Below are 230,686 nucleotides of genomic sequence, written 5' to 3' on the forward strand. Positions count from 1 at the left end.
TTAACTTGAGACACGAATACCCTGCCACGCCTGCGGCGTTCTCGGGACATTCGTGTCACAGAGTGATTCAGGTAAAACCCGAAACGCTCTATTGTGCGGCCTGACCCGTGGCAACGACATCGTGCAGATACTGGCTCAGGTCGTCGCGCAGATCGTCGCGGGCCAATGCAAAGGCCACCGTGGCTTGCAGGAAACCCGCCTTGGAGCCACAGTCAAAGCGCTGGCCATCAAACTTGTAGCCAAAGACCGGAACACCGTTGCCAATGTCTTCTGCGATCGCGTCGGTCAGCTGGATTTCGCCGCCGCTGCCTTTTTTCATCTGATTGAGGTTGTAGAGAACCGATGGTCCAAGAATATAACGCCCAATCACAGCCAGATTTGACGGAGCTTCTTCCGGTTTGGGCTTTTCGACCATGCCGCGCGTGCGCACCACGGGGCCGATATTGTCGCCCACGTCCAACACGCCATATGCGCTGGTCTTGTCGGCCGGAACCTCCATCGCGGCGACCATATTGCCGCCGGTTTCCTCATAGGCTTCGACCATTTGCTGCAGGCAGGGTTTTTCAGCTGCGATCACGTCATCGGGCAACATTACGGCAAAGGGTTCATCTCCGATCAGGCGACGGGCGCACCAGACAGCATGCCCAAGACCCAACGCCTTGTGCTGGCGGATATAGGCAATCGCGCCGCTTTCCATGTTGGTCGCGCTCAGCGTTTCCAGTAGCTGGTCTTTGCCCTTGTTCTTTAATTCCTGCTCAAGGACCAGATTGTGGTCAAAATAGTCTTCCAAAGCGGATTTGCCGCGTGAGGTGACAAAGATGAACTCGGTGATGCCGGCGGCGCGCGCCTCGTCGATGGCGTATTGCACCAGCGGACGATCAACCAGTGTCATGATCTCTTTCGGCACCGACTTTGTTGCAGGCAGGAAACGTGTTCCCAGCCCCGCGACGGGGAAGATCGCCTTTGTGACCTTGCGTGCCATATAACCTCTCAAGCTACTAAAGTAATGTTTGACAGCGTTTTTCTAACGCGCCCTCTTAGGACCTGCGGCGTGAAGTTTCAATGCCGCCGGGGTTGTGCGCTGCCGGTTCCAAAGATCGTGCCACCCCAACGGGCGAGAGTCAAAACGATCAACGGGCCGACGGCGGGACTCTGCAAGTTTTTTAGGCATTGCCATAAATTCGGGCGGATTGGGCGGCCGAAATTATGTCAGTCCAAATCTGGTCCCCCCAAAGCCCGCGAACAAGCCCAGGGGGGATAGGGCGATCAGGCCCCGTTCATGATGGTCTCTAACGGGTCATGTTCGGCCACGAAATGATCCGGTCTGATTTCGGCCAGTTGCGGCACGTAATCGGTGTCGCCATGCGCCAAACGGCTGGGCAGAAACCGCAGCGCCGCTTTGGGATCCATGGGCGAGGGCAGCTCGCCAGGCAGTTTCAGACGCTGCCGGGTCCGTTCGACATCCGGGTCGGGGATCGGCACGGCCGAGATCAACGATTTGGTGTAGGGGTGGATCGGATCAGAGCAGATCACCTCACCATCGCCCAACTCGACGATCCGGCCCAGATACAGAACCATGATCCGGTTGGACACCGCGCGCACTACGGACAGGTCGTGGCTGATGAAGATCATCGACAGCCCGAATTCCTGCTGCAACTCACGCAGCAATTCCACGATTTGCGCCTGAATCGACACGTCCAGCGCCGAGACCGCCTCATCACAGATGATCAGCTTGGGTTTGTTGATCATCGCCCGGGCGATGCCGACACGCTGGTTCTGACCGCCAGACAGCTCATGCGGGTAGCGGTTGATCATGTTGGATTTCAGCCCGACCCGCTCCATCATCTGCGCGACCATGTCCTTGCGTTCCCGATCAGTCAGATCGGGACGGTAGGTTTTCAGGGGTTCCGCGATCGAGGCCGAGATGGTCATCCGCGGATCAAGGCTGGCCAGCGGGTCCTGGAACACGATCTGCAGGTCCTTGCGGTACTTGTTGAGCTCATGGCGTTTTAGCCCGACAATGGGATGTCCCAGCCAGCTGACATTGCCCGCGCTGGGTTCGATCAGCTGCAACACGGCGCGGGCCAGCGTGGACTTGCCGCAGCCGGATTCGCCCACTACGCCCAGCGTTTCGCCCTTGCGGATGTCAAAACTGACACCATCCACGGCTTTCAGAGGCACTTTGCGCCCGAACAGCCCGCCTTTGACGTGGATCGGAAAGTGAACCTTGACGTCATCGACCTTGAGCAGCGGGTCGTCGACCTTGTCCAACGCCTTGGGCGCGTCGCCCGCATCGATGCGCGGCATCGCCTCAAGCAATGTGCGGGTATAGGCATGCTGCGGTGCGCGGAATATTTCGCGCGTGTCTCCGGCCTCGACAAACTGACCAAGGCGCATGACCTGAATACGGTCACACATGCGGGCCACCACGCCCATGTCATGGGTGATCAGGGCAATCGCGGTGCCTTCGTCCTTTTGCAGGCGCACCATCAGGTCCAGAATGTCGGCCTGAACGGTCACGTCCAGCGCCGTGGTCGGCTCATCCGCGATCAGCAGCTTGGGGTTGCACAGCATCGACATGGCGATCATGACGCGCTGGCGCATGCCGCCCGACAGCTCGTGCGGATACTGATCCAGACGCCGCTTGGCTTCGGGAATGCGGACGCGGTTCAGCCATTCCAGACAGCGTTCGCGCGCGGCGGAACCTTGCAGCCCTTCGTGTACCTGAAGCACTTCGCGCATTTGCTGCCCGATCCGCAGATGCGGGGTCAGGGCGGTCAGCGGGTCCTGAAAGATCATCCCGACGTCCGAGCCGCGGATCTTGTTCAGCCTGCCCACCGGCAGGTTCAGGATTTCCTTGCCATTCAGCATGGCCGATCCCAACGCCCGCCCCGCGGGCGGCAACAATCCCATCGCGGCCATGAAGGTCTGGCTTTTGCCGGACCCGCTTTCACCGACGATCCCAAGGCATTCGCTGGGGTTGATGTCGAAACTGATGCCTTTGACGGCCTCGACCACGCCATCGGGTGTGTCGAACTGGACGCTCAGGTCTTTTATGGAAAACAGGCTCATATCAGCGATCCTTCGGGTCCAGAGCGTCACGCAAACCATCACCGATGAAGAACATCGAGATGATGATGGCGACATAGAATGCCAGCGGGTACATCAATTGCCACAGGGTGCCATAGGCCATCGTGCCCGCCCCTTCGGCGATCAGACGCCCCAAGGATGTATAGGGTTCAGAAATGCCCAGCCCCAGGAACGAGATAAAGCTTTCGGTCAGGATCATCTCGGGCACCAAGAGCGAGGCATAGACGATCACCACGCCCAGCAGGTTCGGCAGAATGTGGCGATACATGATGGTGAATTCGCTGACACCTGCTGCCCGTGCAGCTTCGATGAATTCGCGGTTCTTCAGGGTCAGTGTCTGTCCCCGCACGATCCGCGCCATGGTCAGCCAGCCCACCGCACCAAGGGCGATGAACAGCATAAAGAACGACCGCCCGGCCACGACCAGCAACAGGATGATGATCAGGGTTGCCGGAATGGCCAGCATGATGTCGACAAAGCGCATCATGGTGCTGTCGACCCGACCGCCGATGTAACCCGCAGCGATGCCATAACAGGTGCCCACGATCAGCGCGGTGGCCGCCCCGATCAGACCCACCAGAAGTGAGGTCGTTGTGGCCTGAATGACGCGGCTGTAGAGGTCGCGCCCCAGATCATCGACCCCGAAAAAGTGTCCGGTTTCGATTGAGGGCATACCCATGCCCCGCACGTCGCCCATGACGTTCCAGTCGATTTCCTCGTTGCTCCAGACCGCGAAATACGGCCCGATGATCGTGAACAGCACGATCAGACCCAGTATGAAAACGCTGGCCATCGCGGCCTTGTTGCGCACAAAACGCATCCGTGCGTCTTGCCAGAGCGAGCGCCCCTGAATGACCGTGTAGTCCGTGACATCTTCGGCCAATTGGGCGGCTTTTTGTGATTTTCCTAGCATTTGCCTGCCCTCTTAGTACCGGATTTTCGGGTCGAACCAGGCATAGGCCAGGTCGGTCAGAAGGTTCACGATCACGGTCAGCGCGCCGTACAGGATGGTGACACCCAACAACACCGCATAGTCGCGCGACAGGGCAGAGCTTACGTAGGATTGCCCAAGCCCTCCGGTCGAGAAATAGATGTCCACAAACACCGATCCGGTCAGCACATAGACAAAGACCGGACCCAGATACGAGACGACGGGCAACAGCGTCGGTTTCAACGCATGACGCCAGATCACGGTTCTGGTCGGCAGACCCTTGGCACGGGCGGTGCGGATGAAGTTCGAATTCAGAACCTCCAGCATCGATGACCGGGTGATCCGCGCGATGGACCCCATATAGGACGTTGCCAACGCGATGACGGGCATGATCAGGTATTGCCATTGACCCCCGTTCCAGCCGCCACCCGGCAGCCATCCCAGCCACAAGGTAAAGGTCAGGATCAGGATCGGACCCATGATGAAGTTCGGCAGCGCCTGCGCCGCGATCCCCAGACCCACGGCGAAATAGTCGATCCATGTATTGTGTTTGATCGCAGCCGCGATCCCAAGACCTACACCAATCGCGGTCGCCACCAGAAACGACAGCGAGCCATAGGTCAGCGAGATCGGAAATCCCTGCGCGATGATGTCATTGACGTCCCTATCCTTGAACTTGAAGGACGGGCCAAAGTCGAAATGCACAACGATGTTGTAGAGGTAATCCCACAACTGCTTCCACAGCGGCTGGTCCAGCCCGTAGCGCGCCTCGATATTGGCCAGCACCGCCGGCGGCAAGGGCCGTTCCGAGGTGAAAGGCCCGCCGGGCGCAGTGTGCATCAAAAAGAAACAGGCGACGATCAGCAACAGGATCGTCGGAATGGCGACCAACAGCCGCCGCAAACTATAGGCAAGCATTTCATGCCCCCGTGTTTATTGGCCCTGCCCCGGATGTGACCGGGACAGGGCGTGGTTCAAAGACGATTACTCGGCGCGTTTGTAGAGGTCTTTCGAGTACCAGTTCTGCTCGACGTTATTGATCGGCCAGTTTCCGACATCGGTGTCCATCATGTAGACGCCCGCATAGTGGTAGATCGGAATAACAGGTGTTTCCTGTGCAATGATCCGTTCAACCTCGGTGTACAGAGGGGCCGGATCGTCCGAGGTTTTGGCCTCGGCCAGCAGCTCATCGACGCGTGCATTGGCGAATTTGCCATCGTTGTAGCCGGAGTCTGACTGAAGCAGATCCAGGAACGTGGACGCTTCGTTATAGTCGCCGCACCATGCGCCACGGGCCAGATCGAAGTTCTGGTTGCCGCGCTCTTCCAGGAAAACCTTCCATTCCATGTTGGCGAGGTTGGCGTTGACGCCCAGTTTCTGCTTCCACATCTGGCTCAGCGCCACGGCGACCTTCTTGTGCGCCTCCGAGGTGTTGTAGACCATCTCAAAGCTCAGCGGATTGTCGGGGCCATAGCCTGCCTCGGCCAGCAGTTCCTTGGCCAGCTCATCGCGCTCGGGCTGGCTCATCGATGCCATTTCCACTTCGGGCACGGTGAAGTTTGCGGTGGCTTCGGGGGCAAAGGTGTAAGCTTGCGGCTGACCGCCTGCCATAACCTTTTCGGTGATGATCGCGCGGTCTACGGCCAGCGACAGCGCCTGACGGACATTGGGGTCCTTGAAGGCTTCGGGGCCGCCCTCGGACACGTTGAACGTGTAATAGTAGTTGCACAGACGGGGGAAGCTGATGGCCTCGTCCGGGTGTTCTTGCTGCAGGCGCGGGAACTGACCGGCGGGCACATCGGTGCGGTCCAGCTCACCTGCCAGATAGCGGGTCAGGGCCACGTTTTCATCGTTGATCACCAGCGCCACGACCTTGTCGAGGATGGTGTTGTCGTTGTCCCAGTACATCTCGTTGCGCTCGCGGGTCGAGCGTTCCTGCGGCAGATGCTCGGTCAGAACATAGGCGCCGTTCGAGACGATGTTTTCCGGCTTGGTCCAGGCGTTGCCGAACTCTTCGATGACCTTCTGCGGGGCAGGGAAGGTCGTGGTGTGCGTGGTCATCTGCGGGAAATAGGGCAGGGGGGTGCTCAGCTTGACCTCGAGCGTGTGATCGTCGATGGCGGTCACGCCCAGCTCATCCACCGGTTTTTCGCCTGCGATGATGGCCGAGGCGTTCTCGATCGACATCAGCTCCATGAACCATGCGTAGGGCGAGGACAGTTCGGGATCGACGGCGCGCTTCCACGCGAAGACAAAATCGCCTGCTGTCACCGGGTCGCCATTCGACCATTTGGCATCGTCACGCAGGGTGAAAGTGTAGACGTCTTTGCCGTCATTCACGGTATAGCCAGTTGCCACACCCGGCACCAGATTGCCGTCTGCATCCTGGTTCATCAGACCTTCGAACAGGTCTCGCACGATGTCGGACCCGTCCACATCCTCAACGATCTGCGGATCAAAAGACGTAGTTTCATCCAGCAGGCGATAAATAAATGTCTGGTCATCCGCCAGTGCCTCGCCGGTTTCGGGATGCGTGCCGGCGGCAAATGCGGCACCGGTAATCATGGTTGAGGCCAATAGCCCCGCCAGCGATGTTCGAATGTATTTGTTCATATTATGGAACTCCCATTTCTAAAGGTTACCCACGCGCATCCGTTCAGGATGACGGCTGGTCACCATGTTTGTCCGACCCAGAGCGAGACCGGGATAGTTTCGAATGTTGCTTTGCCAGATCGCAATGAACACCGCGTCGCAGTCTTTCCGTTTGCAGTCGGGAATGATTTGCGAAAGTTGCCTTTCACTGACGCCGAAGGTGGCATTATTTCAAAAAAGGTTAAAGCCTTTGCCTGGATATTGGCGGGCAACTGGCGAATTGTGAATGAAACATCGGGTCTGCCGAAATATAATAATGAAACTGGCGGACTTCTTGACACTTTCGTGAAGGTTGCATCTAGCGCTTGACCCCTTGGGGCGGTCTTGGCCGTCAAGATGACGCAAGGGCAGGGGCGAATCGCCGTTATTTCAGAACGCTTCTCATTCCGCTTTTGGGGAAACAGGTTGGTGTCTGGCCCGTGCCCTGTTGCCAGCGTCCGATCGATCGACGGGTTTTGTAACCCGGCAAGCCGTCGGCTCCGCCAACATCATGTCCCTGCTTTTCCAATGCCCGTTGCATCCGGGCTATATCGGACCGGTACAAAGTGCCGACACTCTCCCAAGAGGCAGAGAAATCACCGACGCCATATTGAATACGGTCGCCGACATGGCCGACGAACAACGCATAGAGATCGCTTTTGTTGTAATCTTTCAGGACGTAGAAATTTGGCGTGACGATGAAAGCTGGTCCGTGCCGCCCGGCGGGCATCATCAGGAAGCCCGTCCCGGACAATTCGTGTTTCGGAAATGGCCTGCCCGATACCCGTTGCACACCCATCGCAACCCAGTCCTGTATTGGCCTGCCTTGATCCGGCCCCTCCAGCGCGCAGGACACCGATGCCGGGACCTGCACCTCAAACCCCCAATCGCGACCGGTTACCCAGCCGTGTTGCGACAGGAAATGCCCGATTGAGGCGATGGTATCCTCAGGCGATCCCCAAATGTCAGCTGCGCCGTCGCCATTGCCGTCAGTTGCATAGGTCAAGTAGTTCGAGGGCATGAATTGCGGCTGCCCCAAAGCCCCGGCCCAGCTGCTTTTCATCTTACCGGGCGGGGCATGTCCGGCCTCGGCGATTTGCAAGGCGGCGATCAGTTCATCGGTGAAATATGGCGCGCGGGTGCTCATGAACCCTTTGGTGCCCAAAACCTGAAAGGCGTTGTGGCGAATGGGCACCTGTCCGTATCCGCTCTCACGCCCCCATATCGCCAGAATGATACGGCCGGGGACACCCGTTTGCGCTTCGACCTGCGCCAGGGTGGCCGCATGGCGTCGCGCCATCTGTCGTCCGACCGAGGTCGCCCCCTGAACGGAGCCCGCGTTGAAATATCGGCCCGGCGCGCCGAATTCCGCCTGTTTCTGCCGCTTTGGCACTTGGGATGACGTGCCCGGCGGTACGAGATCGGGCAGTTTCCAGTTCAGCGTCACACCATCAAAGGCCCGGTTCATCGTTGCGCGCGAAACGCCCTTGGCTCTGGCCTGAGGCCAGACCGTGTTTTGCAGCCATACCTGAAACTGACGCTCGACCGCATCACGGTCCTGCGCATGGGCACCGGGGGACAAGCAGCAAAGGCTCAGGGCAAAGAGGATCCAACGCATCATGAAAATATGTCGCCGGTCCAGCTTGCGAAGTCAACAATCGCGCTCCGATGCTTTTGATTGCACCATTGCACCGACATGCGTAAAGGCTGTGAGATGCATTGGAAGGTGCCCCGAAAAACCCTTGTGAAAAGTCGAGACTCTGCCGATAGTTGACCGTGAAGAAGGCGGAAGAGGACAATCAGGCGTGGTCTTATTCAGACCTTCAGTGGCGTTGCTTGCAGGTGCGACAATCGCTGCTTGGACACAGATGGCAGGGGCAAGCGACAGCTTCATGGACCCGCAAGGGCCCATTGCGGCGATCCAAAGGACCCATTTGCTGCGCGCGACCCTGTTGATCATGGTTGCTGTTCTGCCCGTTCTGCTTTTGGTGCCGCTGATTGCCTGGCGCTATCGGCGGCGCAAAAGCAGCAGGGCTGCATATCGGCCTAAATGGGACTTCTCCCCAAGGTTAGAGTTTGCGATGTGGGGCGTGCCCGTCCTGATCGTGGCGATCCTGTCGTTCTACCTGTGGAAAGCCACGCACAGGCTGGACCCCTATACCGCCGATTTCGGTCAGACCCCGGCCCTGAACGTTCAGGTTGTGGGTCTGGATTGGAAATGGCTGTTCATCTACCCCGACCACGGCATCGCCACCGTTGGAGAGTTTGGGATTCCGGTCAATCAACAGGTTGCGATGACGCTGACCACGGATACTGTCATGCAGTCTTTCATGATCCCGGCGTTGGCCGGGCAAATCTATGCGATGCCCGGAATGACAACCAAGCTGCATTTGGTGGCGGATACGCCCAAAACGATGCAGGGCGAGAACACGCAATATAACGGGCGCGGCTTTACCAAGCAGAAATTCCTGACCCAGGCCATGCAGCCGCAGGATTTCGACGCCTGGGTCGAAAGCGTCCGCGCCCATGGCATCCCCTTGACGGACCAGACCTACCGGACGCTTGCCATGCGCACGGACCGCGATGAGGTGCAGGCCGCGCTTGGGACGGAACTCATGCCGCTGAACGCGCTGTACTTTACGTTGGAGGGCAGTGACCTGTTCCACTCGATCCTGCACCGGTATCATGGTGGGCAACCCCTGCCGGTCGAACAGCAACCGGGCACGGCCACATTTGGTCAGGAGGCGCAGCAATGACCGATACCGGTTTCTTTGGCCGCCTGAGCTGGGACGCGCTGCCGATTGTCGGGCTGATCCAGTCCCCCAACGCCAATGAGATCGTAGCCAATGCCGCCGGGGGTATCCTGATCCTTGGGGCAGTAGTGGTTGTGGGCTTGCTGACATGGTTTCGTCTGTGGGGGCCGCTTTGGCGTGACTGGCTGACCAGCGCGGATCACAAGAAAATCGGTATCATGTATATTGTCTTTGCCATCGTCATGCTGGCGCGCGGCGTGCTGGAAGGCGTGGTGATGCGCGCGCAACAGGCGGCGGGGCCGGGGGACGGCTTTCTTGAGGCCGAGCATTTTGCCGAGCTTTTCAGCACCCATGGCACGATCATGATCTTTTTCGTGGCGGTGCCGTTTGTATTTGGCATCGCAAACTATCTGATCCCGCTGATGATCGGCGCGCGGGATGTGGCCTTTCCGGTGATGAACCAGATCAGCCTCGGCCTGACCGTTTCAGCCGGTATGATGCTGATGGTCTCGCTTGTGGTGGGTGAGTTTTCGACCGGAGGCTGGACCGCGTACCCGCCCTATACCGGGGCGGCCTTTAATCCTGGTGTGGGGCCGGATTACTGGATCTGGGCTATTGTTGTCTCGGGCATCGGCACCACGCTGACGGGGATCAACTTTGCCGTTACGATCTACAAGCTGAGGGCACCAGGCATGGGTTTCATGCGGTTGCCGATGTATTGCTGGACGATCATCAGCAGCTCGATCCTGATTGTTTTTGCGATGCCGCCTCTGGGCGTTGCCGCGCTGATGCTGGCAGCGGACCGCTATCTGGATTTTCATTTCTTCACCAACGACCTTGGTGGCAACATGATGAACTATGCCAACCTGTTCTGGCTGTTCGGCCACCCCGAGGTCTATTTGCTGGTGCTGCCCGCCTATGGCATCTATTCCGAGGTTTTCGCCACGTTTTCGGCCAAGCGGCTGTATGGCTATACCTCGTTGGTGATTGCGACCATGTGCATTGCGGTGTTGTCCTTCACCGTCTGGCTGCACCATTTCTTTACCATGGGGCAAAGCGCACTGATCAATGCGGTGTTTGGGGTCGCCACCATGCTGATCGCGATTCCGACCGGGGTGAAGGTCTATGACTGGATGGCCACGCTGTATCGGGGGCGCATCCGGTTTTCTGTTCCGATGTTGTACGGGCTGGCGTTTCTGATGCTGTTCGTCATCGGCGGCTTGTCCGGTGTGATCCTGGCCAACCCCACAGTGGACTATCAGGTGCACAACACCCTGTTTCTTGTGGCCCATTTCCACAACGTTCTGCTGCCCGGTGTGCTGTTTGGCCTGCTCGCCGGGTATAATTACTGGTTCCCCAAAGCCTTCGGTTTTCGCCTGAACGAAACTTGGGGCCGGATCAGCGTCGTGCTCTGGACCGTGGGCTTCATGCTGACCTTCCTGCCGCTTTACTTTGTTGGGCTGATGGGGATGCCGCGCCGGTCTTTCAGTTGGGAGGACCCCAGTTTCCACCCCTATATGATCGTGGCCGTGGTGGGCGCACTTGTGATCCTTTGCGCGCTGTTGTCGGTGGTCTTTCAGCTTTGGGTCAGTATCCGAGACAGAGACAAAACCCGTGTGCCGGTGGGCGACCCTTGGGATGCACGTACGCTGGAATGGTCTACGCCTGCCCCGCCGCCGCCTTATAACTTTGCCATTATCCCTCAGATCACCGAACGCGACGATTTCGCCGCCGCGAAAGAGAGGGGGGAGGCCTATCCGAGACCCGAGGAATACGAGGATATTTCGATGCCCCGCAACACCGGGATCGGGTTCATCCTGTGCGTTCTCAGCGGGGTATGGATGTTCGCACTGGTCTGGTGGATCTGGTGGCTGGCGGCACTGACAACCGCGCTGATGCTGCTGGCCTTTATCCTGTGGACCTTCCGGCTGGATACCGAAGAGGTGATCCCGGCCGCCGAGGTGCGCAAACGGCATGAGGCGTGGCTCGATCTGGTGCACAGCGCAACGCCCGTCGACCGCGACTCTGAGACCGCGCCCGAAAACCGCGGACTGGCCCGCCCCGATCTGGAGGCGGCGACATGAAACGCGCGCCGACACATAGCTATCCGGGGATCAATCTTGGCCGCCGTCACGCCAGCGCGCATAAAGCGACCGAGGTTGTGACCTTTGGCTTCTGGGTCTTCCTGATGAGCGATCTGGTCTATTTCGGCCTGATGTTTGCCATCTACATCACCATGATCGACGCGCAGGCGGGCGGGCCGGGCCCGCATGAGCTGTTCGATCTGCACAGTATCTTTGCCCAAACCCTGATCCTGCTGACCAGCAGCCTGACGGTGGGTCTGGCCATGCTGGCGCTGAAATACAACCTGCCGCGCAGGCGGATCGTGTTGTGGTTCGGGGTCACTCTGGTTCTGGGTCTCAGCTTTCTGGTGTTGGAAATCCGCGACTTCATGGCGATGGCGGAAAAAGGCGGCATTCCTCAGCGCAGCGGGTTTCTGTCTGCCTTTTACGGCCTTGTTCCCCTGCACGGGTTGCATGTGGCGGCGGGCTGTTTGTGGTTGATTGTTCTTGGCATCCAGCTGCGTCTTTTCGGTTTGACCGATCTGCTGATGTCGCGCGTGATCCGGTTGGCGCTGTTCTGGCACTTTCTTGACCTGATCTGGATCGGCATCATAACCATCGTGTATTTCGGAGGTCTGACCTATGGATAACCGCAGCGAGATGCACCGGCGCGAGCGTCGGCGGTATATCGTCGGCTATGGCGGCTCTCTGTTACTGACGGCGGCCGTGTTTACCATTGCCTATGTCTTTGGGCTCCAGACCAAGGGCGTCTACCTGTCAATCGCCTTACTGGGTTTGGCGCAGCTGATCGTGCAGCTGGTCTATTTCCTGCATATCGACCGCCGTCGCAGCAGCCGTGAGGACCTGGATCTGGTGCTGTTTTCCACTCTGGTGATCCTCATCATCATTCTGGGAACGGTTTGGATCATGGGCAATCTGGCGGTGCGGATGCACACTTATCCGATGTAACGCCTGCGACTGTTCGCGAACGCTAAGCCGATCAAGGCCCCAGCGCCGGTCTATAGGCGGGTCAGAACCAACCCCGCCCAATACGCCAGCCAGCACAAACCCAAACTAAGCAGGATGTTCCCCGCCGCAAACAGGATCGTTCGTTCGCGCTGCAACTCTAACGACTGGTAGGCAAAGCTGGAAAACGTGGTGAACCCGCCGCAAAATCCAAAGACCAGACGCTGCTCCTGCGCAGTCAGGTCCACGGCGCCACCAAGATACCCGATCCATAGCCCTAATAGCAGGCTGCCCAGAACATTCACGATCAGGGTGGCAAAGGGCAGGCTGTGATGAACCCGCAGGGCGATCCAATGCCTCAGCACCGCGCCCAGACCGCCGCCCAGACCGAACATGGCGTGCAGGTAAAGATCGCTCATTCTGCGGACCTTTCCCGGTGCAGGCGGCGCCCGATAGCCTCACCCAAGACAGCCGCAGCCAGACCCGCGATGATCTCTGCGGTGGCGGCAGAGATTGCTGTCCAGAGATGCGTCTGGGCCATTCGGTCCAGTTCGGCAACAAAGGATGAAAAGGTGGACAACCCTCCGCAGAATCCGACGGCCCCAAGATGCAGTACATGGGCATGCACCCGGTGACGTATCGCATACAACCATCCCAGGACGAAACAGGCGATGACATTGATACCGAACGTGGCCGTCAGCACCGCGGCGCCAGGTATTTGCGCCGAGAACGCCTCGCGCAGCAGCGACCCCGCAGCGCCACCCGCAAAAACGGCAACGAACATTAACACTGTGGTGCGGACAGAGGGTCGGGTCTGTGTCACGGCCAATCATCCTGTCCTGCTTCGCCTTTGTTTTGGCATACATTTTGCCGCCCGCCGGATCAACAGCCGCCAGATTCAGACCTATTCTCACGACCCCGCCCAATTGCGTGAGGCACAGCACAAACGCTTGCAATCAAACGCTGAACTGATCCACCCTTGCACCAAGCTGGTTTGGCGCAACATTGGGAGAGCACGAAATGGTTGTACGCAGACTCTACTACTTTCTCAGTTGCATTTGCTTGCCTGTGGTCTTGCTTTTGGGGTTCTTCTGGTCACCCGCGCATTGGCTGTTGTTCATCCTGATCCCCTATGCGGTGATCGGCCTTTATGACATGCTGACCACCAAGCATAACGTGCTGAACAATTATCCGGTTCTGGGCCATTTCCGCTATATGCTGGAATTCGTCAGCCCCGAAATCCGACAGTATTTCGTGGAAACCAATGAAAATGGGCGGCCCTATAACCGGATCGTGCGCAGCCTTGTTTATTCACGTGCCAAAGGGCAGGTGGATACGCAGGCCTTTGGTACCCAATACGATATTCATACGGTGGGCTATCACCGGGCCAATCACTCGCTGGCGCCCAAGGATGTCGACGAAAGCGAAGAGCGTATCATGCTCGGCGGTCCGCAATGCACACAGCCTTACAATGCGTCCCGCCTGAACGTATCCGCCATGAGTTTCGGTGCGCTGAGTGCAAATGCCATCCGGGCGCTGAATGGCGGGGCCAAGGATGGCGGCTTTGCCCACAACACAGGCGAAGGCGGGCTTTCGCCGCACCATCTGGCCGAGGGGGGCGACATCATCTGGCAGATCGGCACCGGGTATTTTGGCTGCCGTACGTCTGAGGGCGGGTTCGACAAGGACAAGTTCGCTGAAAAGGCCAAAAAGGACGTGGTCAAAGCGATTGAGATCAAACTGTCCCAGGGGGCAAAGCCGTCCCATGGCGGCGTGCTGCCTGCTGCAAAGGTCGACAAGGAAATCGCCGAAATCCGCGGTGTTCCCGAACATCAGGACGTGATCTCTCCGCCCGTTCATTCTGCCTTTGAAGGACCAACGGGGCTGTTGCATTTCGTTCAGCACCTGCGTGAGATGTCGGAGGGCAAACCCGTTGGTTTCAAGCTCTGCATCGGCAGACCGTCCGAGTTTATGGCGATCTGCAAGGCAATGCTGGAGACGGGTATTCTGCCGGATTTCATCACCATCGATGGGGCCGAGGGCGGCACTGGCGCGGCCCCCGTTGAATTCACCAACCGTCTGGGCATGCCATTGAACGAGGCGCTGATCTTTGTGAACAACTGCCTGCGCGGTGTTGGGCTGCGCGGCAAAATCCGGGTGATTTGTTCGGGTAAAGTGGCCACAGGGTATGATCTGGTCGAGAAATTCGCGCTGGGGGCCGATATGTGCAACGCCGCGCGTGCGATGATGTTTGCCGTGGGCTGCATCCAGGCCCTGCATTGCAACACAAACCGGTGCCCCTCAGGCGTGGCAACCCAGGACCCGATAAGGGGCCGCGCGGTGAATGTGCCGCAAAAACGCAAACGCGTGCATCGCTATCATGACGCGACATTGGAAAGCTTTCGCGAGCTTTTGGGCGCAATGGGTAAAGAAAAAGTGGCAGAACTGCATCCGGGCGATATCCGCCGCCGTACGGCGGATGAGCGGGAATGGTCGTATGCCGAGCTTTACACCTTAATCGACACCGGCGCTTTGCTGTCCGACACGGTGCCCGAGGCGTTTGCGGCCGATTGGAAAATGGCCTCGGCCACGCATTTCTGATGAGGTGACGGGCAGGCCAAGGTCAGAATTGGCGTGGGTTGTTCGCCGCATGGGTGTTGATCTTGCGGATACTCCACTCGACCGAGTCGCGCATTGTTCTGCCCAGGGCCTCATCAAAAGCATTGACCAAATCGGGCGTTTGGTCGCTGGGAGAGATGACATATTCGCGGAAGGAATCCGAGGCGATGATCTTGTCTTCGAACTCATCGATAATCTTGATGTTGATCCGCACCTCGACACGGATGGTCTGGTTGCCGTTCTCATCGCTGATCAATTGGCCCTGAAATTCTCGCAAATCCGGGGCGATCACATAGTCTGCACGCAGCCCGACCGTTGAGCGCCCGACGGCCGCTACTTTGCCGCTGTTTTCATAGCTTTCCACCATCAGGGCCTGAACGATCAACGGCGCCCGGTCCACCCAGCGGGCGCGGGGCAGGTACTGAACCTGCAATGGTGTGGGCTGAATGGCGATCTGGTCGGTGTTCACCGCGGCTGTCGCCGTCGGCTCTTGCACGACGATCTGCTTTTTGACCTGCGGCAGTGACGAGGAAAACGTACTTTTCGGTGTCAAAAGATACAGGTCGTTCGGCTTGGAGGCCTGCCGCAGCGTTCCCAGACCCGCACAGCCCCCCAAGGTTGCCAGGGCGAGACCCAAAAGAAAAAACCTGATCATTGGCGAAACTCCGATGCTTGCGTTCCAAGTAGGAAGCGCGCGGGATCACGTTCGACCTTGTCGACCAGCCGGTCCAGACTGATGACAAGACGTTGGGATTCTTCGATGAACCGGACGAATTGCGGCAGACCCACACGCAGGAAATCCGACATTTGCCGGCGGTTATCCTGCACGATCCCGTCGATGGTTCCCAGCAGTTCCGAGGCTGACTTGGATGCGTTGAGAATATCAGCCGAGATGTCGTCAATCCGGGCCGTGACGTTCTTGACGGTCGAAGATACCTCATTTGCGGCGGTGCGAATGTCATTCATCACCGCGCCGATATCTTCGTTGATCACCTTGTTGGCCGAGTCAAACGCGCGTTCAGCCGAGGTTAGCGTGCCCTTGGCGGTCTCCATCGCGCCGGTGATCGAGCCGAGCGTCTTGTTGGCGTTCAGGAACGTCTCGGAAATTGTGGCAATTGCCACATCCGCCTCACCGGACAGGCTATTCAGATTGTCTGCCAAAGTCCCCACCTTGTCGATCACGGGGCGGATGTCCTGCTGAATGACGCGTTCTGCTGTTTCAATGGTGGTATTGGCGCTGTTCAGTGCCGTTGTTGCGGCCTCTGAGGCTGTCTTTACGCTTTTCAGCGTATCGGTGCCGGTGGTCAGTGTCGTTTCCGCTGTATCCGCCAACTGATCCAGACGATCGGTGAAATCGCCCAGTTTTTTGGCGGCCCCCCCCAAATCCGTCGAGAGGTTCTCAAAATCCGTAAGTGTTTTGTTCAGCTTGCCCGAGGCCGAGGCGACGTTGTCCAGAATGTCACTGACAGCCTGTCGGTTCTTATCGTCCACAACCGCGTTGAGGTTTTGCAGCAGCGTGACCGCCTCATCCAGCACTTTCGGTGCACCTTCGAACAGGGACTGGATTGTGCTGCGTTTGCTTTTGATCACGCTGTTCTGTTCCAGACGCTTTCCGCTGGAGGACCCGCCCGACAATTCGACATAGCTGACGCCTGTGACGCCCAGCGATTGCAACTGGGCGATGGTGTCTTCGGTCACGGGAATGTCGGCGTCGACCTCAATCTTTACCCGCACCTTGGACGGGTCATCGTCATCCAGAGTCAGCGAGATGACCTGCCCAACGGGCAGGCCGTTATAGCTGACACCGGCCGCCGCCGACAGGCCAGACACATTGTCGAACAAAACATCGTAATAGGCGTATTGGCGCGACACTTCGAATTTCGCGAGCCAGAGGAAAAAGCCGAACACACCCAGAATACCCGCAAGGGTGAATGCGCCGATCAGGATATAGTTTGCTCGGGTTTCCATGGCCTCTACCTGTCTTACCCCTTCTCTTGCGCCGCACGCGCCCGGGGGCCGGTGAAGTATTCCTGCACCCAAGGATGATCGACTTTGGTCATTTCTTCAATCGGTCCTTCAACCAGAACGCGTTTTTCTGCAAGCACTGCGACCCGGTCGCAAATGGCGTAAAGGCTATCCAGGTCATGCGTGACCATGAACACGGTCAGACCCAGGGCCTGCTGCAGCTCACCGATCAGGTCGTCATAGGCCGCTGCGCCGATCGGATCCAAACCGGCGGTAGGTTCGTCCAGAAACACGATCTCGGGGTCCAGTGCCAGCGCGCGGGCCAGCGCGGCACGCTTGCGCATGCCTCCCGACAGTTCCGAGGGGAACTTGCCACAACTCAGCTGTGGCAGGCCCACAAGGCTGATCTTGAGACTGCCCAAGGCGCACATCAGTTTTTCGCTGATGCCGGTATGTTCGCGCAGCGGGGCCATGACGTTCTGCAACACCGTCAGCGACGAAAACAGCGCTCCGTCCTGAAACGCAACGCCCCAGCGTTTTTCGATGCGCCGTCGTTCTTCCTCGGGGCCGTTGAGCACATCGACGCCCAGCACTTCGATACTGCCGGCAGCGGGTTTGTTCAGCCCCACAATCGTCCGCAGCAGGACCGATTTTCCGGTGCCCGAGCCGCCCACGATGCCCAGCACCTCACCCCTCCAAACATCAAGGTTGAGGTTCTGGTGCACCACCTGCGGTCCAAACTGGTTGGTCAGGTTGCGCACGCGGATCACCGCCTCGCGTTGCGCGGCGGTGTCTGCGGTCTGTTCCAGCACGGTTCCGTCCATGTCAGACCTCCAGCACCGAGAAGAAGATCGAGAACAGCGCATCCAGCGCGATCACCATGAAAATCGCCTGCACAACCGAGGCCGTGGTTCTTTGGCCCACGCTCTGGGCCGAGCCTTTGACTTGCATCGCCTGCCAACAGGCGATCACGCCAATCACCAGCGCAAAGAAGGGGGCTTTGATCATGCCAATGGCAAAATGCCAGATCCCCGTGCTTTCCTTCAGGCGGGTGACGAACATGCCGGGGCTGATGTCCAGATCGATCCAGCTCATCAGACCGCCACCGATCAGGGCGGACATGTCGGCGATAAACCCAAGGATAGGCAGCATGATCAACAAGGCCACGACGCGCGGGATTACCAGCACCTCAACCGGGTCCAGACCCAGCGTGCGCATGGCGTCGATCTCTTCCTGCACCTTCATCGACCCGATCGAGGCCGTAAAGGCCGACCCGGACCGGCCCGCAACGATGATCGCTGTCAGCAAAATCCCTAGCTCGCGCAGTACTGAGATCGAAATCAGCTCGACCACAAAAATCTCGGCCCCGAACTGTTTCAGCTGAGTGGCCCCCTGAAAGGCCAGAACGACACCGATCAGGAACCCCATCAGGGCGACAATCGGAATGGCTTTGAACCCCACCTCTTCCATCTGAGAGACCAGTGCCGCCTTACGCAGCCGCCATGGCATCACGATGGTCCGGCCCAGCCGGTGCAATGTCAGCCCCAAAAACCCAAGGATGGACAGCGTGTCCTTCCAGCCGCCAACCGTACGGGCGCCGACACTGGCGACCCAATCCACAAAGCTGCGGGGTTCGGCCGGGGTTCCGGGGTCCTCGGGAATGTTGCGCGACACGGTGTCCAACAGGGCAGATTGCGCCGGGTTCAACCCTTTGAACTGCACCTCGGCCCCTGCAGCCCGCGCCCGCTGTGCCAGATCGGCCACCAGCCATGCACCACCAGTGTCCATTGCTTCGACCTCTGACAGGTCGAGCGTGACAGTCCCGCCTTTGGGCTGCACGCTGGCAAAGGCGTGCTCGACACGTTCCAGAGACTGCGTCAGCATCTCGCCCGAAATGCGCAGGCAAAGGCCGTTTGCGTCATCATCCGGGTGTATCATGGGCTGCGTCATGGCCGTATGTGAGGGGAAACCGCGTTGCGCTGCAACGGGTTTTTGCAGATTGCCGGGAAATTGCCCGCGTACAATAGCGGTGGTGTGACAAATTGGGTTCGCCAGCCGGATATTCGATGGTCTACCATAATCATTCCAGCGTTTTCCGGGTGTTACACTGTGATCGGCGCTTACAATGCGACACTATGAAAAGGTTGCCCGAACGCACAAAGCAGGCCAAAGATCGCAGCAGAAACGGTTTTCTGAAATCAGGGTCGATCATATGCAAAAGCCCGGAAATGTTCTGTTTATCATCATTGATCAATTACGGGCCGATTGCCTGAAAGGGGCTTTGGCGGACCATGTCGATCTGCCGAACCTGCGGGCCTTTATGTCCGAGGCGGTGACGTTCGATCGGCATTTCTCGGTCACCAATCCCTGCGGGCCGTCGCGCGCGTCGATTCTGACCGGCCAATATGCGATGAATCACAGGTCTGTTCGGAACGGCACGCCTTTGCGCCACGATGCGCCGACCATCGCCAGCGAGATGCGCAAGGCCGGTTATCTGCCGATGCTGTTCGGGTACACGGACACCTCTGCCGACCCGCGCGCCTATGATGCGGGTGATCCGATCCTGAAATCCTATGAATCTCCGATGGCCGGGTTTCACGAGGTTGTCGAGATGCGGCTTGAGGAATCCTATCCCTGGCGGTCCCACCTGATGCGGCAGGGTTATGAGTTTGGCGAATACTGGGATGTCTTCAAACCGGTCTCGCCAACGGGGGCAACGCCCCGGCTGAACGATCCCGCCCTCTACCGCGCCGAAGACAGCGATACCGCGTTTCTGACCGATGCGTTCCTGAACAGCATGGCTGCCTTCACGGATCAGAACTGGTTTGCCCATCTGACCTATATCCGGCCGCACCCCCCGCTGGTGGCCCCGGCCCCCTATAACGATATGTACGATCCTGCGGGTCTGCCTCTGCCAACCGCCTTTGAACAGGCCGCAGAAGAACGCGCGCAGCATCCGTTTCATGGGCCCGCAATGGATAAGCAAACCGCGTCGGGTTTTGTGGAAGGGTTTGATCAGGTCGAACCCACGCCGGAAAATCTGCGTACCTTGCGCGCGATCTATTTGGGGCTGGCGACCGAAGTGGATCATCACGTGGGTCGGGTTGTGCAATTCCTGAAAGACAGCGGCCAGTATGATGACACCCTGCTTGTCATCACCGCAGATCACGGAGAGATGCTGGGCGACCATCACATATGGGGCAAAATGTCGGTCTATGACGCCGCCTATCACACGCCGCTGATGATCCGCATGCCCGGCAATCAGGACAGGGCGGGCGCGGTGATCTCGGCCCCGACCGAGTCGATCGACATCACCCCCACAATTCTGGACTGGGCCGGGATTGCGATCCCGAATGCCATGGATGGCCGCTCATTGATCCCCTTGTTGCAAGGGAACCCCCCCGACGATTGGCGCAGCTATTCGTTCAGCGAGCTGGATTTTGGCTCACCGGAAAGGCCAAGCCTCTGGCAACAGGAACTTGGAACCGGCCACAGCGACTCGTGTCTGGGCATTCTGCGTGACGACCGCTTTACACTGGTCGAGTTTGCCGCTGACCTGCCGCCCCTTCTGTTTGATCATCAGGGAAAGGGTGAGCTGGAAAACGTCGCCGCCAACCCCGATTATGCCACCGATCTTGCCCGGCTGGGGCGCAAAATGTTGCGCCACCGAATGCGGAACATGGATCACACCCTGTCGCTGCATTCGATCACCGCGCAGGGGCCGGTGTCGAAACCCCGGTATTGATCGGTACGGGTTGCCATGTGTCGCGCCTTTGCCCTCTACACCTGTGACAGATCAGGTGCTAGGCATATGGGGCAGAGAGGGCGCCTTTGGACATAACCGAACAGCATGTAAAAGAGATGACAACCGCCGGTCTGAACCTGATCGGACAGGCGCTGTCGATCTATGACAGCAAGTTGCGGCTTGTGGTCAGCAACCGGCCGTTCCAAACGATGTTTGACCTGCCCGATGATCTGGTCCGCCCGGGCGCGCTGTTCAAGGACACAATCCGATACCTGGCGGAACGGGGCGAATATGGCACGGATGCCGATGCCGATGAGATCGTCGCCCTGCGGGTGCAACAGGCCCTGACGTTCGAGCCGCACTACATGGAACGTCTGCGCGCAGATGGCCGGGTTATCTCGGTCGAGGGTGCGCCGCTGCCCAAAGGGGGCTGGGTCTCGGTCTATACCGACATCACCAACACCAAACAGGCCGAGGCCCTGCTGCGCGCCCGGTCCGAGGAATTGTCCGGTCAGCTTCTGGACCGCGCCGAAGAGCTTTCGGCCACCAACCGGCAACTGGCAGCCGCCAATGCCGCGCTGGAAGAGGCCAAGCGCCAATTGACCGAGATCGAAGCCCGCACCCGCATGACGACCGAGATGATGCCGGCCCATATCGCCCATCTGGACCGGAACGGGCGGTATGATTATTCGAACCGCAGGCTCAGTTCCGTCATGCCGGGCCGGCCCTCGGACATTCTGGGCATGCATATCTCTCAGGCGCTGGGGGCTTCGGCCTTTACGCGGGTCGAGCCGCATTTGCAGAAGGCTTATGATGGCGAAGCCTCGGTATTCGAATTTACCGAGGATCAGGATTCCCGCCGTCTTCGTGTGTCGTTCTCATCCGATGGAGAGGGCGGGGTGTATGTCCTGTCTGTTGACATCACCGAGGAAACGCAGGCCCGCGTTGCTTTGCAACAGACCCGGCGAAGGGCGATGGCGGCGCAGATGACCAGTGGGATCGCGCATGATTTCTCGAACCTGCTGACAATCATACTGGGCATGCAGTCGCGTCTGGACAAGATGACCCTGCCTGAGGAGGCCCGCGAACTGGTGGCCGCAACCCAACAAACAGCCCGGCGCGGGGGTCAGTTGTTGAACCGGATCGCGGACATGACCGGAAACCGCACCTTTCAGCCCAAGGCGACCGATATGAAAGGCTTGCTGGAGGATTTGCGCATTCTCGCCTCGCCTTCTTTGCCGCGCGGCGTAGGCCTGTCCGTGGTCAATACGTTGCCCGACAAACCCCTGATGCTGGATCCAGGGATGGTACAGGACGCGCTATTGAATTTGGTGCTGAATGCGCGTGACGCCTGTGGTGCAACGGGCCAGATCACGATCAGCGCCCATAAGATTGGTGATATCTGGGTTGAGATCGCGGTTTCAGACACTGGATCGGGGTTTGCCAAAGAAGCCCTGGAAAAGGCGCTGAACCCGTTTTTCACCACCAAGGGCAGCCAGGGATCGGGGCTGGGTCTGCCCATGGTTTACGACACCGTGAAACTGGCGGGCGGCGATCTGAGCCTGCGTAACAACCCCCTCGGTGCAACCGTGGCTATGCGCTTGCCTTACCGTCCGGCCCGCGCGGTCCGGCAGGGTCTTGTTTTGCTGGTCGAGGACAATGAAGACCTGCGGGGACAGTTCCGCGATATGCTGGTAGACATCGGATTTTCGGTGATTGAAGCGACCTCGGCCGACGAGGCGCTGGCCCTGACCGCCGATATTGAGGACATCGCCCTTGTGCTGTCGGACATTCGGTTGGAGGGGCAGGGGACCGGGCTGGACCTGCTGGCACAGCTCAAGCCGGCGCTGCCGCGCGTTCTGATGACCTCATTGCCCTTGTCTGACCCGCTGCACCAGCAGGCGCTGACGCTGGCTCCGGTGCTGCGCAAACCGTTTACCCAAGCGCAGCTTTCTGCCGTCATCCAAGCCGAGGCCGCCTGATGTCCGATCCCCTGGTCACCATTGTCGATGATGAGCCCGAAATCAGACGTGTTCTGACCGATGCGCTGGAGGATGCCGGGTTTCGCACCCAAAGCTTTGCCCGCGCGCGGGAATTCGAAGCGGCGTTAAAACGTGTGACACCCGATGTCTGCCTTGTAGACCTGTCTCTGCCAGACACCGATGGCCTGGCCCTTGTCCACCGTCTGGCGCTTGAACAGGGCGCGGCGGTGATCATTATCTCGGGGCGCGCGCAGGTTCAGGATCGCGTCACGGGGCTGGAACTTGGTGCCGACGATTACATCACCAAGCCGTTCGACCCGGCCGAAGTGGTTGCCCGCATCCGTGCCAGGCTACGTGCGCCACGCATTCAAATGTCACAGTCTGACGTGGCCGGATTCAACGGGTGGACAGCCTATTTCGACAGGTATTTTCTGATTGATGGCACCGGTCAGGAAACACCATTCAGCCACGCGGAAGGCGAAGTATTGCGCCTGTTTCTGGAAAGCCCAAAACGCCTGATCAGTCGCGCCCAGATGCAAGAGGCATTGGGTGGCGCGGCAGGCGAAAGCTTTGACCGGGCGATGGATGTGCGCATTTCGCGTTTGCGCACGAAACTGGGCGAAGACCCCAAGAATCCGCGCCTGATCAAGACAATATACGGGGCCGGGTATATCTTTCTGGGGGATGTCGAGTGGCAATAATGCGCCTATCTTTGGCGAGATAATGAAAGGGTTTCGGTGCCCTCATCCTTAAATTATATCTTGGATACATAATGTTAAGTAGAAAAATTGCCGAAAGCTTAAAGACCTGATGTCAGGGGCGACACAATGCCCTGATTATCTGCGTTCAACCTATGGATTCTTGGGGTGGTCAGGAATAACTAACATCATCACTTCTGATCTATACTTAGCGGTACAGATTGGGATTTCGGTAAAACCATAAAGCTGGCATGCATCGAAACTGCTAAAGGTTTTGGAACGTAATATGATCAAGAAAACCTGGGCCAAATGGAAAAACGGCCATATCGGACGCTTGCTGTTCGAAAGCCTCCGCAGCCAGGGTTGGCTCTACGGCATCTCGATGATCGCCATGGTTGTTGTTGCGGGCACGACGGCGGGCACCGCATGGATGATGGAGAACATCGTCAACGCTATGACCGAGCCGGAAATGCGGTCAAAAGTGGGTTTGATTGCCGCCGCTGTCATGGGGCTGTTCCTTAGCAAAGCGGTCGCATCCTATGTGCAGGGCGTCTTTCTTGCACGGGCCGGGAACCGGATTATCGCCGTTCAGCAAGAGCGCCTTTTTGCCAAGCTGATCAAGCGGGGTGTCGGGTTTTTCTCGCGCAACGAATCCTCGGGGTTGCTGATGCGGGTCACGCAGGGTGCGCAGGCGGCCAGGCGGCTGGTCGATGTCATCGTGACCGGCTTTGTGCGCGACCTGCTGACGTTGGTTGGCCTGATCATCGTCATGGTCTATCAGCAGCCGCTTTTGTCGATACTTTTCTTCGTTGTCGGTCCGGTTGCTCTGGTTAGCGTCCGAATGCTTCTGAAACGTGTCAAGGCGATCATGAAATCCGAGATGATGGCCTTGTCCGAGATCATCAAGGTTCTTCAGGAAACGTCTGGCGGCATCACGATCATCAAGGTTTTCGGCCTTGAAGAACATATGGAAGGCCGCATGAACGGTGCCATCCGCTCGGTCGAAGCCCGCGCGAATTCAATCGCCAAACTGCAGTCGATTGCCAGTCCGTTGATGGAGTGTCTGGCCGGTTTCGCAATCGCGGGGATTCTGATTATCAGCACAATCGGCTTCGGCGGCAGCGAACCGACATCTGCAGGTCAGCTGATGTCTTTTATCACCGCTCTGATGATGGCTTACGAACCTGCAAAACGGCTGTCAAAAATGCGCGTTTCTATTGAGACGACGCTGATTCCGATTGAGATGATGTTCCAGCTTCTGGACGAAGAAGACCCGATGAGGGAAAGCCCCGATGCCAAGTCGCTGGTCACGGATGCAGGCGAGATTCGTCTGCGGGATCTGACCTTTGGTTATACTGAAGGTAAGCCGGTCATCTCGAACATGAACCTGACTTTTGAAGCCGGCAAGACAACCGCGCTTGTCGGACAGTCGGGTGGTGGTAAATCAACGATCTTTGGCCTGATCATGCGGTTCTACGACCCTGTTTCCGGTGCGGTTGAAATCGACGGTCAGGATTTGCTGGGCATTAGCTTTGCCTCGCTGCGTCGAAAGATTTCCTATGTCGGCCAAGAGACCTTTTTGTTCTCTTCAACGGTCATGGACAATTTGCGGTATGCGCGACCGGAGGCCACAGACGAAGAAGTGATGGAGGCAGCGCGCGCAGCACATGCGCATAAGTTCATTGAGAACCTGCCCTACGGGTACAATACACAAGTCGGCGAGAACGGCGCCTTCCTCTCTGGTGGGCAAAAACAAAGGCTCGCCATTGCCCGTGCGATTTTGCGGAAATCTGAAATTCTGCTTTTGGATGAGGCCACAAGCGCGCTTGATGCCGAATCTGAGACTTTGGTCAAAGCGGCCCTGGACCGGTTGACCGAAAACGTGACGACCATCGTGATCGCTCACCGTCTGTCCACTGTGCTTGAGGCGGACAAGATCGTTGTTATTCAGGAAGGCCAGGTTCTGGAAGAGGGCAATCTTGAAACGCTGATCGAAAAGGATGGTGTGTTCCGGCAGTTGTTCGACCATCAGTTCAAACAGCCAGCGAAAGAGGCTGCCGCCCAATCAGGCTAGCAAAGACGGTGGGGCACCCTCATTCACGCAATGCCCTGTCCTTGATTTTGACTACAGGCTGCAGCAGGTAGTCCAGAACCGATTTTCGGCCAGACAGAATATCAACCTCGGCAATCATGCCGGGGATGATTTCAACCGCGACACCATCCGCATCCAGCATCGAGTTGCTGGTCTCGATTTCCACCACAAAGACCTCTTCGTCGTTACGTTCGGATCTTGTGATCGTATCGGCTCCGATCCGCATAATCTGTCCGTTCAGTGCACCGTAGCGTGCGAAATCATAGGCGGTAATCTTGACCTTGACCGCTTGCCCGGCGTGCAAAAAGGCAATGTCTTCAGGGCGCACATAGGCCTCAACCAGTAGCGTATCGTTTAGGGGAACGATCTCGACCAGCTCCTCTCCGCTGCGGGCAAGCCCGCCGATTGTTGTCCGATGCAGGCGGTTGACGATTCCACGAACCGGAGACCGCACCTGTGCCCGGTCGGCCCTGTCGCGAAGCGCTGGCAGAACCGGTTCCAGAGCGGCCAGTTCGGTTGTTGCCAGTGCAAGATCGGTAAGGGCAGCACTGCGAAACCGGCTGCGGGTTGCCCGAATCCGGTCGTCAATTTCGTCCAGACCGGTTTTCAGACGGTTGGTGGCCGCAACGGCGCGGGTTTTGCGCCCTTCCCATTCCGCCTCCCCCCGGCGGAGTGACAGCAAGGTGGTCATGGGCTCCATACGCTTTTCGACCAAAGGCTCCATCATCGCGCGTTCTTCTGCCAAAAGGCTGAGTGTTTCCTCAGCGGTGACGCGTTCGACCAGCCCCTCTTCATATTCCTGCTGCCTTTGCTGCCGTTGACGTTCGAAGATCGCAACTTCGGCATATAGCTCGGCCTGCCGCCCCTGATACAAAGCCGTCTCAGACCGCACGACCTCGGGCGCTCCGGCAATTAATTCCGGTGAAAAGGTCAACTCAGTGCCGGCAATTTCCGCATCCAGCCGTTGTATCCTGGCCATCAGTCCAAAGGCGCGCTGTTGTTCCTGGCTGAACTGACTGTCGATCTGGGTTGTCTCAAACTCCATCAACAGCACGCCCTGATCGACAATCTGCCCCTCACGCACCTCCAGTGACTTCAATACACCGGGTTCTGTCGCTTCGATCACCTGTATGTCCGCCGAAGGCACAATCCGTCCATCCACACGCGTGACATCATCCAATTCCGTCAAATGCGCCCACAGGCCCAAGGCAATCAGACAGGCCGCGATGGCCAGCAACAGCACTGATCCGCGTACTGGCGAGCGCCCCCGCATTTCACGGGCCAGCGTGTTCAGGTCAGGATGCTGCGACATTCAGATGCCCTCTCGCTTTGCGGACGTGCCGTGTCAGTATGCTTTTGGGTCCGTCTGTCGCCACTTGCCCGCCTTCGATCACAATGACCCTGTCGACAAGTTCCAACAGGCTGGTGCGGTGCGTGACAACCACCATAGTCGTGTCCTGGGTCGCTTGTTTGAGCCGTCGGATCACCTCGGCCTCGGTTTTGACATCCATTGCGCTGGTCGGTTCATCCAGCAACAGCACAGGTGGGTGTCCGATCAACGCCCGGGCCATCGCAATAGCCTGCCGTTGCCCGCCCGACAGGCCTTCGCCGCGTTCGGCCAGTTTCAGATCATAGCCCAGGGGATGCTGTGCCACGAAACCTTCAACACCCGAGACCTGTCCCGCGTAGATCAAGTCCTGTTCCCGCGGACGGACGGCCCCGCTGTTGATATTCTCGCGCACAGAGCCCGAGAACAGCCAGATATCCTGTAGGACCGATCCCACATTGCGCCGCAAATCGCCGGGGTCAATCTGGCGGATATCCAGACCATCCAACAGGACGGACCCGGATCGTGGTTCATAAAGCCCAAGCAGCAGCCGGGTTATTGTGCTTTTGCCCGAGCCAATCGGGCCCAGGATCGCCACTTTCTCACCGGGTTCAATCGAGAAAGACACCCCGGACAATGTGTCCTCGGGCTGATCCGGATAGGCGAAGTGTACGTTTTTGAACTCGATACGCCCTTCGATATCTGACCGGCTGATCCAGCTGCGCCCAAAAGGCCTCTCGCTTTCGGCCTGCATCAGCGCGTTCAGGTTGCGATAAGCGCTGCGGGCCTGATTGATCCGGGTCAGCGTCTGCGCCAACTGTCCAAGAGGGGCCAGAGCCCGACCGGTCAACATCACCGACGCAACAAGGGCCCCCATGCTTGCCTCACCGTCAGCGATCAGAAAAACGCCGTAGAATACGATCAGAACCTGAGCGGCCTGCTGCGTGAACCCGGTCAGGTTCAGGGCAAACTGCGTCACCATTCGACTGCGTGCGCCATGCGAGGATTGGCGTTCAATCGCGTCTTCCCAACGGGATTTCATTTGTCTGGCAGCGGCGGTGGTTTTGATCGTTTCAAGACCCGACACAGTCTCGACCAAAACAGATTGTTTGGACTGGCCATCGGCAAAGCTGCGCTCTGCCAAACGCGCCAGAATGGGTTGAACGACGATGCCGGCCAGCAACACTACCGGCACAGCCAGCGCGGGGATCAAGGCCAATGACCCCCCGACGAGGTGGATGACAAACACAAACAACGCGATAAACGGCAGGTCTACCAAAGCGACCAACGTGGCCGAGGTGAAAAACTCTCGCAGTGTTTCAAACTCGCGGACGGTGCTGGCCATGGCTCCGGTCGAACCAGTGCGGGATTTCATCCGGATGTTCAGCACCTGATCGAAAACGCGGCGCCCCATCTGCATGTCAGCTTTTTGCCCGGCGCGGTCGATGAACCCGGCGCGCAGCAATTTCAGGATAAAGTCAAACCCCAGTGCGATGCCGACGCCTGCGGTCAGGGCAATCAGGGACTCGGTGGCCTCGTTTGGGAGCACGCGATCATAGACGACCATTATGAAAATCGATGTGGACAAACCCAACAGGTTTGCCAGTGCGGCGGCCAGAACCACCTGCGTATACGACCACCGGTTTGCAGCCATCGCGGACCAGAACCAATGGCCTGAGGATGGTGTGCCGGCCTCTGCAACATCGCTTTGGTGATTGCGGCGAAACAGAATGGCATAGCCGGAATACGTCTTACCTAGGGTGTCTTCGGGAACGGCGCTAACGCCTTCGCCGAAATTCGGATCGAAAATCAACAACTGGTTGTCTGGAGTTCGGCCGTGGTAAACAACTGCCCCGCCATCCTCCAAAATCAACAGGGAAGGAGCGAGGCTTGCATCAAACTCTCTGAGTTTCTGCTGGCCGTACCCAGCCTGCAAACCAGCCTTTCGCGCCACATCGATTGCATCGCGCAGGGTTAGACTGTCCGTTGCGCCGGTTTGCGCCGAATAAAGCGCCGACAAAGTCAGGGGACAGTCCATCTGCGCCGCAACATGCAACAGGCAGGATTCAAGTGGCGAAAGGGCGGGGCTTTGAACACGTTGCGGGGTCATGGGGTGTCACTCCAGCGTCCGATCGATACACCCAGTAAATCCAGAATGTCACCTGTGAGGCTGAGCGCTGCATAATTGGTCAGAAAGAAGTTTTGTTCCGCCAGGATCAGCCGCTCCTGAGCGTTCACATAGTCACGCTGCGCGTCCAGAATCTCGATCAGGCTGCGTCGGCCTATGGTAAATTGCGCCTGCGCCGCAGCAACGCTGTCTGCATTGGCCTGAACGGCAATCCGGGCTGCGTTCAGACGCACAGCGCCTGCGGTCTGATCGGACCGCACGAATTCCAACTCGCGGCGGATGGCTCGGATGATAGAATCCCTGGCAAATTCCGCTTCTTTCACCCGGGCTTCGGCGGCGGCAATATTGGCGCGGCGTTGGCCGGTGCTGTCAATTTCATAGTTGAGCGACAGATCGACCCCGAAATTTGCGTCATTGTCGTCATCACGGTCGGCGAAAGCTGCAATCTGAACACCTGGCTGACGGCGTGACAGCGCGGCTGCCTGCTCGGCTTTTGCAGTCAGAAGCGCCGCATCGGCGCGTCGAACCTGCGGGCTGTCCAAAACAATCTGACTGTCCGTGCGTGCAAGGTTCGGGGCGGGAACGGGGGCAGGAAGCACGCCGGGTGGGCGGCCGAAAACCTCATGAAACTGGGCTTTTGCGCGATCCAGACGTGCCTTGGCGTCTGCCATCCGGGTCTGTGCGTCGGCCATGCGCGACCGTGCCGTCAACATGTCGGCGGTTGAGCCTGCACCCTGTTCGGATCGCTCTGTGATCTGCTGAACCAGTTCTTCGTGAACGGCGACGTTTTGCGTCAGGATTTGAAGTATCTTCTGCCGGTCAAGCACCAGCACATAGGCTTCGATTGCTGACAAAGCGACAGCCGAAGCCGTTTGCAGCTGCTCTCCACGGCCTTCCAGAACACGGGCTTTGGCTGCGGCCAAGTCATTGGTTGCGGCACCCCCGTCGTAGACGAGTTGCGAGACGCGCAGAAACGGGGTCACATCAGCGGTGTCAGAGTCGATCCTCTCAGACCGCGCATTCACACCGATAGAGACCTGCGGCAGGAACGCCCCTCTGGCCGCGTCCTGATTGGCTTGTGCGATGGTAAGCCGGGTCGCATTTTGTGCGAGATCCGGACTTGTCTCGATCGCCTTGCGAATTTGCTGACCAAACTGGCTTTGTGCAAGTTGGGGGGCAGGTTGACTGGCTCCGGCCCCTATCGACCCACTGGCCAAGGATGTTTCTACGGCGGTCAGGCTCGGTGCCGGTGTACACCCCTGCACAATGGCAATGACGAGAAAAAGCGGTAGAACTCCACATTTGCGATCAAGTTTTAACATAGGTGTTTCACACCCCATAGGTTCCGAAGGAATCGTCGTTCTGAGCATTTGCTACTGCAGAGAGAAAACCGGAAATGTCTGAATTTTCGGTGTATCCCTTCTGTGAAATCTGCTGTTGGGCACGCGCCAGCCACGCAATGTGGGATAGCGAAACCTGATGAGCCTGGAGCAGCGCCAATGCGCCGGTTTCGAACAAATCCAGTTTTGCGCTGTCGGGCAGGGCGGCCAATCTCGCATCGTCAAGGCGCTGCGTTTTCGGCGGAAGAGCAATTTTGTCATGAGACGCGCAGGGTTTAAGCAGCCCCAATTCCTCGATCTGCGCGCAAAGAGCACGGGTTTGCTGAGCGGCCCAGGCTTGGGCTTGAAAAAACCGTTGTACGCCGCGCAAGGTCGGTGTGAGTTTTCCAGCTGTGTCAAAAAATGCTTCGTCTTGCGGATCGCGGCTCAGCAGCCCTGATGCCTCGTCGATACAAAGCTGGAACTGTGTCGATTTACCTGCAGGATAAGGTAGCGCCCGAAACGGGTAGCATCGAAGATCAGAGGGCACATACTGCGAAAGCCACGATCCATCCGCCGCAACAAAAGGCATGGGCATGTCCGCAGTCAGAGACAACAACGCAACAGGCTCGATGCACGTTCCACGATGCTGAAACACAATAGGAAAAGCTGCAGCGGCTTGCATGACCTCCGAGAGGACGACAGGACACTCCGTTCGGTGCGCTGCAAACCCATAAGAGGTATAACGTTTCCAGTAGAGCGACCCGTGACGCGACTGGCTGACCGGAACCGATTTCATTCTTGCCCCCTGCGGTGGGTGGGGCCGCCGGGGCAGCCCCACTGATCCTTACGCTGTCGCACCGGTTGGATCGGTGTGCAGGATGTTGTCGGTCGTCAACCCGCTCAGGTCATCCAGCCCGGACAGCTGAGCGACCGTTTCAACCGAGGCTGAGTTTGGCGCGCTATAATCGACCTTGACCAGCACACTGTCGGTCCCGTCTGTGGCGAGGACGTAGATTTCGTCGCCAGCCTGTGTACCGGTCAGGCTTTCAACCGCTGTCTCAATGCTGCTGTCCGACAAATCGCCAAGAACTGTCGTCAAACCAACAACGCCGGTGTTTGCACCAATGGCATCCCCCGTGGCCAGTGTTTCCACGCCGGTTCCGTCGCCGCGCAGGTCGGAAACATTGAGGTTGCTGAACAGGATTGCATCTGCCGCTTGGGCTTCGGCCCCCAATGAGAACCCGGTGACCGTGTCAACGCCGTTGGCGGTCGGATCGGCTTCGAACACAACGGTGTCGCGCCCGGCACCAGTCACATCGATGGTGTCGTCACCACCCTGGCCCCGGATAAAGTTGTCAACGTCTGTGGCAACCAAAGTATCGGCGCCGTTGGTTCCGAACTGCACCATACTGTCCCCGCCATCGGCCGTCGTAACGGTCAGTTCGATAGGTTTTGTGGGATCAAGAACCGTCATGTCGAACGTCAGCATGGGTTGGGTCGGGTCATTGAAGCTTAATCCAAATCCGGCAAAGCGGACGACGGACGCGCTGACTGGGTTCGTCAACAGAGACAGGAAATCTCCGTTGGCAACGTCGGACCCGGTGTCAAACGAAACGACGGATGGGTCAAACCCCAGATCAATATTCAGCGCCAGACCGCCCGAGAAGTCCTGATCAGGATCGGCATAGACCTGAAACGTGACAGTGTTTCCGCTGATCCCTGCCTGGGTGATGACATAAGCGGCGGGTTCATGCGCGGCGTTCTCGTCTGTGGCTGTCAACGGATCGGGCCCGCCCGAAACCGTTGCATCCGCCGCAAAATCCAGGTCATCGCCTGCATCGAAAGAGGAAAAGTTCGATGCGGCAACCGCCAGCGACCAGCTGCCATCTGCGCCAACAGTTGCGGTGCCGACAGGACTTCCGTTCAAGGAAACATCCACAGACTGCCCCGAGCTGAGCCCGATGGATGTGCCGGTTACGGTGACGCCGGACGTTTGCGCATCCGCAATCGAAATTGCGTTGTTTGCCGCGACAGGGTTGATCGACAAAACCGGGCGCAGATCCGTTGTGACAGATGCTGTCGCCGGCGTTGCCGCGTTGCCTGCCTGATCGGTCACACTGGCCTCAACCGTATAGCCCGTGCTGTCGGACAAGGCGCTCAAGTCGGATGAGGGCACCGTTGCGGACCATGTGCCACCAGACGCTGTGCCAGTATAACTCTGACCATTCAATGTGACGGTCACCACTTGCCCATCTTCGGCTGTGGTTGTGCCGGTGACGTTTAGGTCACTGCCCTGTTCGGAAATATCCAGCTCGGCCCCTACCGGCAGCGGATCCAGCGTCACCGTTGGCGCCGTGAAGTCGGTGTTCAGGTTGACGCTGGCCTGAGAGCTATTGCCCGCCGCATCCGTAACCGATGCTTCAACCTCGTAGCTGGTGCCATCTTGCAACGTGGTCAAGTCCATCGCAGGGGCGGTATAGGTCCAACTGCCACCGCTGACTGTCGCCGTTCCGGTGACATCAACAGTGCCATCCGGGCGCGCGATTTCAACTGTGACCACTGTGCCGTCGGCTGCATCAGATGTGCCTGTAACCGTCAGGTCGGTGCCTTGCTCGGCAGCGTTCATCACTGCGCCGTCGGAAACGCCCGTGATGGCCACTGAGGGCGCGGTGAAATCCGTATCAAAACTGGTGGTGGCCTGCGCCGCCGGGTTGCCAGCAGTATCCGAAACATCTGCTGTAACCGCGATTGTGGCGCCATCCGCCAAGACTGCCAAGTCCGCAGCGGGAACGGTCACGGACCAGGCACCACCGGACGCCGTACCTGTATAGGTCTGACCGTCCACCGTGACGGTCACGGTTCGACCGTCCTCTGCCGTTGTGGCACCCGAGATGGACAGGTCCGACCCTTGTTCGAAGGCATTCAGAACCGAGCCGCTAGACAATGTGTCGACGGATACGGTTGGGGCGGTTGCGTCTTTGGCCAGCGCGACACTGGCTTGAGGGGCGGCCAACCCGTCTGTATCCGAGACATCTGCGGTTACGGTGAAGCTGCTGCCGTCGGCCAATGCTGCCAGATCAACCGCAGGCACGGTGACGCTCCACGCGCCGCCCGAGACAGAGCCCGTATAGGTTTGGCCATCCAGGGTCACTGTGACCTGCTGGCCATCCTGCACATTGCTCGTCGTGCCAGCGACAGTCAGGTTCGACCCTGTTTCCGCTGCGTTCAAAACACCACCAACAGACAGAGGCGTTACGGCAATGGAAGGGCCGGTCAGATCAACCGGAACCGAGGCCGCGGCAGGGACCGAGACGTTGCCTGCGGCGTCAGACACAGTGACGCTGACCGCTGCGGGCACACCGGTCGAAAGTCCGCTGAGATCGGCGCTTGGGATGGTGACGCTCCAGGCCCCGCCAGCAGCCGTGGTCGGATAAGTTTGACCGTTGAACGTGACCGTCACCGCCTCGCCATCAGCTGCTGAGGTCGACCCGGTCACAGTAAGATCGCTGCTGACATCGACCAACTCGATAGACCCGCCCGCGACCGGGTCCAGTGACACTGTCGGAGCCGAGAAATCGGTATCAAAGCTGGCACTGGCCTGAGCTGCAGGGTTGCCTGCCTGATCCGTAACATCAGCCGTGACAACGATGGTTGCACCATCGGTCAGAGCTGCCAGATCTGCTGCCGGAACTGTCACGCTCCACTGGCCGCCCGATGCAGTGCCCGTGTAGGTCTGCCCGTTGACTGTTGCGGTAACGGTCTGACCGTTTTCTGCATCTGTCGTCCCTGTAATCGTCAGATCGGTACCCTGTTCAGCGGCATTCATCACCGCACCGTCTGAGAAACCCGAGACTGTCAGGGCCGGAGGAATCGTGTCCACATCAAAGATGATCGCTTCAGAAGACAGCTCCTCACCATCCGCGTCCAGATTGCGAACAGTGACGGTCTGGTCACCCTGGGGGAGGCTGGCGGCTTCGGCTGCGGTCAGCGACACGCTCCAAGATCCGTCGGCAGCCGGGGTGACGATTTTGGTCACGGTTCCAATGGTCACTTCAACCGTTTCGGTCCCATCCGGCGGTGACAGGCTCAACTGCTCACTGCTGAGCGCATTGGTTTGCACATCCGACAGATTGAGCGGCGGATTGCTGGGAACGGGGGGTGGAGGCGGGGGCGGTGGGGTCACGGCCCCGCCCGTGTCCGCGTCATCGCTGTCGCTACCTCCACCGCCGCCACCTCCGGCGGCGGCAGCGGCACCGGCCAAGCCCAGACCGCCCAGAACGGCGCCGGCACTGCCGATACCCCCACCGGCAGCTGCAGCGCCACCTGCCTCAGCCAGACTGAACTGGGCAATCTCAGCCACGGCACCTTCTGCGATCATGATCGCGCCGCTGTCCAGGACCTGTACATTCTCGGCGTCAACGACCAGTTTGCGCCCATCGGCCAGCTTCAACAAAACGTCGCCATTGTCCAACAGCTTGACCGACCTTACCCCGGGGATCGTTTCGGCGAACTGAAAGGCATAAAGCTCTTCAATAGTGGCCTGCGCCAGGGCGGGCAGGGCCAGAAGTGTCGACCCAAGACCGCCTGCGATGCCGCGCCCTGCCCATCGGCGCATCTTTCCGTCGACCCATTTGCGGATTGTCTGCTTACGCTCAAAATCAGACTGATCGGCAGCCAGATGATGTGTGGAGTCATGTTCTTTGGTCATCTTACCCTCACAGGTGGTTTGCGCGTCCGTCTGAGGGGTCCGGGAAGTTTTCATTTGCTTATCCCTTCGGTGTCTCAGGCAGCCGGACCTGAAAAAATTGAGTTAAACTGGGGCTGAACTCCTCGTTTTCTCCACATTCCCGCTTTGGTTTCGAACTGGGCCTCAGATCATCCTGTAGTCGGTGCCGATTTTGGCGTGGGGTGGTTTGATATGAGGCTTCAATTCGAAGGCGTGGTTGCAACAGGGAGCGCAGCGCTCGATTCAGGTATCGGTGATACGGCTTTAAAAACGTTTAATGGCGACACGTATCTCTACAGCCTGTCTGGACCGGGTGGCGGGATCGTGGTTTGGAAACTGGTCGAAGGCGCTGTGCCGCAGCTGCAGGACACCGAGTATTATGCCGGGACGATCACCTTTCAGGTTGGTGATAGTGGCATTCCCGTTTCGCTGGCTGGAGAGGATCAGCTGGTGCTGGATGTGCGCACGGCAGCCGGTCTGGTCGGGTATGAGCTGAACCCAGACGGCACTGTTGGCGCGCTGTCCGAGACCGATTCGCTGGTGGGCGGTGGGGACATCTCGGCGCTAGCCCAGTCCGGCGGCGTTCTGACCCTTGCCCATGAAGCCACTGGGCAGATTGCCTCTTACACGGTGAATGGCGATGGGTCGCTTTCGGTTGTCACTTCGGTGGCGGGCAGGGCAGATTCCATGCAAGTGGTCCAGTCAGGTGGCGCGCAGATCGTGATTGCTGCCGATGCGGCCACAAATGCGATCAACACTTATGCGCTGGATCAGGACACCGGGGCCTTGTCGGCTGTCGACAACAGTGATGCACTGGCCACTTTGGGGATCGCGGCCCCAACGGCGGTCGAAGTGGTTCAGGCTTATGGTCAATCTTGGGTCGTCGTGGCAGGGGCGGGTAGCAACTCTCTGAGCGTGATGGAATTGGGGAGTGACGGGAGTCTGACCGCGACCGACCATGTTCTGGACACGCGCGACACCCGCTTTGAGTCGGTGCAGGATCTGGCCGTGATCGAGGTGAACGGGCAGGTGTTTGTTGTGGCGGGCGGTGGCGATGACGGGATCAGCCTGTTTACACTCACCCCCAACGGGCAATTGGTGCATCAGGACAGCTTTTCCGACACCAATCAAAGCGGTTTGCAGAATGTCGAAACCATCAGCGTGGCCCATGTCGGGGATGAGTTGCAGATCCTCGCCAGCTCGCAACAGGATGCTGGCCTTACGCAACTCAGTGTGACGGTGGGCGATTTAGGGATCGTTCAGGATGGTTTCGGAGATGTGAACGGAACCGCCGAGAACGATATTCTCAGCGGCAGTGTTTTTGACACCACGTTAAAAGGCGGGGCAGGAGACGATATTCTGATCGCGGGTTCAGGCACGACCACGATGAACGGTGGCTCTGGAGCCGACATATTCGTGATGCAATATGGCAGCAATCCAACAACTATCAACGGGTTCGAGGCAGGCGTCGATCGGTTGGATTTGTTCGACTACTTACTGTTGCGCAGCCCTGCGCAGTTGAATTTTATCAGCACGGATCAGGGCGCGCGGATCGAATTCCGGGATGAGGTTGTCATCCTCAATTCCTCGACCGGCGGGTCGCTGACCAGTGCTCAGGTCTTTGGGTCTGAATTTGGGGGGCCAGATCACATTCCGGTGGATTTCAGCGATTTCGGAGGGCAGGCACCTGGAAGTTCGGATGGGGTTCAGGGCGATATCATGATCGACTCGAACACTGCGAACGCGGCCCTGTCAGATGCAGAAATTCAGTTCACCCCAAATGGTGGCGGAACCATCAGCGTCCAGGCGAATGACGAAGGGCGCTTTGACCTGGATTTGCCGTCCGGGTCCTTTGACGGAGAACTGGACGTCATCAAATCCTATTCCACAGCCAGTAATGAGATCACCTCGCTGGACGCGCTTCAGGCCCTGCGCATCGCCGTCGGGCTAGAGCCGACATGGGGTCCAGCAACGCCGGAAAACCTGATCGCGGCGGATATTACCCAGGACGGGGTGGTCAACGCGCTGGACGCGCTGGCGATTCTGCAGGTGGCTGTTGGTTTGCCCTCGGCGCATGATGCCAAATGGGTTTTTCTGGATGCGGATGCCGACTTGTCCGGCATATCGGCGGGTAACGTCAGCTATGACACCGGCGTCGATGTGACGGTGACCGACAATGTACTGACAGCAGATATGACCTCGATCCTGCTGGGCAATCTGGATCAGGTCTGATGCCGCCGCTACTCGCGGAAGGCCCTGTTGAAATAGTCGGCCATGGGCTTGATCAGGTAGGATAGCGGGCTTCGCTCATCTGTCTTGATCATGGTCTCGACCGGCATGCCCGGCAACAGAACCTGACCATTCAGACGTTCGACCTGATTATCCTCGGGCGCAACTTCGGCGCGGTAATAGGTTTGCCCGGTCGCTTCATCCGTGAACGTATCCGCGGACACAGTGACGACGCGCCCTTCAATTTCGGGTGTTTCCCGCTGATTAAAGGCGGGGAACCGCAGGGACACGGGTTGCCCGATATGCAGCTGATCCACATGGATGGCATCGACGCGAGCCGCCACAAGCAAAGGGGTATCCTGCGGCACCACATACATCATCGGCTCGGCCGGTTGGATCACAGACTGCAGCGCAAAAACCTGACTGCCATAGACCGAGCCGCCAACCGGCGCGCGAATGTCCAGCCGCGACAGGCGTACATCAAGAGACAGCCGCCGTTCCGCCAGTTCCGCAATCTGCGTTTGTGCGTCGCGCAGTTCCGTGATCGCTTCTTCGCGCCGCGTGGCGATCAACTCGACAATCTCAATCTCGGTGGCCGCGATCTGACCGGCAAGCCGCGCCACTGCTGCTTCCAGCCGACCGATCTCGCCGGTCAGGCTGGCCTCTTCCCGTTGCAGGGCCGAAACGCGACTGGCAGGCGTCAGGCCCCGATCCAGCAGGCTTTGCTGGTCCTTGAGCTCATTCTGGATCAGATCGACCTGACGGCGCAAAGATACAAGCTGGGCCTTGGTACCATCGATCTCGCTTTCGATCTGCACCCGCTGTTTGCCCAGCTGTTCGATCCGCTGGCTCTGGGTGTCCAGACGGGCCTCGAACAGGCTTTGCTGGCCTTCGATCAGGTCATTGCCGATATTGTCCCGCTCCTGCAGCGCGGCCAGCCGCGTGGCCAGTGTCTCAGCGTCCGCCCCCTCACGCTCGGCCTCCAGGCGAACCCGGCGCGCCAGCAATTCAAACAGCTGAGATTCCACGATGGTTTTTTCCGAGGACAGAAACGTATCGTCCAGACGCACCAGCAAGTCACCTTCGCTGACGGCATCCCCATCGCGGACGTAAATCTCGCCGACCACACCGCCATCGGGATGCTCGACCACCTGCCGGTTGCTCTGAACCTCGATCACGCCGGACGAAACGATGGCCCCGGCCAGACGCGTCTGCACGGCCCAGATGCCAAGCCCGCCGACCAGAATGACCAAGGCCGCAAAGCCGACCAGCGCGGGCAGGGTGATCTGCCATACCGGGCGCGTATCCTGAGCCACTTTATCCTGCATCTTTATTCACCTGACTGAGGCTTCGTTTGATGGCGCTGGCATTTTGCACCATCGTTGCCAGAACTTCATCCCGGCTGCCAGATTTCACCACCTGCCCGTTTTCCACAACCGCCAGATCATCACATTCCGAGATTGCCTGAGGGCGGTGCGTCATGATGATCGCTGACTTTCCTGCGGCCTTCAGCTCTCGGATTGCGGCGTTCAGCGCTTCGGTGCCGTCGGCATCCAGGGCCGAGTTGGGCTCATCCAGAATAAGCATGACCGGATCGCCATACAGCGCACGCGCCAGCGCAATCCGCTGTTTTTGCCCACCTGACAACTGGCTGTCATTGCCTTCCAAAAAGGTATCATAACCCTTGCTCAGTGACAGGATCAGTTCATGCGCGTTGGCTTTGCGGGCGGCGGCCACTACGGCCTGCGCGTCCGGTTCTTCGGACATTCGGGCGATGTTTTCGGCCACAGTGCCATTGAACAGGGTGACCTCCTGCGGGAGGTAGCCGATATGCTGGCCAAGATCGGTTGAATCATATTGGTCCAGTGTCGCACCGCCCAGCCGGATTTCCCCCACGGCTGGTTGCCACAAACCCAACAGGGCCTTGGCCAGCGTCGATTTGCCCGACCCGCTTTTGCCAATCACACCCAGCGCCTTGCCAGGCTCAAGCTGCAGGGACACGTTCCGCAATGTCGGTTTGTCCGCGCCGGGTGGCACAACAGTCAGTCCCTTGGCGGTCAGCCGTGCTTCGGGCACCGGCAACTTGGTGCGCGGTTTTTCTGGCGGCGTTGCGTCCAGAAACCGGTTCAGCGAGGTCCAGGCCGTGCGCGCCTTTTGCACCATACCCCACTGGCCGATGGCCTGTTCAACCGGCGCCAGCGCCCGGCCCAACAGGATCGAGCCTGCAATCATTGCACCCGGGGTCAATTCATTGCGCAACACCAGCCACGCCCCCAGCGCCAGCATGGCCGATTGCAGGAACAGCCGCAGGGACTTGGTCAGCGATGTAAAGCTGCCGGTCCAGTCGCTTGCGGCAATTGTCTGCCGCAACGCATCGGTGCGCTGCCGCTGCCAGCGCTGTGTGATATCCTCTTGCATGCCTTGCGACCGGACAACTTCGGCGGCCTGACGGGCATGTTCCGAAAACGCGTTTGCCTGGGCCGAGGCGCGTTGCGCCGACGATACCTTTTGCTGCGTCATGGCTTGGTTGAGCAGCGCAATCACGATCAGTAACGCTCCACCGCCCACGGCAAGCCAACCCAATAGCGGGTGAAACAGAAAGATTGCGGCCAGAAACAGCGGGGTCCACGGAATGTCCATCACGGCCAGCAGAACCGGCGAGGAACACAGGTTTTGAATCGATTCCAGATCGCGCAACGCCGTGGCTGGGGCAGAGCGCACTTGTGGAAACAAAGAACGGCGCAGGGTCGCGTCAAAAACGCGTTCGTCCAGCTGTGATTGAAACCGGGCACCGAACCGCGCAACGATGCGGCCGCGCGCGTAATCCAGCATCGCCATCAAGCCATACAGCAGCGCCACCAGCAGGAACAGCGCCGTCAGCGTTTCAACCGCGCGCGACCCCAATACTCGGTCGTAGACCTGCAACATGAACAGGGGTCCCGTCAGCATCAACAGGTTGACGAAAATGCTGAACAAAAAGGCCAGACCCAGAAAGGTCAGGCCTTGGTTCCGCACCTTTCGCAGCTCGTGTCGGGGCGGAGGTGTCGTGCTGGTCTGGCTGTTCACGAATGGGGCCTTTGATATCTTTCGGGTTCGAACGCACATGCGTATGTGCTGGAGCGTATCTTAGGGGTGTTGGGCAATACTGAAAATGTAAGATTTGCTGGATCGGCGAAAAGCGACTTGCCGTCAAGGTGCCACCCCGCAGGGCGCTTTGGAATTGGCTATTTGGCGCTTAGGCTGGTCCCAAGTGCGGTGTCGCAGAATGACCTGACCAGACGGGATTCGGACCGGTCATTCAGATGCGCCATGTAGTACCGGGTTTCGATACGGGCGTCCGTGATGGGAATCGCGCGCAGGTTGGGATGCGGGACGAATTCGAAATCGGCGACAAAGCCAATTCCAATGCCTTGTTCTACCGCTTTCCAGATGGCTTCTCGGCTGCCCAGCTCCAGAATGGGGTCGACCTCGATCCCGCGGTTTCGAATTTCGGCCTCAATCGCGGCGCGCGTGGTCGACCCGGCCTCGCGGCGAACGATCTTTTGGCGGTGCAGATCGCTGATTTTTATCCCATCCCTTGAAAAGAAGGGATGGTCGGAATTCACAAAGGCAACCACCTGATGCGTACTATACAGGCGCGTCGTCACACGCGGGTCTGACTGCACCTCGGCCAGGATCGCGACATCGGCCTCGTAGGACAATATGCGCTCGAAACAGCGTTGGGAATTTCCGAACCAGACATCGAGATCAATTGAGGGGTATTTGGATTTGAACGCGACGATCATGTCCGTGGCGTGAAACGGACCCACTGCCGCGATGCTAAGTTGCCCGGCGTGAAACCCGCGAAAGGAATCCAAAAGGGTTTCGGCATCGACCTCAGCCTGATGCAGGCGTGCGGTGATCGTCAGCAGCTCCCGCCCGGCATGGGTCAAGCGCACTTCGCGGCCGACCCGATTGAACAATTGCACATCATACCGGGTTTCAAGGTCTTTGACCTGTGTGGACAGGGTCGGTTGGCTTATATTCAGCTCATGCGCCGCAGCTGAAAAGCCGCGATAGGTTGCAACGGCATGAAAGGATCTGAGTTCGGATTTTAACATAGTGTCAGCATATGGATTGGCCAACTGAAATCAACTGAGACAATACGGGGGTTGCCGAGCCGCTAAGAGCTAATGGTATTCGGCACTATGAAGATCATGGGTCACGCGCGCATAGGCTTGTGCCATTGCTGTCAAGGTATGTGGCGGACACCCGATCTGTTCCAGGCACGAGGCATCGACAACCCTTAGTCGGCCCTCGAACGCCGTCTCGACGGCGTTGTCGACAGGCGTTTTGTCCGCGCCGAGTGTCAATCCATGATAGTGAAATCCCTGACCCGGCGCGGTCTGGCCCAGCTTGGTCCGAACCCCGTGTGCGGCAAGCCAATCCAGGAATAGCGTTAAGCTTTGATCCAACCCCCGATCAAGTACTGGTTCCGCTTCCGTTTGCCCGTTTTTGCCATGGCGATGGAACTGCACCTGCGTTTGCGGGGTCCACAGGCGGATCGGTTGAACGAAGTCAAAAATCCTCCCGACGCGTCGGCCACGCAGGTGGGGTCCCAAACCAAAATTCGCAGTGAGCAGACTGATAGGTGCTTGGGACACTGCATAAACAGAGGCGTATAAATCGCATCTCCCGTCTTCTTTGTGTTTCACGGTCAGAGCATTGAAGTTGCCGTTGTTGGCATAGGTATGCGCGGGCCCCAGAATGCGGTCCAAACGGAAACAGTTGATCGTGTAGGGGGCATGATCCCGAAATCCGATCTCTTCGATTGATGGCAGGCTGCGGCTGAGCGTCGTGGCCGTGCCCAGAACCCCGGCGGCCAAATAAACCCGCCGGGCACAAATCTGGGTTCCTCCACTCAGATCCAGACGCAAACCGCCCGTTTTCAGCTGTACGCGCTGCACGCGATCCGAGAAAACCTCGACGTTTTGTATTTCTTTCAGCCGCTTTTCCACGGCACAGGCCATCGCATTTAGCTGACTGCCCGGGGCATCCCGGGTGCCAACCAAAAGACGCGGGGTGCTGGTCTCAAAAGCGCGTCCAAGATCGCGCTTCTGTGTGCCTCCGATCACCTCGAATTCGGTCTGTAACTCATCGCAGGCATCCTTGTATGCGGCCCATGTTTGCAGAAACGGGCTTTGGCCCCACGGATCATCGCGCTCGTATACCTGAAGCTGTTTGCCCCAGTAATTGGCAAGCCCACCGACCTCTGCAGCCGCATACATTGCGGGGGCATCGCCTGACACTGGCATGCGGTCGGCCAAACAGGCCGGCCTGCGCCTTTCAAAGGCCACGGATTTCACTTTTGCAGGCCCGCCTTGCCAAGGGTCAGGCGTTGCCCCGGTGATCACGGCCAAAGAGCCTGTGAACCCGCGCATCGCGGTCAGGGCGGCATAACCAGTAGGACCGGCACCGATCAGTGCGATATCAAATTCGCGCATGACACGGCAAACCAAAGACGTCGGCAGGGCGGATAGCGTCACCTGGGTTTTGCATCGCAGAAAGAAACCTCCGCCAATACTGCCTCAAAAACTGAGGCCTACACCAAAACGTTAGCACGGATCAGCGACCATTCGAAAAGCAGGTCACTGGCCAGCGTGGAACACAAATAAGATCCTGAAAATAAACCGGATCTCGAAGATGGGCGAGCGTCGCCCGTACCAATAAAGCCTTGCCAGAGGTTACGACGGTCGCCTTGCGCAAATCAAGAACGCGTAATCTCGCCCGCGTAATCTTGCCACTTTTCCAGGCGAGGATCAGCGGACATGTGCGCTGGATCCCGTTGTTGGTGAAACCGCAGCCGCAAGGAATTCCAGTTTCTAGAACTGTGCATTTTGGGCACCAACGCGGTGGTTATTTTGTCCCAACGATGTCATCGCGGAAAAAGTCCAACATCGCGTTGGTAGCGTCCAAAACAATTGCTGCGTCCGGGCTATGGGATGCGAACTTAAAAAGCTAAAGTCGGTGCTGTAGTCCGGATGTTGCCGCGCTTTTACAAGGTTTGCTGCTGACAGCGTTGGCTCTTCCGCTGCTGGGCAACGAAAAAACGCTCTTTGGAACACTTATGTGCCGCATTTTCTGGTTGGTGCCATGTGACGACCGACCGTAACCAATTGCTTGCGATCAGTGCAAGCCGCCACAATTGTTTGGTGAGAACGCCTTGTACGCTTGCGGATCAAACTGTTGCGTTCCTTGCAACGCTGATCGCTGTTTTTGATCAATTCTGCTCAGCGGTCTCAAACCCGACCTTATGTGTCACACCACAACCCAAGAGGTGACGCCATGTCAGATCTTCCTCGCATCGTGATCGACATCTGGTCGGACTACGTTTGCCCCTACTGCTATCTTGAATTTCCGGTGCTTGAAGCATTGAAGGCCCACAGCAATCAGCCGCTTACCGTGAACTGGCACGCGTTTGAACTGCGCCCCTATCCAAACCCAACGCTCGATCCCGATGGCGATTACTTGCACGATGTTTGGCGCCGCTCCGTGTATCCGCTGGCGGAAGAGCGCGGGCTGCCGCTGAAACTGCCGCCGGTCCAACCCTATAGCAGGGATGCGTTGGCCGCCGCCGAATACGCAAGAGAAAAACAGCACTTCGACGCGTTTCACAAAGAGATGTTCAAGGCGTTCTTTGAGGACGGGCGGGATATAGGTTCGCGTGAAGTGATTGAGGACGTGGCCAAGCAGGTGGGTCTTGATCCTGCGGCAGTATCCGGCGCCATCGATAGTGGTGAGTATCGCGCGCGGGTGGATCGTTCGTTGAGTGAAGGTCTTGCCCTTGGTGCCCAAGGCGTTCCGTCGATCTTTCTGACGGACACCGTTACGGGTCGGAAACTGCGACTACCCGGTGCAGCGAACCTGGCGACATTCCAAGCGGGTTTGACCAAACTGAACGTACTTGATCAGCCTGCATGACACATTGCTCGGCGGCACCGTTTTCGTGGTGCCGCCGTGCAGTTCGTGTTTGTCCGGGTATTCGGCCCTGGCGCGGTACTATCCTTCCCCGGTTTCCCAGTAAGGCGGCGCGCCGAAATGGGTACGCAGGTGATCAACGAATGCTGTAACCTTTTTTGATCCTCGCCTGTTGGGCAAATAGACTGCGTGGATCGCCGTATCGGTTTCGCCATGCCCTGCTGTCCAGTCTGGCAAAACCTGGGTCAATCGCCCGGCCTTAAGATCCTCGCCCACCAGCCAGCTGGGCATCATCAAAAGACCGCCCCCGTTGATCGCTGTTTGTCTCAGCATCTCGGAGTTATTGGCAACCATGTTGCCTTTGACCTTCAGGTTCAGGCTTTTTCCATCTTTTTCCATGCGCCAAGTGCGATCTCCATCTGTGAATGCAAAGCAGAGGCAATTGTGGTCTTTCAGGTCTTCTGGGTGCTGTGGGATATCGTGCTCACTCAGATAGTCCGGGCTCGCGCAGATCAGTCGCCGGTGCGGCGCGAGTTTGCGCGCAATCAGGCTGCTGCTGTCGAGCCTGCCGATGCGGATGGCGACATCAATCCGGTCCTCGACCAGGTTGACGAAACCGTCGCTCAGTTGAAAGTCCAGCTCAATCTCGGGGCAGCGCCGTATGAACTGGCCTATCGCGGGGGCAACATGCATTGAGCCGAAGACAACTGGCATCGACACCCTGAGTAATCCACGTGGCGCACCGTCCGTTTCACTGACGCTGCGGTTCGCATCATCAAGAGCGTCCAGAACCAGAATTGTCTGATCCAGATAACGCGCGCCCGTGTCGGTCAGCGTTATACTTCGGGTTGACCGGTTCAAGAGTTGCGTGCCGAGGCTGTCTTCAAGGGAGTTTACTTGCCGTGTGAGAGACGATGTGGCCATCCCCATACGGCGCGCGGCGGGCGCGAAGCCGTCTTCCTCGACCACGGCACGAAAAGCGCGAAGGGCGGCAAAGTAATCCATCTACTTCCCAAGTCATCGTTGCGCGTTACGCAATACTATTGCCGATAATCGCCAGATTATCAACAAACCGCTGCTGGATCATATTCCCTTCAGACGAAGGAATAGGAGCAAGCCCATGTCCACGGAAAAGATTGTCATAGACGTCGCCATCACCTCGGATTTCATTTGTCCGTGGTGCCGCATTGGTGAGAAGCGGCTTGAGAATGCGCTGGCTATGCTGCCGGACGACATCGAGGTAAACCTTCGCTGGCAGCCCTTCGAACTCAATCCCCGCATGGGCAAAGAGGGAATGAACCGAAAAGTCTATCGGTCGATGAAGTTCGGTTCGTGGGAGCGGAGCCAGTCGCTGGATGCCGGAACCATCGAGGCGGGTCAACCCGACGGAGTCACGTTCAACTACGGTATCATTGAGCGGACGCCTAACACTTTTGCCGCGCATAAGCTGACACATTGGGCAGGCACTCAAGGCAAGCAGTCTGACGTCGCACATCGTATCCTGAAAGCGTACTTTGCCGAAGGCCGTGATATCGGGGATCACGAGGTTCTTGCGGCAATTGCCGCAGAGGCGGGTTTGAGCACGAACGAAGCTCTGGCCTATTTGACAGACGAAACGACCGATGCCGAAACGCGGGACTTGCTGAATGCCTCAGTGCGCTCGGGCGTGCGGGGCGTTCCACAATTCGATATCGAAGGCACAATTGTCAGCGGTGCACAGCCGGCGGATGTTTTGGCGCAGGTCATTGAGTTGGCTGCAAGCCAGAAATCAATTGGCAGGCGTGCTGCGAGTTAGTCGCTAGTCTTGCGATATGCGATCTGGGTTGGGCTAGGCTGCACAATCCTCCGTCTATGAGTTTCAAACTCCGTTCTCTGAGTCACGCAACACCAATCGCCCGGCAGTCCCGCCGACACAGAGTGGTGACCCAGGGAACGGTATGGCCGCCGTCAAACCGCAAGGAGGAAGTCGAATGATGTCTCCAGACCCTAAAGCAAACCTAACAAAAGCACCCAAGCCAGAGCGCCAGATCTTTTCCGACAATCTTGTGCCAGCCGGATCCACATCTGACCTGTCCGCTGCCGCGATGATCGCGTGGTCCCCGTTGGAATTGTTTGGTGACCCCGTCTCTTGGCAAAACACGGAGGCGACCCAATGACACGCGCTAATCCAAATTCGTCACATATGGGGTTTTCCCAAACCTTTGTTCCGGGGCAACTGTCGCTTGGGCTGATGATGCCAACCGCGCCCCTGGTGAACGGTGTGCCCAACATGATTGGGCAGTTGGATCAGGCCGCGCGCATCGATGAACTTGGCTTCGCCACGCTCTGGTCCCGCGATGTCCCGTTGTTTGATCCTGACTTTGGTGATGCCGGTCAGATTTATGATCCATGGGTGTGGCTGTCTCAATTGGCCGCGCGGACAAAAACCATCGCGTTGTCGACGGCTGGTATCATTCTTCCGCTAAGACATCCCATTCACGTAGCGAAAGCCTCGACATCATTGGATGTGCTATCCGGCGGCCGCTTCATGCTCGGTGCCGCATCCGGTGACCGGGCAACGGAGTATCCCGCTTTCGGCTTTGATCATACCGGCCGCGGCCCAGCATATAGGGACGGCATCAAGACGATCCGGCACCTGACGGAGCATGGTTTCCCAAGGTTTACTTCTGGGCGCACGTCCTTTGATGGCGGCCTTGATCTGCTTCCTAAGCCGACCGCGCCGCGACTCCCAATCTTTGCGGTCGGCAGCGGGCAACAAAGCGTGCAATGGATCGCAGAACATATGGATGGATGGATCTCCTACCCCCGTGACATTGAAGACCAACGACGCCGCATCGGGTTGTGGCACACCGCCTTGAACCAGCGCGCGCCCGGTATCTTCAAGCCCTTCGCGCAATCTCTCTTCGTCGATCTGACCGACAATCCCCATGCGCCAGCAAGTCCTATCTTTCTTGGCTTCCGCTTCGGGCGGAACCGGTTGATTGAGCATCTGGACAGCCTGAGGAACCTCGGGGTCCATCACGTGATGATCAATTTGCGGCACAGTACGCGACCTGCCTCTGAGGTGATCGAAGAATTGGGTGCAGAGGTTCTGCCGTATTTCCCAACCCACGGCAGCGTTGCAAAAAATGCAAAGATGATATCGGAAACCGCGTAATTATCATGGCTGCCTACATCCAATAGCTTGAATTCAACCCACAGAAACAACGCAAAAGGGTGATTGTTATGTCCAATCGCAAAAGCAGAGCCATTGTCATCGGAGGCTCACTGGGTGGGCTCTTTGCGGGCAACATGCTCAAGAAGGCCGGATGGGAGGTCGATATCTATGAGCGCTCGGCACACGATCTTGACAGTCGGGGCGGCGGAGTGGTGCTGCAACCGGACGTGGTTGAAGTGTTCCGCGAAGCGGGCGTTGATTTCAGCACCATGAGCCTCGGTGTTCCGTCGCAAAACAGGATCGTCTACCGCAAAGATGGCAGTATACGGGATAAGCGTCCTGCGCAACAAATGCAGACGTCGTGGTCTTTGATCTACACAACGATGAAGGGGGTGTTCGGCGATGGGCACTATCACCGGGGCCGGATTCTGGCATCCATTGAGCAGAACGAAGACGCCAAAACCGTGACAGCGATCTTCGAAGATGGGTCCCGCGAGACCGCGGACCTCCTTGTTGGGGCCGACGGGAACGGCTCGACCGTGCGCCAACTGATCTGGCCCAAGGCGCAACCGACTTACGCCGGATATCTTGCGTGGCGCGGTTTGATCCCCGAGGAGGAACTGACTCCAGCCGCCCGAGATGGTCTGGCCGGAGACTTTGGTTTTTCCAACACAGAAGGGTCGCATATTCTGGGCTATCTTGTTCCGGGAGAGAGTAACGCGACAGAACCCGGCAAGCGGTTCTACAACTGGGTCTGGTATCGCGTCGCGGACCACAACACTCTCCTTAAGATCATGATCGATAAGGACGGAAAACAGCGCGGGTATTCGATGCCCGAGGGAAAGCTGTCAGAAACCTGGAAGGCGCATGTCTATCAAGAGGCCAATGCGCTCTTGCCGAAGCCATTCCGCGAGGTGGTTCTTTCTACTCAGGAACCCTTCGCACAAGCGATCCGGGACCTGACTGTGCCAAACATGGTGCGAGGGCGAGTCATCCTGCTTGGCGACGCAGCTTTTGTCCCCCGGCCGCATACTGCGGCAAGCACGTCCAAAGCAGCGGCGAACGCCCTTGCGCTATATGACGCATTGGTCCGCCACCCTGACGATGTCGACACAGCGCTGCAACGCTGGGAACCCGGCCAGATGATGCTTGGAAAGATGCTGTATCGTCAGGGTACCCAGGCGGGCGACAGCCTTTTGTTTCGCAAAGACATGAGTGAGCGTGTTGGTTAAGACAACCTCCTGAAAGGACTGAGAATTGACTAACATCATCATGTACACAAAGGATGGGAAATAAGCGCCGAGATCAACGAACGCTCCGGACGCAAGACTGCTCTGAAGGTATTCATCGGTAATCATCATGTCGGCAGCTTTGACGATATGGCGGCATTGGAGGTCGCTGGCGATCTTGATTCTTTGTTGGGGTGCGATGCGCACCAAAGCCTACTTGTCGAAACGCATCACAAGGTTGTTGTGATCAGCAGTGGGCTTGCGGGGTGCTCCGCCGCGATCTAAGCGTCGCGCCGGGCTCGAACCTGCGCTGATCAGGGGTCTTTAGGCTGGCGGGTAGCGGAGGTCTCAAAAACTCATTCCGCAGGTGCGCCGCATGAAAATCGTTTTATCTGTTCGTCTGATGACGCAGCGCGGTGGCAGAGATAGCTGCGTCGGCGGAGATTTCCCCAGGTTTGCAATAGGTGAGTTTTGCCTGTTGAGCGTTTCTTGTGCTATCAGGCAAAGAAAAAGTAATGCAGGTTCGCCATGCGACGCGCTTTGAAAACACGATTGAATCAGCTTGGGCCAGGCGCATTGTCGAGGTTGGAGCCTGTCGGCTTTGACAGCAACCGCATGCGCCGCGGGTTGCCGCCCTTGCAGACGCTGATCGCATTTGAAGCCGCTGCACGGTTGCACAGTTTTACTCTGGCAGCCTCAGAATTGAACCTGACACAGCCCGCGGTCAGCCAGCAGGTGAAGCTTCTTGAGCAGAGGCTTGGTGTTCGGCTGTTCCGCCGTTCGAACAACCAGATCAGCCTGACAGAGCAGGGTGAGCAATTTGCCGAAGCTGTCGGTGCGATGTTGGATAACCTCAGTGAAAGCGTTCAGGACCTAGCGCCGGATGCGGGGCGGACCATGCTGACGGTCAGCCTTTTGCCGTCATTCGCCTCTACCTGGTTTGCGGTCCGCGCGGCGCGATTTTTGAAGCTGCATCCGCAGATTGACTTGATTGCCTTATCCACGGTCGCTCGTACGGGTTTTGGTCAAGAAGATGCGGATGTCGCCATTCGCTGGGGGCCTGGAGGCACACCGAATGTCTACGAAGAGAGGCTATTTGGTGAACGTCATATCATGGTGGCTTCGGCTGGTTTGACTGACGAGATTGCAGATGTGAATCGCGTTGGTGACCTGGCTTACCTGCCGTTCTTTCACGACACCAACCACAGTGAATGGCGCACGGTGATCGAACGTAACGGAGGAGATCCCGAAGCGTTTGAGCATGGCGCCTATTTCGGCGACGCCAGCGCGACGTTGGGGGCGATTGCCTTTGGTGGTGGGATTGGCGTTGTCCGGGATATCGTCGCGCAGCATTTTCTGGACAATGGCATGCTGATCGAACTGCCGTTTGAATCGGTGGACGGATCGTTCGCATATCATTTCCTTTGTCCGGAAAGCCGCCTTGAGCAACCGCGCGTACAGGCTTTTCTCAAATGGTTAAGACAAGAGTCACAGGCTGCATAAGAATTCCTTTGGCAATGACCTAGGATTCAACATTTGTAGGTTAGGCTAGGTTGCGAAAGGCTGAGAGAAACACGTTTACCCGGATATTCTCGGAGCCTAATGTCATGGAATTCTCTCTTTTCAATCTGATGACAAAACCGGTTGACGGATCGACGCATGCCGATGTGTTCAACCAGATGCGTACGATGACGCGAATGGTCGATGATGCCGGGTTCGATGTCGCCTGGTTCGCCGAGCATCATTTGTCGAATTACTGCATCTCACCTTCACCGCTGATGACGACCTCGCATATGGCGGGCGTGACCAAACGTATCAAACTGGGGCCTGCGGTGGTGGTGATGCCGTTTTACGAGCCGCTGCGCCTGGTCGAGGATATCTGCCTGACCGATCAGTTGACCGATGGCCGTTTAGTCCTGGGTCTGGGAACAGGATACCAGCCGCGCGAGTTCAAGAAATTCGGCTTTGAAATCAACGATCGATTGATGCGCGGGCTGGAGATCTGGGACTGTATCGAGCAGGGCGTCTATAGTGGTACAATCAACTATCAGGGTCAGCATGTGCGCATCGACGATGCGGCGCTGTCAATTGCTCCGGTGCAGGATCGCATTCGCACCTTTGCTGTGGGCAATGCGCCCGAGATGCGGCAGAAGATGATCGTTTACGGGGCCGAGCCGCTGACCACCCCCGCAATCGGACCAAACTCGATCGTTGCGACGGCGCGGCGGCTGTATTCGGAAACCCGAATGGAGAACGGCCTGAGCGGTGATGACTTCGCCTTTGCTGTGCAACGCTATGTCTACGTTGCCAAGGACAAAGACGATGCGCGGGCGGCGGCTGAGCAGGTTCTGATCCACGCGCGTATGGCCAGCAACATGCGCCGCCCCGAACCGCTGATGAATGGCGCGGATTTGCAAATCGTGCCCTTTGACAATGAACCCAGCCTGGATGAAGTGATGGAACGCGCGATCATTGGCGATGCTGAACATGTTACATCGCGGATTTTAGCCGAGGCGCGGGAGTTTGGCATAACGCATCTTAGTGTGTTCATGCAGATCGCTTCGATCCCATTTGCCAATACCCTGCGGTCGCTCGAACTGTTCTGTGATCAGGTTATGCCGGCAGTCAACGCTGCGCTGGAGGGGGACAAGAAGGCGCTTGCCTCCTGATGTCGGACCTGTTTGCTCTGACCGGCAAGCCAATCCTGATCACCGGTGCGGCGCGTGGATTGGGTGCTGCTATGGCCAAGGCTTGTGCCGATATGGAAGCGCAACTTTGGCTGCAGGATCTGAACGCTGAAGCGGTGGAGGCCACAGCCGCTGATCTCAGGGGGCAGGGGGCAGATGCGCAGGCGGCTGCGTTTGACCTGACGGATTTCAAAGCGTGTCGGGAATGGGTTCAGGATGTTGCGGATAAGGCGGGCAGCATCTGGGGGCTGGTCAACAATGCGGGGATCACCAATCACGGGTACGTCCTTGACCAAACTGTCGAGGACTATCGCAGCATCTACGATCTGCACGTCATGGCCCCCTTTGTGCTGTCGCAGGCAGCGGGCAAGGTAATGCTGGCCAATCCCGGTCCTCAGCGCGGGCGTATCGTCTCGGTCTCTTCAATCGCGGCGACCCATCCCAGACCGGGCATTGGGAACTATGCGTCATCCAAAGCGGCCATTGCCGGGCTGACGCGGTCTTTGGCAGCGGATTTCGGGGCCGACGGTATTTGCGCGAATGCGATTGCGCCGGGATATGTTCTGACCGAAATGAACAAGAAAATCCTGAGCGACAAGGCGTTTGTGCGCCGGATCGAAAACCGGACGCCTGCGGCGCGTTGGGCAGACCCGGCGGAAATCGCGGCGCCGGTGGCCTTCCTGATGTCCGAGGCTGCATCTTACATCAACGGCCAGCTCTTGGCAGTTGATGGCGGAATGAACGCTTTTTTGCAATCGAATGAGGAATAGCGCATGGCGCGTTTGGCTGGAAAAGTCGCTCTGATAACGGGCGCGGGTTCGATGAATGGCGGTATGGGCAATGGCAAGGCGGCGGCCATTCGTCTGGCGCAGGAGGGGGCCGCCATTTGCGCTCTGGACCTGCATATGGACGCTGCCGAAGAGACCTGCGAGATCATACGATCGGAAGGCGGCAAAGCCATTGCGGTGTCCGCGGATGTCACGCATGAGGATCAGGTGCAGGCGGCGGTGTCGCAATGTCTAGGCGCGCTTGGTCAGATAGATATCCTGCAAAACAACGTTGGCATCCTGAAAACCGGCGGCGCGATGGACAGCACGGTTGAAGATTGGGACCTGCTTGTTCATGTCAACATGAAAGCCGCCTTTCTTCCGACCAAACACGTCTTGCCGCATTTCGTGGATAGGGGCGCCGGTGTTGTGACAAATATCTCGTCTATCGCCGGGCTGCGCTACCTTGGTACACCCTACATCGGGTACAACGCAACCAAGGGTTCAATCATTTCCTTTACGCGGAACCTGGCGGCTGAGATGGCCCCGCATGGCATACGGGCCAACGCAATCCTGCCGGGCTTTATCGATACGCCGATGGCGCGGGATATCACTGTACAGAATGCGGACGATCCGGACGCGATTGACTGGGGGGCGCTGGATCGCCAGCGCGCGGCCCGTATCCCGTTGGGCCGTGTCGGCACGCCGTGGGATGTTGCCAATGCGGCCGTGTTTTTGGCCAGTGATGAGGCATCTTACATCACGGGCACCGAGATCACTGTTGATGGTGGGGTTTCGTGTCGCGTGTAAGGCGTCGCATCTTGGCCAAGGGCCCGCTGCGAACATCTGAATACTGCGTTGTCCTGTAGCCTGGTCACCTCGGTCCAAGTATCGAAGTGAAGGGGGTATCCCAAGCTGTGCATTGCGTCATGCCGTTTGGTCCGGCGCTGGGTCTGCCACATTCTTGCGTCTGGTACTTCCGCGCAACCGCTCGGACAATTGCTGGAACACTGCGTACAGCACAGGGATCATCAACAGACCAAGGGTGCTGTCAATGATCATGCCCGCAAAGACCGGGTACCCGATCGAAACCCGACCTGCCGCGCCCGCGCCACTGGCCAGCATCAGCGGCAGAACCCCAAGGATAAAGCATAGCCCGGTCATGGTGACAGGACGAAAGCGCATAAATGCGGCCTTGATTGCGGACTCGTCGATAGACAGTCCATCCCGGGCCCGCATGTTATGGGCAAACTCGACAACCATGATGGCCTTTTTCGCGGCCAGCCCGATCAGCAGAACGATACCGATCTGCGCGTAGATGTTGTTGTTGATGTTGGGGATAAACTGCAGCGGTATGAGCGCGCCAAGAACCGCAAAAATCGTCGAGGCCATGATGGCGAGGGGTAATATCCAGTTCTCGTACTGCGCGACCATGAACAGATAGGCAAAGAGCACGGCAAGGGCCAGAATGAACAAGACCAGATCGCCGGCCTCTACCTCTTGCAGGGTGACATCTGTCCATTCAAGGGTGTACCCGTCGGGCAAAGTTTTGGCCGCGACTTCTTCGACCAGAGCAATCCCATCGCCCGAGCTGACACCGGTCTGCAATTGCGCACTGATCGAGGCTGAGTTGAACAGGTTGTAGCGGTATAGGATTTCGGCCCCTAGTTGCGGTTTGACGGTCACGAATGTCCGCAAGGGCAGGGCCGTGCCTGAGGCGTTCTTGACGTAGACACCGTCAATGTCATCCAGAGACTGCCGATGCTGCGCCTCGGCAGACATGACGACCCAATAGACCCTGCCCTCGCGGACAAAATTATTGACGTATAGGGCGCCAAAACTTGCCTGAAGCGCAGTGAAAATATCGCTGACATGCACTTGCAGCGCTTCGGCACGATTCCGATCAATGTCCAGAAAATACTGGGGCGCGTTTGCCGACATCGAACTGTAGGCCTGTTGCACCTGAGGCTCTTTCATAAGCGCCGCGAGTAAGCCATTTTTAACGGCATCAAACTCCTGAACGTTTCGGGACTGCAAATCCAGTAGCTGCGCGGACAGCCCGCCCGCCTGTCCGACACCGGAAATTGCGGGCAATGGGAACACGAACGAGGTCGCCTCGGGCTTTGCCGCGAGAGTGTCGTTCAGCGCGAACATGATGTTGTACCACTGCGTCTCTTTAGATTTCCGTTCGTCCCAGGGATCAAGCAGCATCACCACCATGCCCACGTTGGATTTGTCGCCGGCAATCAGGCTGAACCCCGCAACCGATGTGACCGAGGCCACCCCGGGATGTTGTCTCACCTCTGCGCCAATATCCAGCAGCACCTGTTCGGTCCGTTGCAGCGACGCGCCGTCGGGCAGTGTAACGCTCGCAAACAAGACGCCGTTGTCTTCGGGTGGGATAAAGCCGGTGGGTGTGTTCATGAAAAGATACACGGTTCCCGCAACCACAGCTGCATAGAAGATCAGGCACAGGGTCTTGAACCGCAGTGTCAGTTTGACCAGGACCACATACCAATCCCGGCAGCGGTTGATCGCATCGGGAACGATCCGGGCAAGCCCCGTGGGGTGGCCTGTCTTGCGGCTAAGGAACTGGGCGCACAGAACCGGCCCAAGGGTCAGCGCATTGATCGCTGACAGGGTGAAGGCAAAGGTTATCGTCAGGGCAAACTGAAGATAGATTTTCCCCGTGATGCCGGGGAAAAAGCACACTGGTACGAATACAGCGGCCAGAACAAAAGTGGTCGCGATGATGGGTCGGGTGACCTGTGACATGGCCTTCAGCGTTGCCTCACGCGGGGCAAGCCCGTCCTCCTCCATGATGCGTTCGGTGTTTTCGATGATGATGATTGCGTCGTCGATCACCAATGTGATGGCCAGAACGATGGCAAAAAGGGTGATCATGTTGGCGCTGAACCCAATCAGGTAGATCAGGGCGACGGTTCCCAACAGGGAAACGGGGATTGCAACCGCCGGGATGATCGTAGCGCGGATACTCAGCAGGAACAGGAACGTCACCGCCACGACAATTGTGGCGGTTATCGCCAACGTGGTGATGATCTCTTCGATTGACTGGCGCACCGCGTCGGTTACGTCATACGCAAGGATGTATTCGATATCCTCTGGGAATTGCTTGGCCAATTCTTCCATCTCGGCCTGCACCGCGGTCGAGACATCAATCGCATTGGCCCCGCTTTCCTGAAAAATCGCCAGAATCGCCGAAGGTTGCCCGTTGTAATAGGCAATGGCCGAGTAGTTTTCGGCACCCAGCTCAATCCGTGCAATATCCCTGAGGCGCACAAAAGATCCATCATCCTGTGCCTGAATGATTATGTTCTCAAACTGCTTAGGATCATCCAGCAAACCCTGCGCATCCAACGTGAACTGAAACGCCGTTGTCTCTTCTCCAAATGGGGCAGCACCGATCTGTCCTGCTGCGGCCTCGACATTCTGTCCCTGAATCGCCGAGGCCACGTCAGATGCATCAATGTTCAGTGCAGCCATCTGGTCGGTGTTCAGCCAGACCCGCATGGAATAGTTGAGCGGTCCGAACTGAGTGGCCGCGCCAACTCCGTCAATCCGGCTGAGGGGATCTTGCAGAACATCCGAGGTGTAGTTGCTGAGATAAAGCTGGCTATAGGTTTTCTTGGGAGAAACCAGGTTGATCACCTGCAGCATGTTGCTGTTTTGTTTTGAAGTAGAGATTCCCTGCTGCGTTACGGATTCGGGTAAAAGCGGGGTTGCCAGCGCTACGCGGTTTTGCACGTTGACGGCGGCAATATCGGGGTCGGTATTGATATCAAAGGTGACCGTCAGGGTATATGTTCCCTCGCTGGACGAGGACGACGACATGTAAATCATGCCCTCGACCCCGTTTACCTTTTCCTCGATCGGCGTCGCCACCGCATCCCGGATCAGCGCGGCATTTGCGCCGGGATAGGTGGCAGTGACCTGAATCTGAGGGGGCGCGATAGACGGGAATTCAGCAATCGGCACCAGCCGCGTGGCAATGGCCCCCACCAGGACCATGATCACAGCCAGAACAATGGCAAAGTTGGGACGGTCAATGAAGAATTTGGACAGCATATAAGGGACTACATCCTAGGAGTGGCTTTCGGTCGGGGTGACTTTTTCGTCCTCCCTGACCCTTTGCAGCCCCTGCACGATGACCGTGTCACCTGCCTTGAGCCCCGATGACACCACCCAATCGCGCCCGGTTTGCGCACCCAGGGTTATGTCCTGCCGTTTCGCGAAATTGTTGCTGTTCACCACATAGACGAAATGGCCCTTTTGATCCAACTGGATCGCGGTTTGGGGGATCACAACCACGTCCGCGGCATCCGGATTTTCAAACGTGACGGCCACCACCTGCCCGGGGATCAGCAACCCGTCGGGGTTGTCAAAACTGGCCCGTACCTCGATCGTGTCGGTCGCTGCGTCGATCTCGTTGCTGATATAGGTGACCGTGCCGCGCTTGGCGTAGGTCGAACCGTTTGTCAGCTCCAGCCGTACCCCCAGTTTCGATGAGTTCTGTCCGACCAGCCCCTCTTGCCGTTTTTGGATCAAGTCCCGCTCGCTGACATAGAGGCTGACATAGATTGGATCGATGCTGGTAATGGTCGCAAGCACGCCGGAATTCGAACTGACGAGGTTGCCGACATCTACGTTGGATTTCGAGATACGCCCATCAATTGGACTGGTGATCGTAGTATAGCCCAAATTGATTTCTGCCTGTTCCAGCTGTGCCTGGGCTTGTTTCACAGCGGCCAGATTTGCGCCCAGCGTCGCCTCGGACGCGTCGACGGTGGATTGTGGGACATCGTCGCGCTGCAACAGGGCCACCTGGCGTTCGTATTCCACTTGCGCACCTCTTGCGGTGGATTCCGCGCCTTCGACATTGGCGACGGATTGATCAACCTGCGCCTGATAATAATCGCGTTCGATCTCAAAAAGCACATCACCCGCCTGCACCTGCCCGCCTTCGGTAAACTGGCGCGTCTCAAGGGTGCCCTGGACCCGGGCGGTGATATCCACGGTGCTGACCGCCTCGACCCGACCCACATAGGAATCCGTCAGGTCGGACTTTTGAGTCTGCGCCTTTTGCACAACCACACTGGGGGGCGTCGTATTGGATTGCCCCTGTGCCGTTGCGGCCAATACAGAAAGCAAAGCGGTCGTCAAAATGAGCCAAGCCTGTCGCATGAACACCGATCCACCTTTGTATGAGAGCAATTACGTCAAGGGTTGCATTGGATTGACCCTCAGTCAATTGCCTGCCGGCCAAAGCAGAGCTACGCTGGGACCATCTTTTGCGCGTAGCGGTTGCAAATGGGGCAGGGGATTGCCCGAGAGTGCGGGGACTGACCAATTTGGATTTTCCGGCTGGTGATGTGATGGAGGCAGCCATGACGTCCGATGTTTCAAACGAAGAAAGGGCCTTACCGACAGTATGAAGCGCCTCATTCAAATAGCCGGTACTGTTTTGGTCTGTCTGGTTCCAATTGCGCTGGTTTACGCAGCAAGTGTATATGCGTACAGCCGCTACTTTTTCGAAAGCCAGTCAGAGTTGCCAGGCTGGCCAGACAAGGAAGACTTTGGCGATGCGCTTGAATGGCAGAGCGAGTATCCGCAAAAGGTACGCATTCTGGCGATGGATGGTGGTGCTCTTTACGGGTTGGCGGAACTGGAAGTGCTGAAGGCGCTCGAAGAAAAATCCGGAAAGCCTGTTCATGAACTTTTTGACTTTGTGGCGGGATCATCCACGGGGGCAATCATCGCGTCTTTGTTGTTCAGCCCGTCTCAGGATGATGGCCAACCGCTGACCGCAGAGCAGGCGTTGAAGGGCTATGAGGTTTTCGCAAAGGACATTCTGGGCGCACCGTTGTATCATAAGATACTGACCGGCTGGGGGCTGTTCGGCCCCGCCATACCCAACGAAGGCCGTATCCAAGTGTTTGAAGAGGTATTCGGCGTCACGAAGTTCAACGATTTTCTGCGACCGGCCATGTTTCCTTCGTTCTCGCAGAAAGAGAATGGCTTGCGGGTGTTTCGCAATTGGGATGACGTCGAAGGAAACCTCTATTTGCGGTCCCTGGTGACGGCTGTAACCAGTGCACCGGTATACTTCCCGGCAGTCCAATTGTCCGGGGAGCATGCATCGGGTGAGCTTTTGGGCGATGCCGCCATGATTCTGAACGCGCCCGGCGAAATCGCATATCTGCACGCGCGCACCAACCTGCCCAAGCATCAGGAATTCGTTGTCGTGTCGCTTGGCAGTAAACTGCAACAACCGGTCCCGACGGAAACCGCTGAGGGCGGCGGTCTTATCAAATGGTTCCGTCCGCTGATGCACATGGTGTTCAACGGAGAGGCCACAGTCAGCACGCACGCGTTGGAACGGCATGCTGATTTCGAGTCGTCCATCCAGATAGACAGTTATTTTCTGTCACCGGGCACGGTCGCAGGTGTCAACGGATTTAACCCCAAGCAGGAAAACATCATGAAAATCCGGGCGTCAGGACAGCAATATGTCGCGCGGAATTCCGCGCTGATCGATGAAGTTGTTCAAAGGCTGACAAGCCCGCCTGAATAGAAGCCCTTTCCTCAACACTGCGTCTGAAACCGTATTGCGGCAGGCACTGACAACCGGTCGGAAACCGCCTGTTCCGGCAGCTCAACACCGAACCCCGTCATGCGCAATTCTTGCGCGCACCGGCCACTGATCAAATGCTTGCAGATCACTATACGATCAGGGTTGCAGCGGATTGTTGCTATCCCCGACCCCTCGGTCTCAGGTGGGAATCCGGCGTGATGATCTGTTTGAAAGTTGCGCAGAGTGTGACGAACCGGACAGTCAGCTTCCTTTCACGTCGCCGGAAAAGCGCGCGGCGTTTTCTTTGGCAAAGGCGCTGGCATCTGCATCGGCATCCCAGAATTGCGGGTTCGCTTTGGGTATGGTCAACGCCCGTTGAACGGCGGGGCGTGCATCTATCCGGTCAAACCAGGCGTTCAGATGGGGCAAGTCATCGACATTCACCCGGGCCCAGACATAGGCGCGGGCCCACGGGAACAACATCATATCGGCAATGGTGTATTCATTTGCCGCGATCCACTCACGCCCGGCCAGATGGGCGTTCATCACTTCCATCAAGCGGCGGCTTTCATCAACATAGCGGCGGATCGAAAACGGTTCTTCGTGACCATTGGGGGCTGCGATATGATGGAAGTACATCGCCTGCCCCATCATGGGCCCGACATGTCCGGCTTGAAAGAACATCCACTGCATCACCTCGGATCGCTTGACCGGATCAGTTGGCAGGAAGCGGCCATATTTTTCCGCCAGATGCCACAGGATCGCACCGGATTCAAAAATCGCCCGTCCTTCTGCCCGATCTTCAATTGTCGGGATTTTACCGTTGGGGTTCAGCGCCAGATAAGCGGGTGTCTTTTGTTCCTGCTTCGAAAAGTTGATGTGGGTCAGATCATAGGGGATGCCAACCTCTTCCAAGAAAATGACCGGTTTGTAACCGTTCATTGTTCCGGCTGTGTAAAGATGAATATCAGGCTGGGACATGGTCGACCTCTGTAAATGCGGGTTCTAGACACTTCGGGCGCAGCAAGAATTTGTGAGTAGCAGTGAAGAAAATCAACCAGTATACTTTTAGTAACCTATTGTTCAGCGGAAAGGACCATGATGCGCGCGCGGGTTGAAGAGAGTGCAAGAGGGCGCCGGGTGGCCATTGATGTCTGCCACGAACCTTGTGCCATCGAACGGGGTATGCGGATTATTGGCGGCAAGTGGACGGGTTCTATCCTGTGGCACCTGAAAGATGGGCCGGTCCGTTTTAACGATCTTGCGCGGATGATCGGCGGTGCCAGCAAAAAGATGATTTCCGAAAGGTTGAAACAGCTTGAAGATCAGGGGCTGGTTCACCGGCAGGTGATGGATACCGCTCCGGTTTCGGTCGAGTATTCCATCACCGAACTTGGCGGAACGGCGCTTGGCTTTCTTAACGAGCTGCGGAAATGGAGCGAAGAATTGCCGCGCGACCTGAAACGATGACGCAGGTTCAACAGCCGCAATGACAGGAGATAGCTCCCTATTCTGAAGTCAGACGTATCTGGCGATTTCACCGTCAGTTCGGATCATACAAATACCCAATTCCACGCACGGTTCTGATGATTTCCGGCTTTTCAGGATTGGTTTCAAGCTTTCGACGCAGTCTTGAAATCCTGATGTCGATACTGCGGTCGAACGGGTCCCAGGATCGGTCATGCGCCTGTTCCAAAAGCTGGTCCCGGTTCATAACACGCCCTTTGTTTTCGGCAAAAACCTTCAACAAGCTGTATTCCATGGCAGTCAGCTGAACTTCGCTCCCATCTGCTGCAAGCAGCTTTGCAGCGTCTGTGTCGAGCGTGAAATCCCCAAAGCGCGAAGGGGCCCCGTCAGGAGCTTTGACAGGTGCAGCGTCGTTGATTGCCCCACGTCGCAGGATGGCTTTGATACGAGCTTCAAGCTCTCTGAGGTCAACAGGCTTGCCAAGGTAGTCATCGGCGCCCATCTCCAAGCCGATGATCCGGTCCACAACATCGCCTGCCGCCGTCAGCATGATCACCGGTGTCGTGTTTTCGGGGCGCAGGGACCTTAGAATTGAAAGGCCGTCCTCCTTCGGCATGTTGATGTCCATGATCATGACATCCACGGCCTGTGCGGCCAGAATGGACCGCAGTTCTTCGCCACCAGATGCGGCAGACACTTTGTAGCTGCGCTTGCTGAGGTATTCCTGCAGCATTTCGCGCACATCGACCTCATCGTCGCAAACCAGAATATGGGTTTTTTGATTATCCATCTGTCCGGTCCTTCTGGTCTGTAAGCAGCTTTGCGACAAGTGCCCTGAGCTCCGACGGAGAGACCGGTTTTTCCAGAAATGGCAAACCGGACTCCCGCAGCAAACCCAATGAACTCTGACCCATTGTATCGCCGGTGATATAGGCGGTCCGGGTAAGCATATCGGGGAACCGCGTCAGCAACGCTTCGTAAATCTTGCGCCCGTCGACGCCGGGCATGTTCAGGTCGCTCAAAAGGATATCGTATTTCGTTGTCTGCAGGCGATTTAACGCGTCTTCGCCAGAGGTGACGAAATCCACGTGGATCCCCTCTCTTCTAAGGATTTCGGCATTCAGTTCACCGACTTCCGCCTCATCATCCACGACCAGCGCCCTGTGTCTGACAAAGGTCTGCGGGGCTTTGGGGGGGGCGTCATCTGCGCGTTCCTCAGCTTCGGAAACGGGTAGTGTGATCCGAAAGCACGTGCCCTCAGCTTCGGCCTGATCCAGACTGATCTGACCACCATGGGACAGCACGATCCTGTGGCAGAAAGCCAGTCCAATACCGGTGCCATCGCCGACTTCCTTGGTGGTAAAAAAGGGCTCGAAAATGCGCGGGCGAATGGCCTTGGCTATTCCGGGTCCATTATCCCGAACTGAAATCTCAACCATTCCCGTCTCGGGCTTTGATGTCGCCGACAGGGTGATCTGATCTCCTATGCCTTTTGAGGTCATAGCCTGTTCAGCATTGATGATCAGGTTGAGGATGACCTGAGTCAACTGGTCGGCATCACCGGCGATTTGGGGCAGGTGTTCCGGCACGTCTTGCGTGATACGAATTTCGCCGGATGAGTTGCCATAACCTGCCACATCGGCGGCGGTTTCGATCATGCCGGGCACGTCGACCGACTCAATCTTGCTGGGTTGTTGACGTGCCATCGCCAGAAAGGTCTTAACAATTTTTGCGCAGCGCTCCGCCGCATTGCCGATCTTTTCGATCCTGACTGTCAAATCGGGATCTGTGATTTCTTCGCGGAGCATAAGCGCGTGGCCGACAACGACGGAAAGCGGGTTGTTGAGTTCATGAGCGACCCCTGCAAGCAACTCTCCCAAGGCGGACATTTTTTCGTTCTGAAAGACAAGCTCCCGCTGTTTTTCAAGCTCGGCTTCTATCGCCAATTCGTCCGTCAGGTCACGGGTGTTGGAGACGATGACCTCTTCGCCTTTGAACGTTATGAGGCGCGATGAATCCGCGCCCCAGAACGTTCTTCCGTCCACGTCAACAAATTCCATGCGCCGATCTTTTAGAAAACCGGCCTGTCGCAGATCCTTTAGATAACGGTCTCTCTCACTTGGGTCGGCGTAGTAGGACTTTGAATTGTCAGCCTCGCCAAACAGTGCCCGGATTTCAGGGGTCGCGAACAGCACCTTACCAGTTTCTGCGTGGGTCATGTTGATTGCGGCAGGGTAGGCTTCCATTACCTGGCGGATCAGGGCCTCGGCCTCTTTCTGGACAGTCAGGTCAATTATACTGGTGACAATGACCTCTTCCCCTTTGTAGTCGATCAGCTGCGAGGAAATTGAGGCCGGAAAAACCTCACCACCTTTGTTCACCAGGTCGAGCTTATAGTCATGAACATACCCGTCGGCCAAAAGCTGAGTGACAAAGTCTGCACGTTCCTCGGGGTTCAAATAGTGCTCTTTTGCAGACCGGGAGGGCCCGAACAGTTGCAGAGCAGCGGGTGTGCGATACAAAATCTGACCGTCACCAATCCGGGCCATCGTTACAATCGCCGAGCTGGCGTCCAGAACCTTTCGGATCAACAGATCGCCGTCGCGTTCTTCCCGCTCGGCCTTTTTGCGTTCGGTGATGTCTTCGCGCGTGACAACAAACCCCCCCAAAGTGGTGGGGTGCACTGAAACAAGATAGGTCCGGCCATCCGTTTCGGTCAGCTCGAAATCCTGGATAAACTCAATCCCATTGGCCAGCCGGTCGGAAACCCATTGCTGCTCATTGCCGATGGCATCGGCGTAGATGCCCCTGCGGGCGGTTTCACGCATCAGGATTTCCCAATCCAGGCCGGGTTCCAGCAGATCGGCGACACCTTTGTTCATCCGGGCATATTGTTTGTTGAACAAAACCAGACGACGGTCGTCGTCATAAAGCGCAAAGCCTTCTTTTAGGGATTCAATGGCATCGCGCAGAAGGTCGCGCGCCTTCTCGATTTCTTCAAGATCGTTCACCATGCCCATCGTCATCCTGATTTTCTAAGACATCATTGTTTCATTGCGATTTCAAAATTGCCCTCTTGTGTTTCAATTGTTTCAAAAGCTGGCGCATCTTGCCAGCCTCACCCGAAATCATGCCGGTTTTTGAGCTGGATACAGAGTTGTGTGACCTGCTTCACAGAGCAACAACTGAAACATTTTGCGGGGCTTTCAGAAATCACATTGAAACAATGAATGCCCAGTTTCTACCCATCACAAAAGTAATTGGGTAACGAAGATGACTGTTTCATTTAAACCTGCTGAATCGACGAATGCACCGATTGTCGCGTTGCATTCCTCTGCATCAAACGGGGGCCAATGGGCCCGGCTGACCGAAGATCTGGAGGGCCGTTTTGACGTTATTGCCTTTGATCTGCCGGGCTACGGAAACGCCCCGCTGACCGGCGATTACACTCAGAACGGGATGGCCGTTTCGGCGGCTCCGATCATCCGCGAAATCGAGGCGCTTGGACAAGCCGTGCATCTTGTCGGTCATTCCAATGGCGGCGGTGTGGTCATCAAGATCGCGCTGTTGCGCCCCGATCTGGTCAAGAGCCTGACCGTCTATGAACCTGCCTCTTTTCATGTTCTCAGGCAGGACCAACAGATCGGTCAGAATCTGTTCCGCGAAATCCAGCTTTTGTCCGGCGTGGTGACGGCTGCCGCAGCAGACGGCGATCCAGCCGCGGGAATGCAGCGCTTTCTCGACTTCTGGAATGAAGACGGGTTCTGGGCCTCACTTTCTGCGTCGGCCAAGGGCCGTTTTGCGGGGATGATTTCGTCTGTTATGGCCGATTTTGCGAACGGGTTCGCGGAAACCTGGCAACTCTCGGATCTGTCTGCGCTGCGGATGCCTGCGCTGATCATGACAGGGCTGGAGTCGCCAGAGATCGCGCAATACGTATCCGTCGCCATTGCCAAGGCCCTGCCGAACGCCCGGATCGCGCTGTTGCCTGAACTGAGGCATATGGCGCCGGTCTTCCAACCCGATTGGGTCAATTCGAGAATTATCGAACACGTCGCCAGCGTCGAACGGGCCCCCGTCAAAATCAGCTGGCCGGAAAAGACTGCGGCCTGACCCCATTGGGGCACCGCCTCCATCAAAGCATCAACCCCTTTATCAAGAGGACCAAAGACTATGGATATTCAAACAACTGCCAGTTCCCAGCCGGACTTTACGGCGATCAAAGCGAAACAAAACGCGGCCTGGGGGGCCGGGGATTACAGCAAGGTCGGTGTGACCCTGCAGATCACCGGCGAAGAGCTTGCCGAAGCCATGGATATGTCCCCGAACGACAAGGTTCTGGATGTCGCAGCAGGCAATGGGAACGCCACGCTGGCGTTCGCCAGACGGTTTTGCGACGTAACGTCTACGGATTATGTCGAGGCCCTGCTGGATGCCAGCGGCAAGCGCGCAAAAGCCGAAGGTCTGTTTGTAACCTACAAGGTCGCAGACGCGGAAAACCTGCCGTTCGAGGATCAGTCATTCGACGCTGTTGTTTCGACGTTTGGGGTCATGTTTACCCCAAACCAACAACAGTCGGCTGCGGAATTGCAACGGGTTGTAAAGCAGGGTGGCAAGATCGGAATGGCCAATTGGACCCCCGACAGTTTCATCGGACTGCTGTTCAAAACCATCGGCAAGCATGTACCGCCGCCCGCCGGTGTCAACTCTCCGGCTTTGTGGGGCAGTCGTGAATGGATCGGGGATACGTTTGAGGGAACATGCGAGATCGCTTCGTTCAAGCGCAAAAACTTCATGTTCCGCTATCGGTCGGCCGATCATTTTCTGGACTATTTCCGGACATTCTACGGCCCAATGCAGAAAGCCTTTGATGCGCTGGACGCGGCGGGTCAAACATCTCTGCACGATGAAATAATGGCTTTGATCGACAAGTTCGACATCTCGACCAATGGGTCTTTGTGTATTTCGTCCGAGTATGCTGAGATCGTCGCAAAGCGCTGCTGACAAAATGTGCAAGTGCCCAATGCCAACAGGCATTGGGTCACACTGGTATGCACGAGCGGCTCAAAACTGTGGTAAGAGTGAGTGTGTAGGGGGTTTCAACATGGCTGAGCGTACACTTTATGAGAAATACGGTGGGTTTTCGCAGATCAGTAAGATCGTGATCTCGTTCTACGATGCCCTGCTGGACAATGACGAAGTCGGACCGTTCTTTGACGAAGTCGATATGTCAAAGATGGTCGACCACCAGACCAAATTTATTGCGTCGTTGCTTGGCGGTCCTGCCTCATACACCGACAATCAATTGCGGCAACTGCATTCGCATCTGGACATTTCACACGCGCATTTTGACGAACTTGAAGCGGTGTTGCGGGATGCGCTGGAGAAACACAGCGTTGCCGACGAAGACGTCGCGGTCGTTGTTGCGGAATTCGGAAAACGTCGTCCCCTGATTGTTAGGTAAATCATGACCATCGAAGCAATTAACGAACAGCTGCTGCGCGCAATCGGTGTGGGGGTGGCGCTGCTGGACCGCAAGTCGTTGCAGTTTGGTTTCCGCAACGACACATTCGACGAATGGTTCAGCGCCGAGGACCAATCCGATCATCTGCTGCAGGTCTTTCCCGATTTGGATGTGACTGCGGTTCAGCACAGCCTGTCCGAAAAACAGCGCTATACGTCTGAAATCAGTTTCAAGAAAAAACGCCGAACGCTTGTGATCGCCCTGGACTTTACCGTTGCGCATGATGACGTGCTGGTTCTTGTCTGCCAGAACATCACACGCATCAAAGAGCTGGAGTCCATGATCGATTCATATTCGATGATGGTTGAACGCAACACGCGTGAGTTGAAGCGGGAAAAAGAGCAGGTAGAGAAGCTGCTTTTGAACCTCATGCCAAGATCGGTCTACGAGGAATACAAAACCTTTGGCGTGGTAACGCCGCAGCTTTACGATCCGGTTTCGGTGCTGATGTTGGATTTCGTCGGCTTCACCGAGATGGTCGCCTCGCAGGACCCAAGTGTCACCGTAACCGAACTGAATGATATTTACAGCGCCTTCGACCGCATCGGCGAGCAATTTGGCTGCGAGCGGATCAAAACGATCGGCGATGCCTATATCACCGTTGCGGGCCTGCCTGATCCAACCCCCGATCACGCCAAGGCAATTGCCAATACAGCCATACGGTTCGTGCGCTATCTGAACCGCCGTAACCTCAGCCATCCGCATCAGTGGCGCTGTAGAATTGGGTTGGCGTCCGGTTCTGTGGTCGGCTCGGTCGTTGGGATTCAGAAATATGTCTACGATATCTTCGGGCCCGCCGTTAACCTGGCCTCGCGGCTGCAAGAGTTCTCTGAGCCGATGCAAATAACGGTTCAGGATGAAGTCGCGCAGGTTCTCAAGGAACAGTTAGACCTGGAGGAGCTTGGACCAAGAGACATCCGGGGGTTCAGGACGCAGGATGTTTGGCGCCTTTCAGACAAGTATTGAACACCTGATCTGCAGAACTTTCCGGGCGCAGATTTACTCTGGTGGGCGGCTCACGCTGTTGCGCGAAACGATCCCATGTTCCAGAAAAACGGCCGTGGCGGGGGCTTCGCCGCTCTCCATAAGCTCCAGCAACATCTCCATCGCACGTTGTCCGATCAGATTGCGCGCCTGATGCACCGTTGTCAGTTCGGGTTGAAAAATGCGGGAAAAGGGCACGTCGTCGAAACCCATTACAGATATCTGTTCGGGGACTGCGTAGCCCATTTGTTGCAGACTGCGGATGACGCCCATCGCGGATTCATCATTTGCGCAGAAAGCGGCCGTGGTGCCGGGCCAATTGCCGATCAGTTCTTTTGCTGCCCTCTCTCCGTCCGCATAGGTAAAGCCGCCGGGAATACTCTGGATACAGTCGGTCAGACCGGCCTGTGTCATAGCTTGAACGTACCCGGCAAGCCTGTCGCTGGTCAGAGTGTTATCTTCGGGCCCGGTGATGTGGGCGATTGCCCGGTGGCCCTGAGAGATCAGAAACTGGGTGGCATCGAAGGCTGCTTTGCGGTTGTCCGTGCCCACATGCGGATAGCCTGAACCCTCCAGTCGCTCTGATATCGAAACAGCGGGGGTCCCTTCGGGCAAAATCCCCTTAGGGGGGGCAGTTCCGTTCAGGATCAATGCCCCATCCGCGCGTCCGTTGCGCAAGTTCTCAAGGATCTTGGCATAGCGCGTTTCATCGCCATTCGTGTTGCCGATCAGGATCGTCAGATTGGCGCGGGTCGCAACCTCTTCGATGCCCGAAAGGATTTTGGAAAAGAAGGGGTTGGAAATATCCGGCAGGACGACAAGAACGGTGCCCGAGCGGTTACGCCGCAGCATCTGGGCCGCTGTGTTGACGCTGTAGCCTGTTTCCACAACCGCCGCGAACACCGAGTCGCGTGTTTTTTTCGAAACGATGTCAGGTGATTGCAAGGCCCGGCTGACCGTAGCGGTCGAGACCCCGGCAACCCGGGCAACGTCCCGAACCGTGGGCCGTTTATTCGTACTTCTTGTCATACCTGCGGTTATAGCAGCGCGAATTGTGAAATGTAATCCTTTACATTGAAAATGAAAACGATTACATAAAAGTGAACAGGAAAGGCTTGATCACCTTGGGAGGGGAAATGAAGCTGGGTGTGAACCTGCTTTGTGTCGGTGGCCTGATCGGCGAAGCGCAGCTGGAGTTCTGCAAGCTCGCAGCCGAGGCGGGGTATGATGGCGTGGAGATTCCCGTGCTCGAAGGGTCGGTCGACCACTATGCGTGGCTGGCTGCACAGTTGGACGCTCTTGGCCTGGAACGAACCTGTACCGCGATCACCCCCGACCCAAAGGCGGACCCCACAAGTGCCGACCCAGAGGTCCGGGCGGGAGGCATCGCGCATCTGGACTGGATACTGGAATGCGCGACAGCATTGGGTGCCCAGACCATTGGCGGACCCTTTCATGCGCCGATCGGGCATTTTACCGGCAGCGGACCAACTGTTGATGAATGGAAACGCGGGGCAGAGGCGCATTTCCGGATGGCGGAAAAAGCGCAAGCGCGCGGCATGCTTCTGGCGTTAGAGCCGCTCAATCGTTTTGAAACTCATTTCCTGAATACGGCGGCACAGGCCGCGCAGTATTGTGAGATGGTCGATCACCCGGCGTTTGGGATTATGTACGACACGTTCCACGCGCATATCGAGGAAAAAGACGAGGCGCAGGCGATTGCTGCGCTCGCGGGCAAGATCAACGTTCTGCACGTCTCGGAAAATGACCGTGGGACGCCCGGAACCGGCCAGATTGATTTTGATACGGTTTTCGCGGCGGTCAAAAAGACTGGTTTCGATGGCTGGGTGGTGATGGAGGCATTTGGCGCTGGTGTTCCTGAACTTGCTGCTGCCACACGTATCTGGCGTCCGATGTTCGAAGATCATCCGCAACTGTTCCACGATAGCGCCACGTTCATTCGCAAGGGATGGGCACAGGCATGAGTGGCGATGTCATCTTTGAGATGAAGGGGATCACCAAGGTTTTTCCGGGGATCAAGGCGTTGGACGCGGTCAGTTTTTCTGCGCGATCAGGCGAGGTTCACGCGCTGGTCGGCGAAAATGGGGCGGGCAAATCCACGCTGATGAAAGTGCTCTCCGGGGTCTATCAGGCGGAAGAAGGCGACATCATTCTGCGCGGTCAAAAGGTCCGGTTTGCACACCCGCTTGAATCGCTCGCGCAGGGCGTCAGCGTGATTTATCAGGAATTCTCGCTGCTGCCTGACCGGACGGTGGCCGAGAATATCTTCCTGGGCCGCGAACCCACGCGCCGTTTCGGATTGCTGGATACCGAAAAGATGCGGCGCGATACCCAAAGCGTGCTGGCGTTGTTTGGAAACCGCCATCGGTTTGGGCCCGACACTCTGGTCAGCGATCTGGATGTTGCGCAACAGCAAATGGTCGAGATTGCCAAGGCGTTGTCGCTGAACGCGCAGGTCATCGTTATGGACGAACCGACAGCCGCGCTTAACGACACGGAATGCGAGCTGCTGTTCCAATTGGTCGACGATCTGCGTGGGCAGGGGCGTTCGATCGTCTACATCACCCATCGCATGCGCGAAATCCGTCGTCTGGCGGATCGTGTCACAGTGATCAAGGACGGCAAGGTCGCGGCGGCGTTCGATGATGTCCCTGAAACCGGCCAGATTGTCGAAGCCATGGTCGGGCGTGACATCGGGCATTTCTATCCTGAACCTGCCAGCGCAGAAGAGGTTGGCGAGGCCGTATTGACCGTGCGCGGCGGTTGCAACGACAGGCTGATCGACATCGACCTTGATCTGCGCGCAGGTCAAATCACCGGGTTCGCTGGTGTTCAGGGTGCGGGCCGTACCGCGTTGGCGCTTGCCCTGTTCGGAGCGGAACCGTTTGTGAAAGGTGCAGTCTCGGTTGAGGGCGAAGGCGTCACGTTGGCGAACCCGCGTAGCGCAGCCAAGGCAGGGATTGCCATGCTTCCGGGTGATCGCAAGGCCGAAGGGCTGATGCTGATGCAATCTGTGCGCGACAATGGCATGATCTCGGCCCGCGCCTTTTCGGCCGCGACGGGTGCGCCAGACAAAACGCCGATTTCCACTCTGGATCAGATGGATGCGCTTTTTGACACCTTTGACCTTCGGGCGGCAAATTACGGTGTTGAAATTCAATCCCTGTCCGGCGGTAACCAGCAAAAGGCTATTGTCGCGCGCTGGCTGTCGTTGTCGCCGAAAGTCCTGATCTTTGTCGAACCAACCCGGGGGATCGACGTCAATACCAAGGCCGGTATCTACGCCCAAATGCGCAAACTGGCGCAAGAGGGCGCCGCAGTTATGGCTATCTCGTCCGATCTGCCCGAGGTGCTGGGCATCTCGGATCGGGTCTTGGTGATGAGCGACGGAAAAATCGTGGCCGAGTTTGGATATGGTGCCAGCGAAGCCGAAGTGATGCATGCGGCGACTGAAGCCCATCTTGAACTGGAGGGCGCATGAGACGGCCCCGCAATCTTGCCGCGCTGGCCCCGTTCTTGCTGTTGCTGGTCGCCATGGCGACTTATGTCGCCGTTGCGGTCGCCACTGGGCAAACTCAATACCTGACCGCTGAGAACCTGCTGGGTCTGCTGGGGCGATCGATTGCGCTGGGGATCACGGCCATTGGCCAGACTTTCGCCATTCTGATTGCCTCGATCGATCTGAGCGTGGCGAACCTGATTTCGGTCTCGGCGGTGCTGGCCTCGTCCATCATGTCGGGCGATCCGGCAATGATGCTGCCTGCGGTTGCGGCTGTGCTGGCCGTGGGGGTTGTGGTCGGCCTGATCAATGGGCTGGTCATCACCCAGTTCGAGGTCAATCCGCTGATCGCAACGCTGGGCATGGCCCTGATCCTGCAAGGGTTGCTGAGCGCCACGTTCAACAATTTCGCCGGCGAAGTGCCGGAAGAGTTTCAGGTCTTCGCCTATGGTCAGATTGGGGGCGTTTCGATCAGCCTTATCTTCCTGATTGCGCTGACCGTGGCGGCCTGGGTGTTTCTGCGTTTCACTCGTGCCGGGTCCAACATCTATTCGGTCGGCGGCAATCCGGATGCGGCCAAACTGGCCGGAATGCGTACCACGCGCGTGGTCATCATGGCACATGTGATTTGCTCGGTCTGCGCCAGCATCGCGGGGCTCTATCTGGCCAGCCGGTTGCGTTCAGGCGCGCCGTGGATCGGGCGGGATGGTGTTTATGATCTGGAATCCATCGCTGTGGTTGTCATTGGCGGCACCGCCCTGTCCGGCGGGCGCGGAGGGGTCTGGGGCACCCTGATGGGGGTGATGATCTTTTCGCTGATCGACTCGATCTTCAACATCGCGGGAGTGGACGCCTTCGCCAAACAGATCCTGCGCGGGGTCATCATCGTGGCCGCTGTCGCCGTCTATGCGGTGCGCAGCCGGAGGATCGAGGCATGATGGCTCGTATAAAACAGATCAACCCGGTCTTTCTGGTGCTGGCGCTGCTGTTCGTGGCGATTGCAATCCTGTCACCCTATTTCCTGCAACCGACCGGGTACATGAACTTCCTCAAACGCGCGGCCCCGATTGCGATCCTGGCGGTGGGGCAGCTTTACGTCATCAACTCGGGCGGGTTCGACCTGTCGGCGGGGGCGCTGGTGACATTGACGGTGATCGGCAGCTCGATCCTGCTGGATGGGGATGCAAGTGCGACATGGTGGGTGATCCTCGTTATGCTGGGCGCAGGCGTGATCGTGGGAACGGTGAACGCGCTGGTGGTGTCCTGGCTGAAGGTGCCGTCGATTATCGCCACGCTGGGGATGATGATTACCCTCAGCGGGATTGCCCTGACGTGGTCGGGCGGGGCTCCGCGTGGATACCTGCCCGAGAACTTCCGGTTCTTCGGGCGTTACCTCATCAAGGACATGCCGCTGGTCAAAATCCTGCCGGTTGCGGTGATTGTCATGATCGTGGTCTGCGCCGCGATGTGGTGGCTGATGCACCGCACCAATTATGGCAAACGCCTGATCGCCATGGGCGATAATCCCAAAGCGGCCTTGCTGGCCGGAGTCCCACTCACGGAAACTCGGATTGTCGCTTTTGTCATGTCGTCGGTCTCGGCGGTCATCGCCGGGATATTGCTAGGCGGATTTGCAGGAGTGTCCACCGATGTGGGCGTGGGGCTGGAATTGCAGGCCATCACCGCCGCCGTCATCGGTGGCGCGCAATTGCTGGGCGGGCGCGGCACCGTGGGGGCCACGATTGCAGGCGCGCTGGTTTTGCAGGCGATGTTCACGCTGCTCAACATTTTGGGCTTTCCCAAACCCACCCGTGACGTGGTGCAGGGACTGATTTTGATCTCGGCGGTGGTGATCGCCGGATACCGACGACGCCGATCCGGGGGATAGGCGCCCAATAACTTTTCAGAGGAGGAAACGAAATGATTAAAATAATGACAGCAACCGCGCTGACGGCGCTTGTGGTCGCTCTGCCCGCGCAGGCGCAGAATTTCGATGACCCGGTCGAATTTGCCAAGCAAAAGGACATGCTGGGCGCAGCCGCCAATGGCGATGCGTCAACCCCTTGGCTGCAGCACTATGGCGACGTGATGGCCGATACCTCGGGCTTCAAGAAAGACGGCCCGCACACGATCTGCTTCTCGAACGCGGGTGTGAACAACCCGTGGCGCGTGGTCGGCTGGAACACCATGCAGGCCGAGGTCGAACAGCATGACAGTATCGCCGAGTTCGTGGTGACCGATGCCGAAGGTTCGGACGACAAGCAGATTGCCGATATCGAGGATCTGCTGGCCGGTGGCACCTGTGACGCCCTGATCGTGTCCCCCAACACGACCGCAGCCCTGACCCCCGCTGTGGAAAAAGCCTGTGAACAGCTGCCGGTTATTGTATTTGACCGCGGCGTGAATACCGATTGCCCGGTCACGTTCATCAAGCCCGTCGGTGGCTATGGCTTTGGCATCCAGTCCGGTGAGTTCATTGCGGCCAACGCCCCCGAGGGATCGGACGTGCTGATGCTGCGCATCCTGCCCGGAGTGGACGTTCTGGAAACCCGCTACTCTGCCGCGAAACGCATTCTGGAAGAGGCCGGTCTGAACATCGTCGGTGCGGAATTCACCGATGGCGACCGCGCCAAGACCAAGGCGATTGTCGAGGACTATATCCAGCGCGGCAACCAGTTGGGCGCGGTCTGGATGGACGCGGGCGCAACCTCGGTCGCGGCGATCGAGGCGTTCGAGGATATGGGGCTGGACGTGCCGATTGTCACCGGCGAAGACCAGCAGGATTTCCTGCAGAAATGGCAGGAGATCGGCCTGAACACCATCGCGCCGACCTATCCGACCTATCAGTGGCGCACGCCCATTCTGGCGGCTTTGAAGGTTCTGGATGGCGAGGTGATCCCCGGCCCGGAATGGAACCTGCCGCAACCGGCGATCACCAATGACAATCTGGCGGATTTCGTGAACCCGTCGATGCCGCCGCTGCACTATGCGGGTTGCGGCTGTGAAGACATGCCGGGTTACCCCGAGCGTTGGGGCGGCAAGTAATCAACTGACCCCGTCAGGCCCCGGTCGGGGCCTGACATCCATGTTTTTCAAGGGAGGCTGATATGCCGGGTGCGATCAAAGGGCCGGGGTTATTTCTGGCGCAGTTTGCGGATGACGCCGCTCCGTTCAATTCACTGGGCTCGATTGCAGAATGGGCTGCGGGTCTTGGGTACAAGGCCGTTCAGATCCCGACCTTTGACGGGCGGTTGTTCGATCTGGATAAGGTCGCCGACAGCCAGACCTATTGCGATGAGATCACCGGCATATGCCGCGAAGCAGGCGTTGAGGTCAGCGAACTGTCGACCCACTTGCAGGGCCAGCTGGTCGCCGTTCACCCCGCCTATGATCAGGCTTTTGATGCCTTCGCACCCGAGACCGTGCACGGCAACCCGAAGGCGCGGCAGGAGTGGGCCGTGGATCAGGTCAAAAAAGCCGCCATCGCCGCCCGGCGCATGGGGCTGGACACCACGGTCAGCTTCACCGGTTCGTTGGCCTTTCCCTATCTCTACCCCTGGCCGCAGCGCCCGCAGGGCTTGATCGAAGAGGCGTTCACCGAACTCGCCCGCCGCTGGAAGCCGATCTTTGACGCCTATGCCGAACAAGGCGTCGCAATCGGGTTCGAAATCCATCCCGGAGAGGATGTGTTCGACGGGGCCACCTTCGAGATGTTCCTTGATGCCGTAGACGGACATGAGGCCTGCCGGATCAATTACGATCCTTCGCATTTCCTGCTGCAACAGATGGACTATCTGGAATTCATCGACCTCTATCACGACCGCATCTGCGCCTTTCACGTCAAGGACGCCGAATTTAACCCGACTGGGCGGCAAGGGGTCTATTCCGGCTATCAGGGCTGGACCAACCGGGCCGGGCGCTTCCGCAGCCTCGGCGACGGACAGGTGGATTTAAGCGCAATCTTTTCGAAGCTGACGCAGTACGGATATGACAGCTGGGCGGTGCTGGAATGGGAATGCTGCCTAAAGTCCCCCGAACAAGGGGCGGCTGAGGGCGCGCCGTTTATTGCGCGCCATATCATTGAAACCACGGACAAGGCCTTTGACGATTTCGCAGGCGGCGAAGTGGATCAGGCCATGATCCGATCCATGCTGGGGCTGAGCCAATGACACCTTTGAAACTGGGCATGGTCGGGGGCGGGCAAGGGGCCTTTATCGGAGCGGTCCACCGCATCGCCGCCCGGCTGGATGGGCAATGGCACCTGGTGGCGGGGGCGCTGTCGTCCGACCCACAGCGGGCCGAAGCCTCGGCACAAGAGTTGGGGATCGAACGATCCTATTCCGATTTCCGCCAGATGGCGCAGGCCGAGGCTGCCCGCGACGACGGGATCGACGCGGTGGCCATAGTGACGCCCAACCACATGCACGCGGACCCGGCCATCGCGTTTCTTGAGGCCGGGATCCACGTCATCTGTGACAAGCCACTGGCCGCCACACCCGAGGATGCCGCGCGGATCAAGGCCGCAGCCGAGGCGTCGTCCGCGCATTTCATCCTGACGCACAATTACACCGGCTATCCGATGATCCGGCAGGCGCGCGCGATGGTGCAGGCGGGCGAATTGGGCAAGCTGCGTCTGGTGCAGGTGGAATACGCGCAGGATTGGCTGACGGAACCCGCCACTTCCGACAACAAACAGGCCGACTGGCGCACCGATCCGGCGCGGTCGGGGGCCGGGGCCATCGGCGATATCGGCACCCACGCCTTCAATCTGGCGCATTTCGTGACGGGCCAGGTGCCTTCGCATCTGGCGGCAGATCTGTCCAGCATGGTGCCGGGCCGTCTGGTCGATGACAACGCCCATATCCTGCTGCGCTATGCCAGCGGCGCGCGGGGGATGCTGTGGGCCAGTCAGGTGGCGGTGGGCAACGAAAACAGCCTGCGCTTGCGGGTTTACGGCGACAAGGGCGGGCTGGAATGGGCGCAGGAACATCCCAACCACATGCAGTTCACCCGGTTCGGAGAGCCCAGCCAAATCCTAACCCGGGGGTCGGCGGTTACAACTGAAACATCCCGCGCCGCCACACGTGTGCCTCCGGGCCACCCCGAGGGCTATCTGGAAGGCTTCGCCACGCTCTACGCGGATGCGGCAGCGCTGATCCGGGGGGAGTACCCTCCCCAAATGCTGCTGCCGGGATTAGGCGACGGCCTGCTGGGGATGGCTTTTATCGCAACCACACTCACATCCGACAAAAGCAACGGGCAGTGGCAGGCCATAGGGTAAAGGCCGTGGATGCCCCAACGGCATCGCGTCATGCCAATATGCCTGCGCGTGTAATGCGATCTTTTTTGCACTTGATCATCACATTGCTAGCCGGGTTCGTCTCGTTACCTCGGGCCACCAATTGAAGACCAAATGGTGCGTTTTCGGGTTGCAAAGGCCGTACCGAAATCTTCACCGATCAGCAAAAGCACCGGCACGATGAACAGCGTGATCAAAGTTGCAAATAACATGCCGTAAGCGATTGAAACTGCAGCTGGGATTAGGAATTGCGCCTGTTCTGATGTCTCCCACAATAATGGTGCCAGACCCAGAAAAGTTGTGAGGCTGGTCAGTATCACTGCGCGAAACCGTCGCGTTCCCGTATCAATCAAGGCGCCGGAAATAGTGGTACTGACTTGCCGTCTTTTATTGTAGGTTGAAACCAGCAGCAGGCCATTGTTCACGATCACCCCGCTTAGGGCGATGATGCCGTTGATGGACAGAATACTCAACGGGATGTTGTGCAGCCAATGACCCCATACCGCCCCGACCAGACCAAAGGGCACCACCAGAAGGACAAGCCCCGCCTGCACATAAGACCGCAAGGCGACAGCCAGCAGGCCATAGATGATCAGTAATGCCAGCGCGAAGGCGTGGACCAGACCTGTGCTGGCCTCTTCCTGTGCTTGCGTTTCGCCGAAGAACCCGAATTTCAGATCGGGATGCGATTTCAGCAAAGGTGGCAGGATTTCCTGCAGGAACCTCTCGCGCAGCGCAAACCCGTCGGTGACGTCATGGTTAATGCTGGCCGTCAGGGACACCACACGGCCCTGATCGCCGCGGGTGACTTCATCTGAGATAAAGCCCCGCGTCCAGTTTGCCACGGCGCGAAGCTGAACCCGCTGCCCATCCGGCGCGCTGATGTCCAGCGCCGTGATGTCAGACAGGCTTTGGCGGCTGGCCGCGGGGGTTGTCAGCCGCACCGAAATTTCGCGGCCTGCATCCATATACGTGGCAATCTCAACCCCATCCAGCAGACCATCGATCTGCCGGGCCACATCGTCCACGGTCAGACCCAGAGTTTCACCCAGACGGGTCAGTTCCAACTGGACCTGAGGCTGCATTGCGGCATTTGAACGGTTGACCTGCGTCACGCCATCGGTGGCACGCAAATGTTGCGCGACGATCTCTGACACGTCCTGCAGAGCCGCGCGATCCGGCAGGGACAACTCGACGCTGAAATCGGGAAATCCTGACATCCGGTTCGAGAAATTCAGCTCCTGCGCGCCTTCAACCGGCCCGACACGGTTCCGCCATCGCTGCAGAATTTCGACACTGTCAGCGCGTGGTGAGATTTCCGCCACAATGGTTGCAGACCGGCCCTGCGCCAGCAGTTCAATGGTTGAAATTGCCTCAGCACTTGTTGCGGAATTCATCTCATCGCGAAGGGTAATGCCTGCATCGGCGATCCGCAGGGCTTCTCGTTCAAACACAGAAACCGCCAAATCCGGTTGGGCGACATATGTGATCGTCAGAGTGCTTTGCGGGATGTCGGGAAAGAAAGCCTGTCGGATGACACCACTGGACACCGCATAAAGTGTTGCCGCAAAACAGCCCACCATCAGCAGCAGGCTGGCATAGCGCATGCGCAGGGCAAATCGCAAAGCGGGTGCGTAAACATCCGTCGCAACGCGCCGCAACATGCCCGAGCAGTAGTCTGAGACAGCCGTAAACCTGTCGCCCCTCTGACCCGCCAGATGAGAAGGCAGGATCAGCTTGGTCTCGACCATGGAAAACAGCAGGGTAAAGATCACAATCGTCGAGAATTGCGCCAGAATGCGGGCGAGGTCGCTGTCGATCAGCGTGATGGGAAAGAAGGCGGCAATTGTGGTGAGCATGCCAAAGACGGTTGGCATTGCAACTGCTTGCACGCCCGCATAGACCGTTTTCGCCGACGCGCCGTGGTGAGAAACGGTCTCGGTCACGCTTTCGCCCACCACGATCGCATCGTCGACCACCAATCCCAGCGCTACGATAAAGCCGAACGTGGTCAATTCGTTCAGGGTAAAACCAAAACCGGCGGGCCCCATGAGGATCAGCGCACCGGCAAAACAGACAGGCAGGCCCAGTACAACCCAAAAGGCGACGTGCGGTCTCAGAAACAGGCCCAGCACGATTGCGACCAACAGCATTCCCTGCAAACCGTTCTTGGTCAGTAGCGCCAGCCGGTCTGCAATGAATCCGCTTTGATCATTCCAGACATGCAGCGAAACTCCGGGCGGAAGCGAGGGGCGGCTGGCAAAGGTGTCAACAGTCTCCTGCAACGCGCGCGCGGCGGAAACCAGATCCGAGCTGGCGTTCATTTCAACCGTGAGGCGTATCGCAGGCAGGCCATCAAAACGCAGCAGGCTGCGCGGGGTTTCAAAATCGTGCCGGATATCGGCGATCTGTGACAAGGTGACAATCTGGCCGTCAGGGCCGGTGGTGACGGTCATTCCGGCCAGATCACTCGGGTCCAGCGCGGTTTCCACAGTGCTGACAACAAGCGGCCCGGTATCGGTCTCAATACGCCCTTCCGGAGCGCTGGCCGTCAGGTTGATCAGGTCTGCCGCCAGCTCTTGCCGCGCCAGATTGTACCGGGCCAATGCCTGTGGCGGCACTTCGATCACCAGTTCCGGGGTCCACTCTCCGGCCATGGACAGCGCGGAAATCTCGGGCCGGGCCAACAATGCATCTCGTAAATGGCGCGCGGTACGCGCCAGGGTCTGATGATCGACATGCCCGACAACCGACACATTGGCGACCTCTTCGACCCAGACATCGCGGGTGACGCGGGCGCGTTCGGCCTCGGCCGGCAGGCTGAGCGTTTCGATCTCTTCGCGTATCTGCAGGATCAGGTCGTCAATGTCCGCTCGGGTTTCCTTTTCTACGGTGAAATAGCTACCCGTCGGGTCCGAGCGGCTGCTGATGCGCCTGATCCCCTCGATCCGGCCAAGCGCGGCCTCAATCCTGAGGGTGACGGCCTCTTCGGTTTTCAGGGCTGAGCCGCTGTCATAGGGCACCACGATGCTGACTTCGACCGGAGGCAGTTTCGGAAAGCTTTCGCGCCGGATACCAGTGAGTGAGATCCAGCCCATCGCCAGAATGGTCAGCATGAGCAGATTTGCCGCAATCGGATTGCGGATGAACCATGCGATCAAACCATGGGTCCGCTGCTCAGCCATCAGTGTCGCGCTCGGTGGTGACAGCTGTGCCTGCCTGATAGCTGGCCAGTGGGCTGATCAGCACTTGGGCATTTTCAGGCAGCGATCCTTGGGGTAGATAGGAAAACCCGTCCCGTTCGAAATGTGCGGTGATGGTCATATCCCGCAAACGGTTGTCCTCCGGCAACACATACAAGACCCGGTTGTCAAAGGTCAGCGCGCTGCTGGGTGTTTTCAAAAGTGTCTGCCGCGCCGTACCCTGCAAAGTGATCGCGACAAAGGCACCGGGCAGCAGGGATTGCATCTGCGGCTGCGGCAGTTCAACCCGCAGCCGCAGAACGGGCTGTTTGGTGAAGTCGTCGGCCGTGGCCAGAATACGCTCGGGTGTTGCGACAAACTTGGCCCCCTGATCGGTTGTAATCTTCCCGACCAGTGGCAGGTTGGTCATGTCGTCAAAGCCGCGCGGCAGCAGTTGCGCCCATTCCTCGCGTGTCAGCGCCAGATCGACGATCAGATCACCGGCCGAAATGACTTGGGCCAACGCCTCGCCGGCACTCACATAGGCACCGGGGTACAGTTTATGCGACAGGATCATACTGGGAAACGGGGCCTGAAGCTGCAGTTTGGTCAGATCGGCCTGCGCCTGATCCAAAGCGACCTTGTCCGCATCGCGCCGCAATCGTGCCGCGTTCAGATAGGGTTCGCGCAGAACCAGTGGTGCGGTTTGCGACACCTCGGTCCCGGCCCGCCGGTTGCGGGCAAGCTTGGCCGAGCGTTCTTCCAGCAACAGGTTCAGGTCGCTGGCGGCAAGTTGGGCTTGCGCCTCGGCCACGGCGGTTTCAAAAGGGATCGGGTCAAGCCGCGCCAGCACGGCCCCTGTGGGATGAAGATGACCGGGTTCCAGCATGTCTGAAACCCACAGAATCTGACCTGATACCGGAGCGAACAGGCTGCGCTTAGTCCGGGATTTCACCGTTGTGTGGCGGCTGATTTCCGGGGCGACATGGACCATCTCGACCGGTGTAACGGTGACCAGCGGCCTGTCGGCCGAACCGGCCCCGGTTTCCGCAAACGCTGGGCTGTTCGCGGCAAACAGGCTGAATAGCAGACCCAGCACCCGTCCGGACGGCGATGATTGCGGCAAGGTCAGGGACACTGTGGGCCTCTGTTTCTGCTTGGAACAAGAGCATCCGGGCCGCGCGTCACACGCGGCCCGGTTTTGGTTCAGAACCGTTTGGTGACGGTCATGAAGTACCGGCGACCCTCGGTGTTGAAGTCATCTCCGAAATCGTCGGTCCGGTTCAGCGTGTTATCCGTCACGTTCAGGATGCCGCCATTGATCACCACACTGTCGTTCAGATCGTACTGGGCCAACAGGTCAGCGGTGGCGATGCCATCGACCTGGGATGAGAACTCGGCCTCACCCGAGGTGGGAACATAGGTGTATTGTTCAGACACATAATTCCCGGCCAGCGACAGGCGCAGCTGTTCGGTGACTTGCCAATCCAGCTGAAGGTTGACGGTGTGATCCGGCTGATAGGCCAGCGGACGTTCGATTTCCTCGGTGACCTTGGCATCCAGATAGGTGTAGTTGCCCGAGAACGTCACCACATCCGTGATATCCGCCGAGAAGGTCAGTTCCAGACCACGGGTCACGACCTCTTCGAGGTTCTGGTAGGTGAAGATCGGATTGCCGTCCGGACCAAAGCCCACAAAGTTGTCGAAGGTTGGCGCCAGTGTCCGGTCAAAGGTCCGGGCGGGGGGGAACTGGATCATATTGTCGATCTTGTTGTTGAAGACCGTGGCATCAAACGACACTCTCGGCCCGGCATAAGACAACGCGATCTCGGCGTTGACGCTGGTTTCTGCATCCAGATCTTCCGACCCCAGAAGATAACAGTCGCCCCCGCAGGACACCTGCTGCCAGTTTGGGCTGGTTTCCAGCAGGGTCGGTGATTTGAACCCGGTTGAGACACCGCCTTTGACGATCCACTGGTCATTCAGCTCATACACGCCGTAAATACGGGGGCTGAAATTGGTGCCGTAGTTTTCGTGGTAATCCAGACGCCCGCCAAAGGTCACTTCGAGCCGGTTGCTGAATTCGACCCGGTCCTCGATGTAGATTGCGGATTCCCAGACCGAGGTGGTGCCATCGCCAACCAGGTTGAAATCATCTTCCAGGTTCTGCGATTCCAGCGAGGTTCCCAGAGTAATGTTATGTAAGAACGCGCTGCCGCGGGTGGCGTTTACTCTGGCGTCCAGACCGTAGCTGTAGGATTTGTTCGGCTGTTCCGTGCTGAGCGCGCTGCTGACGCCGACGTCATTTTTGATATGATCGCCCCAGAGTTTGATTTCGCTGGTGCCAAACCCGTGAATACCTGAATAGGTAAGGGCGGCGGCGTTGCGGGTCAGCGGAACTTCGTCATGCTGGCGATTCGAGTAGCCATAGTTGAAATCAAGACGGTTGGCTCCGTCGATCTCATAGGCCAAGGCTCCGTCGAAATAGCGGTTCTTGCTTTCGGGGATACCTCGGCTGGGCTCGGTAAAGAACCCGGTCCGCGGTGGATTGATATCGTCATCATCCGCCTCGCGCCGTGTGTAACCGCCGCTAAGCCGGAAAGACAGTTGATCATTGATCGGGCCGCTCAGGGTCAGACCCGCGCGATAGGCATCCCCGGCCTTGCTGTTGTCCTGCAACGTGTACGAACCGGTGACCGAACCGCTGAGGACATCTTCGGGCCTTTTGGTAATGATGTTGATCACACCGCCGATGGCGTCGGCACCATAAAGCGAGGACATCGGACCGCGCACGATCTCAACCCGTTCGATGGTTTCGATATCCACCCAGTCCAGATCAAAGTCATTGCCCCGGAACAGGTTGGGGTTTGAATTCACGCGCTGGCCGTCGATCAGGATCAGCGTGTAGCGATCGCCCAGGCCGCGCAACTGCACGCGGTTCAGGTTCCCGCTGCGCAGAACGGTGACACCGACAGTACGGCCCAGAACTTCGGTCAGGTTGTTGGCGCCATATTCTGCGATTTCTTCGGCGGTCACGACGGTCGTGCTGGCCGGGGCTTTGCGCAATTCGGTCGCCGTACCCGCCGGCGTGACAACAATCTCACCCAGATAAGTGGCGTCAGGGTCATACTCCTGTTCGGCGTCTTGCGCCGATGCGCTTGCCGCAGTCGCAATTGCGGCAGCTACGGACCAGACAAATCTGTTTGTCCGGTGTCTTGCGGCGTTTGAATGGCGCGGCATGTCCCACGCGTCTTGTTTTGATTCGGTCATTTCGACGTAACCCTCGTCTTGATTTGATTGGATCAAGAGCCGTTTGGCTGCGTCTGCTGCCCGCTATGCGAGAGAGCGCCGAGCGTTGCTCACGAAATCTTGACTTTTTTTGTGGGTTATGGATGATCGCCGCCGCTAGCTCCATGAGAACCGCCATTGCGAAAGCGACAAAGGTATTTGCGCAAGTACCACCAATGCTCGGGGACACGGCAAGCATCCACAACTTGGTAGCTGTGAATGCAGGGAAGACAATGACAATAGACCATTATCCGGGCGGCTTGCGCATCGGGCATATGAACGAAACCGTTGAATGCCCCCGCAACGCGGACGCCTTTCAGATCGAAGCAAAGTTCATCGTCCTGATTGTTTTGAACGGGCGACAGATTTTTACAATTGACGGGCAGCGGTTCGCCCTTAAAGCCAATGAAAAAGACGGCGTGGCCAGTGCCGTGACGATTGCCGTGCGTTCCAGCGCGATGGTGCAGTATCAGGAATCCTCGGGCCGTCCGCTGCGCAAGCTTGCGATTGCGGGTCAGTTGGACTGGTTTAACCAGTTCCACACCGATGCCGACGCGCCCGCGCATTTCGGCAGCGTTGCGCCTCACCGCATTCCGGCCATGGATGGGGCTGACGCCTATTCAACTGCGCTATGGACTCCGGGGCCCCGGGTCATTCGGTTGGCGACGCAAATCATCCTGCCGCCACCGGATGACAATCAGCAGCAACTGGGCTTGTATCGCATGTCCAAAGGGATCGAAATCCTGCGCTGCATGTCCGAGGAAAAGGACGCCCGTCGCGTTGACATGGCCGCGCAAGTTGAAGGCCGCCGTCGGGTCGAGGATATCCGGCTTTATATTCTGGACAACCTCAACCGCGATCTGACGGCCTGCCAACTCGAAGAGAAATTCTGCCGCAACCGCAGATCGTTGCAGCGTGTCTTCAAGTCGGAATACGGGGTCAGCATTGCCGAGTTTGTGCGGAGTGAGCGGCTGAAGCGGGCAAATTCGGCCCTGCGCAACGAGGGGATTTCAATTGCCGAGGCGGCGTTTCTTGCCGGTTATTCTAATACGGCCAACTTCTCAACGGCGTTCCGCCGGGCCTTTGGGATGCCGCCCGCCAAAGCCCGCAGCTGCGAGGCCTGATTTCAGGCCCGCAGCGTCGCCCCGCCATCTACATAGAGGTCAGCCATGGTGACATGGCCGGCCTGGTCGGACAACAGGAACATCGCAGCCGATGCAATGTCATCCGGCTGCGCCAGTTTCCCCAGCGGGATGCCGGTTTTATAGCTGTCCAGATCGCCTGCAATCACGTTTTCCGCCCCTGTCGCATCGCGCCACATGCCTGTTTGCATGGGGGTCATGGTTGATCCGGGCGCTACAAGATTGCAGCGAATGCCGTATGCGCCCAGCTCCAGACCCAGGCACCGCACATACATATGTGCCGCAGCCTTTGACGCCGCATAAGCGGCCATGCGGTGACGCGGTATCCCGGCCGCGTTTGAACCTATGACCACCATCGCCCCGCGTCCGCGCGCCTGCATGCGCGGGGCTGCGATCCCGCACACATTGAACGTGCCCGTCGCGTTGACCCCCATGACGCGGGCCCATTCCTGAGGTGTGGTTTCCTCGGCCCTCATGTATGAGACGACGCCGGCACCGTGGGCTAGCAAGTGCAGCGGGCCCACTTCGCGCTCGACCCAGTCGATCACGTCCCCGACCTGAGCGGCATCGCTGACATCCATGGGTCGGTCATGATCGCCCAACGGCGCTGCGATCCGTGCAAGCGCGTCGGCGGTATCCGTGGCCACGACGATGGCCCCGGCCTGACGCAGATGCGCACAGAGGCTTTGCCCGATCCCACCAGCGGCCCCTGTCACCAGCGCGACGCGATCTTCAAATCCGGTCAGCCTCATTGCGGCGGCGCGCTCAGCTGTGCAAGCGCTGCATCCGTATTCAGGACTTGCCCGCAACACCCCGCAACCCATGCCATCGCCATATCATGGCGCGCCCGGTCGAAATCGGCCTGCGCATCGGCGACGGCAAAGGGTTCGATGTCCAGCTGGAACGCCTCGGCAGCCGTTGCAAGGCAACCGATATGGGCAAAGACCCCCGCGATCAGCAATTGATCCCGCCCGCGTGCGCGCATCAGTGGTTCTAGATTGGACCGTTGAAAGGCGCTGTAGCGGTGTTTGACCAGCACGATATCGCCCTCTTGCGGGGCGATGGCTGGCAATACCTCTTCATGTTCGGCTTTGGCGGACATGCCGGGCCCCCAAAGCTCGGACTGCAAGCCGCGATCAGCACGCAATTGATTTCCATGCTGCGCTGTATAGAACACGGGAATGCCCAAGGCGCGGGCGCGCGCCAGCAGGCGCCCGATATTCTGCATGACCCCTGGCAACGGGTCTTCATCGCCGGGATAGGGGGCGCAGAAATAGCGCTGCATGTCATGTACCAAAACGGCCACGCGACCAGAGGTCAGAGAGAACCCGGCGCGCGACGCAGGCAGGTCTGAGTCGTCAGGCAGAGGATATGGGGCGATTTGGGGTAATCCCATGAATTTTGTCCTTCTTTCAGGCGGGTTCCGACAACCGGTTGGCACGCAGTTGCTGGCGCAGATCCTTGCGCGACAGCTTGCCCACAGCGGTCTTTTGCAACACGGCGACGATTTCGATCTCATCGGGTATCTTGTAAGGCGCGATCTGGCGTGCGCGCAGAAAACGCCGGATTTCAACCGGCCGCACAACAGCGTCCGGGTGCGGTTGCACAAAGGCGCAGCTGCGTTCACCCAGCGTCTCGTCAGGAATGGCGACAATGGCCACATCCATGACTCCGGCAAGCGCGAGGATGTGATCCTCGACCTCTTCGGCCGAAAACTTTTCACCGGCGCGGTTGATTTGATCGCCGGACCGGCCTTGCACGGTCAGGTTGCCCTGCGCATCCTGCACCACAATATCGCCGGTGCAATAGAACCCGTCATCGGTGAAGGCGCGCTGATTGGCGGCGGGATCATTGTGGTAGGCACAGATTGTATAGGGCCCGCGCACCTGCAAATGGCCGGGGCGTCCCTGTGCCACCGGGGCCCCCGCATCGTCCACGACCCGAATTTCATCTGCCGGGCTGATCGGACGGCCTTGGGTGGTCAGACGCAGCACCTCGGCGTCATCCAGACGCGTGTAGTTCACCAACCCTTCGGCCATGCCAAAGACCTGCTGCAGGCGGCATCCCAATGCGGGTTCGATCTGGCGCGCGATTTCCGGCTGCAGCTTGGCCCCACCGACCTGCATCACCTCAAGCGATGACAGATCATGCGGCGTCGCCGGGGCTGCGTTCAACCAGACCTGAGCCAGTGGAGGAACAAGCGCGGTCATCGTCACCCGGTAACGCGCGATCAGTGCCATGCAGGGTTCGGCCGCCGAATTGGGCGGCAACACCACCATCCCGCCGGCCATGAACACGCCCAGACTGCCCGGAGAGCTGAGCGTAAAGTTATGCGCGACCGGCAGCACTGCCAGGTATCGGCTGCTGCGGGACAGGCCGCAAATCCGCGCGCTTTCGCGCAGGGAATAGATATAGTCGTCATGTGTGCGCGGGATCAGCTTGGGCAATCCGGTGCTGCCACCCGAGATCAGCAAAAACGCAACCGAAGATGCATCCGGGTCATCGGGCAAGGCTGAGGGGTCTGCGTCGACCTGCGTAAATGGCAGAAACCCAACCGCCTCTCCTACAACGATCACATGGGTCAGGCCCGGGCAGGTGGCAGTGATATCCTCCGCCATGGTGCAATAATCAAAGCCATCATGGCTGTCTGCGATAATCAGCCCCTCAGCCTCAGCCTGGGATACAAAATGCGCAATCTCGGTCTTCCGGTGCGCAGGCAGGGCAAAGACGGGGTGCATCCCGGCTGCGAACAGGCCGAACACCGCAACGAAGAACTCGGCGCAATTGGGGAGTTGCACGACGACCCGCGCGCCGGGTTGCAGGCACTGGGCAATCAGACCCGCGCCGAACCGTTCCGCGCGATGATGCAGCTCGCCATAGGTTAGGACCCGTGCATGGGTTTGAGAGGCATCCACGAGTGCAGGCGCGGCGGGGCGGTCCTGTGCCCATTGCCGCAACAGTTGGGGAAAGGTTTCGCCAGTCCAGTAGCCTGCGGCCCGATACGCCTGAGCGCGCGTTTCGGGAAAGGGTTGCACGAGCGGTTGCATGTTATCTCCAATCGTTTCCTGAGCCGCTGTCCGGGCAGCGCAGTGAGTTTCGGGATCTCTTGGCTTTCCGCTCAGATCGCGTGGTCGTAAATCAGCATTGGTCGCCCGAGCGAGCAGCGCTCGACGCGGCCTTGCACCTTGTAAATCTCGGCCAGCAGCTTTGACGTGATCACCTGATCGGGCGGCCCGCAGGCCGAGATCACACCGCCGGACAGCGCCACCACCTGATCGGCCCAGGACAGTGCCAGGTTGAGGTCATGGCAGACAAAGACGCCGATCACCCCGTCTGCACGGGTAAATTCCGAGACACAGCGCATGACAGCCAGCTGATGATGCGGGTCCAGCGCGCTGGTGGGTTCATCCAGCAACAGCACGCCGGGCTCGCAGATCATGGCCTGTGCCAACGCCACCATCTGACGCTGCCCGCCCGAGAGGGATCGAAGTGGTCGCAGCGCCAGCGCCTCGATACCCAGCCGCTGCAGGATGCGTATCGCGCGGTCCTGCAGGGCCTGATCGGTCCGTGCAAACGGGTTGGCTGCGGACTGCGCCGGGATGATAACCGTTTCGATCACGGTCAGCGACAGACCCTCGGGCAGGTGCTGTGGCATATAGGCGATGTGCCGCGCGCGGTCAGACCACGAGGCAGTCATCAGGTTCCGATTGCCATACTGAACGGTGCCGCTGGCCGGTTGCAGCCCTGCGATGGCGCGGATCAACGTGGTTTTGCCCGCCGCGTTCGGCCCGATGACGGCCGTCAGGCTGCCGGGTTGCAGCTCTGGCAGGTCCACGCCGCGCAGCACGCTGGTTGGCCCATAGCTGGCATGCAGGTCTTTGACCGTCAAAACCGGCATCACATCCTCCCCCGTCTCAGGATCAGGACCGCAAAGACAGGGATACCGACAAGTGAGGTCACAACCCCGATGGGCAGCAATACGCCGGGCACCAGCACCTTGCTGACCACCGACGCCAGGGACAGGATGACCGCCCCGCTCAGCAGGCTGGCGGGCAGAAACACCTTGTGATCCTCGCCTACCAACAGCCGGGCAATATGCGGCCCAACAAGCCCGACGAACCCGATCGTGCCGACAAAGGCCACGGCAATCGACGCCAGCAGGCTGATGCGCAACAGGGTAAAGAACCGCAAACGTTTGACGTCGATGCCGAAACTGGCCGCCCGGTCGGTGCCAAAGGCCAGCGCGGTCAACGCGTTACCCGAAGCCAGCGAAAGCGGCACGCATATCATCAACGCGGTCGCCAGGATCGCCAGTTGCGACCAGCTGACCTGCGATACATTTCCCATCGTCCAAAAGACAAACTGCTGAAGGGCGGCTTCGGACGCCACGAATTGAAGAAGGGCGACGAACGCGTTCAGGGCAAACACCAGCGCAATACCCAGCAGGATCAGGGTGTCACTGCCCGCCCCATGCCGGTGCGACAGGGCGCTCAGCAACATGACCGCGCCGAAGGCAAAGACAAAGGCGTTCCCGGGAACCAGCCAGACGCTGGCCAAACCGGGCAGGCCAATGCCGAACACAAAAGCCAGTGCCGCCCCAAGCGAGGCCGCCGCCGACACCCCCAGCGTAAAAGGGCTGGCCAGCGGGTTGCGCAGAATGCTTTGCATCTCGGCCCCGGCCAGCGCCAGTGCCGCGCCGACCAATATCGCCGCGACGGCCTGAGGCAGGCGCACATGGCGCAGGATGACCAGATCGCCATGGCTTGCCCCGTCGGCTCCGAACAGCGCCGACAGGCTGCGGGACACACCGATGCCCGATGGCCCCACCGAGAGATCAAGGCAAAACGACAGGCACAACAGCGCCGCCAGCGACCACAGGATCATCACACGCCTGCGCCGTATGCGCGCGAATGAGATCAGGATGGGGTTGGCTGTCAGATCAGTCATGGCCATCCGCCGCGCTTGTCCAGATCGCACCGGTGAAGTCGAACGGCAGGAATTGCTGATTGATGTCGTCCAGCGTCTGCTGGGGGTCCAGATCGCCGAAAACCTCGGGATGTATCCATTGCGCCAGCAATTCCAGCGCAATGATGTTCAGCGGTGAGTTATGAATCGAATGCCACATGCCGTGGCTGCGCCCGGCCTGTATTGCCTCAAGATCGCGCAGGATTGGAGTGCGGGTCAGATCGACCAGCGATGCGTGTGCCATTTCGGGCGTGATACCGGGACCAACAATCAAACCGTAATCCTGTTCAAGTTGGCGCCCGCCGGTGGCGATGTAGATATCGGGTTGAAAAGCCAGAACATATTCCGGGGCGATCTGTGCGAATGTGCCGGGGATGACCTGAGCCCCGATATTGGTGCCGCCCGCCGCGGTGATAAACCGCCCAAGACTTACATCGCTCAGCGACATGCAGCACGCGCGAACCTGCGTTGCCTGCAAATGCATCAGCACCGAGGGGCGATCAGTCAGAGAGGCCGCGCGTTTCGTCACGCGGTCCCGGTGGGTTTGGTAGAACCGGATAAACGCTTCTGCCTGCGGACCTGAGTCTAGCGCCCGGGCGGCGATGCGCAGGCTGGGCAGCGTATTGTCGAACGGGTTGATGCGGAAATCGATAAACACGGTCGGTATCCCAGCCAGCGCCAGTTGCGCGACCAATTGATTTGTCGCAGGCCCCGCCGGGTCGCTGAGGATCACAAGATCGGGTGCAACCGCGATGACCTGTTCCGCAGACAAAGACGGAGAGCCCCTGGCCAATTCAGGCACGCCGGTAATGCCGGGAAAACGCGCCTCAAGCTCGGCCCTCAGGTCCGGGCCGACGCGTGATTTTGATCCCGCTCCTACGATGCGCCCGCCAAGTTCGGGATCGATCAGGGACAATCCGATGATCTGGCGAAAATCCGACAGGACCACGCGGTCAACGGGGCCTTCAATTGTCACGTTACGCCCGGTGATATCCGTCACGGTGACGGTTTGCGCTGTGCCGGTTAAGGTGCTGAAGCCCAGCAGCGCAAAGGCAATCAGCGATGTTTTGATCTGATCGAGCATATTCTTCATGGTCTGAACCTACTTGTCATCAAGCGCTTGCAAATCGGCCAGCCCGGCATCGCGCGGCAGGCCGAGGGCGGCAAGCATGGCTCCGAATTTTGCGCCTGTTTCTTCGGTTTCAGAGCGGGGGTCCGATCCGGGGACAATTCCGGCGCCTGCGTAAAGCCGGGCCTGGCTGCCGCAAATCTCGGCGCAGCGGATGGCGACATACCATGCGCCGTCGCCGGATCCGTCCGTCCAGCCAATGGCGCCGGCATAAAAATCGCGGTCCACCGGCTCAAGCTCGGCAATCAGATCCATTGCAGGGTTATGGGGCACGCCGCAAACGGCGGGCGTAGGATGCAGCGCGGCGGCCAGAACGGCGCTGGAAGTGTCAGGGTCGCTCAGCGTGCCTTCGATCCAGGTGCCCAGATGCCACATGGTCTGGGTGCTGGTCAGGCTGGTGCCTTCGGGCAGCGAAAGCTGATCGCAATAGGGGGCCAATGTGTCGAGAATATACTCGACAAGAAACTGATGCTCGCGCCAGTCTTTCGAGGATTGCGACAGCAGCGCGGCCGCCTTGGCATCAAAGGCCAGATCAGCCTGACGTCGTGCCGAACCCGCCAGCGGATGAGACCGTATTTTCCGCCCGGTTTTCGAGATCAGCAGCTCAGGCGTTGCCCCCACCAGACAGCGCCGCTGACCATTACGGTCAGGCAGAGGCATCTGAAACGCCGTAACCGCAGGGTCGCCGGAGAGCGCGGCAAAGACGGCACCGGGATCGATTGTCTGCTCAGACTGGGCCAGCAAAGACCGGGCCAGAACCACCTTGCGCAGACCTTCGGTCATGTCAGCTTCGACGTCCATCTGGCGCAACGCCCGCGCCACGCTTTGATGAAAATGCGCAGCAGGCGGTTCGGTTTTGACCGAGTGGAACGGCGTGGTCGCCACTGGCAAGCTGTCTGCTAATGGGTCGCGCTGGCATTGCGACATGCTCAGCATGTGATCGCTTCGGGACCGGTTGAACGGAAAGGCCCCGGCTAAGACGGTATCCCGCCCGTGCTGCGCGAAATGATGGGCCAGCCGCGCCGCCAGACTATCGCGCGTGCCGCCCGCAAGGGGCTGGATGTCCCCGTGGCCCAAAACGCGGCCTTCTTTGCCGCTAAACCGGAAACCCGCGCCCTGTTCGAAGGGCAGAAAATGCTTGTTTTCAGGAAGAATGCTGCTCATGAACTTAACCTTTCCTGTTGGGGGCCGTGCTGAAATTGTTCGTCATGCCGCGCTCATACCGGTGTTGCCATCATCTGCGCGGTCGTGGCATGCCTTGCCGATCAGCAGGTTCATGAGCGGGCCGAGCACTTTCAGTGACGCGGGTGAAACGATGTCTTCATGCGATGCGTTGGGCAGATGATGCACGTCCTGCGCGCCGATATGGCCCAGCCAGCTTGTATCCGGATCAATGTCCGGGAGGTCCGATTTATCGGCAACAAACAGCGTGATCTGACCCGAGAACTGCCCGGTCCGCGCGGTCGACAACAGCCGCACCGCGTCGCGGTAATTGTCGAAGATGTGGCCAAACATTTCGGCTTTTTCGCGGTGGAATTCGTCATCCATAACGTCCCCCATCGCATCGTTGAGCAATTGTTCCTGCTCGCGCTCCGCACCTGCTTCGGCTTCGCCTCCGTCGGGGTCGGACCAGTCGTGCCGCTCGGCCGGGTAGGTGTCCAGAAGGCCCAGAAAACGAACCTCCTGCCCGGCGGCTTCAAGCCGTTCTGCGAGGCCAAAGGCGATGTTTCCGCCCAGCGAATACCCCAGCAGGTAATACGGGCCCTCTGGTTGGATTTCGCGGATCAGGGCGTATTGGTTCTCGCACAGTTCATCCAGATTGGCAGATGTCGCGATCGGGCCGTCCGGGCGCGGCGACTGCAGGCCGATGATCGGCATGTCGTTTTTAAGGTACCGGGCCAGAACACTGTATTGCCAGGACACGCCCGATGCCGGGTAGATGCAGATCAGGGGCGCACCGGTGCCTTCGCGCAAGCGGATCACGGGGTCGAACCCGTCCTGCACCAGCGTGCCCACCATCGCGCCTGCCGCCAGATGCTCAGCCAGTCGTTCGACGGTTGCCATGCTCATGATCTGGCCAACCTGAATTTGACGTTTAAGGTCCTGCCGGATGCGGGCGGCCAGACGCATGGCCAGCAGCGAATGCCCGCCAATGGCAAAGAAATCATCCGTCGCGCTGACCTGATCCAGCCCCAGCAGATCGCAGAAGATATCAGCCAGTTCCTGCTCGATGCCGACAGCCGGGGGGCGTCCCGCAGGGCGGTTCGCGTGATCAGGCTGTGGCAAGGCCCGCCGGTCCAGCTTGCCATTGGCATTGATCGGCAGATGGGCCAGCGGGATACAGTGTTTCGGCACCATATAGGGTGGCAGTTGCGCCGACAGGGCCTGCAGCGCCGCTGCGGGGTCAAAGGCCGCGCTTTCGGGGACCACATAAGCGACCAGCTCTGCCTCGTCCCGGCCATCGGGTTTCAGGGCCAGCACAACCGCGTCCGTGATATCGGGCTGGCGCATCAGGCTGCTTGTGATTTCCTGCGGCTCGACCCGCTGGCCACGAATTTTGATCTGGTGATCGGTGCGCCCCAGATAGACCACGCGCCCGTCTTCATCCCAGCAGGCCAGATCGCCGGTGCGATACATGCGTTGGCCTTGCGTATAGGGATCCGCAACAAAGCGCTCGGAGGTCAGGCCAGCGCGGCCCAGATACCCTTGTGCAAGTTGGACACCGGTCAGATAAAGCTCACCCCCGACACCCACGGGAACGGGGCGCAGCAGGTGGTCCAGTATGCGCAGGCCGGTGTTCCAGACGGGTTTGCCGATGGGCACGCCTGCCGGGCTGCCGGCGTGGGGCAGGGCGGGGCAATAGGTGACGTCGATGGCCGCCTCGGTCGGACCGTAGAGGTTGTGCACCTGCGCCTGACAGTGGCGCGCGAAATTGGCCACGGCCTGCCCGCCAAGCGCCTCGCCGCTGCAGAACACCCGCCGCAGGCTGGGGCAGGGGGTGCCACCCGCAGCCGCAAGCGCATCATTGAACACGTTCAGAACCGAGGGCACGAAATGCAGTGTGGTGATGCTGTGTTGCTGAACCAGTTCCAACAGCATCTGCGGATCGCGATGGGCGTCCACGGGGGCCATGACCAGCCGCGCGCCTACTAGGTAGGACCAAAAGAACTCCCACACCGAAACATCGAAACCGCAGGGTGTTTTCTGGAGGATCGCGTCGCTTTCATCCAGCGGGTACTCATTCTGCATCCATAGCAGCCGGTTCACGATGGCCGCGTGCGAAATCAGGGCCCCCTTGGGCCGCCCCGTGGTGCCCGAGGTGTAAAGCAGATAGGCCGGATCGCAACCCATCAGGTTTGGCGCATCTACCAGATCCCGAACGCATTGCCCCGGACCTGCAAGCGTGTCGAACACCAGTTCGGGGCACGCGGGCACGCCGATTTCAACACCTGTCTGGGTCAACACCAGGCTTGGCTTTGCGTCCGCGATCAGAAACTCCAGCCGGTCCTGCGGATAGCTGAGGTCAAGTGGCAGATAGACCGCCCCGATTTCGATGACGGCAAGAATGGCCACCGACAACTGGGCCGAGCGGGGCAGTGCAACAGCGATGACGTCGCCCTTTTGCGCCCCCGCCTGACGCAGTTGCTGGGCCAGATGCAGGACCTGATGGCGGGTTTGCCTAAAGCTGAGTTGATGGTCGGCATCCTGCAGCGCGATTGCATCCGGAGACCGACCAACCTGAGCCGAAATCAGATCGCGCAGCGACAGATCGGGCAAGTGTAGACCGGTTCGGTTGCTTTCAGTGATCAGATCATCGTCACGCCCCGGCAGCAGGCACAGTTGTGCCGGGGTCGCATTTGGCTGCTGCAAGAGCGTATCGATCAGGCGGCCCAGCATACCTGCCACGCGTTCGGCCTGCGCCGAGGCGTCGCGGCTTTCGATCACGAACTGGATGTCATCGCCGGGCAGAACAAGCAGGGCCAGCGGATAGTGGCTGTAGCCGCGGTTATGGATATCGGCGACGCGCAGCCCGTTGATATCCTGATCGAGATAGCTGTTATCGGGGTAATTCTCGACCACAAGCAAAGTGTCAAACAACGCGTCCTGCCCTGCCAGCCTGTGCAGGTCCGACAGGCTGAGATTGTCATGCTCCATGGCCTGAGCATGGGTTGCCTGCATCCCCGCCAGTTGCGCCCGAACCGGTTGTGCCGGGTTCAGATCGACGCGCACGGGGAGGGTGTTCAGAAACATTCCGATCTGCTCGCCGATACCTTCAACGGGGGCCGAGCGCCCGGCCACGGCGGTGCCAAAGATCACGTCCTGGCGGCCAGACAGGGTGCTGACGACCGAGGCCCACAAGCTCTGCATCACGACATTCAGCGTGACGCCGTTTTGTTGCGCAAATCTGCGCAGGGCGCGGCTTTGTTTGGGTGTCAGTGTCAGGTGATGCTCATCCATCGTGCCGGTGCTGCGATCTTTGTCAAACAGGCAGGTGGGAACGCAATCCTGCAAATGCGCAGTCCAGAACGCTTGTGCGGCGTCCCGGTCCCGGTGGGACAGGGCGGTCACAACCGCGCCATAGCCCTGATCGGCAACAGGCAGGCTGTGGGGCCCATCCCGATACGCGGCAAACAGGTCGCGCAGCAGAATGGGCGTGGACCAGCCGTCAATTATCGCGTGGTGAATATTCACGATCAGAACGTGCCGCTGGGCCTCAAGACGCACCAACTCAGCTGAAATCATGCACAGAGGGTCACGGGTCAGGCGCAGGTTCCGGGTGGCAGCCGTTTCGATCTGTTCAAGGCGGCGATCTCTGTCTGTGCCCTTCAGGGCGCTGATGTCATGCGTTTTCCAGGGCCAGCGCAGGTCCGATCGCGCAGGCAGGGCCATGAAAGGCTCCCCTTCGGTGTCTGAAACGAAGAAGCCTGCCAATTGCGGGTGGCGTTGCAATACAGCGTCAAAGGCGCTGCGCAACCGTTCAACATCCAGCGCGCCGTGCAGTTCAAGGCGCGTAAAAGCGTTGTAGGCACCTGCCATATCACCCAGCGTGGCGTGAAACAGAATACCTTTTTGCGCGGGCAACAGGGGCAAAACCGTTGCGACCTGATCCGGCAAATCGACGAACTGGGCATGAACAGAAGGCGCTGCGTCAATCTGTGTATCGTCAGGCACCACAGGGGTCAGCGCCGGGATCAGATCCAGCACACGCGGCGTCGCAAAAATATCGCGGGTTTGCAGAGCCCATCCCTGTTTGCGTAACGCGTTGCACAGAACCATGGCCGAGATACTGTCACCACCGCAGGCGAAAAAGTCGTGATCCAGCCCGACCCCGTCCATGCCCAAAACCTGCGCAATGGTGGAACACAGCATCTTTTCCAAAGTGGTCTGCGCTGCGCGGGTGTGGCTGGCCGAGGTTTTCGGCAGCGCGCGCTGGTCAATCTTGCCATTCACAGTCAGGGGGAAGCTGTCCACCGCCATGATGGCCGAGGGCACCATGTAGGCGGGCAGGTTCTGGGCGAGTTCTTCGCGCAATTCCTCAATACGCGCGCTGTCCAGATCGCCGGTGCAATACGCCAACAGACGATGGCTGCCGTGAACGGGCTCGGCCACGACAACTGCGTCGGTTACAGCGTCGCAGGAGTTCAGCACGGCGGCGATTTCGCGGGGTTCAACCCGGTGGCCGCGCACCTGTACCTGTTGATCCGTGCGACCCAGAATGTCCAATGTCCCATCCGCGGTCCATCGCACGCGGTCCCCGGTCCGGTACATGGTTTCGCCCACCCGATACGGGTTGGGAACGAACCGTTCCGCCGTCAGGCCCGGCTTGCCGATATATCCAGCTGCAATCCCCGGCCCAGCCAGATAAAGCTCACCCACGGCCCCTGCGGGGAGCGGCGACAGGAAGGCGTCCAGAACATAGGCGTGGGCATTTCCGATTGGTCGCCCGATCCCTGGCTGCGTTCGCCCCGTGACGGGCGCAATTGCGGCATCCACGGTGAACTCTGTTGGCCCATAGGCGTTATAGGCCAAAAGCTGATCCTGACCGGCCAGTGCCTGCCACAACGCGGGTTGCATCGCCTCGCCCCCCAGCAACAGGACCGAGGGGCGGTGGTCGGGCTGCTGCAGCAGCCCCATCTCAAGCAATTGCGCGCAGAACGAGGGCGGGATATCCAGCACGTCCAGCCGTTCGTCATGGACCGCCTGCAGAAAACGCTGGGCATCGTGGCGCTGTTCGTCTTGCAGCACGACAACTTCGTGCCCGAGCAGTGCCCAAAACAGTTGCTCCCACGCGGCGTCAAAGGCGAAGGAATGGGAATGCGCGGCGCGCAGAGGTTGGTCAGAGGCGCGATGGTGCAGCGCCTCTTGCATCAGCCCGCTCCGTTGCGCCACGAGCAGGTTCAGCAGCGCCCGGTGTGAGACCATGACCCCTTTGGGCCTGCCTGTGCTGCCGGATGTGAAGATGATATAGGCAATATCCTCGGGACGCGGCCGTGGCAGGGTTTCCGGGGGCACGGGCGGATAGGCTTCAAGCGCAGTGGCAACTTCGGGGCTATCGAGCCAGACTTGATCCAGCCCGTCTGGCAGCCGAGATGCGGTTTCCCTGGTCGTCAGGATGGTTGCGGGCCGGGCGTCTTCGCAGATCGCAGCCAGACGTGTGTCAGGATAACTGAGGTCCATGGGCACATAGGTTGCGCCACTGATCAGAATGCCGAATTTCACGATGACCGACAGGTCGGATCGGGGCAGGGCAACGGCCACCACGTCACCGCGCCCGATACCGCGCCGATGCAGCAGATGTGCAACCTGGCAACTGCGCCGCACCCATTCCGCGCCCGAGACAGACCGCCCGTCAAACCGCAGTGCGGGCGATGACTGATCTGGCAACGCGCCATTCAGGAACACGTCAGCAAGGGTCGTTTCAGCTTTGGCCGACGCGATGGCCGGCCCTTGCTGCCACAGGGCCAGACTGTCCAGTTCGGCCGCTGTGGTCACCGCGATCTCAGACAATGCGGTTTCAGGTTGCGCAATAAGCTGCCGGAGGATGGCGGTCAGCCGCGCGGCGTGCTGCGCAAGGTCATCACGATCATACCGATCCCCAGGCGCGCGCAGGTCCAGATGCACGCCTGTATCGTCGATCCGCAGGCCAAATTCGGGTTCATCCAGCGGACCGATGGCAAGCCGATGCAACCGAGTGGCGTGGCCCGCGATGGTTTTGTCTGTCTCATACAGGCGGAAATTCAGCGTTGCGGCCCACATCGCCTGACCCGAACCCGTCAGCCCCAGGTCGCGCTGGATCTGCTCAACCGGATAGCGTTGGGCCTTGCGCATCCCGCGCATGGCCAACTGAACGCGCGCGGCCAGTTGCGGCAGAGTGTCAGACGCCTGAACGCTCAGGCGCAAGGGCAAGACGTTGACCACCGGCGCGGTTGAGCTGATTGCGGCGGACCCCATGCGCCGCATCATGGGGACACCCAACACCAGATCATGCTGCCCGGTCAGGCGCGCGACATAGAGACCAATGGCTGCGGTCAGCAGATCGAAACCGGCACAGTTATGCGCGGTTGCGATCCGGTCCAGCTGTGCAATCCAGTCTTGATCCAGCAACGGCGCGCTGAAGCCGGTATTTGCCACAACCCCCTGTCGCGGGGCGGCCCCTTCGCACAAGCTGCGCGGGGTGGGCAGATCAGCGCATTGGCCCCGCCAATAGGCCCCGTCATGCCCCCACCGGTCCGAGGTGCGGTAGGCGGTTTGCTCGGCCACAACCTCAACGACGGGTGTGAAAGGGGTTGGCGCAGCTTCGGTTCCGGCAAGGGCGGCCTCATACAGCGCAACGACCCGGTCAGTCAGCGCATCCAGGCTGTACCCATCCAGCATGATGTGGTGATAGCGCTGGTACCAAATCCACCGCTCGGTCTCGGCCTGTTGTTCGATCCGAAACAGCATGTGATGGGGCCTGAACCCGTCAGCGCCGGTTTCAAGGTCAGTTGCCATCCGCGCCCGCGCGTCCTCCTCGGGCAGGTCATGCACTGTGAACTGAGGAGGGCAAAGATCAGGGCCAGACTGTTGGACTGCCTTTCCGTTCACCTCAAGGAAACAAGCAGTCACCGTATCGGCCTCGGCCAGCGCGGCTTTTATGGCGCGGGTCATCTGATCGGGGTCCAACGCGCCGTGAATATCGATGGCATGCGCAATGAGATAATCCTGAGGACGCGCCGCGATCTGGTGCGCGGTCCAGATGCCTTGCTGCGTGTCCAGCAGATCGAAAGATGTCTTGGTCATGTCGAATGCCCCTCAGGTTGGATCAGGCAAGCAAAGCCCCTGTGTCAGGGGCGCAGGGTTTTCCAGTTGTCTTCGACGTGGCTGAGACACGCCGCGCGCTCGTCGGGTCCATGCACCGCGTCCCAACCGGCGGGGATGTCGCGGAAGTCGGGCCAGATGCTGTATTGACCCTGGGCATTGCGCAGGGCGTAGAATTGATACCGGGTATCGTCGAACGGGTTGGGCTGGACGTTATCCATGGGTCACCTCACCCGACGCAGGGGCCAGTTGGTCGGCCAGCAGGGTGAGTATCCCGCCCATGGTGGGGTTGCGGGCCAGCGCATTGAAATCCGCCTTGATCCCATGCGCCTCCCACCGGGTGACAAGTGTCATGAAATTGATCGAGTTCAGTCCGTAATCCAAAAGGAGTTCGTGGTCGTCAGGAACATCGTCCAGAAAGCTCTGGATGTCGTTGCGGATGGTTTCAGCGGTCAGAGGGGACATGATGTCGTGGTCCTTTGTTCAGGGAAAGGTCAGGCCAGGTCCGGGTCCAGCGGTTTTGCCTGTCGGCGTAGGGCAAGCGCGCACAGGCTCAGCACCAGCAGAATGCCAAGGCTTGAGAGGCCCAGAACCAGAACGGCATGCAGCGGCATGATCATGCTGGCCAGCAGGCCCAGCACCAGCGCGCCGAGGATGTCACCCATCGCGTCCTGCGCCAGCCACAGGCTGTTGACGCGGCCCAGATAGGCGTCGGGGGTCTGACGCTGCACGATGCCATATTGCAGCAGTGCGGCTGTGGACATCAGGTATCCAAACACCACCAGCAAACCCATCACCATCCAGATTACGGGGGCCAGGCCCATGGCCGCAAAGACCGCCAGGGCCCCGATGCTCAGCCAGATCATCAGGGCGAAAGGCCGCTTCCTGTCATGCACCCAGCCACTGAAGACGGCGGCAAGGGTGGCCCCGACCGGCCCCATGGCAAACAACACGCCTGTCATGCCGTTGCCTGCACCGAAAACCTCGGTCGTGAGGGCTGGGAACAAGACCTTGATGCCGGTGCAGGCGGTCAGCAACATGCCCAGCAGAAACACCACCAGCACTTGTTTGCGCGACAGCAAAAAGCGGAGCGCATCGCCCAGCATCACAAAGGGATTGCGGGTTTCCACCGGCTCGACCGGCAGCGGCTTGAGCCCGCGCAGAACTGTGACCGTGGCAATCGTGGCCGCTGTGGCAATGCCGTAGGCCCACGCGACCGGAGCCACCGCCAGCAGCAAACCGGCCAAAGCGGGGCTGGTGATATTGATGACGCGGGTCACGAGCATTCCAAGCGCCCCCGCTTCGACAATGCGTTCGCGCCCGACCACTTTCGGGGCGGCGGCCATCAGGGCGGCCACGCCAATGGCTCCGAAAAACCCGTCGACAAAGGCCAGACCCACCAGCGCCAGTACCGATGGGTTCGCCAGCAAAGCATTGAGTGTCAGGGCCGCAAAGCCCACCCCGCAGACACTGCGCGCCATCAGGATCAGCTTGCGTTGGTCACGGGTATCGGCCAGCAAGCCGCCGATCAGCAGACCCAGAAACAAGCCCGCGGCATCGCTTGCCCCGACAAGCGCAACCCAAAGGGTCGAGGCGGTCAGGTGATAAACCTGTATCGGCACCGCCACGACCAGAAAACCCAGCCCCATCAGCGAGAGCGCACGTGCAGCCAGCAGTCTGCTGTATTGTTCATTCTCGCGCAGCAAGGAAAGGCGGATAAAGGGTGATGAGGCCATGGCTCAGCTCTGCCCCCGCGAATTGGAATTGAGGTGATGGTTGGGATCATGTCCAAACAAGGTTGCAAGTGCGTCGATCAGGGCCGGGCCCCAAATCGCATAATCATGGCCTCCGCTATATGTCCGCATCTCGGCTGCGACGCCTTGGGCCCGAAGGTGGTTGGCGAACATTTGGGTGCTTTCCAGAATGCCTGTGTCGCCTTCATGCCGGGCGCATTCGTAGCTCCCCGCCGTCAAAACCGCACGCAGCCCAGTCCGCCCCGGCAGCGACGCCAAATAGGGGGCAGCAGAGGTCCAGCCCGAAGGGGCCCACCAAAACGAACCTGAAAGTGAGATGAAATTCCCAACCGCCTGAGGTTGCGTCAGCGCTGTATAGGCCGCAGCCAGACCCCCAAAGCTGGAGCCGCTGACAACCACCTGTTGCGCCGCGAAATCCTGCCCCAGCTTTTCGCAGGCAAAGGGCAGGATGCGGTTGATCAAAAACCGGGTGAACCGATCACTGCAGGTCAGGTTCTCGGACCGCAGGGCAGGGGACACGGAATCCACGAACACCGTCGCGACCTGTGGCACGGTCTGATCGGCGGCTGCGGCCTCTAACCGCGAAGGTAGATCCAGATCATTCAGATAGACTGCCCCATCGAACAAAATCTGTAGAACATTGCCTGGCGCACCCGGAACGAACCCGGTCGGTCGGTGAATCCAAATTCTGCGCCCTGATGCCAGTTCCGAGTCCTTGATGCGATGCTCAGTCACGTCTCGCGTAACCGGCCCCAGCAATTGTTTCAGCGGTTTCGATTGTGAGGTCAGGTCAAACAGGCTCCACTGTGCAAAGGGGTCGCTGACCGATCTATGAAACGGCGTTTTGTTAAAAGGGTCCACCTGCGCCACCGCAAGCAGCGCCATGCGATTTTCCCGGGGCGAGGCATTGATATACGGCACGTCCGGCGCGATGCGGTAGGACAGGCGCAGGTCATTCGGGACGCGGAACGAGGCAAACCAGATATCGCTATCGGCCAAACGCTGCATCCAGACATGATCGGGGGCCGGTCCGCCAATCAATCGCGCGTTGCATTTGGCCCCACGCCACAGAAAGGTGACCAGCCGGTGATCCTGCGATCCATTCAGGTCGGGTTCAATCATAGGGCTGCCGTCACGTGCCACTTGCTGCCAAAACGCAGCCATGGTGAGCTGACCCTGCGCAACCTGCATCAGTCTGGGGCTGATCGGCGCGTCGCAAATCTCGCCTGTCGGTTCAGTACTCTGCTCGGACGGTGCGATCTGTTTTGTGATGCAAAGCTGCGCCTGCGCATCTTCGCTCTTGCGCAGTTCAAGAACCGCAGCCGAACCGCGTGTCACAAAGCGAAAACTGTGCAGATCCTGTACGCCCCGCAACAGCATCCGATCGTCAAACCCAGCTTCCCGCAGAATCAGATCGGCCGTACCTGCCGCGCAATTGAGCCAGCCTTCCACATATGTCCCGGGGGTCGAGGACAGCTGCTCATCCAGACCGGAGGCAGTAACTGAGGCTGTGGCGGGCATGTAATTCTCCAACACTCACCCATGAGTGGTGAGTTAAAAAACACGTTGGCTGAAGGAGGGGGTGCCCATCTTTGGCTGTTGCGGCCCTAAATGCCCGCACACCTTAAATGCGTCCATAGCCGGGCCGTTTGTGAACGCGACATAATTGTTTGCCGGGTGTACATCCCTATTTTCGATGAAGCGTGAAAGGCAATATGGATTCCCTTAACGGTGCAATGTGTGTCCGCTGCACAGACAAGGGATGATCTTCCAAATGCAATTTAAGCGTGCTCAGCCCTGGTTTGATGCAACGGGGTTCATTCCTAATTTGGAGGTTTTGAATACTGGAAAAGACCACACCGCGTTTGTTCTAGGTCGCTTTAGTCTTGATCGATTCCGGTCAGGGTTGTTCGAACATTTTCAACTTGAATGTCCAGCCCGATTGACAACCGCAATCCCCAAGCGCAAGGCAGAGTTTCTCGCTGGTCGTTTGGCCGTTAGATACGGCTTTCAGCAACTGTGTTTGCCAGATCTTCCGGTTCCGCAAAGAGAAGATCGGGCACCGGCCTGGCCAGACGGGTTAATTGGGTCGATCAGTCACTCAGGACACTTTTGTGCTGCGCTAATATCCTTGTCAGATCAGGGGTTGGCTGGTGTGGACATCGAAGAAATAGCACACAGTGAAGCCGCTGAAGCGATCAGAACCACTGCTCTGACCCAAACTGAGCAGAACTTGTGTGAAAAGGCGATTGGGCTCAGCGCAAATGAGAGTGCTACCCTGATTTTTTCGGCAAAGGAAAGCTTATTCAAAGCGCTCTATATTCACGTAGGTTACATATTTGGGTTTGAGTGCGCTGAAGTCGTGTACTGCCCGTCCAAAACTTGTTTGCAATTGTGTCTAACACAAGACCTAACCAGTAGGTTCCAGGCAGGAGCACGTTTCGATGTGAGTTATCAGTTCTTCCAAGGCCATGTATTGACATGGCTGCATCAGATCGAGATAGGCTCAGCCTGATCAAACAGGCTCATCGGTTCATCAAACAGCTAGAGAATTGTTTACAGCGGATCATGTTAACTACCTCTATTCCTGATCCACGTTTAGCTTTCGGACACTGACGTAAGCTACGATTTGTTGTCTGCTGATCTTCCACGAAGAGGAGATCAGTTATGTCGAAACGGAAAGGCCACTCGCTTGGACAGATAGGTTGCGCCGAGCTGGCGGCTCAAATCCTGATGAACACCATCGGCCGGGTGCTGCACCACAGGTGAGTCAGGGCTTTTGTTGAAAGCTCTGCTCGATGATCGTTTCCAGCATGCGCTGCGCGCGGGATAGGCGCATGCCGACGGGAAAGGCGGCCTCGAAATTTGCGGCATAGGAAAACTGATCGAGGCAGACTGCCTTCATGCGTCCGGCAGACAGGTAGGGCCGGGCGCATTGGGCGGGCAAATGGCCCAGAAACCGCCCGGACAGGATGGCGGCAGCAATGCCGTCCATATTGCCGCTGTGAATATGCTCGTAAGCCGGCTTCAAACCGCCGGGGCGCAAAGACCCTCCATAATAAGAGCGTGACGCGTAGTCATAGGCTTCGATGTCATCGGGTTCCGGGTCTGCGACATCAAACAGTGGGTGACCGACGCCGCAATAGAGGGCTTGTTGCTCTTTGAACAATGACAGATACCGCAAGCCAGGCGCATGGTTGGGGAAAGTATGGATACCCATATGCAGCTTCTGTTCAAGAATTCTGCGCTCGATCTCAAGCGGTTCCATGACGCGAAGATGCAGTTTCACTTTCGGCATCGCGTCCCGCAGATCGGACAGGATGCGGTCAAATGGAAAATCCTCGTTTCCCAGCAACGCATCGGCGGTGGCGATTTCCAACTCACCTGTGATCTCTCCGCGCACGTTGTTGATGCGCGAGACAAAATCCTGACAGTCGCGCAGGAGGTCGGTCGCCATCTGGTAGACCTCATGCCCCTCTTCGGTCAGCGCAAACCCGGCCCGCCCCCGGCGGCAGAGCCGCATCCCAAGCCGGGTTTCAAGGTCGTTCATCTGTGTGCTGATCGTCGATTGGCTGACATTCAGCGCGATCTGCGCGCGCGAAAAGCCACCGGCCTCGGCCACGGCAACAAAGACACGCAACAAATGAAGATCAGGCGTGGAAATCGACGTCAGCATCCTGTTTCCTACGATAATTATAGATGTAATCATCATTTATCATGGGTTGCCCGGCGGTAATCAAGCGTGATTTCTGGGGCGCAGATGCTGAATGAGGTTTGCCTGCTGTGACAGAATATACTCCGCCGTCTTCACCCGACATGTTCGCCCCGCGTTACAGCGGATTGGCCACGTTTATGCGTGCGCCCGTCGCCCAGTCCTTGGCGGATGTGGATATCGGGTTGTTGGGTATCCCCTATGATGGCGCGTTGACCAACCGCTCCGGCGCGCGCCACGGACCACGCGAGGTGCGCAACCAGTCCAGCCTGATGCGCGCCATCAATCACGCCACGCGGGTGAATCCCTATGAGCTGTGTCGCATCGCAGATGTGGGCGATGTACCGTTCCATTCCGTCTTTGACATAGAAGCGACCCACAAGGACATAGCGGACTTCATCGCTTTGATGGTCGCCAACGATGTAGTGCCGTTGTCCTGCGGCGGCGACCATTCGGTAACGCTGCCGATATTGAGGGCCGTCGCGCCTGAGCCGGTGGCGCTGATCCACATAGATGCGCATACGGACACATGGGACAGTTTTCAGGGGTCAAAATTCAACCACGGTGCCCCCTTCCGGCGAGCCCATGAAGAGGGTCTGATTGATCCGAAGAAGACGGTCCAGATCGGCATTCGCGGTGCGCAGAACGTTTCCGAGGGGTGGGACTATTCCGAACAGGCTGGCATGCGGGTCATGTTCATCGAAGAGGTGCAGGAGCGTGGTATTGTGGCCATCGTGGACGAGGCGCGGGCGATTGTTGGCGACGGTCCGGTTTACCTGAGTTTCGATATCGACAGCATTGATCCGGCCTTTGCCCCAGGGACTGGAACGCCCGAGGTTGCCGGTTTTACCACTGGCGATGCAATGGCGTTGATCCGCGGGTTTCGCGGGCTGAACTATGTCGGCGCGGACGTGGTTGAAGTTTCGCCGCCTTTCGATGTCGGTGGACTGACGGCACTGGCGGGGGCAACGGTGATGTTTGAGCTGCTTTGCGTGCTGGCTGAAGCGCGGCACTCGGTGACGCCGCGATGATGCAAAGCAGCGCAACCTTAGCTGACCAAGGCGGGCTCAGCGGGGCATATGTGCCCGTCTCTCAAGATCATGCCAACGCGATCCTGCGAGAGTATTATGATTTTCAAGGCACGCTGCGTCGGTTCGAGACCGAAAAGGACGACACGTTCCGTGTGTCCTGCCCGGATGGACGCATGTTTGTTCTAAAAATCGCCAACCCCTCCGAACCACTGGAAGAGATTGATTTTCAGACCTGCATGATGCGCCACGCAAGCCGGCGCGATCCTACGCTTGCGATCCCGGACACCATCCAGACGGTTGCGGGGCAAGACTACGCCTTTGTTACCGATGAAGGGGGGCACAAGCGGGTCGTACGCGTGCTCAGCTACCTCAAAGGGGTACCGCTGGATTCAACGGAGTCCAATCCGCGGCAGAGGGTCGAGATCGGCAAGGTTCTGGGCCGTTTGCGGTTGGCCACTGACGGTTTCGATCATCCCGGTGCTGCGCGGCAATATGCATGGGATGTGCAGCATCTGCTGACGTTAGAGCATCTGTTGGCCCATGTGGACGATCCCTCGCAACGCGAAGCGCTGGTACACGGGCTTGCGCGGTTCCGGGGTATCGAACCGCAGCTGCGTCAGTGTCGGCAGCAGGTGCTGCACAATGATTTTAGCAAGTCAAACATTGTGGTCGATCACAACCGGCCCGAATTCGTAACCGGGATCATCGACTTTGGCGATTCCGTCAAAACCGCGATTGCGGTGGATGTGGCGACGGCGCTGCTCAATCAACTGCCGCAAGGGCCCTATGAGGATCTGTTCTATCGCGGACGGGATGTTCTGAGCGGGTATTTGCAGGTTACGGAGCTGACCGAGGATGAACTGGCCCTGATCCCACATCTGGTGATGGGGCGGATCGTCGTGCGTGCGCTTTTGACCTTGTGGCGAACCAAGATGTTTCCCGAAAACACGCGCTATATCATGCGCAATACCTATCAGGGGTGGCATCAGCTGGACTGGTTTCTGGCGCGCAGCCCGGATCAGGTCTCGGACCTGTTGATGTCTTTTGCCGATCAGAAAGGGTGATCGAAGTGACCACTGCCGAAAAACAGACCAAACGCGGTAAGATGGTGAACGGGTTTGACCCGGCCAATACCGAAAACCTTGACCCACGCGCGCGCAACTTTGTGGAACGCCGCGCCCGGCTGCTGGGCCCGGCCTACCGCTTGTTCTATTCCAATCCGGTCGAATTCAGCCGCGCCAAGGGCGTTTTCATGTATGACGCGGACGGCAATGAATATCTGGACGCCTATAACAACGTGGTCTCGGTCGGCCACTGCCACCCGCATGTGAATGCAGCCATCACGCAGCAGATGGAGGTGATGTGCACTCATACCCGCTATATGCAGGATGGAATTCTGGAGTTCGCGGAAACGCTGCTGGACACGTTCGAGCCTGAGATCGGCCATGTCATGTTCACCTGCACGGGGTCCGAGGCCAATGATCTGGCGCTGCGTATGGCCAAGCATCACACCGGCAATCAGGGGATCATTGTCACGTCCGAGGCGTATCATGGCAACTCGGAACTGACTGCTGGTTTCTCGCCCTCGATGGGTGAAAACTCACCGCTGGGAACCTGGGTGCGCAGGGTGCCTGCGCCTGATACCTACCGGGTCGAGACGCAAAACATGGGGGAATGGCTGGCCGCGCGCGTATCCGAGCAGATACATGATCTACACAGACGCGGGCAGGGGTTGGCGGCCTTTGTGGCGGATTCGCTGTTCACCTCGGACGGCATCTTCCCGCAAGAGCCGGGGATGCTGAAACCAGTTCTGGACGTGGTTCGCAATGCGGGCGGTGTTTTTGTGGCGGACGAGGTGCAATGCGGGTTTGCACGCACCGGCAGTCACATGTGGGGCTACCAGCGACATGGCGTAGTGCCCGACATCGTGTCGCTGGGCAAACCGATGGGCAACGGATACCCCGTTGCCGGGATCGCCATGCGCCCTGAGGTGGCCGAGCGGTTTGGCCATGACATGCGCTATTTCAATACGTTCGGCGGCAACACGGTGGCGATGGCAGCCGCCAAAGCAACGCTTGAGGTCATTCAGGATGAAAACCTTCAGGACAATTGCGAACGGGTGGGCCGGATCATGATGGACGGGCTGCGCGACATTGCAGCACGTCACGACGGGATCGGCGATGTGCGCGGAACCGGTTTGTACATGGGTGTCGAAATCGTTCAGGACCAAACCACCAAGACCCCCGACAGTCGCCGGGCACTTGCGCTTGTAAACGAACTGCGCGAACGACGGATTTTAATCTCGGCCACGTCCTTCAACGCCAATGTCCTGAAGATTCGGCCGCACCTGACATTCAGTGCTGAGAATGCCGATAGATTCCTGACCGGATTTGAGGCCGCTTTGAACGCAGTCGCGTGATGCAAGCCTTGGCCATTTCTACCGGAGCGGGCATTCCCCCGCTCCCTTTTTGTGTTCTGCGCAAGAAACGCGCGCTGTTTCCAAATCCATGATGAAATTGCGAGCAAAGTTAATGCGAGCAGGCATTACTTCTAGAAAAATAGATGTAAAGTAAACGATTCCCGTATTTTTCATCACTTTTTGCCTGTGTCTCATACCGACATCAACTGGCCGTCAGAGCCATCTGTGACCCAACAAGGAGACCAAGACATGCAAGACCATTCGATCTTCAGGACAGCCAGAAAGGCCCTTTTGGCTCCGGTGGCTGTTGCGATGGCGACAAACATGGCCGCAGGGGCGGCCCAGTCCGAGGATAGCATCAACTGCATCTTCCCCTTCTGGTTCGGCTTTGCGCCCGTCTTCGTCGCACAGGAGGAAGGGTATTTCGAAAGTGAAGGGCTTGAGGTGACGACGGCCTTTGACAATGACCGTGCAAACGTTCTGCCAGCGATGGCGAATGGGTCGATTGATTGCACGATGCGCACCATCGGCGAAAGCATGTCACGCCCGCGTCAGCCGGATACGACGGGAACCGTGATCGGAACTATCGATATCTCGATCGGGGCGGATGGGGTTGTTGCCTCGGAAGATATTAAATCGGTCGAGGATCTGATCGGCAAAACCATGGCTGGTGAAATCAACCACCCCGGCACCACGTTGATCCAGCACGCGCTGTCACAGGTCGGCAAAAGCATCAAGGACGTGGATATCCAGTTGATCGCCACCGATGACTCGGCAGCGGTGTTCGAGGATCCCAACGTATCGGCGGTCGCGACCTGGGAACCGATGATGAGTTCCATCGTCAAAAACACCTCGCGCGATGGGGCGCATCTGTTGCTGACATCGGCTGATTATGAGGGGCTGATCACCGACGTGATCATCGTCCGGACCGAGGATTTGCAGGAAAACCCCGAGAAATATGCCAAGTTCCTGCGGGGCATCTATCGGGCGATTGACCTCTACAACACCGACCCGGACAAGTTCATAGCGATCTCTGCCCCGGCCTTTGACGTACCGGCCGCCGAGATGAAGGAGTCGCTGGCCGGTGTGAAATACACCTCTTACGAGGAAAGCGTTGACTATCTGCCCTCGGCCGCCGGGGATGGTCAGTTGAAAGAGGTGTTCGACTCTTTCAACGAAATCAACGTGGTGCTTGATCTGCAGGATGCTCCGCTTGAGTATCAGCCCTTTGTTGATGGCTCAGTTCTGGACGGGCTGTTTGACGGCCAAACGCGTTAAGAAACCTGTGTTCCCCGGCGCGGAGGCGGGCCGGGGAGCGCGACAACTCTGATTTCACAGCCAGAAAGACTGACGCGTGTTCAAGTCCCTGTTCGCTTTTCGCAAACCCCTCAATCGCCGCACTGATCTGACCTTGGGCATCGTGGGGTTTATCCTCTTTCTGGCCGCGTGGGAGGTCACGGCAAGATCTGGTGCAATCCGGCCTGAATTCCTGCCGTCACCCATCGATGTGGTAAAGGCCTTTATCGGCCTTTTTGTCGAACGCAACTTTGCCTCGGACATTGTCATCAGCGTGGGGCGTGTCTGGTTTGCCTTTTTGCTGTCCATGATTGTCGCGATCCCGCTGGGCCTGTTGATGAGTACATACAGGTTCGCCGGGGCGATCCTTGAACCGTTCGTGGATTTCGTCCGCTATCTGCCGGTTCCCGCATTGGTGCCACTACTGGTGATCTGGTTCGGCGTGGGCGAGACATCAAAGATCGCGGTCTTGTGGATGGGCACGTTCTTTCAACTGATCCTGATGATCTCGGACGACACCAAGCGCGTACCGGTCGAGTTCATCGAATCCGGCCAGACACTTGGGGCCAGCAATGGCCAGATCATGCGTCACATCATCATTCCGGCAGCATTGCCCAATATGGTCGACAGCCTGCGTATCACGATGGGATGGTGCTGGACCTATCTGATCGTGGCCGAGATCGTGGCGGCGAATTCCGGGATTGGTCATGTGATCTGGTCCCTGAGACGGTTCGTTAAAACCCCCGAGGTTATGGCAGGTATTATCACAATTGGGATCATTGGCCTGCTGACCGATCAGGCGTTTCGCTACGCGCATGCGCGGCTGTTCTCATATCTGCGCAGGTAAACCATGGATAATTTCATTGATATCAAAGATGTGGCCAAGACCTATTGGTCCGATGACGGCAGTACAGAAACCAAGGTGGTTCTGCCGCTTTCCATGACGATTGCTGAGGGCGAGATGGTCATGTTCCTGGGCCCATCGGGCTGCGGGAAGACCACGCTGATGCGGATCGTCGGCGGGCTGGAGACCCCGGATCAGGGTACCATTCACCTGCATGGGGACCTGCTGACCAGGCCGGACCGCAGGCGGGGCATGGTATTTCAGTCCTATTCTTCGTACCCGTGGCTGACGGTGCGCGACAACATCAAATTCGGCACCAGATATCGCAAGGATATCGGAGCAAAGGAAAAGGAAGAGGTCACCGATCACTACCTGAATATGGTTGGGCTGACACGTTACGCGGGTTTCTATACCAACCGTATTTCGGGCGGGATGCGCCAGCGTGTTGCCATTGCACGCACGCTGGCTTCTTCACCGGATGTGTTGTTGATGGATGAACCCTTTGGCGCGCTGGATGCGCAAACGCGGGAATATCTGCAGTTCCAGCTGATGGACATCAACAAGGCCGAGAAAAAAACCACCATCTTCGTGACCCATGACGTGGAAGAGGCGATCCTGCTGGCCAACCGGATCGTGATCTTTTCGTCTCGTCCTGCGCGGGTGGTGCGCGAAATCAAAGTCGATGAGATTCTGCCCATCGAAGACCGCCGCAACGGCACGGCGGACATGGACCGGTTTTTCAAGTTGCGGGCCAATATACTGGAAATCATCCGGGCCGAATACGCGCATACACTAGAGGAAACATAAGATGGTGGCAGAATTGTCCGGCAAGCATGTGGTTGTCACCGGCGCCAACCGAGGCATCGGTTTGGGGCTTGCACAGGGGTTTCTCGCGGCGGGGGCCGACGTGACCATTGTCGCGCTTGAGGAAGACGTGGTGCAGGTGGCGCAGGGATTATCCAAGGATCACGGGCGGGCCGTCGGGCACATCAAATGTGACATCTCTGACCTGCAGCAGGTCAAAGCTCTCTGCGCGTCTCTGGACCGGGTCGATGTGCTGATCAACAATGCAGGTTTTGAGTATATCACTCCGATCGACGACCCGGCGGATCACGTGGATGAGGTGTTTCGACAGATCATCGAAACCAATGTCATCGGTACATTTTCCGTCACGCGTCACCTGCTGGACAAAATCCCGGATGGTGGGCGGATCGTGAACACAGCCTCGATGTGGGGCAAAACGGCGGTGGCCGAATTCAGTGCCTATTGCGCCTCGAAACACGCGGTAATCGGGTTGACCCGGTCCTTGGCGCAAGAGCTTGCGCCGCGCGGCATTTCTGTCAACGCGGTGTGCCCCGGCTGGGTACGCACCGTTGCCTCGATGCGCTCGCTCTCTTTCATGGCAGCGCGGCAAGACCGGACGGAAGCCGACCTGCTGGACGAAATCGTGTCGGCACAGGCGCTTGGCGGGCTGATGGAACCGTCCGATATGGTAGCAATGTACGTGTTTCTGGCCGGGCCCGCGGCTGCCAATATCACCGGCCAATCCTTTACCGTGGATCGTGGAGAGCTGATGCAATGACGCAGGATTTGTCCGGAAAGGTCGCGCTGGTCACCGGCGCGGCACAGGGGATCGGCGCGGCGGTCGCACACGCTTTGGCGCAGGCAGGCGCCATCATCGTTGCAGCCGATCTACAGGATGTTTCGGAAACTATCTCGGGTCTGTCCGGCGCGCGCGGGGTTCTTTGCGACGTATCCGATGCAGACAGTGTGGATGCGCTGTTCCGGTCAGTAGCTGAGAACGAGGGGCGGCTGGACTTTGCAATCAACGCAGCAGGCGTACTGTTCGAAGCGAAACTTGTCGATATGGACGCGTCGGCGTTCGATCGGATGATCTCAATCAATCTGCGCGGATCTTTTCTGATCGCTCAGGGTGCCGCGCGGATCATGACCAAGGCTCGGTCCGGGCGGATCATCCTGATCGCCTCTGAACTCGCCTACCTAGGGCGCGCGGATTACTCGGCCTATTGCGCGTCCAAGGCGGGCGTGGTGGGGCTGACCCGGTCTCTGGCGCGTGAACTTGCGCCTGCGATTACGGTTAATGCGGTCGCACCGGGGCCGGTGAATACACCCATGCTAGATGTCGAAAACATGTCGCCTGAATGGATCGAAAAGGAATTTGACGTTCCCTTGGGCCGGATCGCCCAACCGTCCGAGATCGGCGGGCTGGTGCATTTCCTGTGCGGACCGCACGCCGGGTACTTCACGGGACAAACGCTCAGCCCCAATGGCGGCGCGGTAATGATTTAAGGAGCTTTTGCTATGCAGCTTGCAAGACCCGTTCCCTGGCCCAATGGTGCCAAAGTGGCCTGCGCCATAACGCTGGATATGGATGCTGACAGCTTGATCCATATCCATCACGGCGAAGGAGCACAGAATAAATTGTCGGCCACGTCGATGCTGCGATACGGGCCTGAGGTCGCAGTGCCACGCATTCTGGAGACCTTTCGAAAGTTCGACCTGAAGCAGAGCTTTTTCATCCCCGCCTGGTGCATCGAAAACCATGCCAAAACGGTCGAGGCTATTGTCGCGGACGGGCATGAGGTGGGCTATCACGGCTATATCCACGAGGCCCCCAACAGCCTGTCAGAGACGCAAGAACATGATTGGATGTGCCGCTCGATCGAGATCATTGAAAAGCACACCGGAAAACGACCCCGAGGCAATCGTTCGCCGCTCTATCATATGTCCGCCAAGACACCCGGGTTTCTTGCGCAGGAAGGGTTCCTGTACGACTCGTCCCTGATGGGGGACGAGGTGCCGTATATTCTGCAAACAGGGCAGGGGGATCTGGTAGAGCTACCGGTTAGCTGGGCCACGGATGACTGGCCACCCTATGTCCATGCACCAGACCTTGGATACATGTTCGCGCCCCAATCGCCGGATCGGGCCATGGAGATTTTCATGGCCGAATTCGAAGCGCTCCGCTACTCCCCGGGAGGGCTTTGGATAGCGGTCTGGCACCCCTTTGTCAGCGGGCGGTTGTCGCGCTGGCAAAGGGTAGAAAAAATGATCGAATACATGATGGGAACGGGCGATGTCTGGTTCGCTACGCTGGAGGAGATTGCCAACCACATCAATGCGGTAACAGCGTCCGGAGCCTATGACCCGCGCTACGACAGCCTGCCCTACACCGATGGAATGCAGGTGCCAGCCGATTTGATCGGCAAAGTATGAGTCCGAGCGGTATCAAGAAATGTGTTTAGTTCCCTAAATCAATGGGATTGGTTGGTCTGGAAGAGGTTGATTTGGGAAGGGGGCGAGATAACTATTTTTTTCTGAACCTTGAAAAGTTGAGGCTGGACAGAAGTGAGTTTTTCGTAGCGGTCAACGGCCACAGATGAGAGAAATTGCAATGCCAAACAGTCTCTGCGTTGCCCTATTTTCCGCAGCAGAATGCGGTTGGTCGGATTGATCTTTCGAAATGGAGAGTGACGTGAGCAGCACCGATGTTTCGGTCCCGGACGGGTCAAACCAGAGCCTTGATATCGCAATCTCGGCTGACGGGACTGCGGAAGTAGGGCTCACCTACAAGATACCTGCCCGATGCGGCATCGCGGTCAGGCTTGCGCGGGGGCAGGTTCTCAACATCGTAAATCCAAGCGGTCATCAGGTCTGTGATTTCTTCGCCTTTGTTGCCGGAAACCTGAACGAACATCTGTCGATGCCCCATCTTCATACGTCGATTGCGTCAATCTTCCCGAAGGTTGGAGACATTTTAGTCAGTAATCAGCGGAGGCCATTGTTGACGATCATTACGGACACTTCGCCGGGGGTGCATGATACAGTTATCGCATGTTGCGACCACGCGAGGTACCGCGAATTGGAATGTGAAGGCTATCACGACAATTGCGCAGACAACCTGCGCATGGCGCTGATCGCCATCGGGCTGAAGGCGCCGTTCATCCCAGCCCCGTTCAACATCTGGATGAATGTGCCGCTCAAGACGGATGGATCAACCAGCTTTGAACCTCCTGTCGCGCGCGCGGGTGATTGGATTTCGCTGCGGGCCGAAGCCGACCTTATCGCGGTGATGTCGGCCTGTCCCCAAGACATGACGCCCGTGAACGGCGAAGGGGTCGCACCGGACATACTGGAATTCAGCGTATCGGCGGGCTGAGCCTTCAGCGTGGTACAGTGTCTTATACGAATTACTCACGCAAATGATGACGTTGGTCAAACGCGACGCAATTCGATTTTCAATCAACGACAACGATAGCGGACCAAACTGCGCGGGTTGGGTTTGACCGCTCCACACAGTCTCCACACTTCCTCCTCCTTGTATTCGACAAACCCGGTCATATCCGGCGCATCGCCTCGCTGAGGCTTTGGAGACTATAGGAAGGTGACGGGAATGAGACCGATTGTTTTAACCACATGTTTGGGCTTGGCCGCTTGCTCCGGCGCTTACGAGCCACAGGTGACCGGTGCGAAAAATGCGCAATACGCAACGGATTTGGCGGAATGTCGTATGGTTGCAGATGAGCTTCTGGATCAGGACCGTCTGGTGCAGTCCGAGGCACTGGCGGGTGCTGCGTTTGGCGGTGTTCTGGGGGCGCTTGATGATGGTGGCACAGTGGTCGGGAACGCCGCAGCCGGAGCCCTTGTCGGGGCCAGCGTGGGCGCGCTGGATGGGTTGGATGATGTCGATGTGACCGAACGCGTGGCAGTCAGAAGCTGTCTGATCGAACGCGGGTACACCGTCACAGGTTAACCCAATTAGGGCGGTGATGGATTTTCAAAGCCCGCCCGCTACGGTACACACAGACGGCACTGGCAAAGGGAACCCCGGACCCCATGACAGAAGACTTTCAACCGCTTGTGATGGTGGTCGAGGATGAGCCCGACATCGCCTCGGTTCTCGTCGCGTATTTTGAGCGGGACGGCTTTCGCACCGTGACCGCCCGTGATGGCGAGATGGCGCTGGTGCATCTGGACATGCTTCGGCCCGATATCGTGATTCTGGATGTGAAGCTGCCCAAGAAAGACGGGATCGAGACGCTGCGGGAAATCCAGCAGCGCGGCGATACGCCCGTGATCATGGCCACAGCAATGGGCGAGGACTTGGACAAGTTGCTCGCCCTGAAAATGGGCGCCGATGATTACGTCGTCAAACCTTTCAACCCGATGGAGATCGTGGCCCGCGCCCGCGCCGTTCTACGCCGGGGGCAGGCCGCTATGGGGACTGTTTTGCGGGTGGGGGCGATCGAGGTCGATCAGGACAGCCACACTGCGTGGGTGGTTCAGGACGGGGCAAAGCACGCGCTGGATCTGACGCTGACGGAGTTCCGCTTACTGGCCCATATGGCCCGCGCACCACGGCGGGTGTTTTCACGGGCTGAACTGCTGGATGCCTGTCTGGGCGACAGTGATGCGGTGGAACGGACGATCGACAGCCATGTCAGCCATTTGCGCCGGAAACTGAACGCTTTGGGCGCGCCGCCCTGTTTCACGGGTATACGGGGCGTGGGCTACAGGCTGTTGTCGGAATGAGGCTGCCGCGTCTATCAAAAAGGCTTTGGTTCCGGTTGGCGGTTTGGTTTGTCGCCTTCCTGGCCTTGTTCTTTGTCCTGTTCATCATCGCCTTTGTACTGGTGGACATGAGTTTTGTCGCGGCCATGACGGACGCAGAACGACAGGCTTTTTTTGCAGCCGATGACCGGATCAGCGATCTGGACCCGGTTTCGGAAGGGGCGACATTCCTGCTGGTTCTGCTGGTCGCGCTTCCCTTGTCGGTATTGGCCAGCGTTCTTGTTGCCTTGCGCATCACCCGGCCGATCAGCCATGTGGGCAGGGTGGCGCAGAAGGTGGTGAACGGCGACCTTTCAGCGCGGGCGCATCTGCCCGACAACCAGCAGGGCAGTGAGATCGGGACTCTGATCGGCAATGTGAACAGCCTGTTGGATATGGTGCAGGCCTCGGATAAGCGGATCAGGACGGATGCCGCCGCCATCGCGCACGAGCTGCGTACGCCCTTGGCGGCGCTGCAGATGAAGCTGCACGGCATGATCGACGGCGTGGTGCCGGTGTCCGGCGACGAGCTGCAGCGATTGCTGGCCCAGACGCAGGTGCTGGCGCGCGTGGTGGATGATCTGCGTACCCTGTCGCTGGCCTCGCAGGGGGCGTTGTCTCTGGTCCGGTCGCAGACCGATCTGTTGGTACTGGCGCGCTCGGTGGTTGAGATGCACGTGCGTGTACTGGATGATGCCGGCCTCACGGTGCACGTAAGCGGTGACGCGGTCGTGGCCCGGGTCGATCCGGACCGGTTGCGGCAGACCTTGTCGAACCTGATCGAAAACGCGACCCGCTACGCCAGCGAGGGGGGCGTACTCGACATCCACGTGTCGCAGGACGAGGATCAGGCGATTCTGCGGGTGGCAGACCGGGGGCCCGGTCTGGGGGTCAGTTTCCGGTCGGTCGTGTTCGAGCCGTTCCAGCGTGCCGAGGACTCCAGATCGCGCGATTTTGGCGGCTCGGGTCTGGGTCTGTCCATCGTCAAGGCGATTGCTGAGGCGCATGGTGGATCTGCGCGGGCGCAGCCCCGCGACGGCGGCGGGCTTGAGATCATCGTCGCGCTGCCGATGTAGAAAAGCTCACGCCTCCACACAGTATCCACACAATCTGCAATCAACCATGACCCGTTGGCTGCATCCTTTGCCCATCCCATTGAAAACAATGCGCCGATGGTCATGCCATGGCGCGGATGAACAGCAAGGAATACACAAATGACAACGGGTAATATCAAACTGGGCTGCCTGGCAATCTCAATCCTGACGGCGCTGGGGCTGTCCGCCTGTGGCGGATTTTACGACGAAGTAAGCGTCACGCAGCGCGGCACCCATCTGGACGTGAACGGCGTGATTGACGCGGGTACGTTTTCCACCATTCAAGAGGCGGTGCGCCGTTCGTCCGACATCACCACGTTGCGGCTGGTGAAAGTGCCCGGGTCGGTTGACGATCAGGCTTCGCTGACCGCGCTTGCGGGGCTGGTTAAGAAACACGATCTGGCCATCGTTGTGCCTGCCAATGGCATGGTCGCCTCGGGCGGGACGGATATGGCGTTGATGAGCAAGAAACGCGTGATCGAAAACGGGGCCTGCATTGGCGTCCACAGCTGGGCCATCGGTAATCTGTTTGGATTTGACGCAGGGTCCGACAGGCCCCGGTCTGACGAGATCCACGATCTGTATCTGGATTTCTACAAAACCGTCGATGTGCCCGAGGATTTCTACTGGTTCACGCTTGAGGCCGCATCGCCCGACGACATCCACTGGATGACCCCGGCCGAGATCAACCGCTTTGGCCTCAGCACCACCCGGCTGGACGAATCCACGTCCGAGATACCGCAAGCCCGCGCCGAACGCTGCAACGCCCGGTGGGTGTGACTGGCTTGACACTTCAATAGCCGATGATGCGATTAGGCAACTGAAATTTGCGGGCATTGCGAAACTGTTTCGGGACCGGTTTGTTGCAAGGGAAACTACTTAGTCCCGTTCGTCGTCGCGCCTGCATCAGCCATGTGTGCAACCAGCTGAACGTTTCCGAGAGGCGCGCCTGTCGCGTGCTTGGATAACACCGGTTCACGCAACGGCGTGTCCCACAACGTCGCGCAGACGAGGCCCGATTGGTGGCCGACATGATCGAGCTGGCCCGTCAATACGGCCGGTATGGCTATCGCAGGATCGCTGCACTGCTGAGAGAGGCTGGATGGTCTGTCAGCGATGGGCGAATTGAACGGCTTTGGCGACGAGAGGGGCTGAAAGTGTCAATAAAACAACCGAAGCAAGGACGGCTCCGTCCGCCGTTATTGGTCCTCCCGTCCAAAACATAGCGGTGGACCAGTTCAGTTGGAGGGGTCAGTTCTGAATCCTAAATCTAACCTTACGCCGGCGGATCCGGTTTATCAGGAAAACACGATGCACCTTCAGCGGATGCCTTAGGGCAAAACGCGCCAGACTGCCTTGGTCGGCAACAATAGCCTCAAGCTGACCCGGTTTCTTTAGCCATCTAGGGGCAACAAGATCAAACCGATCTCCGAGAACGCGAGTTTCCATGTAACCCCGCTCAATAGAGCTTTCTCCTGAAACAACTGTGATAGATGGGGTGTCAGTCTCCAACCTCAGATCAATTTTTGGAAAGAGAAATCTCTCGGAAATAACTCCTGACTGTTTCAACGCGAGGTGCAGGCTGCGAGAGAGGGCCTCCAGACTAAACTCGTTTCCGGCGGTTAGATGCGCCGTCAGTTTTCTTTGTCCGAGAGCATCCGGATCATCCGCCATTCGGATCAAGAAATCCGACATCTTTTCAATGGCCAAGTCTCTTGGTTCTTGACGCGGTATATGGAAGGAACCCTGTATAGCACCGCATATTTCCGGCAAGGCGCCGCCGCCTCTCAGACTGACGGGTATTGCGCCACACATAGCTCCTTCAACAATTGTTTGACCGAAGGTCTCGTCGTGAGAAGCTGTTAAAACAAAATCTGCCAATCTGAAATAGTCAGCTAGCTTGTTGAGATCTTTCACGTAAGGGACTTGTGAGACCATTCCACGCGCGGCGTACTCTGATGTAGTTCCCTTTCCAATTACTATTGCGTGAAACTTTTCAGGTGGAAGTCTCTCTAATAACGCCCATGCCTCAGGACCGCCTTTACGTGGATCGTCATAGTTATCGCTCGGCATCAAAATAATTCTTTTTGTAGAGGGGATACTCAGCCTATCCCGCAACTGCGAAACACTGTCCGTATTCGCTGGGAAAAAACGCTGAGTGTTAACGCCAAGTCTTGCTACAATGACTTTTTCATCTACTTCGGCCTGGCTGAAGCCCCGTCCGAGCAAGATGCCTTTGGCGACGTCTGCAGTATAGTTAGAATTTGCTAGAAACCGCGCGTTTGAATGCTCCACAAGGCGTCGTTTGCGCGACAAAGCATCGGAAACATGTGCTGGATTTAGACTAGGGTACTCCTGAGCCGTTGGACAGGCTGCGTCGCAGGATGAGTCTCTGGCCTTTGAACAATCACCGGGGAAAGCACACCGTCCCGTCAGAATGTAGAAATCATGCAGGAAGAAAAAGGTCTTCCACCTGTCCAGTACCGCTGAAAGCCAAATGTGTTTGCGCTCGGCGCCGTGCAGGTTGCCGATGATGACCGCGTCCGGATCAAGAGCTTCCATCGACAAAACCAGACCTTCGTAGTCACGTACTTTGGTCAAGTTTGAGTTTTCTGGGCCTTCGGTTAACGAGAAGCAGAAGACTTCGCAGTTTTGCAGACGCAACGCTTCAGCAACCCGCCGATGTCCGATTCCGGCACCATGCTGAAATCCCACATCATTAATCAATACAATTCGAGGGCGCTTGTTGGACCACTTAAATCCCGGGTTTACCGACGGTCCATTTTGTCTCGGCGTATAGCCGCGTACCACTTCCTTGAGCTCGGCTTTGAATGCTTTTTCCAGATGGGTCTTTTGCTCGTCATGCTTGCGAAAGAAGGAAATAGGCGCGCCAATACCAGATACTTTTCCACCAGCGCCGGCCAACCGCAACCAGAGTTCGTAGTCCATGCTATAGTGAAGGCCCTCCGATACGTATCCTCCGGCTTTCTCGTAGATTTCTCGTGCAAAGAAGACTTCCGGCTGATAAAAATATTGGCCTGTGTTCCACATTCCGTCGAGGTCCAGAAGTTCGCGCTCGACCAGTGGTCGGTCCGCCAGGCTGTAAGTGTGGCGCGAAATCGGCGTTTCATCGGAGAAGACAACAACCTGACCGGCCACCAAATCTGCGTCAGACTTTTCGAAAGCGAGCGCCATCCGCCACAAAGCCCAAGGTGCGAATACGTCATCTGCATTAAGCCACGTTAGAATGTCTCCCGTTGCTCGATTGAACGCCTTGTTAAGAGCGTCAGCTTGCCCGTTATCCTTCTCAATTGTAGCGTCTAGAAAGGAGTAATTCGAAAGAATTTCGGCTGTTCCGTCATCAGAACAGCTATCGTAAACTAGGTACTCCAGGTTTGGATAATACTGATGAAGCACCGACTCCACTGTGTCACGGATGTAGATCCCTGAACGATAAGAAGGGGTTACAACTGTTATCCGTGGCAAAGAGTCTTTGCGAATTCTCATTGCTTCGATGCGGAGAGTTTCGCAAAGTTTCTTGTCGCGGAACCACATTGGGTCGAAGTGACTGTTTTTCAATGAAAATCTCCCCAACAGGTAAAGATGGCACTGTTACCTGGGTTTTTAGCTGCTTCCGATATTTGTGATCTGCACTTTGGCTCTAGTCCCTTGAGTGCAAGGTGCAGCGTTGGCGTCGGATTCTTGTTGAGGCTGTGTGGAGGTTGTGTGGAGAGACCGGTTTCCTGCGTAGCAGCTTCAGTGCGGTCTCATGGTCGGCGCAGTCTCGTTCACATGCCGCTGAGCAGCCTCATCTGGGTTCTGTCGCAAACTTCGCCCCTACCTGTCGGTCGTCCATTTCTGGTAGTGCGCGCCGGAACATGACAGGAGCGGGCTGTGACGATTTCATTCAAGGGCGCGCATTTTCCAAAAGACGTGGTCTTGTACGCGGTCTTCTTCTACCTGCGTTACGGTGTTTCCAACCGGGATCTGGAAGAAATCATGGCGGAACGCGGGTCGATCCTGATCACCAGCAACCTGCCATTCGACGAATGGACGGAAACCTTCGGATCGGAGCGCCTCATCGGCGCCTTGCTCGACCGGCTGACCCACCATGTCAGTATCTTGGAGATGAACGGAGAAAGCTATCGCCTGGCAAAGAGCAAGGCCCGGCAGAACTCCTAAGACACAGAAGAGATTGGTCCTCGCGGACCAAGGCGCCGGTCACCAAAACAGTGGACGAATTTTGCTCCGCCGTTGACATGCATCAAATGAAGAATCAGACCGTTACTGGGATTCAAGTCTTTCACTTCAGCCGCATCTGTCCTGGCTGGTATCGAATTGGTTAACATGATCCGCAAAGGTCAATTCACGCCCGGACTCCGTCCGTTTCAGCGGTTCGCCCAATTGGCAATGTAAACTGCCAATCAATTCCACTGATGTTCCGCCATCCAAAAGTTTGCGACAGAGCAGCTTGGATGTGCGTCATCGACCAAGTTTATTGAGAGGGCACAGGCTACAACCGCCATCCCAAGCCGCAATGTTCTTTTAAAGGTTCCTTTCTCAATCCCCGTCTGCAATCCCGGCTGCACGGGCTTTGGCCCGGCGTGCGCGGTAACTGGGTAGCAGCACCAGAAGGGCGGCAATCACAAGCAGGCCCAAAGTCATCGGGCGCTCCCAGATGAAGCCGATACCATCATAGAGCTGCATGGAGCGTGCGAAATTGTCCTCCATCATCCCGCCGAGAATGAAACCGATCAGCAGCGGTGCAAGGGGATAATCCGCAAACTTCAACGCCGTTGCACAGACCCCGAAACCGACCAGTATCAGCAGCTCGGTCGCGTTATTCTGGCCGATGTAAGCGCCCATAAGAGTGAAGAACAGGATAAACGGGATCAGGAAGTTGCGCGGAACGGCAAGCACCTTGGCGATGTAGGGGATCAGCGGCAGGTTCAGGATCAGCAGAACGAGGTTGCCGATGAACATCGACATGATCACTGCCCAAAATATCTGAGGCTCATCCACCATCAGGCGCGGACCAGGCGTCACATTCAGGGCGATCAGCGCACCCAGCAGAATGGCCGTGGTGCCCGACCCCGGAATGCCCAAAGTCAGCAGCGGAACAAAGGACCCGGTACAAGCAGCGTTGTTGGCAGCTTCAGGCGCGGCAAGGCCTTTGATTGAGCCTTTGCCAAACTCTTCCTGCTCGGCCTTCGGAGCGATATTGCGTTCGACCGCATAGCCAAGGAAGCTGGCAATGGTCGCACCTGCACCGGGCAGAACGCCGATGAAAAAGCCCTGCGCGGACTGGCGCCCAACAACCGGCGCGATGGCTTTCGCCTCATCCCGTGTGATGCGCAGGTCCTTGATATCACCGTCATCCCCTTTCAGATCCTTGGGTTTCAGAACAAGGAACAGCGCCTCTGGCAAGGCGAACATCGCCATCGCCAGTGTGATGAAACCAAAGCCTGATTGCAGGTCCATGATGCCCATGGTGAAACGCGGCAGGTTGAACAAAGCGCCTTCGCCAACAGTCGCCATGATCAGGCCAAGAATGGTCATGATCAACGCTTTGGCCACCTGTCCTGAGCCCGCAAAGGCCGCAATGGCCGATAGGCCGACAACCATCAGCGCGAAGTATTCAGCCGAATGGAATAGCAAAGCAACCGAAGACAGGGCCGGCGCAAAGACCATAAGCAGGATCGCACCCAAGGTACCACCGGCAAAACTGGCAATGGCGGCGATGGTCAGTGCCTTGCCAGCCTTACCCTGCCGGGCCATCGGATAGCCATCAAAGCTTGAGGCCACGGTGCCTGCGACCCCCGGCGCGTTCAGCAGGATGGACGAGGTCGATCCCCCGAAAATCGCGCCATAATAGACCCCCGCCAGCAGGATCAGCGCAGCCGAGGGGTCGCCCATTGAAATTGCAACCGGGATCATGATCGCAATGATCGACATCGGGCCCAGCCCCGGCAGCATGCCGATAAACGTCCCGATCAGGCACCCGGCCACAACCATCAGAAGATTTTGGAGAGAGAATGCCGTTTGCAGGCCAATCAGCAGTCCTTCGAGCATGTCAGCCTCCGAAAATGCCCGGCAGCGGGCGCATGTAAATTCCAAGAACTTCCTGAACCAGATACCAGACGAACCCGGCGGCAATCAGGGCGATGGGGATCATGATGTGCCACTTGCGCTCGCCCAATATGTAAGACCCGATGATCAGGAAGGCCGAGGTGGCAATCAGAAAGCCGACCGGGCGCAGGCACAGTGCGTAGATGACCATCAACACCAGCAGCGCAATCGCCTGACCCAGGTGGTAATCGCCCAGACGGCGGTAATCGATATCCGCCTCTTTCAGTTCGCTTTTTTCAAATCCCAACAGGATGATTGTCGAAGCGATGATGCCTAATATGGACAGAACCTTGGGGAAGGTACTTGGCCAGATGGGATTCCTTTGCATGAAAGGGGGCAGGCTGCCGTCCATCGTAAACCAGGCCGCATAACCGTAGGTCAGACAAATCCCCAGCATAACGAGCGCGATCCAGCGATCCAGTGCCATCGTGTCCCTTCCCATTTCAGTTTGTGTTTTGGGGCAGAGCGGAGACCCGCTCTGCCGATGGTGCCGTTAGAGGAAGCCGAGTTTCTTCATCAGGTCACTGATCTGTTTTTCCTGATCTTCAAGGAAAGACTCGAAATCAGCGCCCGAGTTGTGAATGTTCACCCAGCCATTACGGGCCCGTACCTCTTCCCATTCGGGGGTGTCATACATCTTTGTTATGGCTTCCTGGTAGGCCACCAGTTTGTCTTCGGGCAGGCCGGGTGCCCCAAAGAACCCACGCCAGTTGACGAAAGTGGTGTCGATACCCTGTTCTTTCATTGTCTGCGCATCAGGGGCGGCGTCCACGCGTTCCTCTGCGGTCACACCAATGATCTTTACCTCACCCTGATTGGCCAAATCGACGGCTTCCGAAAAACCGGTCGACAAGGCGGCAATTTCACCAGACAGCAGGGCTGCCATAGCTTTGCCACCGGCATCGTAGGGGATGTACTTGACGCTCAGCGCGTCTTTGCCAGCCGCTTCCATCACCATGGCTGCAACCAGATGGTCCATACCGCCCGGAACCGAACCGCCACCGATCGCGGTGCCACCAGGATCGGCGTCAAATGCGGCCAGAAGATCATCCATCGAGTTGATCGGGCTGTCCTTGCCAACCACGATCGCCGCATAGTCCCCGATTGTGCCCGACACCAGCGTCAGGTCGCGGAAGTTATGCGGGAACACACCTGTCAGAGAGCGGATCACGATTGGCGTCGAATTTACCATCAGTGTGCCGTGGTTGCTTTCGGCGTTTTCAATCAGAAAGCCGATGGCCTTACCGCCGCCGCCACCCGACATGTTTTCGTAAGATGCGGTTCCAACAAGACCTGCATTCGTCAACGCCTCTCCGGTGCCACGTGCAGTTCCGTCCCAACCGCCGCCGGCGCCACCGGGGATGAGAAAGTGGATGCTGTCCACCACCTGCTCCTCGGAAAGTGCAGGTCCAGTCAGACCAATGGCAGCCACAGCTGCGATCAGGGCGCGACGGCCCAGTTTGAGTGTTGTCATAGTGTCCTCCCAAAACCAGAGCTATCAACGTAGCTGGCTGTTCATTCGTTAATCAGAAGACCTTAAAAGGAAAACCTGTCACCAACCTGTCAATCGCGTGGGGTTGATCGGAAAATGCTCTGATGAGATCGGCGACCGCTGCTACTCTCAGTCTTTTGTTATTAGACACCCCAAGAAATTCTTGCACGTCCCGGTTGACTGGTGTCCACTGGCAACAACACGTATCGAGCCTTTGAGCGCAATACCTGAGCCTTGATCTCAACGGGACAAAGTTTGTCGCAGTTCAAACGGCTCTTGTTGCATTGTCGGCAGCATACGTCGGGAGGGGCCTGTCTTGAGAATACTTCTTGTCGAAGATGAACCGGACATTCTGGAACTGAGTGTCATTGCCTTGCGCCAGTTAGGGAACCACGAGGTCACGACCGCCACATCAGGTGGTCAGGCGCTGATCCGCATAGAACAGGCCTCTGTGCCATTTGACGTTCTTCTACTGGATATTCAAATGCCCAGCATGAGTGGGATAGACTTGTGTCGGGAAGTCCGTGCGATTTCTGCCTATGCCCATGTGCCAATTATCATGACGACAGCCATGACGGAGAAGCACTATATTGATGGTGCATTCGCGGCCGGAGCAACGGACTACCTCACCAAACCATTTGATTTTCTGGAACTGAAACACCGCATCGCCGTCGCCGAAAAATATGCTTTCCAGACGGCCGAGTTGGCTAGAAGTGTTCAAAGCGTTCGTATGGCGCGGGATTCCATACAGCTCAGAAAACTCCACAAGATTTCGGACCCTTTACCCATAGATGACGTGCCGCGTGTTATCCGCATGCATGCACTTGAAAGCTATCTCAAGCAGTTGACCAAGATCAGCCTGTCTCGTACCCGCTTTTTTGCGGTGTCAGTTTCCAACATCTTCTGGATTTACGACAGGTGCTCCGATCATGAGTTTTGTGATCAGATAACCGATATAGCCGAGGCAATTTCGGACAGTTTCCACGGCTGGGACACCACACTCATCTCGTACTTTGGCGGCGGTGTGTATGGCGTCGCAACAGATCATGCATCGGTCGAGAGCACGCAGGAATTGTTGTACCGTATTGATGAGGCACTGCACGCGCTAGGACCCGTCTATCAAAACGGCGAGAGTGTTGAAGTCAGTTTTGACGCTATCGAGATTCTGAAACCTGCGATCTTTTCAAAGGTTGGGACAGATGAATTTGTCGACCACCTGTTTGCCAGCCTGCGGACATCAGCCGAAAAAATCGCTGTTCTGGCCTAACAGTCTAAATACGTCGCACAAAACATCGATGCCTTGCATGCGGTTCCGATTTTAGCTGCTTTCGAACAGACCAGTCAGGGTAGACAGCAAAATCATCACAACCAGCGGTCTGAATGACACTGTCAGCTTCCATTGGCTGTCTGGCGCAAGTATCTTCGCCGAGGATCACACCACGTTTAGCGGAATTGAAAGGCTGCGTTGTGAGAAAACGTAATCCCATCAGGTATTTTTTCCAATCGCAGCCGAAGGACACTCGGCCGCTCATAACACCTTTGAGGGTACCCGGCGTTTTCACCAAATTCCGCTTGGCGGCTCTGATCATTGTTTCGATCATTCTCGCCATCTTCTTAATAGGCAATGACGCCTTTGAAACCTTTTACGACTTTACACGATCGCATGAGCAATATGAACTTGACGATATTGCGGTTGCGATAACTGTCTTTCTGCTCGTGTTTCTGGTGATGCTGTTGTTTTCTCAACGGGAAACCGCACAGATTAACAAGTTCAACCACAGCTTTTTACAGGCGATCGATCAGTTGAAAGAAGGTTTCGCGCTTTGGGACCAGAACGATCGGTTGGTCGTTTGCAACTCACTTTTCAAAGAGATTTCACGATCAAGGGGGCGTACTACGACGCCCGGCGTCGAATTCGAAAACTGGCTGTGCAGCAACGATGCAGCGAATATGACGCCAGAAGGTAAAAAGCAGGATGAAGCGCGAAAAAAGGCCCGGTTGAGCGCCTATCAGGCAGGTGCAGTACCGGTTGAGATCAATTGCGGTGGCCGGTGGTATTTGCTGTCGTTCAACAAGCTGCCAGATGGCAGCACCATGCAGGTTTTGTATGACATTCACGAACTCAAGCTAAGCCAATACAGGTTCGAAATTGCAACCCAGGAAGCCGGAATCGGTGTTTGGGAGGCGGCGATAGACACGGAAGCATCGGCCTGGTCCGACAGTTGTTACAAACTACTTGGTCTGAATGCCCAAACCCACGAACCCACTCTGAAGTCATTTTTGACAGTGGTGCATCCAGAAGACCAAAACCGGGTTCAGGAGCTTGTTCAAAAAGCCAGACAAGCGCGTGAGGATTATAAGTTTGAATGCCGTATCGTCCGACCGAACGGGTCCATTTTCTGGGTCTGCTCCATCGGCAAAATGGTGAGTTATTCGGGTACTCCAAGATGGGTTGGTGTTATTCTAGATATTGATCATCAGAAGAATTCCGAGCTTATGAAAGATGAGTTCATCTCGACCGTAAGCCATGAGTTTCGCACACCTCTGACCTCTATCGCCGGGGCGATTGATCTGGCGTTGTCAGGTGCCGCCGGAGAATTGGACGACCAGGTCAAACACTTGCTTACCCTGGCAAACAGGAACACCCGCCGCCTGAAGCTATTGGTCGACGATGTTATCAGCATTCAGAGAGATGGTGCCAATGGGTTGGCGCTTCATCCCGTTCCGATGTCTGCCGAACAAATCCTGCTCGACGCGGTCGCAGCTAACCAATCATACGCCAGCCGCATGGACGTTGACATCAAAGTTGTCCCCGGAAACCACCGGTTTGAGGTGATGGCGGACCCTGAGAGAATTCAGCAAGTGTTTGCGAATCTGATTTCGAATGCCGCCAAGTTTTCAAAAGCTGGGCAGTCAATTGAAGTAGCCGCAGAGCAAGAAGACACGTTCGGAGTATTCTATGTAAAAGACACAGGGTCAGGAATCTCTGAAGAATTCAAAACCGTCATATTCGACAAGTTCACCCAAGAGAATAGTAGCGACACGCGCAAGGTTGGGGGAAGCGGCCTTGGGTTGGCAATATCGAAAGCCATCGTAGAAAACCATGGTGGCAAGATTCACGTAGACTCAGTGTCTGGAGAAGGAGCAACATTTAGTTTTTCAGTTCCTCTTGCAGATGGATAGTTTGCCTATCTCCCTTTTATGTTTGGGTTTCACTAGGTTCTGGTCCTATTAATTCGGTTGCCGCCATCTCGGCTGCACGATTCAAGTCTCTGAGTTTCAGGGGTGTATCGTAAGCAATCTATTCTGGTTTACTGATGAACAGTCTGCCATCGGCTGATTGGTTACTGGGTGATCGCGGTTATGATGCCGACTGGTTCCGCGAAGCTCTGATAGACAAGGGAATAAGGCCTTGCATCCCTGGTCGAAAATCGCGCGACAAGCACGGCCAGTACGACAAGCGACGCTATAAACGCCGTAACCGCATCGAGATCATGTTCGGGCGCCTGAAGGATTGGCGGCGATTTGCCACCCGATATGACAGATGCCCAAAGGCCTTCCTATCAGCAATTGCACTCGCGGCTACCATCTTGTTCCGGCTGTAAATCAATGAGGCTGGAGCCTAGCGAAGCTGCAAAACTGTCCGAAAAGCTGGGACCACTTCAGTGGGCCCACTACCTTTTGATTGGCTTGGATTGCTAAGAGCGAGGATCACCGTTTATTTATCTCTACTCAATCAATTCTTTGTACACATTGGCCATGATCTTCGAGATTTTCAGCCCCATGCGCGGACAATTCATACTTCATTGTGGGAAAATGCAGCGCAAGCGTCCAAACTTCGTTTTCTTTGATATGGATGAAAGTTACGCCATCAAGGCCATGTGCAACCGTCGCAGCCCCTTCGATACCATGAAAATCAACTTGCGCATCTGTACCTTCTTCTGGTTGTGAGATTCTGATCTCATCTCCCGTCACATCTGACGAGCAACGAAACTCGGTAACGCCCGCAAGTGCATTTGAAGCACAGGCTACACCACCAATAAAAACCAATCTTGCCAGCATTTTTTCACCTTGTTCTACGTGTTGTGTCTACGACGACCATCGTGCGTTTTCCTCTTCGAGGATGTTCGATTTTGCTTTGCCGAAGCTGACGCTAATTTTAAGGCCGGGATCGTTGTTACTCGCTGAAATCTTAGCGCCATGTCGTAAGGCAACGGCTTTGACCAGGGCCAGGCCCAGACCATTTCCGCTTTCTCTGCGAAATCCTTCAACGCGATAGAAAGCGTCGAATATCTTATCAAGAAGCGGACCGGGCACGCCAAAACCATTGTCCGAAACATCCAGCACAACCGAGTCTTTGCTAGCTACAAGTGAGACCTGTATCCACGCCTCGGGTGGGCAATACTTGATCGAATTGTTTATGAGGTTGACCAGGAGTTGTTTCAACATCTGTTCATCACCCCTGACCAATATGGTATCGGCGTTGAACTCAGCCGTTACGCTCATTTGTGCATCTTCTGCGACGGGCGAAAACGTTTCGACAACATCCGCAACCAATGCGCTCAGATTAACAGTAGAGAATGGTTGCTTATATGTTCCGGCCTCTATTCGTGATATTCTGAGAATAGTGTCGAACACAGCGCTGAGCCGTTTTAGCTCTGTCTCGAGCTCGTGAAGTCTGGGTCGGGGATCGCCACCGTAGTCAAGCTCACTATAAACCTGCTGCAAGGCCAGAAATCCATGAGACAGGGGCGTTTTCAGGTCGTGCGCAATCGTGACTGCGGTTGTCTGCGTACTGATCATCAGGCTGGACAACCGGTCCAAGTGTCGATTTATCAGTCGAGATACTCTGTCAATCTGGTCGTTCGTCCTGGAAACCGGAAGGCGGACTTCAGTGTTCCCTTTGGACACCATATCGAGCGTTTTCTCAATACGCCTGAGTTTGCTGTAGCTGTAAGAACTCACCCAATAGCCAAGCCCTAGAACAACCACGGTGGTTGCAACCGTCAGTAGCAACAACCCTTCCCAGAGTGTGGTCAATGCTTGGTTCATGGACGTCATGCTGCGCGCCACGACGGTGCGGTAACCAAGATAGTCGGACGCTTTCAGAAGATAGACAGGGCTACCGCCCCCAATCTCGACAAAATCGGGGTCAACCTCGTGCCAGCCATTTGTTTGGGGTATCTTGGCCACCGCGCCGGCAAGGGCGGAGTTGTGTTTGTCAAAAAGCGCGATCATGTGCAGCCCGGTACGGTTTGGGCTATTTAGATGTTCGACTGCGCGCTGAACCGCATCGGTGCCGCCATCCAGCAGGATTTCGTGCAGCAGCAGTTCCTCTTCCAGAATTTGCTGTTCGAGATTGGCCCGCAATGTGTCTTTCAATGCAACATAAGCAGCGTATCCAAACACTGCCGTAATGATCCAAACAACAAGCGCGGCGTAACACGCGGTTCGGAACGGGGCCCCCGAGAAAATACTAGCGCGGTCCATGGAGACTGTACCCTATGTTTCGCACCGTATGCAAAAGGGGGGGATCAAACGGTTTATCAATTTTAGCTCTCAGACGGCTGACATATGTCTCGATCACAGTCGAGTTCGGATCGAAATTGTAATCCCAAACTTGCTCGAGGATCATGTTTCTGGTCACGATCCTGCCTGAGTTGCGCATCAGCAATTCCAACAATGCAAATTCACGGGGCTTCAACTCAATCGTCTGATCCTGTCTGCGAACCAGACGTTTTAAGAGGTCCATCGAAAGATCCAGCACATGCAATTCTGTCGCTGCCACCCTTTCGGTGCGCCGTTTCAAAACGCTTTGCAAACGAGCCAGAAGCTCTGAAAAGTGGAAAGGCTTGACCAGATAGTCATCTGCCCCTTCGGTCAGACCTTCGACGCGATCGCTCACGTCGCCAATTGAGGTGAGAAACAACACCGGCGTCTGATTTTGCGCTGCACGCAGGGCTTTCAATATCGACATACCGTCCATACCAGGCAGCACCCGGTCAAGGATCACCGCGTCGCATTGGTTGTAGAGGCAATAAGACAGCGCGTCGCGCCCATCCTCGAACCACTCAACCGTAAACCCGCTGGAGCGGAGCCCTGAGATCACGAACTCTGCAGTTTTGACATCGTCTTCGGCGACTAGAATTTTCATTGCACTGGCTTTCCAACACGTTGCGCAAAGCAACGTTGACGCAACAAACCCTCGTTCGGGTGGTTCAGGCACATTACTGCGCCTGAACCGTTGGCGCGAGGGGGGGGTATTATAAACTCAACGTCTCTTCGACGGCTTTTACCTGAAGACGGGCCAGCCCCAGATTGGCTGTCTTCTTGTCCAGAGCGACATAGACGAAGATATTCGGACTTTTTTCCAGAGGCCTGATCAAATGAAACTGCTTACCCAGCGTGATGAGGATGTCCTCGATCACGTCATTCAGTTTCAGCGCCTCGATCGCCTGCAATTTGGCACGTACGACTTCCACGTTTGCCGCGCCGGCGGTTTCAAGGTCAAACTTGGCTCCGCCTTCTGTGGCAAGGGTCAGGCCAGTGTCACTGTCAACCAGGCAGGCGCCGATCACACCCTTGATTTCACTAAGTTTTGATATGTCCAAAGACATGATCTTCTCCTTCGTTAGGTTAATTCCAGCAGCTCTTTTGGTGTCAGAACTGCCATGTTGCGGCTCAGATTCTTCATTCGCAGGGACGGTGCCCGGGATCCTAATTGTGTATGTCCGGACCAGTCCAAAACGTTCGCATAATCGCGTGGCAGCCGAGAGAGAGGTCTGTTTGTTTTTAGCCATCTTCGTCACTCTTCGGTTCTGGTGTGGGGGAAACCCGCATCGCTCAAATCACCCCCGCAGGAGTTCGAGCTTTCGCGCCTGGCGCCATTACCCGGTTCGTATGGTGCAACAGCGTGTCTATGAGTTGCTCGTCGATTTGCGGAAGCTCCCTTGGCGCAGCTGGCCCTCGTGGATGAGAAAGCATGGTGGCTTGTAACTGGAACGGTGGCGCAGGACGTGTTGGTTCGAGACCGACAGCCTTCCACAGCATCCGGGCAGCAATCAGCGCTGGTCGGTACCCAAGCGGCAACTGACCGCCAAGCAGCAGTGAGATCGTATCGCCTTTTTCACCTGCAAGGACGTACCAAAGAGAGGCGTATTCAAAGCTGACATAAGCTGCCCCACAAATGATGATGCTCAACATGCTTGCCTTCGACTCATACAAACCAACAGATGAGAGTAGAGGCGACATTCAGTTTAACTGAATTATTCAGTTACTTTAAAAATATGTAAGAATTGCGCTTGCAGGCGGAGGAATAGGTTTGAGTATTCTTGAGATTCAAAAATTACGCAAATAAATCAAAGAGTAACATTCTATCCACAGTGCCTATTGATGCGAATTCTTAACGTTACGTCATGATATCCTGAATCGTTCAGTGTGGACGCCAGCACGTTTCTCTAAAATAACTTTGGTTTTGTGAAATTTAAACTTTGGTAGCCTGAATGCTAATTCGCAAGCTTGCAGCAACCTACCAGATCGCAAAAAAGGCGGCCCTCCCGAATACGACGAAGCGTGCAGGGAGGGCCACCGCGAGGAGTGGCGGGTTCGTAGAGTGAGCGGCATCCGTAGATGCCAGTGTGGCCCGGTTCGAACGGGCTGTGTGTTCACCAGTCCTCGAAGTTCTGCAAATCAACTCTTCCAGTAAAATGCGCGCACTTTCTTACAGGCACTTTTCATCAAATTCAAAATCGTGACAATTTTCCAGATTCTGTGCTCGCGGGTCACTTTCTGCACCACACCGGTACTAGGTTCAGCCCATCCGGTATCCGACATTTCGAAGTGTCACGATCCGCTGGCCAGTCGCCCCGATCTTGCGGCGCAGTCGGCCAACATAGACGTCCACTACATTGGTCAACGGGTCCTCGTTCAAACCCCAGACCGAGTTCAATATACGTTCGCGCGACAGCACCCGGCCGGTGTTGGTCAAAAAAAGAAGCAGCAGGTCGCGCTCTTTCTTTGACAGTTTCACTTCTTGCCCGGCCACCGAAACCTGAAGAGACGCCCGGTCGAACTTCAGATCTCCACAGGTAATCTCGGTATCGCTGAGATGGCGTGCGTAGCCATTGGCGCGGCGATGCAAAGCCTCGACTCGCGCAATCAGCTCGTCGAAATCGAACGGCTTCGGCAAATAATCGTCCGCGCCGATCTTCAGCCCCTCGACCCTTTCTTCGGGGCTGTCCAACGCGGTCAGCATCAGGATTGGCGTCTTTGACTTGCGCGCGCGCATCTTGCGACACACATCCTGACCCTGAATGCCTGGCAGCATCAGATCCAGAAGAATCACGTCATAGGTATTTGTCGCGGCAAGTTCCAAGGCATCTTCACCATCCGGGGCGTGATCCACTGCCCAGCCCTCGGCGGACAGGCCGCGCCGGATGAAATCGGCAACGCGGGCCTCATCTTCGACAAGCAAGATATTCATGATGTGCCTCAACTCTTTCCCTATTCGAAACTGCGCCGAATAAATCAGCGTTGTTCTGGTACCTGCACGTCAACCACTCATTTGCATTGTGCTGGTTTGTACAACTCTTGTCTGGGCGGCCTTGGGCAGGGTTATGACGATCCGCAGGCCACCCTCGGGTCGATCCTGAAGGTCAACTGTCCCACCATGCGCCTCGACGATGGATTTTACGACCGGCAGCCCAAGGCCGCTGCCCTCGATACCTTGACCCGACGCGTTCGAGCCCCGAAAGAACCGATCAAAGGCCTGGGATTTCTCGGTCTCGCTCAAACCGGGTCCATCGTCCTCTATGGCGATCGTGCACGAGGCAAGCCCCTCATTTAGCCTGGCCACAATCGTCGGCCCGCCGTAGCGACGCGCATTCTGCAGCAGGGCCAGAACAGATTGACGGAGGCGCACCTCGTCGACTGACGCCATCACTTTGCTGTCCGGACTATAGACCTGAACCGGATCGGGGAACATCGCCACCGCGTCGTGGATGACCTTGCGCAGGTCAGTTTGCCTACGATCCAGCCTTAGCTGACCGGCTTCAAACCGCGCGACGGTCAACATATCGTCTACGATCTGGTTGGTATGCTTAGCTGAATCCCGAATGCGCGCAAGCGAATCCGAGGCCTCGTCAGGCAGGGAATTCGATGTCCGCAAGGTCACGTCAGCCTCACCCAGAATGATGGCCAGCGGTGTGCGCAGTTCATGGCTTATATCCGCCATCAACCGCTTGCGGTTTTCCTCGCCAGCTTCAAGCTTGTCGATAAGCTGCTGCAGTTCGGCGGTTCTGGCTGCAACGGTATCTTCAAGCCGCTTCTTCTGTTCGGCGCGGTTTGCCTCACGTGCGGCGAGACCCTCGGCCATTCCATTCAGCACGATACCAAGCTCGCGAAACTCGCGGCTGCCCCCAAGACGGACCGGTTCGGAATAGTCTGCCCTGCGCAGCCGACCGACGCCTTCCGCCAACCGTGTCAGCGGCTTTCTGATCTGGCGGTTGAACGACACGAGCCCGATCAGCAAGACCACGATTGCAGCCAATACAATCACATAGACCAGCCGTTCGTTCCATTGCCGAAACGCGATTGCTTCGGCCAGAACCTCTTCGACCTCTTCAACCTCTTCATCCAGCGCGGCCTGAATTTTCCGATCAAGCTGGTCATCGATATCTCCATCAAGCAAAGCCGCCAGACGTTCGATCTGGACCAAGGTCTCAACCGGGTTGCCTTCGGCCGACAGGCTGGCGATGGCTGCGTTTACGGATTCGATGTCGTCCTCAATCTCATCAAGCAACTCCAACTCTTCGATCTCTTCGTCGCCCACCATCTGGATTTCACGCGCGATGGTCATACGGATCGCTTCCAGCGTCTGGGCGATCTTTGCCCGCAGTTCGAGTTCACTTACGCCATCGTCCCGATCTCCGATGAGCAGAGCGTCACCGTGCTGCTTGAACAGGCGGTAGAGGTCCGCTTCCAACCGCAGGTGCAGCCCGTACGAGTCCTGCGCAAGCTGTATCCGCGCATCCCACCATCGGGTTTTCTCGAGGCTGTATAAGGTCAGGCCCGCGAGCCCCCCGAGAAAACCGACGAGAACAATTGCATAGATGCCAAACAGAGTAGATGAGCGCATATCAGACGACCTTTGAGTTCTCTTCCCGATGACCGGGCACGGCTTCCGCGACCACTATGATCGTGGCACTGGACAGAGTCCGCAATGTTGCAAGCAATTCAGATTGATAGGATTGGCACAATGCCCACCGCACTGAGGCGATGACAATGACATCCGCCTTGCCAAGAACAGCGCGGGTCAAGTCCAGCCGCAATGTCTGATGCGGCAACAACCCACTGCCGTTTTCTGCCAGGCGTTGGTCAAGGCCGCGAGGCTCAGACAGAAGATCAGACAAACCAAAGCACCGTATGACCTTGGATATCCGTCTGTCGCCAGGTCGTTTCCTGCACATCAAACTTGCAGATCGGCGCAAACTGCCTTGAAGGCCGATATGATCGTCCCCGATGAAAGCGACTTTCGGGGGGATATCCTGCCCGCCGAAACTTACATAGACGTCAGCGCATCTGTCGAGCCCCGCGATACAGCGCGCGATTGTCAATGCGTGCTGGCCTGTCAAGGCCGAGACGGTGCCGTGGTCCGCAATGAACGCGATGGGCGTCTGATCAACTTCTCCGGTGACTTCGATTGTTTTGAGTCCGATGCATGGCGCTGCCAGCCGCAAGACCTCGGGTTCTGACAACAACCTCTCAGCCTTCTCGCGCGCCACACGCCACGCGCAGTATTGATCCCAGGCACTGGAAAGTCTCTGCAGGGGGTAGGCGACCAGCGCAATGACCGAAAGGCAAGCGGCAACCGTGGCGGGTGCTATGCCGGTTTGGCCGGCTTGCCAGAGCACCACAAGACCCGCAAAGGCCACCCCCAGTTGCAGCGTTGCCAGAAGACCGGCGGTTCGGCCCCGGCGTGCCATCGCATCATTGCGCAACGATGCGCCCTGAGTGTTCAACCTACGCAACTCTCGGTCCGTGCGGCCCATCAGGTCCAGTTCCGGTGCAATCGCAATGCGCTCGATCATGGAAATCGCGATACTTGCCCGGCGGCGGCGCAGGGTCCGATGTCGCCGCTCAAGATGCCAGGCTAAGGCCGCCATCACAGCAAGAGAAAGCCCCAAAGCAGATACGCCGATGATCGCAAGCTCCGGGTTCAGCACATAAAGAATGGCTGCGGCGCCCGGGATCACTACAGCAGCAGACCAGACATCAGGCAGGCCACGGCCAAACCAGAGGCGTGCCGCCGAAAGATCTCCCACGAAACGCAGAGAGAGGGACCCCAGCCGACGTTCTTCGTGGCGGGATTTCGGAAGGCGCGCGATCTTCCGATACAATAGCTGGCGCAGCGATATCGCATAGCTCTGCCCCAGTGCCTCGGCTCGATATCGCGATACCAGCAGACACAGCGCTGCGACAATGCCGGACAAGGCCAGTTGCGCCATGGTCTGTACGGTAAGGGTATTGCCTGCGTGCAGCGCCGCGAACGCATCGCGGGTTGCGAAGGCGGCAACAGCCAATGCGCCGGCCTGCAAGATACTGCTGGATACCACCAGGACCGCATCGACGATGCGGTCCCTTGTGGCCAATCCGGGGAGGAGTTTCATGCGGCCACATCTTCCGGTGCGCGGCGCATCAGCGGCACGACATGCCGGTTGATGACTTCGGGAGACCACAGGTCTTCGCGCGACAGGATCGGGCGGCCTGCGGCCTCGGTAGCTTCGGCGGCAGCCAGAGGTGAGCAACTGACCATCCCCGAAATCGCAAAGGGGCTGAGACCCGCCCGTTCCAGAACCGTCACACCTCCAAGCGCGCTCAGCGCATCCGGTGCTGCGAACAGGATACCATCGAGACGGTCGCGAATGCGCGATGATTGCAGGATGGCCCGGGTTTCTTGCTGGAACACGCCATCGGCTATCTCAACCACCACAACCTCGGCCCCGCGCGTGGCGGCCGTTGCAACCAGCGTGTCAAACCCCGCTTCGATCTGCGCTAACGGCATCCGGTAAGTGGTGGCCATCCCGACATCCGTGAAATCGAGCGCCGGAGCACCACCATCCTCGAAACTGTTGAAATCGCCAAAGGCGCCAGTTCCGGTGGCCTTGATGCCCGCGACGGCAAAGCCCGCCCGCATCAGGCCGTGCCCCAGGCTCGACGCGGCGGTTGTCTTGCCCGAATTCATGGAGGCACCGAAAACACCAATGACTGTAACCTGATCATTGCATGGCAGGCTGGGCAGGGCATAGTCTGCCACGTTGATCACCCGCTCCTCCGCATTCGTCAGCAAGCCGAGCGGCTTTAATCGGGTGGGGTCTTCCATGCGGACATGGGCAGCGTCCACCCGCCCCGCGACACCGCCGCCTGCGACCAGATCAATCAAATCGTCATCAACGATAGCGCTGGCCAGAAACTGATCCGGCGCATAGCGATCCCCTAGGCATAGGACTACGAAATCGCCCGGATAACTAGCTGAGGCGCGGCGCTCGGCCAACTGGATTTTCTTGTGGTGCCCGATTTCGGCAATCTCGCACAGGATGAGATCGCCCGCCTTTGCGGCGTCCATCCGCGTAGAAAGTCCGCGCACGTCGGACCGATCGACCCTGCGGGTTGTGAAGGCCCATTTTGCAGTATTGCAGGCGACAAGAGAGGTTTTTGGAAACTGTGTCATTCTTAACGCCATGACTGGCTGTTCGATGCATTTGTTTTGCCAGCCCCATGTGAGAAAAATCGCAAAACCGGATGAAGCGGCAGCGCGTGATCAGATGAACGACAAATGAACGCGCTGGGTGACGGTCAATCGTCATCTCCCCCATCATCTCCTCCGTCGTCGCCACCATCATTTTCGCCCCGATCGCCGGAATCACGGTCATCGTCGTCCCGCTCGCCCCTCTCGGGCTCACGTGCACCGCGGTCGTTCCGTTCGTCCCGCCCGTTGTCTCGTCCGCCGCGCAGTTCAATGATGGTGATGCGATTGTCTGCGTTGCGATCTATATCCTGAAGCAATTTCCTTGCCCCGGCGCTGCCAAAGGCGGCGACAAGCTCATCAAAACTCAGAACGCCATCCCCGTTCGTATCGACCGAGCGAAAGCTCGCAGTTTGTGCCTCAGCCGTTCCGACGTGACCCAGCCCGGCGCATAAAATACACGTAACGCATATAATGCAGACCCCACGACAGATTGCCCGCAACCAACGTTTGGCTGCCCTACATCCATTCCCCGACACAAGTGTTCCTTTACCCAACGACCCTAAGCCGAAACCGGTGTTTTATTTGGTCCAGTAGGACAACATGGCGCGTGCAAGTGAAGTGCGCATATTCAAAAAAATGAACAGAAAATGAACGTGCGAGAGGAATTCAACAATACACATTGATGCAATGTCTGTTGGAAAACTTGTTAGTCTGGCGTCGGCGGCGTGAGCTAAGAGAGGATCTGGCGCATCTGGTTGGATTGATTATGTGGCGGATTTGCGGTGAAGCAAGCGCCGGGTTTCGATGGTCTTTCGTTTGATCATTTCTCGTTGTTTTAGAATGGACTGCCCGCGTCCGAAGTAGACGTCAGCGGGGGTAAGGTTTTGCAGGCTTTCGTGGTAGCGACGGTGATTGTAGCGCTCGACGAAGGCGTCGATCTGCTGCGTGAGATCGTCAGGCAGATAGTAGTTTTCCAATAGGATGCGGTTCTTGAGGGTTTGATGCCAGCGCTCGATCTTGCCTTGGGTCTGTGGGTGATATGGTGCGCCTCGGACATGATCCATTCTCTGATCTGCCAGCCATTCGACACTCTATGAGTAAGCGGAAGAAGCGGTTTTGGTCGGATGAAGAGAAGCGCGAGATTTGCCATCAGGCCTCGATGGCTGGGGTTTCTGTAGCTCAGGTTGCGCGGCGTTACGCAGTGAATGCCAATCTGATTTTCAAATGGCTGAAAGACCCGCGCTTTGCGCCGGACGTGTCCGCTATGCATTGGGCCGTTTGCCAAAAGCCAGAGCATATCTGGATCACGGCTGTCTGGAGTTGGACAACAACGCAGCCGAACGCGCCGTCAAACCCGTCGCCATCGGACGCAAGAACTGGATGTTTGCCGGATCAGAGGGCGGCGGCAAAGCAATGGCCATCGCCTTCACCCTGATCGAGACCGCCAAGCTCAATGGCGTCGACCCGCAAGCCTAGTTGAGCTGGGTTCTGGAGCACATCGCGGATCACAAAATCAAACGCCTCGATGAACTCATGCCATGGCGTTACGCAGAGCTATCCGCCCAACAATAACTGGTCAAGTTCACCGGACGGACACCATGCAAATACTGGTGACGTCCAAACCGGCGATGTTTTAAAAGACAAACGTCTCGCGGTGCCGCCGTGTTTCCTCAACGCTCAGTTCGTTAAGCGCCGCTTCCGCGCTCGTCATCAAGGTGTCCGGACCGCACATATACACATCTCGCATTCCAATTTGCTCAACCGCCCGAAAGTCTTCGCGCTGCATGCGTCGCGGCTTTCGTTCCAGCGGTTGACCGGCGAACGCCTCGCGAAGTTCATTCCATGCGGACTGCCCAGCCCGTTGGTTTCCACCAGCGCTCTGAAACGCGACGATTTGCAGTCGCACCTGATCCAATACAGAGCAATTTCGCGGCAGAAAGTGCTGTAAAATCGCGATATCATCGTCCCGTCCAGAATATAGCAGCACGATATCGATTGGTTGGTTCGGGGGGTGGGCCATTGCCACCTGTTGGATCCCGTCCCACATCGCCATAAACGGTGTGATGCCAACACCCCCTGCGATCCAAAGCATCTTGCCGGGGATGGTCGGATGCCCCCCCTCAGCACCGGTTGAGAAACACGTAAAACCAGCGCCAGTTCCTTTGAACTGAACGGGAAGCGCCTGCGCTATCAATTGGTCTCCGTTGTTGTGCAAAACGTTCGACATCAAACCGCCCGGTTTGCGTTTCACAGTGACACGCACCTGATTGGTCCGCTCAAAACCATTTCTCTTTGCATCAAAATCCGGCGTGCTGGATAGCGTCCAAGTGCGGACGTAGTCTTCATTTACAAGCTGCGGGTGCGCGTCGTTCAAGTGGGCATAGCCCCCATTTACAAGGCCGGAGAAATCAAAGACACCAAACCCGCCAGGGAGTGGGGTTTGGATCGCTTCGGAAAGCTCGAAATTGAAAGTCGTGATCGTACTGGACAGAGGTTCTGTCGAGACAAGCGTGGCCGTCAGCGCCTCTGCGCTGACATGCGGTTCGATCGCATGGCCATTCCGCTCCAACTCGGTGCGTAAGTATTTAATCGGCGGGTTATAGGGCGACAGCTCTTCTCGGGACGTGAGCTTTAGGTTCAGCCCTCCGCGCACAAAGACTGCCCCCGTCACCTTGATGCGCGTCAGCAAACTTGTGCGCGGCATCAACGCATCCGCGTCATCCTCAAGGAGGTTTTCAGCGTCCCCGGTTATGTAGAGAACCTCACCCGTTGCAAAGTCAGGAAAGACCAGCCCGACCTGTGGGTCGGTCTCGATATTTCCAAGCGATTGATAAAATCGGTTGCCGGAATGATCCGGCAAGACCAAATACGTGCCGCCATCACGCACCTCGTAAAGCCGGACAAACCCTGGCGCGCCGCCGCGGTGATTTACGCCCATGTCGGTCTGAGCGCTGCCATCGCTCGTGTGCTTGGTCGCCAGAAGTACGGTGCTGGCCCGTGCTACGACGGACTTTGCCTCATCGGGCAGCGACGAAAACTGTGCATCAAAGTTGTCATGAACAACTTCGGCATTGCGCGGCATATGCTCCAATGAGCGGATCGTGATGTATTTCGGACAATTCCCGAGGTGTTGATCTGAGATCAGGTTCAGTCTGATCTTTCCCGAACCTTCGACCGACGCACCTTTGATCGAACCTGCCATCTTGTTCCGCCGGCGGTTGCTGAAATCGACGCCCACCCCCGCGAAGAGCTGCGCTTCGCGGACGGCAGTGTGATCTTGACTGAACGCGCGCACAAACGGGTCAAAGGGATTTGTTTCTGCCACCACCTGTATCGCGTTCTCGCCCACGATCTTAATACCAAGCGATGGGTCGCTGCCAGATCGTGTGACCAAAAGGCTCACCCAGGGGCGCCCCTGCCCATCAAGCGTTGCCAGCGGCAAATAGGTTAGTCCTGCAAAGAAGTCGGCGTGCTGCTGCGGCATTTCGCTGTAGATATAGTGCGGGATCGCATCGCTCAGCTCCCGCGGCGTGTGACGCCGCGCTTGCAGCGCCAACTCCCCCTTGTGAGATTTATGTGTCTTTTCCATTACGTGACCCTACCGCGTGTCCTCAGTCAGAGCCCAAGATCGCTCAGACTGGGGTGGTCGTCCGGACGGTGCCCGATCGGCCAGCAGAACTTGCGGTCTGCTTCCTCGATTGGGTGCTCATTGATGCTGGTAAAGCGATGCTCCATGTAGTCATCCGGGTCGAACTCCCAATTCTCATTGCCATACGCGCGGAACCAATTCCCGCTGTTGTCGTGATATTCGTAGGCATAGCGCACCGCGATACGGTTGCCGTCATGGGCCCAGAGCTCTTTGACCAGACGGTAGTCCAACTCCTTGGCCCATTTACGGGCCAGGAATGATTCAATCTGATCGCGCCCTTCGGGAAACTCGGCCCGGTTGCGCCACTTGCTATCCGGCGTGTAGGCCAGCGCGACCTGCGCCGGGTTGCGGCTGTTCCAACCGTCCTCTGCAAGACGCACTTTTTGGATAGCAGTTTCTTTTGTGAATGGAGGCAAGGGATGCCGCAAGGCTTCGGGTGTCATGCGTATGCCCTTTCACTCGGCAACCAGGCCAACGGCTGTTGACGGCATGGCCTCGAAACCGGGCAACGCTTCAAACCGGGCAAGCCAGGCGCGAACATGCGGGTACGGCTCAAGCGAAACGTTCCCCTCAGGCGCGTGCGCCGTGTATGAATAGCTGGCCACATCTGCGATTGTGGGCCTGTCACCGACAAGCCAATCATGACGCGCGAGCCGGTGTTCTAGCTTCTGCATCGCTTTTGCAGCTGTCGCGGCGGCAAAATCCGGGTCCAGCGGCGCACCGAAGACGGTGATCAACCGCGCAGCGCAGGCGCCAAAAGCAATCTCTCCAGCCGCCAGAGTAAGCCAGCGTTGCACATTGGCCTCCCCGACCGCGTCGCTTGGCATCCAATCCGGCGCATAGGTCCGCGCCAGATAGACAAGGATCGCGTTCGAGTCGGACACAACCACTTCACCATCCTCAAGAACTGGCACTTGGCCATTTGGGTTCATCGCCAGAAATTCAGGCGATTTGTGCTCACCTGCGGCCAAATCGACGGGAACAGCTTCATGCGGAATGCCAGCAAGCTTAGCAAAGACCAAGGCGCGATGCGCATGGCCCGATTTGGCAAAGTGGTGAATGCGAACAGCGTTGGACATGTGTCTCTCCGGTTTGGATTTGGATGTTGGCCCAGCAATACACCTTGCATAGGCTAGCGATAATCACCTAATCCTTACTAAGTTTAAGCCCTCAGAAGGCGCAATAAGATGGACAAGATCGACCGCATGCGCGCCTTTGCCCTTGTTGCAAGGAACGCATCCTTCACCACCGCGGCGCAGCACATGGGGCGGTCCGCGCGCCTGGTCAGCAAATACGTGGCTGATCTGGAAAACGCGCTCGGGGTGCAGTTGCTCAATCGAACAACACGAAGCGTCTCTTTGACGGATGCAGGCGCGACATACCTGACGCTGTGCGAGCCGCTTTTGGACGGGTTTGACGAGCTCGAAGACCGGGTCAGGAACGAGCAAGCTTCGTTGCGCGGTGCGATTCATATCTCAGCACCCACGGGCTTTGGCGCGGTGCGGTTGGTCCCGTCACTTGCAAAATTCGCAGAGGCACACCCGCATGTGGAGCTTGATCTGAGGTTCTCGGATCGGCGGGCATCGATTGTTGAGGAGGGCCTCGACCTTGCGATCCGGATTGGCCCTATGCGGGACAGCTCTTTGAAAATCCGACAACTGGGCCGCATGCCTTTGGTTGTCTGCGCCTCGCCAGCCTATCTGGAGCGCGCAGGACGCCCAAACGACCCGGAGGCGCTGACAACGCATGAGTGCATACTGGATGGCAATATGGCCGAGCCCACAGTGTGGAGGTTTGATATCGGTGGCCGGGAAGAAACCGTCCACGTCAACGGGCGCTTCCGGATGAACGCACCCGCCGCGTCAGAACGCCTCGCAGCTCAGGGCGCAGCCATCGCGCGGTGTCCGGCTTATACCGTCGCAGAAGCCCTGAAATCCGGAGAGCTGGTCGAGCTTTTCTCGGAGCACCGAGTTTCGCCATATGTCGTTGCTGCGCTGTTCCCACAAAACCGGCGCCTCACAACCCGAGTACGCGCCTTAATTGAACATCTGGTAAACGATCCAGAACTATGTCCTGATGACAAGCGCTAACGGCCCGAAGCCGACATCCAGTACATTGTCTTGATGCTGCAGTCGCAGGCCGCATAGCGGACATTAGCTGCACTTGCGCGTTGTACTCCGCCAAACGACCGGCGACCGAACTTTTACCAATGGCAACGATCCGGCCAATGAGATGCCTTAACTGACGGCATAGAGTGAATATCAGATGTGCAAGCCTATCATGGAACTTCCGAAATTTCTGAGGAGATAGGGGACACTATTTTGGAAACTATAATGGAATGTCATGGGATCGAACCCAAGGGGCGTGGCGGGTCGGTCTATCGGGCGGATGTGGCTGATCTGGAACTGACAGCACCGGTGGCGAAGGAACCCAAAGCCGCGAAGACGACATCACTCATGGCGGGCGTTTCTATGATCGCTATTGCGTCTGTTCATGGGCTCATGTTCTCGGCGAACGCTACGGAAACCGCCTTCGAAGCCATGGCCGTGAAGGCCAGTGGCGCTGCCATGGTGCCGGACGACTCGGGGGCGTCCAAACGTTCAGCCGATGATGAACAACGGCAAATCTACCAATATGCCAACCAGATGGGACGCGGGCGCGGCACAACCACGGGAGGGCTGCAGGAGCTTAATAGCTGGAATGGGGCAATGGGTATCAGCACAGAACGCGGTCTGCTTACACGGTTGGATGCAGAAGGTGCGGATGCCAAGTCCGGCGTCCAGTCCCGTGTCTTCACGGTCAACTTCGAGAATTCCGAAACGCTGGACAAGACAGAGGATGCCGACTTGTTGGCGGCATACGACGTCCTTGCCCATGGAGCAAAGCCAACCGTTGAGAACGGCGTCTTTGGCGTAGCTTGGAAACCGTTCGTTCTACCTGCGCTCAGCGCAACAAGTGTCACCGGGCTGATTTGGCTTGGGTTGATTGGTGCCGCAGCTACTTATGCTCTTTGGTTCCGGGGTGTAGCGCGTCTGGAGCCCAGTGCAGTCTCGATGCTTGGGATGATGAGTCCTGTAACAGCTGTCGTGCTCGGCTGGGTATACTTGGGACAAACGCTTAGCCTCACCCAGTCTATCGGAGCAGCCATAGTTATCGGCTCTGTTGTGGTCGGCCAGAGCGTGAATCGAAGGGACAATTCGGGTTTGAAAAAATGGAGATCAGCAACAGCTGGATCTGTCTGATGGGTGTTGAGTCACAAACAATGGGCCCAATCACGCAAGTGGGCGAGGAATGGCTCAGCGCCTCGCTCAAGCCCGTTCGACTGATCCCTAGAATAGTCGAAGTCCTAGGTTTCTCCACGCATGAATAAGGGGAAGGGTTCTGGCGCCGCCGCGTCGCGGTGGTTGGATCCTCCCATAAACGCGCTACGTCAAATTTTTTTTTGTTTGTCTGGGTTTACGCGACAAACTGGATGAAACCGATTTGGGACCAGAGATGGTGGCTGGAATGCTGGGAATACAACCGGAACGGTTTCTGAAAGCGCTTCAAAAACAAGGCACAACGCTACCGCGCGAAATCAAACGGCTGCGTATCGATGTCGCCAAGGAGCACCTCAAACAAAACCAGATGACAATTGCAGAGATCGGACTGATGCTCGGCTATTCTGACAAGTCCCATTTCACTCGCTTTTTCCGAGGTCAGACCGGAATGACACCGACCAAGTTCCGAAGCAAGTAAATGTGGTCGAGCCAAATGAACGCTTCGAAGATTAGGTCCTCGTGGGATCAGTTCGGAGAAGTTGTAGTGCGACGTTGAACAGGTTAGTCGACGACATGAATGGTTGGTTGCCACCGCCGATACAACCTCTGCAACTGGCCGTTTCGTTGTGTATTTCGGAGTTAGCAAAGCTTGGTTGCGAAGGTCCGCTTCGGGCTGACTGCGGTCCTTCGGAGAAAAAGTGCGGATGTCTGCAAAGTCCCGCAGAACCGACCTTCTGACGACTTGGTTGAACGTCTGCATCGAGCCCTGAGCGGAAATGCCAAAATTTCGCTGCGCGCGCTCGCAGCGCGGATTTTGCCGCGTAAGCATTACCTTGAGCAGGGCAACGCGGCGCAAAGAGAGGCCATTCGCGCCGGGTGCAGCGAGATTTTGTCAGCCAATGAGCAAGACGCGGACAAAGCGATACTTCGCCGCGCGCGCAACAACGAACGATTTGGTGTTGCTGCTGATCCAGGAAATGGATTGCAATAAAGAGGGAGATGCGCCGTGAAGGTCAGCGGAATAAAGCAGTGCGAATTACTCACGCGCTAATCTTCACTTCGGAGACCAAGCCACCTAAACGTTTCGATGTTCCGAGTTGTAACTTCGCACCGTAGGCGGCCAACAAATCCACGCAAATAGAGAGGCCTAAACCAGTTCCCTTTACAGAAGTGTCCAAGCGACTGCCGGAACGAAGGACTTCGTCTCGGGCACCCTCCGGAATACCGGGACCGTCATCTTCAACGCATATTTCGATGCCGCTGTCAGTGCGCCTTGCGGTGATTTGGAATGTCGTCCGGCTCCATTTGAGGGCGTTGTCGAGGAGGTTTCCGATCACTTCCTCAATATCCTGAGGGTCCATGCGGACGTGAAGACCAGCCTCGCAATCCGAAACAAGCGTCTTCCCGTCGCGCTCTGCCATGACCGAGAACAGTCGGGACAGTCGTTCGACCGAATTCGACAAGTCTGTCCTCGAATGCGTTAGCTCTCCGGTGTTTGTTGCGCGCATACGCGCGAGTGAACGGCCAAGTTGCGCGTCAATTCGGGCAAGGGCTTCTTCCGCAGGCTCTGTTTCTACGCCAGCATCTGACAACTCCGACAGCTCGTTTCGTAGGATGGTTGCCGGTGTTTTGAGGGCATGCGCCAAATCCGCAGCTTGCTTTCTTGAGCCGGAGACAATTTCGCGATTTCGATGCAGCAATTGATTGAGATCCTCCACAAGAGGGGAAACCTCACTCGGATAGTCTTCAGGAACCAGATCATCGCCCTGATCCCAACGATGAGCTACATCGGCGCGCAATTTTCTGAGGGGACCGACAATAGCGGACATCAACAAAAGAGAACTGGCCACTCCGATCAAACCCACCAAACCGAAGACCGGTAACAAGTTTCTTTGTGCGGCGCTGCGTTCGTTGATCAACTCGCTTCTGCTTTCGGCGACAGTTACACCCCACTCCGTTCCGTCTTCGAATGTGATCTTTTGATAGGCGCTGCGTAGGGCTTCACCATCTGGACCCGAGGTGTTCCAAATGATTGTTTCGCCACTTGCGCGCGGTGGTTCGGCGATCGTTTCATCGAAAAGCGAGGCAGATGTATAGATAGCCCCGTTACTGTCCGTTACCTGCCAATACCGTCCCGAGTAGGGCGTGCTATAGGCCGGGTCGAAGATCAACTCGCGCAAGGTTTCTGGGTCATCCGTCGCGACGCTGAGACCAACGACAAGCTGGGTATGGCGGTCCTGCAACGCTCCGTCGAACTGATCAAGAACGCGCGTATTGATGTAGGAAAATACCACCAGCGTGCCGACGCCTACTGACAAAGCACCCGAGGCGATACCTCCGAGTAAGGCCCGTTGGCGCAGCGATAGCATCAGGGTGTATCAATCATGTAACCGCGCCCTCTGACCGTGGTGATCAGATCGGAACCCAGTTTCTTTCGAAGGCGCGTAACGAATACGGCAATGGTGTTGGAATCCCTGTCACCATCATATTCGTAGATGTGTTCGGACAATTCTGTGCGCGACACCATGCGGCCAATGTTATGCGCCAGATAGGTCAGAACCGCGATTTCTTGCGCGGTCAGATCGACCGGTATGCCTCCTACACTGACCCGACCGTTTCGTGTATCCAGTGAAACATCCCCCATTTCTATCACGGGGTTCAACTGGCCGCTTTGTCGCCGCAAAATTGCGCGGACCCGTGCCGCCAATTCCGGCATGTGAAACGGCTTGGTCATATAATCATCCGCACCTGCATCCAGGCCGTCGACACGTTCGCTCCAGCCATCTCTGGCCGTCAGGATCAAGACCGGAGTTTTGACACCAGCACTGCGCCATTCACGTAAAACCGATATACCGTCACGCTCAGGCAGGCCGATGTCTAGGATGATCATGTCGTAAGGCTCAGTCGCCCCCAGATGCAGGGCATCCGTACCATTGTTGGCCACGTCCACGACGTGGCCTTCCGCACCCAAAAGCTTTTTGACTTGCTCGCATAGCTGGGGTTCGTCTTCAGCAAGTAGGATTCGCATATCAGAAGGTTACAGCCAATTCGGGCTCAGCATCACTCTATTTTTTGCCGCCACCATTACCGCCGCCGTTGCCGCCACCATTACCGCCGCCGTTGCCGCCACCATTACCGCCGCTGTTGCCGCCGCCATTACCACCGCCGTTGCCGCCGCCATTACCACCGGCATTGCCACCACCGTTACCACCGCTGTTGCCGCCACCGTTACCACCGCCGTTACCACCCGCGTTGCCACGGTTTCCGCTGTTGCCACGGTTGGCAGAGGCGTTCTGACTGGTGTTGCTATTGGCATTGGTGGAATTTGAGCGCGCCGCCTTGGAAATCTCGCGCCCCACGCTTGAGCGGTTCGAGACGACAGTGCCAGTCCTCGCGTTTACAATGACACTCACGATCTTCCCGCCCGGCTTTTTGACCAGAATACGGTAATATATCTCGTCCGTTTTAAAAGCACGTGCGTCGACCGGGGTTCCACCGAATGTTTTTTCCACGCCTTTTATGACACGCTTCAGCCGGATTGCGCTTCCAGATAACGTTGCCTTGCGCAGCTCAGCCTGTTTGAGTTCGCGTGCGTCTGCATCCGCTTGTCCTGCGGACATGGCGGTCAAAAAAGCCGCAACCAACATAAACACTTTGGCCTGCATAGGTCTCTCACACTCTTTCCAACAAGACTACATGGCCGGAGGTGAACCGATGATGAACAATCAGTTAGCGCTGCGTTCAAGCCCACTCAAGTCAAATGCTGGTAACGAGCGGCGATTCGAATTCGCTTCGACCCGATAGAACGCGACCGTCAGATTCAGCAAACCGCTGTCGCAAGACCTGAGGAGATTGACATGAAAACAACCACTTGCGGACTGATAAGAGCTTCCACAATTGCGATTGCTTTGCTGGGTTCAACGGCCATAGTTGCCACTGTCGCAACTCCTGATTTTGCCTATGCCAAGGAAGGTAAGGGAAATGGTGGTGGAAATGGCAACGGCGGCGGTAAAGGTGGCGGCAACGGCGGCGGAAATGGCGGCGGTAATGGAAACGGTGCCAAAGGGGACAGCGGAGATGGCAGCTCGGCCGGAAACAGTAGCCGCGGGAAAGGAGCCGACAAGAACCGCAGTGGTTCAAAGGCCGGGAATTCCGGGCATGGCACTTCAAAGTCTCAGTCGGCTCAGTCCGGTCAAAGAAAAGGTGGCGGATTTTCACTGAAAGGCCTGTTCAGTGGCAAAGGGAACGCGCGCAAATCGTCGTCCACTTCGAATAAAACCACAACAACCCGAACACAAAACAGCAAGACGGCCCACCGTTCCAAGACTGTCGAAGAGTCTATACGTCCAGTTACCCGCCCCAGGGGCAATCGTATTGCGGAAGAACTTGAAGCGCATCCATCTGAACTGGGCGCGCTGAATGCAGCAAACGCAAGCCCAACTGCGCTGGCCAATGCCTCTCCGAATTCCCGAGTTGGTAAAATTGCCACTTATCGGGATACGGTGCTAGCCGGGGAACCGCTGCGTGAGGACCTGGCAGAAGCGCTGGAGGAACTTGAAAGTTTGGAGCCGCCGGAGCGGACCTTAACCGAGATCGAGAATGATCTGGAAGGCGCATTGCGTGATGTTCAGGACAATCGGGACAAAGTTGAAGAGCTTGAACAGGCACTGGAAGACGCTGGCGGCATGGACCCGGACATAGAAGCTGAGCTGGAAGAGGCAAAGGCCGACCTGGATAGCTCCATTGATGCCGCCGAAGAACTGAATGACGAGAAACAAGCGGCCATCGATTACAATGATGCCGTCGAAGACGTGGAAGATCTGACAGAACGCGTCGAAGAACAAAACCTGGCTGAACGAGAAGCCCTGGAAGCTGCGGCGAACAAGCCCGTCACGGATGCAGTTGAAGAGAAAGTCAAATCGCATTTGGACCTGTAGTCCAAAGCGCGACAAGAACGCGATCGCTGTGGGATGCAGTGAAAGACGGGTCAGGCGCTTTCGGGAATTCGAAGCGCCTGACCCGAGTTGGTTGGTCCATCAACGTTGGCTCCTGAACATCGTGGTGTTGAGCAAAAAGTAATCCCGCCCCAAGCCGGGGCGGGATGTAGATTACAATTCCCTATTTTAGGACGAATATCGAGAATTGTTCGGGGTCTGCTTACTTGCCTTCAGACGTTGCTATGCGCCTCGGATAGCCGTTTGTTTTTTATGATCTCTGTCAGTGCATTTTCGATAGGAGGGAAGCGACCATTGCTCGAATTCATCGTGGTTTGCAGACGCTCTTCAACAGATTTCCTAGAGGTCCGCAGCGCAGCAGCAGTGCTACGGTCTTCAGTCACAAAGGCAGGCTTGACCATATTGTTCCCCTTGATTCAACCAAACGAATTAGGTTTCGTCCGATCCAACCAGGTCACTATGCCCAAGCTTGGTTGAACGCACTGAGAATACACTGTTCACGTTAGGTTAATGTTGTTTACGAAATAAGAACAAATGAACTGCCTGGCCGGGCGGCTTTTCTGATGCGCTGTTCCAATTTGACGGTTTGGAAATTCGTCAGTTGAGAATGTCCTGCCGAACGAACCAACGCATCATAGAAGAAACCACTAGCGACAAGCCAGTCTCCGCCTATTGGTTGGTGAAATCCGGACGAGGATCATAACTAGGATATGGAGCCAAAGGAGGCAAAAAAGATGAAAACGACTTTGGGAATCGCGGCAGCGTTATTCATCGTTCAGACCGCGCCGGTATCGAGCGCGAGTTCCAACGCTCATTCTCACAATCCTAAACATGCTGCCGATTCAAACACGGCAATGAAGCCTGTTCTCGTGAAATCCAAAGCAGGACATTGCCCACCGGGATTGGCCAAGAAAGCGGTTCCATGTGTACCGCCAGGCCACGTAAAACGATATCGGGTTGGGGATTATATCTACGATGGGTATGTGCGTATCGACAATCCCAGCCGATATGGGCTGCGGCGAAACGGCTACTATGTGCGTGCTGGAGACTATGTTTATCAGGTGAACCGAGAGACGCACGAGGTGTTGAACCTGATAGGTGCCATAGCTGATATTCTTAACTAACTACCTTCTTCACTGATAGAGCATCGCTCGGTTTTCTGCCGTTCGGACGCAAATCGTAAACGGGGCAACAGGGCTCAATGTTGCAGTTCCCTTCGGCTTGCACCCACGACTAAACTGCACTCAGCAAATACCTTCCAACGCCGGAGCCCTGGTCTTTGGGACGTACGAGGGTACCCTCGAGGAATGCAATTGGTGTAGTCTCGCACCCGTTCATGTAGTCGCGCCGCAGGGCTGCCTCGGAGAATGCACGAACTTCAACACCTTCGACGACATCCAACAAGACAGCGCATTCAATAGGAGTTTTGGCAAGCATCGCCGCAGCCTCATTCTTGTGTTGATCCAGCGAAGTTTCATCCCAGAGTTGGATGCGGAGTTCGACCCAATTTGGGATATCTGAATGTTTGGTGAGCCGTACTGACATTCTTGGAACTTGGTCAGTTTCTCGTATGTCCGCAACCATGGTCTATGGGCCAAGCGTCAGCGCCTTATGGCGCTGGCGAGGGAAATGGAACAAGCGGCGCACTAGTCACACCTCGCCGATCACTGCAAGGAAATCTGTCGCGATATGCCACTACGGAAACGGTGTTCGAAGTAAGGCTCCTTATCCTGCAATTAGTCGGTGCCACCTACTTGTCGATCCAAGGATACTGTTGTCCTGCGCGGTATTGAACAAGCCCGCACCTGTTGCAGACTCTATCGTTTGGCGTCAAGTAATCCCACCGATGCCACTTAAAGATGCGGGAAACCGGCATAAGGAATGGGTTTGAAAAACGCATCGACCACTCCGTAGTCAAGGCTTTCGAAAATGCTTAGGAATGACACTCAACTTAAAGGCGATAATGGTTGCCTTCAAGTACCGCGCACTCAAAACGTCAAGTACTGATAGAAGTCGCCAGCGACAAAGGCCGAAAGCGCGACAACAAAACCTGATACATAGTCTGTCAGCTTAACCTGGCGCTTCTTTGGGCGTAGGGTCCACTCTGCCCATTTCTTGTAGTCGTCGCTCAGTTCAACATACGCACCACGCTTCATCGTTACCACCATTCAGACTGTCAAAGCTGTACTGTTGTTCGTTTGGAAACACTGTCAGAACTAACCTTAACCAATCGGAAACGTCTCGTTCATGCACCGTTAACAATGGATCGGCTTCGTTGCGGATCTGGAAAAGTTAACCGAGTGTTAACGGCCCGTTTTCTGCGTGTTCAACCGCATTCACTCATATTGTCATGCGATTGCTTGCCTGAAGAGGCTGATGACCGGGATGCACAATGAAATTTGAGGGATGAACGGATGCTGGACCTTACTTTGACCTTTGCAGCTTCCTCTTCATGGGTTGCCGTTGGTTTCATGTCAGGCTTTACCTTTTTTGTAACTTGAAGGGACCTTTAGGCCGATGCACAAGCCATCAACCCCTATCACGGCTGTAATGAACGCATTTCAGTTAGAAAGCGAAGACGCTGACTGCAACGCGGCGATGTGGGCTGCGTGTCAACTCATGGTATTGCTTGGAGACAGGCGGGAGTTGATGCGGGAGTACGCGGACTTGTGGGCCAATAAGTGTAATCCAAATACTCATCTGCAGTTTGGCGCAGACCCCATGTAGCAGGGGGCAACCGTCGAACTCTCGTTTCCCCTCGCGGGGGAATCCTTGCTGCCCCTCGAATTGTGTTGTCTACTGTAACCTTGGCACTGCCCTAGGGGGCTGTACGGGGTTGAGTGAAGTGCCTTGGAACCCATCTTATTTGCACAGTAGATTACCCTTACTTTACGACGTTTGGCGGGGCTAGGGAGCAAGAAACTGACTACTGCCATTATCTTTGACTGCGAGTTCCTGACTGCGGAGGGCTCTCCGTCGAGGTTTTGGTGTGGGCCTTATGATCCAGATCCAGTGATTGCACAGGTGGGCCTTGTGAAACTCAGCTTAAATGACTGCGGTCGCATACTAGATACGTCGCGGTTCTACACCATTCCAATGGATAGAACGGGTCAACGCTTTCCCCTTGATCCTCTATTCATCAAACTGACCGGCATCACTGAAGAGAAACTGGACGCCAAGGGGGCATCACTATCAACCACCCTGGATGCTATGAGGGACTTCGCTGACGGGGCGAAGCTTTGGTCTTGGGGCAAAGACGAACTCAACATGATGGCCATTAGCTGCTACGTGGAGGGTATTAAGCCGCCAATCCCTGCAGTTCAGTTCGGTAACGCCTGCGATTTGCTTTTGAAGGCAGGTATGCCCTACGAGGATCTGAAAGTGACGCGGAGCAATACTCTGGCTGCGTACTACAAAATCGATCATCCCCCATTGCGTGGCCATGATGCACTGGATGACGCGCTTTCAGTCGCCTACACTCTTCAGCACTTGCTCCAAAGCAGCAAGCTTATGCCCGAGGACTTTCTTTGATGACTTCCGCTGGCACGCACTAGCCATCTTTGATGTTTGAAGCCAAATCCACACCAACCCCTTTTGCTGTGTCATCTTCGTCAAGGAAATGAACTCGTTGGGCTTCGAAGGCGGCACGGATCGCTCCTGCGGTTCCAAGCCAGTCGCTCATCTTTGAATGACCGCTCTGGTGAAATCGGCTGCGGCGCAGCGGCGTGCGTGCCGCACTTGCGAGCAAATGCTGCGCTAGCAATTGCAGCGACTGCATAAGTCCGGAAAGTCCGCAAAGTTGACGCTCAAGCAAGTTGCAGCGGACGACCGCAGTGAGCCCTGAGTCACGGATGCTGCAGAGCGGGCAAATGTCCGCTCTGCAATTCCTGTGAAGAATTTGGCAAGCTAATAGAGATTCGTTGTCTGCTTAACGCCGAGAGCAAACGGCGCACCGTTTGGATCACACAGGATGGGGCTATCGGCTTGAACGGTTTCATTATCATTCACAGAAGCCAGACGTGCCCCTTTGGTTTCGGCAGCACGGGAGGCATCGGAGACTGAAGCAACCTTGATGCAAGGAACCCAAGATGCGTTTGAGGCAGTTGACCAAGTCGCGGCATGCTGGATTGCAACAAGTTGGCCCTGAGGCTCGAGGAGGGTGACGCAATCCTTGCCCCGCTGGGGAGAAACCTGCCATCCGAAGAGTTCGATGTAGAACGCTTGCGGAAAGTCATTCCCGTTGCTGACATACACTTCAGGGCCGAACTGCCTTTGCGGTACGGGGAAAGTGTGCCGAGACAAAGAAATCCCCACTAGAGCACCGAGCGGATCGCGGACGAGCGCATTGCGACCGACACCCGGCACCTCGAATGGCTCCCGAACGATCTTACCTCCGAGTGTACCGACGCGGTTGATCGCTATGTCCACATCGGGAACTTCGATGTAAGAGATCCAGCCATTTTCCTGCTCCAGGGGCGTCTCAATCAATCCCGCACCCGCTTCGTCACCGGAAAGGGCAAGGACGAAATCCTGCTCGCCGCCACCCCATGCAAAATCCGATGCCCGCTCGACTTCATACGTCCAGTTGGCGACGTGCTGGTAGAATGCCATCGAACACGCCCTGTCCGATGTGAAAAGGTCATGCCATACGAATTGACCTGCTTTCGACTGTGTCATCGTCTTACTTCCTGACATCTTTGAGCTTTTTGACACCGCGGACCATCTTCCCGAACGCCTTGTCGCGCGACCTTCGTTCCGCAAGACTCGCGGAATTGAAGGCGTCTTCGGCCATGAGCTTGCGCCATCTGCTAAGACGACCGCCATCAAGAGCACCCTCATCGATAGCCTTCAGAACAGCGCATCCCGGCTCGGATTCGTGCTGGCAGTCCCTGAATCGACACCGCACGGCCAACTCCTGAATGTCGGCAAAGAGATCATCAATGCCGTCAGCTGCATCGGTGAGCTGCAATTCCCGCATACCCGGGGTGTCCAGTATCAGACATCCATTGGGCATTGCATGGAGCTCGCGCCGCGTTGTCGTATGCCGCCCCTTGGCGTCGTCCTCGCGAATAGATTGGGTCTCGATGGATTGGCTCTGGAGCAATGCATTGGCTAACGTCGATTTCCCAACGCCAGATGAGCCGAGAAACGCCACCGTCTTGCCGGGCCTGCACCAAGAAGTCAGTTTTGTCCGGGGCGCGTCTCCGCGGGCGTCAAGTGCGACCACATCGATCATGTCCGACACCGTGCGGGCCGTGTCGATGTAGCTTTGCGAGTCCGTCAGGAGGTCGGTCTTTGTGACGACGATGACAGGCGTGATCCCTGCCTCAAAAGTGAGAGCTGCATAGCGTTCCAGCCGGGCCACTTTGAAATCCTGATTGCAGGACGTGACGATAAAGGCGGTATCAATGTTCGCCGCGATCAGTTGTTCCTGCCGGTCGGTTCCGGGCGCACGCCGTTTGATGAGGCTCGTGCGCTCTAGAACCCGACTGGATCGCGGGCGCAAAGGATCCAGCATCAGCCAGTCCCCTACAGTTACATCGGCTCTGGGAGGAAGTATCGTATCGATGCCGTCACCGAGGGCGTGCAGGCCATTGCGATGCACTTCGACAATTCGAACGGGCGGTGTCACCGACAAATCTTCTACGCTGATCTGCTGGGCGAAAAACGGTTGCCATCCCAATGCCTGAAGAGGGTTGAAGTCGGAGTGTCTTCCGGCGTTGCGTGCGCGAAGCGGAAGGAAGTCTGAGTAATCCCTTATCATAGGGTGTCACTTTCATGTCTCTGGCCCAAGTCTGATCTGGGCGCTGTTGGTGAGAAAAAAGTTTGCACATCAAGACTCACCGTCGGCCATAATGTGACGGTGTTTCTTCAGATGTTGAATGTGCTCCGGGAGGCGCGCTGCCTCCCTTCCTTACCGGGACATGAAATCTCCATTTCAGATTATTTGCACATAGGATGAACGCGTGCACAACACAACAGTTGACGGCTGATTTGGAGCTCTTCTTCAGTTACCGTAGCAGCAATTCAACAGGAAAAAGACTATGTCAGCTTTGTCCGCTGAGCAGTCATTTCACGAATAACTACTTCGAGCCTATACCCCCCAAGAAGCCGCGCTATGGCGAAGGTCTGTTTTTGCGCTTGGTCGGCAGCATCATGCTTCCGCGTGCTTATGGTCGGTCATTTCCCGGCGCTCAGCCAAGGCTTGGCGCACAATTTGGAAGGCAGACGACAGAAAGAGCCCGGCCATGACGGTTGCCACGACAAGATCAGGCCAACCTGTTGACGTGCCCCAGACACCAAGTGCTGCAAACATCACTGCCACGTTCCCAATCGCGTCATTGCGCGAACACAGCCAAACCGACCGAACATTGGCATCACCATCTTTGTAGCGGACCAAAAGCAAGACGCTTGCTAGATTGGTAAGCAACGCGAGAAAGCCGACGCCCCCCATTATCTCTGCAGTTGGAACGCCCACAAAGAAGACGCGATAGACAGTCGATCCGAACACCCAAAGGCCCATCATCAGAAGGCTGATGCCTTTGAACAGTGCTGCATTCGTTCTTGCGCGGAGAGAGGCCCCGATAACAGCAAGCGAAATGCCGTAGGTGAGCGCATCGCCTGCGAAGTCGAGTGCGTCTGCCTGCAGCGCTTGGGATTTGGCCAAATGACCCGCTGTCATCTCGACAAAGAGCATCGTCGCGTTGAGCGCGATCACGATCCAAAGCCGTCTTTTGTAGTCATCTGAAACACCGTCAAACTTGGCGTCATGTCCGCAGCAACCAGCCATGGGAATCCTCTTTCATCTTTGGTTGTTCATGATGTAATGTCTCTAGCGACTAGAGGTTCAAGAGGTTTCTTCATGTTTTCCATTGGCGAGCTTTCTAAGCGCACAAAGGTCAAAGTTCCGACCATCCGGTATTACGAGGAAATGGGACTACTGCCCGAGGCAGAGCGCACGTCAGGCAACCAAAGACGATACGACCAAGCTGGGTTAGAGCGGCTGAGCTTCATCCGCCATGCGCGTGATCTTGGGTTTTCAATTGAAGCAATTTCTTCGCTGATCGAATTGCAGGAGCACCCCGACCGGTCGTGCGAGGCTGCGACGGATATCGCAACATCTCAACTTGAAGAGGTCCGCACCAAGATCAAACGCCTCCGAACACTTGAAAAGGAACTCAACCGGATATCGAAGGGCTGCAATGGTAAAGGCGTTTCCGAAGACTGCTACGTATTAGCATCGTTGGCCGACCACGGCTTGTGCGACAGAGACCACTAGAACACCGAGGGAAGCGGACATTTGACCGCTAAAAGTTAACGGCAGCTAAGTCCGCAATGCGGTCATTGGCACTAAGCGCAGCGAATGTCTGCTTTCGCGTGTTGCCGATAACGCGCTCGCACCGCAACGAAAGTCCGGTTTCTGTCAAACTCTGACGTGTATCGAACGGCCCATATGCTGCCCTGATCGTAAGCTGTCATTCTGCTTCTGGCAATCTTCCGTCAGATTTCTGAAACGTTATTTCAGGAAACATCTGAGCAAGCCTTGTCTGGTCAAGGCGAAGTCCTAGAAGTCGCCTCTGGACACGAATAGGATGCATTCTGGCTGCCACAAGACTTTGAGGTTCAATGCTCCCATTGATATAGCGTCAGGGAACATCTTCATTGGGCAGAAAGTGCCTGCCCAATGATGCCTTCAATGTGGAAATGCTTCTAGAGGAGTGTAACCAAGGTCACGCATTCAGAAGCCCGTGTAACAGCGGTATAGAGCCAATTCCTCGCATATTTGTCGAAGATGTGACTTTCGTCCTCTATAATCACGTGGCCCCACTGGCTGCCTTGGGCTTTATGAACCGTCAACGCGTAGCCATATTTAAACTGCTGAGAATTTTTTCGTTCCTTGTCCGCCAATCTCCCTTCGTCGTCAGTAAAATACTCCGGATGCACCCGTACGCGGTAGTTTTCATGGTCCGGGAAGTCGCACGATTTCAGTTCCAACGACAAAGTCCCCGAAAACCGGGAATTCTTCGGTTCTGAGACGACAGTGAACATGCCTCCATTGACGATACCAAGGCCATGGTCATTGTGCTGACACACAAGGCGGTCGCCAATCTCAGGCAGGTCGCTGGTGCGTCCCAAGGCCCTGCGGATTTCTTCGTTGTAGTGGGAACGAGTGACGTTCCTACCGGCAAGGAGCTGGTCCGCATCCAATATCTCATCGATCTCAAGACTCCCGTCCGGCACCACACGGCTGTTCCCATATTCTCACGATAGTAATCTTTGTATGCTTCGATATAGGCACGATGGAACTGTTTCGTGGCATCCATGGGGGTCAGAAAACGATATTCCGGCCATTTATTCGGCATCAGCTCAGCTTCGCGTGCGCGATACCTCGTAGGGATCAGGTTCAGAACGCGGTTGAGTTTGGTCAGCCGGATGTCGTGTGCAGGTTTGATCATTTAACACATCTCCTTCGGGCCGGGACCGACCTTGCGGTCGAAATCCCGGTCTTGTCTTTGTGCTTGAGTTGGGTGGGAGGTGGCTAGCGCCAGATCAGACGAGGTAGGTTTCTTCTGAACCTGCGTTCCAGCGTCCATCAGTCCAGTGACCCAGCTTCATGGCGGTGTCGCGCAACTTGCGAAATCGGCGACGAGCCTGCTCGATCATCCGATAGCTCTGCCGGTAATCCGGTGCCTCATAGTAACCTAAACGCAGACCTTCGATTTCGCGCATGAGATCACTGGCACGCTTATCGAGAAAGCGAGCCTGATCTTCACGAGAAAGCTGGCGCAGTGCGGTAAGCGGGGGCAAAGGCGGAATCTGCGGCGGAAACAACGGGGTTTCGGTAACCGATCCTGTTCCGTCGATGTTGGTGGGCGTTATATGAGTTAACTCCTGGTGTTCAAGCATCTGGAGCAATTCATTGGTCATACCCAGAAGGCAGCTGACAAGCTCCGGAGCATCCTTGTCGCCATTAAGCTCATCGGCCATCGTCTTCAGCAAGAAAAACACTGTGCCCTTGTCGATGAAATCGTGATTTTCTCCAGAGATATCCTTCTTGAGGTCGATGTTGGGAGCAGTCAGTTTGCCAACATATTTTGTTCCGCCAAGGCGGTTGGGTGAGGCGTCCATATAGGATTCCTTTCGCAGTGAAATTTTTGCGGGCGATCTATTTATTGCCCGACTTACTTATAGCGCTGCGGCTGTCGACTTACGTCTTTTTGCGAAATTTTTTTACCTTGAACTTTGTGACATGCCGAAGTGAACATCCGGTGGCGGGTGATCTGTCTTACAAAACGGTTCTCTGCCGCGTTCTAAGAATACGCTTCTACTTGAATTGATAATAATGAGGTAATGATCGCTACTGTTCACCTCTTCAACTCAGTCGGCCCGACCTTCCGTGCCGATTTGTTAATCGTGACGGCCAACATCGCGTGGACATATCTACTCCGCGCTCGGTTAAAAAAGGAGAGCTTCGACTACCGGCAACCGCTGGATCGAACTTGTTCTCTAAGAGTGTGCAGAAAACAGGACAGCTATCGTTGATGATGATCAGTAGCCGCGTAGTCAAGGCAGTGTGGACGGGCACTTCAGCCAAAGGATCATCTTAGTTACGCAGCCTTGTTTTAGTTGGGCGCAGAAGTCGGAGCGGGAAGCACGCTAGGGAGCGGCAGCCTGAACTTGTAGTTAGTCCCTGGGTTATCGAAATCACTATCGAAAATGGTGGGGCGCGGCACCATCCAAAATTTTCTTTCGAAATATATTAATAGCTTATGATTTTTCTCCGATCTACAACGCGCATCCGACGTTGTGCTTGCTATAGACTTCTTGATCACACGAAAAAGGAGCCTCCCGGCAATGCGCACGCAGATCAGGAATTCGGCACCCGAGTCCAAAACTTCGATGGCTGAACACCACCCTGACATTTGGGTTATGGATACAACCCTCCGGGTGGTCACGTAATGAGTAGTGACGAAGCGCTCCTTACAATCGAGGAATTCGCGGCCGCCTTACATCGCACGATCACCCCCAGAACGGTTCGGACCATGATCCACCAGGGCGAGATCAATGCGGTTCGCCTCGGCAAGCGATACTACATGACCCGCGAGGAATTGAAGAGGTTCACAACGACATGCCACGTAAACGCAAACCGGCCCGGCTCTTCCAACGCAAAGACGATGGCGCATGGGTCATCCTCGACGGAGGACAGCAGATCCGGACAGGCTTTGGTGATGGATTTCATGAGGCAGCGGAAGAAGTCCTGAGCAATTACATCGCCAGCAAAAAGCGGCAAGATGATCGCGTCCGCGACCCGAACGAGATCACCGTCGGCGAAATCTTGGTGCATTACGGCGAGGCCAAGGTAAAGGTGGTCCGCGACAGGGAACGTCTGCTCTACACGATACAGGCACTGTCGCCCTACTGGAGCGACCTCAAGGTGTCCCAGATCGACATCGACAGGTGTCGCGGCTACACGGCTTGGAGACGGTGCGCCGCATGGACCGTCCGGCGCGAGATGAACACCCTGAACGCCGCCGTCAAATACGCCTTGGCGTCGCGCAGGATCAGCCATGCACCGATTGTTACCCTGCCTGAGAAGGGAGTCGCCAATGACCGCTGGCTGACCGAGGAGGAGGTCCAGCGCTTGCTGGAGGCCTCTGCTTCTCACGTCCAGCGATTCATCAAGATAGCGCTATACACCGGGCGTCGGAAGACCGCGATCACACGGCTGAAGTGGATGCCCTCCCTTGATAGCGGCTGGGTCGAGCTCGACAGTGGGGTGATCCATTTCCTTGGCAAGGCCGAGGCCGAGACCAAGAAGCGCAAGGGAATGATCAAGATGCCTGGCACGCTCCACGCAGAGATGAAGACCTGGACGCAGGAGGGGAGCCACGTGGTGTCGTTCAAGGGCGTGCCGATAGATCGGATCGACAAGGCATTCCGTGCTGCCGTCCAGCGAGCCGGTCTTAAGGACGTGACACCGCACACCCTGAAGCACACAGCGGTTACCTGGGCGTTCATGCGCGGCATGACGCTGGAGGACGCCACGGCCTATTTTGCGACCTCGCGCGAGACCCTGGAAAACGTCTATAGGTCGTACAGCCCAGATGCGCTGAAGAACGCAACGGAGATTATGGACTGGAATATCTGAAAAAAAACTGCGGTAATTGGTGGATGCCGGTTGCGAACGAACTGAGCACATCTAGCGAATGAAACGTTGCGGATATCGTTGCGGCCGATCCGCAGAAAACAACAAAGGCGCCCTTGGGCGCCTTGTTTTATTGGTCGGAGTGAGAGGATTCGAACCTCCGACCCCTGCCTCCCGAAGACAACGCAAGGTCATTTGTTCACCTCCTGATCATGGTTTGCCCCAAGTTTTGTTCGCTCTTTAGGGGCTTGGGTTTGCTCGAAACGATGATGCATCACAGTTTGCGCCCTCCGCGCCCAACAGCCGCGATTGCGTCGGATTGGTGATCAGGGTGGTGATGAGCATAGACCTTAAACATGGTTTCAATGCTCACACCGAAATATCCTGCGGCTTCATAGATATCTGCCCCAGCCTGCATCGCCCAAGTGATTGCGGTGTGACGCAGGACGTGCGGTGTAACACCTGTTTCTTCTAGGCCTGCATCCCTGACAGCAGTGGCCCAAGCTGTTTTGATGCTACCTACACCTTGCCCTTTGAAAGACACCACCCAGCGAGGGTCGTTCTCTTCCCAGCGGCGGATATGCCCCAACAGGCGGGGTGCAATGCGGATAGGTGGTTGGCGCTTTTTAGTTTCAGTCTGACCTTGGCCGCGCCTATGCATCATCCCGGTGCTGGTATCGACATGGCCGCCTGACGTGCTGGGCAGAAAGCGCAAGCGTAGAATGGCCGTCTTTCGTGTCCCCGTGTAGAGACCAACAAGGATGAAGCGTGCCAGGTGCTTGGCGTCGTCATTCCGCCATGCCGCCCAAATGAGCTGCGCAGCTTCTGAGCGCGTCAGCCAACGATCTTTTGGTTCAGGTTTCGCTGGTAGATGGACCTTCGGCGGATTGATCAGATATCCTTCTTCCGCACAATAGTTCACGGCTGCTGCAAGCGTGCCGAGTTCTTTTCGGATCGTACCATCAGCGAGTGGAGAGGTTTCCAAAATTGCTTTTGTTTTCGGGTCGCGCTTGGTCACTTTGCGACGCTGACGCCCATATGCCCGACATGTTTCCTTTCGGATCGAAGAAACGGGCAAGTCTCCCCAGAAGGCGACTAGTGGCTCAATCGCAAACCCGATCCGTGCAGGATCCGTAACATTAGGTGCGTGTTCTGTAGCATAGAGAGTAAGCACATCAGCCACCGTCAGTTCTTCTGGCGTAGCTGGACCACGGGGGCGGTCCCGCTCTGCAATGTATTGCCCGAGAGCTTTTTCAGCTTCTGCGCGGTTTCGAGTGCCTGTTGAGATTTCCCCGCGCCCCGTGTCGCGGATAAGCCAGATTCCTGTGTCCTTGCGGAGATAGAGGCGGGGGCCTTTGGCTTGCTGCGGCATGCGTCGATAATCTCCTGATAGTCGTTTGGGTCGATCCGTTTACGGTTCCCAAACATGATCAACAAACCCAGATCGGCGGCGACTCGCTCCAAAGTTGCCTTGGGCGCACCAAGTTCTTTTGCAGCTTCGGCAACGCTGACTGTGAAACCGGCTGACATCTACTTGTCCTCGCCACCCAGAACTTCGACTTCAAATCGGATGAGAGGCAAGTTTGCTAGATGGGCGATTTTGTGGGCCAAGGCACTATGATCGAGCACGATGCCATAAAAGTTCCCACTCGCATTCAAGACTTGCTCGCCATCTGCTAGGTTTCGCAATCTCGCCGCGCCAACTTCGTCGCCCTGGTCTGGCAATGCCAAGAACGTAAACTGATCTTCGCCAGATACTCCCCGAACAGCTCCTGCGCGAATTCGATCCATTTGATCAGAATCCAAGCTATCTCCGGAAAAAACCGCAACATCATCCCAGCGAGATAACTCCGAAAGTACGGGCAACACTGCTTGCGAAGCCACAGATTTCGCTGTTTCAGTCGTAATTCCACTTTGAGTAAACGCGCGCATCACCGCCATTTGAATCACTTCTTCAAGTGTATACTTGTTCCACCCGTTTGATTGCTTGTTGGTGATCAACCCTCGCCGCCGCCAGTCGCGTTGAAGAGCTGTTGAGACTCCCGTCACTATGGCGACTTCCGAAGGACTGAATTCATACGAATTAGTTGTGACGCGATATCGCATGGCAGAACTCCCACTAAGTACGTGAGAGATACCACGCTTTTAAAAACGTGGCAACCCCCACGATCTTAGGGGACTTGAGACTATACTGACGACGCTTCGATCTTTTGTACTTGGCATTCTTCCGGCATTGCGCCGATACCGTCGCAAAGGTCAGAGAGTTCTGCGGCCAATGGCTGAAGGGCTGAAACCATCGCCCAAACGTGATCCAACTCTCTGTTCCTGGTTCCTTTCGCTGTTTCAAAGTCGAGTTCTTCGATTTGGCTTAGTGCCGCGTCCACCAGCCCCGCGACAACATTTGACTTAATGGCGAGGTCATAACGGTTAATCCCACCTGGGAGGATGTCCAGCTTATCCATTGATACTCTCCTATTTGGTTTACTTTAATAACACTGTTGTTATTTGAGACGGAATGACTGTCAATAAAAAATAACATGGTTATCATTATGAATGCTGTGCAATGCAAAATGGCAAGGGCCGCTCTGGGACTAGGCGTTAGAGAACTGGCAAGTTTGGCCGGAGTGGCTCAGGCAACGGTATCTAGATTGGAGCGCGGTGAAGAATTGAAAGCTTCAACGGTGCTGGTAATAAGAACTGCGCTAGAAACGGCTGGCGCTGAGTTTATACCAGAAAATGGTAGCGGTGCCGGAGTTCGTCTCCGAAAAGAAGGAAAATCCATATGACCATTCTTCATTTAAATCTTGAAGAAATAAAATCTGTTGCTCGTGCAGGAGGAGGACTTCGACTGAACGCGCAGAACTTTTTTGTTGAGGAGCTAGCAGGTGTCGCACGTGCTGCAAAAGCAAAAGGTGCCACAATTATTCTTGAAGGATGTGCGGCTCTGACAGCCGAAGATATGGCGGCAATTGGCCGGGCAGGCGACGGGTGCGTGATCTTTGAATAGGGCGGGCATTTAGCCCGCCCCTGTGCCGCGCCTACCGAATGGAGGTATTGGAGACCGCACTTGTCAGGGTTTGCCCACTCTCTGACTAACGGGGTCGCTTCTGGCACATTGCCGTTACCAAGGCGCAACCTGCCTATTCTGGTTTCAAGTCCACGATTTGAAGTGCCGCGCCGGGATCGATCCCAGCCTCTTTGGCCTCGGCCATTGCCTTGATGATCGCGGTCATGGCTCGCGCCCGTCCGCCAGCGTCAAAGGCTTGCAAGGGGCGCATCACGTCCAGTTCCACGGCTCCGCCGAGTTTGGTGCTGGCTTCTTCCGCAATCTGAGCGGCGATTGGTTGCAGCACCCATTGGGCGAGGTGGCGCTGTGCTTCCCGTACCATTGGGCCAGTGGTCGATGGGTTCGCCAAACCGGGCAGAATGCCAAAGGCCATGTTGATTGCGTCCCGTGCCGCCGCCAGCGATTCCTTCGTCATTGACTTGGATAGATCCGGGGACAGATCGTCCGGTGCTTTGCCCGCATTTGGGTGCATCCCGCCAGCGACAGCATGAGCCACACCTTCCAGGACAAGGACAGAGCCGCGACGGCCTCGGAAAGATGCGCGCATATCTGCCATGTCTCCGGCCCCGCTATCAGGCAGATGCACTATTTCCGATCCGAGAGGCGCGTTTTCATAGACTTCCGTCAGGGCGGTTTCCAGCGCATTCAAAAGGCCGGCGGTCAGGCTGGCGCGTTTAAGTGGCGCTGTGCCGTAATATGGGGCAACTGGATCACAGCCGATCCGAATGTGCAGCACCTCGCCTGCAAGGGCTGTTTCGGTACGCCCACCGCCAGCCTCAGAGACGGACACGCGATAGGCGGTCGGGATACCGTCGCGGGTACGCAAGTCCCAATCGCTGCAAGGAATCAACCCGTAATCACGGATCAGGAACACCGCTTCACCGCGCAGGGCAAGGCTGCGCCCAATGACCGCCAAGGCGCGGCGATCAAGCAGATCGGCCCCGGTCACATCGGCCATACTCAGGCCACTTTCCCAGAGAGAGACGCAGCTTTGCGTGGTGGCGGTCAACTCCGCGATCCCACGACGGCCGGAAACGTAGGATTCCCGCGCCGCCATGATTTCCGCCGTGAAGCCGGATGATGCTGAACGGGTTTCTTGTTTTCGTTTGAATGGCCAGATCATCAGAGCCTCCAACGGTTGAGGGGATGCGCCGAGACGCGGAGTTCTGGGCCATCGGCAGACCAGTTGCGCGCCTCGATCTGGGCTTCAGGATAAGCGGGTCGAGTGACGGCGCTAATCTCGAAGAGGTCAGCAGATCGAACCGTACGCAGAAGTGCCGTGCCATCGGATGCGACAGTTTCGGCCCCAGCCTTTGCGCCGACGCGAAAGCCTGGTGACAGCCCCATAATAAGCCCCGCTGCAAGACCGCCGAGGAAGTCCTGAACATAGGACACCGCCCGCATTTCAGGGGCGATTGTTGCTTCAAAGGTCAGGGCGTCGTTACCATCCGTCACGGTCAGACTGCCCGCCTTGCGGCTGGCCAAAGGGCGATCAAAGTCGTGGCCCGCCAGAAAGTGAATGTCCTGACCGGTATCAGCAATGCGTTTGGCAAACGCCCGCGGGGCGATCACCTCTTTTCGGGCTTGCCCGGACGCACCACCATCCCAAAGGACAGTGGCAACGCCGTAGGGAAAGCGGCCCCGGAGGCGGGTTGCCCCGTCCTCGGAGCGGCGGATTTCAATCCCGCCATTTGAGCCGCCAAAGAGCATGTTACTGGATCCCCGTCAGAACTTCGGTTTGCACCGAACGGGAAACAGTCACATCCATTGTGGTCAGAGCCGTCAGACGCAGGCCACCGGATTGCGCGTCGGAATACGGATCACGGATCAAGTCCACCGCGCCCCAAGTGCCGACAAAGAAGGGCGGAACGCCGCCAACGGTCGTGGTCATGACCGCCACCGATGCCGCCGGGTCGCCGGTCGGTTCCGCCAGAGCATTGCTGGACAGATGCACGTTACCGATCTTGGCTACCAGCCGATCCCATTCGGAAACAGCAGTTCCAGCGATCAGATCATCGTCCATTCCATCGAATACTTCGGGCCGCAGCAGCAGGTTGACCGCGCCGGGGCCGTTCGCCGCGTTCGCTGTCATGAACCGCACCGCCGCCGAACGAAACGCCGCATAGGACGCTGCCGCGCTGATTGCGGTTTCGGTGATGTTCCAGCCTGCCGCCCCGGCCAGAATGCCAGTCGGTTCACCAGCTGCGCCGCTGCCTTGGAACACTGCGCGGTCAAGAGCCTCTTCAATCGCGCCGTTCATGTCGCGCCGCACCGCCTGTTCCAGACCGGCCCCGGACTGTTTCAGCGTCTTACGCGTGATGCGCATCTGAATACCCAGATTGTGATCAGGTTTCAGAGGTCGATCCAAGGTGGTGTACGCCGCAGGCCCCGGCACATTACCCGTCTCAGAACCAGTCCAGCCCGCCGAGACATTGGACGTGGTGACGGGGTATTCCTGTTCGCCGATTCCGACATTGATCATCCGGCCACCCATTCGCATGGCACAGCTTTGGGCAAACAGGCGATCAATGATCGGGGCCGTGCGAACCGGGTCAGGCGTCCCGCTGGCGACAGTTTCACCGGCCCGGATTTCCAGCGCATCCCATGGAACCGGCACACCACGATAACCACCCTGGCTGCGCAGTTCGGAGACGATTTCTTGTGTGGCCCCGTCCAATTGCCGCCCTTCATCCAGAGCAAGCGCGACCTGGCGCATCTCAAAACCACCCATCAAGTCAGACCATTCCCGATCCGAACGGGTTTCGAGTTCCGCCCCGGCTTCCCGGCGCTCTTCATCCTCTGCAATCAGAGCGGCGCGATAGCGGGTTTCATTGGTCCGGTATTCGCCATCGAGCGTTTCCATCGAACGCACTTCATCCTCGGACGGTTCGGCCTTCCCGGCCAAGGTTGCGATCTCTTGGCGGATTTCGCTTTGCCGCCGTGCGATCTTCACTGAATCAAGCATTGGTCACTCCTGTTTTGCTTGGTTTCTCACCGCCTTCGGCGATGTATGTTCGCCACCAGTCGTGAACTGATGCGCACATCTCTGGAGCCCGATGTTGTCTTTTCGGGTCCGCATTTATTCTCTGTATGCAGGTGTCGGGGCGCGTCAGGATTGGACGCTCTTCAAGCGATCCAAGTGCCAGCTTCCACGCCGTTCTCTCAGATTGTGAGGCGGCTGATTTAATCAGCCATGCTTTTCCACTGATCGCCTTGGATAGCCCTCGGATGGCTGCGTCGTGGCGTTTGAAAGCTTCGTGAACCAAAGACTTATCGGTTTCCCAGGGTTTGCCGCCGATTTCCGCAAGGAACTGATCAAGATCAATGATTACATCACCTGCGCTGGCATTCCTGTGGACGTAGGTCGTCTTTCCTGCGCCCGGGGGTCCAAAAACCAGCACAACTGGAATCGCCGATTTTTGGACTCCAAACGGGATGCTGAAACTTGTTGCCCCTTTTTCGAGATTTTTGACGGCTAATTTCCAATCAGTGTGTTTCTGCGGCGTCGGTTTATGCCCACATTCCAAGCGGGTTTTTCGGGAATGGCACTTTGGGCAAAGACACTGCAGATTCGCTGGGTCGAAAGACAGTTCCGGATGCGTTCTGACAGGTTTAATGTGGTCCACTTCTAGCCGCCCACGTCTGCCACACTGGCGGCATTGGCCGTTATCACGGTCGATAATTTCCACCCGAAGCGTTTTCCACCGCTTGGTTCGAGTAACGTGTCGAGAATAACGTTGATGTTCTTTTCTTATGCCCATGTCACTCTCGCCTGTCTTGTGGGGCGGCCCATAATGCGCGCGCCTTCTGCCACCGCCAGCACGGTTGCGGCAGCGGCATCGATCCGGCCCGTTGATCGGGCCTTGGCCAGTTTCATGTTGTTGGCGGGGTCGCGCAGCGTAACTGCATCAGCGAAAGCCGAGCGTAGAAGCAGGGAAGGCGACGATTTCACCTTGCCTTCAAAGCAGGCGCGGCGGAACCGTTCGCAATCCTCGCCCCCATCGCGGAAGCCCTGACCACGCCAGATGATTGGGGAACGGATACCGGCCCGCTCAAGGGCCTCGCCAAGTTCGGCCTGTTTGTAGCGGTCGGCGCAGATAGCCGCGATGGGCTGGCCTGCAACGTGTTCCATCAGGTCGGCCAGCCAGGGAGCCACTGGCACAGTGGCGTCACCGATCACAGACAGTTCGCCACGCTCCTGCATTTCGACATAACGCCGTGACACGCCATCTTTGGCACCGCGATCCGCAAGGGACGGTTGCGACGGGAACGCGCCAAGGCACTCCAGTCGCCCGCTGTCCGGCCAGTAGAACGCAGCGGCAGACATGCTGGCAGAGCCGCCGAGATCCAGCCCTATCACCACCTGGCCTTTGCGTGCGGGCAGTTCCGACACTTCGCAATGCAGCCATTCGTCCACCGTCAGCAGTAGGTCACGAGTTTCACCGGACACGCGCTCATTGCGGTTATAGAGCCGGAAGGTACTGAGGCTGGACCCACCGCGCGCGATCGACACCTTGGCCTGTTGCTCAAGCCACTCGATGGATGCTCCGATGCCTGCCACTGCGCCGGGGTTGGCAATCAGCAGGCTTTCCCGGTCATCGGCTGGCAGTCCGGGCGGCGGGCGGTGCTCCTGCACATAGGTGCCGGGTTGCGGATTATCGAGCCATTGTGAAAACGGGTGCGCATCATCTGCTGCCGAAGTGGAAATGATTAGCGCCCGTCCACCACGTTTACCGAGGGACGACATAAGCGCCCCCTCAAGGTCGTTGCCCTGTTCCAATGGCCAGTGGCCGCGCTCATCCATCAGGACAAGGTTCGGAGCTGTGCCGAGGGCGCTTTTGCCGTCGGCTGCGATTACTTTGAGTAGGTGATGCCCGCCATCGCCGTCATATTCGATTTCCAAGCGCGGATTTTTGCGGAATGTGAGGTGCTTGCGGATCTCGACAGGCAGGCTGGCGCAGAAAGCTTCAGCAAAGTCAAAAGCGATTTTGCCCTGTTCCCGTGTACGGGCCGCGATCAGAATATGGCGGCGGGGCTGGGGGTCCCATGCGCCCAACAGCGCGCCAAGGGCGATGCCAGCAGACAGGGCGGTTTTGGCATTGCCGCGCCCGATACTTAGAACTGCGACCTGGGTGTCATCGGCCAAGGCCCCTTCCACAAATTGCTTTTGAAAGGGTGCCAGCCGGATTGGGTCGCCAGCTTTCGGGCCTTCGGGAATTTTCAGAGATTCCAGAAACTGGACTGCTGCTTCCGGGGATGGGAGTTCCAGATTCCGTCTGTGAGCGAGAAGAGATAACTCCCCCGCGCGGTCGCCGAAATCCATATAATTCTGGGCATTGGGACCATTTTCAATGAAGCCAGCCATTTACTCGCTCGTCTCTCTCTTCGTTTGCACCGTTGAGCATGTTTGCTCATTGGTGAGGTTCGGAGCAGAAGGCATAGGACGACTGCCTACGCTCGAAAGCGCAGCAGTCCCCATGCCTTCCGCGTGTAGTTCCTGCTCATCGGAGCCGGTCCATCGCATCAGGCCCGACTGGTTGTGCGTTCCCACCAGTCAGTCAGTTGCTACTTGCGACGCTTGAACGCTGCGCCGGGGATCGGGCTTCAACCTCTAGGACTGCCCTTTGCCTGTGATCCCGCCCGTGGTAGGCTTTCACCCGTGGTGCCACCGTTGTGACCCGATCCACCACTTCGGCCCTGCGTATGGTGGCGCGCAGGGTCGCTGCTTTCGTTACCTCTCGATCAGTTCAAGGTCGTCTGGCGGAGTTGCCAGATCGTTGATCATGCGGCGCATGATGTGCGCTTGCTTGGGGGATGGACGCCACGCCGGGCGCTTGCCATGGCGAGCAATGGACTTGGCAAAGCCTTGCGCCCATTCATCGCCGTCACGCATCGCGCGGCGCATGACACGCGGCCAGTGCAGAGTCATGATTTCATCCAATTCCAGTTCGATCATATACGCACTCCCCGGTAACGGGTGGCGATGCGGGCGGTATGCGGTGACAATCCGGCATGACCACGCTTTACGTCGTAGCCGTTGTCCAGATAGAGCGCCGCTTGATCCAACACGGCGAGTTGCAAGTCCGCAGGAACGTTAGAATGATCCGAGCCAAAACCAGCGTCGTATTCCACTCGCAGACGAGTGGTATCCCGAAGTAGAGTGGACGGTAGGTCTTTTCCTTCGATGAGGTGTAAAAGCGGACGGCGGCCAGAACCGAAGTGAAACTGTTGAGCGTTAAGCGATGTTACTGTTCCATCCGTTTCGACGGCTGAAACTAGTACTGTTGCGTCGTCCTGCGCCGGACCGATGGGTAAACGGTAGGTTGCACCTTCGACATGTGGCCCCGAAACGGCAACTCTAATTCTCTGGGTGATTAGAGCAATTTCAGCATGATCCTCAATTTCAAGACAGGCTGAATTCAACAGCTGTTGGACGTGCCGAAAGAGTTCGATCTCGCTTTCCGGGAAGATCCTGAGGTGGTCCGATATCATTTCGTCGGTGACAGGTAGGGTAGATGAGCGGTTAAGGCGCTGATAATGCATTACGCGATCTCCACTTCAGAGATGTGGTTGCGGAAGGCCATCTGATCGGCTTCGGGCAGAGCTTCATATGCCGCCAGCGCATAGGATTTGCGTTCATTCAGCGAAGCAAAAGACGCCCACCAACGCGCATCTTCCATTGGGCTGAGAAAGGGCGGCATGGGACCATCGGTGAATTGAAGGACGTTCTCAGCGATCAGTCCCGCTTGGTCAGGAGTGTCCAGTGAACGAAGAGCGGCCCATGCCATCGCGGCGCGCTCTTCAATGGTCATCCGGGCCATTGCCACAGTGACGAACCCGGCCCATGATTCAAAATCACCGAGGGTCAGCGCATAGCCCAACACGCGCGACATGCGCTTGTGTTCGGGCTTCATATGCTTGGATAGGATGGAGGATTTGCGGTCCCTTTTGGGCGCAATTTGTGAGGCATCACAGTTTGCGCCGCGTTCAGCCGCCGCCAAATCATCGTTAAGTGATTGATTTGATTTGGTCGGAGTGAGAGGATTCGAACCTCCGACCCCTGCCTCCCGAAGGCAGTGCTCTACCAGGCTGAGCTACACTCCGACCGTGGCGGGTGATCTATACCCGGGGATTGGGATGTGCAAGGGGGATTCTCGGGGCAGCGGCAGGATTTCCTGATCAGGATAGAGGGCCCGTTTGATAGAGGCGGATTTTGGTGCCTCCGTGGTCTACCACGGGGCCGGGTGCCAGAAAGGGCAGGCGGGTTGCCCGGGCCAGCGATTGATTGCTGGTGACGATGCCGACGCGCCAGCCGCTGAACCTGTTCGCAAGGGTTTTGCCCAGACTGCCATACAAAGACCGCAGGCGCTTTTCGTCGCCAATTCTGGCACCATACGGTGGGTTGGCGATAATCAGACCCGCCGGACCAGCAGGTGGTTTGATGTCACTGACCGATTTGCATTGGAACCGTGTGATCGTATCGACCCCGGCGCGCTCTGCGTTGGCGCAGGACGCGTCTATCGCTCCGGCGTTGCGGTCCGAGCCGTAAAATACCAGGTCTGTTTCGCGCGCGTTCTGGCCTTGGCGCATCTCAGCCCATGCTTGCGCATCGAACCCGTTCAACGCTTCGAACGCAAAGCTGCGGGATCGTCCGGGGTTGAGGCCCAAGGCGATTTCGGCGGCTTCGATGACAAAGGTGCCCGACCCGCACATCGGGTCCAGAACGGGTTCTGACCCGTCATAGCCGCATTGGCGCAGGAACATCGCAGCCATCGTGTCGCGCATCGGAGCCTTGGCGACAGCCGGTTTGTGACCGCGCTTGTGCAGCAACTCCCCCGATGTATCGACCGAAAAGGTGCAAAAGTCCTTTTCGATGCGCAAGAGAACTCTGAGCTCTGCGTCAGAGGATACTGACGCCCCGAGTGTCTCGGAAATCGCGTTTTCGACACGCTGTTTTGCCGCACCCGCATGGTAGATACGGGATTTGCGGCTGGTGGCCTCGACCTTTACCGGGACATCGGGGCGCAGAACGTCGGACCAAGGGAATTTCCGCGCGCGTTTGTCGAGCTGGGCAAGATGCACCGCAGGAAATCCGCCGAGGCGCACCAGAACTTTGTTGGCCCCGCGCAGGCACAGATTTGCGCGCCAGACCTCGGGCCATGTGCCGCGGCAACTGACGCCGCCCGGCACGATTTTCGCCCCGGCGAATCCCTTCTCAACTGCCTCGGCATGCAGGGGGGGCTCAAGCCCCGGGGTGGCCACCAGAAAAATCTCAAGTTCGCGCTTTTGTTCCATTCGCTGTGCTTACACCGGAACCAAACTGTGCGCGACACGCAATTTACGCAGCAAAAATGTGAGTTTTCAAAGGAAAGTGAGATTCGCTGCGTATTTTGGGCGGTAACAGGTTTGCTTTTGGTATCATCCCCGCGTAAAGGGGCCCCAATCAGAATTACGCCTGCGGATTTTGGACGCCTTTGCGCGCTTTTGCGACGACGTGACAAGATTTCCGCGTTATTGTCCGGCCCCATGGCGGTGTCGGCAGGGCTGGCGCAGATAAAGAGGCTTGGAAGACAGTAGCGATATGCAAACTTTCAAACTGAAAAAGGGGATGGAGCTGCCGGTCGCCGGGGCCCCGGACCAGACAATTCACCCGGGACCGGAATTTACCTCAGTTGGGGTTTTGGGGGGCGATTACCTGGGCCTGAAACCGCGTATGCTGGTTCAGGAAGGCGATATGGTTCAACGCGGTACTCCGCTGTTTTGCCACAAGGATGTGCCTGATGCGATGATGGTCGCGCCGTTGACCGGTAAGGTCGTCGCGATCAATCGTGGTGCCCGCCGTGTGCTGCAAAGCGTCGTGATCGAGGTTTCGGATGCAAATGACACGGGCGTCGATTTCTCGGGCGTGGGCGATGCCGACAGTGCCGAAGGTGTAACGCAGAAACTGTGCGCTGCGGGTCTGTGGACCAGCTTTCGCACACGTCCCTACTCCAAAATGCCCGAGCCGGGGACGAAGCCGGCTGCGATTTTCGTGACGGCCATGGACAGTGAGCCATTGGCGGCGGATGCACGGGTGATCATCGAAGACGCCGGGGACGCTTTTGCTACCGGTCTGGCGGCCATCGCCAAGCTGACCGATGGCAAGACCTATCTGTGCCACAAAGACGGGGATACGATCCCCGGCGTGGATGTGGCGAACGTCGAAGCTGCTGCGTTTTCGGGGCCGCATCCGGCGGGTCTTGCCGGCACACATATCCATTTCCTTGAACCCCTGGCGGGTGAAAAGCAGGTTTGGACCATTGGCTACCTGGATGTGATCGCCATCGGCAGATTGGTGCAAACCGGCCATTTGGACCCGAACGTGGTTGTGGCCATTTCCGGGCCGGGCGCGCGACAGCCGCGCCTGATCCGCACCGTCATGGGCGCGTCGACCGAAGATCTGACCCGCGATGAGGTTGATGTTGAGGGCACTGCACGCGTGATCTCGGGCTCGATCCTGTCGGGGACGCATGCGGATGGTCCGACGGCCTATCTGGGGCGTTTTGCGCGCCAGATCAGCATCATCCGAGAGGATCACGACCAGATTCCGATGGGCTGGATTCGTCCGATGCCTTCGAAATTCGCTGTGCAGCCGGTGCTGGGTTCAGCCTTTGCAAAGAAACTATATGCGCTAACGTCCAACCTGAATGGTGGACGCCGTGCGATGGTTCCGACAGGTACGTTCGAAGAGCTGATGCCGCAGGATTATCTGCCCACGCAACTGTTGCGCGCGTTGCTGGTCATGGACACCGACACGGCGCAGGCGCTGGGTGCGCTGGAGCTGGACGAAGAGGATCTGGGTCTTGTCGGCTTTGCCTGTCCGGCGAAATATGAATACGGGCTGGCGCTGCGCGACTGCCTGACCAAGATTGAAAAGGAGGGCTGATCCAAATGGGTTTGCGCAGCTTCTTCGATCGGATCGAGCCGAACTTTACCAAGGGCGGCAAGTACGAAAAGTATTTCCCCATCTACGAGATGGTGGAGAGCTTTATCTACACTCCGAAAACCGTAACCACCGTGGCGCCTCATGCGCGGTCTTACGTGGATATGAAGCGGATCATGACCTATGTCGTGATCGCCACGATCCCCTGTATCCTTTGGGGGATGTACAATACCGGCTATCAGGCCAACACGGCCATTGCCGCGCTGGGGCCGGATTCGGCCACAGGCTGGCGGATCGCCATCCTGCAGATGTTCGGAATTTCGCTGAACCCCGACAGTGTGTTTGCCAACATGATGCACGGGCTGATGTATTTCCTGCCGATCTACATCACAACGCTGGTTGCTGGCGGTATTTTCGAGGTCATCTTCGCCACCGTGCGCGGACATGAAGTGAACGAAGGCTTCCTTGTATCTTCAATGCTTTACACGTTGATTTTGCCCGCCAGCACACCGCTTTGGCAGGTCGCGCTGGGGATCATCTTTGGCGTCGTGATCGGCAAAGAGGTGTTTGGCGGCACCGGTAAAAACTTCCTCAACCCCGCGCTTGTGGGGCGGGCATTCCTGTATTTCGCCTATCCTGCGAACATGTCCGGCGACACGGTCTGGACCCCGGTTGACGGGTTCTCGGGCGCTACGGCGCTGTCGGTTTCGGCATCAGACGGGTATCAGGCTCTGGCCGCTGACGGCATCACATGGATGAGTTCCTTCCTCGGGCAAATTCAGGGCAGTTTTGGTGAAACATCGACACTGGCCTGTATGATCGGTCTGGCCTTCCTGCTGACGACCCGGATCGCCAACTACCGCCTGATCGTGGGCTGTCTGGCCGGTACGATCGGCTTTACACTGCTGCTGAATCTGATCGGATCGGACACCAATCCGATGTTCGCGATGCCGTGGTATTGGCACGTGGTGATCGGCGGCTATGCATTCGGTCTTGCCTTTATGGTCACCGAGCCTGTTTCGGCCAGCCATACTAATATGGGCCGCTATATCTATGGTGCGCTAATCGGTGTCATGGTTGTGATGATCCGAGTGATCAACCCGGCTTTCCCCGAAGGCATGATGCTGGCAATCCTGTTCGGGAATGTTTTCGCTCCGCTGATCGACTATTTCGTCGTGCAAGCCAACATCAAACGGAGGGCGCGTCGCCATGTCTGATACGCAATCCCAAGAGCCCAAAGGCGCGATCGCCAAGTTTCTGGCGGCCTCGCCGGATTCGGTCGGCAAAACAATCTTTGTTGCCGTCGCCGTCTGTCTGGTCGCGTCCATGGTCGTGTCCGCGGCCGCTGTCAGCCTGCGCCCGGTGCAGGAAGCCAACGCGCTGAAGGACAAGCAAGTCAACGTTCTGCAGGTGGCAGGCGTCTATGAACCCGGCGTCGACGTGACCGAAGCCTTCGCCGCGTTCGAGCCGCATGTGCTGGAGCTGGCCACCGGCGACTTTGTTGATGATCAATTCGATCCGGCCACGTTCGATGATCTGGCGGCGGCCAGTGATCCGGACCTCAGCGTCGCGCTGGACAATGACCCGGCGGGGATTGGCCGTCAGTCTAAATACCGCGTGATCTATCTGTTGCGCGACGATGCTGGCGATTTGGACAAGGTGATCCTGCCGTTGCACGGCTATGGCCTGTGGTCCACGCTCTATGGCTTTATCGCACTGGAAAACAACGGCAACGATATCTACGGTCTGCAATTCTATCAGCATGGCGAAACTCCGGGCCTTGGGGCCGAGGTAGACAACCCCCGCTGGAAGGCGCTGTGGAACGGCAAACGTCTGCGCGATGACGCAGGCGATCTGCAGATCACCGTCGCCAAATCGCAGCCCGCCGCTGGCCCCGACTTTTATGTCGATGCGCTGGCTGGGGCCACGCTGACCTCGGTCGGTGTCGATAACCTGGTGAAATTCTGGATGGGGGATGCGGGTTACGCTCCGTTCCTGGCCAAACTGCAAGCAGGAGAATTCTGATGTCTCAGACCAAGAAAGAGATGCTGGTCGACCCGCTTGTCGACAATAACCCGATCACCCTGCAGGTGCTGGGCATCTGTTCGGCGCTGGCGGTTACTTCGTCACTGCAGGTGTCTTTCGTGATGGCGCTGGCGGTGACGTTTGTGACCTCGTTCTCGTCCTTCTTCATCTCGTGCCTTCGCAACCAGATTCCCGGTTCGATCCGGATCATCGTGCAGATGGTGATCATCGCTTCGCTGGTGATCCTGGTGGATCAGGTGCTGAAAGCCTATGCGTTTGAGATTTCGAAAACCCTGTCGGTTTTTGTGGGTCTGATCATCACCAACTGTATCGTGATGGGCCGGGCCGAGGCGTTTGCGATGAAGAACCCGCCCGTTGCGTCCTTTATCGACGGGATGGGCAACGGGATGGGCTATGGCCTGATCCTGCTGTTGGTTGGATTTATCCGCGAGCTGTTCGGGGCCGGATCGCTGTTTGGCGTCACCATCCTGCAGACCGTCAACAACGGTGGCTGGTACGTGCCCAACGGCATGCTGCTGCTGCCGCCGTCGGCGTTCTTCATCATCGGTCTGATCATCTGGGCCTTCCGCACATGGAAGCCGAACCAGGTGGAAGAACGTGAATACAAAATTCAGCAGGTAGAGGCCCACTGATGGAAGGTCTGATCTCACTGGCCGTAAAGGCCATCTTTGTCGAAAACCTTGCGCTCAGCTTTTTTCTTGGCATGTGTACCTTCATTGCCGTGTCCAAGAAGATCTCGACCGCGCTGGGTCTGGGCATTTCGGTCATGGTGGTGCAGGCCATCACTGTGCCCGCGAACAACCTGCTGCTGAACTATCTGCTGAAACCGGGCGCGCTGGCTTGGGCGGGCTTTCCGGATGTGGACCTGACCTTCCTTGGCCTGATCTCATACATCGGCGTGATCGCGGCGATGGTTCAGATCCTTGAGATGGTTTTGGATAAGTATTTCCCGCCGCTCTACAACGCGCTGGGGATTTTCCTGCCGCTGATCACGGTGAACTGCGCCATTCTGGGTGGTTCGCTGTTCATGGTGGAACGCGACTATAACTTTGCCGAAGCCACGACCTATGGTTTGTCTTCAGGCTTTGGCTGGGCGCTGGCGATCACTGCGATGGCAGGTGTACGCGAAAAGCTGAAATATTCGGACATTCCCGATGGTCTGCAGGGTCTGGGCATCACCTTCATCACGGCGGGTCTGATGGCGATGGCCTTCATGTCCTTCTCGGGCGTGAAACTGTAAGGAGGGCGACATGGAAACCTTTGGCTTAGGTGTAGCCCTTTTCACCGTTATCGTTCTGGGTCTGGTCGCCATCATCATGGCGGCACGGTCCAAGCTGGTCTCGACCGGAAATGTGAACATCACCATCAATGGTGAGAAAACCATCTCGGTTCCCGCCGGTGGCAAGCTGCTGCAAACGCTGGCAGCCGAGAAGCTCTTTGTGCCCTCGGCCTGTGGTGGCGGCGGCACCTGTGCGCAGTGCCGGGTGCGGGTGCATTCGGGCGGCGGGTCGATCCTGCCGACCGAAGAAAGCCACATCACTAAGCGCGAGGCAGGCTGTGGCGACCGTTTGTCCTGTCAGGTGGCGGTCAAGCAGGACATGGAGGTTGAAGTCCCCGAAGAGGTCTTTGGCGTCAAGAAATGGGAATGCACCGTTCGCTCAAACGACAACGTGGCGACCTTTATCAAGGCGCTGACGCTGGATCTGCCGGAAGGTGAGGATGTGAATTTCCGCGCCGGTGGCTATATCCAGATCGAGGCCCCCGCGCACCAGTTGAAATACACTGATTTCGACGTGCAGGAAGAGTATCGCGAAGATTGGGACAGGTTCAATCTGTGGCAATACGAATCCAAAGTGGCCGAACCCATTGAGCGTGCGTATTCGATGGCCAACTACCCGGATGAAAAAGGCATGATCATGCTGAACGTCCGTGTGGCCTCACCGCCTCCGGGGTCCGAGGGTATCCCTCCGGGTCAGATGTCGTCTTACATCTTCAACCTGAAGCCGGGCGACAAGGTGACGATCTCGGGTCCGTTTGGCGAGTTCTTCGCGCGCGAGACGCAAAAAGAGATGGTGTTCATCGGCGGTGGCGCGGGTATGGCGCCCATGCGCAGCCACATCTTCGATCAGCTCAAGCGCTTGGAAAACCGCGACCGCAAGATCAGCTTCTGGTACGGGGCTCGCTCCAAGAAAGAGATGTTCTTTGTCGAAGATTTCGACAGTCTGGCCGAAGAGTTCGACAATTTCGACTGGCATGTCGCCTTGTCAGATGCCCAACCCGAGGATGACTGGAAAGGCCACACAGGCTTTATCCACAACGTTCTGTTCGAGGAATACCTCAAGAACCACCCCGCGCCCGAGGATTGCGAATTCTACATGTGCGGACCGCCGATCATGAACCAGTCGGTCATCAACATGCTGCTGGATCTGGGCGTGGACCGCGAAGACATCATGCTCGACGATTTCGGCGGGTAAGAGAAAAAAAAACCGGCGCATCCCGCGCCGGTTTTTTTACAGCCGCAGGTCGCTGGCCTCGGGTGGCAGGCAGGATTTGACGTCAAACAACACGCTTTGATCCTTGCCAAAAGCACGCACCTGCGCGGGATCGAGCGCCAGGAATTCCTGATGTGCAACCGCCAGAACGATACCGTCATAGGCCCGGGTTTCAGGCTGCGCGACCAATGAAATCCCATATTCCTCTTGCGCGGCTTCTGCGTCAGCATGGGGGTCGTGCACGTCGACAGAGACGCCATATTCCTGCAACTCGTCGATGATATCGACCACGCGGGTATTGCGCAGATCGGGGCAGTTTTCCTTGAATGTCAGCCCCATCACCAGCACGCGGGCAGCGGCAACATTGATCCCGTCGCGCATCATCCGTTTGACAAGTTGCGAAACGACATACCCCCCCATGCTGTCATTCAGCCGCCGCCCGGCCAGAATGATCTGCGGGTGATGGCCCACCGCCTCGGCCTTGTGGGTCAGGTAATAGGGGTCGACACCGATACAATGCCCGCCGACCAGACCGGGGCGGAAGGGCAGAAAATTCCATTTGGTCCCCGCCGCGCGCAGCACCGCTTCGGTATCGATATCCATCCGACCAAAGATCATCGCCAGCTCATTAACCAGCGCAATGTTCAGATCGCGCTGAGTGTTCTCGATGACCTTGGCGGCCTCGGCCACGCGGATGCTTTCGGCCTTATGGGTGCCTGCTGTGATGATCCGGGCATAAAGCGCATCGACCAGATCTGCCGCCTCGGGGGTCGAGCCCGAGGTGACCTTGCATATATCCGCAATCCGGTGCGTTTTGTCGCCGGGATTGATCCGCTCGGGGCTGTAGCCGGCGAAAAAGTCGCGGTTGAACACCAGACCCGAGGCGCGTTCCAGAACGGGCACGCAATCCTCTTCGGTCGCGCCGGGGTAAACGGTGGATTCATAGATCACCAGATCACCCGGTTTCAGCAACCCGCCCACCATTTCCGACGCGCGCAGCAAGGGCGACAGGTCCGGCTGTTTGCCCTTGGTGATCGGGGTGGGAACGGTCACGATATAGGTGTCGCACCCCTCCAACTCTGCCGGGTCCGTGGCAAAGGACAGGCCCTTGGCGGCGGTCAGGTCTTCGGGCTCAACCTCAAGCGTGGCGTCATGACCGGCGCGCAGGTCGGCGATCCGGTCCGCGTTGATGTCAAACCCCACAACCGGGCCGATCTTGCCAAAAGCAACCGCCAGCGGCAGGCCAACATAGCCCAGTCCGATCACGGCGATCTTGCGGGCGTTTGCGTCTGTTTCAAACATTGGCGTCACTTACCATGATAGTCACGGAACCACGCCACAAAGCGCGCGATTCCGTCCTTGAAATCCGTCTGAGGACGATAGCCCGTCAGGTTTTGCAACAGATCACTATTGGCCCATGTGGCCGGAACGTCTCCCATTTGCATGGGCATGTAATTGCGAATGGCTTTCTTTCCCAGCGCCTCTTCAATGGCTTCGACAAAATCCATCAGCCGCACTTTGTCACCATTGCCGATATTGACCACGCGCCACGGCGCGGCGGGCGAAAGGCTGTCTCCGGGCTCAATATCCTCGGCGCTGGCGGGCCGGACCGGGGGCACGTCAATCAGCAGACGGATGCCCCGCACAAGATCATCGACATAGGTAAAATCGCGGTGCATGTCGCCGTGATTGTAAATGTCGATCGGACGATCTTCGAGGATTGCGTCGACGAATTTGTACAGCGCCAGATCGGGGCGGCCCCAGGTTCCATATACGGTGAAAAACCGGAACATCGTGGTCGGCAGGTTCCACAGATGCGCATAAGAATGGCCCATCGCCTCGTTTGCCTTTTTGGTGGCGGCGTAGATGGTCAGCGGCGTGTCAGCCTTCTCCGTTTCGGTGAAGGGCATCACCTCATTTGCGCCATACACGGATGAGGTTGAGGCCATGAGCAGGTGGTCGACCTCATGCACGCGGGCGACCTCCATGACGTTGAAGGTGCCCACGATGTTCGAGTCGATATAGCTGCGAGGGTCTTCCAAGCTGTAACGCACCCCGGCTTGACCCGCGAGGTGCACAATCACATCCGGCTGGAAGGTGTCGGCGACCTGCATCAGGCGCTCATGATCTTCCAGCATCGCTTCGGTCGCGGAAAAGCCGGGTGATTGCAGCAGCATCTGGTGGCGACGTTGTTTGAGGGCGACGTCGTAATAATCCGTCATGCCGTCAAAGCCGTGTACGACAAATCCTTCGGACAATAACAATTTCGCCAGGTGAAACCCGATAAAACCCGCCGTACCCGTGACCAGAACCCGCTTCATTGAATCCTTGACCTCAACATCCTTTATTGACGCATCAGGGATACTGTTGCCGTGCCGAGGTCAAGGGAAATATCAGCGCGGCAGGTTAGCCGACGATCATCTGCTTCATCCGAAGTGCCTCATATTCCAGCTCTTTCAGGCGGAAATGCACCACGTCTCCGATGGTGATGACCCCGCACAGGTTGCCGTCGCGCAAGACAGGCATGTGGCGGAAACGGCCTTCGGTCATGGTTTTCAGAACATCGTTCAGCCGGTCATCCGGCGTGCAGGTCTTAACGTCCTGCGTCATCAGATCCTCGACGGATTGCGGCAGGGTCTGACCCGGCGTATCAGCCATCCGCCGCACAATGTCGCGTTCGGACAAAATACCCTGCAACGCCCCGTTCTGATCCGTCACAAGGACGGCACCGATCCGCTTGTCCCGCAACGTATTGACCACCGAATGGATCGTGTCGGCGGGCCGGACCGAGAATACCGCATCCCCTTTACCTTCAAGCAGCTTGGCCACGGTGGTTTGCGACGTCGACAGGTTTGACTCTGTCGATTGGCTATATGTGGACTTGTCAGCCTTGTCGCCACGCGATGGGGACTGGTAAGAGGTTGGGGCCATGGGCAATCTCCTTATGGTTCTTGCAAAGTCTTTCCCTTTCACCTTAGCGCAGCTAAACGACCTGTATAGGGTGCATTTTTGCTGATCGGCAGAAACCCTGGCCAAAAAAGGACACGTAAGCCTTTGAGCGATCTGTATCTTACCCCGCCTGTAGCCGTGTTGATTTTCTTTGTGGTGGTGGTCTGCGGCCATAATTTCCGCATGGCCTGGAAACGACAGCCTCCGGGTTGGAAAAAACGCGCCTGGCTGTTTGGGGTGCCTGCGGGGGTTGGTCTGCTGGTCCTGGGCTTTTTGCCGCTGAAATTGTAGGGCTGGTTTGACTCTGACAAAGGTGGCTGGCATATGCCGGGCACTTGTATTCAGGAGACCTCAGATGCGTCTTGTGCCTGTGCTGGCCGTCCTTACATTTTTGTCCGGCTGCCTGTTTGACAGCGAGCCCGAAGTGGTGCGCCTGTCGGGCGAAACCATGGGTACAACGTTCAACATCACAGCGATTGGTGAGGATCTGGACGAAAACGCCCTTGCGACTGCGGTTCAGGAAACGCTGGCGGACGTGAACGCCAAGATGTCGAACTGGGATCCCAATTCCGAGGTTTCGGTATTTTCCGCGTCAACCAGCACCGATGCTGTTGCGGTGTCGGATGAGTTTGCACTGGTCCTGGCGGCCGCAAATGACGTGCACGCCAAAACCGACGGGGCGTTTGACGTCACACTTGGCCCTCTGATCGAACTGTGGGGCTTTGGGCCGCGCACACCGGAAGACCCGGTGCCCTCGGACGCCGAGATCGCCGCAGCGCTCAGCGGTGTGGGCCAATCGCGCCTGTTGTCGCTGGACACTGACGCGGGAACGCTGGTGAAATCCGACCCTGCGGTCGGGATCAACCTCTCCGCGATTGCCAAGGGCTATGGCATTGACGCGGTGGCCAAGACCCTGCGCGACGCCGGGATTGAGGATTATCTGGTCGAGATCGGCGGCGATCTGGTCACCAAGGGTGAAAACGACAAGGGCGAAGCCTGGCGGATCGGTATCGAAAAGCCGCAGACCGGCGCGCAAACCCCTCAGCTGATCGTCTCGGTCGGTGATCTGGGGATGGCCAGTTCGGGTGACTACAAGAATTTCTTTGAGCAGGACGGCGTGCGCTATTCGCATATCATCGACCCGACAACAGGCCGCCCGATCACGCACAGGACCACCTCGGTCACGGTTCTGGCCGAAAACGCCATGATGGCCGATGCCTGGGCCACGGCGATGCTGGCATTGGGTCAGGAAAAGGGCCTGGAACTGGCCGAAAAGCATAAACTTGCCGTGTATTTCATCTCGCGGGATGTGACAGGTGGCGAAGATGCCTATATCACGGTACACAGCACTGCGTTCAAAGACGCGCTTGGCACCAACTGACCGGTAGGACCCAAAATGAGCACCTTTATTCTGGCTTTCATTCTGCTTGCCCTCGTGATGGTGGGGATGTCGTTGGGTGTGATGCTGATGGGTAAGACCATCAAGGGCAGCTGTGGCGGCCTGAATGCGATTTCGGGCGCAGACAAGTGTGTTGTCTGCCAGAAGGATGTAGATCCAGACTCGCCTCTTCGCGATCAGCTTCAATGCAAACGCGCCGAGAAAATGCTAGAGCAGATGGAGCGTGAAGCGCAGGCGTAGTTTACGCTTCGCCGCAGACCGAGAATTGGTTAGCTTGCCCCCTGACTAAAAGGGGGGCGCTGCCTTGGCCAAAGCCAAAAACATTCTGTTCATCATGTTCGACCAGCTGCGCTGGGATTACCTGAGCTGTTACGGCCATCCGCATTTGCATACCCCAAATATTGACCGTTTGGCCGCGCGGGGTGTGCGGTTCGATCGCGCCTATATTCAGTCCCCCATCTGCGGCAGCTCGCGCATGTCCACTTATACGGGCCGGTACGTGCATTCGCACGGGGCGTCGTGGAACGGCATCCCGCTGAAGGTGGGCGAAATCACCATGGGCGACCATCTGCGCAGGGCAGGGATGGATTGCTGGCTGGTCGGCAAAACCCATATGCGCGCGGATGCCGAAGGCATGGCGCGGCTTGGGCTGGAACCTGACAGCCTGATCGGTGCCCGTGTCGCCGAATGCGGATTTGATGTGTTCGAGCGTGACGACGGCATGCGCCCCGAGGGCCCGGATGGGTTTTACGACCCGGATGGGGCGAAGGAATACAACAAATACCTCAATGAAAAAGGGTACGACAGCGATAATCCGTGGCATGACTTTGCCAATTCCGGTCTGGATGCGGATGGCAACGTGCTGTCAGGCTGGTTCCTGAAAAACGCGTCCGAGGCGGCCAATATTGCCGAAGAGGACAGTGAAACGCCTTATCTGACCGGACGCGGCATTGAGTTCATGGAAACCCACGATGGTCCGTGGTGCTGCCACCTGAGTTTTATCAAGCCGCATTGGCCCTATATCGTGCCGGAGCCCTATGCCTCAATGTACGGGCCCGAGCATGTGCTGCCGGTGGTGCGGTCCGAGGCGGAACGCGAAAATGCCCATCCGGTGCTTCGGGCCTTCATGGATACTTTGATCGGCCAGACGTTTTCGCGCAAAGACGTGCGCGATGCGGTGATCCCGGCCTATATGGGGCTGATCAAGCAGGCAGATGACCAGATGGGGCGTCTGTTCGATTGGATGGACCAAACCGGCCGGATGGAGGACACGATGATCGTGCTGACTTCGGACCACGGCGACTTTCTGGGCGACCACTGGATGGGAGAGAAGACGTTCTTCCACGACGCCTCGACCAAAATGCCGCTGATCATCTATGACCCGTCCCCCGAGGCCGACGCGACACGTGGCACGGTCAGCGACGCGCTGGTGGAATCCATCGACCTTGCCCCGACCTTTGTCGAGGTTGCTGGTGGTCAGGCCGCGCCGCACATTCTTGAGGGGCATTCACTGCTGCCCATCCTGCACGGACAGCGGGCTGAAACACCCCGCGACGTGGTGATTTGCGAATATGACTACTCGGCCTCACCCATTGCCGACATTCTGAACGCGTCGGTGCGGGATGCGGTGATGTTTATGGTGGCCAACAGGAAATGGAAGCTGATCCATTGCGAAGGTGATCATCGGCCTCTGCTGTTTGATCTGGAAAATGACCCGGATGAGCTGGTCGATCTGGGCGACAGCCCCGATCATGGCGATGTCATCGCCCAGATGTACGATCATCTATTCACCTGGGCCCGCCGCCCATCGCAGCGCACCACCCGGTCCGCGCAACAACTGATCGACATGCGCACCAAAAGCCGGGGCACGGGCGTTGTGCTGGGGATATACGACGAAAACGACATCCCTCTGGATCTGACGGTAAAGTACCGGGGCCGCAAAGCCCGCCCATTTGGCGCGTTAACAGGCAAAGACAAGCCGCGCCATTAATTCTGTGCAGCTGGCGGCAAAAGGCGGTTCACCCGCCGGTGGTCAGGCGATACAAGACAAGGCAGAGCAGAAACCCGGAGAGCCGAAATGACCGCCCCCAAACCCGTTGTCCTGTGTATTCTCGATGGTTGGGGGCTGTCGCAAGACACAAAGGCCAACGCGCCCTATCTGGCGAACACACCGACATTCGACGCGATCATGGCCAAGGGGCCGCACGCGACTCTAATCACGCATGGTCCCGAGGTTGGGCTGCCAAGTGGCCAGATGGGCAATTCCGAGGTCGGTCACACCAATATCGGCGCGGGCCGCGTTGTTGCCATGGATCTGGGACAAATTGATCTGGCCATCGAGGATGGCTCGTTCTTCGACAACGATGCGCTGCAGGATTTCATTGCTAAGGTCAAAGCCACCGGTGGCACTGCGCACCTTATGGGGCTGGTGTCGGATGGTGGGGTCCACGGGCATCTGAACCATATCGTTGCCGCAGCCAAGGCAATTACCGATGCAGGCGTGCCCGTTGCGCTGCACGCCGTAACGGATGGGCGCGACGTCGCGCCGAAATCCGCGCTCACCTACATTGCCGAGCTTGAAGAGCGTCTGCCCGAAGGCGCGCGTGTCGTGACGGTCAGCGGGCGCTATTTCGCGATGGACCGCGACAATCGCTGGGAACGCGTCAGCGAGGCCTACGGCGCGATGATCAAAGGGCAAGGCAGGGCGGCGGCTTCGGCCCATAGCGCGGTTGATGCCGCCTACAATCAGTCGGAAACGGACGAATTCATCGTGCCTACCGTTCTGGAAGGCTTCGATGGCGTGAAAGATGGCGATGGGGTCTTCTGCCTGAATTTCCGTGCGGACCGTGCCCGTGAAATCCTGCGCGCGATTGCCGAATCGGGTTTTGCCGATTTCGACACCGGTCCGCGCCCGAACCTGTCGGCGCTGCTGGGCATGGTGGAATATTCCGGCGGCCACAACGCCTATATGACTACCGTATTCCCCAAACGGGACATCGTGAACACGCTGGGTGAATGGGTCGCCAAAAAGGGCCTGCGGCAGTTCCGTCTGGCTGAGACCGAGAAATATCCGCATGTGACCTTCTTCCTCAATGGCGGTAAGGAAACGCCCGAGGACGGCGAGGATCGCTTTATGCCCAAATCGCCCAAAGTGGCGACTTATGATTTGCAGCCCGAGATGTCCTCGGCCCAGGTGACAGCCAAATTTGTTGAGGCGATTGAGGCTGGGTATGACCTGATCGTCACCAACTATGCCAACCCGGATATGGTCGGCCATACGGGTGATCTGCAAGCCGCGATCAAGGCGTGTGAGGCCGTGGATCAGGGGCTGGCGCAGGTGGTTGCAGCATTGGAAAAGGCTGGGGGCGCGATGATCGTCACTGCCGATCACGGCAATTGCGAGGTGATGGTCGATCCTGAAACCGGCGGGCCGCACACGGCGCATACGTTGAACCCGGTGCCCGTGGCCTTGGTCGGTGGGCCAAAGGGTGCGAACCTGCGCGACGGGCGCCTGTCCGATCTGGCGCCCACCCTGTTGCAATTGATGGGTCTGGAACAACCGGCCGAGATGACCGGGCAGAGCCTGCTGTCATGAGGCTGTGTGCACTGGTTCTGGCGTCTTTTGTTGGCGCGCAGGCACAGGCCCAGACCGACCCGTCGACAGCAGCGTTGGACGCGGCGCAGATGCTGGAAGAGGCGTCTGTCGCGCTGACCGAGGCCGAGCGCGCCCGCGACAGGGTCCGCGCGCTGACCGATACCATCCAAGCCTATGAGGCGGGCCTGTCCGCGATGCGCGAGGGTTTGCGCCGTGCCGCCACGCGAGAGGCACAGTTGACCGCAGAACTACGCGTGCGCGAAAAAGAAATCGCGCAATTGCTGGGCGTCTTGCAAACGATTGAGACAACGGCTCCGCCTGTTCTGATGTTGCACCCCTCGGGGCCGCTGGGATCAGCGCGGGCGGGCATGATGTTGTCCGAGGTCACGCCAGGTCTGAACGCCCGCGCGCAGGCGTTGGCCCATGATTTGCACGAGGTCCGGACCCTGCGCCAACTGCAGCAGAGCGCCTCTGAGACACTGACCGAGGGGCTGACAGGCGTTCAGACGGCACGCACGCAGCTTAGCACGGCCATTGCGGACCGCACCGACCTGCCGAAACGCTTTGTCGAAGACCCGGTGCGCACGGCCATCCTGATTTCGTCCACGGAAACTCTGGAAGGGTTCGCCAGCGGCCTCTCGGAAATTTCCGAAGGCGAGATTGCGGAAACCAACGCTGATATCTCCGATCTGAAGGGGCAGATCGCCTTGCCCGCACAGGGTGTGGTTCTGCACCGCGCCGGGCAGACGGATGCCGCGGGCGTGAACCGCCCCGGTGTTGTACTGGCCACCCGCCCGCGGGCAATTGTTACATCGCCCACCGCCGCCACGATCCGCTATCGCGGTCCTCTGCTGGATTTGGGAAATCTGGTGATACTTGAGCCGCAGCCCGGACTTTTATTCGTGTTTTCCGGCCTGCAAGAGGTTTACGGCGACACCGGGCAAGTGATCCCCGAGGGCACTCCGGTCGGGCTGATGCCGGGCGAAACGCCGGAAATCGGCGCAATTTTGTCAACAAGAGGTGATGGCACTGGAACTGACCGGTCAGAAACGCTCTATATAGAGGTAAGACAAGATAACACCCCCGTGGACCCGGAGTCGTGGTTTCGGACCAGCAAGGATGGATAAACGAGTATGAAGAAATTTGTGATGGCCGGTCTGGCCGGAACCATAGCAGGCGTGATCGCGACCACTCAGATCGCCGGCCCGCTGCTGGCGCAAGAGGCCGAGAACAACGCCGGCGTCTATGAACAGCTTGATCTGTTCGGCGATATTTTTGAGCGCATCCGCGCGCAATATGTCGAAGAGGTCGAGCCCGAGGAACTGATCGAAGCCGCGATTGACGGCATGCTCACCTCGCTTGATCCGCATTCCAGCTATCTGTCCCCTGACGATGCCGAACAAATGCGCGTCCAGACACGGGGTGAGTTTGGTGGACTGGGGATCGAGGTCACTCAGGAAGACGGTTTCGTCAAAGTCGTCTCGCCCATCGATGACACCCCGGCGGATGCGGCCGGGATCGAAGCGGGGGATTTCATCACCCATGTCGATGGCGAAAGCATTCTGGGCCTGACGCTGGACAAGGCGGTCGATCTAATGCGCGGCCCTGTCGGGTCCGAGATTGTGATCACCGTTGTGCGCGAGGGCGAGCAGGAGCCGTTCGATGTCACCATTATCCGCGACACGATCAAGTTGACTGCCGTGCGTGCGCGCACCGAAGGCACCAGTGTTGTCCTGCGGGTGACCACCTTTAACGACCAGACCTTTCCCAACCTGCAGGAAGGGTTGAAAGAGCAGATCGAAGAGGCTGGCGGCATCGACAAGGTCAATGGCTTTGTTCTGGACCTGCGCAACAACCCCGGCGGCCTGCTGACCCAGGCGATCAAGGTCTCGGATGCGTTCCTCAACGAAGGTGAGATCGTCTCGACCCGAGGTCGTGATCCGGGGGAGGGCGAGCGTTTCAACGCCACTATTGGTGATCTGGCCGAAGGCAAACCGATCGTTGTGCTGATCAATGGTGGATCGGCCTCGGCGTCGGAAATTGTGGCCGGTGCGCTGCAGGATCACCGCCGCGCCATTGTGGTCGGCACCAAGAGCTTTGGCAAAGGCTCGGTCCAGACAGTGATGCCGCTGCGCGGGGATGGCGCGATGCGCCTGACCACATCGCGGTATTACACGCCGTCGGGCCGCTCGATCCAGGCGCTTGGCGTCAGCCCGGACATCATCGTCGAACAACCGCGCCCTGTGCCTGAGGCCGAGGAAGAAGACAATGACCGTCCCGCGCGTTCCGAGGCCGATCTGCGCGGCAGTCTTAACAATGACAGCCTCAGCGAAGATGAAATCCGCCAGATCGAAGAAGACCGTGAGCGGGCCGAGGCAACTGCCGAACTGCGCGAAGAGGATTATCAATTGGCCTATGCCATCGATATTCTCAAAGGATTGTCTGCCTTCAATCCGAACGGGCCGTCCCAGTAAACCAATCGGGCCGCCCCTTGGGCGGCCTTTTTTCAGTGGTCAGCTTTCCACCTTGTGCAGCTTTTCTTCGTCCAGCAGCAGCGACAGAAGAATGCCCACCGAAACTGATAGTGTGGCAAAAAGGAAAGCCATGTTCATGCCGCTTTCAAACCCGGCTGAGATGGCGCTCTGGACTTTTTCGATGTCAGCGGCGCTCAGCTTGTCCATCACAGCCTTGGACGAGGACGTGGACAGCGTGCTGCCATTGATTGCGCGCTGATCGGCGGCAGACATCTCAATGCCCGCGGCGGTCAGGTTTTCGGCAAGACTGCGCAGGCCGACCAGATACATGATCGCCGTGGCGCAGGCGACCGAGATCGCCCCGTATACAAGATGGGTCATAAAGCTGAGCCCACCCACCAGCCCGGCGCGTTCCGGTTTCACGGCGCAAACGGCTGCCGTGCCCGAAGGCCCGACCGTCAGCGTTGCCCCAAGCCCGATCATGGCCATACCGGGCAATATCTGGAAATACCCAAGACCCGACGGCATCAGAACCACACTGGCTGCCCCGACCGTGGCGCAGGTATAGCCCCAGAACAAAAGCCGCTTTGGCCCGAAGTCATTGTACAGCCTGCCGGACAAGATCGACCCCACCGCCAGCAAGACCGTCAAAGGGGCCAGTCCGATGGCCGATTCAAGGCTGGACCAGCCCAGAACCTTTTGCATGTATTGCGGGAAATACATCAACCCGACAAAAGCGGCCGAGACGTTGAACATGTTCAGCCCCAGCGTGATAAGGAATTCCCGGTTCTGCATCATCTGCGGCATCAGCAGTGGCTCTTTCACCCGTTTTTCCACCTGCGGGAAAAAGGCAAACAAGGCGGCGCTGACGACAAACAGCATCAGCAACGGGGCCGAGGTCCAGCCCCAATCCGCGCCTACATCCAGACCGTAGAGCAGCAGCAAAACGGCGAAGGACAAGACAACCATTCCGGCAATATCGATATGCTCTCCTTGTTTGTGTTGGGTTTCACGCTGCATCAGCAACAGGGCCGTCACCATAGAAATGGCCGAAAACACTACATTGGCCAGGAAGAACAGCCGCCAATCCCCAAGCGTAACCACCGTACCGCTGATCAAGGGGCCAAAGACATTGCCGCAGGTGACGCCAGACAGGATCAGCCCCATAACCATTGCGCGATGCTCGGGCGCTGAGACTTTGGTGGCCCCAAAAGCCAGAGTGCAGGGCCAGACGCATCCTGCCCCGATACCCTGTAACGCGCGGGCGATGATCAGGAAATCCAGGCTGGGCGAGAAAAAGCACATCACAGATGAGAACAGAAAGATCGCCAGCCCGATCAGCATCATCTTGCGATGACCATACATATCGCCCATGCGCCCCCCGGCGACCATGGTCATGGCAAAGAACAGCGCGTAGATGTTCAGAACCCACTGCGTGCTTGTGATATCGGCGTCAAAACTGTTCTCAATCGCTGGAACCAGGATCAGCGCGCCGGTAAAATCGATGCCGATCCCAAACCCTGTCACCATAAGCGCGATGACCTTGACGATGCTGCTGCGATCCATGAGCTTGCCCAGTTTGTTGCGGCTGAGGCAAGGATGCACGGGAATCCGTTGAAAAGATAGGGACTTACCCCCTAAAGCGTTTCGGGTTTAACTTGAGACACGAATACCCTGCCACGCCTGCGGCGTTCTCGGGACATTCGTGTCACAGAGTGTTTCAGGTAAAACCCAAAGCGCTCTAGCCAGACGCGCTGCTGTTTTGTACCCGCCGAAAGGCGCGTTTCAACATGTCCAACTCGGCCCGCAGCAATTCAACCTCGGCCCGGAGGTCATCTGCTGCCGGTGACCCGGAAATGATCGTCACATCACCCAGCTTTTCAGCACTGTCCGCATCGGTGATGACACAGCAATGTACTCCGTCGGACAGCGCGGACTGAGGAACGGTAAACTGGATATCCCAGCCGTCCTGTGCTTTGGTAACGCGGACGTCGTCTAAAGGCTCACCCTGATACAGTACGGCCAGTTTGGGTTCGCTCGCCCTGCGCAAGTGCCCTTGCCAAAGGCCATCTTTGAACCGAACGGGTGTCAGATCAGAATGCATCATGGTCACAGCTCTTATAAATCGGCGCGGTGGTGGCGGCACAGAGTCAGATCGCGCAATGAAACGCGATTCATGCCGGGGTTTTCGAAAATCAGATCCAACCAGATCTTTTCGACACGCGCCTCGTTCAGCGGTAAATGCGCAAGATCGAAATCGATCGAATTAGAGTGCTGAGACAGATCCAGCTTGCGCAGAACCTGTTCGGTGTTTGGCCCATGTTGGATGTTCAGGCGCGCGAATGCCTCTAACGTGTGTTCCGACTCGATCACAGCATCCATCCGCATCAGGTGCTGTTTGGTCAGCCCCTGCGCGGCCTCGGGCGGCAGTTCGACCGACAGGGACAGAAACGAGCCTTCGAATCCGAACACCTCGATCATCAGCCGAAAGGGTGCCAGGTCCTTTTCGTGCCGGTTCCGGGCCTGCCGCAGGGCAATTTCGGCCAATGGGCAATCGTGAAACAGGGTCGTTTGCGGGTCCATCCTCGTCTTGCGCGCGGCCGAGGCCACACCCGATCGCGCCAGAGGTCCGCGCCACAGGTCGGGTCGCCAGCACCAGTCCGTTCCCAATGGTTTGGGGAACTGATCCGATCCTATGCGTGGGCGGGCCAACCGACCATCCGCCTCGTGCACGACCCGATCCAGAACAAAACGCAATCTGCGCGCTTCATCCCGCTGCAGGCGCAACCCAGGCTCGGTCTGTGCCCCGACATCGGTCAGGGCTTTGCGCCAGCGGGCGACAATTCGGCGGTGAATATAGCGATCCAGAAGTCTGCCCATGGCCCCATCGTTCAGAAGTTGCCCCTGTTTAGTCAAAGACAGTGCAGGGGTGAAAGGTGAATAAAACAGATTAAGATCGAATTCTCGCAAATTCGTGAACCGGAAAAAGGGTCAAAGCCTCTGACAGTTCTTTGCGCGCGCATCGAAATCTTGCATTCCCCTGATCCAATGCGTACCGTCTGACACCTGATTGCTTTGGGTCACCCAGAATAACGCATCCACTAGATTTGAGGTTGGACCGGGGCATGGAACCCACTCTGTTCGCATTCATTTGGAAACACTCAAAGAAACAACAGCTTGTGTTGCTGTTTCTGACTGTTCTGTCCTTTCCGTTTCTCTACGCCTCGCTGGAATTGCCCAAGCAGATCATCAACGGGGCGATCGGTGCCCCCAGTGATACGGTGACGGTCCTTGGGATCTCGGTCACGCAGGTGCAGTATCTGATGGTCCTGTGTTTTGCCTTTCTGGCAACCGTGATCGTCAGCGGGTTGATGAAAATGCGCATCAACACGATGAAGGGCATCCTGGCCGAACGCATGCTGCGCCGCCTGCGATTTACCCTGATTCACCGCACCATGCGATTCCCCAAATCGTATTTTGCAACCACCAGCCAGGGTGAGCTGGTGTCCATGATCACCTCCGAGGCCGAGCCGATGGGCGGGCTTATGGGCGATGCCATCGCACAACCGGTGTTCCAGTTCGGTCAGATGATGACCATCGTGACCTTTCTGTTCATGCAGAGCGTCTGGTTCGGTCTGGCCAGTGTTGCGCTGATCCCGCTGCAGGCCTGGCTGATCCCGAAGCTTCAGCGCCAAATCAACCTGTTGAACAAGGAACGCATCCAGGAAGTGCGCAGCCTCAGCTCTGAAATCGGGGAAAGTGCGGCGGGCATCAGTGATCTGCGCACCAATGGCGGCTGGCGCTATCGGCTGGCGCAGTTCAGCCACCGTCTGGGCCGTTTGTTCGAGATCCGCTTTAAGATCTACAACAAAAAGTTCTTCATGAAGTTTCTCAACAACCTCATCACGCAGATGACGCCGTTCCTGTTCTATTCAGTAGGCGGCTATCTGGCGATCAAGGGTGAGGTGACCGTCGGCGCGCTGGTGGCCGCGCTTGGGGCCTATAAGGACCTGAGCGGCCCGTGGAAGGATTTGCTGACCTACTACAACCAGGTGCAGGATATGTCGCTGCGGTGGGAGGTTGTGACCGAACGTTTCGCGCCCTCGAACATGATCCCCGAAGAGCTGTTTACGGGCAAACCCGAGGTGATCCCACGCCTGCGCGGTGAGATTGAGCTGCACAATGTGACGGTGCGCGACAATGACGGCAAGACCATTCTGGAAGACATCGATCTGACGATCCCGAAAGGCGCGCGCGTGGCGATTCAGTCGGATCACGCCTCGGAACGCAACGCGCTGGCTCAGGTTCTGACCCGCGAGGTCCTGCCGGTACAGGGTGAGGTCATAATGGCGGGTCATAACCTCAAAGACCTGCATCAATCGGTGATCGCGGCGCGGATCGGATACGCCTATTCGCGCCCCTACCTGTTTGACGGCACTTTGGGCGACAACCTGTTGATGCCGCTGCGCCCGCATCCCCAGCACGAGGCCGAAGCGACCGAGACGCCGAGCCGCTGGCAGATCGAAGCGGCGCGGGCCGGGAACCCGACGGATTCGCTCAGCGACGAATGGATTGATCCGGGTCTGGCTGAGCTGGACGATATCGAGGACATCCGCGACTGGTGGTTCAAACTGGTCGAGGCGATGGGTATCGACGAATTCATGCTGCGCCGGACGCTGCGGACACGGTTCGACCCACGGGTGCATCCGGTTTTGGCGGAAGAGGTCGTGAAACTCCGCGACACGGTGGCCGAGCGGCTTAAGGAAAAGGGGCTGGACGGGTATGTCTATCGCTTTGATCCGGACCGCTTTAACCCGGCGGTTCCACTGGGCGGGAACCTTCTGTTTGCCACACCTTCGCGGGACATCACCCCCGATTTTCTGGCCGGTGACCATCGGTTCCGCAACCTGTTCGGCATGCACGACCTTGCCGATGATGCAATGACCATGACCAGCTCGGTGCTTGAAACGCTGGATCAGGCTTTTGGTCGCGATGGTGCGGATCACCCGCTGTTTCTGCGTCTTGGCATGTCCAAGGACATGTACCACCGCCTGCTGGACATCAAAGACCGCCGCAAATCAAAAGGCGACCAGGCAATCACTGAGTTTGAACGCTCGTTATTGCTGACACTGCCGTTTCTGTTGACGGCGGAACAGATCGGCCCTGATTTCCCCGAGGAATACAAAGACCGCATCCTGTCCATCCGCCGCGACCATTCGGAACGGCTGCGGGACGCTTTGGGTGACATGTTCGTGCCGCTGTCGCCGGACGCTTATCTGCCGCGGCTGACGGTGATGGAGAACGCGATTTACGGGCGGGTGTCCCTGTTGGCCGGGGCCTACGCCGAAGAGATCGAGGATGTGGTCGCACAGGCCATCAACGAGGCCGGGCTACGACGGCGGGCGGCCTCGACCATGTTCGATCTGCCGACGGGGCTGGGTGGGAACAACCTGCCAACCGTGTTTCAGGAACGCGCGGCGTTTTCGCGGGCGGGAATCAAGCGGCCGGACATTTTGATTCTGGACAAGGCGCTTGCCAGCCACGACTCCGAGAGCCGCCTGCGCACCCGTCTGCGGCTGCGTGAGTTGCTGCCAGAGTCGATCATGATCTTCATGGAGGACCATTTCGCCCATCCCGAAGCCTATGATCTGTTTATCGAGATCAAAGAAGGGCGGATTGACGGTGTCTCGCGGACTCAAACCCGCCACGAAGACAGCCCCTCGGCAGATCTGAGCAAAAAGCTTGAGATCATCGCCTCCACCGAGCTGTTCTCGGGCATTGACGCACGTAACCAAAGGCTGCTGGCCTTTTCGGCGCAATGGTTTCATGTTGCGCCCGGCCAAATGATCTTTTCCCGCGGGCAAGTGCCCGACGCTGCCTATTTGTGTATTGCAGGGCAGGCCAATCTGATGTGGCCCGAAGAAGATGGCGGGTCGCGGACGATCTCAATCATCGAACCCGGGCGTCTGATTGGGGATCTGTCGATCATTACCGGCGACGTACGCCAATTGGATCTGGTTGCCGAAACCGAGTGTACCTTCCTCCGAATCGGTGCGGAAGAGCTGCGCGCCGTTGTCGAAAGCGACGCCTCGGTCGCAGTTCAGCTGCTGGAAACGGTGGCCGGGTACCTGACCACCTTGTCCCACCGGATCAACACCGCGCAAACCCCGTCGGATATCTTCGCGGACGAGCCGCGCTCGATCCAGGGCGAAAGCAGCGACCAGAATGCGTGAGCCCGCCGCCTATTCCGCGCATGAGCAACTGGTGGCCACCGCCCGGGCCCGGCCCGAGCTTTGGCGTCTGCTTGCAGGTCTGGTCATAGTCGTTGCGCTTTACATGGCGCTGAACTCGGTCCTGTTTGCCGCTATCGGTGGAATGCTGTCGCCGGATCAGGCTCAGGGGTTCCTGCGGGGCACAACGCCTCTGGCCACACTGGTGCTGCTTGGCAGTTTCGGGTTTCTGACTGTCGGTGTTGCGGTTGCCGTGCAAAAAATGCACCACCGTTCGTTTTCCGACATTTTGGGGCCGCGTACCCTGCGCCGCCTCCAGTTCTGGCAGGTTTTGCTGGCATTGGCGGCCGTAGGCATCGCAATGCTGCTGTTGCCGCCCTACGGGATGGGCGAGCCGTTGACACAGAATCTGACGTTTTCGAGCTGGCTGTTGCTGCTGCCATTCTCAGTAACGGCAGTCCTGATTCAGACCAGCGCCGAAGAAATTCTGTTTCGCGGCTATATTCAACAGGCTTTGGCGGCGAGATTCCGGTCTCCGATCCTGTGGATGGGCCTGCCGTCGGTGTTATTCGCCGCCGGTCATTATGCGCCGGGCGTGTCCGGGGACAACGCGGTTCTGATCACGATCTGGGCCTTTGTCTTTGGCGTGATCGCCGCGGATCTGACAGCCCGATCCGGCACACTGGGGCCTGCTATCGCATTGCATTTCATGAATAATGCGTCGGCCTTACTGTTCATCTCGTTACCTGAAACCCTCAGTGGGTTGGCCTTGTATCTGGTGCCCTATGAGATGTCCGAGGCCGATCAACTGCGCCAGTGGTTGATGGTGGATTTTGCGGTCATGATCGTCTGCTGGCTTGCTGCGCGTCTTGCACTCAGGCGTTGATTGCATTTACTTCCGTTGCGTCTTATTTGACGTCAACGCCGCATAACAAGGTTCCGACATGAACTGGATCACAAACTACGTCCGCCCCCGGATCAATTCGATCTTCTCGCGCCGCGAGGTGCCCGAAAACCTTTGGCACAAGTGCGACGAATGCGGCACGATGCTGTTTCACCGCGAGTTGGCAGAGAACCAGAATGTATGCACCCAGTGCGATCACCACATGGCGATCACACCGCGTGACCGGTTCACGCACCTGTTTGACGGCGGTATTTTCACCGAGGTCGAGGTGCCCGCACCCAAAGACGACCCGCTGCAATTCCGTGATCAAAAGAAATACCCTGACCGCATGAAAGCGGCCCAGAAAAAGACCGGCGAAAAAGAGGCGATGTTGGTCGCCGCCGGTGAAATCGGTCGCACGCCGATCATTGCCGCCGCGCAGGATTTCTCGTTTATGGGCGGATCGATGGGTATGTACGTGGGCAATGCCATCATCGCTGCCGCGCAAGAGGCGGTAAAGCTCAAGCGCCCGCTGATCCTGTTTTCGGCTGCCGGTGGCGCACGGATGCAGGAAGGTATCCTCAGCCTGATGCAGATGCCGCGTACTACTGTGGCGGTTGAGATGCTGAAAGAGGCAAACCTGCCCTACATCGTCGTGCTGACCCACCCCACCACCGGTGGCGTGACTGCGTCTTACGCAATGCTGGGTGACGTGCATATTTCGGAACCCAATGCGCTGATCTGTTTCGCTGGTCCCCGCGTGATCGAGCAAACCATCCGCGAAAAGCTGCCCGAAGGGTTCCAGCGCGCCGAATACCTGCTGGACCACGGCATGCTGGACCGCGTGACCAAACGCACCGAGATGCGCGAAGAGCTGATCACCATCACTCGCATGCTGATGAACCAGCCCCCGGCGGTCAAAGGCGACCTGCCTGCGCCCGAGCCCGAAGACGCCCCTGTCGATGCACCCGCCGAGGACGCGGCCGAGAAATGACCAACCAGACCTCGGACGTCATCCTCGACCGGATGATGGCGCTTCACCCCAAGATCATCGACCTGACCTTGGATCGCGTTTGGCGTTTGCTGGCCGCACTGGACAATCCGCAAACCAAACTGCCGCCGGTGATCCACATCGCTGGTACCAATGGCAAAGGGTCGACCCAGGCGATGATCCGCGCCGGGCTTGAGGGGGCAGGGCTGTCGGCCCACGCCTATACCTCGCCGCATCTGGCGCGGTTCCACGAACGTATCCGTCTGGCCGGAGAACTGATTTCGGAACCCGCCCTGACCGAGGTGCTGGATGAATGCTACGCCGCGAATAATGGCGAAAACATCACCTATTTCGAAATCACCACCTGCGCCGCCCTGCTGGCCTTTGCCCGCACGCAGGCCGACTACACGCTGCTTGAGGTCGGGCTGGGTGGCCGTCTGGACGCCACCAATGTGATCAACGAACCTGCCGTGACGGTGATCACGCCGGTCTCAATCGACCACGAACAGTTCCTGGGCGACACGCTGGGCAAGATCGCCGCCGAAAAGGCAGGCATCATCAAACCCGGCGTGCCCTGCATCGTCGGCCCGCAGCAGGACGAGGCGCTTGAGGTCATTGAATACACCGCCGCCCGCCTTGGCGCGCCGCTGCTGATCCACGGCCAGCACTGGCACGTGCATGAGGAAAACGGACGCCTGATCTATCAGGACGAAACCGGTCTGCGCGACTTGCCGCTGCCGAACCTGCTGGGCGCACACCAGATTCAGAACGCAGGCGCTGCGCTCGCTGTTCTGCGCCACCTGAACCTTGGCGATGACGCCTATGAGGCCGCCGTGACCCGCGCCGAATGGCCCGCGCGGATGCAGCGCCTGAAAACCGGCCCGCTGGTTGATTCCGCGCCACAGGCCGAACTTTGGCTCGATGGCGGGCACAACGCCGCTGCCGGGATTGCGCTCGCTGACGTTCTGGCCAAACTGCCTGCCCGCCCGACGCATATGATCTGCGGCATGCTCAACACCAAAGATGTCACCGGCTATCTGGCCCCGCTGGCTGGGCAGGCACAAAGCCTGACCGCCGTGTCCATCCCGGGTGAGGCCGCAACCCTCAGCGCCGAAGACACCGCCGCCGCCGCGACCAAGGTCAACCTGCCCGCCACCACAGCAGACAGCGTTGCTGAGGCCCTTAAGGCCATCACCACCCAAGACCCGCAGGCCCGCGTGCTGATCTGCGGTTCACTCTATCTGGCTGGCCATATCCTGCGCGAAAACGGCTGAACAAATCCCGCGCAGCTTCATCTGTCCAAAAATATCCCGGGGGAGTCGCGCAACGCGCGGCGGGGGCAGAGCCCCCTATTTCCCCCAATCCTGATCCTGCATTTCCCGCAGGCGTGAGGCGGTGCGCTCAAACTCGAACGTCCCTTCGCCCTCAACATACAACATCTCGGGCTCCGCTGCGGCGGAACAGATCAGCCGGACCTTCGCCTCATAAAGCGCATCGATCAAAGTCACAAAGCGCTTGGCCTCGTTGAAATTGTTGCGCGACAGGCGGGGGATATCCTCCAACACCAAAACCTTCAGTTCCTCGGCAATCGCCAGATAATCCGCAGGCCCCAGCATCCGTCCGCACAGATCATAAAATGACGCCCGCGCCACCCCGTTGCGGAACGCAGGTAGTTCAACCGAGCGGCCCTTGACCTGCAGGATCAACGGCTCAGCCGCGCCACCTGACAAGTCGTTCCAGACGCTGCGCACGCTCTGCCGCGCCTCGGGACCAATCGGGGTGAAATAGACCGGTGCACCTTCCAGACGGTTTTGGCGGTAGTCGGTGGGTGAGACCAGTTCCCACACCTGAAGCTGGTCCTTGATATGCGCGATAAAGGGCAGGAACAGCTGCCGGTTCAGCCCGTCCTTATAAAGATCGTCCGGATGCCGGTTCGAGGTCGTAACAACCACAACCCCGCCTTCATACAGCAGATCGAACAATCGGCCCACGATCATCGCATCGGTGATATCGGTGATCTGCATCTCGTCAAAGGCCAGCAGTTTGACCGATTTCACGACCTCCTGCGCAACCGGGGCCAGCGCATCCTCTACCCCATCCTGACGGGCCTTGTGCATGCCTGCGTGGATCTCCTGCATGAAGGCATGAAAATGCACGCGCCGCGCGGGAATATCTTCCAGCGCATCCACGAACATATCCATCAACATGGACTTGCCACGCCCGACTCCGCCCCACAGGTACAGCCCCTTGGGCGGCGGGGGCGCTTTGCGGAACAATCCGCGTTTGACCGGAGTAGCAAGCGCTTCGCGAATACGCTCAAAATGCGGCAGCACCGCCTCTTGCGCGTCATCGCGCGTCAGGGTTCCGTCGGCAATGCGGGCATCGTAAAGCGAAATCAAATCCGTCATGGGACTGAGCCATAGCGCCCACGCTGCCCCTTGAAAAGCGGGCAGTTTTCCCGATGCATCAAATTTCCTTACGCGTGACCGCAAATCTGCTGATTTGACGCACGGCCCAAAACCCCTAACGTCCACAAGACCACCGTATCCGAGACACTCATGCCGCAAACCGCTCGCCTTCTGAACCCGATCCTGATCGTCGGGTGTATCATCATCACCGTCAGCTTTGCCGTGCGCGCCTCGTTTGGCGTGTTTCAAATTCCAATCGCGGAAGAGTTCGGCTGGCTGCGCACCGACTTTTCGATGGCGATTGCGATTCAGAATCTGGCCTGGGGAATTGGCCAGCCAATCTTTGGAGCGATGGCCGAAAAGATCGGGGATCGACGTGCGATTGTCCTTGGCGCCCTGATCTATGCTGCCGGGATGGTGCTGTCGGCCTGGTCCGTCACCCCGTTCGAGCATCAGATGTATGCGTGGCTGGTGGGTTTCGGTATCGCGGGGACTGGCTTTGGCGTCGTTCTGGCTGTTGTGGGTCGGGCCTCATCGGATGCAAACCGATCGATGTCACTGGCCATCGTGACAGCAGCGGGCAGCTTTGGTCAGGTTCTGGGTGCCCCGACGGCCGAGTGGATGCTGAGCTTCCTTCCATGGCAGCAGGTATTCATCGTGTTTGCCATAGTTATTTTGGCCCTGATCCTGACGCTCCCGTTTATGCGCGCACCGCAGGTCGCCTCAAAGGTAGAATTGCAAGAGAGCATGGGCCAGATCGTTGGCCGCGCTTTCCGCGACCCGTCTTATGCTTTGATCTTTTTGGGCTTTTTCAGTTGCGGTTATCAACTGGGCTTCGTCACCGCGCACTTCCCTGCCTTTGTCACCGAGATGTGTGGCCCCATCCAGCCCGGAGGGGTACTGCATTCGATGGGCATCACCACGACGTCTGCCCTGGGGGCCATGTCTATATCGCTGATCGGACTGGCAAATATCGGTGGTACGCTGCTGGCTGGCTGGGCTGGCAATCACTTTCCCAAGAAATACCTGCTGGCGGCGGTCTATACCGCCCGTACATTGGCTGCGGCGGTGTTTATCGTCTTCCCGATCACGCCGATCTCGGTCATTGCCTTCTCATTGGTGATGGGATCGCTATGGCTGGCAACCGTACCGCTGACCTCCGGTCTTGTCGCGCATCTCTATGGTTTGCGCTATATGGGCACGCTTTACGGCATCATCTTCTTCAGCCATCAGGTCGGCAGCTTTCTGGGCGTCTGGCTGGGGGGCCGCATGTATGACCAGTACGGAGATTACACGATGGTCTGGTGGATCGGCGTCGCCATCGGCGCATTCAGCGCCATTGTCCACCTTCCGATACGTGAAAACCGCCCAACACTGGCTGCGGCCTAGTCGCCTCGGTATTTGCTGATGATATACCGGCTGGTCATCAAATCCAGATGCGCGCCGCCGCCGTTTTTGAACAGGGTGATCGCATTGGGATCGGGTGCAAAGCGGTCTAGATCATAATAGTCAGCTATCAGGTCTTCGCGGGTAATGACGCCCTCTGCGATCGGTATCTTGATCTCACCAATATGATCGACGGTTGAATCAAAGCTGTCCATAAAGATGCGGGCCCGCTGCAGTGCAAGGTCTTCGGCCTCGCGCATGTCCGGGCGATAGGCCCCGACAAGGTTCAGGTGCTGACCGGGGCGCAGCCATTCGCCTTTGATGAAGGGCTCAGTGCTCATCGTGGCCGTCACGATGATGTCCGCGCGGTCCACCGCATCGGGCAGATCGTATTCGACGTCAATACTCCCAAGCCGCGCGGCCAGAGCCTCAGCCTTGGCGCTGGTCCGGTTCCACAAACGGATTTTGGCCTGAGGAAACCCTGCGGAAAACGCTTCGCATAGGGATTGCGCAACCGGTCCGGCGCCAACAACTAAGATATTGCGGCTGTCGGGATTGGCCAGCCGCAGGGCGCCCAACAGGCTATCCCCGGCTGTCTTCCACTTGGTGACTAGGAAAAAATCCACCAAAGCTGCCAGCCGACCATCCGCGTCATCGTAAACACAGACCGACCCATCAATCAGCGGCCGCCCGGCCTGAGCGTTGCCCGGGAAAATCGTGGCGGATTTCACCGCTATCCCCAGCCCGTCAACCCATGCGGATCGGGACAGCAGCGTATCCTCACCCCGGTACAGAAACGTGTCTTCGATCTGTGCTTTGGGCCGTTGGTGACCCTCTGCAATGGCTTCGGTCAGCTCGACCCAGTCCAGATTGGCTTCGCCTTGCGCAAAAGGGATTTGCAGGACGTTCATTGCGCCTCTTCCTTCGTCAGCAACCCCTCGGACACCAGACGGTCAGCCCAGCCCTGCGGTCCTGTGAAATGATGCGTCTGCCAACCACGCGCCTGCGCGGTTTCGATATTCTCGATCCGGTCGTCCGCAAACAGCAACGCCTGAGGGGGCACGCCACAATCTGCCTCAACCATCTCATAGATCGGAACATGCGGTTTTACCGCCTTCATCCGGCCCGAGACATAATGCCGGTCAAACTCATTCAGAAACGGGTAAACGGTTGTTGCATAGTCGAAATTCTGCACCCCGAAATTTGTCAGTGCAAAGACGGGAACACCTTTGACCCGCAGCGCCCGCTGCAACCGGATCGAGTGCGGAATCTCAGGGGCGGCCAGCTCAATCCAATTGTCGTGCCACATACGGATTTCATCGCGCCACGCGGGGTATTTCTCGGCCCAATTGTAGATCGTGTCGGTGAAATGATGCCCCTGATCGACCAGATCGTTCATCCCGTGCAGGTCCACCTCATCGAACATGGCCCGGCGGCGGTCTTCGCCGATGACCTTGTCGTAATAGCGTTCCGGTTGCCATTCGATCAGAACGTTCCCGATGTCAAAAATCACAGCTTCAATTGGCATGTTACGCCCCTGTTGAATCACTTTTTCATTGCCGCCGACTGAACCAACCCCAACCCGGATTGACAAGGCGCAACCGCAGCGCGGCACGCGCTGCCCGGCCCAACGAGAGGACGCGCATCTTTGATGCGCTGACTATCGGCGGGAGGGTTACCGGCGTAGCGCGGCCCGCAATTCCCGCTCCAACGCGTCCAGAAAACGTGACCGATCCGCCTTGCCAAAAGGTTTACCGCCGCCGCCCGCGCCCAACGGGTTTGCTGCGCGCAGGTCAGCCATCAGATCACGCATGGCCAGTTGCTGACCGATATTGGCCTGCGTAAACGCCTCACCATTGGGGCGCAGCACCCGCGCGCCAGCCTCAACGCATTTGGCGGCCAGCGGAATGTCAGACGTCACCACGACATCCCCCGGACCGCAGCGTTCGGCGATCCACTTGTCAGCCTCATCAGCCCCCTCGGCCACGATCACCACCTGCACCAGAGGGTTGGCCGATGGCCGCAGCCCCCCGTTCGAAACCAGCGCCATTGCCACTTTGTGCCGTGTGGCGACCCGCTCGGCCTCGGCCTTGACGGGGCAGGCATCGCCATCGACATAGAGCGTGGTCACGCTTTTTTAGCCTCTTTCTTGGCGGGTTCGGCAGGTTTTTTCTTCACCTTGAACTCTTCGGGGATCGGCATGCGGTTGAACGCGTCCAGCCCGGCAATCTTGTAGGCTTCGGCCAGTGTCGGGTAATTGAACGTGTTCTGAACGAAGTAATCCACCGTACCTTTCAGGTTCAACACCGCCTGCGCGATATGGATCAACTCAGTCGCGCCTTCGCCCACGATCTGCACGCCCAAAACCCGGCGGGTTTTCAGCGAAAACAGCATCTTCAGCATGCCATGTTCCAACCCCATGATATGTCCGCGCGAGGTTTCGCGGAACCGCGCGACGCCGACCTCATAGGGAATCCCTCGTTCCTGTAGCTCTTCCTCGGACATACCACAGGTTGAGATTTCGGGCACTGAATAGATGCCATAGGGATACCAGGGGCTTTCTGGCAGGGTAGGGGTGTCCAGCGCATGGCAGGCCGCAACGCGCCCCTGCTGCAACGATGTAGAGGCCAGCGAGGGGTGCCCGATCACGTCGCCCGTCGCGTAAATATGTGGCACGGCGGTCTGATAGGTTTTCCGATCCACGCTGATCCGGTTGCGGTGATCGGTTTCCACCCCCACCGCCTTGAGGTTCAGCGCCGAGGTTGCGCCCATCCGACCCGCTGCAAACAGCAGCATCTCGGCCCGGACATGGCGACCGTTTTCCAATGTCACCTCGACATGCGAACCCGCGTCCTCGATCTTTTCCACTGCAGAGCCCAAGCGCAGGTCCACGCCGTTTTCGCGGATTTGATGGGTAAAGTCGTGGATCAGGCGGCTGTCGATGAAATCCAGGAAAGTGTCGCGGGGCTCAATCAGTGTCACACGCACATCCAGCGCCGAGAACATGGTGGCGTATTCTACTCCGATCACCCCGGCACCAATCACCACCAGCGAGCGGGGAATTTCCGCCATCTCAAGGAAGTCATCCCCATCCACAACGGTTTTGCCGTTAAAGGGCACATAATCCGGGCGATAGGTCTTTGTCCCGGTCGCGATCAGGAACTTGGCCGCTGTCAGACGGGTTTTGTCGCCTGCGTCGGTGGCGACCTCAACCTCATGCGGGCCGACAAACCTGGCCAGCCCGTTCAGCGTGTCCACGTGGTTACGGTTGAACTGATGCTCCAGCACATCAACTTCGTGGTCCAGCGTCATGTGCAGGCGCGCCTTGAGGTCCTCGGCGCGGATTTGGTCCTTCACCCGGTAGGATCGACCGTAAAAGCTCCGCTCGCGCCATCCCGACAGGTTCAGCACGGTTTCGCGCAGGGTTTTGGAGGGGATGGTGCCCGTGTGCACGGATACGCCGCCAAACCGGTCCTTGCGGTCGATCACCAGAACCCGGCGTTTCAGCTTGCCCGCCTGAATGGCTGCCGACCGACCTGATGGGCCGGACCCGATGATGATCAGGTCATAATCGTAGTCGCTCATGCCTCAGTCTCCGTATAGTGCTTCGGCGTGGAAGGTGATGTGGTCTTCCATGAAGGTCGAGACAAAGAAATACGAATGGTCATAGCCGGGCTGCAGACGATAGGTGGCCTGCTGGCGACGTTCGGCAATGGCCTGTGCCAGCGCTTCGGGGCGCAGCAGATCCATGAACTGGTCGCTTGCGCCGGTGTCGATCAGGATCGGGCCGTCAAAACCGACCTCTTTCATCATGACCGAGGCATCATGCTTGGCCCATGCGGCCTCATCATTGCCCAGATAAGCGCTGAGTTGTTTGCGGCCCCAATCCGCGCCGGTCGGGTTCGATATGGGCGCAAAGGCCGAGACCGAGCGATACCGGCCCGGCAGGTTCATCGCCAGCGTCAGCGCGCCATGTCCGCCCATCGAATGGCCGGTGATGGCCTGACGGTCCATGTCGATGGCAAATTTCTCGGCCAGCAGGGCAGGCAGCTCCTCGGCCACGTAATCCCACATGTTGAAATGCGGGGCCCAGGGTGTCTGCGTTGCGTTCACGTAGAACCCGGCACCCTGGCCCAGATCGTAGTCTTCGTGATCGGCCACGCCTTCGCCGCGCGGCGAGGTGTCGGGAAAAACAACCGCGATGCCTTGCTCGGCTGCCCACGCTTGGGCTCCGGCTTTGGTCATGGCGTTTTCATGGGTGCAGGTCAGGCCGGACAGATACCACAGCACCGGAACCGGGCCATCCTTGGCCTCGGCAGGTAGGAACAGACCAAAGGTCATATCGCATTGGCAAGCTGAAGAAGCATGGCGGTACACACCCTGCACACCACCGAAACAGGCGTTTTCCGAAAGGGTTTCCATCTGGCTGAATCCTTACACTAAGTTCGAGCCATGGCTAACGCCCTCAAAGCCGCACGTAAAGTGCGGCAGCCTTCGGTAAAAGAGTATTTTGCGAAAAGGTGAAGATCAGAGCGTCGCCACCCACGCAATCACGATAGGCACGGTCAGGATGCTTGCGGCTGTGGACAGCAGGATGGCCGCCGACGCCCGATGCGGGGCCACGCCGTAATGCGCCGCCAGCATATAGACATTCCCGGCCACGGGCAGTGCGGCAGCGGCGATGGCGACAGTAGCGGCAAAGGCATCAACAGGCACCACCCATATCAGGACAACCGCGACGCAAAGCGGGTGAATGACCAGCTTGCAAAAGCTGAGCCACGCGGCGACCTCCATGCGTTCGGCAGATTTCGAAGCCAGCGAAGCGCCTATGGCGAACAGGGCACCCGGTGTGGCGGCCCCGCCCAAAATGGTCAGGAAATCGTTCAGCGGACCCGGCACTGGCACCTGAAACGCAGACCACAGCATACCGGCTGAGATTGACACGATCATCGGGTTCTTGATCAAACCCAATCCGATCAGCCGCAGGGTGGCCGGGGTCAAGCGCCCGTCGCGCCCGCCATTGATCAGGATCACGATAAGGGATGAAAACACCACCAGATCGACGGTCAGAACCAGCATCACTGGCCCAATGGCGGCCTCGGACAACAGCAGGGCCAGCATCGGCAGCCCAAGAAAGCCCACATTGCCGATGGCGGCGCATTGAGCTTCGACCGCGGAGGTGGGAATGTCCAAACCCCGCATCCAGGCCACGAATGTCGCCAGCGCATAAACCGTCGCCGTTCCCAGCAGGTAGCCGATCACCAACCGCCCGTTGAAAATCTCGGCAAAGGGCAGGGTGGCGGCAAAGCGGAACAGCATGGCCGACAGGGCAAAGAAAAACACGAATTTGGTCAGGTAGGCCGTTGCCTCTTCGGTAAAGAACCGGCTGCGCCCGGCCCAATAGCCCAGGCCGATGATCGCAAAAAACGGAAGCGTGCGTAGAAAGATATCGACCATGACCAGAGTGTTAGCATTGTTTGACAGCGCGGCAAGCCTCTTGCCAGGGCTGAACCGTGTCACAAGTCGATTGCGCAAAATTGAACAAAATTCATGGTGTTGAGGTCACGTTCGCGACGCGAATCGTTGTATCTGAACTAAACGGTTTATAGTTTCAGGGGATCAACGCATTAAGGAACACCCATGACCGAGACAGCCGCCATCCTTCGCACAGGTCGTAAATTCGATCAGGTTTTGCGCGGTGCCCGAGAGGTGTTCATGGCGGATGGGTTCGAAGGCGCCAGCGTTGATGACATCGCCCGCGCGGCAGGCGTCTCAAAGGCGACACTGTACAGCTATGTCCCCGACAAACGGCTTTTGTTCATGGAAGTCGCCCAGACCGAATGCAAACGGATGGCTGAGAACGTCATCTCGATGATCGATGATTCCAAACCCGCGCGCGAGGTTTTGACAATCACTGCAACACATCTCGCGGCGTTTCTGGTTTCGGATTTTTCACAACAGGTCTTTCGCATTTGCGTCGCAGAACGCGACCGCTTTCCAGAGCTGGGCAGCGTGTTTTTCGAAGCCGGGCCGAAGAACGGCCAGCGCCACATGGTCGAATATCTGGAAAAGGCCGTCAAAAAGGGCGAGCTGGCGATCGAAGACGTCCAGATCGCGGCCGAACAATTCTCGGAGTTGTGCAAGGTGCGCATCTGGACCAAGGCCGCGCTGGGTATTCAATCCAAGTTCGATCAGTCCGAGATCGACGAAATCGCGTTGCAGGCCGTTGATATGTTCATGGCACGCTACGGGGTTTGACCAAGATTTAGGCAAGCGCAGGGGCAGACAGGCCAAACCGGCCAATGATGTTTGACAGACGCACCGATCTGGCAAACCATCGGGCGGATGCAACTCAGGCCCTGTGACCCTTGACCAGTGTGAATACCAATTTCTCGCGGCGACTGAACGATTTGCTTGTTCAGATTTACCCTGCCCACGATCATGCAAAGCTGGCGCATCAGATCTCGGATGCCTTCTGGCCCGAGGGCTCGCACAGGCGCAAACAGGGGCGCAAGCCAGGCAATACGCTGTGGTCGGAAAAAGACAGTGTTCTGATCACCTATGGCAACTCGATCGAGGATCAGGCCCACAAGCCGCTGGACCTGTTGCATGATTTCCTGATCCGACACCTGAGCGGTGTGGTGAACGGCGTGCACATCCTGCCGTTTTTTCCGTTCACCTCGGATGACGGGTTTGCGGTGTCCGATTATTACACCGTCAGCCCGCAGCTTGGGGATTGGGCGGATATCACCCGGATCGCGGATGACTTTCACCTGATGTCCGATCTGGTCCTGAACCACGTGTCCAGTCAGGGTGCGTGGTTTACCGATTTTCTTCAGGGCAAAGCCCCATATGACAGGTTCTTTTTTCAGGCCTCGCCCGAGGATGATCTGTCAGACGTCGTGCGCCCCAGAACCACGCCTTTGCTGCGTCAGGTCGACACCAATCAGGGTGAAAAGCACGTCTGGTGCACGTTCAGCCATGACCAAGTTGATCTGGATTTCTCGAACCCCGAGGTTTTGGTTGAGATGCTGCGGATCATCCGCCTGCATATCGACAAGGGCGTGCGCATTCTGCGCTTGGATGCGGTGGCCTTTGTATGGAAAGAGATCGGCACCAATTGCATTCACCTGCCGCAGACCCATGCCATCGTGCAGCTGCTACGGTTGCTGTGCGACTACGCGACTGAAACGTTGGTGCTGCTGACGGAAACCAACGTGCCGCGCACCGAAAACCTCAGCTATTTCGGCAACCGGAACGAGGCGCATGCGGTCTACAACTTCCCCCTGCCGCCGCTGATCCTGCATGCGATGCAGTCGGGTACGGCGCAGTATCTGCGCGAATGGCAGGCCGCGATGCCACCCGCGCAGTTGGGGTGTGCCTATCTGAATTTCACCGCCAGCCATGACGGCATCGGCATGCGCCCCGCCGAAGGCTTGCTGCCCCCGGATGAAAAAGAGCGCATGATCGACACCGTGCGCCGGATCGGTGGTCTGGTGTCAATGCGCGCGCTGCCGGATGGGCGCGAAGAACCCTATGAACTGAACTGCGGGTATTTTGAGGCGATGCGCGCCACCTTCGCGGGCAAGGATCAGTATCATCTGGCGCGATTTATCTGCTCGCAAACCATCGTCATGTCGCTGGAGGGGATACCGGCCTTTTACATCCACTCGCTGCTGGCCACGCCGAACGACCATGAGGCCGTGGAACGGCGCGGCATGAACCGGGCAATCAACCGGCACCGCTGGCACTATCCCGATTTGTTGGCGCGGCTGGCCGATCCGGGCTCCAACCAGGCGCTGGTGCTGTCGGAACTGTCCAAACGTCTGCGCCTGCGCGCCCAGCAACCGGCGTTCCACCCCAACGCCACGCAATTCACGCTGCGGCTGGATGATCGCGTGTTTGGCATCTGGCGGCAAAGTCTGGATCGCAGTCAGTCGATCTTTGCGCTGCACAACGTCTCGGTCGAGCAGGTCCATGTCAGCCCCGCTGAGATCAACATGATCGCCGAAGAAGTCTGGACCGACGCCCTGACCGGAGAGATTTTGGCCACCAACGGCCCTGACATCGTGTTGGCGCCGTATCAATGCCGATGGGTCACGAACGCGGGGTGAATTCCTCCAAATCGTCGGATACGGCGGCTTTGAGGCGCAACAGGAATTCCGGATCGGCGGAATGCACCCGGTTCCACGTGGGGATGAACGGGGTCTCATGCGGGTTGTCCAGAAACACCTGACCCGCGCGGATGATGTTTTCGGCGAACAGTTCGATGGATTTCTCTTCCTTGTGCCGATCCAGCTCTAACCCGTTCATCTTGGCATCGGTATAGTAACCCTCCAGCAGATCCAACGCGGACCGGTAATAGGTCGCCTTGAGCGTGCGGAAGGTGTTGGGCGTAAAGATCGTGCCATCTGCGGCCAGTTTGCGGAAGATCGCTTTGCAAATATCGGTGGACATGCGCGACAGGCCCCGACCCGCGTCCTCAGGCGACAGGTCCTGGTGTTTGTGATCGTAATTGTCTGCGATCTCGACCTGACAGACGGATTTCGGGGCCAGATTGCGCCACGCCTCGGACAGCACCCCGATCTCTAACCCCCAATCCGACGGGATGCGCAAGTCGGGTAGGGTTGGGGTGCGGATGGCGAATTCACCGGACAGCGGATAGCGAAAGCTGCGCAGGTAGTCGAGGTAATCGCGATCCCCGATCACTTTCTTCAGCGCAATCAGCAGCGGGCTGACCAGCAGGCGCGTGACACGGCCGTTTAGCTTTCCGTCACCGACGCGCGGATAAAACCCCTTGGCCATTTGAAACGGGAATGTCGGGTTGACCACCGGATAAACCAACCGATCCAGCATCCGCTGGTTATAGGTCACGATATCGCAATCATGGATCGCCATGACCGAACTGTCGGCACAGGCCAGCAGGTAGCCGATGCAGGACCACACATTTTTGCCCTTGCCCGGCTCTTGCGGCGCTAACCCCAGCTCTTGCAACTGGGATTGCAGCTCGGTCAGTCGCGGGCTGTCATTCCAGATCACCGCGTGGTTTTGCGGCAGATCGGAGAAAAAGCTGCGGGCGTGGCGATACTGCGCCTCATCCGCCTGATCCAAACCGATGATGACTCGGTGCAGGTAAGAGACCTGCGACAGCTCTTTCAGAATACCCTCCAGCGCTGATCCCTGCAGTTCGGAGTAAAGGCAGGGCAGGATCAGGGTGATCTTGCGAGTTTGCGAAAAGACCGAGATTTCATGCGCCAGATGCTCGGCCGGTCTGCTGCGCAGATTGTGGAGGGTGGTGATGTTTCCGTTCTGATGAAAATCTGCCATGTCTTCTGCCTTTTGTCAGAGCCTCGCCGTCAGGGTCAAAATCGCCTCTGCCCAGCCCTGCGGTCCAGTTTGCGTTGTCCTGAGAATGCGCGCTTCAATCTCGGGCGGGAAAGAGGGGATTTGGGGGCCATCCGGATTGGCAACAACCACGCCCCGATCTGCCGTCTGGATCATTTCGATGTCATTGGGCGCATCCCCCAGGGCCAGCGTCTGCCGGGGGTTCATGCGGTCAATGACCTCAGCCATAGCATCGGCCTTGGTTTTGCCGTGCGACAGGGTCAGAAACCGCCCACCACGCCGGGCATGCAGACCCGCACGAGCGGCCTGAGCCAAAAACGCCTCCAATGCCGCGTCTGAGCCCGTCCAAAGGCCCGGTTCACTAAACTGGCGCTGACGTGCAAGAGTTGCTTGTTTTGACGGTAGACCAGTGTGTTGTGCAACATCTAGATCCGTCATATCGCCGAAACCAACAAATCCCGGCGGCAGTGTTGCGAGGGTTGATCGCACGTGCCGATATACACTGTCATCTTCGGCGCAGGCTTGGTCAGGCCACAGAATTCCGGCGCCGTTTTCGACAATCGCGGGCATGTGGGTCAGGCTCATATCCTGCTGTAGTGATCGGATTTCAGCGGCAGTCTTGCTGCTGGCCAGAACCAAACCTGCGCCCAACTCGGTCAACCGCGTCAGCCCGGGCTTGGCCGCATCCCAGCTATAGTCGTGGTGGTCCAGTAAGGTTCCGTCGAGGTCGGAGAACACCAAAAGCGGCAAGGAAGGGGCAGCGGCATTATTCATTACCCGGAAAGTAGAAAACTGCCGCTGCGCGATGTAAATCCATTGTGGCGAATTTTACATCATACCGAGCGCCCACGCCTAAAAAATAGGCACAGGCGTCGCGGCTCACTCGATGAACGTGCGGGCCAAGCGGTCGCTGATGGGCTGCGACAGATAGCTGATCACCGCACGCTCGCCTGTATTGACGAACAGATCGGCGGGCATTCCGGGCACCAGTTCCAGTGCGGCCACCTCTTGCGATTGCTCTGGGTCCAACTGAACCCGTGCCTTATAATAAGGCTCACCCGTGCGCTCGTCCTCCAGCGCGTCGGCTGAGATGTCAAAGATCCGGCCACTGGCTTCGGGCACATCCGCCTGAGCGAAAGCTGACAGGCGGATACGCGTGCTCTGACCGATGCGCAGCTTGTCGATATCGCCGGTCTTTACCCGCGCCTCGACGATCAGGGCCTGATCGGCAGGGACAATATCCATGATCGGCTCGCCCGGACGAATGACGCCGCCCTTGGTCGACACGCCCAGATTCACGACGCGCCCGCTGGTCGGGGCCAAAACCTGCGTCCGCTCAAGCCGGGCCAGCGATCCGGCGAATTGCGGGCGGATCAGGTCCAGCTGCGCCTCAACCACCGCGAGTTCGCCTGCGATGACCTCATCGCGCAGTTTCTTCTGGCTGAGCAGCGACAGCTCCAGCTCTTGCATGCGGTCCTGGGCCTGCGCGATCTGGGTCCGCAGGGACGCGTCCGACCCGCCAAGACGCTCAAGCTCAATCTGCCGGGCGCTGACCCGAGTGGCCGCCACCAGACCCTTGGCCAGCAGCGTTTCCAGATTGGCCAGCTCAGCCCGCGTGATGTCCATCTGGTTCCGGGTTGAACGCCGCTGCTCGGTCAGACCTGCGATCTGATTGCGCAGGCTGGTAATGCGCTGTTCATTGATCTGCTCTTCGGTGCGGCGGGCGCGGGCTTCGGCCTGAAACAATTGCTTTTGCGTCAGATAGGGCGACACCCAGTGCAAGCGGTTCATGCCGTCGCGGAACCCAGCCAGCGCGGTGGCCTCATCGAATTCGGCCAGCCCGCTCATCTGCGCCAGCAGGCGGGCCCGGCGCACGGAAAGCTCGCCCAGTTGGCTGCCTTGGACGCTGAGTTCTACGTCAATCTCGGTGCTGTCCAGCTGCACAACCGGCTGTCCGGCTTCAACGAATTGGCCGTCATAGACCAGAATGGCTTTGATAATCCCCCCATCCAAATGTTCGACCGTTTTGCGGTCGCCCTCGACCACGAAAGAGGCGGGTGCAACCACGGCCCCGTCCAGTTTCGACGCAAACGCCCAATAGGCGCTGCCACCGACGAAAACCGCCAAAGTGAACAGCCCGAACAGGACATAGCGCGTGATGCTGGAAGAGGTATCCGTGATCTCTTTGAGTTGGGTTTCGTGAAACCCGACGGCGTTGCGGGACGAAGCGTATTTGATCAGGTCGCTCATTGGGCCGCTCCTTGGATCTGAGTTTCGTTTGCAGGGCGCGCGGTTGGTGTGTCCAGCACGTTGCGATGGGTCACTTTCAACACGTCCTGCTTATCGCCGAACTGGGCTTGGGTGCCATTGCGCAGCACCATCACCTTGTTGGCGGCCTGCAACGTGGCCGGGCGGTGCGTCATGACAATTGCAATCGCGCCCCGTTCCTGTACAGCCAGCAGCGCATCGCGCAGGGCCTGTTCCCCTTCGGCATCCAGATCCGAATTCGGCTCATCCAGCACCAGCACGAACGGGTCGCCGTACAGCGCGCGGGCCAGAGCCAGACGCTGACGTTGCCCACCCGACAGGAAAAAGCCCTGACCGATGCGGGTTTCATAGCCATCGGGCAGGCTGCTGATTAGTTCATGCACTCCGGCCTCACGGGCGGCGCGCAGAACTTCGGTGTCGTCGATTTCCACTGAGAAACGGCCGATGTTTTCGCGAATGGTGCCGTCAAACAATTCCACATCCTGCGGCAGATAGCCGATCTGCTTGCCCAGATCCTCGGAATTCCATTTCGACATGGGGCTGCCATCCAGCAGAACTTCGCCGCGCTGCGGGTTCCAGATACCGGCCAGCATCTTGCTCAGCGTGGTCTTGCCCGACCCGCTTTGGCCAATCACCGCCAAAACATCCCCGGCCTTGAGGCTGAAATCGATCCCGCGCAACGTGGCGTTCATCGCGCGCGGCGGGGCCGCCTGTGCGATGCGGGTGTCCAGCGATTTGAATGCGCGCGGCAGATGCAGGTTGGCCGGTGCCTCGGCAAAATCTTCGGTCAGTTTCTTGATTTTGGTGTAGGAACCGCGCGCCGCCAGAAAGGTCCGCCACTGGCCGATCAACTGATCAATCGGTGCCAGAGCGCGCGCCAGAACGATGGTGGCCGCGATCATCACACCGGCGGTGGTTTCCCCGGTGATGGCCAGCGCCGCGCCAAGGCCAAGGGCGGCGGATTGCAGGCCCATTCGGATGGTCTTGGACATGACGGAAAAGCTGGCGATGCGATCTGCGGCGCGGGTTTTGTGCTGATGCGCATCCGCCTGCAAAGCCGTCCAGCGGCGCACGAGGTCGGATTTCATCCCCAGCGCCCGCACCAGTTCGGCGTTCCGGTCGCTGGTCTTGAACAACGCGTCCGAACGACTGCGGGTTTGCGTGGCCTGTTTCATCGGCTCGCGGGCACGGGCATTGTTGACCAGCGCCATGATGGTCAACGTGATTGCCCCAACAAGGCCCAGAAGGCCCAGCAGAGGGTGTAGCACATAGAGCACCATCAGATAGATCGGAATCCAGGGCGCATCGAAAAACGCAGTCAGGGTTGTGCCCGAGATAAACTCGCGAAACCCATTCACATCTTCGACGAGGTTTTCACCGGCTTCGTTTTCGCCTTCGACGCGGCGGCGCATCGCGGCCCCCAGCACGGGGGCGCCGACGGCCATCTCGAACCGGGCGGCCAGTCTGCCCAGAATGCGCATCCGCATCAGGTCAAGGCAGGCAATCACCACAAAGACGCCAGCCAGCAGCATGGACAGGGCGATCAGTGTGTCGGGGTTCTGGCTGGTCAGCACACGGTCATAGACCTGCAGCATATAAAGCGGCCCGGCCAGCATCAGAAGGTTCAGAAACAGGCTGAAGACCGCAACCGCAACAAAACCTTTGCGCAGCGATCCCCAGGCGGATTTGACGGGATTGTGGTTCTGGAACATGTCTTGGGCCCTTTCCGGCTAGAAAAACGGGGCGACCCAAGGCCGCCCCGTCAGGGTTCAGTTACGCAACAAAGTCGTTGTCGTTCAGATCAGCACTGTCGATGCCAACCAGACGCACCGTGCCTTCGTCACCGAACGAGATCAGCGTGTCATTGCCATCCTGGGCAACGTTCACCTGACCACCGAAATCGGGGCCAAAGTCACCGAATTGCAACGCATCGCGACCAATCTCGAAATCCTGGATCGTGTCGTTGCCGAAGTTCTCACCGAACGAGAACGTATCGCGACCCAGACCACCGATGAGGATGTCATCGCCACCTTCACCCGAGATCACATCGCCACCGGCCCCACCGTTGATCACGTTGGACAGATCGCTGCCGATGATCACGTCGTTATCATCGGAACCGATCACGTTTTCGATCGATTGCAGCGTGTCGGTTTCAACCTGATTTTCGATCACGTCTTCGCCGATCACACCCAGCACACCGTTGATAACACCATTGGGCCCGATGCCATCGCCTGGGTTGGGGTCAAGGGTTGCACCGGCATCAATCAGGGTGTCCTGAACCACCGGACCATTCTGACCCGCCGGGGCGTTGTGCAGATGGATCGGAGAGACAACGCCAGGGATCGGGGTGAACAGTTCGGCCTCGCTGATGCCGACAACGTCCAGCTGGCTGGAATAGGTCACCTCACCCGTGTTCAGGTTCTGCGTGATGACTAGTGTCGCCTCACCGGTTGCTTCGCTGTTGGACAGCGGCCCCGGTTCCTGCGCTGCATCCAGACTGCCGCTGAGGGTGACAGTGCGGATACCATCCACTGTGACGTCATCCTCAACCAGCAGCTGCCCGCGGATTTCCCCGCCCCGGAACTGCGCCGTGTGGATGTTATAGTACAGGTTGCCCTGTACGGCCTGCTCGACAAACTGGGCACCGTTTGCGATGGCCGAACCGAACTGATCCGGGTCTGCAACCAGCGCATCTGTCACAGTAACGCTGAAGCCGGTATCGCGGGTTGCTGTACCGTTGCCATCGGCGTCCAGACGGACCTCAACCGCAACATCCAGATCCGAGAAGTCGGCCGTGTCGATGCCCTCACCACCGTTGATGAAGTCATTACCCAGCCCGCCAGTCAGAACGTTGTCGGCATCGCCGGCGATCAGGACGTCATCACCGGCACCGCCGAAGATGTCACCATTGGTGGTGCCCAGATCAACAAAGATGTCATCGCCATCGCTCAGCAGAACGTTGCCGTTGATCACACCTTCCTCGTCGTTGACGATGGTCACAACACCCGCGTCCGATGCGTCAATCGCGTTGACCGTGCCGCGGATTTCACCTTCGTTCAGGATCGCGCCCAACAGGTTCAGGCCACCATCGACGCGGATACCAGCCGCGGCGTCCGAGTCCTCGGACCCTGCGATCAGGCCCTCGTTGACAACAACACCTGCAAAACCTGCATCGTCCTGACCTGTGAACAGGCGCAGACCGTCCCCGACCTGATTGCCTTCGACCGCGTCGCCGCGCCCCTGGAAGACACCATCGTTAAGGACAACCGCCGACACGACGTCACCGGATTCGTCGCCGGTCTGCAGCGAAACGGCGGAACCGTTATTGCCTTCGCCTGCATCAACCAGACCGCTGTTGGTAAAGGTATAGTTGTCAGCCGTACCATCGGCATAGACCGTACCATTGCGCTGGTTGCCAGTGCCCAGGATGTCGCCTTCGTTGACAACCTCAAGACCTTCGCCATCGATGTTCAGCGCGCGGCTGTCCGAGGACACGGTCCCACGGTTGACGAAAGAACCACCAGAGTGATCGCCCGTACCAAAGTACACACCGTTCTGAACGCCTGCGAACTCGCCGCCTTCTTCGTTGAGCAGAAGGCCCTGGAAGTTGACGTTGTTGACAGCGCGGAACGCACCAACGGTACCGTTTGCGCCCTCGGACGTGACCGTGCCGCTGTTCAGGATGGTTCCGTCAAACAGGGCAGGGCCGAAACCGCCGCCTTCCAGACGTACACCTTCCAGACGGATACCGTCACCCGCCGTGCCCAGACCTGCGCCTGCGTTGCCGCGTCCCGCAACAGTGCCATCGTTGGTGACCAGAACGTCGCCGTTGCCTTCTGCGTCCAGCGACAACGAGATGCCCGAGCCCTGATTGCCTGCGCCCGCGTCAATGGTGCCCGACTCGGCGTTGGCGATCGAGAAGTCGCGCGCAGTGTCATCCGAATACACGGTGCCGTTGCGCTGATCGCCTGTGCCCAGAATGTCGCCTTCGTTCAGGACGCTCAGCCCTTCACCGTCGACATTCACCGCCCGGCTGTCCGACGAGACAGTCCCACGGTTGACGAACGAGCCGCCTGTGTGGTCACCCGTGCCAAAGTAGACACCGTTCTGAACACCCGCGAATGTGCCGCCTTCCTCGTTGAACAGTTCACCCTGGAAGTTGACGTTGTTCACCGCACGGAACGCACCGACAGTGCCGTTGGCGCCCTCGGACGTGACTGTGCCGCTGTTGGTGATCGTGCCATCGAACAGGCCGGGTTCAAACCCGCCGCCTTCCGGGCGCACACCTTCCAGGCGGATGCCGTCACCGGCGGTGCCCAGACCTGCGCCTGCATTGCCGCGACCGGCGATGGTGCCTTCGTTGTCAACGGAAACGTCGCCGTTGCCTTCGCTGTCCAGCGACAACGAAATGCCCGAGCCCTGATTGCCTTCGCCCGCGTCAATGGTGCCGGATTCGGCGTTGGTGATCGAGAAGTCACGCGCGGTGTCATCCGAATACACGGTGCCGTTGCGCTGATTTCCGGTGCCCAGGATGTCGCCTTCGTTGACAACCTCAAGACCTTCGCCATCGATGTTCAGCGCACGGCTGTCGGACGAGACGGTGCCCTGGTTCAGGAACGAACCGCCCGTGTGATCGCCGGTTCCGAAATAGACGCCATTCTGAACGCCTGCGAACTCACCGCCTTCCTGGTTGACCAATTCACCCTGGAAATTGACGTTGTTCACCGCACGGAACGCGCCGACGGTGCCGTTGGCGCCCTCGGATGTGACCGTGCCGCTGTTGTTGATGGTGCCTTCGAACAGACCGGGGCCAAAGCCGCCGCCTTCCAAACGCGCACCTTCCAGACGGATGCCGTCACCGGCGGTGCCCAGACCCGCGCCCGCGTTGCCGCGACCCGCGATGGTGCCTGCGTTTTCAACAGAAACCTCACCGTTGCCGTCTTCGTCCAGCGACAGCGAGATACCCGAGCCCTGATTGCCCTCACCGGCATCGATAGTTCCGGTCGCGATGTTGTTGATCGAGAAGTCACGCGCGGTATCATCCGAATACACGGTGCCGTTGCGCTGATCGCCGGTGCCCAGAATATCACCGCCATTCAGCAGATCCACGCCCGAGCCGTCGATATTCACGGCACGGCTGCCGGATTGGATGGTGCCAAAGTTCAGTACATCCAGATCATGTTCGGCATCGCCGATATACAGACCATTGCGCGGGCCTTCGATGACGCCGGTCGAGGTGTTGAGGATCTCGCCCTCGGTATTCGCCCCGTCGGCAATACGGATACCGGCGGCCGTGCCCTGATTGCTTTCGGTCGAGATCAGGCCGCTGTTGACAATCTCGGTCTCCAGAATGGTGCCTTCAACACCTTCATCGATCCGAATGCCGTCGCCTGCCAGCGCGGTGTTCGACGCCGCCTGACCGCGGCCCTGAATGGTCGCGCCTGCGCCGTTGAACACGTCGGTTTCCACCCGGTCACCGAATTCATCACCCACCTGCAACGAGATACCTGCGCCGCTGTTTCCAACGCCCGCGTCGATAGTGCCGCCTGCAAAGTTCGAGATGGTGACATCTTCGGCAGTGCTGTTGGTGTAGATCGTGCCATTGCGCTGATCGCCGGTACCGATGATGTCGCCAAAGTTGCGGACATCAATGCCCTGACCCTGAATATCAACCGCACGGCTGTCAGAGCTGATGACCCCGCCGCTGAAGTTGTCCAGGCTGCCCGAGCTGCCTGCACCGGCAAACTGAACGCCATTGAACTCACCCGCGATCTCACCAAAGTTGCGGATCGTCGCGCTGCCTGTGACCTGAACGCCTGTGGCATTCACTTCGGGGCCGTTATTCGCCTCGATCAGGCCCGAGCTGAAGTTGAACACTTCAACATCCTGACCTTCGGCCAATACGGCCGCCACGGCGTTGTTGGTGATGATCTCGCCAAAGTTCAGCAGGCGCGAAAAGTCATTGGCCAGTACAAAGGCCGGGGTGTCGTCGACCACGGTACTTTGGAAGAAATTGTTAACGAGGGTCTGACCGTCGCGGCTTGTTTCTTGCGCCAGCGTTGACGAGGTCAACAGACGCGCACGAATGCCTTCTATGAATTGGGACAGCATGAGGGACTCCATCATGGGTTTGCGTTTTACGGCTCACCCGGTGGTCTGGGCGCGTCGCATAGCAAAGGGGTAGTCACCACCGCTGGTCAGCTAAAATACATCCTGCGAATTGGGGATATAACAAATGCAAATACTCACGAACTGCGTGAAGTGATCACAGGTTGTTTTATTTATTTTCAATGGCTTAAAAAACTGTGGTCCCCGTTAAGATACTATTCAGTGGCGGCTATTGACACTTATGTGAGCCGAATTGATCGGGTTTTGATGCAGGCATGCCTCCGTTAGGCTATGACTCCCCTAAGCCCGACCGGCCTTATAAGAGTATCGAATAGCCGCAATCATGAATTTCAGAGATTTGGAATATGTTCTGGCCATCGCCAAACACGGTCAGTTCAGCCAGGCGGCGGTCGCCTGCAACGTGTCTCAGCCCGCATTGTCCAACCAGATCAAAAAGCTTGAACAGGAACTGGGCGCCGATCTGTTCCTGCGCCTCAACAATGAGGTACGCCCGACACTGTGCGGGGAACGTGTGATCGCCATTGCCGAGCGTATCCTGAACGACGCCCAGACCCTGCGCGACACTGCAACCCAGTTCCGCGACCCCGAGGCCGTGCCGTTTCATGTGGGCATGACGCCCACCTTGGCCCCTTACCTGACTCAGTATTTCTCGGAACTGTTCAGCACGCTGTTCCCCAGAATGCGGGTCAAGATGGTCGAAGACCTGCCGCATAACATGCTGCAAATGGTCGAGGACCACACGCTGGACCTTGCGCTGGTGGCCAAGGTGAACAACTCTGCCGCACTGGATTTCACCTCAATCTGGGCCGAACCACTGTTTCTTGCTGTGCGCGAGGGGCATCCGCTGTGTCAGTTGCCCTCGATCGCACCCGAGGACGTGCCCTCGCATGATTTTATCCGGCTACCCCATAGTTTCGGCTATGATCTGGAAGATCGCCTGCCCAAATCGGACCCGTCGAACCGGGCCAGCAAACGCTTTGATCTGAGCGCTTTGCGGTTCGAAACGATCTGCCGGCATATTTGCCATTCGGATGACTGCACCATCGTCTCGGCGCTGGCGGCCGAGCAGTTCAAGGGCGACAACTGGCCCTTGTGCTTTATTCCTTTCGACGCCCCCGGCAACCTGCGCAACCTTGGCGCCGCGACCCGGCCCGGTTGTCCCCGCAGGCCGTTGCTGGACCGTATCGGCCAGTATATTCGTGAAAACCCTCCGGTCGGCGTGACGCCGACCTTTCAGGACTGAGATCATATTCCCCCGTCCAATGGGTCTTTGGGGCTATGCCATCTAACCGCTGGGCGAATACATCTGAATTGGTGTAAGCATCGGACAAGACACCTTTTCCAGACCACAGCCATGCCATGCGCGGTCTAATCACAAAACAGGAGGCCGCCCCTGATGCCGGATCTTTCCGAATACCGCCAACTGGCGCAAATCATGTCCGTGGATGCCGTAGCTTTGGTGCCCGGCCCAAACTTTACACGGGCCTTTGGAAAACCCTTTCCAAGCCATGAGCGCCCTATTGTGGTGGTCATCCCGGCCCAGGGCGCACCCGCTGCGATTATGCCCAATCTTGAATTGGGAACATGGGCGCTGGTCGGTTTCGAGGGTGAGGTCTTTGACTGGATGGACCAGACCGGGTACGACGATGCCTTTGCCGCCTTGGCCAAGGCGATGCCGCTTAAATCCGTGGCCGTCGAGGGGCAGGTGATGCGCGTTTTTGTGTCCAAGGCGCTGACTCAGGCAATGCCCGGTTTGCAAATCGTGGATGCCGAGCGCGAAATCTCCGGCCTGAGGATCATCAAGACCCCAGAGGACATTCAGGCGTTGCAGGCTGCGATAGATATCTCGGAACGGGCGCTTGAGCGTGTGATCGCGGATGTCCGGGTTGGCCAGACCGAGAAGCAGATTGAACAGGCGTTGATTCAAGCCCTGTTTGCCGAATGCGCAGAATCGCTGGCTTTCGGGCCAATCGTTGTCGCGGGTGACAACTCGGCCCGGCCCCATGGCGCGGCCCGCGTGGACTATCAGATCAAACCCGGCGATGCGCTTCTGTTTGATTTCGGCGCGCGCAAGGATGGCTTTGCCGCAGACATCACGCGCACGTTCTTTGTTGCCGAGGTCTCGGATGAGGGCCGGGATGTTTATGACACGGTGCTGCGGGCCAACCTGGCCGGGTTCGAGGCCTGCCGCCCCGGCGTTTCGGCCCATGACATCGATGACGCCGTCACCCGTGTGCTTGAGGCTTCGGCCTATGCGGATCGCATCCGCACCAAGACAGGCCACGGGTTGGGGCGTGACGTGCACGAGGCCCCGTATATCATGCGCGGAAACCATCAGGAAATCCGCACCGGCATGGTCTGGACGAACGAGCCCGGACTTTACGATCTGGGTAATTTCGGGGTCCGCATCGAAGATGATGTGCTGGTGACCGAAGATGGCTGCCGGTCCCTGACCAGCTTTCCCAAAGAGCTGACTATTATCGGGCGCTGATAACGGTCACTTTCCCTAAAGCGTCTCGGGTTTAACTTGACACACGTGTACCCTGCCACGCCTGCGGCGTTTTCGGGACATTCGTGTCGCAGAGTGATTCAGGTAAAACCCGAAACGCCCTAGTCAGGTTTTGCGCGTGGCCCGTACCATCTCTAACAGTTCATCTTTGGTGCGCTGAATGTGGCGGGTCAGCAGCTCACACGCCTCGGTGGTTTGCCTGGCGCGGGCCAGAGCCAGCAACGCACGATGGTCTTTCTTGGCCGGGTCGCGCTGCTCCATAACACTCAGGTGCATGCGCACATAGCGGTCGGCCTGAATGTTGAGCCGCTGCAGAATCTCGGAACTCAACCCCCGATGCGCCGCAGCATAAAGGGCCGCGTGGTATTGTGTGTTCAAACTGCCCCACCGTGCGACATCCAGGGCGTCATAGGATGACTCCATATCCTCAAGAAGGCGTTCGCAAGCTATAAAGTCAGCCTCGGTTATTTGCGGAATGGCCCGCGCGAACAGATCAACCTCCAGCAGGGTGCGTAAATCGAAAATCTCACCGATTTCCGACATGGAATGCGTGGTCACCGAGGCCCCCCGGTTGTTGGTCAATTGCACCAGCCCTTCGGCGTCCAACCGTTTCAAAGCCTCGCGGATCGGCATGCGCGAGACATCATATTCTTCGGCCAGGGCCTCCTGACGGATAGCTTCGCCCTCGGCCAGTTCACCACTGAGAATCCGTTCGCGCAGATCATCGGCAATGGCTTGGGGTAGGCTTTGCCGGGCAATCGCGCGGGTTTTGGGCATTTGATCGGCCTCGGGCATCAGGAAAGTGTATCCAAAATACAAAGAGAGAGGATGGTTTCCAAGCCCTTCAAATTGCGAAGTTTGGCGCGCGGATCGTTGCGTGTTTTTCCTATAGTTCCAGCCAATACAAAACATCAAAACAATCTATTGGACCGATGAAACGATTTCCACCAGATTGCGGCCAAACCAGCGAATCCTCATATTCCAAGAGGCCCCGGATGTGGACATATTCAAACCCGGTCAAAACCCTGTTCGGCAGTGGGGTGTTCAATCAGGTTCCGAAACTGATCGCTGGTCGCCGCTATGCGCTGATCACTTATCCAGACGACAGATCGCTGGCATTGACGCAACAATTGGCAGATGCCGCTGGACCTGCTGCGCTGGTGATAAATGACATTGCTCCGAACCCGGATTATCGCCTGTTGCGGACCCAATGCGCGCGTTTCCGGCAAATCGCGCAAAAAGTCGAAGTGATCGTCGCTTTGGGCGGCGGTTCTGTGATCGACTCGGCCAAGGTCTTCGCCGCTGCCGACGGTGATTTTAGCAAGGTCGCCGAATATCTGGAAACCAAGGCAGGGGGTGAAACCTTAAGCGCCACGCCGATCATCGCCATCCCCACAACGGCGGGAACCGGCAGTGAGGTCACCTGCTGGGCCACGGTCTGGCAAGAAGAGACGGGCAAGAAATACTCGCTGGCGCGGCCCGACCTCTATCCCGAAGCCGCCGTGATCGATCCGGCGCTGATGGTGAACAAACCGTATGGGCTGACGCTGGCTACCGGTCTGGATACGCTGTCGCACGCATTGGAAAGCATCTGGAACGTCAACGCCAATCCGATCTCGGCGTGCCATGCTGTCGCTGCCGCCCGGCAGGTTCTGGACACTTTGCCCGCGCTGCTCAGCGATTTGGGCAACCTGCAATTGCGCGCCCGAATGGCCGAGGCGTCGCTGAGCGCCGGGCTCGCCTTTTCCAACACCAAAACGGCCATAGCACATAACCTGTCCTATCCCATTACGCTGGGATGGGGGGTGCAGCACGGCATCGCGTGTTCCTTTACGCTGCCGATGATCCTGCGCTCGGTCGCCGGGATTGGCGGATTTCGGCAGGAGGCGCTGCATGCAGTGTTCGGGCCGGACCTGATCGCAGGGGCAGACACGCTGAACAGCTTTCTGACCAGCCTCGGCGTTGCCACCCGGTTCGCAGAATACGGCATTTCTGACAGTCAGCGGGCAGACATTATCGACGCGGCCTTCGCGGGTGAGCGGGGCCGAAACTTTGCCGGAACCAAAGCCGCCTTTCTCGAAGCCGAGAAAGCCATGCAGACCCAACGCCCCAAAGTGGCGTGATTGAATTCAAATCCAACTCAGGCGCAAAAGCGCCCTTACCAAGGACCCCCAAATGACCATTCACACCCCTATCACAGCGAATGAGCGGGTTTACCCTGCACCCAAGGTTCCTGCGATTGCGATCTGTCTGGACGGATGCGAGCCGGAATATCTGGAAGTGGCAATCGCCAAGGGCCTGATGCCGACGCTCAAGCGCATTCGCGAGACCGGCACCGACCGTCTGGCGCATTCGGTGATCCCGTCGTTCACCAACCCCAACAACCTGTCCATCGCAACTGGCCGCCCGCCCAGCGTGCATGGCATCTGCGGCAACTACCTGATCGACCCCGACAGCGGCGAAGAGGTGATGATGAACGATGTGCGGTTCCTGCGCGCGCCGACCATCTTCTCGCAGTTTTACGAGGCCGGGTATCGCGTTGCCATGGTCACCGCCAAGGACAAGCTGCGCGCGCTGCTGGGCGCGGGGCTGAAGTTCGACGAAGATCGCGCGGTGGCGTTCTCGTCCGAACGTTCGGGTGAGACGACGAAGGCCGAGCACGGCATCGACAATGCCAGCGATTGGCTGGGCATGCCGGTGCCCGAGGTCTATTCCGCTGAGCTGTCCGAATTTGTCTTTGCCGCGGGCGTCAAGCTGCTGAAGGAATTCAAGCCCGACATTATGTATCTGTCGACCACGGACTACATCCAGCACAAATTCGCCCCCGAACAGCAGGGCGCGCTGGATTTCTATGCCATGTTCGACAAGTATCTGGCGCAGCTGGATGAGCTGGGTGCGGCCATCGTCGTCACCGCAGACCACGGCATGAAGCCCAAGCATAACGCAGCGGGCGAGCCAAACGTGATCTATGCGCAGGACCTGATGGACGAATGGCTGGGCGAAGGTCAGGCCCGTGTGATCCTGCCGATCACCGACCCCTATGTGGTGCATCACGGCGCGCTTGGCGCGTTCGCCACCGCCTATCTGCCCGAAGGTGCGGACAAGGCCGACATCATGGCCAAACTCGATGCAATTGACGACATGATCCTGGTGGTCGACAAGGAAGAGGCGATCCGCCGCTTTGAGCTGCCCGCCGACCGGATTGGGGACATCGTCATGATCTCGGGCGAGAACATGACCATCGGCACCTCGGCCGACCGCCACGATCTGGCCGCGCTGAAAGAGCCGCTGCGCAGCCATGGGGGCCTGACCGAGCAGGAGGTTCCCTTTATCGTCAACCGCGTCATCGATCTGGGCAACGCGCCCGAGCTGCGCAATTTCGACGCGTTTTTCTACGCCACCACAGCGGCGGCTCAGTAAATGGACGGGACCATGAACAGCTCTGAAATCCGCAATGAGGGCATGCGCATCGGCGGCGAGGTGGTCTTTACCGAGGCCACCGTCCCCGTGCACTATCCCTATACCAACGAGGTGGTCGGCCATGTGCCCGCGGGCACGGCCGAGCACGCGCGCAAGGCGTTTGAGATCGCGGCGAACTACACCCCCAAACTGACCCGGTATGAGCGCAGCCAGATTCTGCAACGCGCCGGCGAGCTGATCGGCGAGCGCCGCGAATACCTGGCCAAATGGCTGACGCTGGAACTGGGTATCTGCCACCAGCACGCGATCTATGAGACCAAGCGCGCGCAGGACGTCTACCAGTTCGCCGCCGCCGAGGCGCTGAAGGATGATGGTGAGATTTTTTCCTGCGACCTGACCCATAACGGCAAGGCGCGCAAGATCTTCACCAAGCGCGAGCCGGTTAAGGCCATCAGCGCGATCACCCCGTTCAACCACCCGCTGAACATGGTCAGCCACAAGATCGCGCCCGCCATTGCGACCAACAACTGCATGGTATGCAAACCGACCGAGCTGACGCCGCTGACCTGCCTGACGCTGGCGGATATTCTGTACGAAGCCGGCCTGCCGCCCGAGATGTTTCAGGTGGTCACCGGCTGGCCGCAAGACATTGGCGACGAGATGATCACCAATGACAATATCGACATCATCACCTTCACCGGTGGCGTGCCGGTGGGCAAGATGATCGCCTCGAAAGCGGGGTACAAACGGCAGGCGCTGGAGCTGGGCGGAAATGATCCCCTGATCGTACTGAACGACCTCAGTGATGCCGATCTGGACAAGGCCGCCACCATCGCCGTGGCCGGGGCCACCGGCAACTCGGGCCAGCGCTGCACCGCGATCAAACGCATTCTGGTGCAGGACAGCGTGGCGGACAAGTTCGTGCCGCTGGTGCTGGAGAAGGCCAAAAAGATCAAGTTCGGCGACCCGCAGGACCCTGCGACCGAACTGGGCTGCGTGATCGACGACAAGGCGGCCGAGATCTTTGAAAACCGCGTCTATCAGGCTGAAAAGGAAGGGGCGGAAATCCTCTATCACCCCGGCCGTCAGGGCGCGCTGCTGCCGCCCATCGTGGTCGACAAGGTGCCCCATGACAGCGAGCTGGTGATGGAGGAAACCTTTGGCCCCATCGTGCCCATCGTCCGCGTGCCGGACGATGACGCGGCGGTGATGGCGATTTCCAACAGCACCGAGTTTGGCCTGTCCTCGGGCGTGTGCACCAACGACCTGAACCGCGCGATTGCCTATATCAACGGTCTGGACGTGGGCACCTGCAACATCTGGGAACAACCTGGCTACCGCATCGAAATGTCCCCCTTCGGCGGCATCAAAGACAGCGGCAACGGCGTCAAGGAAGGCGTCATCGAAGCGATGAAGTTCTTCACAAACGTCAAAACCTACTCTCTGCCATGGCCGGAATGATCCCGCTCTGAACCAAGAAAAAGCCCCGGTCGTTCGAGCCGGGGCTTTTTTGTTTCCATGGTTCTGAGCGTCAGAACATATTCCGCGTCGGTTACACCTGCTCTGGCAGCAGATTGGCCGGGATGTCCTGATAGCACACAGGCCGCAGGAACCGCCGGATGGACAGCGTACCCACGGATGTCGCCCCAAAATTGGTTGAGGCGGGGTAGGGGCCGCCATGCACCATGCTGTCGCAGACCTCGACCCCGGTGGGGAAACTGTTGGCCAGCAAACGGCCTGCCTTGCGCTCCAACAACGGCAGCAGGGCCTGCGCGTCGGCGGTGTCGCCATCGTCCAGGTGCAGCGTACAGGTCAGTTGCCCTTCGATGGCGCGGGCGCTTTGCTGCATCTGGGCCGCATCACGGACGCGCACGACGATACCCAGAGGGCCGAACACCTCTTCCTGCAGCTTGCGATCAGCCAGCCAGTCATCGCCGGAAACCGAGAACAGATAGGGCGCGGCGTCACGGGTTTCGCAGCTTGTGCCCATGATCTGGGTCACGCCGGTGCCAGCGGCAACCCGCGATACGCCATCGCGATAGGCATCGGCGATACCGTCGGTCAGCATGGTCTGGTCGGCGGTAGCCGTTAGGCCCGCCTCGGCCGCGGCCTGAAACGCATCCGCCTCGGGGCCGTCGATAATGACGGCGATGCCCGGATTGGTACAGAACTGACCCGCACCCATGGTCAGCGAACCGGCCCAACCTGTCCCGATCTGTGCCCCACGTGCGGATGCGGCCTGCGGCAGGATGAACATCGGGTTGACCGAGCCCAGCTCGCCAAAAAACGGAATGGGTTCGTCGCGCTGTGCGCACAGGTCGAACAGCGCGCGCCCGCCCGCAAGACTGCCGGTAAAGCCCACGGCGCGGATCAGCGGGTGCTGCACCAGACGGGTGCCCACATCGCGCTTGCCGCCCTGCACCAGAGAGAACACGCCGGGATGTACACTGCAGGCTTTGATCGCCGCGTCGATGGCCTGCGCCACGATCTCACCCGTGCCGGGATGGGCCGAATGGCCCTTGACCACCACCGGGCACCCCGCGGCGAGGGCAGCAGCGGTATCTCCACCCGCCACCGAGAAGGCCAGCGGAAAGTTCGATGCGCCGAACACGGCCACCGGGCCCAGCGGGCGCTGGATCATCCGCAGGTCCGGGCGGGGCAGGGGTGCGCGGTCAGGCATGGCCGGGTCGTGGCGCATGTCCAGATAGCCGCCCTGTTCGATATGGTCGGCAAACAGGCGCAACTGGCCCACGGTACGGCCACGTTCGCCCTGAAGGCGGGCTTCAGGCAGGCCGGTTTCCTGGGTTCCGATCTCGGTGATGGCATCGCCCCGCGCGTCGATCTCATCGGCGATCTTGCGCAGCAGGGTGGCGCGCTCGGCCCGGGTGGACCAGCCAAATGTGGCGAATGCCTCTTCCGCTGCCTCAACAGCGGCGTCTACCAGCGCGGGGGTTCCAACGGGAAAGTCATGGCTGGGGCCATGCGCGGGTTCCGAGGCAAAGGTTGCGTCCGAGCCGACCCAGTCGCCGGCAATCAGGTGTTTTCCGATCAACATGATCTTCGCTTTCTTATAGCAGGCCGCGTTGGGCCAGGTTTCGCATGAGATGAGAGGCCCCGAAGGTCCATTCCGGGCACTCTGTCGACAGGCGCACTGTGTTGGTCAGCGCGCCCAATTTGTCATTGGCAATGGTGACAACATCGCCCAGCTTATGGGTGAACCCGCCACCGGGCGTGTCGCGATCCTGCGTCGGGGCAAACAGTGTGCCCAGAAACAGCATGAACCCATCGGGGTACTGATGATGCCGCCCGACGGTCTGGCCCACCAGATCGGCAGGGTCTCGGCTGATCTGCGACATGGATGAGCTGCCGTTCAGAACGAACCCATCCGGTCCGGAAACCGTCAGCGTCAGTTCCGCCTGGCGCACATCATCCAAGGTGTAGCTGTCGTCAAACAGCCGGATCATCGGGCCAATGGCGCAGGAGGCATTGTTGTCCTTGGCCTTGCTCAGCAGCAGGGCCGAGCGCCCTTCGACATCGCGCAGGTTCACGTCATTGCCCAGCGTCGCGCCCTTGATCTGACCCTGTGAGGTGACCGCCAGAACAACCTCGGGCTCGGGGTTGTTCCAGGTCGAGATCGGGTGCAGGCCCACATCCGCCCCAAAGCCCACCGAGGACAGAACCTGTGCCTTGGAAAACACCTCGGCATCGGGGCCGATGCCGACCTCAAGATACTGGCTCCACAACCCCTCTTCGATCAGAGCTTGTTTGACCTCTGCCGCAGCCTCGGACCCCGGCACGACATTTGACAGGCTATCACCGATCCGCGCCCCGATACGTGTGCGGATGGCCTCGGCCTTGGCGGGATCGCCTGCGGCCTGTTCCTCGATCACCCGTTCAACCATTGATCCGGCGAAGGTCACACCGCAGGCTTTGACAGATTGCAGGTCGCAGGGGGCCAGCCAGATGTGGTCGCCGTCCAGCGGCCCAATCGCCTGACCCGGCGCAGAGCGCACATAATCTGCAGTATCCTCGCGCTCCAGAATATCGCGTGTTGTCGGGGCAGCCTTGGCGGTGATGTCCACCAACTGGCCATCCCGCAGGGTTACAACGCAGGGGCCGATACCGGGCCGCTCTATTCGGCCAAGCCACAGCCCGGCAGAGTCCAAATTCATATTCGTCATGTCAGGTCCTGAGGTTATAGGCACGCGCCGCATTCCCACCCAGGATCGCATCGCGTTCGGATTGTGTCAGCGCCGCAAGCAGCGCATCGGTTGTGGCGACCCATCGGTCATAGCTGCTGGCCAGGGTGCAGACCGGCCAATCGCTGCCCCAGATCAGACGCTGGGGCCCGAAGGTGGTCAGCAAATGATCCACATAGGGGCGCAGATCGTCGATGGTCCAGTCGCCTGCGGCCTCGGTCACCAAACCGCTGAGCTTGCAATAAGCGCCGGTATCGCGGGCCAAAGCGGCCATGTCTTCGGCCCAACCCGCAAGGACACCTTCACGGATCAGCGGTTTCGATCCGTGATCGATCACCACGCGCATATTTGGGTGCCGGGCCAGCAGTTGGCGCAAAGGCCCCAGATGCTGCGGCAGGGTCAGGGCATCAAAGGTCAGATCGTGGCTCTGCAACCCCTCAAAGGCCGGGGTCAGAGCGTCGGCGATCATCCAGTTCGGGTCCGGAAGGTCCTGAATCATCGGCCGCAACCCGACCAAGGCCGGATGTGCGGTCAAAGCCGCGATTTGCGCAGGCGCATCGGCAGCCTCAAAATCTACCCATCCGACGACGCCTTTGATAAACGAGTTCTGATCGGCCAGAGACAGCATGTAATGCGTCTCGGCCACCGTGGGGGCAGCCTGCACCAGCACAGTCGCGTCAATACCTGAGGCTGCCAGCAAAGGCGTCAGATCCTGAGGTGTGAAATCGCGATACAGGGCCGTCAGTTCTGGTGTCAGCCAGCCATAGTCACCCCGCGCCACAGCCCAGAAATGCTGATGTGCATCGATCCTCATCCAATGACGCCTTTCTTGAGGATGATGTTGCCGTACAAGCGTCGCTCGCCCGTCTGAACGATGGCAAAGGCGCTGGCCGCGCGATCGTAAAAGGCAAAGCGTTCCAGCCCCTGCACGCGGGCCGGGTTGTCCGCCGTGGCATCGATGATGGTCTGGAAATCGGCAACCGCCTCGGGCACCGCGTCCGGATCGCCGACCACCTGCATGGTCAGCGCCGGGTCGTGCACGAAACTGTCCAAGGGCATAACCGACAGCACCGCGCGCAGAATCTCACTGGCCGAGGACCCATCGGCGCGAATACAGGTTGGACCAATGCTTGAACCCGGAAAATTCGCATCCGCAATCACGATTTCATCGCCATGGCCCATGGCCCGCAGGGCGTGCAGCAGTTCGGGCGACAGGATGGGGTCGATATTACGCAGCATGGGCGGCTTCACCCGGCAGCGGCGCGTCTGCGCGGATCAGACCCTCGCCGCGCAGATCAGACCACAGCGCGGCCGGAATCTCGCGATCCAGCAGGGCGACATTGGCCTGCACCTCAGCCGCGTTTACGGCACCGGGGATCACGGTTTTGACGCAGGGATGGCCCAGTACAAACTGCAGCGCAGCCGCAATCAGCGGGGTGTCATGCGCGGCGCAAACCGCTTCGATCTTGCGCACGCGGTCCAAAATGTCATCGGGCGCATCGGCATAGTTGTACTTGGCTCCGGGCACTGCGCCGGTCGCCAGAATGCCGGAGTTATAGGGCCCGCCCAGAATGATCCCCACGTCGCGCTTTTCACAGAGCGGCAGGAAACTGTCCAACGCCTCCTGCTCCAGCAGCGTATAGCGACCGGCCAGCAGGAACCCGTCGAAATCGCCCAGACCCAAAAGCCGTTCGCAGACCTGCCATTCGTTCACACCGGCACCGATCGCGGCAATCTCTCCGGCGGCGCGCAGTTCGGTCAGGGCTTTGTAGCCGCCGCCGTCGAACAGCTCTCGGACCTTTGCATCGGACATTTCCTGACTGCCCTGGCTGAAGACGCAGACATCATGGACCAGCAGAATATCGGCATTGGCCACGCCAATCCGCTCGCGGCTGGCCTCATAGGATCGCATCACCCCGTCATAGGTATAGTCGAACACAATGCGTTTTTGCGGCACATCCACGAAGGCTTCGGGTGTGACCTCATGCGGCTCGCAATCCAGCAACAGACGCCCGATCTTGGTCGACAGCTGGATGTTTTCACGGCCAAACCGGGCGATGGCCTCGCCAAAACGGTGTTCGGACCGGCCCAGCCCGTATTGCGGCGCCGTGTCGAAAAAACGGATGCCTGCATCATAGGCTGCTTGCAGCGCCGCCTGCGCATCTTCGTCCGAAACTTTGCGATAAAGATTGCCCAACGGCGCGCCGCCAAACCCCATGCGGGTCAGAGGCACCGGTCGTGCGGTCCGGTGGTTCAGTAATTCGGTTTGCGAAACGGTCATCCTGCCTCTCGTCTGGGTTGGGGAGTGGTGTTGAACAAATGCGGTTGCTGCTGTTGCAGCAGTTCGATCCGGGGCATCAACTGCCCCAGATGATCATGCATGGCCTGCTGCGCCGCAGACGCGTCGTTGTTGTTGATCGCTTCCAGAATCGCGCGATGTTCGGCCAGAGTTTCCGCAATCCGGCCCGGTTTCGGCAGCAACAACATACGCGCACGATTCACCTGCAGCGAGACCGTCTGCGCCACGTCTGGCAGGCGGGTGATGCCGGTAAACTCCATCAGCAGCGCGTGAAAATCTTCGTCCGCCTGGTAAAAGCCGGGAATGTCATCATCTTCGATCAGCAGTTCCTGAAGGCGCATATTGCGGCTCAGCTTCTTGCGTTGTTCGTCGGTCAGGTCGCGCGCAACCTTGGCGACAGCGGCCAGCTCAAGCGCTTCGCGCAGGAATGCCCCCTCATGAATCTCGGTCATCGAGAAATATGAGACGCGCGTGCCCGATTGCGGCACCACATCGACAAGCCCTTCGGCAGCCAATCGCGCGATCGCCTCGGAAACAGGTGCGCGCGACACGCCCAACTGTTCGCAGATCGGCGCCTTCCTCAGATTCGCACCAGGCGGAAAATCAAGCGCGAGGATCGCTTGCTTGATCGCCAGATAAACGCGCTGCGCCAGCGACCCTTCGGTCGTTGTGATGTCCCGCAGAAGGGTCGCATCAATATCCTGAGGTTTGTTCATAACGGCTGGCCTAGCATACTAACATGTTAGTTGACAAGTCTGTCTTCACGGCTTAGCAGTTTGGGCAAGCAAGCGGGAAAACGATGCAAGCAGACGAACAAACAAAAGACGCAACGGCCGGTATGCGGGACGTGATCAAGCTGAACCCGGATGACAATCTTGTTATTGCTTTGCGGGACTTGTCCTCGGGCGATCAGCCAGAGGGCGTACCGGTTCCATTGTTGGGATCGGTGTCACGCGGGCACAAAATCGCAACCGCCGCAATTGCTGCGGGCGAGAATGTGATTCGCTATGGGCAGATCATCGGGCAGGCCAAAGCGGATATTGCGCCAGGCGAACATATCCATGTGCAGAACCTTGGTATGGGCGATCACCAGCAGGACTATGCCCATGCCAGCGCCAATACACCGCTGCCAAGCATCCAGTCCGACCGCGTCTTTCAGGGCTATCACCGCGCGGATGGCAAGGTCGGGACGCGGAACTATATCGGCATTCTGACAACGGTAAACTGTTCCGGATCGGTCGCCCGCTTTATTGCCGAGGCCGCCAACAAGTCCGGCCTTCTGGATGCCTATCCCAACGTGGATGGCATCGTTCCGATCGTTCACGGCACCGGCTGTGGCATGTCTGCGACCGATGAGGGCTATGCCACGCTGTTCCGCACCCTGGCGGGCTATGCGCAGCATCCGAACTTCGCAGGTATTCTGCTGATCGGTCTGGGTTGCGAAGTGATGCAAGTCGCCGATCTGGTGGGGGGCCGCCCAATCCGGCCAGATGGCGCCTTGCGCTATATGACGATCCAGAACGAGGGCGGCACGCGCCGGACCATCGAACGCGGGCTGAAAGAGGTGCAAGGGATTGCCGAGCTGGCCAATCAGGTCACGCGGCAACCGGCGCCAATCCGACATATCACTGTGGGAATGCAGTGCGGCGGATCGGACGGGTATTCCGGGATCACCGCGAATCCTGCTTTGGGATATGCCTCTGACCTTCTGGTGCGCCATGGCGGCACCACGATCCTGTCCGAGACATCGGAAATCTACGGCGCAGAACACCTTTTGACCCGGCGCGCCGAAACGGTGGAGGTCGGTGAACAGCTGATTGAGCGCATCCACTGGTGGGAAGATTATACCGAGCGCAATGGCGGTGAGATGGACAACAACCCCAGCCCCGGCAACAAGCGCGGCGGTTTGACGACCATTCTGGAAAAGTCTTTGGGCGCGGTTGCCAAGGGCGGCACCGCCCCTTTGCGCGGCGTCTACAAGTTTGGTGAGATCGTGGACAAAACCGGTTTTGTCTTCATGGACAGCCCCGGTTTCGATCCCTGCTCGGTCACTGGGCAGGTGGCGTCGGGGTCGAACCTGATTGTGTTCACGACCGGCAGGGGATCGGTCTCAGGCTACCAGCC

The 230,686-nt window shown here is 58.0% G+C and carries 202 protein-coding genes, 1 tRNA gene and 7 pseudogenes (1 of these 210 cut by a window edge); 94 read left to right on the plus strand and 116 right to left on the minus strand.

Features of this window, described 5'->3' with window-relative positions; translation table 11 throughout:
- Window positions 1-88 precede the first annotated feature (88 nt).
- The 5 genes from galU to ACR0J5_RS12890 form a co-directional block, all read right to left on the minus strand.
- Window positions 89-982, minus strand: a complete 894-nt coding sequence (gene galU / locus ACR0J5_RS12870; protein WP_480653942.1) for a UTP--glucose-1-phosphate uridylyltransferase GalU — start codon at window positions 980-982, stop codon at window positions 89-91.
- Between the two features lie 284 nt (window positions 983-1,266).
- The gene (locus ACR0J5_RS12875) at window positions 1,267-3,072 is read right to left on the minus strand and encodes an ABC transporter ATP-binding protein (RefSeq protein WP_480653944.1); all 1,806 of its coding nucleotides are present in this window, start codon (window positions 3,070-3,072) and stop codon (window positions 1,267-1,269) included.
- A gap of 1 nt (window position 3,073) precedes the next feature.
- Window positions 3,074-4,003 carry an ABC transporter permease subunit gene (locus tag ACR0J5_RS12880; protein ID WP_480653946.1) on the minus strand — a complete coding sequence of 310 codons (930 nt, stop codon included), beginning with the start codon at window positions 4,001-4,003 and terminating at the stop codon, window positions 3,074-3,076.
- Between the two features lie 12 nt (window positions 4,004-4,015).
- Window positions 4,016-4,939: an oligopeptide ABC transporter permease OppB gene (gene oppB, locus ACR0J5_RS12885; protein ID WP_480653948.1), complete on the minus strand. Its 924-nt coding sequence runs from the start codon at window positions 4,937-4,939 to the stop codon at window positions 4,016-4,018.
- 66 nt (window positions 4,940-5,005) lie between these two features.
- Window positions 5,006-6,634: a peptide ABC transporter substrate-binding protein gene (locus tag ACR0J5_RS12890; protein WP_480653950.1), complete on the minus strand. Its 1,629-nt coding sequence runs from the start codon at window positions 6,632-6,634 to the stop codon at window positions 5,006-5,008.
- Window positions 6,635-6,682: 48 nt separating this feature from the next.
- Here ACR0J5_RS12890 and ACR0J5_RS12895 point away from each other — a divergent pair, with 48 nt between their 5' ends.
- Entirely contained in the window at window positions 6,683-6,982 is a 300-nt protein-coding gene (locus tag ACR0J5_RS12895; protein WP_480653952.1) for a hypothetical protein, read from the plus strand.
- 55 nt (window positions 6,983-7,037) lie between these two features.
- On the opposite strand, the gene ACR0J5_RS12900 is transcribed toward ACR0J5_RS12895, so the two are convergent.
- Window positions 7,038-8,270 carry a lytic murein transglycosylase gene (locus ACR0J5_RS12900; RefSeq protein WP_480653954.1) on the minus strand — a complete coding sequence of 411 codons (1,233 nt, stop codon included), beginning with the start codon at window positions 8,268-8,270 and terminating at the stop codon, window positions 7,038-7,040.
- Between the two features lie 250 nt (window positions 8,271-8,520).
- On the opposite strand from ACR0J5_RS12900, the gene ACR0J5_RS12905 reads away from it, so the two are divergent.
- Genes ACR0J5_RS12905 through ACR0J5_RS12920 form a run of 4 tightly spaced genes read left to right on the plus strand, consistent with a single transcriptional unit; the run spans window position 8,521 to window position 12,437 of the window.
- Entirely contained in the window at window positions 8,521-9,408 is an 888-nt protein-coding gene (locus ACR0J5_RS12905) for a cytochrome ubiquinol oxidase subunit II family protein (RefSeq protein ID WP_480653955.1), read from the plus strand.
- On the plus strand, window positions 9,405-11,489 hold the full coding sequence (locus ACR0J5_RS12910) for a cbb3-type cytochrome c oxidase subunit I (protein ID WP_480653957.1): 2,085 nt from the start codon (window positions 9,405-9,407) through the stop codon (window positions 11,487-11,489). The genes ACR0J5_RS12905 and ACR0J5_RS12910 overlap by 4 nt, the downstream gene beginning before the upstream one ends.
- Window positions 11,486-12,118, plus strand: a complete 633-nt coding sequence (locus ACR0J5_RS12915) for a cytochrome c oxidase subunit 3 (protein WP_480653959.1) — start codon at window positions 11,486-11,488, stop codon at window positions 12,116-12,118. Before ACR0J5_RS12910 ends, ACR0J5_RS12915 begins: the two co-directional genes overlap by 4 nt.
- Window positions 12,111-12,437, plus strand: a complete 327-nt coding sequence (locus tag ACR0J5_RS12920; RefSeq protein ID WP_480653961.1) for a cytochrome o ubiquinol oxidase subunit IV — start codon at window positions 12,111-12,113, stop codon at window positions 12,435-12,437. The genes ACR0J5_RS12915 and ACR0J5_RS12920 overlap by 8 nt, the downstream gene beginning before the upstream one ends.
- A gap of 50 nt (window positions 12,438-12,487) precedes the next feature.
- Here ACR0J5_RS12920 and ACR0J5_RS12925 read toward each other — a convergent pair whose 3' ends face one another.
- Entirely contained in the window at window positions 12,488-12,853 is a 366-nt protein-coding gene (locus tag ACR0J5_RS12925) for a fluoride efflux transporter FluC (RefSeq protein ID WP_480653963.1), read from the minus strand.
- Complete coding sequence (locus ACR0J5_RS12930) at window positions 12,850-13,257, minus strand: fluoride efflux transporter FluC (protein WP_480653965.1); 408 nt, start codon at window positions 13,255-13,257, stop codon at window positions 12,850-12,852. Before ACR0J5_RS12930 ends, ACR0J5_RS12925 begins: the two co-directional genes overlap by 4 nt.
- A gap of 197 nt (window positions 13,258-13,454) precedes the next feature.
- On the opposite strand from ACR0J5_RS12930, the gene ACR0J5_RS12935 reads away from it, so the two are divergent.
- Window positions 13,455-15,035 (plus strand): FMN-binding glutamate synthase family protein, encoded by a 1,581-nt coding sequence (locus tag ACR0J5_RS12935; protein ID WP_480653967.1) that lies wholly within the window; start codon window positions 13,455-13,457, stop codon window positions 15,033-15,035.
- A 22-nt stretch (window positions 15,036-15,057) separates the two neighbouring features.
- On the opposite strand, the gene ACR0J5_RS12940 is transcribed toward ACR0J5_RS12935, so the two are convergent.
- Genes ACR0J5_RS12940 through ACR0J5_RS12955 form a run of 4 tightly spaced genes read right to left on the minus strand, consistent with a single transcriptional unit; the run spans window position 15,058 to window position 18,968 of the window.
- On the minus strand, window positions 15,058-15,708 hold the full coding sequence (locus ACR0J5_RS12940; RefSeq protein ID WP_480653969.1) for an ABC-type transport auxiliary lipoprotein family protein: 651 nt from the start codon (window positions 15,706-15,708) through the stop codon (window positions 15,058-15,060).
- The gene (locus tag ACR0J5_RS12945) at window positions 15,705-17,021 is read right to left on the minus strand and encodes an MlaD family protein (RefSeq protein WP_480653971.1); all 1,317 of its coding nucleotides are present in this window, start codon (window positions 17,019-17,021) and stop codon (window positions 15,705-15,707) included. The genes ACR0J5_RS12940 and ACR0J5_RS12945 overlap by 4 nt, the downstream gene beginning before the upstream one ends.
- Before the next feature lie 14 nt (window positions 17,022-17,035).
- On the minus strand, window positions 17,036-17,842 hold the full coding sequence (locus tag ACR0J5_RS12950) for an ABC transporter ATP-binding protein (RefSeq protein ID WP_480653973.1): 807 nt from the start codon (window positions 17,840-17,842) through the stop codon (window positions 17,036-17,038).
- A gap of 1 nt (window position 17,843) precedes the next feature.
- Window positions 17,844-18,968 carry an ABC transporter permease gene (locus tag ACR0J5_RS12955; protein ID WP_480653975.1) on the minus strand — a complete coding sequence of 375 codons (1,125 nt, stop codon included), beginning with the start codon at window positions 18,966-18,968 and terminating at the stop codon, window positions 17,844-17,846.
- Between the two features lie 262 nt (window positions 18,969-19,230).
- On the opposite strand from ACR0J5_RS12955, the gene ACR0J5_RS12960 reads away from it, so the two are divergent.
- The 4 genes from ACR0J5_RS12960 to ACR0J5_RS12975 all read left to right on the plus strand — a co-directional run bounded on the left by ACR0J5_RS12960 (window position 19,231) and on the right by ACR0J5_RS12975 (window position 25,517).
- Window positions 19,231-20,763, plus strand: coding sequence for an alkaline phosphatase family protein (locus ACR0J5_RS12960; protein ID WP_480653977.1), 1,533 nt, complete (start codon window positions 19,231-19,233; stop codon window positions 20,761-20,763).
- Between the two features lie 116 nt (window positions 20,764-20,879).
- The gene (locus ACR0J5_RS12965; RefSeq protein WP_480653979.1) at window positions 20,880-22,745 is read left to right on the plus strand and encodes a PAS-domain containing protein; all 1,866 of its coding nucleotides are present in this window, start codon (window positions 20,880-20,882) and stop codon (window positions 22,743-22,745) included.
- Window positions 22,745-23,446 carry a response regulator transcription factor gene (locus tag ACR0J5_RS12970; protein WP_480653981.1) on the plus strand — a complete coding sequence of 234 codons (702 nt, stop codon included), beginning with the start codon at window positions 22,745-22,747 and terminating at the stop codon, window positions 23,444-23,446. The genes ACR0J5_RS12965 and ACR0J5_RS12970 overlap by 1 nt, the downstream gene beginning before the upstream one ends.
- 283 nt (window positions 23,447-23,729) lie before the next feature.
- On the plus strand, window positions 23,730-25,517 hold the full coding sequence (locus tag ACR0J5_RS12975) for an ABC transporter ATP-binding protein (protein ID WP_480653983.1): 1,788 nt from the start codon (window positions 23,730-23,732) through the stop codon (window positions 25,515-25,517).
- A gap of 19 nt (window positions 25,518-25,536) precedes the next feature.
- On the opposite strand, the gene ACR0J5_RS12980 is transcribed toward ACR0J5_RS12975, so the two are convergent.
- From ACR0J5_RS12980 to ACR0J5_RS13000, 5 genes are read right to left on the minus strand one after another with little or no spacing between them, the layout of a single operon-like run.
- Window positions 25,537-26,847: an HlyD family type I secretion periplasmic adaptor subunit gene (locus tag ACR0J5_RS12980; protein ID WP_480653985.1), complete on the minus strand. Its 1,311-nt coding sequence runs from the start codon at window positions 26,845-26,847 to the stop codon at window positions 25,537-25,539.
- Window positions 26,831-28,972, minus strand: coding sequence for a type I secretion system permease/ATPase (locus ACR0J5_RS12985; protein ID WP_480653987.1), 2,142 nt, complete (start codon window positions 28,970-28,972; stop codon window positions 26,831-26,833). Before ACR0J5_RS12985 ends, ACR0J5_RS12980 begins: the two co-directional genes overlap by 17 nt.
- Window positions 28,969-30,360, minus strand: coding sequence for a TolC family protein (locus ACR0J5_RS12990; RefSeq protein ID WP_480653988.1), 1,392 nt, complete (start codon window positions 30,358-30,360; stop codon window positions 28,969-28,971). Before ACR0J5_RS12990 ends, ACR0J5_RS12985 begins: the two co-directional genes overlap by 4 nt.
- Entirely contained in the window at window positions 30,320-31,108 is a 789-nt protein-coding gene (locus ACR0J5_RS12995) for a SapC family protein (RefSeq protein ID WP_480653991.1), read from the minus strand. The genes ACR0J5_RS12990 and ACR0J5_RS12995 overlap by 41 nt, the downstream gene beginning before the upstream one ends.
- Window positions 31,109-31,156: 48 nt before the next feature.
- Window positions 31,157-35,020 carry a beta strand repeat-containing protein gene (locus ACR0J5_RS13000; protein WP_480653993.1) on the minus strand — a complete coding sequence of 1,288 codons (3,864 nt, stop codon included), beginning with the start codon at window positions 35,018-35,020 and terminating at the stop codon, window positions 31,157-31,159.
- A 210-nt stretch (window positions 35,021-35,230) separates the two neighbouring features.
- Between ACR0J5_RS13000 and ACR0J5_RS13005 the strand changes: the two genes are divergently transcribed.
- Window positions 35,231-37,270: a hcalcium-binding protein gene (locus tag ACR0J5_RS13005; protein ID WP_480653995.1), complete on the plus strand. Its 2,040-nt coding sequence runs from the start codon at window positions 35,231-35,233 to the stop codon at window positions 37,268-37,270.
- Between the two features lie 8 nt (window positions 37,271-37,278).
- On the opposite strand, the gene ACR0J5_RS13010 is transcribed toward ACR0J5_RS13005, so the two are convergent.
- From ACR0J5_RS13010 to ACR0J5_RS13025, 4 genes are all read right to left on the minus strand, one after another.
- Window positions 37,279-38,595: an HlyD family type I secretion periplasmic adaptor subunit gene (locus ACR0J5_RS13010; RefSeq protein WP_480653997.1), complete on the minus strand. Its 1,317-nt coding sequence runs from the start codon at window positions 38,593-38,595 to the stop codon at window positions 37,279-37,281.
- On the minus strand, window positions 38,585-40,291 hold the full coding sequence (locus tag ACR0J5_RS13015) for a type I secretion system permease/ATPase (RefSeq protein WP_480654701.1): 1,707 nt from the start codon (window positions 40,289-40,291) through the stop codon (window positions 38,585-38,587). Before ACR0J5_RS13015 ends, ACR0J5_RS13010 begins: the two co-directional genes overlap by 11 nt.
- A gap of 200 nt (window positions 40,292-40,491) precedes the next feature.
- Window positions 40,492-41,367: a LysR substrate-binding domain-containing protein gene (locus ACR0J5_RS13020; RefSeq protein WP_480653999.1), complete on the minus strand. Its 876-nt coding sequence runs from the start codon at window positions 41,365-41,367 to the stop codon at window positions 40,492-40,494.
- A gap of 69 nt (window positions 41,368-41,436) precedes the next feature.
- Window positions 41,437-42,750, minus strand: a complete 1,314-nt coding sequence (locus tag ACR0J5_RS13025; protein WP_480654001.1) for a hypothetical protein — start codon at window positions 42,748-42,750, stop codon at window positions 41,437-41,439.
- Window positions 42,751-43,591: 841 nt separating this feature from the next.
- On the opposite strand from ACR0J5_RS13025, the gene ACR0J5_RS13030 reads away from it, so the two are divergent.
- Window positions 43,592-44,227, plus strand: coding sequence for a DsbA family oxidoreductase (locus tag ACR0J5_RS13030; protein ID WP_480654003.1), 636 nt, complete (start codon window positions 43,592-43,594; stop codon window positions 44,225-44,227).
- A 78-nt stretch (window positions 44,228-44,305) separates the two neighbouring features.
- Here ACR0J5_RS13030 and ACR0J5_RS13035 read toward each other — a convergent pair whose 3' ends face one another.
- On the minus strand, window positions 44,306-45,229 hold the full coding sequence (locus ACR0J5_RS13035) for a LysR family transcriptional regulator (RefSeq protein ID WP_480654005.1): 924 nt from the start codon (window positions 45,227-45,229) through the stop codon (window positions 44,306-44,308).
- Between the two features lie 115 nt (window positions 45,230-45,344).
- On the opposite strand from ACR0J5_RS13035, the gene ACR0J5_RS13040 reads away from it, so the two are divergent.
- From ACR0J5_RS13040 to ACR0J5_RS13070, 7 genes are all read left to right on the plus strand, one after another.
- A complete protein-coding gene (locus tag ACR0J5_RS13040) occupies window positions 45,345-46,019 on the plus strand; it encodes a DsbA family oxidoreductase (protein ID WP_480654007.1) in 675 nt (224 codons plus the stop codon).
- A 357-nt stretch (window positions 46,020-46,376) separates the two neighbouring features.
- Window positions 46,377-47,381, plus strand: a complete 1,005-nt coding sequence (locus tag ACR0J5_RS13045; RefSeq protein WP_480654009.1) for an LLM class oxidoreductase — start codon at window positions 46,377-46,379, stop codon at window positions 47,379-47,381.
- A 68-nt stretch (window positions 47,382-47,449) separates the two neighbouring features.
- On the plus strand, window positions 47,450-48,613 hold the full coding sequence (locus tag ACR0J5_RS13050) for an FAD binding domain-containing protein (protein ID WP_480654011.1): 1,164 nt from the start codon (window positions 47,450-47,452) through the stop codon (window positions 48,611-48,613).
- 633 nt (window positions 48,614-49,246) lie between these two features.
- Window positions 49,247-50,113: a LysR substrate-binding domain-containing protein gene (locus ACR0J5_RS13055; RefSeq protein ID WP_480654013.1), complete on the plus strand. Its 867-nt coding sequence runs from the start codon at window positions 49,247-49,249 to the stop codon at window positions 50,111-50,113.
- Window positions 50,114-50,217: 104 nt separating this feature from the next.
- Window positions 50,218-51,279 (plus strand): LLM class flavin-dependent oxidoreductase, encoded by a 1,062-nt coding sequence (locus tag ACR0J5_RS13060; RefSeq protein WP_480654015.1) that lies wholly within the window; start codon window positions 50,218-50,220, stop codon window positions 51,277-51,279.
- Window positions 51,279-52,067: an SDR family NAD(P)-dependent oxidoreductase gene (locus tag ACR0J5_RS13065; protein WP_480654017.1), complete on the plus strand. Its 789-nt coding sequence runs from the start codon at window positions 51,279-51,281 to the stop codon at window positions 52,065-52,067. Before ACR0J5_RS13060 ends, ACR0J5_RS13065 begins: the two co-directional genes overlap by 1 nt.
- A gap of 3 nt (window positions 52,068-52,070) precedes the next feature.
- Window positions 52,071-52,874 carry an SDR family NAD(P)-dependent oxidoreductase gene (locus ACR0J5_RS13070; RefSeq protein ID WP_480654018.1) on the plus strand — a complete coding sequence of 268 codons (804 nt, stop codon included), beginning with the start codon at window positions 52,071-52,073 and terminating at the stop codon, window positions 52,872-52,874.
- 117 nt (window positions 52,875-52,991) lie between these two features.
- On the opposite strand, the gene ACR0J5_RS13075 is transcribed toward ACR0J5_RS13070, so the two are convergent.
- On the minus strand, window positions 52,992-56,150 hold the full coding sequence (locus tag ACR0J5_RS13075) for an efflux RND transporter permease subunit (RefSeq protein WP_480654020.1): 3,159 nt from the start codon (window positions 56,148-56,150) through the stop codon (window positions 52,992-52,994).
- Window positions 56,151-56,165: 15 nt separating this feature from the next.
- Window positions 56,166-57,266 carry an efflux RND transporter periplasmic adaptor subunit gene (locus ACR0J5_RS13080; RefSeq protein ID WP_480654022.1) on the minus strand — a complete coding sequence of 367 codons (1,101 nt, stop codon included), beginning with the start codon at window positions 57,264-57,266 and terminating at the stop codon, window positions 56,166-56,168.
- Between the two features lie 247 nt (window positions 57,267-57,513).
- Here ACR0J5_RS13080 and ACR0J5_RS13085 point away from each other — a divergent pair, with 247 nt between their 5' ends.
- Window positions 57,514-58,656 carry a patatin-like phospholipase family protein gene (locus ACR0J5_RS13085; protein WP_480654024.1) on the plus strand — a complete coding sequence of 381 codons (1,143 nt, stop codon included), beginning with the start codon at window positions 57,514-57,516 and terminating at the stop codon, window positions 58,654-58,656.
- Between the two features lie 261 nt (window positions 58,657-58,917).
- On the opposite strand, the gene ACR0J5_RS13090 is transcribed toward ACR0J5_RS13085, so the two are convergent.
- A complete protein-coding gene (locus ACR0J5_RS13090) occupies window positions 58,918-59,637 on the minus strand; it encodes a glutathione S-transferase family protein (RefSeq protein ID WP_480654026.1) in 720 nt (239 codons plus the stop codon).
- Between the two features lie 117 nt (window positions 59,638-59,754).
- On the opposite strand from ACR0J5_RS13090, the gene ACR0J5_RS13095 reads away from it, so the two are divergent.
- Complete coding sequence (locus ACR0J5_RS13095) at window positions 59,755-60,126, plus strand: winged helix-turn-helix transcriptional regulator (protein WP_480654028.1); 372 nt, start codon at window positions 59,755-59,757, stop codon at window positions 60,124-60,126.
- Between the two features lie 73 nt (window positions 60,127-60,199).
- On the opposite strand, the gene ACR0J5_RS13100 is transcribed toward ACR0J5_RS13095, so the two are convergent.
- Together ACR0J5_RS13100 and ACR0J5_RS13105 are read right to left on the minus strand one after the other, a co-directional pair.
- Window positions 60,200-60,913 (minus strand): response regulator, encoded by a 714-nt coding sequence (locus tag ACR0J5_RS13100; RefSeq protein WP_480654030.1) that lies wholly within the window; start codon window positions 60,911-60,913, stop codon window positions 60,200-60,202.
- Window positions 60,906-63,137 (minus strand): hybrid sensor histidine kinase/response regulator, encoded by a 2,232-nt coding sequence (locus ACR0J5_RS13105; RefSeq protein WP_480654032.1) that lies wholly within the window; start codon window positions 63,135-63,137, stop codon window positions 60,906-60,908. Before ACR0J5_RS13105 ends, ACR0J5_RS13100 begins: the two co-directional genes overlap by 8 nt.
- Before the next feature lie 259 nt (window positions 63,138-63,396).
- On the opposite strand from ACR0J5_RS13105, the gene ACR0J5_RS13110 reads away from it, so the two are divergent.
- From ACR0J5_RS13110 to ACR0J5_RS13125, 4 genes are all read left to right on the plus strand, one after another.
- Window positions 63,397-64,236: an alpha/beta fold hydrolase gene (locus ACR0J5_RS13110; RefSeq protein WP_480654034.1), complete on the plus strand. Its 840-nt coding sequence runs from the start codon at window positions 63,397-63,399 to the stop codon at window positions 64,234-64,236.
- Window positions 64,237-64,296: 60 nt separating this feature from the next.
- On the plus strand, window positions 64,297-65,127 hold the full coding sequence (locus ACR0J5_RS13115; protein ID WP_480654036.1) for a class I SAM-dependent methyltransferase: 831 nt from the start codon (window positions 64,297-64,299) through the stop codon (window positions 65,125-65,127).
- A 100-nt stretch (window positions 65,128-65,227) separates the two neighbouring features.
- Window positions 65,228-65,587 carry a group I truncated hemoglobin gene (locus tag ACR0J5_RS13120; protein ID WP_480654038.1) on the plus strand — a complete coding sequence of 120 codons (360 nt, stop codon included), beginning with the start codon at window positions 65,228-65,230 and terminating at the stop codon, window positions 65,585-65,587.
- A 3-nt stretch (window positions 65,588-65,590) separates the two neighbouring features.
- Entirely contained in the window at window positions 65,591-66,613 is a 1,023-nt protein-coding gene (locus ACR0J5_RS13125) for an adenylate/guanylate cyclase domain-containing protein (RefSeq protein WP_480654040.1), read from the plus strand.
- Between the two features lie 33 nt (window positions 66,614-66,646).
- Here the strand turns inward: ACR0J5_RS13125 and ACR0J5_RS13130 are convergent, their stop codons facing one another.
- Window positions 66,647-67,660 carry a LacI family DNA-binding transcriptional regulator gene (locus ACR0J5_RS13130; protein ID WP_480654042.1) on the minus strand — a complete coding sequence of 338 codons (1,014 nt, stop codon included), beginning with the start codon at window positions 67,658-67,660 and terminating at the stop codon, window positions 66,647-66,649.
- Between the two features lie 86 nt (window positions 67,661-67,746).
- Between ACR0J5_RS13130 and ACR0J5_RS13135 the strand changes: the two genes are divergently transcribed.
- The 7 genes from ACR0J5_RS13135 (at window position 67,747) to ACR0J5_RS13165 (ending at window position 75,432) form a co-directional block, all read left to right on the plus strand.
- The gene (locus ACR0J5_RS13135) at window positions 67,747-68,616 is read left to right on the plus strand and encodes a sugar phosphate isomerase/epimerase family protein (protein WP_480654044.1); all 870 of its coding nucleotides are present in this window, start codon (window positions 67,747-67,749) and stop codon (window positions 68,614-68,616) included.
- Window positions 68,613-70,133, plus strand: a complete 1,521-nt coding sequence (locus ACR0J5_RS13140) for a sugar ABC transporter ATP-binding protein (RefSeq protein WP_480654046.1) — start codon at window positions 68,613-68,615, stop codon at window positions 70,131-70,133. The genes ACR0J5_RS13135 and ACR0J5_RS13140 overlap by 4 nt, the downstream gene beginning before the upstream one ends.
- Entirely contained in the window at window positions 70,130-71,089 is a 960-nt protein-coding gene (locus tag ACR0J5_RS13145) for an ABC transporter permease (RefSeq protein ID WP_480654048.1), read from the plus strand. Before ACR0J5_RS13140 ends, ACR0J5_RS13145 begins: the two co-directional genes overlap by 4 nt.
- Window positions 71,089-72,039 carry an ABC transporter permease gene (locus ACR0J5_RS13150; protein ID WP_480654050.1) on the plus strand — a complete coding sequence of 317 codons (951 nt, stop codon included), beginning with the start codon at window positions 71,089-71,091 and terminating at the stop codon, window positions 72,037-72,039. Before ACR0J5_RS13145 ends, ACR0J5_RS13150 begins: the two co-directional genes overlap by 1 nt.
- 32 nt (window positions 72,040-72,071) lie before the next feature.
- Window positions 72,072-73,196, plus strand: a complete 1,125-nt coding sequence (locus ACR0J5_RS13155; RefSeq protein WP_480654051.1) for a substrate-binding domain-containing protein — start codon at window positions 72,072-72,074, stop codon at window positions 73,194-73,196.
- Window positions 73,197-73,258: 62 nt separating this feature from the next.
- Window positions 73,259-74,320, plus strand: a complete 1,062-nt coding sequence (locus tag ACR0J5_RS13160) for a sugar phosphate isomerase/epimerase family protein (RefSeq protein ID WP_480654053.1) — start codon at window positions 73,259-73,261, stop codon at window positions 74,318-74,320.
- On the plus strand, window positions 74,317-75,432 hold the full coding sequence (locus ACR0J5_RS13165; RefSeq protein WP_480654055.1) for a Gfo/Idh/MocA family protein: 1,116 nt from the start codon (window positions 74,317-74,319) through the stop codon (window positions 75,430-75,432). The genes ACR0J5_RS13160 and ACR0J5_RS13165 overlap by 4 nt, the downstream gene beginning before the upstream one ends.
- A 104-nt stretch (window positions 75,433-75,536) precedes the next feature.
- Here the strand turns inward: ACR0J5_RS13165 and ACR0J5_RS13170 are convergent, their stop codons facing one another.
- From ACR0J5_RS13170 to ACR0J5_RS13180, 3 genes are all read right to left on the minus strand, one after another.
- Window positions 75,537-78,635, minus strand: a complete 3,099-nt coding sequence (locus ACR0J5_RS13170; RefSeq protein WP_480654056.1) for an efflux RND transporter permease subunit — start codon at window positions 78,633-78,635, stop codon at window positions 75,537-75,539.
- Entirely contained in the window at window positions 78,628-79,758 is a 1,131-nt protein-coding gene (locus tag ACR0J5_RS13175; RefSeq protein WP_480654058.1) for an efflux RND transporter periplasmic adaptor subunit, read from the minus strand. Before ACR0J5_RS13175 ends, ACR0J5_RS13170 begins: the two co-directional genes overlap by 8 nt.
- An 80-nt stretch (window positions 79,759-79,838) precedes the next feature.
- Window positions 79,839-81,902 (minus strand): TonB-dependent receptor domain-containing protein, encoded by a 2,064-nt coding sequence (locus tag ACR0J5_RS13180; protein ID WP_480654060.1) that lies wholly within the window; start codon window positions 81,900-81,902, stop codon window positions 79,839-79,841.
- 251 nt (window positions 81,903-82,153) lie between these two features.
- Here ACR0J5_RS13180 and ACR0J5_RS13185 point away from each other — a divergent pair, with 251 nt between their 5' ends.
- The gene (locus ACR0J5_RS13185) at window positions 82,154-83,044 is read left to right on the plus strand and encodes a helix-turn-helix transcriptional regulator (protein WP_480654062.1); all 891 of its coding nucleotides are present in this window, start codon (window positions 82,154-82,156) and stop codon (window positions 83,042-83,044) included.
- A 2-nt stretch (window positions 83,045-83,046) separates the two neighbouring features.
- Here the strand turns inward: ACR0J5_RS13185 and ACR0J5_RS13190 are convergent, their stop codons facing one another.
- The 12 genes from ACR0J5_RS13190 to ACR0J5_RS13245 all read right to left on the minus strand — a co-directional run bounded on the left by ACR0J5_RS13190 (window position 83,047) and on the right by ACR0J5_RS13245 (window position 100,729).
- Complete coding sequence (locus ACR0J5_RS13190) at window positions 83,047-83,814, minus strand: SDR family oxidoreductase (protein ID WP_480654064.1); 768 nt, start codon at window positions 83,812-83,814, stop codon at window positions 83,047-83,049.
- A complete protein-coding gene (locus ACR0J5_RS13195) occupies window positions 83,811-84,458 on the minus strand; it encodes an isochorismatase family protein (protein WP_480654066.1) in 648 nt (215 codons plus the stop codon). Before ACR0J5_RS13195 ends, ACR0J5_RS13190 begins: the two co-directional genes overlap by 4 nt.
- Before the next feature lie 16 nt (window positions 84,459-84,474).
- A complete protein-coding gene (locus ACR0J5_RS13200) occupies window positions 84,475-86,109 on the minus strand; it encodes a (2,3-dihydroxybenzoyl)adenylate synthase (RefSeq protein ID WP_480654068.1) in 1,635 nt (544 codons plus the stop codon).
- Window positions 86,110-86,180: 71 nt separating this feature from the next.
- Window positions 86,181-86,960: an ABC transporter ATP-binding protein gene (locus ACR0J5_RS13205; RefSeq protein WP_480654070.1), complete on the minus strand. Its 780-nt coding sequence runs from the start codon at window positions 86,958-86,960 to the stop codon at window positions 86,181-86,183.
- Window positions 86,960-88,009, minus strand: coding sequence for a FecCD family ABC transporter permease (locus ACR0J5_RS13210; RefSeq protein ID WP_480654072.1), 1,050 nt, complete (start codon window positions 88,007-88,009; stop codon window positions 86,960-86,962). The genes ACR0J5_RS13205 and ACR0J5_RS13210 overlap by 1 nt, the downstream gene beginning before the upstream one ends.
- A complete protein-coding gene (locus tag ACR0J5_RS13215; protein WP_480654073.1) occupies window positions 88,002-89,120 on the minus strand; it encodes an ABC transporter substrate-binding protein in 1,119 nt (372 codons plus the stop codon). Before ACR0J5_RS13215 ends, ACR0J5_RS13210 begins: the two co-directional genes overlap by 8 nt.
- A gap of 9 nt (window positions 89,121-89,129) precedes the next feature.
- A complete protein-coding gene (locus ACR0J5_RS13220; RefSeq protein WP_480654075.1) occupies window positions 89,130-90,320 on the minus strand; it encodes an isochorismate synthase in 1,191 nt (396 codons plus the stop codon).
- A gap of 42 nt (window positions 90,321-90,362) precedes the next feature.
- Window positions 90,363-97,436 (minus strand): amino acid adenylation domain-containing protein, encoded by a 7,074-nt coding sequence (locus tag ACR0J5_RS13225; protein WP_480654077.1) that lies wholly within the window; start codon window positions 97,434-97,436, stop codon window positions 90,363-90,365.
- A gap of 44 nt (window positions 97,437-97,480) precedes the next feature.
- On the minus strand, window positions 97,481-97,675 hold the full coding sequence (locus ACR0J5_RS13230; RefSeq protein ID WP_480654079.1) for an MbtH family protein: 195 nt from the start codon (window positions 97,673-97,675) through the stop codon (window positions 97,481-97,483).
- A complete protein-coding gene (locus ACR0J5_RS13235; RefSeq protein WP_480654081.1) occupies window positions 97,668-97,919 on the minus strand; it encodes a phosphopantetheine-binding protein in 252 nt (83 codons plus the stop codon). The genes ACR0J5_RS13230 and ACR0J5_RS13235 overlap by 8 nt, the downstream gene beginning before the upstream one ends.
- Window positions 97,920-97,948: 29 nt before the next feature.
- Entirely contained in the window at window positions 97,949-99,190 is a 1,242-nt protein-coding gene (gene entS / locus ACR0J5_RS13240) for an enterobactin transporter EntS (protein ID WP_480654083.1), read from the minus strand.
- A gap of 3 nt (window positions 99,191-99,193) precedes the next feature.
- The gene (locus ACR0J5_RS13245; protein ID WP_480654084.1) at window positions 99,194-100,729 is read right to left on the minus strand and encodes an alpha/beta hydrolase-fold protein; all 1,536 of its coding nucleotides are present in this window, start codon (window positions 100,727-100,729) and stop codon (window positions 99,194-99,196) included.
- Between the two features lie 253 nt (window positions 100,730-100,982).
- On the opposite strand from ACR0J5_RS13245, the gene ACR0J5_RS13250 reads away from it, so the two are divergent.
- Window positions 100,983-101,723 carry a 4'-phosphopantetheinyl transferase family protein gene (locus ACR0J5_RS13250; protein WP_480654086.1) on the plus strand — a complete coding sequence of 247 codons (741 nt, stop codon included), beginning with the start codon at window positions 100,983-100,985 and terminating at the stop codon, window positions 101,721-101,723.
- A 255-nt stretch (window positions 101,724-101,978) separates the two neighbouring features.
- Here ACR0J5_RS13250 and ACR0J5_RS13255 read toward each other — a convergent pair whose 3' ends face one another.
- Window positions 101,979-102,884 carry a LysR family transcriptional regulator gene (locus ACR0J5_RS13255; RefSeq protein ID WP_480654088.1) on the minus strand — a complete coding sequence of 302 codons (906 nt, stop codon included), beginning with the start codon at window positions 102,882-102,884 and terminating at the stop codon, window positions 101,979-101,981.
- 107 nt (window positions 102,885-102,991) lie between these two features.
- Between ACR0J5_RS13255 and speB the strand changes: the two genes are divergently transcribed.
- The 9 genes from speB (at window position 102,992) to ACR0J5_RS13300 (ending at window position 111,747) form a co-directional block, all read left to right on the plus strand.
- Window positions 102,992-103,951 carry an agmatinase gene (speB, locus tag ACR0J5_RS13260; RefSeq protein WP_480654090.1) on the plus strand — a complete coding sequence of 320 codons (960 nt, stop codon included), beginning with the start codon at window positions 102,992-102,994 and terminating at the stop codon, window positions 103,949-103,951.
- Between the two features lie 50 nt (window positions 103,952-104,001).
- Entirely contained in the window at window positions 104,002-105,015 is a 1,014-nt protein-coding gene (locus ACR0J5_RS13265) for a phosphotransferase (protein ID WP_480654092.1), read from the plus strand.
- Window positions 105,016-105,020: 5 nt separating this feature from the next.
- Window positions 105,021-106,370, plus strand: a complete 1,350-nt coding sequence (locus ACR0J5_RS13270; RefSeq protein WP_480654094.1) for an aspartate aminotransferase family protein — start codon at window positions 105,021-105,023, stop codon at window positions 106,368-106,370.
- 249 nt (window positions 106,371-106,619) lie between these two features.
- Complete coding sequence (locus ACR0J5_RS13275; protein ID WP_480654096.1) at window positions 106,620-107,648, plus strand: ABC transporter substrate-binding protein; 1,029 nt, start codon at window positions 106,620-106,622, stop codon at window positions 107,646-107,648.
- Window positions 107,649-107,724: 76 nt separating this feature from the next.
- The gene (locus ACR0J5_RS13280; protein WP_480654098.1) at window positions 107,725-108,513 is read left to right on the plus strand and encodes an ABC transporter permease; all 789 of its coding nucleotides are present in this window, start codon (window positions 107,725-107,727) and stop codon (window positions 108,511-108,513) included.
- A gap of 3 nt (window positions 108,514-108,516) precedes the next feature.
- A complete protein-coding gene (locus ACR0J5_RS13285; protein WP_480654100.1) occupies window positions 108,517-109,317 on the plus strand; it encodes an ABC transporter ATP-binding protein in 801 nt (266 codons plus the stop codon).
- 1 nt (window position 109,318) lies between these two features.
- Window positions 109,319-110,092 carry an SDR family NAD(P)-dependent oxidoreductase gene (locus ACR0J5_RS13290; RefSeq protein WP_480654102.1) on the plus strand — a complete coding sequence of 258 codons (774 nt, stop codon included), beginning with the start codon at window positions 109,319-109,321 and terminating at the stop codon, window positions 110,090-110,092.
- Entirely contained in the window at window positions 110,089-110,820 is a 732-nt protein-coding gene (locus ACR0J5_RS13295) for an SDR family NAD(P)-dependent oxidoreductase (protein WP_480654103.1), read from the plus strand. Before ACR0J5_RS13290 ends, ACR0J5_RS13295 begins: the two co-directional genes overlap by 4 nt.
- Window positions 110,821-110,832: 12 nt before the next feature.
- A complete protein-coding gene (locus tag ACR0J5_RS13300; RefSeq protein ID WP_480654105.1) occupies window positions 110,833-111,747 on the plus strand; it encodes a polysaccharide deacetylase family protein in 915 nt (304 codons plus the stop codon).
- Between the two features lie 292 nt (window positions 111,748-112,039).
- On the opposite strand, the gene ACR0J5_RS13305 is transcribed toward ACR0J5_RS13300, so the two are convergent.
- Window positions 112,040-112,228 (minus strand): hypothetical protein, encoded by a 189-nt coding sequence (locus ACR0J5_RS13305; protein ID WP_480654715.1) that lies wholly within the window; start codon window positions 112,226-112,228, stop codon window positions 112,040-112,042.
- Here ACR0J5_RS13305 and ACR0J5_RS13310 point away from each other — a divergent pair.
- The 6 genes and pseudogenes from ACR0J5_RS13310 to ACR0J5_RS13335 all read left to right on the plus strand — a co-directional run.
- A complete protein-coding gene (locus ACR0J5_RS13310) occupies window positions 112,160-112,690 on the plus strand; it encodes a DUF1989 domain-containing protein (protein WP_480654703.1) in 531 nt (176 codons plus the stop codon). The genes ACR0J5_RS13305 and ACR0J5_RS13310 overlap by 69 nt on opposite strands.
- A 300-nt stretch (window positions 112,691-112,990) precedes the next feature.
- Window positions 112,991-113,284, plus strand: coding sequence for a glycine zipper family protein (locus ACR0J5_RS13315; RefSeq protein WP_480654107.1), 294 nt, complete (start codon window positions 112,991-112,993; stop codon window positions 113,282-113,284).
- An 83-nt stretch (window positions 113,285-113,367) separates the two neighbouring features.
- Complete coding sequence (locus ACR0J5_RS13320) at window positions 113,368-114,063, plus strand: response regulator (RefSeq protein WP_480654109.1); 696 nt, start codon at window positions 113,368-113,370, stop codon at window positions 114,061-114,063.
- 35 nt (window positions 114,064-114,098) lie between these two features.
- On the plus strand, window positions 114,099-115,157 hold the full coding sequence (locus tag ACR0J5_RS13325; protein ID WP_480654111.1) for an ATP-binding protein: 1,059 nt from the start codon (window positions 114,099-114,101) through the stop codon (window positions 115,155-115,157).
- A gap of 138 nt (window positions 115,158-115,295) precedes the next feature.
- The gene (locus ACR0J5_RS13330) at window positions 115,296-115,955 is read left to right on the plus strand and encodes an alpha/beta hydrolase (protein ID WP_480654112.1); all 660 of its coding nucleotides are present in this window, start codon (window positions 115,296-115,298) and stop codon (window positions 115,953-115,955) included.
- Window positions 115,956-116,041: 86 nt separating this feature from the next.
- Window positions 116,042-116,365 (plus strand): annotated as a pseudogene (locus tag ACR0J5_RS13335) (IS3 family transposase); the annotation flags it as partial.
- Between the two features lie 61 nt (window positions 116,366-116,426).
- On the opposite strand, the gene ACR0J5_RS13340 reads toward ACR0J5_RS13335, so the two are convergent.
- Window positions 116,427-118,754 (minus strand): glycosyltransferase, encoded by a 2,328-nt coding sequence (locus ACR0J5_RS13340; RefSeq protein WP_480654114.1) that lies wholly within the window; start codon window positions 118,752-118,754, stop codon window positions 116,427-116,429.
- A 315-nt stretch (window positions 118,755-119,069) separates the two neighbouring features.
- On the opposite strand from ACR0J5_RS13340, the gene ACR0J5_RS13345 reads away from it, so the two are divergent.
- Entirely contained in the window at window positions 119,070-119,357 is a 288-nt protein-coding gene (locus tag ACR0J5_RS13345) for an ATP-binding protein (RefSeq protein WP_480654116.1), read from the plus strand.
- Window positions 119,358-119,447: 90 nt separating this feature from the next.
- Window positions 119,448-119,591, plus strand: a pseudogene (locus tag ACR0J5_RS13350) (IS6 family transposase); the annotation flags it as partial.
- A 144-nt stretch (window positions 119,592-119,735) separates the two neighbouring features.
- Here the strand turns inward: ACR0J5_RS13350 and ACR0J5_RS13355 are convergent.
- The 3 genes from ACR0J5_RS13355 to ACR0J5_RS13365 all read right to left on the minus strand — a co-directional run bounded on the left by ACR0J5_RS13355 (window position 119,736) and on the right by ACR0J5_RS13365 (window position 122,778).
- The gene (locus ACR0J5_RS13355; RefSeq protein WP_480654118.1) at window positions 119,736-121,247 is read right to left on the minus strand and encodes a tripartite tricarboxylate transporter permease; all 1,512 of its coding nucleotides are present in this window, start codon (window positions 121,245-121,247) and stop codon (window positions 119,736-119,738) included.
- A gap of 1 nt (window position 121,248) precedes the next feature.
- Window positions 121,249-121,731 (minus strand): tripartite tricarboxylate transporter TctB family protein, encoded by a 483-nt coding sequence (locus ACR0J5_RS13360; protein WP_480654120.1) that lies wholly within the window; start codon window positions 121,729-121,731, stop codon window positions 121,249-121,251.
- A 66-nt stretch (window positions 121,732-121,797) separates the two neighbouring features.
- Entirely contained in the window at window positions 121,798-122,778 is a 981-nt protein-coding gene (locus ACR0J5_RS13365; RefSeq protein WP_480654122.1) for a tripartite tricarboxylate transporter substrate binding protein, read from the minus strand.
- Between the two features lie 334 nt (window positions 122,779-123,112).
- Here ACR0J5_RS13365 and ACR0J5_RS13370 point away from each other — a divergent pair, with 334 nt between their 5' ends.
- Window positions 123,113-124,063 carry a response regulator gene (locus ACR0J5_RS13370; RefSeq protein WP_480654124.1) on the plus strand — a complete coding sequence of 317 codons (951 nt, stop codon included), beginning with the start codon at window positions 123,113-123,115 and terminating at the stop codon, window positions 124,061-124,063.
- 4 nt (window positions 124,064-124,067) lie between these two features.
- Here ACR0J5_RS13370 and ACR0J5_RS13375 read toward each other — a convergent pair whose 3' ends face one another.
- Window positions 124,068-124,397 (minus strand): hypothetical protein, encoded by a 330-nt coding sequence (locus ACR0J5_RS13375; RefSeq protein ID WP_480654126.1) that lies wholly within the window; start codon window positions 124,395-124,397, stop codon window positions 124,068-124,070.
- Here ACR0J5_RS13375 and ACR0J5_RS13380 point away from each other — a divergent pair.
- Together ACR0J5_RS13380 and ACR0J5_RS13385 are read left to right on the plus strand one after the other, a co-directional pair.
- Complete coding sequence (locus tag ACR0J5_RS13380; RefSeq protein ID WP_480654128.1) at window positions 124,369-125,979, plus strand: ATP-binding protein; 1,611 nt, start codon at window positions 124,369-124,371, stop codon at window positions 125,977-125,979. The two genes, ACR0J5_RS13375 and ACR0J5_RS13380, sit on opposite strands and share 29 nt — an antisense overlap.
- A gap of 131 nt (window positions 125,980-126,110) precedes the next feature.
- Window positions 126,111-126,401, plus strand: a pseudogene (locus ACR0J5_RS13385) (transposase); the annotation flags it as partial.
- Window positions 126,402-126,528: 127 nt separating this feature from the next.
- Here ACR0J5_RS13385 and ACR0J5_RS13390 read toward each other — a convergent pair.
- The 12 genes and pseudogenes from ACR0J5_RS13390 to ACR0J5_RS13445 form a co-directional block, all read right to left on the minus strand.
- Complete coding sequence (locus ACR0J5_RS13390) at window positions 126,529-126,858, minus strand: hypothetical protein (protein ID WP_480654130.1); 330 nt, start codon at window positions 126,856-126,858, stop codon at window positions 126,529-126,531.
- 27 nt (window positions 126,859-126,885) lie between these two features.
- Window positions 126,886-128,286 (minus strand): HAMP domain-containing sensor histidine kinase, encoded by a 1,401-nt coding sequence (locus ACR0J5_RS13395; RefSeq protein ID WP_480654132.1) that lies wholly within the window; start codon window positions 128,284-128,286, stop codon window positions 126,886-126,888.
- Entirely contained in the window at window positions 128,273-128,950 is a 678-nt protein-coding gene (locus tag ACR0J5_RS13400) for a response regulator (RefSeq protein ID WP_480654134.1), read from the minus strand. The genes ACR0J5_RS13395 and ACR0J5_RS13400 overlap by 14 nt, the downstream gene beginning before the upstream one ends.
- 109 nt (window positions 128,951-129,059) lie before the next feature.
- Window positions 129,060-129,413, minus strand: coding sequence for a roadblock/LC7 domain-containing protein (locus tag ACR0J5_RS13405; RefSeq protein ID WP_480654135.1), 354 nt, complete (start codon window positions 129,411-129,413; stop codon window positions 129,060-129,062).
- Window positions 129,414-129,639: 226 nt separating this feature from the next.
- Entirely contained in the window at window positions 129,640-130,047 is a 408-nt protein-coding gene (locus ACR0J5_RS13410) for a hypothetical protein (RefSeq protein ID WP_480654137.1), read from the minus strand.
- 559 nt (window positions 130,048-130,606) lie between these two features.
- Entirely contained in the window at window positions 130,607-131,278 is a 672-nt protein-coding gene (locus ACR0J5_RS13415; RefSeq protein ID WP_480654139.1) for a response regulator transcription factor, read from the minus strand.
- A 69-nt stretch (window positions 131,279-131,347) separates the two neighbouring features.
- Window positions 131,348-132,931: a sensor histidine kinase gene (locus ACR0J5_RS13420; RefSeq protein WP_480654141.1), complete on the minus strand. Its 1,584-nt coding sequence runs from the start codon at window positions 132,929-132,931 to the stop codon at window positions 131,348-131,350.
- 1 nt (window position 132,932) lies between these two features.
- Window positions 132,933-134,462, minus strand: coding sequence for an ABC transporter transmembrane domain-containing protein (locus ACR0J5_RS13425; protein ID WP_480654142.1), 1,530 nt, complete (start codon window positions 134,460-134,462; stop codon window positions 132,933-132,935).
- Window positions 134,459-135,523, minus strand: coding sequence for a hypothetical protein (locus tag ACR0J5_RS13430; RefSeq protein ID WP_480654144.1), 1,065 nt, complete (start codon window positions 135,521-135,523; stop codon window positions 134,459-134,461). The genes ACR0J5_RS13425 and ACR0J5_RS13430 overlap by 4 nt, the downstream gene beginning before the upstream one ends.
- Window positions 135,524-135,648: 125 nt before the next feature.
- Window positions 135,649-135,858 (minus strand): hypothetical protein, encoded by a 210-nt coding sequence (locus ACR0J5_RS13435; protein WP_480654716.1) that lies wholly within the window; start codon window positions 135,856-135,858, stop codon window positions 135,649-135,651.
- Window positions 135,859-135,888: 30 nt separating this feature from the next.
- A pseudogene (locus ACR0J5_RS13440) lies at window positions 135,889-136,077 on the minus strand (hypothetical protein); the annotation flags it as partial.
- Between the two features lie 228 nt (window positions 136,078-136,305).
- Window positions 136,306-136,623: pseudogene (locus ACR0J5_RS13445) on the minus strand (integrase core domain-containing protein); the annotation flags it as partial.
- A 166-nt stretch (window positions 136,624-136,789) separates the two neighbouring features.
- Here ACR0J5_RS13445 and ACR0J5_RS13450 point away from each other — a divergent pair.
- Window positions 136,790-137,113 (plus strand): annotated as a pseudogene (locus ACR0J5_RS13450) (transposase domain-containing protein); the annotation flags it as partial.
- A 61-nt stretch (window positions 137,114-137,174) separates the two neighbouring features.
- On the opposite strand, the gene ACR0J5_RS13455 reads toward ACR0J5_RS13450, so the two are convergent.
- The 3 genes from ACR0J5_RS13455 to ACR0J5_RS13465 are packed head-to-tail and all read right to left on the minus strand — an operon-like array spanning window position 137,175 to window position 140,269.
- Window positions 137,175-139,130: a pyridoxamine 5'-phosphate oxidase family protein gene (locus tag ACR0J5_RS13455; protein WP_480654146.1), complete on the minus strand. Its 1,956-nt coding sequence runs from the start codon at window positions 139,128-139,130 to the stop codon at window positions 137,175-137,177.
- 26 nt (window positions 139,131-139,156) lie between these two features.
- On the minus strand, window positions 139,157-139,633 hold the full coding sequence (locus tag ACR0J5_RS13460; RefSeq protein ID WP_480654148.1) for a nuclear transport factor 2 family protein: 477 nt from the start codon (window positions 139,631-139,633) through the stop codon (window positions 139,157-139,159).
- A 12-nt stretch (window positions 139,634-139,645) separates the two neighbouring features.
- Window positions 139,646-140,269, minus strand: coding sequence for a glutathione S-transferase family protein (locus ACR0J5_RS13465; RefSeq protein WP_480654150.1), 624 nt, complete (start codon window positions 140,267-140,269; stop codon window positions 139,646-139,648).
- Between the two features lie 108 nt (window positions 140,270-140,377).
- On the opposite strand from ACR0J5_RS13465, the gene ACR0J5_RS13470 reads away from it, so the two are divergent.
- From ACR0J5_RS13470 to ACR0J5_RS13485, 4 genes are all read left to right on the plus strand, one after another.
- The gene (locus ACR0J5_RS13470) at window positions 140,378-141,280 is read left to right on the plus strand and encodes a LysR family transcriptional regulator (RefSeq protein ID WP_480654152.1); all 903 of its coding nucleotides are present in this window, start codon (window positions 140,378-140,380) and stop codon (window positions 141,278-141,280) included.
- A gap of 177 nt (window positions 141,281-141,457) precedes the next feature.
- A complete protein-coding gene (locus ACR0J5_RS13475) occupies window positions 141,458-142,432 on the plus strand; it encodes a DMT family transporter (RefSeq protein ID WP_480654154.1) in 975 nt (324 codons plus the stop codon).
- A gap of 265 nt (window positions 142,433-142,697) precedes the next feature.
- On the plus strand, window positions 142,698-142,928 hold the full coding sequence (locus ACR0J5_RS13480; protein ID WP_480654156.1) for a helix-turn-helix domain-containing protein: 231 nt from the start codon (window positions 142,698-142,700) through the stop codon (window positions 142,926-142,928).
- A gap of 264 nt (window positions 142,929-143,192) precedes the next feature.
- On the plus strand, window positions 143,193-143,441 hold the full coding sequence (locus ACR0J5_RS13485; RefSeq protein WP_480654158.1) for a hypothetical protein: 249 nt from the start codon (window positions 143,193-143,195) through the stop codon (window positions 143,439-143,441).
- A 49-nt stretch (window positions 143,442-143,490) separates the two neighbouring features.
- Here the strand turns inward: ACR0J5_RS13485 and ACR0J5_RS13490 are convergent, their stop codons facing one another.
- From ACR0J5_RS13490 to ACR0J5_RS13500, 3 genes are read right to left on the minus strand one after another with little or no spacing between them, the layout of a single operon-like run.
- The gene (locus ACR0J5_RS13490) at window positions 143,491-144,819 is read right to left on the minus strand and encodes an ATP-binding protein (RefSeq protein WP_171644474.1); all 1,329 of its coding nucleotides are present in this window, start codon (window positions 144,817-144,819) and stop codon (window positions 143,491-143,493) included.
- A complete protein-coding gene (locus tag ACR0J5_RS13495; protein ID WP_480654160.1) occupies window positions 144,819-145,478 on the minus strand; it encodes a response regulator transcription factor in 660 nt (219 codons plus the stop codon). Before ACR0J5_RS13495 ends, ACR0J5_RS13490 begins: the two co-directional genes overlap by 1 nt.
- A gap of 37 nt (window positions 145,479-145,515) precedes the next feature.
- Window positions 145,516-146,115: a PepSY domain-containing protein gene (locus tag ACR0J5_RS13500; RefSeq protein WP_480654162.1), complete on the minus strand. Its 600-nt coding sequence runs from the start codon at window positions 146,113-146,115 to the stop codon at window positions 145,516-145,518.
- 192 nt (window positions 146,116-146,307) lie between these two features.
- Between ACR0J5_RS13500 and ACR0J5_RS13505 the strand changes: the two genes are divergently transcribed.
- Window positions 146,308-147,387: a hypothetical protein gene (locus ACR0J5_RS13505; RefSeq protein ID WP_480654164.1), complete on the plus strand. Its 1,080-nt coding sequence runs from the start codon at window positions 146,308-146,310 to the stop codon at window positions 147,385-147,387.
- Between the two features lie 230 nt (window positions 147,388-147,617).
- On the opposite strand, the gene ACR0J5_RS13510 is transcribed toward ACR0J5_RS13505, so the two are convergent.
- The gene (locus ACR0J5_RS13510; RefSeq protein WP_171091929.1) at window positions 147,618-147,806 is read right to left on the minus strand and encodes a hypothetical protein; all 189 of its coding nucleotides are present in this window, start codon (window positions 147,804-147,806) and stop codon (window positions 147,618-147,620) included.
- A gap of 333 nt (window positions 147,807-148,139) precedes the next feature.
- On the opposite strand from ACR0J5_RS13510, the gene ACR0J5_RS13515 reads away from it, so the two are divergent.
- Window positions 148,140-148,529 (plus strand): hypothetical protein, encoded by a 390-nt coding sequence (locus tag ACR0J5_RS13515; protein WP_171091928.1) that lies wholly within the window; start codon window positions 148,140-148,142, stop codon window positions 148,527-148,529.
- A gap of 109 nt (window positions 148,530-148,638) precedes the next feature.
- Here the strand turns inward: ACR0J5_RS13515 and ACR0J5_RS13520 are convergent, their stop codons facing one another.
- Together ACR0J5_RS13520 and ACR0J5_RS13525 are read right to left on the minus strand one after the other, a co-directional pair.
- A complete protein-coding gene (locus ACR0J5_RS13520) occupies window positions 148,639-148,950 on the minus strand; it encodes a hypothetical protein (protein WP_171091926.1) in 312 nt (103 codons plus the stop codon).
- A 443-nt stretch (window positions 148,951-149,393) separates the two neighbouring features.
- The gene (locus ACR0J5_RS13525; protein WP_480654167.1) at window positions 149,394-149,573 is read right to left on the minus strand and encodes a hypothetical protein; all 180 of its coding nucleotides are present in this window, start codon (window positions 149,571-149,573) and stop codon (window positions 149,394-149,396) included.
- 865 nt (window positions 149,574-150,438) lie between these two features.
- On the opposite strand from ACR0J5_RS13525, the gene ACR0J5_RS13530 reads away from it, so the two are divergent.
- Complete coding sequence (locus tag ACR0J5_RS13530) at window positions 150,439-150,936, plus strand: 3'-5' exonuclease family protein (protein WP_480654169.1); 498 nt, start codon at window positions 150,439-150,441, stop codon at window positions 150,934-150,936.
- 19 nt (window positions 150,937-150,955) lie between these two features.
- Here ACR0J5_RS13530 and ACR0J5_RS13535 read toward each other — a convergent pair whose 3' ends face one another.
- The 4 genes from ACR0J5_RS13535 to ACR0J5_RS13550 all read right to left on the minus strand — a co-directional run bounded on the left by ACR0J5_RS13535 (window position 150,956) and on the right by ACR0J5_RS13550 (window position 154,195).
- A complete protein-coding gene (locus tag ACR0J5_RS13535) occupies window positions 150,956-151,183 on the minus strand; it encodes a hypothetical protein (protein ID WP_480654170.1) in 228 nt (75 codons plus the stop codon).
- Window positions 151,184-151,311: 128 nt separating this feature from the next.
- Window positions 151,312-152,100 carry a VOC family protein gene (locus ACR0J5_RS13540; RefSeq protein ID WP_170556607.1) on the minus strand — a complete coding sequence of 263 codons (789 nt, stop codon included), beginning with the start codon at window positions 152,098-152,100 and terminating at the stop codon, window positions 151,312-151,314.
- Window positions 152,087-153,169, minus strand: coding sequence for a ribosome small subunit-dependent GTPase A (gene rsgA, locus ACR0J5_RS13545; protein ID WP_171181864.1), 1,083 nt, complete (start codon window positions 153,167-153,169; stop codon window positions 152,087-152,089). Before rsgA ends, ACR0J5_RS13540 begins: the two co-directional genes overlap by 14 nt.
- Before the next feature lie 390 nt (window positions 153,170-153,559).
- Window positions 153,560-154,195, minus strand: coding sequence for a cation efflux transmembrane domain-containing protein (locus ACR0J5_RS13550; protein WP_480654173.1), 636 nt, complete (start codon window positions 154,193-154,195; stop codon window positions 153,560-153,562).
- 72 nt (window positions 154,196-154,267) lie between these two features.
- On the opposite strand from ACR0J5_RS13550, the gene ACR0J5_RS13555 reads away from it, so the two are divergent.
- On the plus strand, window positions 154,268-154,684 hold the full coding sequence (locus ACR0J5_RS13555) for a MerR family transcriptional regulator (protein ID WP_170459097.1): 417 nt from the start codon (window positions 154,268-154,270) through the stop codon (window positions 154,682-154,684).
- Window positions 154,685-155,115: 431 nt separating this feature from the next.
- Here the strand turns inward: ACR0J5_RS13555 and ACR0J5_RS13560 are convergent, their stop codons facing one another.
- Both ACR0J5_RS13560 and ACR0J5_RS13565 read right to left on the minus strand, forming a co-directional pair.
- A complete protein-coding gene (locus ACR0J5_RS13560) occupies window positions 155,116-155,649 on the minus strand; it encodes an ATP-binding domain-containing protein (protein WP_480654175.1) in 534 nt (177 codons plus the stop codon).
- A gap of 306 nt (window positions 155,650-155,955) precedes the next feature.
- The gene (locus ACR0J5_RS13565; RefSeq protein WP_170614100.1) at window positions 155,956-156,534 is read right to left on the minus strand and encodes a hypothetical protein; all 579 of its coding nucleotides are present in this window, start codon (window positions 156,532-156,534) and stop codon (window positions 155,956-155,958) included.
- A 222-nt stretch (window positions 156,535-156,756) separates the two neighbouring features.
- On the opposite strand from ACR0J5_RS13565, the gene ACR0J5_RS13570 reads away from it, so the two are divergent.
- From ACR0J5_RS13570 to ACR0J5_RS13580, 3 genes and pseudogenes are all read left to right on the plus strand, one after another.
- Window positions 156,757-156,948: a DUF3644 domain-containing protein gene (locus ACR0J5_RS13570; RefSeq protein ID WP_480553203.1), complete on the plus strand. Its 192-nt coding sequence runs from the start codon at window positions 156,757-156,759 to the stop codon at window positions 156,946-156,948.
- Window positions 156,949-157,364: 416 nt separating this feature from the next.
- Window positions 157,365-157,520, plus strand: a pseudogene (locus tag ACR0J5_RS13575) (helix-turn-helix domain-containing protein); the annotation flags it as partial.
- A gap of 14 nt (window positions 157,521-157,534) precedes the next feature.
- Window positions 157,535-158,554, plus strand: a complete 1,020-nt coding sequence (locus ACR0J5_RS13580; RefSeq protein ID WP_480654178.1) for a tyrosine-type recombinase/integrase — start codon at window positions 157,535-157,537, stop codon at window positions 158,552-158,554.
- 271 nt (window positions 158,555-158,825) lie between these two features.
- On the opposite strand, the gene ACR0J5_RS13585 is transcribed toward ACR0J5_RS13580, so the two are convergent.
- From ACR0J5_RS13585 to ACR0J5_RS13600, 4 genes are all read right to left on the minus strand, one after another.
- A complete protein-coding gene (locus tag ACR0J5_RS13585) occupies window positions 158,826-159,734 on the minus strand; it encodes a site-specific integrase (RefSeq protein ID WP_480654180.1) in 909 nt (302 codons plus the stop codon).
- Window positions 159,735-159,736: 2 nt separating this feature from the next.
- Window positions 159,737-160,081 carry a hypothetical protein gene (locus ACR0J5_RS13590; RefSeq protein WP_480654182.1) on the minus strand — a complete coding sequence of 115 codons (345 nt, stop codon included), beginning with the start codon at window positions 160,079-160,081 and terminating at the stop codon, window positions 159,737-159,739.
- The gene (locus ACR0J5_RS13595; RefSeq protein ID WP_480654183.1) at window positions 160,082-160,657 is read right to left on the minus strand and encodes a MerR family transcriptional regulator; all 576 of its coding nucleotides are present in this window, start codon (window positions 160,655-160,657) and stop codon (window positions 160,082-160,084) included.
- Between the two features lie 80 nt (window positions 160,658-160,737).
- Window positions 160,738-161,013, minus strand: coding sequence for a hypothetical protein (locus tag ACR0J5_RS13600; RefSeq protein ID WP_480654185.1), 276 nt, complete (start codon window positions 161,011-161,013; stop codon window positions 160,738-160,740).
- A gap of 75 nt (window positions 161,014-161,088) precedes the next feature.
- Here ACR0J5_RS13600 and ACR0J5_RS13605 point away from each other — a divergent pair, with 75 nt between their 5' ends.
- Both ACR0J5_RS13605 and ACR0J5_RS13610 read left to right on the plus strand, forming a co-directional pair.
- Window positions 161,089-161,337: a helix-turn-helix domain-containing protein gene (locus ACR0J5_RS13605; protein ID WP_480654187.1), complete on the plus strand. Its 249-nt coding sequence runs from the start codon at window positions 161,089-161,091 to the stop codon at window positions 161,335-161,337.
- On the plus strand, window positions 161,334-161,558 hold the full coding sequence (locus tag ACR0J5_RS13610) for a hypothetical protein (protein WP_480654189.1): 225 nt from the start codon (window positions 161,334-161,336) through the stop codon (window positions 161,556-161,558). The genes ACR0J5_RS13605 and ACR0J5_RS13610 overlap by 4 nt, the downstream gene beginning before the upstream one ends.
- A gap of 133 nt (window positions 161,559-161,691) precedes the next feature.
- Here the strand turns inward: ACR0J5_RS13610 and ACR0J5_RS13615 are convergent, their stop codons facing one another.
- From ACR0J5_RS13615 to ACR0J5_RS13660, 10 genes are all read right to left on the minus strand, one after another.
- On the minus strand, window positions 161,692-162,741 hold the full coding sequence (locus ACR0J5_RS13615; protein ID WP_480654191.1) for a phage portal protein: 1,050 nt from the start codon (window positions 162,739-162,741) through the stop codon (window positions 161,692-161,694).
- A complete protein-coding gene (locus tag ACR0J5_RS13620) occupies window positions 162,741-163,328 on the minus strand; it encodes an HK97 family phage prohead protease (RefSeq protein WP_480654193.1) in 588 nt (195 codons plus the stop codon). The genes ACR0J5_RS13615 and ACR0J5_RS13620 overlap by 1 nt, the downstream gene beginning before the upstream one ends.
- A 1-nt stretch (window position 163,329) precedes the next feature.
- Window positions 163,330-164,583 carry a phage major capsid protein gene (locus tag ACR0J5_RS13625; protein WP_480654195.1) on the minus strand — a complete coding sequence of 418 codons (1,254 nt, stop codon included), beginning with the start codon at window positions 164,581-164,583 and terminating at the stop codon, window positions 163,330-163,332.
- Complete coding sequence (locus ACR0J5_RS13630; protein WP_480654197.1) at window positions 164,576-165,379, minus strand: HNH endonuclease; 804 nt, start codon at window positions 165,377-165,379, stop codon at window positions 164,576-164,578. The genes ACR0J5_RS13625 and ACR0J5_RS13630 overlap by 8 nt, the downstream gene beginning before the upstream one ends.
- Window positions 165,370-166,764, minus strand: coding sequence for a terminase TerL endonuclease subunit (locus tag ACR0J5_RS13635; protein WP_480654199.1), 1,395 nt, complete (start codon window positions 166,762-166,764; stop codon window positions 165,370-165,372). Before ACR0J5_RS13635 ends, ACR0J5_RS13630 begins: the two co-directional genes overlap by 10 nt.
- Window positions 166,765-167,349: 585 nt before the next feature.
- A complete protein-coding gene (locus tag ACR0J5_RS13640; RefSeq protein WP_480654201.1) occupies window positions 167,350-167,574 on the minus strand; it encodes a hypothetical protein in 225 nt (74 codons plus the stop codon).
- Window positions 167,571-168,161, minus strand: a complete 591-nt coding sequence (locus ACR0J5_RS13645; protein WP_480654203.1) for a head-tail connector protein — start codon at window positions 168,159-168,161, stop codon at window positions 167,571-167,573. Before ACR0J5_RS13645 ends, ACR0J5_RS13640 begins: the two co-directional genes overlap by 4 nt.
- The gene (locus ACR0J5_RS13650; protein ID WP_480654205.1) at window positions 168,161-168,619 is read right to left on the minus strand and encodes a hypothetical protein; all 459 of its coding nucleotides are present in this window, start codon (window positions 168,617-168,619) and stop codon (window positions 168,161-168,163) included. Before ACR0J5_RS13650 ends, ACR0J5_RS13645 begins: the two co-directional genes overlap by 1 nt.
- 26 nt (window positions 168,620-168,645) lie before the next feature.
- Window positions 168,646-168,722 (minus strand) — tRNA-Pro (locus ACR0J5_RS13655).
- 75 nt (window positions 168,723-168,797) lie between these two features.
- Window positions 168,798-169,913, minus strand: coding sequence for a THUMP domain-containing class I SAM-dependent RNA methyltransferase (locus tag ACR0J5_RS13660; protein WP_480654207.1), 1,116 nt, complete (start codon window positions 169,911-169,913; stop codon window positions 168,798-168,800).
- A gap of 286 nt (window positions 169,914-170,199) precedes the next feature.
- Here ACR0J5_RS13660 and ACR0J5_RS13665 point away from each other — a divergent pair, with 286 nt between their 5' ends.
- The 6 genes from ACR0J5_RS13665 to nqrF are packed head-to-tail and all read left to right on the plus strand — an operon-like array spanning window position 170,200 to window position 176,060.
- Window positions 170,200-171,543: a Na(+)-translocating NADH-quinone reductase subunit A gene (locus tag ACR0J5_RS13665; RefSeq protein ID WP_480654209.1), complete on the plus strand. Its 1,344-nt coding sequence runs from the start codon at window positions 170,200-170,202 to the stop codon at window positions 171,541-171,543.
- Window positions 171,544-171,548: 5 nt separating this feature from the next.
- Window positions 171,549-172,757, plus strand: a complete 1,209-nt coding sequence (locus tag ACR0J5_RS13670; RefSeq protein ID WP_480654211.1) for an NADH:ubiquinone reductase (Na(+)-transporting) subunit B — start codon at window positions 171,549-171,551, stop codon at window positions 172,755-172,757.
- Window positions 172,750-173,565, plus strand: coding sequence for a Na(+)-translocating NADH-quinone reductase subunit C (locus ACR0J5_RS13675; RefSeq protein ID WP_480654213.1), 816 nt, complete (start codon window positions 172,750-172,752; stop codon window positions 173,563-173,565). Before ACR0J5_RS13670 ends, ACR0J5_RS13675 begins: the two co-directional genes overlap by 8 nt.
- Entirely contained in the window at window positions 173,565-174,218 is a 654-nt protein-coding gene (locus ACR0J5_RS13680) for an NADH:ubiquinone reductase (Na(+)-transporting) subunit D (RefSeq protein ID WP_480576543.1), read from the plus strand. Before ACR0J5_RS13675 ends, ACR0J5_RS13680 begins: the two co-directional genes overlap by 1 nt.
- The gene (nqrE, locus tag ACR0J5_RS13685) at window positions 174,218-174,826 is read left to right on the plus strand and encodes an NADH:ubiquinone reductase (Na(+)-transporting) subunit E (protein WP_039526851.1); all 609 of its coding nucleotides are present in this window, start codon (window positions 174,218-174,220) and stop codon (window positions 174,824-174,826) included. Before ACR0J5_RS13680 ends, nqrE begins: the two co-directional genes overlap by 1 nt.
- 10 nt (window positions 174,827-174,836) lie before the next feature.
- A complete protein-coding gene (nqrF, locus tag ACR0J5_RS13690) occupies window positions 174,837-176,060 on the plus strand; it encodes an NADH:ubiquinone reductase (Na(+)-transporting) subunit F (protein ID WP_480654216.1) in 1,224 nt (407 codons plus the stop codon).
- 36 nt (window positions 176,061-176,096) lie between these two features.
- On the opposite strand, the gene tviB is transcribed toward nqrF, so the two are convergent.
- From tviB to ACR0J5_RS13705, 3 genes are all read right to left on the minus strand, one after another.
- Window positions 176,097-177,380 (minus strand): Vi polysaccharide biosynthesis UDP-N-acetylglucosamine C-6 dehydrogenase TviB, encoded by a 1,284-nt coding sequence (tviB, locus tag ACR0J5_RS13695; RefSeq protein WP_480654218.1) that lies wholly within the window; start codon window positions 177,378-177,380, stop codon window positions 176,097-176,099.
- A 5-nt stretch (window positions 177,381-177,385) separates the two neighbouring features.
- Entirely contained in the window at window positions 177,386-178,399 is a 1,014-nt protein-coding gene (locus tag ACR0J5_RS13700; RefSeq protein WP_480654220.1) for an NAD-dependent epimerase/dehydratase family protein, read from the minus strand.
- Window positions 178,400-178,484: 85 nt separating this feature from the next.
- The gene (locus ACR0J5_RS13705) at window positions 178,485-179,009 is read right to left on the minus strand and encodes a CBS domain-containing protein (protein ID WP_480654222.1); all 525 of its coding nucleotides are present in this window, start codon (window positions 179,007-179,009) and stop codon (window positions 178,485-178,487) included.
- 123 nt (window positions 179,010-179,132) lie between these two features.
- On the opposite strand from ACR0J5_RS13705, the gene ACR0J5_RS13710 reads away from it, so the two are divergent.
- From ACR0J5_RS13710 to ACR0J5_RS13740, 7 genes are all read left to right on the plus strand, one after another.
- A complete protein-coding gene (locus ACR0J5_RS13710) occupies window positions 179,133-179,318 on the plus strand; it encodes a hypothetical protein (RefSeq protein ID WP_480654224.1) in 186 nt (61 codons plus the stop codon).
- A gap of 64 nt (window positions 179,319-179,382) precedes the next feature.
- Window positions 179,383-180,408, plus strand: a complete 1,026-nt coding sequence (locus ACR0J5_RS13715; protein ID WP_480654226.1) for an FAD:protein FMN transferase — start codon at window positions 179,383-179,385, stop codon at window positions 180,406-180,408.
- Window positions 180,409-180,423: 15 nt separating this feature from the next.
- Window positions 180,424-180,666, plus strand: coding sequence for a (Na+)-NQR maturation NqrM (gene nqrM / locus ACR0J5_RS13720; RefSeq protein WP_480654228.1), 243 nt, complete (start codon window positions 180,424-180,426; stop codon window positions 180,664-180,666).
- A 64-nt stretch (window positions 180,667-180,730) separates the two neighbouring features.
- Window positions 180,731-182,416, plus strand: coding sequence for a sulfatase-like hydrolase/transferase (locus tag ACR0J5_RS13725; protein ID WP_480654229.1), 1,686 nt, complete (start codon window positions 180,731-180,733; stop codon window positions 182,414-182,416).
- Window positions 182,417-182,503: 87 nt separating this feature from the next.
- Window positions 182,504-184,021, plus strand: a complete 1,518-nt coding sequence (gene gpmI, locus ACR0J5_RS13730) for a 2,3-bisphosphoglycerate-independent phosphoglycerate mutase (protein WP_480654231.1) — start codon at window positions 182,504-182,506, stop codon at window positions 184,019-184,021.
- Window positions 184,018-185,148: a murein hydrolase activator EnvC family protein gene (locus tag ACR0J5_RS13735; RefSeq protein WP_480654232.1), complete on the plus strand. Its 1,131-nt coding sequence runs from the start codon at window positions 184,018-184,020 to the stop codon at window positions 185,146-185,148. Before gpmI ends, ACR0J5_RS13735 begins: the two co-directional genes overlap by 4 nt.
- 6 nt (window positions 185,149-185,154) lie before the next feature.
- A complete protein-coding gene (locus tag ACR0J5_RS13740) occupies window positions 185,155-186,495 on the plus strand; it encodes a S41 family peptidase (RefSeq protein WP_480654233.1) in 1,341 nt (446 codons plus the stop codon).
- Between the two features lie 39 nt (window positions 186,496-186,534).
- Here the strand turns inward: ACR0J5_RS13740 and ACR0J5_RS13745 are convergent, their stop codons facing one another.
- The 3 genes from ACR0J5_RS13745 to ACR0J5_RS13755 all read right to left on the minus strand — a co-directional run bounded on the left by ACR0J5_RS13745 (window position 186,535) and on the right by ACR0J5_RS13755 (window position 189,375).
- Window positions 186,535-188,061, minus strand: coding sequence for an MFS transporter (locus ACR0J5_RS13745; protein ID WP_480654234.1), 1,527 nt, complete (start codon window positions 188,059-188,061; stop codon window positions 186,535-186,537).
- A 175-nt stretch (window positions 188,062-188,236) separates the two neighbouring features.
- Complete coding sequence (locus ACR0J5_RS13750; RefSeq protein WP_480654235.1) at window positions 188,237-188,602, minus strand: hypothetical protein; 366 nt, start codon at window positions 188,600-188,602, stop codon at window positions 188,237-188,239.
- An 11-nt stretch (window positions 188,603-188,613) separates the two neighbouring features.
- On the minus strand, window positions 188,614-189,375 hold the full coding sequence (locus ACR0J5_RS13755) for a DUF6478 family protein (protein WP_480654237.1): 762 nt from the start codon (window positions 189,373-189,375) through the stop codon (window positions 188,614-188,616).
- A 245-nt stretch (window positions 189,376-189,620) separates the two neighbouring features.
- Here ACR0J5_RS13755 and ACR0J5_RS13760 point away from each other — a divergent pair, with 245 nt between their 5' ends.
- Genes ACR0J5_RS13760 through ACR0J5_RS13775 form a run of 4 tightly spaced genes read left to right on the plus strand, consistent with a single transcriptional unit; the run spans window position 189,621 to window position 195,873 of the window.
- A complete protein-coding gene (locus ACR0J5_RS13760) occupies window positions 189,621-192,728 on the plus strand; it encodes an ABC transporter transmembrane domain-containing protein (protein ID WP_480654238.1) in 3,108 nt (1,035 codons plus the stop codon).
- Entirely contained in the window at window positions 192,721-193,611 is an 891-nt protein-coding gene (locus tag ACR0J5_RS13765) for a CPBP family intramembrane glutamic endopeptidase (protein ID WP_480654240.1), read from the plus strand. The genes ACR0J5_RS13760 and ACR0J5_RS13765 overlap by 8 nt, the downstream gene beginning before the upstream one ends.
- Before the next feature lie 58 nt (window positions 193,612-193,669).
- The gene (gene accD, locus ACR0J5_RS13770; protein WP_480654241.1) at window positions 193,670-194,602 is read left to right on the plus strand and encodes an acetyl-CoA carboxylase, carboxyltransferase subunit beta; all 933 of its coding nucleotides are present in this window, start codon (window positions 193,670-193,672) and stop codon (window positions 194,600-194,602) included.
- The gene (locus ACR0J5_RS13775; protein WP_480654243.1) at window positions 194,599-195,873 is read left to right on the plus strand and encodes a bifunctional folylpolyglutamate synthase/dihydrofolate synthase; all 1,275 of its coding nucleotides are present in this window, start codon (window positions 194,599-194,601) and stop codon (window positions 195,871-195,873) included. The genes accD and ACR0J5_RS13775 overlap by 4 nt, the downstream gene beginning before the upstream one ends.
- 75 nt (window positions 195,874-195,948) lie before the next feature.
- Here the strand turns inward: ACR0J5_RS13775 and zapE are convergent, their stop codons facing one another.
- The gene (zapE, locus tag ACR0J5_RS13780) at window positions 195,949-197,007 is read right to left on the minus strand and encodes a cell division protein ZapE (protein WP_480654245.1); all 1,059 of its coding nucleotides are present in this window, start codon (window positions 197,005-197,007) and stop codon (window positions 195,949-195,951) included.
- Between the two features lie 150 nt (window positions 197,008-197,157).
- On the opposite strand from zapE, the gene ACR0J5_RS13785 reads away from it, so the two are divergent.
- Window positions 197,158-198,396 carry an MFS transporter gene (locus tag ACR0J5_RS13785; protein ID WP_480654246.1) on the plus strand — a complete coding sequence of 413 codons (1,239 nt, stop codon included), beginning with the start codon at window positions 197,158-197,160 and terminating at the stop codon, window positions 198,394-198,396.
- On the opposite strand, the gene ACR0J5_RS13790 is transcribed toward ACR0J5_RS13785, so the two are convergent.
- The 6 genes from ACR0J5_RS13790 to ACR0J5_RS13815 form a co-directional block, all read right to left on the minus strand.
- Window positions 198,393-199,304: an ornithine cyclodeaminase family protein gene (locus ACR0J5_RS13790; RefSeq protein ID WP_480654248.1), complete on the minus strand. Its 912-nt coding sequence runs from the start codon at window positions 199,302-199,304 to the stop codon at window positions 198,393-198,395. The genes ACR0J5_RS13785 and ACR0J5_RS13790 overlap by 4 nt on opposite strands.
- Window positions 199,301-199,921, minus strand: a complete 621-nt coding sequence (locus tag ACR0J5_RS13795; RefSeq protein WP_480654250.1) for an HAD family hydrolase — start codon at window positions 199,919-199,921, stop codon at window positions 199,301-199,303. The genes ACR0J5_RS13790 and ACR0J5_RS13795 overlap by 4 nt, the downstream gene beginning before the upstream one ends.
- Window positions 199,922-200,068: 147 nt before the next feature.
- Window positions 200,069-200,524 (minus strand): YaiI/YqxD family protein, encoded by a 456-nt coding sequence (locus ACR0J5_RS13800; RefSeq protein ID WP_480654252.1) that lies wholly within the window; start codon window positions 200,522-200,524, stop codon window positions 200,069-200,071.
- Window positions 200,521-201,978 (minus strand): Si-specific NAD(P)(+) transhydrogenase, encoded by a 1,458-nt coding sequence (gene sthA / locus ACR0J5_RS13805; protein ID WP_480654254.1) that lies wholly within the window; start codon window positions 201,976-201,978, stop codon window positions 200,521-200,523. Before sthA ends, ACR0J5_RS13800 begins: the two co-directional genes overlap by 4 nt.
- Window positions 201,979-201,981: 3 nt before the next feature.
- Window positions 201,982-202,815, minus strand: coding sequence for an S-formylglutathione hydrolase (gene fghA / locus ACR0J5_RS13810; protein ID WP_480654256.1), 834 nt, complete (start codon window positions 202,813-202,815; stop codon window positions 201,982-201,984).
- Window positions 202,816-202,920: 105 nt separating this feature from the next.
- Window positions 202,921-203,850: an AEC family transporter gene (locus ACR0J5_RS13815; RefSeq protein ID WP_480654258.1), complete on the minus strand. Its 930-nt coding sequence runs from the start codon at window positions 203,848-203,850 to the stop codon at window positions 202,921-202,923.
- A gap of 183 nt (window positions 203,851-204,033) precedes the next feature.
- Between ACR0J5_RS13815 and ACR0J5_RS13820 the strand changes: the two genes are divergently transcribed.
- Together ACR0J5_RS13820 and ACR0J5_RS13825 are read left to right on the plus strand one after the other, a co-directional pair.
- A complete protein-coding gene (locus tag ACR0J5_RS13820) occupies window positions 204,034-204,651 on the plus strand; it encodes a TetR/AcrR family transcriptional regulator (protein ID WP_480654260.1) in 618 nt (205 codons plus the stop codon).
- 119 nt (window positions 204,652-204,770) lie between these two features.
- Window positions 204,771-206,507, plus strand: a complete 1,737-nt coding sequence (locus tag ACR0J5_RS13825) for a sugar phosphorylase (RefSeq protein WP_480654705.1) — start codon at window positions 204,771-204,773, stop codon at window positions 206,505-206,507.
- Here ACR0J5_RS13825 and ACR0J5_RS13830 read toward each other — a convergent pair.
- From ACR0J5_RS13830 to ACR0J5_RS13850, 5 genes are all read right to left on the minus strand, one after another.
- Window positions 206,491-207,720, minus strand: a complete 1,230-nt coding sequence (locus tag ACR0J5_RS13830) for a glycosyltransferase family protein (RefSeq protein ID WP_480654262.1) — start codon at window positions 207,718-207,720, stop codon at window positions 206,491-206,493. The two genes, ACR0J5_RS13825 and ACR0J5_RS13830, sit on opposite strands and share 17 nt — an antisense overlap.
- A gap of 15 nt (window positions 207,721-207,735) precedes the next feature.
- Complete coding sequence (locus ACR0J5_RS13835) at window positions 207,736-208,512, minus strand: HAD-IIB family hydrolase (protein WP_480654264.1); 777 nt, start codon at window positions 208,510-208,512, stop codon at window positions 207,736-207,738.
- Between the two features lie 105 nt (window positions 208,513-208,617).
- Window positions 208,618-209,988, minus strand: coding sequence for an HlyD family type I secretion periplasmic adaptor subunit (locus ACR0J5_RS13840; protein ID WP_480654266.1), 1,371 nt, complete (start codon window positions 209,986-209,988; stop codon window positions 208,618-208,620).
- Window positions 209,985-211,718 (minus strand): type I secretion system permease/ATPase, encoded by a 1,734-nt coding sequence (locus tag ACR0J5_RS13845; RefSeq protein WP_480654268.1) that lies wholly within the window; start codon window positions 211,716-211,718, stop codon window positions 209,985-209,987. Before ACR0J5_RS13845 ends, ACR0J5_RS13840 begins: the two co-directional genes overlap by 4 nt.
- A gap of 61 nt (window positions 211,719-211,779) precedes the next feature.
- Window positions 211,780-216,117 carry a beta strand repeat-containing protein gene (locus tag ACR0J5_RS13850; protein WP_480654270.1) on the minus strand — a complete coding sequence of 1,446 codons (4,338 nt, stop codon included), beginning with the start codon at window positions 216,115-216,117 and terminating at the stop codon, window positions 211,780-211,782.
- Between the two features lie 340 nt (window positions 216,118-216,457).
- Between ACR0J5_RS13850 and ACR0J5_RS13855 the strand changes: the two genes are divergently transcribed.
- Complete coding sequence (locus tag ACR0J5_RS13855; protein ID WP_480654272.1) at window positions 216,458-217,378, plus strand: LysR family transcriptional regulator; 921 nt, start codon at window positions 216,458-216,460, stop codon at window positions 217,376-217,378.
- A gap of 153 nt (window positions 217,379-217,531) precedes the next feature.
- Window positions 217,532-218,626 carry a M24 family metallopeptidase gene (locus tag ACR0J5_RS13860; protein ID WP_480654274.1) on the plus strand — a complete coding sequence of 365 codons (1,095 nt, stop codon included), beginning with the start codon at window positions 217,532-217,534 and terminating at the stop codon, window positions 218,624-218,626.
- 123 nt (window positions 218,627-218,749) lie between these two features.
- On the opposite strand, the gene ACR0J5_RS13865 is transcribed toward ACR0J5_RS13860, so the two are convergent.
- Window positions 218,750-219,421 carry a GntR family transcriptional regulator gene (locus ACR0J5_RS13865; RefSeq protein ID WP_480654276.1) on the minus strand — a complete coding sequence of 224 codons (672 nt, stop codon included), beginning with the start codon at window positions 219,419-219,421 and terminating at the stop codon, window positions 218,750-218,752.
- 218 nt (window positions 219,422-219,639) lie between these two features.
- Between ACR0J5_RS13865 and psrA the strand changes: the two genes are divergently transcribed.
- From psrA to phnY, 3 genes are read left to right on the plus strand one after another with little or no spacing between them, the layout of a single operon-like run.
- A complete protein-coding gene (gene psrA / locus ACR0J5_RS13870; protein WP_480654278.1) occupies window positions 219,640-220,767 on the plus strand; it encodes an iron-containing alcohol dehydrogenase PsrA in 1,128 nt (375 codons plus the stop codon).
- Between the two features lie 52 nt (window positions 220,768-220,819).
- Window positions 220,820-222,064, plus strand: coding sequence for a phosphonoacetate hydrolase (gene phnA, locus ACR0J5_RS13875; RefSeq protein WP_480654280.1), 1,245 nt, complete (start codon window positions 220,820-220,822; stop codon window positions 222,062-222,064).
- A gap of 12 nt (window positions 222,065-222,076) precedes the next feature.
- Window positions 222,077-223,525: a phosphonoacetaldehyde dehydrogenase gene (phnY, locus tag ACR0J5_RS13880; protein WP_480654282.1), complete on the plus strand. Its 1,449-nt coding sequence runs from the start codon at window positions 222,077-222,079 to the stop codon at window positions 223,523-223,525.
- A 91-nt stretch (window positions 223,526-223,616) separates the two neighbouring features.
- Here the strand turns inward: phnY and ACR0J5_RS13885 are convergent, their stop codons facing one another.
- From ACR0J5_RS13885 to ACR0J5_RS13910, 6 genes are read right to left on the minus strand one after another with little or no spacing between them, the layout of a single operon-like run.
- Entirely contained in the window at window positions 223,617-225,119 is a 1,503-nt protein-coding gene (locus ACR0J5_RS13885) for an aldehyde dehydrogenase (NADP(+)) (RefSeq protein ID WP_480654284.1), read from the minus strand.
- 13 nt (window positions 225,120-225,132) lie between these two features.
- Window positions 225,133-226,245: a fumarylacetoacetate hydrolase family protein gene (locus tag ACR0J5_RS13890; RefSeq protein WP_480654286.1), complete on the minus strand. Its 1,113-nt coding sequence runs from the start codon at window positions 226,243-226,245 to the stop codon at window positions 225,133-225,135.
- A gap of 1 nt (window position 226,246) precedes the next feature.
- Window positions 226,247-227,077 (minus strand): amidohydrolase family protein, encoded by an 831-nt coding sequence (locus ACR0J5_RS13895; RefSeq protein WP_480654288.1) that lies wholly within the window; start codon window positions 227,075-227,077, stop codon window positions 226,247-226,249.
- Window positions 227,074-227,502, minus strand: a complete 429-nt coding sequence (locus tag ACR0J5_RS13900; RefSeq protein WP_480654290.1) for an RbsD/FucU family protein — start codon at window positions 227,500-227,502, stop codon at window positions 227,074-227,076. Before ACR0J5_RS13900 ends, ACR0J5_RS13895 begins: the two co-directional genes overlap by 4 nt.
- Entirely contained in the window at window positions 227,492-228,544 is a 1,053-nt protein-coding gene (locus tag ACR0J5_RS13905) for an aldo/keto reductase (protein ID WP_480654292.1), read from the minus strand. The genes ACR0J5_RS13900 and ACR0J5_RS13905 overlap by 11 nt, the downstream gene beginning before the upstream one ends.
- Window positions 228,541-229,278 carry a GntR family transcriptional regulator gene (locus tag ACR0J5_RS13910; RefSeq protein ID WP_480654294.1) on the minus strand — a complete coding sequence of 246 codons (738 nt, stop codon included), beginning with the start codon at window positions 229,276-229,278 and terminating at the stop codon, window positions 228,541-228,543. Before ACR0J5_RS13910 ends, ACR0J5_RS13905 begins: the two co-directional genes overlap by 4 nt.
- Window positions 229,279-229,361: 83 nt before the next feature.
- Between ACR0J5_RS13910 and ACR0J5_RS13915 the strand changes: the two genes are divergently transcribed.
- Window positions 229,362-230,686, plus strand: partial view of a UxaA family hydrolase gene (locus tag ACR0J5_RS13915; protein WP_480654296.1) — the 5' portion only. It continues 229 nt past the right edge of the window; 1,325 of the gene's 1,554 nt are visible here — the first part of the coding sequence; it begins with the start codon at window positions 229,362-229,364; its stop codon lies beyond the right edge, outside the window.

It is taken from the genome of Ruegeria sp. BE1 (assembly GCF_056538885.1).

Coding starts and splice junctions, on each gene's coding strand:
- ACR0J5_RS13525 (WP_480654167.1), bottom strand. CDS start 149,573: ATGGTGGTAACGATGAAGCGTGGTGCGTATGTTGAACTGAGCGACGAC.
- ACR0J5_RS12915 (WP_480653959.1), top strand. CDS start 11,486: ATGAAACGCGCGCCGACACATAGCTATCCGGGGATCAATCTTGGCCGC.
- fghA (WP_480654256.1), bottom strand. CDS start 202,815: ATGGAAACCCTTTCGGAAAACGCCTGTTTCGGTGGTGTGCAGGGTGTG.
- ACR0J5_RS13555 (WP_170459097.1), top strand. CDS start 154,268: ATGTTTTCCATTGGCGAGCTTTCTAAGCGCACAAAGGTCAAAGTTCCG.
- ACR0J5_RS13295 (WP_480654103.1), top strand. CDS start 110,089: ATGACGCAGGATTTGTCCGGAAAGGTCGCGCTGGTCACCGGCGCGGCA.
- ACR0J5_RS13895 (WP_480654288.1), bottom strand. CDS start 227,077: ATGAGGATCGATGCACATCAGCATTTCTGGGCTGTGGCGCGGGGTGAC.
- ACR0J5_RS13000 (WP_480653993.1), bottom strand. CDS start 35,020: ATGACCAAAGAACATGACTCCACACATCATCTGGCTGCCGATCAGTCT.
- ACR0J5_RS12920 (WP_480653961.1), top strand. CDS start 12,111: ATGGATAACCGCAGCGAGATGCACCGGCGCGAGCGTCGGCGGTATATC.
- ACR0J5_RS13745 (WP_480654234.1), bottom strand. CDS start 188,061: ATGGATCGCAGCAGCATCGTCAAGGTCATCGCGCTTATGGTGACAGGG.
- ACR0J5_RS13070 (WP_480654018.1), top strand. CDS start 52,071: ATGGCGCGTTTGGCTGGAAAAGTCGCTCTGATAACGGGCGCGGGTTCG.
- gpmI (WP_480654231.1), top strand. CDS start 182,504: ATGACCGCCCCCAAACCCGTTGTCCTGTGTATTCTCGATGGTTGGGGG.
- ACR0J5_RS13795 (WP_480654250.1), bottom strand. CDS start 199,921: ATGCCAATTGAAGCTGTGATTTTTGACATCGGGAACGTTCTGATCGAA.
- ACR0J5_RS13365 (WP_480654122.1), bottom strand. CDS start 122,778: ATGACAACACTCAAACTGGGCCGTCGCGCCCTGATCGCAGCTGTGGCT.
- ACR0J5_RS13255 (WP_480654088.1), bottom strand. CDS start 102,884: ATGCTGACGTCGATTTCCACGCCTGATCTTCATTTGTTGCGTGTCTTT.
- ACR0J5_RS13850 (WP_480654270.1), bottom strand. CDS start 216,117: ATGCTGTCCCAATTCATAGAAGGCATTCGTGCGCGTCTGTTGACCTCG.
- ACR0J5_RS12970 (WP_480653981.1), top strand. CDS start 22,745: ATGTCCGATCCCCTGGTCACCATTGTCGATGATGAGCCCGAAATCAGA.
- ACR0J5_RS13130 (WP_480654042.1), bottom strand. CDS start 67,660: ATGACAAGAAGTACGAATAAACGGCCCACGGTTCGGGACGTTGCCCGG.
- ACR0J5_RS13140 (WP_480654046.1), top strand. CDS start 68,613: ATGAGTGGCGATGTCATCTTTGAGATGAAGGGGATCACCAAGGTTTTT.
- ACR0J5_RS13630 (WP_480654197.1), bottom strand. CDS start 165,379: ATGGGCATAAGAAAAGAACATCAACGTTATTCTCGACACGTTACTCGA.
- ACR0J5_RS13115 (WP_480654036.1), top strand. CDS start 64,297: ATGGATATTCAAACAACTGCCAGTTCCCAGCCGGACTTTACGGCGATC.
- ACR0J5_RS13220 (WP_480654075.1), bottom strand. CDS start 90,320: ATGAGCAGCATTCTTCCTGAAAACAAGCATTTTCTGCCCTTCGAACAG.
- ACR0J5_RS13750 (WP_480654235.1), bottom strand. CDS start 188,602: ATGATGCATTCTGATCTGACACCCGTTCGGTTCAAAGATGGCCTTTGG.
- ACR0J5_RS12960 (WP_480653977.1), top strand. CDS start 19,231: ATGCAAAAGCCCGGAAATGTTCTGTTTATCATCATTGATCAATTACGG.
- ACR0J5_RS12995 (WP_480653991.1), bottom strand. CDS start 31,108: ATGAAATCGGTTCCGGTCAGCCAGTCGCGTCACGGGTCGCTCTACTGG.
- ACR0J5_RS13030 (WP_480654003.1), top strand. CDS start 43,592: ATGTCAGATCTTCCTCGCATCGTGATCGACATCTGGTCGGACTACGTT.
- ACR0J5_RS13885 (WP_480654284.1), bottom strand. CDS start 225,119: ATGTTGATCGGAAAACACCTGATTGCCGGCGACTGGGTCGGCTCGGAC.
- ACR0J5_RS13085 (WP_480654024.1), top strand. CDS start 57,514: ATGAAGCGCCTCATTCAAATAGCCGGTACTGTTTTGGTCTGTCTGGTT.
- ACR0J5_RS13760 (WP_480654238.1), top strand. CDS start 189,621: ATGGAACCCACTCTGTTCGCATTCATTTGGAAACACTCAAAGAAACAA.
- ACR0J5_RS13600 (WP_480654185.1), bottom strand. CDS start 161,013: ATGGATAAGCTGGACATCCTCCCAGGTGGGATTAACCGTTATGACCTC.
- phnA (WP_480654280.1), top strand. CDS start 220,820: ATGACCATTCACACCCCTATCACAGCGAATGAGCGGGTTTACCCTGCA.
- ACR0J5_RS13765 (WP_480654240.1), top strand. CDS start 192,721: ATGCGTGAGCCCGCCGCCTATTCCGCGCATGAGCAACTGGTGGCCACC.
- ACR0J5_RS13550 (WP_480654173.1), bottom strand. CDS start 154,195: ATGGCTGGTTGCTGCGGACATGACGCCAAGTTTGACGGTGTTTCAGAT.
- ACR0J5_RS13010 (WP_480653997.1), bottom strand. CDS start 38,595: ATGCAGGATAAAGTGGCTCAGGATACGCGCCCGGTATGGCAGATCACC.
- ACR0J5_RS13910 (WP_480654294.1), bottom strand. CDS start 229,278: ATGAACAAACCTCAGGATATTGATGCGACCCTTCTGCGGGACATCACA.
- ACR0J5_RS13470 (WP_480654152.1), top strand. CDS start 140,378: ATGGACAAGATCGACCGCATGCGCGCCTTTGCCCTTGTTGCAAGGAAC.
- sthA (WP_480654254.1), bottom strand. CDS start 201,978: ATGAGCGACTACGATTATGACCTGATCATCATCGGGTCCGGCCCATCA.
- ACR0J5_RS12975 (WP_480653983.1), top strand. CDS start 23,730: ATGATCAAGAAAACCTGGGCCAAATGGAAAAACGGCCATATCGGACGC.
- ACR0J5_RS13120 (WP_480654038.1), top strand. CDS start 65,228: ATGGCTGAGCGTACACTTTATGAGAAATACGGTGGGTTTTCGCAGATC.
- ACR0J5_RS13565 (WP_170614100.1), bottom strand. CDS start 156,534: ATGGACGCCTCACCCAACCGCCTTGGCGGAACAAAATATGTTGGCAAA.
- ACR0J5_RS13490 (WP_171644474.1), bottom strand. CDS start 144,819: ATGCTATCGCTGCGCCAACGGGCCTTACTCGGAGGTATCGCCTCGGGT.
- ACR0J5_RS13020 (WP_480653999.1), bottom strand. CDS start 41,367: ATGTTAAAATCCGAACTCAGATCCTTTCATGCCGTTGCAACCTATCGC.
- ACR0J5_RS13355 (WP_480654118.1), bottom strand. CDS start 121,247: ATGCTCGAAGGACTGCTGATTGGCCTGCAAACGGCATTCTCTCTCCAA.
- ACR0J5_RS12875 (WP_480653944.1), bottom strand. CDS start 3,072: ATGAGCCTGTTTTCCATAAAAGACCTGAGCGTCCAGTTCGACACACCC.
- ACR0J5_RS13670 (WP_480654211.1), top strand. CDS start 171,549: ATGGGTTTGCGCAGCTTCTTCGATCGGATCGAGCCGAACTTTACCAAG.
- ACR0J5_RS13425 (WP_480654142.1), bottom strand. CDS start 134,462: ATGAAACTCCTCCCCGGATTGGCCACAAGGGACCGCATCGTCGATGCG.
- ACR0J5_RS12935 (WP_480653967.1), top strand. CDS start 13,455: ATGGTTGTACGCAGACTCTACTACTTTCTCAGTTGCATTTGCTTGCCT.
- ACR0J5_RS13815 (WP_480654258.1), bottom strand. CDS start 203,850: ATGGTCGATATCTTTCTACGCACGCTTCCGTTTTTTGCGATCATCGGC.
- ACR0J5_RS13025 (WP_480654001.1), bottom strand. CDS start 42,750: ATGCGCGAATTTGATATCGCACTGATCGGTGCCGGTCCTACTGGTTAT.
- ACR0J5_RS13785 (WP_480654246.1), top strand. CDS start 197,158: ATGCCGCAAACCGCTCGCCTTCTGAACCCGATCCTGATCGTCGGGTGT.
- ACR0J5_RS13515 (WP_171091928.1), top strand. CDS start 148,140: ATGAAAACGACTTTGGGAATCGCGGCAGCGTTATTCATCGTTCAGACC.
- ACR0J5_RS13290 (WP_480654102.1), top strand. CDS start 109,319: ATGGTGGCAGAATTGTCCGGCAAGCATGTGGTTGTCACCGGCGCCAAC.
- ACR0J5_RS13065 (WP_480654017.1), top strand. CDS start 51,279: ATGTCGGACCTGTTTGCTCTGACCGGCAAGCCAATCCTGATCACCGGT.
- ACR0J5_RS13605 (WP_480654187.1), top strand. CDS start 161,089: ATGGTTATCATTATGAATGCTGTGCAATGCAAAATGGCAAGGGCCGCT.
- ACR0J5_RS13840 (WP_480654266.1), bottom strand. CDS start 209,988: ATGAGCGACCTGATCAAATACGCTTCGTCCCGCAACGCCGTCGGGTTT.
- ACR0J5_RS13900 (WP_480654290.1), bottom strand. CDS start 227,502: ATGCTGCGTAATATCGACCCCATCCTGTCGCCCGAACTGCTGCACGCC.
- ACR0J5_RS13775 (WP_480654243.1), top strand. CDS start 194,599: ATGACCAACCAGACCTCGGACGTCATCCTCGACCGGATGATGGCGCTT.
- ACR0J5_RS13180 (WP_480654060.1), bottom strand. CDS start 81,902: ATGACCGAATCAAAACAAGACGCGTGGGACATGCCGCGCCATTCAAAC.
- ACR0J5_RS13480 (WP_480654156.1), top strand. CDS start 142,698: ATGCTGGGAATACAACCGGAACGGTTTCTGAAAGCGCTTCAAAAACAA.
- ACR0J5_RS13200 (WP_480654068.1), bottom strand. CDS start 86,109: ATGCAACCGCTCGTGCAACCCTTTCCCGAAACGCGCGCTCAGGCGTAT.
- ACR0J5_RS13590 (WP_480654182.1), bottom strand. CDS start 160,081: ATGTCAGCCGGTTTCACAGTCAGCGTTGCCGAAGCTGCAAAAGAACTT.
- ACR0J5_RS13165 (WP_480654055.1), top strand. CDS start 74,317: ATGACACCTTTGAAACTGGGCATGGTCGGGGGCGGGCAAGGGGCCTTT.
- ACR0J5_RS12890 (WP_480653950.1), bottom strand. CDS start 6,634: ATGAACAAATACATTCGAACATCGCTGGCGGGGCTATTGGCCTCAACC.
- ACR0J5_RS13855 (WP_480654272.1), top strand. CDS start 216,458: ATGAATTTCAGAGATTTGGAATATGTTCTGGCCATCGCCAAACACGGT.
- ACR0J5_RS13300 (WP_480654105.1), top strand. CDS start 110,833: ATGCAGCTTGCAAGACCCGTTCCCTGGCCCAATGGTGCCAAAGTGGCC.
- nqrE (WP_039526851.1), top strand. CDS start 174,218: ATGGAAGGTCTGATCTCACTGGCCGTAAAGGCCATCTTTGTCGAAAAC.
- ACR0J5_RS12900 (WP_480653954.1), bottom strand. CDS start 8,270: ATGCGTTGGATCCTCTTTGCCCTGAGCCTTTGCTGCTTGTCCCCCGGT.
- ACR0J5_RS13375 (WP_480654126.1), bottom strand. CDS start 124,397: ATGATCGAAACAATGATCAGAGCCGCCAAGCGGAATTTGGTGAAAACG.
- ACR0J5_RS13305 (WP_480654715.1), bottom strand. CDS start 112,228: ATGTTCGTTCAGGTTTCCGGCAACAAAGGCGAAGAAATCACAGACCTG.
- ACR0J5_RS13145 (WP_480654048.1), top strand. CDS start 70,130: ATGAGACGGCCCCGCAATCTTGCCGCGCTGGCCCCGTTCTTGCTGTTG.
- ACR0J5_RS13570 (WP_480553203.1), top strand. CDS start 156,757: ATGATCGCTACTGTTCACCTCTTCAACTCAGTCGGCCCGACCTTCCGT.
- ACR0J5_RS13640 (WP_480654201.1), bottom strand. CDS start 167,574: ATGATCGAACTGGAATTGGATGAAATCATGACTCTGCACTGGCCGCGT.
- galU (WP_480653942.1), bottom strand. CDS start 982: ATGGCACGCAAGGTCACAAAGGCGATCTTCCCCGTCGCGGGGCTGGGA.
- ACR0J5_RS13430 (WP_480654144.1), bottom strand. CDS start 135,523: ATGACACAGTTTCCAAAAACCTCTCTTGTCGCCTGCAATACTGCAAAA.
- ACR0J5_RS13890 (WP_480654286.1), bottom strand. CDS start 226,245: ATGACGAATATGAATTTGGACTCTGCCGGGCTGTGGCTTGGCCGAATA.
- ACR0J5_RS12980 (WP_480653985.1), bottom strand. CDS start 26,847: ATGTCGCAGCATCCTGACCTGAACACGCTGGCCCGTGAAATGCGGGGG.
- ACR0J5_RS13660 (WP_480654207.1), bottom strand. CDS start 169,913: ATGGAACAAAAGCGCGAACTTGAGATTTTTCTGGTGGCCACCCCGGGG.
- ACR0J5_RS13540 (WP_170556607.1), bottom strand. CDS start 152,100: ATGTCAGGAAGTAAGACGATGACACAGTCGAAAGCAGGTCAATTCGTA.
- ACR0J5_RS13860 (WP_480654274.1), top strand. CDS start 217,532: ATGCCGGATCTTTCCGAATACCGCCAACTGGCGCAAATCATGTCCGTG.
- ACR0J5_RS13415 (WP_480654139.1), bottom strand. CDS start 131,278: ATGAATATCTTGCTTGTCGAAGATGAGGCCCGCGTTGCCGATTTCATC.
- ACR0J5_RS13100 (WP_480654030.1), bottom strand. CDS start 60,913: ATGGATAATCAAAAAACCCATATTCTGGTTTGCGACGATGAGGTCGAT.
- ACR0J5_RS13250 (WP_480654086.1), top strand. CDS start 100,983: ATGCAATTTAAGCGTGCTCAGCCCTGGTTTGATGCAACGGGGTTCATT.
- ACR0J5_RS13510 (WP_171091929.1), bottom strand. CDS start 147,806: ATGGTCAAGCCTGCCTTTGTGACTGAAGACCGTAGCACTGCTGCTGCG.
- zapE (WP_480654245.1), bottom strand. CDS start 197,007: ATGACGGATTTGATTTCGCTTTACGATGCCCGCATTGCCGACGGAACC.
- ACR0J5_RS12955 (WP_480653975.1), bottom strand. CDS start 18,968: ATGACGCAGCCCATGATACACCCGGATGATGACGCAAACGGCCTTTGC.
- tviB (WP_480654218.1), bottom strand. CDS start 177,380: ATGTTTGAAACAGACGCAAACGCCCGCAAGATCGCCGTGATCGGACTG.
- ACR0J5_RS13125 (WP_480654040.1), top strand. CDS start 65,591: ATGACCATCGAAGCAATTAACGAACAGCTGCTGCGCGCAATCGGTGTG.
- ACR0J5_RS13160 (WP_480654053.1), top strand. CDS start 73,259: ATGCCGGGTGCGATCAAAGGGCCGGGGTTATTTCTGGCGCAGTTTGCG.
- ACR0J5_RS13225 (WP_480654077.1), bottom strand. CDS start 97,436: ATGACCAAGACATCTTTCGATCTGCTGGACACGCAGCAAGGCATCTGG.
- ACR0J5_RS13595 (WP_480654183.1), bottom strand. CDS start 160,657: ATGCGATATCGCGTCACAACTAATTCGTATGAATTCAGTCCTTCGGAA.
- ACR0J5_RS13580 (WP_480654178.1), top strand. CDS start 157,535: ATGCCACGTAAACGCAAACCGGCCCGGCTCTTCCAACGCAAAGACGAT.
- rsgA (WP_171181864.1), bottom strand. CDS start 153,169: ATGATAAGGGATTACTCAGACTTCCTTCCGCTTCGCGCACGCAACGCC.
- ACR0J5_RS12985 (WP_480653987.1), bottom strand. CDS start 28,972: ATGACCCCGCAACGTGTTCAAAGCCCCGCCCTTTCGCCACTTGAATCC.
- accD (WP_480654241.1), top strand. CDS start 193,670: ATGAACTGGATCACAAACTACGTCCGCCCCCGGATCAATTCGATCTTC.
- ACR0J5_RS13245 (WP_480654084.1), bottom strand. CDS start 100,729: ATGCCCGCCACAGCCTCAGTTACTGCCTCCGGTCTGGATGAGCAGCTG.
- ACR0J5_RS13075 (WP_480654020.1), bottom strand. CDS start 56,150: ATGCTGTCCAAATTCTTCATTGACCGTCCCAACTTTGCCATTGTTCTG.
- ACR0J5_RS13095 (WP_480654028.1), top strand. CDS start 59,755: ATGATGCGCGCGCGGGTTGAAGAGAGTGCAAGAGGGCGCCGGGTGGCC.
- ACR0J5_RS13155 (WP_480654051.1), top strand. CDS start 72,072: ATGATTAAAATAATGACAGCAACCGCGCTGACGGCGCTTGTGGTCGCT.
- ACR0J5_RS13715 (WP_480654226.1), top strand. CDS start 179,383: ATGCGTCTTGTGCCTGTGCTGGCCGTCCTTACATTTTTGTCCGGCTGC.
- ACR0J5_RS13865 (WP_480654276.1), bottom strand. CDS start 219,421: ATGCCCAAAACCCGCGCGATTGCCCGGCAAAGCCTACCCCAAGCCATT.
- phnY (WP_480654282.1), top strand. CDS start 222,077: ATGAACAGCTCTGAAATCCGCAATGAGGGCATGCGCATCGGCGGCGAG.
- ACR0J5_RS13170 (WP_480654056.1), bottom strand. CDS start 78,635: ATGGCTGAGCAGCGGACCCATGGTTTGATCGCATGGTTCATCCGCAAT.
- ACR0J5_RS13045 (WP_480654009.1), top strand. CDS start 46,377: ATGACACGCGCTAATCCAAATTCGTCACATATGGGGTTTTCCCAAACC.
- ACR0J5_RS13275 (WP_480654096.1), top strand. CDS start 106,620: ATGCAAGACCATTCGATCTTCAGGACAGCCAGAAAGGCCCTTTTGGCT.
- ACR0J5_RS13150 (WP_480654050.1), top strand. CDS start 71,089: ATGGCTCGTATAAAACAGATCAACCCGGTCTTTCTGGTGCTGGCGCTG.
- ACR0J5_RS12910 (WP_480653957.1), top strand. CDS start 9,405: ATGACCGATACCGGTTTCTTTGGCCGCCTGAGCTGGGACGCGCTGCCG.
- ACR0J5_RS13535 (WP_480654170.1), bottom strand. CDS start 151,183: ATGCAGTCGCTGCAATTGCTAGCGCAGCATTTGCTCGCAAGTGCGGCA.
- ACR0J5_RS13185 (WP_480654062.1), top strand. CDS start 82,154: ATGACAATAGACCATTATCCGGGCGGCTTGCGCATCGGGCATATGAAC.
- nqrF (WP_480654216.1), top strand. CDS start 174,837: ATGGAAACCTTTGGCTTAGGTGTAGCCCTTTTCACCGTTATCGTTCTG.
- ACR0J5_RS12880 (WP_480653946.1), bottom strand. CDS start 4,003: ATGCTAGGAAAATCACAAAAAGCCGCCCAATTGGCCGAAGATGTCACG.
- nqrM (WP_480654228.1), top strand. CDS start 180,424: ATGAGCACCTTTATTCTGGCTTTCATTCTGCTTGCCCTCGTGATGGTG.
- ACR0J5_RS12940 (WP_480653969.1), bottom strand. CDS start 15,708: ATGATCAGGTTTTTTCTTTTGGGTCTCGCCCTGGCAACCTTGGGGGGC.
- entS (WP_480654083.1), bottom strand. CDS start 99,190: ATGGCCTCATCACCCTTTATCCGCCTTTCCTTGCTGCGCGAGAATGAA.
- ACR0J5_RS13615 (WP_480654191.1), bottom strand. CDS start 162,741: ATGATCTGGCCATTCAAACGAAAACAAGAAACCCGTTCAGCATCATCC.
- ACR0J5_RS13050 (WP_480654011.1), top strand. CDS start 47,450: ATGTCCAATCGCAAAAGCAGAGCCATTGTCATCGGAGGCTCACTGGGT.
- ACR0J5_RS13830 (WP_480654262.1), bottom strand. CDS start 207,720: ATGGCAGATTTTCATCAGAACGGAAACATCACCACCCTCCACAATCTG.
- ACR0J5_RS13005 (WP_480653995.1), top strand. CDS start 35,231: ATGAGGCTTCAATTCGAAGGCGTGGTTGCAACAGGGAGCGCAGCGCTC.
- ACR0J5_RS13090 (WP_480654026.1), bottom strand. CDS start 59,637: ATGTCCCAGCCTGATATTCATCTTTACACAGCCGGAACAATGAACGGT.
- ACR0J5_RS13755 (WP_480654237.1), bottom strand. CDS start 189,375: ATGGGCAGACTTCTGGATCGCTATATTCACCGCCGAATTGTCGCCCGC.
- ACR0J5_RS13035 (WP_480654005.1), bottom strand. CDS start 45,229: ATGGATTACTTTGCCGCCCTTCGCGCTTTTCGTGCCGTGGTCGAGGAA.
- ACR0J5_RS13705 (WP_480654222.1), bottom strand. CDS start 179,009: ATGGCCCCAACCTCTTACCAGTCCCCATCGCGTGGCGACAAGGCTGAC.
- ACR0J5_RS12950 (WP_480653973.1), bottom strand. CDS start 17,842: ATGGACGGAACCGTGCTGGAACAGACCGCAGACACCGCCGCGCAACGC.
- ACR0J5_RS13645 (WP_480654203.1), bottom strand. CDS start 168,161: ATGCATTATCAGCGCCTTAACCGCTCATCTACCCTACCTGTCACCGAC.
- ACR0J5_RS13360 (WP_480654120.1), bottom strand. CDS start 121,731: ATGGCACTGGATCGCTGGATCGCGCTCGTTATGCTGGGGATTTGTCTG.
- ACR0J5_RS13495 (WP_480654160.1), bottom strand. CDS start 145,478: ATGCGAATCCTACTTGCTGAAGACGAACCCCAGCTATGCGAGCAAGTC.
- ACR0J5_RS13465 (WP_480654150.1), bottom strand. CDS start 140,269: ATGTCCAACGCTGTTCGCATTCACCACTTTGCCAAATCGGGCCATGCG.
- ACR0J5_RS13390 (WP_480654130.1), bottom strand. CDS start 126,858: ATGCTGGCAAGATTGGTTTTTATTGGTGGTGTAGCCTGTGCTTCAAAT.
- ACR0J5_RS12925 (WP_480653963.1), bottom strand. CDS start 12,853: ATGAGCGATCTTTACCTGCACGCCATGTTCGGTCTGGGCGGCGGTCTG.
- ACR0J5_RS13395 (WP_480654132.1), bottom strand. CDS start 128,286: ATGGACCGCGCTAGTATTTTCTCGGGGGCCCCGTTCCGAACCGCGTGT.
- ACR0J5_RS13205 (WP_480654070.1), bottom strand. CDS start 86,960: ATGCCGGTTTTGACGGTCAAAGACCTGCATGCCAGCTATGGGCCAACC.
- ACR0J5_RS13410 (WP_480654137.1), bottom strand. CDS start 130,047: ATGTCGCCTCTACTCTCATCTGTTGGTTTGTATGAGTCGAAGGCAAGC.
- ACR0J5_RS13215 (WP_480654073.1), bottom strand. CDS start 89,120: ATGAAGAATATGCTCGATCAGATCAAAACATCGCTGATTGCCTTTGCG.
- psrA (WP_480654278.1), top strand. CDS start 219,640: ATGTGGACATATTCAAACCCGGTCAAAACCCTGTTCGGCAGTGGGGTG.
- ACR0J5_RS13790 (WP_480654248.1), bottom strand. CDS start 199,304: ATGAACGTCCTGCAAATCCCTTTTGCGCAAGGCGAAGCCAATCTGGAC.
- ACR0J5_RS13680 (WP_480576543.1), top strand. CDS start 173,565: ATGTCTCAGACCAAGAAAGAGATGCTGGTCGACCCGCTTGTCGACAAT.
- ACR0J5_RS13320 (WP_480654109.1), top strand. CDS start 113,368: ATGACAGAAGACTTTCAACCGCTTGTGATGGTGGTCGAGGATGAGCCC.
- ACR0J5_RS13110 (WP_480654034.1), top strand. CDS start 63,397: ATGACTGTTTCATTTAAACCTGCTGAATCGACGAATGCACCGATTGTC.
- ACR0J5_RS13230 (WP_480654079.1), bottom strand. CDS start 97,675: ATGGATAACGTCCAGCCCAACCCGTTCGACGATACCCGGTATCAATTC.
- oppB (WP_480653948.1), bottom strand. CDS start 4,939: ATGCTTGCCTATAGTTTGCGGCGGCTGTTGGTCGCCATTCCGACGATC.
- ACR0J5_RS13330 (WP_480654112.1), top strand. CDS start 115,296: ATGACAACGGGTAATATCAAACTGGGCTGCCTGGCAATCTCAATCCTG.
- ACR0J5_RS13740 (WP_480654233.1), top strand. CDS start 185,155: ATGAAGAAATTTGTGATGGCCGGTCTGGCCGGAACCATAGCAGGCGTG.
- ACR0J5_RS12945 (WP_480653971.1), bottom strand. CDS start 17,021: ATGGAAACCCGAGCAAACTATATCCTGATCGGCGCATTCACCCTTGCG.
- ACR0J5_RS13400 (WP_480654134.1), bottom strand. CDS start 128,950: ATGAAAATTCTAGTCGCCGAAGACGATGTCAAAACTGCAGAGTTCGTG.
- ACR0J5_RS13905 (WP_480654292.1), bottom strand. CDS start 228,544: ATGACCGTTTCGCAAACCGAATTACTGAACCACCGGACCGCACGACCG.
- ACR0J5_RS13675 (WP_480654213.1), top strand. CDS start 172,750: ATGTCTGATACGCAATCCCAAGAGCCCAAAGGCGCGATCGCCAAGTTT.
- ACR0J5_RS13845 (WP_480654268.1), bottom strand. CDS start 211,718: ATGTTCCAGAACCACAATCCCGTCAAATCCGCCTGGGGATCGCTGCGC.
- ACR0J5_RS13455 (WP_480654146.1), bottom strand. CDS start 139,130: ATGGAAAAGACACATAAATCTCACAAGGGGGAGTTGGCGCTGCAAGCG.
- ACR0J5_RS13820 (WP_480654260.1), top strand. CDS start 204,034: ATGACCGAGACAGCCGCCATCCTTCGCACAGGTCGTAAATTCGATCAG.
- ACR0J5_RS13235 (WP_480654081.1), bottom strand. CDS start 97,919: ATGTCCCCTCTGACCGCTGAAACCATCCGCAACGACATCCAGAGCTTT.
- ACR0J5_RS12895 (WP_480653952.1), top strand. CDS start 6,683: ATGACGGCTGGTCACCATGTTTGTCCGACCCAGAGCGAGACCGGGATA.
- ACR0J5_RS13195 (WP_480654066.1), bottom strand. CDS start 84,458: ATGGGATTACCCCAAATCGCCCCATATCCTCTGCCTGACGACTCAGAC.
- ACR0J5_RS13420 (WP_480654141.1), bottom strand. CDS start 132,931: ATGCGCTCATCTACTCTGTTTGGCATCTATGCAATTGTTCTCGTCGGT.
- ACR0J5_RS13665 (WP_480654209.1), top strand. CDS start 170,200: ATGCAAACTTTCAAACTGAAAAAGGGGATGGAGCTGCCGGTCGCCGGG.
- ACR0J5_RS13105 (WP_480654032.1), bottom strand. CDS start 63,137: ATGGTGAACGATCTTGAAGAAATCGAGAAGGCGCGCGACCTTCTGCGC.
- ACR0J5_RS13700 (WP_480654220.1), bottom strand. CDS start 178,399: ATGAAGCGGGTTCTGGTCACGGGTACGGCGGGTTTTATCGGGTTTCAC.
- ACR0J5_RS13460 (WP_480654148.1), bottom strand. CDS start 139,633: ATGACACCCGAAGCCTTGCGGCATCCCTTGCCTCCATTCACAAAAGAA.
- ACR0J5_RS13620 (WP_480654193.1), bottom strand. CDS start 163,328: ATGCTCTTTGGCGGCTCAAATGGCGGGATTGAAATCCGCCGCTCCGAG.
- ACR0J5_RS12990 (WP_480653988.1), bottom strand. CDS start 30,360: ATGCTCAGAACGACGATTCCTTCGGAACCTATGGGGTGTGAAACACCT.
- ACR0J5_RS13610 (WP_480654189.1), top strand. CDS start 161,334: ATGACCATTCTTCATTTAAATCTTGAAGAAATAAAATCTGTTGCTCGT.
- ACR0J5_RS13735 (WP_480654232.1), top strand. CDS start 184,018: ATGAGGCTGTGTGCACTGGTTCTGGCGTCTTTTGTTGGCGCGCAGGCA.
- ACR0J5_RS13520 (WP_171091926.1), bottom strand. CDS start 148,950: ATGTCAGTACGGCTCACCAAACATTCAGATATCCCAAATTGGGTCGAA.
- ACR0J5_RS13080 (WP_480654022.1), bottom strand. CDS start 57,266: ATGCGACAGGCTTGGCTCATTTTGACGACCGCTTTGCTTTCTGTATTG.
- ACR0J5_RS13060 (WP_480654015.1), top strand. CDS start 50,218: ATGGAATTCTCTCTTTTCAATCTGATGACAAAACCGGTTGACGGATCG.
- ACR0J5_RS13505 (WP_480654164.1), top strand. CDS start 146,308: ATGAAAACAACCACTTGCGGACTGATAAGAGCTTCCACAATTGCGATT.
- ACR0J5_RS12965 (WP_480653979.1), top strand. CDS start 20,880: ATGACAACCGCCGGTCTGAACCTGATCGGACAGGCGCTGTCGATCTAT.
- ACR0J5_RS13040 (WP_480654007.1), top strand. CDS start 45,345: ATGTCCACGGAAAAGATTGTCATAGACGTCGCCATCACCTCGGATTTC.
- ACR0J5_RS13625 (WP_480654195.1), bottom strand. CDS start 164,583: ATGCTTGATTCAGTGAAGATCGCACGGCGGCAAAGCGAAATCCGCCAA.
- ACR0J5_RS13500 (WP_480654162.1), bottom strand. CDS start 146,115: ATGCAGGCCAAAGTGTTTATGTTGGTTGCGGCTTTTTTGACCGCCATG.
- ACR0J5_RS13210 (WP_480654072.1), bottom strand. CDS start 88,009: ATGACTGATCTGACAGCCAACCCCATCCTGATCTCATTCGCGCGCATA.
- ACR0J5_RS13285 (WP_480654100.1), top strand. CDS start 108,517: ATGGATAATTTCATTGATATCAAAGATGTGGCCAAGACCTATTGGTCC.
- ACR0J5_RS13190 (WP_480654064.1), bottom strand. CDS start 83,814: ATGAGGCTGACCGGATTTGAAGATCGCGTCGCGCTGGTGACAGGGGCC.
- ACR0J5_RS13405 (WP_480654135.1), bottom strand. CDS start 129,413: ATGTCTTTGGACATATCAAAACTTAGTGAAATCAAGGGTGTGATCGGC.
- ACR0J5_RS13835 (WP_480654264.1), bottom strand. CDS start 208,512: ATGAATAATGCCGCTGCCCCTTCCTTGCCGCTTTTGGTGTTCTCCGAC.
- ACR0J5_RS12905 (WP_480653955.1), top strand. CDS start 8,521: ATGGCAGGGGCAAGCGACAGCTTCATGGACCCGCAAGGGCCCATTGCG.